We start from the raw sequence: 190,869 nt of genomic DNA, 5'->3' as shown, positions 1-190,869 counted from the left end.
CAAGTCAGGGGGCACCAAGTAGTTGGTGCCCCTCACCTGCATTTAACCACCCAGCCCCGGGCTGGTGAGTGCGTCGGCGGCAATCATCGGATCCCCATGGCCTGCCGGGACTGCCGCGCCGGTGGGTGATATTCGAATGCTGGAGTCCCGGCGTGGCCATCGAAATCGGCACTGAGTACTGCCTACCCCGTGCCCGAGTGCGTCCCTGCGCGTCGTCAACTGCATGTAAGCCTGGTGTGTATGCTCTCGACAAGAGGGACCGCGCCGATGCCATGCGCTTGACCGCAGGACACGGCTTCCAGAACGAACCGTGAAAGCGACGGGCATAGTACCTCCGCAACCCAAAGGGATATGTACATGAGCACCGAGACTTCGCCCGCCCACCAGGAGCGCAAGCTTTTGTGGACTCCTTCGGAGGAATCCGTCCGCGGTTCCAGGATGTACGACTTCGCGTCGTACGTGGAACGGATCCACGGAATCAAGGCCCCCGATTTTTCATCCCTTCACGCATGGTCGGTGGATCACCTCGCCGATTTTTGGCGGGCCGTGTGGGATTACTTCGAGGTCATTGCTTCCGAACGCGGGGACGAGGTGTTGACGGGGGAGACGATGCCGGGGGCGCAGTGGTTCCCGGGCGCGCAGTTGAACTACGCAGAGAATTCGTTGCGGGCCGCAGCAACGCGTCCGGATGACGTTGCCATCATTGGCGAGTACGAGGATGCCCCGGCTCGCCACATCACCTGGGCCGAGCTGGAAGCTCAGGTGGCATCCGTGGCTCAGCGGTTGCGCGAACTGGGAGTGAAACCGGGGGACAGGGTGGCCGGGGTGCTTCCGAACATTCCCGAGACAGTTGTGGCCCTGTTGGCCACCGTTTCCGTGGGAGCAGTGTGGTCGGTGCTCAACACGGACTTCGGACCGGCCGGCGTGGCCGACCGATTCGGGCAGATCGAACCCAAGATCCTGTTCACCGTGGATGGGTACACATTCGGCGGCAAGCTCAGGGACATGACGGACTCGTACGCCCCGCTGCGAAACGTGTTGCCCACCGTGGAGCAGCTGATCGTGATTGATCAGCAGCCCCGTGGCACCGTGGGTGAGCTGCCCGGTGACGCCCTGCGTTACTCGGACATCATTAAGGAACGTGCCGAGCCGCACTACGAGCAGGTACCGTTCGAGCACCCCCTGTGGATCCTTTACTCATCCGGAACCACCGGCAAGCCCAAGGGAATTGTGCATTCCCACGGTGGCGTGACACTCGAATTCCTCAAGGCCCTGGGGCTGCATGCCGGGCTGGGCCCCACCGATGTTGCGTATTTCGCCGTGGCCACCACCTGGATGGTGTGGAACATGTCCGTGGGCATCCTCCTCACGGGCGCCACCATCATCACGTACGACGGCGCTCCCACCTACGGCGGTCCACAGAAATCCTTGGAGCTGGTGGCCAAGAACAAAGCCACGTTCTTCGGCACGGGTGCCGGTGTCCTCACCATGATTGAGCGATCGGGAGTGGTCCCCAACGTCCACCAGGACTTTTCCTCCTTGAATTCCATCCTGGTAACGGGCTCCCCGCTTCCCGACACCACGTGGGACTGGGTGTACGAATCCGTCTCGGAGGACGTGCGGCTGGGGTCGGACTCCGGGGGAACGGACATCACGAGCGCCTTCATAGGTTCCAACCCGTACCAACCGGTCTACCGGGGCGAACTTCAAGGTCCGTACCTCGGGGCGGACGTTCAAGCGTGGAACGGTCGGGGTGAACAGGTATGGAACGAGGTGGGCGAAATGGTTGTCACCAAACCGTTGCCGAGCATGCCGGTGTTCCTCTGGAACGACCCTGACGGATCTCGTTACCGGAGCGCCTATTTCGACGTGTTCCCCGGCGTATGGCGTCATGGGGACTGGGTCACGCACTTGACCAGCGGCCCGTTCGTGGTTCACGGCCGATCGGATTCCACCATCAACCGAGGGGGTATTCGCATGGGTTCTGCGGACATCACCCAGGTGGTGGACCAGGTGGCCGGAGTGTCTGCGTCCATGGTGATCGGTGCCGAGCTGGCCGGGGGTGACTACTACATGCCCCTCTTCGTGGTTCCGGATCCCGGAACAAAGCTTACGGACGAGCTGCGAGAAACAATCGTGGCGGCTATCCGAGAACGGATATCGCCGCGTTATGTACCTGATGAAATCATCGAGGCGCCGGCGGTCCCCAGGACTCGAACGGGCAAGTTATTGGAGATCCCGGTCAAGAAATTGTTCCAGGGTGCGGATTCCACCAGCCTCAATCGCGCCACCGCCGAGGACACCGAGGTTCTCGACTGGTATGCCCGAACCGCCCGTGAATACACGGAACGGCAAACGCGCCCGGCACGGTGAACCGGGCGCCGTGACGCCCGCTCGGTACGGCGGCGCACCGAGCGCCGTCGACCGTGCGCTTGACCGGGAAACGAAGTGCTCCCCTGATGCGATCCGAAGATTCCGGCGCGCATCAGGGGGGTAGCCACGGCGGCCGATGAGACGCCGAGTCAGGAAATGACCTTCCCCGGATTCAAGTTGTTTCCGGGATCCGTGCTGGAAAACAGCGCACGCATGATGTCCGCGCCCTCCGGGGAGATGTCCTGCGCCATCCACGGTTGGTGTTCCAGGCCCACACCGTGGTGGTGGGATAGTGTTCCGCCATTGTCGATGAACGCTTGCTGAATGGCGTTCTTGACGGTGTGGTATTCGTCGTACGGGTTCTCGTCGTCATAAACGTAACCGAACGTGAAGTACAGGCACGCCCCGGAGTGATAGGAATGGGACATGTGCGACATGATCCACCCCTTCTTCCCCAGGGACGCGTAGGCGCGTTCCGCGGCGTCGTAGACGGCCTTGTGCACGGTGGTGAGCTTGGACCACGGAGCCGCGGTTTCGGACACGTCACCCACAGTGTCCTGCTCGAGCAGGAAGTCACGCAGGTAAGGGGTGTCGAATTTCTTCTGGTCGTACAGGGCACCGGGACCTGAACCGAGCACAATGGCTCCGTTCTTCTTGGCGATGCCGGCCACCGCCTTCTTGCGTGTCTCCACGTCCTTGGGTGAGCCCTCGAAGCACACGTAGGAGATGCACATGTCATCCGTGTCCCAACCGCGCTTTCGCATGATGGCCCACAGTGCGTCCTGGCCCTTGGCCGCGAGCTTGCCCTTGCGCGACGTCGGCTTCTTCTGCGTCGCGAGCGAGAACGCTGTCTCATGGGCGTCCGAGATCCGCGCGAAGGTGAGCGGGATCTCGGCCTCCGTGAATTGCCGGACAGCGGTGAGCGCCTGCTGCCACGTGGGGTACATGTACGCGATGACCTGGTGCTTTTCCGGCAGCCGGTGCACGTGAACGGTCAGTTCCGTGATGATGCCCAGCCGGCCCTCGGAGCCGATGATCATCTCCCGCAGGCTCGGACCGGTGGAGGTTGACGGCAACGGACGCAGCACCACGGTGCCCGTGGCCCGGACCATGCGCAGACCGCGAATAATGTCCGCGATGTCCCCGTACTTGTCCGATTGCATGCCGGAGGAACGAGTCGCCGCCCAGCCACCGAGGGTGGAGTACGTGAACGAATCGGGGAAGTGGCCCAGGGTCCAACCGCGGGCGTTGAGTTGCTCCTCCATGTCGGGACCGAGAACGCCGGCTTGAATGGTTGCGAGCCCGGAGGTCTCGTCGATGGCGAGAACCTTGTTGAGCCGCCCCAGGTCCACGGAGACAATGCACCGCTCCTCCGACGGATCCGGTTGCAGGCTGCGGGAAATGCTGCTGCCGCCACCGAAGGGAATGAGCACCAGATCGTGCTCGACGGCCGCGCGCATGAGGGCCGCAATGTCGTCTTCGGTTCCGGGATAGACCACGACGTCCGGGACGCGGTGAAAATCGTTGCGCAGAGTCTGCAGGAGCTCCACCACGGATTTGCCGGCCCAGTGGATCACGCGCAGGTTGTCGTCGGTACTGACGTTGTCCGCTCCGTTGATCTCGCGCAGCAGCTCAAGAACATGGTCCGGAGCCTGGGACACGGGGACGCGCGCGGTCGCGAAGTCCACGGTGTCCCGCTCGCGCGGTCGCAGGGTCACTCCGATGGCTTCCTTGACGAAAGGAGCAAAGGCGGGCTTGTTCTCGTAATTGAAGAAAACGCCTTCTTCGCCCCAGCCCCACCATTTCTGGTGTTTCACATGTGCCACTGCCGTGTGACCTCTTTCCTCGGGGGTGTTCAGTCCTGAATCTTGTTCCGATTTGAAGCGTACAGTGCGCGAACCGCCGCTTCGATGCGTTCGTTGAACCCCGTGACCGTTTCGTTTCTGCGTGCTCGCAAGGGTGCTCCCACCGCCACGACCACGGGTGGCCTACCGGGACGAGGCCAGCTGGAGTCCTTGGGCATGGCCTCGTGAGCGCCGATCAACGCCACGGGAACCACGGGAACCTCGAGTGAGTGGGCCAGGCTGGCCGCGCCCACCTTGAAGGGTGCCATCTTGCCGGTCTTGGAACGCGTTCCCTCGGGGAAGATCAGGATGGGTATTCCCGCGGCCAGCAACTTCTTGGACAGCCCGCGGTTGGCCCCGGTTCCGGTGCGGTCGATCGGGAAGGCATTGAAAATCAGCTGCGTGAACAGCTTCTTGTACCACGCCGTGAAGAAGTAGTCGGCGGCCACACCGGTGGCCAAATCACGGGAGATGTAGCGGGGCACGCCGCTCATCACGAGCGGCGCGTCCAGGTGGCTCGAATGATTGGCCACCACCACGCACCCGCCCTTGACCCCGTAGGCGGCGGGATCCACCACGTCGGTGCGGGTGATCAGGCGGTTGACCAGGCCCTTGAAAAAAATGGTCTGCGCACTCTTCCGAGCAATCCTGCGACCCACATGTGTGTAGTAGGCGGTGCCCACCTTGGCGGAATCTGCAGGCGGAGCGGGGGGCGCGGGGTCGGCCTGGGCCACGGGCCCCTCGAGCGACTCCATGATCTGGGGACGTTCAATGGGCTGGCGAGGTTGCTTGCCGCGCGGGCGGTTGTTCCCTTCGCGGGGAGCGTCGGACGGCTTGTTGTCGGATGCCATGGGATCAGGCCGCCTTCTCGCGCTTGCGTGCCCCGGAGACCTGACGTGAGATCCAGCGCACCGCGGGGCGCGGAAGGTGGCGCAGGGCGGTGTACACCGCCTTGTAGCGTGCGGCGGGGATCGAGAGGATCTTGCCCCGGGCGACGTCGTCGAGGGCCTTGTCCGCGACGACGTCAGCGGTGAGCCACATGAAGTTCGGGATCGAGGACCCTGCGATACCGGCGCGGCTGTGGAACTCCGTGCGCACCCAGCCCGGCAGAACCGCGGTGACCTGCACTCCCGTGCCGTGCAGCTCGACCGCCAGGGACTCTGTCATGGAGGTCACGTAGGCCTTGATGGCTGAATACTCACCCATGGTGACGCATCCGGCGATGGACGCGATATTGACGATCCACCCCGTGCCGCGCTCCGTCATGGAACGGCCGGCAGCGCCGGACAGCAAAGCCACGGCGCGGCACATGACATCCATGCCCGCGTCGTGCGGGGAGAAATCCTCGGCCAGGAAGGGGGTGCCCACCGAGAATCCGGCGTTATTGATGAGTAGGTCCACGGGACGAGTCGTGTCCGCGAGTCGCTGGGCAACCCGTTCCACATCACGACGGTCGGACAGATCCGCCGCCATGACGTCCACGTGAATGCCGTGCTCACCGGTTAATGCCTCGGAAACTGCTCGAAGTCGATTTTCATTGCGGGCCACCAGGATCAGGTTGAAGCCATTGCGGGCTAACGAGCGTGCGAACGCGGCTCCCAGGCCTGACGTTCCACCGGTCACAAGAGCGGTAAGCATGCCACTAAGATACACTACGGTAGGCGTAGCGATTTTGGTTCATGACCCCCCACGAACACGCGCGGATGCCCCGAATCATCGAGGAGAGACAATGGCAGAGGAGTCCTACCTGACATTGCACCGAGAGGGCAGGCTCTACGGGCCCACGGACCAGGACCTTGTCCTGCGAACCCCCTTTGAGGTCCAACAATTCACCGTCGACGCGCAGGGCAGTCTGCGCGCAGAAATCGATACGGACGCCTTTCGGAAGAACCCGTTGAGTCCCGAACGGCTCCGGGTACTGCGCTACCTGTGGGACATCGAACGGTCCACCATGGGACAGATCCGCCACGTAGTGGTCGGCTACACGAACAAGGAATCGCGCGTCGCCGCGTTCCTTACCACGTGGGCGTACGAGCGCCACTGGATCGCCGATGCCTATCAGGCCGTTCTCGAGGCTCACGGGGTGGATCTTTCCGATCCCGTGGACCAGGGCCACCTGTTCCTGGAGCGCGTCGAGAAGTCCCTGGACAACTTGGCACCCATGACCGATTCCGTGTGGACCAATCTTTTCGGCGAGGATGTCGTGGCCGGGTACATGGCGCGTGGTTGGTCACGTGAGGCCAGCATGCGTGCCGCGCTCGCCGCGTTCGACGCCGCCGCGAGCCACCCGCAGCTCTCGGCTCTTCTGGAGCGCGTGGCCGAGATCAAGACCGTCCATGAACGGTTCTTCGCCGCGGAGACCAGTGAACGGGTGCGGCACTCGCCAAGAGCCGCCGCATTCGCCCGTCGCTACGTGAAGAACGGTTTCAACCCACTGCGACCGGTGGGCACATCCAGGAAGTGCTTCCGGGAATTCATTCGGCACGTGTGCCCCACCGTGCGGGAGACCCGCCTGCTGCTGCACCGTGCGGACGATCCGTTGCAGTACTCACCGGGGACGGCCGGTACGGAGCCGCTGCGCCGAGCCCTCGAACGTGACCACGTGGTGAACCGTTAGGCTCTTTTCTGAATTGATGGATCCCAGGGCCGGTGACAACCCGGTCTGACCTTCACGCGACACCCATGTCCGAACATTCCTACCTCCGGAGGAACCCGTTGACCCAGACCACCACCAAGCGCGTCCTGCTCACAGGAGCCACCGGCTTCCTCGGGCAAGCCGTCCTGGAACGCCTGCTGTCCAGCCACGAGGATATTCACGTGACCGCGGTGATCCGCGCCAAGGGGTCCTTGTCCGGGCAGGCTCGCCTCAAACAACTATTGCGTAAGCCGGTGTTCAAGACATGGCGTGAATCCGTGGGCAAGGAACGGGCCGAAGAAATCTTCGCAGAGCGCACAAGCGTTCTCGAGGGTGATCTCACGGGCCTGGCCGGTATCACGGAACCGTTCGACGTGGTGGTCCACTCCGCATCGACGGTGTCCTTCGACCCGCCCATTGACGAAGCGTTCAAGACGAACGTGGGCGGCGCCGTGGGCCTGTACGAATCCCTGCGCGCAACCGGCCAGGACCCGCACGTGGTGCACGTGTCAACGTGCTACGTGGGTGGTATCGCCAAGGGGCTGCGCCCCGAAGCACCCGTGGACCACAACGTGGACTGGAACGTCGAGTTCGACGCCGCGGTTCGCGCCGCAGACACCGCTCAGGTGGAATCCCGCTCACCCGAACGGTTGCAGTCCTTCATCGGGAAGGCCACCTCCCAGTTCGGTAAGGAGGGTCCCAAGTCCGTGGCCCGCGCCGCAGAGGAAGCCCGGCAGGCATGGGTTCGGCAACGGCTGGTCGATCATGGCCGAACCCGTGCGCAGTCCTTGGGGTGGACCGATATTTACACGTTCACCAAGGCTCTGGGCGAACGAGTTGCGGAGGAGAAGTGGGCCGGCGCGGGGCACCAACTGTCCATCGTGCGCCCGGCCATCATCGAGTCCGCACTGCGCTATCCGTTCCCCGGCTGGATCGACGGCTACAAAGTGGCTGATCCGCTCATCATGGCCTACGCCAAGGGTGCACTGCCCGAATTCCCCGGTCTGCCGGATTCCGTGCTCGACGTGATTCCGGTCGATTTCGTGGTCAACGCGATCGTGGCCCTGGTGACCCAGGGGCACCGGGCGCCGTCGGGCGAGCTGACCGCGGAAACGGACATCGACCCGCAGGCCGCCTACTACCAGGTGTGCTCGGGTGCGTCGAATCCGCTGCCGTTCCACCAGATGTACGAAAACGTGCGTGAGTTCTTCCGGGCGCAGCCGCTTGAGGATTCCCACGGCAATCCCATTGCCGTTCCCGAGTGGAAGTTCCCGGCCAATAACGCGGTGGAGCGCGGGCTCGCTCTCAAGGAGAAACTCGCGGCGGCCGGCGGCAAGCTCAGTGCCGTCCTGCCGGCCACAGCGCGAACCCGCGAGTGGACCAACTCCCTGCACCGCATGCAGACGGGCTTGGGCTCACTGCGAACCTACGTGGACCTGTACCAGAACTACACGCGCACCGAGATGATCTTCGACGACACCCACACGCGTCAATTGGACCGGGCGCTGCCGGAGTCCGCACCCGAGGACCAGCACTTCGATCCGCGGGGCATTGACTGGCGGGACTACTGGCAGAACGTGCACCTGCCCGCCCTCACCGAAATGACCCGCGCATACGGCCGGTTGAAGGCCGCGTCCCGCAAGCGGGAAACCCGCCCGCGCGCACTCAAATCCGGAACCGATGTGGTGGCGGTCTTCGACCTCGAGGGCACCGTGGTGTCCGGCAACATCATCACCCAGTACGCCAAGCTGCGCCGCAGGGAACTCAGCCCGATGCAGTGGCCCGGTGAGATCACCGAACTGCTCGGCAATGCTCCCACGTACGTCAAGGCCGAACGCCGAGACCGCGGCGAGTTCATCCGCGCGTTTTTGCGCCGCTACGAAGGCGTGTCCGTGGACCGGGTGGCGGAACTCATGAACGGCTCCATGGGCCGGGCCATGGAGAAGGGCCTGCGACCCGGTGCCCTCGCCCGAATCGAAGAGCATCGCGCGGCCGGTCACCACACAGTGTTGGTCACCGGTTCCCTGGACCTGCTGGTCAGCCCCATTGCGCACCTGTTCGACCACGTGGTGGCGGGCCGGATGGAAGTCACCGACGGCAAGCTCACCGGTTATCTGGCCACCCCGCCGCTCGTGGACGAGGCCCGCGCCCAGTGGCTCAAACGTTACGCGGAGGAGAACGGATTCGACCTGAGCCGCTCCTACGGCTACGGAGACTCGGTGGCCGACGCCAGTTGGCTGTCCCAACTGGCTCACGCGCACGCCGTGAACCCCGATCTGCCCTTGTACCGGCGAGCCAAGAAATCGCACTGGCCCATTGAGGACTGGAGGAAAGCCTGAGCGATGGCCTTCGACATCGACAAGTTCGCAGAAACATCGCAGCGAGTGAAATGGGCCGACCTGGACATGGGTGAGTTCACCACTCGTCCACTTCCCGAGGACACCCTGCGCTGCCTGCGGTACATGTGTGATGTGGAGTACCACACCGTGTGTTACATGCGTGACATGCTAGTGACTCCTTCGCACCAGGACAGGGACGTCTCCACGTTCATGACCATGTGGAACCGGGAAGAGTACTGGCACGGTGAAGCGCTGGCGGAGGTCCTGGGCCTCCACGGCATCGTGGTCGACTACGACGAGCTGAAGGCGAAGCGCATGAAACTCGGTTGGTCCGAGGCGCTCAAACCCCTCAAACAGTCGTTACTGTCCAACATGGTCGGGGCCGATTTCATTGCAACCCACATGGCGTGGGGCGCGGCCAACGAATGGTCCGCGGTCGCCGCCTACCGGCGATTGGCGAACCTCGAGAAGCACCCCGTGCTTGCTGTGCTGCTCAACCGGATTGCCGCCCAGGAATCGCGTCACGTGGCCTTTTACGCGACCCAGGCACGACGCCGCCTGGAATCCTCTCGCAAGGCCCAGCGCCTCACACGGTTCGCCCTGCGAAAATTCTGGGCTCCCGTGGGTTCGGGCGTCATGGACCCGGGCGAGGTGGACCACGTGATGGGCAAGCTTTTCGGCGGGCCGGACGGCTCCCATGAAATCGATCGACTGGACCATAATATTGCCAGGTTGCCGGGCATGGCCGGTCTGCGGATCTTCCACGATGCCACCGCTCACGCCCGCGCGGGCCATCGGACCAGAACCGCCCCGGCCTGAGCATGGTGGCTGATTCCCCGAGGTCCCAGCAGAGCCCGGCACCGGACCCCCGTACCGCTCGCACGGATCGGAAGATCCTGGCGGGTGCGTTGAAGTTGCTGCGAGAATTCGGACCCCAGAAGGTCACGATCGAGGCAGTGGCCGTGATCTCCGGGGTGGCCAAAACCTCGATCTACCGTCGCTACAACAACAGCGACGAATTGCTGGAAGCCGCGCTGGAGCACGTCTATACCGGGCTGCCCCCGGTATTGCCAGGCTCGGGGGATTGGGAGGAGTCCATACGCTCGGCCATCGAGGTGCTGTTCGAGGACATGGGTAAGGGGTTGGTTCTGATGCTTCTCCAGGACCCACACTCCACCACCTCGGAGGTCCTGCGGCGAAAAATTATCGCGCCCCGGATGGAACTCCTCAGGGATCTTCTGCGGCGAGACCAAGAACTCGGCCTGATTCGAAAAAACGTGGACCTGGACGTCGTCATAGATTTTATGCTGGGAGCCTCTTACGCGCACGTGGCGAGATACGGCAGCCTGGATGAGGCGTGGCCGAGTCGAGTTCACGCCACCCTGGCCAACCTGGTGGCCGCGAAACCCGCCGAGTGAGCGGGATTGCAACCCCCGTGATCCGGGAATCATGTGTGACAAGTATGACGAGTATGAAGTTTTGGGTCGGGCGGTTCGATCTAGACTCCGCTGACCTCTTACGGTGAGATGCGTTGCCGTTGCCGCGGCGACTCCATTCCATGACAGTCCAGGAGTATCGCGTGACATCGTCATCCACCGCCGCGCCCGCGGGGACCGAGCAATCGGAGCTACCGCCCGTTGAATCGGATCGGCGCCCGGACGCATTGACCGTGGTCCCCACCCGCAACCCATGGCGTTGGGTGGGCACCGCGCTGGTGGCCGTGGTGCTGGTCGGTATCGGGTGGTCACTGTTCACCAACCCGCGATGGCAGTGGGACGTGGTGGCGCAATGGCTGACCGCCGAATCCGTGATCACCGCCCTGGGCAACACCTTGCTGCTCACGGCGATCGCGGCCGTGGGCGGATTCGTCCTGGGTTTCTTCCTCGCGCTGATGAGAATGTCCAGCTCGGGTTTGCTGTCCTCGGTGGCGTGGTTCTACATCTGGATCTTCCGCTCGGTGCCGTTGCTGGTGCAATTACTGCTCTGGTACAACGTGGGGTACCTCTACGAGGTCATCAGTGTGGGCATCCCCGGAACGGACGTCACGTTCTTCCAGGCGCCGACCACGGACATTGTCAACAAGTTCGGCGCCGCGGTCCTGGGTCTGACGTTGCACCAGGCCGCGTACTCCGCAGAGATCATCCGCGATGGCATTCTGGCGGTGGATCAAGGTCAACAGGAGGCGGCGGCGTCGTTGGGTATCCCGCGCTGGCGCCGTTCCACCCACATTGTGCTGCCCCAGGCGCTGCGGTCCATCCTGCCACCGGCGTTCAACGAGATCATCAGTCTGGTCAAGGGCACCTCGGTGGTTTACGTGCTCGCCTACAACGAGCTCTTCTACACGATCCAGGTGATCTACGCCCGCACCAACGAGGTCATCCCCATGCTCCTGGTGGCCACGCTGTGGTACGTGATCATCACGACCGTCCTCAACATCATTCAGTACTACGTGGAGCGACACTTTGCGCGCGGTGCGGTGCGAACTCTTCCGCCCACGCCGCTGCAGCGGCTGCGTTCCCGCCTGGGAGGCGCACGATGAGTTCCACCGCCAAGGATCAGAAGAAAGCGCGCCACCACGATGACCGTCCGACCAAGGGACACGTGGTGATCGAGAACGTCCACAAGTCCTTCGGGGACGTGCGTGTGCTCAAGGGCGTGAGCCTGGACATCAAACCCGGTGAGGTCGCCGCGATCCTGGGTCCCTCGGGCTCCGGAAAGTCCACTCTGCTGCGCACGGTCAATCATCTGGAGAACATCGACGCTGGCCGCATCACCATCGACGGCAAAATGGTCGGTTATGAACAGCGCGGTGACAAACTCTACGAATTGCACGAAAAGGAGATCCTGCGCCGGCGCACGAACGTGGGTATGGTCTTCCAACAATTCAACTTGTTCCCGCACCTGCGAGTTCTGGACAACGTGATGGAGGCGCAGGTCTCCGCGCTGGGGCGTTCCAAGGCCGAGGCGCGGGAGAAGGCCCGTGAACTACTCAAGCGCGTGGGCCTGGCGGACAAGGAACGGGCATTCCCCCGGCTACTCTCCGGTGGTCAACAGCAGCGCGTGGCCATTGCGCGCACCCTCGCCCTGGACCCGGCCGTGGTGCTGTTCGACGAACCCACCTCGGCATTGGATCCCGAGCTGGTCGGGGAAGTACTCGATGTGATCCGGGACCTCGCGTCCCAGGGCGTGACCATGCTGGTGGTGACGCACGAGACGAGTTTCGCGCGCGACGTCGCCGACACCGTGATCTTCATGTCCGACGGCGTGGTGGTGGAACAAGGACCACCGCGCGAGGTGTTCTCGGCGCCGAAGCACGAACGGACCCGGGCGTTCCTGGGGTCGGTCCTGGAACCGGCGTACAACCTGTGAGCCGCGGCATGGACCGTCGCACGGTGCTGCGCGCGGCCGGGCTGGGCGGCCTGGGACTGCTGAGTCTGGCGGCGTGCACCCAGCCCGAGCAGCCCCAGCCGACCCGCGAGGACGGCGTACCGTTCGACCTGAGTCCCGAACAGAACAGCCGGGTCCGCTCCGACGTGGATCCTGCTGCGCGGGCCCTGTTGCCGGAGAGCATTGCCGCCGCCGGTGTGCTCACCGTGGGGGTGCTCAATACCTCGCCGCCGCTCTCGTTCAGCGCAACCGATGACGTCACACCGATTGGTTCGGAGGTGGATACCGCCTACCTCGTTGCCGACAAATTGGGGCTCGAACTGAACCCGCAAGTGACATCGTGGGAGAACTGGCCGCTCAAACTGGGTGCCCACGAGTATCACGCGACGTTCGCGAACGTGGGGGTCACCGAGCCCCGGCTCAAACTCTACGATTTTGCGACCTACCGCGCGGCCTACATGGGTTTCCTGGCTCGCAAGGGGCAGGGCCCGGTGGTGGAAACCCCGGACGACATCTCCGGACGAAAACTCTCGGTCACACCGGGCACCAACCAGGAAAAAATCGTGATGGCGTGGAACGAGCAACTGCGGGCGCAGGGCAAGGAACCGGCCGCACTCGACTTGTATCTCGACAACACGAATGCGGTGCTCGCCCTAGCAGCCGGGCGTATCGACTACTACCTGTCGCCGTTTCCCACGGGCTCGTATTACGCGGCCACCCGCGACGACCTGGAGGTCAGGGGCAAAATCAGTGCGGGCTGGCCCAAATCCACCCTGGTCGCGGCCACGACCCTCAAGAACTCCGGTTTGGCCAGGCCTTTCCAAGCGGCACTGCAATCGGCGATCACGTCCGGTCAATACCGGGCCGCACTCACGCGGTGGGGACTGGAAGAGGAGTTCCTGCCGGAGTCGCTGATCGTCACCGAGAAGACGGGCATGCCCTAGCGTTGTGCGGGGCGCAGGGCTAGAAGACGTCCTTTTCGTCGGGGCGCGACGACAATTGCGACTTCACGTAGTCCTTGACCGCATTGGGGGTCGCAACGTCCTTACCCGCTTTTTCGGACATGAACCAACGGTGCTCCAGAACCTCGTGAACAATTTCCGCGGGTTCGAGCTTGCGCCGCATCTCGGCCGGAACCGCCTCCATGATGGGTACGAAGATCTCCCGCATCCATAACTGTGCCGTGAGATCCTCGGGAAGCCCCGGGTACAGCGCCTGTCCGAACTGCCCAATGTCCGTGAGGATGCGGCGGGCCTGATTCTCGTGGGTGTCCAATCCCGTGAGGTGCAGTAACCGACGCGCATGGTGACCGGGTTCGACCACTCGGGGACGCAAATGCACCTGCCCCGAATCATCGGACTCCAGCGAGGCCTCCTCCACATCGAAGCCCAGCTCATTCAGCCGCTCCACCCTGGCCTGCACCCGCCACCGCTCATCCAGGGCGAAACTCTCCTCGGCGGTGAGTTCCTCCCACAGGTTGGTGTAGGTGCTGACCAGGCGGTCCGAGATCTCGAACGGGTCCACGCCGTCCGGGGTCATCCCCGCGTGTTCGAGCCGGCTCTGCATGTCCTCACCGGCCAGCAGGTCCATGATCTCACCCGCCACATTGGTGCGGGCCAGGTCTATGTCGTAGTCGCGCTGACCGCGAGAAAGTTCATTGTGGATCTCACCGGTTTCGGCATCCACGAGGTACGCGGCGAAATGCCCGGCGTCGCGGCGGAACAACGTGTTCGACAGGGACACATCACCCCAGTAGAACCCTGACAGGTGCAACTGGACGATCAGGGACGCCAAGGCATCCACGAGCAGCTCGACCGTCCACGGTGAGGGGACCTGTTCGAAGATCGCCCGGTACGGCAGGGAAAAGCTCAGATGATCCGTCACGAGCGCGGCGGGTAGTGGTTCGCCCTGCTCGGTGAAACGGTTGGTGACCACCGAGTCCGGTGTGACCGAGGGCGCGCCCATGCGCAACAGCCGCCGCAACAGCCCGTACTCCCGCTGTGCGTAGTGGGGCGTGGTTTCCTTGACCGCCACCACCTTGGAACCCACGTGCGCGAACCGCACCACGTGGCGAGAGATCCCTCGGGGATACGCGGCCAGTACCTCGGGCGGCCACTCCTCGAGAGGGACGTGCCACGGCAGATCCAACAAAGCCGGGTCAGGGAACGCGGTATTGATCGAGACCCGCCGGGAACCGGGGGACACGGGGGAATCGAGTGGTTGTGCCGGGGAGGCGTTCATGTCACTTGATGCTAGTCACCATGCGCGCTCGTTGGTCGGCAAAAGCGCGCAAAAGGTCGGCGAGTTCCTCCGGCCCACTGACGCGTTGACGTGCCACGGACTCCTTATCGCCCACTTTGATCCCCAGGTCGTTCACGGTCAGCAGTTCCATGGCGTCTTCATCGGTGACGTCATCACCGGCGAAGACAACGACGTCCGGTGACGCTGCCGCCTTGATGATTCGCAACCCGTCCCCCTTGGTTGCGCTCAGCACCGAGCACTCCACCACTCGTTGTCCGGGGGTGATCCGCAACCCGTCCAGCTCCGCATAGGCGCGAGTCATCTCGTCCAACGCCTGATCCGAGACCCGCGGGTCCTTGATGGGACGGGTGTGAAAACACACCCCGGCGGGTTTCAGTTCGGCGCGGGAGCCAGGATATCGGGACACCAATTTCTCAGTCTCGTCCACCGCACGGTCCAGGAGGTTCAACTGCTCCACCGTCAGATGAATGTCGTGCTCGGCGTCCTCCGGCAGATCGGGCAGCGCAGCCAAATCCATTTCCGCGCCGTGGGAACCCGACAGCACCATGCGGCGAGCGGGATCGACCACCGCGCGCAAGAACTCGAGCGGCCGGCCGGAAATGATCGCCACCGTGGTGCGGGGCAGATCCGCAAGGGCGTCCAGCGCCTCGCGCGCGGCGGGGAGAGGACGGGAATCTGCGGGGTCCTCCGTGAAGGGGGCCAGGGTGCCGTCGAAATCCAACGCCACCAAGAGGCGATTCGCCCCGGCCGTGCGGCTCAAAGCATCACTGAGTGTCTCGGTCATTGGTGTCACCCCCTGCCGATTGCCCGCCGTACGAGGCGAGGTCCTCCAGAAAACGTTGGGACCAGTCCACCACATCGTGAGTGAGCACCTGGCGGCGCATGGAACTCATCCGTTTCTTGGCTTCCGAACCGGGCATGTCACGGGCGTGGAGCATGGCCTCCTTGAGCCCGTCAATATCGTGCGGATTGACCAGGATGGCCTGCTTGAGTTGTTCGGCCGCGCCCGTGAACTCGGAGAGCACCAACGTTCCCGAGCGATCCTGTTTGGCCGCCACGTACTCCTTGGCCACCAAATTCATCCCGTCGCGCAACGCGGTCACGAGCATGACGTCCGCGGCCATGTACAGGGCCACCATCTCCTCGAACGGGTAGCCGTGGTGCAAATACCGAACGGCAGTGTTGGCCATGGTGTCGAATTGGCCGTTGATCCGACCCACTATGCCCTCCACCTGCTCGCGTAACTGGATGTAGGACTCCACGCGCTCGCGGGACGGGCTGGCCACCTGGATCAAAGCGGAGTTCTCGACCGAGAGCTTCTCGTCCTCGAGAAGCTCGCCGTAAGCCTTGAGGCGATGCAGGATGCCCTTGGTGTAGTCCAGTCGGTCCACGCCCAGGTAAACGGTCTCCGGGTCGCCCAGCTCCCGCCGGATCTCCCGGGCACGTTTCTGGGTCGCCGGGTTCGACGCCAGTTCCCGGATCGCCTCCACGTCAATGGAAATGGGGTATGCGGCGGCGTGAACGGTCCATGACGTCCGTCCGTCCTCGCGGTCGCTCGCTGCCCGGCCCGGCGCGGACGACGCTGCGGCGTCGGCGAGGGTCGCCTCGGTGAACTCGGCGGCGCCGTTGGTGAAGCGGACGCCCAGGAACTTGCGCACACACCGTTGAAAGTTCTGAGCGTCACCGGGACGCTGGAACCCGATCAGGTCCGCGCCGGTGAGACCCTCCAGGACGGCCTTGCGCCACGGTAGCTGCGAGTAGATCTCGGTGGGAGGGAACGGAATGTGATTGAAGAAGCCGATCGTGACGTCCGGGCGGAGCTTGCGAAGCATGCGCGGTACCAATTGAAGCTGGTAGTCCTGAACCCACACCGTGGCTTCGGGGGCTGCCGTTTCGGCGGCCATGCGGGCGAAGCGTTCGTTGACGCGACGATAGGCGTACCACCAGGTTCGGTGGAACTCGGGCGGGGCGATCACGTCGTGGTAGAGCGGCCACAGCGTGGCATTGGAAAAGCCTTCGTAATATCGCCCCACCTCGAGCTCGGACAGACCCACGGGAACCAGGTGGAACACGTCGTGGTCGAACGGCTCGGGGGTTTCGTCCGGGGCGCCGTGCCATCCGACCCAAGCGCCGTCGTGCTTGGCCATGACCGGGGCCAACGCGCTCACCAGGCCACCGGGGGATCGGCGCCACGTGCTGTCGCCGTTCTCGTCCACATCACGGTCCACGGGAAGCCGGTTGGACACCACCACGAAGTCGTACCCCTCGCGGGGCACCGCCACCTGGTGATCGGATTGGTCTGCTAGCACAACGAGCTCCTTCCGCCCACGGGTTAGGGTTCGTGACCATTCTAAGGTTGCGTACTAACTATGGGGGTGGCAGAGGAAAGTGCGACCCCGTGTGAAACGGCAACTTTCTGGACAACTCCTGAATCGTGGTGGCAGTGGGGTCCGGGTAATCTGAACGAGACACAGCATTTGACCGGAAGGAATCACGGACTCCATGGCTTCCCAGAAAAACACGGCCGGATCCACGACCGCGGATCAGGCGCGAGAACGTGCCCGTCAGATCGCCGACCGTGAGGCTCGTAGATCCAATGGCAAGCCCAAGGGTCTGATCGCGGGCATCATTGCCCTGCTGCTGGTGATCGGACTGATCATTGCGCTGGTGATCTGGCAGAACAACAAGAACACGATTCCTGAAGCCGGGCCGGTGCCCGCCAGCGCCAACCAGTACGGCGGTATCCAGCTCAACGAGTCGCAGATCCTGCAGGACACCTCGAACGTCGACGAGCGTGACATCAATGATGTTCCCCCGCGTCCGGACACCGTGGACGAGTCCAAGACCCCGCCGGGCATCGTGAATGCCAGCGAGGCCAAGAACAACGACGAACCGGTGCAGCTCGTGATTTTCCAGGACTTCGAGTGCGTGCACTGCGCCGAATTCGAGGCCGAGAACTCCGATCTGATCAAGGAAAAGGTGCTCTCCGGGGACGTGATCCTGGAGAACCGCAACCTGAACTTCCTGGACAGCGGTAGCCCCGACGCCTATTCCTCGCGTGCCTCCAACGCCGCCTACCTGGTGGCCGAGCAGGTCGACCCGGAGCAGTACTTGGACTTCACCAAGGAGCTCTTCTCCCACCAGGGCACCGGTGGTTTGAGCAACGACGAGATCGCTGAGATCGCATCCAAACACGGCGCCAACGTGACCGCCGATCAGTTGGGCGAGAACACCTACCGGCCCATGGTCGACATCATGGCCCAGGAGTCCGTTGCGAACGGGATCGCCGGAACACCCACGATCTTTGTGGACGGCGAACGCTACGCCCAGGGTGATTTCGAGAAAGCCCTCAACGACGCCATCGAGGCCAAGAAGTAGCGTCGAACGCGGGTTCATCGAACATCTGTGAGCCCCTCCGAAGCGGGTCCGGCACCTCAGAGTGCGGGCCCGCTTCTACGTTGTCACTGTGATGGGGGGTCTCATAGACTGAAAATCCGCTCAGGCGGTTTCATCAGGAGCATCGTGCAAAGGAGCATGAGGATGAGTTCGACTTTCCAAGCAGCTGTCGTTCACAATTTCGGTGATGAACTCACCATCGACGAGGTCGAGGTTCCCCAGCCGGGGCCGGGACAGGCGCTCGTCAAACTAATCGCGTCCGGTGTGTGCCACACGGACCTGCACGCGGCCCAGGGCGACTGGCCGGTGAAGCCCTCCCTTCCTCTCATCCCCGGACACGAGGGTGTGGGTACCGTCGTCTCCGTGGGGGAAGGGGTGGACGACCTCAAGGAAGGTGACCTGGTAGGTAACGCGTGGCTGGGCAGTTCCTGCGGCAACTGCCAATACTGTCGGGCCGGGTGGGAGACCTTGTGCGAGGAACAAACCAACTCGGGGTATTCATCGAACGGTTCATTCGGAGAGTACATGCTGGTGGACGCCAAATTCGCGGCGCGTATTCCCGAGGGGGCAGATCCGTACGAAGTGGCGCCGGTGCTGTGCGCCGGGGTCACCGTGTACAAGGGACTCAAGGAAACCGAGGTGCGCCCCGGTGAATGGGTTGTGATCTCTGGAATCGGCGGCCTGGGCCACCTTGCCGTGCAGTACGCCGTGGCCATGGGCATGCGGGTTGCCGCGGTGGATGTTGCGGACGACAAGCTCGCGCTGGCCAAGAAGCACGGTGCCGAAGTCACGGTCAACGCGTTCGCCGCGGACCCGGCCGAGGCCATTCAGAAGGAGATCGGCGGCGCCCACGGCGTGCTGGTCACGGCCGTGCACCCGGATGCCTTCGGCCAGGCCATTGGCATGACCCGGCGCAAGGGAACCATCGTGTTCAACGGCCTGCCCCCGGGAGAATTCCCCGCGCCCATTTTCGACATCGTGCTCAAACGACTCACGATTCGCGGTTCCATTGTGGGGACGCGCAAAGACATGGAGGAGGCCCTGGACTTCTATGCCCGCGGCTTGATCCATCCGACCTTCCACACGCGTGAGCTCGGGGAGATCAACCAAATCTTCGACGAGATGCATCACGCCAAGATCGACGGCCGCGTGGTGATCAAGTACCAGTAGGCTGCCGGCCTATTCAGCGGTGGGTGGGGCCGGGCGCGCCAGAATTTCGGTGTGCAGCATCGCGAACCACGCGTCCGGCTCACCAGACCAGGCCTTCCACGCTGCCGATATCCCGTCAAGTTCCGGCTGCGTACTCAGTCCCAGCTCGAGGGCCCGGTCCCCGTACGACGATGCCCGCACCCGGTCCGCCCACGACTCACCCCACCAGCGGGTTGCCCGCGGCGACGCGTCGCACCACGTCAAAGTTGCCCTCCTCGAAGGGAAGGGCGTAAACATCGGCGAACATTAAGGGGACGTTGGGCAACCCCCGCTCCCGGGCGGCGTCGGCGGCCGAAGAGATGGCCCGCCGCGACTGGTCGATGCCGATCACCCCGCCCGGGGCCACCGTCTCAGCCAGGTCCAGTGTGATGGCTCCTGGCCCGCAGCCGATATCCAGGAGAGATACGCCGGGGCTGAGCTCGGGCAACAGTCAGGCCGCGGAATCCGCAGCGCGCCGGGTGCCGTGGGACGCCAGGACCGAGGGCGCATGACCGTGAGAGTAGAAGCTCATGGCAACGGTCTACCATTTGGCCGCGGGGGATAAAAGTACCGCCCGGATGCTGGAACGAGCATCCGGACGGTGCAATGGTGGAGCCCCCTGCCGGATTCGAACCGGCGACCCTCTGTTTACAAGACAGATGCTCTGGCCATCTGAGCTAAGGGGGCGTACCCGTTGCCGGGCGCCGGGGCGCCGCGGTGGGACCGCTCCATGGTACTGGACAACTCCGGTTTGGACGAACCGTAAGCGTGTGGTGGGAGATCGGCCTTACCGAGGTTGCCCGTACTGAGTTAGGAATGACTCACTATCGGGTGGCACTCAAACGTGCTTTCATAACAGTCATGGAAATCAAGGGAAAACTCGCCCAAGCCATCAATGATCAAATCACCATGGAGTTGCAGGCCACGGTCGTGTACCGCCAGCTCGCCATTGAAATGGACGTTGCGAGCCTACCCGGATTCGCCACGTGGTTCCGCGCCCAAGCAGCCGAGGAAATCACGCACGCCGAGAAGTTCATCGACCACATGGTCGACCGCGGCGGGGATCCGCAAATCGGCGACATGGCCGGGCCCAGCATCCGGGACAAGTCCGTCCTGGGTTGCTTCGAGTCCGCACTCCACCACGAGCGCAAAGTCTCCGAGTCCATCCGCAACCTGTACCGTTTGGCCCAGGAAGAGGGCGATATCGACTCCATGCCGCTGTTGCACTGGTTCATCAGTGAGCAGGTCGAAGAGGAGGCCACCGTCGAGGAGATCTGCGATCAGGTGCGCCTGGTCCACAATGATGGTCCAGGTCTGCTCCGTCTGGACACCGAACTCGGTTCTCGTAAGGCACCGACCGTCGCATAGCTAAACCGCACGTGGGCTGAGCGTGGAAGGGCCGACACCGTCTAGTCGCGGTGTCGGCCCTTCGCCTTTCCGTCTCGGTTTGCCCAGTGGGCGTGTCCGAGACGGCAGGAGTGGTTACTCCTGAGTGATCTGCACGTCCGCCTGTTCCTGACGGCCGAAGGCCCACAACAGCAACTCGGACGGTTCACCGCGTACGAGGTCCACGTGACGGGCGGAACGCTTGCCGCCGCGCACGGCACCGAAGCCATTGGCCAACAACACCACCGAGTTAGATTCCTTGCGCAGCAGGGCGGAACCCATGAGCTTGAGGGTGTTCCACAGATCCTTCTGCTCGTCGTGGAGCAGTTGACGCGCATGCCACTGCGGCTGGGCGCGGCGGACGTCCTCGTGGTGGACGAAGAACTCGCTGGTGTTCATGCGCTTGTCCACGGGGGACCAGCGACCGGGGGAGTACAGCGGCGGGCGCTCCACCAGATCCACCAGTTCTTCCCAGGGCATGTCGTTGTACTTGTTCGCTACGGATTTGAAGTGAGAACCCAATACCGGAAGCTTGGGGGCGAGGATGCCCACGGCGGCGTCGGGACGGCCATCACGAATGACCAGGTGGACGGCGAGATCGCGCGCCTTCCAACCTTCGCACAGTGTGGGTGCATCGGGACCGACGCGGCGCAGCAGAGCGGCCAAGTGGCGGCGTTCGACATTGGCAAAGTTAGTCATCAAGAATCCGTTCTAGCGGTGCGTACGGTCATCACCCACGGTAGACGCGCGGGATGCTGATTTCTAGCGACCGTCCGTTGGGACTTCTTGGGCGGCGTTCAGCTCGAGTGCCTGTTCCGGATGATCGAGCGGCGCTTTCGGAGCGTTGAACTGTGAATCGTACAGAGCGGAGTAGTGACCGCCCATGGCGATCAGGTCATCGTGAGATCCCTGTTCGACGATCTGGCCGGAATCCATCACCAGAATGGTGTCCGCATCGCGGATCGTGGACAGTCGGTGGGCAATCACGAACGAGGTCCGCTGGGCTCGCAGCGCGGCCATGGCGTGCTGCACCAACAGTTCCGTGCGGGTGTCCACGGAGGACGTCGCCTCGTCCAGGATCAGCAGCGACGGCTGTGCCAAGAAGGCGCGGGCAATGGTGATCAGCTGCTTCTCGCCCACGGAGATGCTGCCACCCTCTTCATCGATCACGGTGTCGTACCCATCGGGAAGGGCGCGCACGAAACGATCGACGTACGTGGCCTTGGCGGCCTCGATGACCTCGTGGTCGGTTGCTTCCTGGCGGCCGTAACGAATGTTCTCCATGATGGTGCCCGAGAACAACCACGCGTCCTGGAGCACCATGCCCACCTGAGAACGCAACTCGTCACGGGCCAGATCCCGGATATCAATGCCGTCCAGGGTGATAGACCCATCGTCGATCTCGTAGAAACGCAGGATCAAATTGACCAGCGTGGTCTTTCCGGCTCCCGTGTGACCCACGATCGCCACGGTGTGACCCGGGCGAGCCTCGAAGGAGAGGTTCTCGATGAGCGCTCGAGCGCCCTGGGCAAGTGCCTGCTTGTCGTAGGAGAAGCTCACGTTCTCGAACCGCACGTGGCCGTTGGCGCGTTCCGGAAGCTCACGGGTAGCGGTTTCCGGGTCCTGTTCCTGCGCGTCAAGCAACTCAAAGGTGCGTTCGGCGGAGGCCACACCGGACTGCAACTGGGTGGCCATCCCGGCCACTTGCGACAGCGGTTGTGTGAACTCGCGTGAGTACTGGATGAACGCCGTGGCGTCACCCAGGGTCATTTGTCCGGTCGCCACGCGGAGACCGCCGAGCACTGCGATCCCCACGTAGGACAGGTACGAAATGAACTGCATGATCGGCATGATGGTTCCGGACATGAATTGCGCTCCGAAGGACGCCTTGAAGAGTTTGGCGTTGCGCTCGTCGAAGATGGCGTCCATGTCGTGTTGCCGGCCGTACGCGTGAACCAGTTCATGTCCCGAGAAGGACTCCTCTACATGACCGTTGAGATGACCCGTGGCCTCCCATTGTTGGGCATAGAGCTTTTGCGCACGGGTTCCGATGAACCCGGCGGCCACTGCGGACAGGGGTAGGGCAATCATGGCCACCAGAGCCAACTGCCAGGAGACGATGAACATCATCACGGCGATCCCGATCACCGTGAGCACACTCTGGACCAGTTGGGAAAACGCTTGCTGCAGGGCTGTCTGAATATTGTCCACGTCATTGGTGACGCGGGACATCACGTCACCGCGTTGGCGGGAATCGAAGTAACTCAGGGGCAGGGCATTGATTTTTCGCTCCACTTCGGCGCGCAGATTGTACACCACGCGCATCACCACGATGTTCAGGACGTAGCCCTGTAACCACATGAGCAGGGACGCGATCGCGTACATGCCCAGTACCGTGAGGATCAGCGTACCCAGCAGGGTGAAGTCCACACCCTGACCCGGCACCAAGGTCATGGCAGACAACATGTCTGCCAAGTTGTCCTGCCCTTGCGCGCGCAGTCCATCAACGATTTGTGTTTTGTCGGCGCCCGGGGGAAGTTGCTGACCGATCACTCCGGCAAAGATCACGTCCATGGCGCGGCCCAGCACGCGTGGCGCGTACACGCTGAGCACCACCGAGACGATCACGGCTGAGAAGACCACGGTGAGCGCCAGTTTGTGAGGGAAAAGCAGCTTGACCAGGCGGGTCGCGGAGGGCCAGAACTCGCGCGGTTTCTTGGCGGGGGCCTGCATGTCGCTCATCGCGAACCTCCCAAACTCTGTTCCGCGCTGAGCTGGGACTCGACGATCTCTCGATAGGTCTCACTGGAATCCAGCAGTTCGTGATGCGTGCCGCGGGCGGTGATCCGACCGTGTTCCAGGACCAGGATCTGATCGGCGCCGGTGATCGTGGAGACGCGCTGGGCCACCGTGATCACGGTGGAATTGCGGGTCACCGGTTGCAGCGCCTCGCGCAGTTTCACGTCCGTGGTGACATCCAATGCGGAGAACGAGTCGTCGAAAACGTATACGCGCGGAGCGGTGACGATGGCTCGGGCGATGCACAGCCGTTGTCGCTGTCCGCCGGAGACATTGGTGCCGCCCTGTGAAATGGGCGAGGCCAACCCCTCGGGCCTCTCACGCACGAAGTGGTCCGCCTGCGCCACGGTAAGGGCCGCCCACAGTTCCTCGTCCGTTGCGTCCTGGCGACCGAAACGCAGGTTGGAGGCGATGGTGCCCGAGAAGAGGAACGGCTTCTGCGGGACCAGCCCCACGCTCGAGGCCAGCTCCCGGGGCCGATATTCGGTCAGGGGCACTCCGTCCAGGGTGACCTTGCCGGCTGCTGGGTCGAACAATCGCGGGATCAAGTTGATGAGTGAGGACTTGCCCGACCCGGTGGCGCCGATGATGGCGAGGGTCTGTCCGGGGACGGCCGAGAAACTGATCCGGTCCAACACCGGTGCCTCCGCGCCCGGGTACTGGAACGTGACGTCGTGGAATTCCAGCCGGCCGTTGCGATCCTCGGGATCCACGGGGTGGCTCGGTGCCCGCATGGTGGGCGCGGTGTCGAGCACCTCGGTGATGCGCTCGGCGCAGACCACGGCGCGGGGCACCATCATCATCATGAACGTTCCCATCATGACCGCCATGAGGATCTGCAACAGGTACTGCAGAAACGCGGTGAGGGAACCCACGTCGATCAGACCTTGGTCCACGCGGTGGCCACCGAACCACAGGACGGCGGCGGTGGCGATATGCATGATCATGTTGATGATGGGGAACATGAGGACGAACAGTGAACCGATCTGCACGGAAATGTCCGTGAGCTGCCGGTTGGCGTGAGCAAAACGTTCGGTCTCGTGACGTTCTTTGACGAAGGCGCGAATCACACGGATGCCGGTGATCTGCTCGCGCAGCACACCGTTGAGGCCGTCGATGCGGTTTTGCATGATGCGGAACCACGGCATCAGCTTGGCCACAATGGCTCCCAGAAGGACACCCATGACGGGGATGGACACCCACACGAGCCACGAGAGTCCCGGGTCCTCACGCAGCGCCATGACAATGCCTCCCACGCACATGATGGGGGCCATGACCATGAAATTGAGACCCATGAGCGTGAGCATCTGGATCTGCTGCACGTCATTGGTGTTGCGGGTGATGAGCGTGGGCGCACCGAATTTGCCCACTTCGCGAGCGCTGAAGGCCCCCACGTGACGGTAAACCGTGCGGCGGACGTCCCGGCCCAGGGCCATGGCGGCCCGGGAGCCGCAGTAGACGGCAATCACGGCCGCGATGACCTGAACGAACGCGACTCCGAGCATCACGGCACCGGTGCGCCAAATGAAATCGGTGTCACCGCGGGCAACGCCCTGATCAATGATCCGGGCGTTGAGACTCGGTAAATAGAGAGTGGCGATGGTGGCCGTCAACTGGAAAATCAGTACGGCAATGATCCAAGGCCGGTAGGCGCGGGAATAGGTGCGCAATAAACGCAGCAGCATGTGGGGTCCTGACTGTGTTCCTAGCGAGCGACGCTCGGCTATGTCACACAGGATACGCCTGGGCTCAGACGCGAAAACCGGCTAAAGTTTCGGTAAACCGAAACTTCAGTCGACTCGAAGGAGCCGCCATGCTCAACCGCAGAGCCCGGGTCCGGGCGCGGCCGACGAACAGCCACGTAGTAACGGCGCTGGGCCCGGCATTCGTGGCGGCCATTGCCTATATGGATCCGGGAAATGTGGCCGCCAACGTGAGTGCGGGCGCAAGTTTTGGGTATTTGTTGGTCTGGGTGCTCGTGATCGCCAACGTGATGGCCATGGTGATCCAGTACCTCTCGGCCAAGCTGGGCATTGTCACGGGGAAATCCCTTCCGGAGGTCGTGGGGGAGTCGCTGCCCCGCAAGGCGCGCCTGGCCTATTGGGTCCAGGCCGAGTTGATGGCGGTGGCCACGGATGTCGCGGAAGTAATCGGTGGAGCGCTTGCCCTGTGGCTGCTGTTCGGGGTTCCCTTGCCGCTGGGTGGTGTGCTTGTCGCGGTGATCTCAATGACCGTGTTGTCCGTTCAGAATCGTCGAGGGCAGCGGGTGTTCGAAACGGTCATCGTGTCCATGCTGGGCATCATCACGGCGGGATTCCTCGCGGGACTGGTGGTGGCGCCGCCCGAGGCGGGGGGAGTTCTGGGCGGGATGGTACCGCGGTTGGAAGGCTCGCAATCCCTGGTGCTGGCGGCGAGCATGTTGGGGGCCACGGTCATGCCCCACGCGATTTATCTCCATTCGGCCCTGTCCCGTGACCGGCACGGAGGAGCTCACGGCGCGCAACACACGCGGTACTTGTTGCGGGCCACCCGAGCGGATGTGGTGATCGCCTTGCTTGTCGCCGGCTCGGTCAACATGGGCATGTTGCTGTTGGCGGCGCGCAATCTCTACGGGGTGGACGGCACCGACACGATCGAGGGCGCCCATGCGGCGATCGCGGAGGCTCTCGGGCCTGTCGTCGGCATAGTTTTCGCGATGGGTTTGTTGGCCTCCGGGCTGGCATCCACGGCGGTGGGTTCCTACGCCGGCGACGTGGTGACGGCGGGTTTACTGCACCGGCGCATTCCGTTGTTCGCTCGGCGGGGCTTCACCATGATTCCGGCGGTGATCCTGCTTGCGGTGGGGGTCGAGCCCACGGCGGCGCTCGTGGGTAGCCAGGTGGTTCTGAGCTTCGGGATCGCGTTCGCGTTGATCCCGCTCGTCTGGTTCACCGGACGACGCCGCCTGCTCGGGCAGTTCTCGAACGGCCCGTTGCTCTCGGGCGTGGGGTGGGCCAGCGCCGGGATCGTGGTGGTGCTCAACGTCGTCTTATTGGGACTCATGGCAATCGATCTGGCCTAGGGGCTAGTAAAACCACATAAACACACATAAGCTCACATCACAGAGCGGGGAGTCATTGTCGCAGGCCCCCAACCGTGAGGTGAAAATGTTCGCTGAGGAACGTCAAGAAGAGATCGCCCGTCTCGTGGCCCAGTCCCGTCGTGTCAACGGAGCGGAGTTGGCCAAACGATTCTCGGTGACCATGGAAACCGTGCGGCGCGATCTTGCGGTGCTCGAAAAGACCGGAAAGTTGCGACGCGTGCACGGGGGTGCCGTGTCCGCGGATCAGTCCACCAGTGGTGAACAGGGGATTGATTCGCGCCAGCGCATTAACGCCGCGGAGAAACGGAGGATCGCGGCGGCCACCCTCGACGTGTTGGACGATTCGGGTGCCGGCGCGGTGGTGCTGGACGCCGGATCCACCGTGGAGATGGTGGCCGACCTCCTGCTGAGCCGGGACAACGGGTTGGCGGGCGGTCAGGAACGGCTGATCATCACCCACGCCTTGCACATCGCGGCCAAGCTCGCTGACACGGACGGTATCGGGTTGGAGCTGGTGGGTGGGCGGATTCGCAAACTGACGTGGGCGGCCACCGGCGCGCGAGCCAGCCAGCACTACGAACAACTGCGCCCGGATATCGCTGTCGTGGGGTGCAACGGTATCCACGCCCAATTCGGACTTTCCACCCCGGACCCCATTGAAGCCGTGGTGAAGACGGCCATCGTGCGGGGCGCTCGACGGGTCGTGGCCGTCTGCGACCACAGCAAACAGGACAGGGAAACCCTCATGAAGTTCTGTTCCCTGCCTGAAATAGACACTCTTATCACCGATCGAGCCCCGGGATTCGAACTCTCCCGCGCGCTCGAAGAAGCCAATGTGGAGGTGATTGTCGCGTGATCATCACCGTGACACTCAACCCGTCAATCGATCGCGCCGTTGAGCTGGACGCGCCGTTGCGGCGCGGTCAGGTGCAACGCGCCGTGGGGACCCGCCAGGATCCCGGAGGCAAGGGGGTGAACATCTCCCGAGCATTGGAGCTCAGCGGGGAACCGACCCTGGCCGTGGTTCCCGGTGACAGCACCGACCCGCTGTTGACCGGGTTGGATCAGGCGGGTGTGCGCTATGAGGCGGTCTCGATAGGCGCGCCGTTGCGGTCCAACATCACCGTGACCGAACCGGACGGCACCACGACCAAGATCAACGAGCCCGGCCCCGAGCTGGATTCCAGCACCGTGGACCGCATCATTGACCAGTTGATCGCCCGCGGTGCCGGAGCCCAGTGGCTGGTACTGGCCGGATCGATCCCGCCCGGACCCGCTCCCAACATCTACGCGGAGATCATCAACCGCGTGCGTGCGGGCCTGGGTAGTGCAGCACCGCGAATCGCAGTGGACACGTCCGGGCGCCCGATGGCCGAAGCGGTGTCCGAAACCGCGGACGCCCTGCCGGACATCGTCAAGCCCAACGGCGAGGAACTGGCTGAACTGCTGGGCCGGACGGACGGTGACGTTCTCGAAGCGGACCCGGCCGCGGCGGCGTCGGCAGCGCACGCCCTGATCGAACGGGGAGTGCGCGCCGTGTTGTGCACCCTGGGGGGCAACGGGGCGGTCCTGGTGACACGGGACGGCGCCTGGCACGCGGTGCACCGACCCGTGGCCGTGAAATCAACGGTGGGTGCGGGAGACAGCGCGCTGACCGGTTACCTCATCGCCCATGTGCGGGGGGAATCGCCGCAGCACTGCCTCCGCCAGGCAGTGGCACACGGATCCGCGGCGGCAGCTCTGCCCGGTACCGAAATGCCATCACTTGAGCACACCACACCGCACGCCGTGACCGTGACGGCCTTGCAACTGACCTAGGGCCGGCCGGCCCGTCCACGCACACCGCGCACACCTCAAGGAGCAGCTATGTCGGATCTCATCAACCCCGGGTTGGTCTTGCTGGACCAAGACCTGGGTAACACCTCGGAAGACGTGATTCGCGTACTCGCGAACACGGTTCACAGCGAAGGCCGGGCCGAGAATGCGGACGCGCTGGCTGCCGATGCCCTGGCACGAGAGGCCAAGAACGCCACCGGCATCCCGGGTGGCATCGGCATTCCGCACTGCCGTTCCGAGGCCGTCACGCAGGCCACCCTGGTCATGGCGCGGCTGCACCCGCCCGTCGACTTCGGCGCCAAGGATGGGCCCGCGGACATCCTGTTCTTCATTGCAGCGCCCGCCGGCGCCGATCAGGCCCACCTGAAACTGCTGTCCAAGTTGGCGCGCTCGCTCATGAAGAAGCCGTTCGTGGCCTCGCTGCGCGAAGCCGAAACGCCCGAGCGCGTGGTCGAGCTCGTGGACGACGCCCTGGGCCTGGGCGCACCCGCCGACGCCGCTCCCACGGCGGACGGTGCAGTGGCGGGTTCCACCGCTGCCGCTACCGCGGTGGCCGGGCCCAACGCCGTAGCGCAGGGCAATGCCTCTCCGGACGCTGCCTCGCGGGGGGCCGGCGCGGGTGGTCCCCGCAGACTCGTGGCGGTCACTGCGTGCCCTACCGGTATCGCTCACACCTACATGGCGGCCGATTCGCTCAAGAACACCGCGGACGAGATGGGTGTGGAGCTGCAGGTCGAGACCCAGGGTTCGGGGGGCGCCGCTCGGTTGGACCCGTCCGTGATCCGCAACGCGGAAGCCGTCATCTTCGCGACCGACGTGGACGTGCGCGAGCGCTCCCGGTTCGCGGGGCTGCCCTACATCGCCTCGGCGGTCAAACGCGGTATCGATGAGCCCCGGGAAATGATTGACGAGGCGTTGGCCGCCGCGGACAATCCCGATGCCAAGCGCGTCAGCGGCGATCAGGCGAGCGCAAGTCAGACCTCGGATGCCGCTGAAGGGTGGGGCACTCGCATCCGTAAGGCCGTGATGACCGGTGTCAGCTACATGATCCCGTTCGTGGCAGCGGGTGGTCTGCTCATGGCCCTCTCGTTCATCATTGGTGACCCCATTGCGGTGGCTCAACAAGCGGACACGATTCTCACGACCTCCTCGCTGGGGAATCTGGGTGACGTCTCGCTGGGGATGTACATTGCGGCGGTGCTGTTCAAGATCGGCAACCTGTCCATGAGTTTGCTGGTCCCGGCACTGGCGGCGTACATCGCCTACGGGCTGGCCGACCGCCCCGGTATCGCTCCGGGCTTCACCGTGGGTCTGGTCGCGAACTTCATGGGCGCCGGTTTCATCGGCGGAATCGCGGGCGGCTTGCTGGCGGGCCTGTGCGCCTACTGGCTCACGTTGCCCAGGTTGCCGCGCTGGCTGGGCTCGCTCATGCCCGTGGTGATCATCCCGCTGTTGGCCACGCTGTTCGCCGGTGGCCTCATGTTCTTCCTCATCGGTGGGCCCATCGCTCTGTTCATGGAGTGGCTGACGTCCCTGCTGACCGGAATGACGGGCGCCTCCGCGATTGCTCTGGGCGCGGTGCTCGGGCTGATGATGTGCTCCGACCTGGGTGGGCCCATCAACAAGGTGGCCTATTCGTTCGCCGCAGCCGGCCTGGGAGCCGCAACCGTTGCCAATACCGCTCCGCAGGAAATCATGGCGACTGTGATGGCGGCGGGCATGGTGCCCCCGTTGGGTCTGGCGCTGGCTTCCACGGTGCTCGGTCGCAAGTACTTCACGGAACAGGAGCGCGAGAACGGCAAGGCCTCGTGGCTGCTGGGAGCGTCCTTCATCTCCGAGGGCGCCATTCCGTTCGCCGCGGCCGATCCGTTGCGTGTCCTGCCCGCATCCATGCTGGGTGGGGTGGTCACCGGCGCGATGACCATGGCCTTCGGGGTGACGTCCGCTGCGCCGCACGGTGGCATCTGGGTCTTCCTGGTCATTGGTAACTTCCTCGGATTCATTGCCGCCATCCTGGTGGGCACCGTGGTCACTGCTGTTACCGTGATCGCGTTCAAGCACATCGGTAACGCGCGCAAGCGCGTTGCCGAGGCCACCGTTTCCGAACCAGCTCCTGTCAACGCATAAAGGTGTGAACGACATGGATTACTCACCGTCCGAAATCAGCACCGCGCAGCTGCGCTACACGGGCGTGGGCGTCAGCCCCGGCCGCGTGATCGCGCCACTGATCCCCATGGCCCCGCCCATCGCGGCGCCCCCGGAGGGAGAGCCGCTCGAGGGAGACCCCGAGAGCGCCGTCGAGCGTCTGAGCCAGGCCGCGGCGTCGGTGAAAACCGAGTTGCAGCAACGCGCCGAGCGGGCCCGTTCCGACGCCGCCGCGGAGGTCCTCAAGGCCACCGCGCTCATGGCGGGGGACAAAGCCCTCATCAAGAACGCCGCGAAGCTGGTGCGCAATCAGTCCCTGAGCCCGGAACGCGCCCTGTGGGACGCCGCATCCGGGTACGCGGACCAGATGCGTGCCATGGGCGGATACATGGCCGAGCGCGCGGCGGACATCGAGGACGTGCGCGCCCGCATCGTGGCCGAACTGCGAGGAATGCCTGCCCCGGGGGTGCCACAACGCACCGAACCTTTCGTACTGGCTGCGGAGGACCTCGCCCCGGCAGACACCGCCGTGCTCGATCCGGAGACGGTGGTCGCACTGGTCACGTCATCGGGCGGACCGCAGTCACACACCGCGATCCTGGCTCGCAACCTGGGCCTGCCCGCCGTGGTCGCGGCCACCGGTGTGACCGACATCGAGCCCGGCACCCCCGTGTTCGTGGACGGATCGGCCGGATCGATCGTGTCCCATCCGGGAACCGAGCACGAGCAAGCGGTCGCCGCGTGGCACAGGGTGTCGGAGCAGTTGGCGAGCTTCGACGGCCACGGCGCGCTCGCGGACGGCACCGACGTCCCGCTGCTCGCCAACGTGGGAACCGCCGACGACGCTCGGGCGGCCGCGGCCGCCGGAGCCCAGGGTGTGGGGTTGTTACGCACCGAGTTCTGTTTCCTGGGCCGGGACGCCGAGCCCACCGTCCAGGAGCAGACCGAGGCCTACGTGGAAATTTTCCGGGCCTTCGGGTCGGCCAAGATCGTGGTGCGCACCTTGGACGCCGGGGCGGACAAGCCCCTGCCGTTCCTCACGGACACCACCGAGCCCAACCCCGCGTTGGGTGTGCGCGGCTACCGCACGGACTGGACCACCCCCGGTGTGCTGGAACGACAGTTGCAAGCCATTGCGGCCGCCGCGCAGCAGACCGAGGCCACCGTGTGGGTCATGGCGCCCATGATTTCCACGGCGGGGGAGTCGGCGCATTTCGCCCAGCTCGTCCACGCGGCGGGGTTGGAGGTCTCCGGTGTGATGGTCGAGACCCCGGCTGCCGCGATCACGGCCGAGCAGATCCTGGACCGGGTGGACTTCGTGTCCCTGGGCACCAATGACCTCACCCAGTACACGATGGCCGCGGACCGCATGCTCGGTTCGTTGGCGGAGCTCAACTCGCCGTGGCAGCCGGCCGTGTTGCGCATGATCGAGCGCACCGCGGCGGGCGCGCGGGCGGCGTCGTCGGAATCGGGTGTCCACAAGAACGTGGGCGTATGCGGTGAAGCCGCCGCGGACCCGGCGCTGGCCGTGGTTCTGGTTGGTCTGGGTGTGGACACCCTGTCCATGAGCCCGCGCTCGCTGGCGGCCGTGGCCGCGGTGCTGGCCCGTGTGGATCTCGAGCGTGCTCGCGTCGTGGCGCACACCGCGTTGCACGCGGCGAGCGCCCGCGAAGCACGCGACGCGGTTCGTGCCCAATTGCCCGTCCTGGAAGAACTGGGACTCTGAGGCAACCATGAGGTGTGCGCGGAGACATCTGCGGACAAACCGAACACAATGAAAACCACGTCTTGCCCGGGGCCTGCCCGGACGAGCGCCGACAATGAGGAGTTGCAATGGCAGAACGCACGGCAACCGTGGCCTCACGAGTGGGGCTGCACGCACGGCCGGCCGCGATTTTCGCGGAGGCCGCCGGTGAGTACGAGAACCTGGAAATCACCATCCGCTCCGAGGGAGAGGACGTCGAGGACGGCATGGACGCCGCTTCGGTGCTGTCCTTGATGTCCCTGGGAGCGTCCCACGGGGACAAGGTGATTCTCGCTGCGGACGGCGACGGCGCCGACGAGGCCCTCGATCACCTGGTCTCCATCATCGAGACCGATCACGATGCGGAATAGTATTTTCGGTCAGTAGATCACCCACGCCGTAACAAGTCGGGCACTGCGCATTGCAGGGCCCGACCTGTCGTGCAGGCGGTCACACCGCCCGCACGGTCCGATTCGGGAGTACGGTGATGCCATGGTGCGAATTCTCATTTTGGCTGCCCTCGTCGTGGCGGTGCTCGTCACCGTGACGGCCGCGGTGTTCGGCCCCTGGGGATGGTGGATCCCCGCCGTGATTTTCATCCTGCTGCTGCTCGTGGGGATCCGTGACGCCACCCAACGGCGGCACGCGATCCTGCGGAATTTTCCGGTGCTTGGGCGTGCGCGGTTCTTCCTGGAGGAGATCCGTCCCGAAATCCAGCAGTACTTCATTGAGCGCAACTGGGACGGCAAACCGTTCAACCGCGATCAGCGCTCGCTGATCTACTCGCGCGCCAAGGGTTTCAAGGGCGACAAGGCCTTCGGCACGGAACTCAATGTCAATCAGCCCGGTTACGAATATTTCGTCCAGTCCATTGCGCCCAAGGCCGCTCCCGAAGTGGAGCACCGCGTGCGCTTGGGTGGTCCGGACTGCACACAGCCCTACGACGCGTCACTGCTCAACATTTCCTCCATGAGCTTCGGATCGCTGTCCAAGAACGCGGTGCTCGCCATGAACAAGGGCGCTGCGCAGGGAGGTTTTGCGCAGGAAACCGGTGAAGGCGGGCTCACCAAGTATCACCTGCAATACGGCGCCGACCTCATCTGGGAATTCGGCTCCGGGTACTTCGGCGCTCGCACCGCGGACGGCCACTTCGACCCGGAGAAGTTCCGGGAGAAGTCCAACACGGAACAGGTCAAGGCCGTTACCATCAAGCTGTCCCAGGGTGCCAAGCCGGGCCTGGGCGGCGTGCTGCCCGGTACCAAGGTCACCGCGGAGATTGCCGAAGCTCGCGGGGTACCCGAGGGGGAGACCTGTATTTCCCCGGCCAGCCACTCCGCCTTCACCACACCCCGTGAGCTGGTGCGCTTCATTGCGCAGCTGCGTGAGCTGTCCAACGGAAAGCCCATCGGCTTCAAGCTGTGCATCGGTTCACGCGTGGAGATCCTGGCCATCTGCAAGGCCATGATCGAGGAGAAGACCACCCCGGACTTCATTATTGTCGATGGTTCCGAGGGCGGCACCGGCGCCGCCCCTCTCGAGTACCAGGATCACGTGGGTACACCGCTGACCGAGGGTGTCATCCTGCTGCACAACGCCCTGGTCGGTTCCGGTCTGCGCGACCGGATCAAGATCGGCGCCGCGGGGAAGGTCATCTCCGGACACGACATTGTGCGTCACATCATTCAGGGCGCGGACTTCTGCATGAGCGCCCGCGCCATGATGATGGCCGTCGGTTGCATCCAGGCTCAGAAATGTCACACGAACAAGTGCCCCGTGGGCGTGGCGACTCAGGATCCGCGGCTGTACCAGGCCTTGGACGTCGATTCCAAGGGTGACCGGGTGGAGCGCTACCACCGCCTGACCGTTGAAGAGACCGGGCAGATCATCGCCACCATGGGCTGTGAGCGCCCGGAGCAGATGACCCGCGAGATGCTGCGCCGTCGGATCACCGCGACGGAGAGCATCTCCTACGAATCGCTGTATCGCTGGCTCGGACGCGGTGAACTGTTCGAGGGCGTGGAAGGTGGCTGGGGCGAGGACTGGGATTACGCCAGCCCGGATCGTTTCACCGCCGGGCATCCGGGCAAATACGTGTACAACGACCGCACCGAATTCACGGGCCGGGGCGAAGCCGCGGCGGGCCGCGATATGGCCATGGCCGGCGCGAACCAGGGTTCCGTCTCGGCCACCGCGCGCGGCCGGGCCGCCGCACCAACGCGGGCGGCGGCTCAGGGCACGGGGCGGAGCAATGCGGGCGCGACCAACCGCCCCGAGGGACAGCCCGGCACGGTGTCCGGTGCCCAGCACACGGTGCAGGACCCCGGTACACGAGAGGACCACGTGGATCCCGGGGACGAGGACAGCGTCAGCCCGGACGTAGACTAGAGTCCTGTCAGCCACTCGGAGGCGGCGTCGCTGACTGCGGCGTCGCCTCCGGTGCTGCGTCATCAGTCACAGAACCAGGATTGAGAGAGCCTTGCGAGAATTCACGGCACGCTTTGCCACCGATGAAGAAATCCGCGGGTGGGACTCCCACGTCACGGCCAATCCCTCCGGCGGCAACTTGTTGCAGTCGCGGGCTTTCGCGGAGGTCAAGAAGGACCACGGGTGGGCGCCGCGCTACGTGGTCTACGAAGCCACGGACGGTTCTCAGCCCAGCTACAATCTGGCCCTCGAGAAGATCGTCCCGGCACTGGGCAAGATCTGGTACATGATCAAGGGCCCGGATGTGGAATCCATTGACGACATGCCCGCAATCGTCGAGGCCAACAAGAAGTTCGTGGCGGGCGCCGCCAAGGGCGTGTTCGCCATCAAGTACGAACCGGAGATCCTGGCCTCCGACTACGCGAGCGGCCTGCTCGCTCGCTGCGGGCTCGTGAAGTCCTTCGAGATCCAGCCCAATGATTCCACCGCGGTCCTTGACACCACCCCGGACGAGAAAGCGCTGCTCAAATCCCTGCACTCGCGTGGGCGTAACGCCGTGCGCCGCGCCACCCGCGAGGGGTGTGAGGTGGAGCGTGTGGAGCTCACCGAAGAGAACATGCGCGCCATGTACGTGCTCATGGACTCCGTGGGTCAGGGACACGCCAAGGTCACGCTGCGTTCCTATGAGTACTACCGCGCGTTCTGGACCAATTTTGCCGAACGGGGCCAGGGGCGGCTGTACTTCACCTACGAGGACAACGAGCCCGCCGTGGGGGCGTACGTGATCGCGTACGGCTCCAAGGGCACGTACAAGGACGGCGGTTCTAAACCGCGCCGCAAGCAGTACGGCGATTCCCACCTGGTGCAATGGCAGGCCGTTCTGGACCTCAAGGACGAGTACGGCATCGAACAGTATGACTTCTGCGGCACCCCGCCCAGCGATCAGCTCAAGAACAAGGATCACCATTACTACGGTCTCGGTCTGTTCAAGACGAGCTTCACCAAGACGGTCGTGGACTACGTAGGAGTGTGGGATCAGCCCCTCAACAAGGCCAAGTATGCGGTGTGGGCCAACATCGGTGAGAAGGTACAGCGACAGCTGTGGGTACGCCGCACCGGGCAGCCGTTCTACTGATCCGGGACCGCTTGAAACTCGTCCGTACACCGTAAGACATCACTAGCAGTACCCGCGGGGTCAGGGAGGTCCAACGACTGTGAGCGTGACCGAACAACTTCGGGAGCTTTCCCATCACGGGTACCCGGCGTCGGGGGCCGCCGCGGGCCTCGATTTCCAGGACGGGGAACCGTTCGGACCCGGTGGTGACACGTCCTTGACCAGTGCGGCACGCCCGGTCACCATGCATGGATTCCCGGCCGCATCGGTCAGACCCACGGAGACCCAGGCCGCCCAGGCGCAAACCCGCGCTCGGCTCGCGACCGAGTTGCAGTCGGCGGTCTCGCCCCACCAATCCACTGCCGCACAGGACGGGGCGATGTCCGCCCATGTCGGTGCGCTGCCGGTCCTCACTCCCAGCCAGATCGAGGCGGACAAGGCCCGGGCGACACCGCGTACGCAAGCTGCCGCCGCCACCAAGCCCGTCACCCAGATTTCTCGCCGTGGGTCCGGGCAAACCACCGCCGTGGAGCGGCCAGAGACATCGGGCGTGCCCCACGAGCCGGCCCCCGCGACCACCACGGTGCTGCGGGGCACCTACCCCTCGACCCGAACACGGGCCGTGCAGTCCTCCAAGGAGAAATTGCGGTCCATCATTCGGGGCGACGCCGCCCCGACCGCACCCATGCGCGTGGTGGACAGACTCACGGCTACGCCGTTCCACAACCTCAGACGGTTCGGGGACAGCAGCGACCGGCAGGCTCGACGCACCTTGAATTTCGCGCTGCGGCTGGCCGAGACCATGTTCCACTACGGTGCCGACGCCCTGGACGTGGAGAACGCGATCATTGCCGTCTGCGCGACCTACGGGGTGGAAAATCTTGAGGTCGACATCACCAACCAGTCGGTGACCATCAACTACGTCGCCGAAATCACCGAGACGGGAAAGCTGACCGCGGACGGTCGCAACACGGGGGGCACGGGACAGGTCGGCGGACCCCGGACCAGCCAGGATGTCCTGGACGACCCCAACACCTACAGTCACACGGTCATGCGTGTGGTGCGTTCGTGGACGGACAACTACGCGGGTCTGGCCAATTCGCACCAACTGGTGACACGCATCATTGAGGGGACCATGCCGCTCAAGGAAGCCGAGCGGCAACTGTCGGACATCAATTCCAAACCCAAGCCGTATCCCAAGTGGACCGTGTGGCTGGCCACCGTGGTCGCGGCCGCTACCATCACCATGGCGATCGGCGGCGGGGCTGCCGGTGCCCTGGTGGCGTCGATTTCCTCGGTGCTCGTTCAAGTGGTGTCCGCGAAACTCGGTGCCTGGCGTATTCCCGAGTTCTTCGCCCTGGCCGCGAACGCATTGATCGTGACGCTGGCGGCCATGGGAATTTCCGCCCTGGGCGTGGATCTGTCACCACCCAGGGTTATCGCGGGCGGCATCATCATGCTGCTGCCCACCACCCGCATGGTCTCGACCATGCAGGACGCCATCAATGGTTTCCCCGTGACCGCGGTGGGCCGCTTGCTGTCCACGTCATTGGCGTTCCTGGGAATTATCGCCGGGATTGCCGTGGGTATCGCGGTGGCCGGCTACCTGGGCGTGCCACGCATCGATGTGTCGCAATCATCGTTCACCTCCCCGGATGCGGTGACCAATACGGTCTTCATGCTCATCTCCACGGCACTGGTTGCCGTGACCATGCAGGCCAAACCACGGCACATCCTCCCGGCGGTTCTTGCCGCCCTGGCAGGGTTGTTGGTGTTTCATGTGGGGGGCGAGTACGGAATGGGCGCGCGTCTGGACACCGGCCTCGGCGCGGTGACCACCGGCTGCGTTGCCGCTTTGCTGGCCGCTCGTTCACGGATTCCGCAGACCATTCTGGCCATCCCCGCGATGACCTACTTGCTGCCGGGGTTGTCCATTTTCCGCGGAATGTACGCAATAACCGTAGAGGCGGACACCGCGGGCACCGGCTTTACCGGGTTGATCAACGCCATGGCATCGATTGTCATGATGGCATCGGGTGTGGTGCTCGGAAACTACCTGATGCGCCCGTTCCTGGAGCGCATGCAGATCTTCTCGCACCGGCGGAACCGGCGCCGCTGAGGGCTAGAGAATCTTCCCCACGGGGAGCTTCTTCTCGGCCTGGAACAGGTCCTCCGTACGGCCCGCGGCCCAGTACCCGGACAGCGATACCTGAGAGCGGTCCAGGTTGCGGCGGTCGAACAACTCCTTGCGAACCTCTTTCATGGCCTCGCGCTCGCCGTGCACGAAGACTTGAACGCCGGACAGGTCCTCGGGCCACGGAGCTGTGGACACGGCCGATACGAGGGCGCGTTCATCCTGCTGATGGCTTGAACGGTAGACCCACTGGATCCCCACGCCCTCCGGCACGCTGATGTCGCTGAGATCGTGGCGGTGCGCGGGATCCTGCACCTCGAGAATCGCCAATCCCTTCGCTGTGTCGGGGAGGGATTCCACATTGGCGAGCACTGCGGGGATCGCAGCCTCGTCCCCGGCCAGCAGCGTCCAGGAGGCATCCGGTTCCGGTACCCATTTTCCACCCGGCCCCACGGCCACGAGCCGGTCGCCGGGCTTGGCCGTTGCGGCCCACGGCCCCGCATGCCCCTCCGTGCCGTGCAGGGCGACGTCGATCCACACGGCGCCGGCGGCGGCGTCGTACCGGCGCAGCGTCATATGCCGGGTGACCGGGAGGTCCTCGGGTGCGGCGCCATCGCGCAGGCTCCAGTAATCGGGGAATTCCCCGGCGGCAATCTCGGCCAGCGTGGCGTCGGAGAAGAACACCAGTTTGACGTACTTCTCCGGGGGAGCGATGTCCTGGTAATCCTCGTGATTGGTGATCCTACACACCACGCGGACCATGCCCGGGGACAACTCCCGGCGCCCGGTCACCTCCAGGTTGAGCTGTGGTTTCCGTGGCTTGCGCGCAGTGGTCTTCTCCATCTTCCCAGCCTAGGTGATCCTATTGGGCGATCGTCCAGTTGACGGGTTGCGCACCCTGCTTCTCGAGAAGCTCGTTGGTTCGGGAAAACGGGCGCGAACCGAAGAATCCCCGCGCCGCGGACAGCGGGGAGGGGTGCACTGATTCGACCGTGGGCGCCCCTGCCAACCACTGTTTGGTGTCGCGGGCGTCGCGGCCCCACAAAATTCCGACCAAGGGGGTTTCTCGTTGGGCCAGGGCCTTGATCGCGCATTCCGTGACGGTTTCCCACCCCTTGCCACGGTGGGATGCGGGAGCACCCTCGCGCACGGTCAGGGCCCTGTTCAAGAGCATGACCCCCTGCTCGGACCACGACGAGAGGTCGCCGTGCTCCGGCGGGGTGATCCCCAGATCGGTGCTCAGCTCCTTGTAAATGTTCTGCAGGGACCTGGGGATGGGACGAACCTGCGGTTGCACCGAGAAGGAGAGCCCCATGGCATGTCCCGGGGTCGGGTACGGATCCTGCCCCACGATCAAGACCTTTACCCGGGACATCGGTTCGTGAAAGGCGCGAAAGATGTTGTCCCCACTCGGGAAGGTGCGATGTCCGGCAGCATGCTCGGCTCGCAGGAATTCCCCCATCTCACGAATGGTGGACTCCACGGGCTGCAACGCCCGGGCCCAGTCATCACTCATGATCTCGTGCAAGGGACGAGGTTCTGACATGAGCTGGTCTCCGATCAAGGGCGGGTGCGGATAACGGGTACGAGATTACCGGTTATGGTGGCTCTCATGGCTGAACCGGACAACGGGCTCAATGCACTGGACCAGGCCATCCTGCAGCTCGAAGCCGAACACTGGAAATATCGGGGGGCCAAAGAGTCGGCCATTCGGCAACGGCTGGGGCTCAGCCCCGTCAATTACTACCAGCGTCTCAACGCGCTGATCGACCGTGACGACGCCGCCCGGTTCGCGCCCATACTCATTTCTCGATTACGCCGGGCCAGGCAGCGTTGACGGGTGGGACAACACCCGCGGCCGTGGGATAGTAGAGGCAAATCGTGGCTGACCGGAAGTATGGACAATGAGTGAATACCCCCGTGACGAATTCGACGACGTTCCCGAGGACGGAATGCGTCAAGGTGCCCACCGGGGTCACAACCCGCGGGCGCGCACCGGTTCCCGTAAAGGATTCCTCGCCATTGTCGGAGCGGGAATTCTGGCGCTCGCCGTCGGAGCGGTCGCGTTCGTGAACGCACCACGCACAGCCCAGGACGGAGTGGAGAACTCTCCTGCGCCCTCGGGCAACATCACGACCAGCACCACCGAACCCACTCCGTCCCAGAGCCCCACGGCGCCACCGGAACAGCCGGCAACACCGGCGGCCCCTGTAGCGCCCGTTGCTCCGAACACCGGGGTCCAGCCCGGTCCGGAACAGCCCGCAGCGCCGGAAGTGCCCGCCGCGCCGCCGGTGTTAGAGGTCCCCGCCGCGCCTCCCGAGGTCCCGTCCCAACCGGATGCTCCCGCGGAACAATTTTTCGTACCGGATACCGGCGACGGCGCGGGGGACGAATCGGGCACGCGGGAAGAACCCGGTTCGACCGGGGACACCGTACCGGGGGCCGGCGCCCAGTCGGGCAACGTCCCGGGTGGGCAAGCCGGGGGTCGTGAGGGCACCGGGCAGGAACCCGCAACGGTGGCGGCAGTTACGCCGAGCAATTGACCGGTGACACCCGCGATTCTTCAGCCTCTGACGAAACCTGAGTTTTCTTGACTCAAGGTGTTTGCACTCTCCGTGGACGAGTGCCAGTATTGACTTAGCACTCAGTTGAGTGGACTGCTAAACCCGGGTCCGGGGGAGGCCCACTCACAAGAATGGGTGAATACCATCCATCACGGTGAGGTGCGTTCACACGGGTGAGGATCCGTGCGAACCATCGTCCGTCGCGGGCATCGTGATGAACAGATTTGTTTGTCAACCGTCCAGGAGGGACGCAACACATGGCAAAGATGATCGCATTTGACGAAGAGGCACGCCGCGGACTGGAGCGGGGTCTGAATACCCTGGCCGACGCCGTCAAGGTGACCCTTGGCCCGCGCGGACGCAACGTTGTTCTGGAGAAGTCCTGGGGCGCTCCCACCATCACCAACGATGGTGTATCGATCGCCAAGGAGATCGAGCTCGAGGATCCGTACGAAAAGATCGGCGCCGAGCTCGTCAAGGAAGTTGCCAAGAAGACCGACGACATCGCCGGCGACGGCACCACCACGGCCACCGTGCTCGCACAGGCCCTGGTCAAGGAAGGCCTGCGCAACGTAGCCGCCGGCGCCGACCCGCTGTCGCTCAAGCGCGGTATCGAGAAGGCCGTTGCCGCCGTGACTGAGGAATTGCTGTCCTCGGCCAAGGAAATCGAGACCGAGGAAGAGATCGCTGCCACCGCGTCGATCTCCGCCGCTGACCCCGAGATCGGCAAGCTCATTGCCGCCGCCATGGAAAAGGTCGGCAAGGAAGGCGTCATCACGGTCGAGGAGTCCAACACCTTTGGGCTGGACCTCGAGCTGACCGAGGGCATGCGCTTCGACAAGGGCTACTTGTCCGGTTACTTCGTGACCGACGCCGACCGCCAGGAAGCGGTCCTCGAAGATCCCTACATCCTGATCGTCAACTCCAAGATCTCCAACGTGAAGGACCTGGTCCCCGTTCTGGAGAAGGTCATGCAGGCTTCCAAGCCGCTGTTGATCATCGCCGAGGACGTCGAGGGCGAGGCCTTGGCCATGCTCGTGCTGAACAAGATGCGCGGTGCCGTGAAGTCTGTGGCCGTCAAGGCCCCCGGCTTCGGTGACCGTCGCAAGGCCCAGCTGGCTGACATCGCCATCCTCACCGGCGGCCAGGTCATCACCGAAGAGGTCGGCCTATCCCTGGAGTCCGCGACCTTGGACCTGCTGGGCACCGCTCGCAAGGTGGTTGTCACCAAGGACGAGACCACCATCGTCGACGGCGCCGGCACCCAGGACGAGATCGAGGGCCGCGTGGCTCAGATCCGCGCCGAGATCGCCAACTCCGATTCGGACTACGACCGCGAGAAGCTGCAGGAGCGCTTGGCCAAGTTGGCCGGCGGTGTGGCAGTCCTCAAGGCTGGTGCCGCTACCGAGGTGGAGCTCAAGGAGCGCAAGCACCGCATCGAGGATGCCGTGCGTAACGCCAAGGCCGCCGTTGAAGAGGGCATCGTCGCCGGTGGTGGCGTGGCGCTCATTCAGGCCGGCCAGAACGCCTTCGACAAGTTGCAGCTGACCGGTGACGAAGCCACCGGTGCAAACATCGTCAAGGTTGCCATCGATGCACCGCTCAAGCAGATTGCCGCGAACGCCGGCATGGAGCCCGGTGTGGTGGCGGACAAGGTGCGCGGTCTGCAGACCGGCCACGGTCTCAACGCCGCAACCGGCGAATACACCGACTTGATGGCCGCGGGCATCAACGACCCGGTCAAGGTGACTCGTTCTGCCCTGCAGAATGCGGCCTCGATTGCCGGTTTGTTCCTCACCACCGAGGCCGTCGTGGCCGACAAGCCCGAGCCCGAGGCTCCCGCCGGCGCCGGTGCGGATCCCATGGGTGGCATGGGCGGCATGATGTAAGCAGTGCCCCCAGGGCACGCTCGATCGCCTCGCGCGGTCCAGCCATGACAAAGCCCCCGGAACGCCGGCTCAATGGCGTTCCGGGGGCTTTGTCATGCGCCTATGATCGAACCTGAACAGGAGGTGCGTCGTGTGGGAATTAGACGATCACGTCTGGGCCCAGGTGAGCGCGGTGTTGCTGGCCTTCGGATTGTGCACCGTCATGGGCACGGAACGGCAGCTCCGGCGCAAATCCGCCGGTATGCGCACGCACGCTCTGGTAGGTTCCGGCTCGGCCATCCTCACTCTTGTGTCCGCCTATGGATTTCAACCCTTGCCGGGTATTGACCAGCTGCCACCGGACCCGTCCCGGATTGCCGCCCAGGTCGTTACGGGTATCGGATTCCTGGGGGCAGGCATCATTTTTCTCCGCAAGGAGGTCGTGCACGGTCTAACCACCGCCGCCAGCGTATGGGTTGCTGCGGCGGTGGGCATCGCATGCGGAGCCGGACTCTTCCCGCTGGCAGTTGTCGGCACGCTGATCCAATTGACCGTGGCGTTACTCCTCACACCGTTATCAGCGTTCCTGCTGAAATTCCCCGGACATCAAACCATAGAGCTGCGTTACGAGGACGGCAAAGGTGTGCTGCGGGCGGTCTTGACGGCCGCCACGGACCTGGACCTGGCGGTCAGGGTGGTGCGAACGGACCGCGTGTACACGCGAGCCGGTGCGGAAGTTGTCATGGTGCTCAAGATGTTGGGGCGCACCGACGCTCACCGTGCCGTGGTGGAGTTCTCGGAGGTCCCCGGCGTCGTATCCGCCGCCGCCATGCCCGAACCGGAAGCGGACGAGTAGCGGGTTACTGCCTGTCGGAGGCGTTTGCGAAGATGATTGCATGACAATTATTGCTGCGGCGGACGGTTCTGCCCTGGGAAATCCCGGCCCCGCCGGATGGGCCTGGTTCATCGACGAGAACACGTGGCGCGCCGGTGGCTGGGACCACGGCACCAACAACATGGGTGAACTCACCGCGGTCTTGAACCTTCTGCAATCAACACGTCACATACCGGACGAGCCCCTCAAGATTCTGTGCGACAGCCAGTACGTCATTAATTCCATCACCAAGTGGATGCCGGGATGGAAGAAGAAGGGCTGGAAGAAAAGGGACGGCAAACCCGTTCTCAACGTGGAGATCATGAAAGCCCTGGATCGTGAACTGGCAGGGCGCACCGTGGACTTCGAGTGGGTCAAGGGTCACGCGGGTCATGAACTCAACGAAGCCGCCGATGAACGCGCCCGGGCCATGGCCTCGGCGTACCAGGCAGGTCACGCGAAACACGAGATGCCGGTGGGCCCCGGATTCGGCGGCGCCTGTGATCCGGTGCCGGAACCACAGCCCGGGGGAACGCAGCAGCCCGAACAGGGGACTCTGCCATCGGCGGAACCCCGCGCTGCGGCGGCCGGGCACGGCGTACGGCCAACCGAACCCGAAGCGGATCCGGATTTATTTTCGGAGCTGTGGGGGCGGGAGGAGGACCCGGTGTTCGAGGGTATCCGCCCGGAGGAACGCATTGCCCGGCAGGCTGATCCGGTGCACCAGGTTCAGGCACTGGAGGCCACGCTGCTGGCCCCGGGCACCCCGGAGGAACGTCGCCTGGAGCTGTTCCACGAGGACTTCGAATACGTTGCCCGGGACGGCTCGGTCGGTGGCGCTCGGGGATTCATTTCGGACCACCGGGGGCCCCGTGAACGCCACGAATCGGATCTGAGCCACAACTGGGCGTTACCACTGGGATCCACGGCCTACCACCTGACGTACCGGCTCACGGACAGCTCCGCCGTGACCCGGCGCAGCTCGCTGTGGCTGCGGGAGGACCACCACAACGAAATGGGGCCGTGGCTGCTGCGCTACCACCAGGTCACCACGGAGAGCTGATACGGCTCAGCCCGCGAACATTCTGGCGTTGGCGGCCTCGGTTTCCGCGTACTGGTTACCGGCTGCGGACAGGGCCTGATTGATCTGCGCCATGGCCTGTTCCATCTGAGCCTGCGCGGCGCGCCATGATCGGAAGGCCTCCTGGAAATTGGCTGATGCAGTGCCGGTCCACGAATTCTGCAGATCGGTGAGGGTCGAGGTCATGCCGTTGACCTCGCCGGTCAAGCGCTCGATGTGCCCCTGCGCTTGTTGGGATTTGGCGGCAATGGTGTCGCTGTCGACCACGAACTGTGCCATGGTTATCTCCTCGCTGTGAGTGTGAACGCCGGAGTAGTCCCGGCTCTGCACAGCGTAGGCAGCGGTTCGGTCATTTTCAGCGCGGGCTCTGGGTCCGGTGGGTTCATCCGACGGTCGGCGGATTGTCCACAGGCTCGCTGTGCGGCACCCGCACGGTGAACGTCGCCCCACCCCCGGGGGTTTCCTCCAACTTGACGGCGCCGTCGTGCTGTTCCACGATCGCCGCCACAATGGACAGGCCCAAACCGGTGCCGCCGGTTTCCCGCGTGCGGGACGAGTCGGCACGGTAGAAGCGCTCGAACACACGATCCGCATCCACACCGTGAATACCGGGACCGTGATCGCGCACCTGCAAAACGGCGGTGGAGGCCCCATCCACGCTCGGCTCCAGCCCCACGGCCAACTCGACGGGGGTTCCTGCGGGGGTGTAACGCAGAGCATTCGTCAGCAGGTTCGCCACCACCTGCCTCAGTTTGGACTCGTCGCCGTACGTCCAGGCCTGCTCCGGGGTGATGTCCTCCAGGCCCACCACCTGCATCACTCGATCGGGCGCCGTGGCGTGGGCGTCCGAGGCGGCGTCGTAGGCGAGGTGCATCAGATCCATGTGCTGCATAGTGGCCGGCCGGCGTTCGTCCAGGCGGGCCAGGGTGAGCAGATCCTCGACCAGCTGGGTCATCCGCTTGGCCTCCGATTCAATCCGGTTCATGGCCTTGCCCACGTCTTCGGGCTGCTGCAGTGCGCCGTGGCGATAGAGCTCCGAGTAGCCGCGGATGGACACCAAAGGTGTGCGGAGTTCGTGAGATGCGTCCGCCACGAATCGGCGCAGTTTGGTCTCCGACCGAGTGCGTGCTTCGAAGGCGTCCTCAATGTGCCCGAGCATGGCGTTGAGTGACATGGACAGTTGTCCAATTTCGGTTTGGGAGTTGTACCCCTCCATACGCTGCGACAAGTCACCTTCGGCAATCCGGGCGGCGGTGGATTCCACTTCTCGCAAGGGCGCGAAAGCCCGGGTCACCAGGACCCAGCCCACGGCCATCGCGGCCAGCAGGGTGGCCAGTCCGAAACTGAAGGTCAGTAACGACACCGCTGAAATTATGGAGTTTGTTCGGTCCAGGGGCTGGGCAACGACCACGGCCATGTCGTAGTGCTGCAGCTTGGCCGGTATGACCCGCCATTTCCGTTCGGGGGCTCCGACCGCGGACACCGTGGTGGGCTCCAGGTTGTGGGACACCACGTAGGACAGATCCATTCCGGTCAGGTCCGGTGCGGGCCGGGTGACGCTGGAGTCCTGGCTGTTCTCCGCAGCCGCGATCACGTTTCCCTGGGCATCCAGCAAATAGCCGGCGTGCGGGACAGGAGTGGCGATGGTCCCCTCGAGCTCGTCCAGCAGCACCGTGGACACCGAGGACACGGACTGCCCCAGTTCTTGATCCGTGTTGTCGACCAGGGCATCGCGCAGCACGGAAATGGCCACCAGCGACGTCACGAGGATGCTGATGGCCAGCAGCAGGCCGGTGAGGACCATCAGCTGCGAGCGCAGTGACGCGGAACGCCACCTGCGGGAAATCCGGGTCAAGGGATCAGTGGCGCTTGTCGGACGAGCGCAACAGGTACCCCACACCACGCTTGGTGTGGATCAACGGCGTCTGCTCGGGGTCGTTGTCGATCTTGCGTCGAAGGTAGGAGATGTACGACTCCACAATGGAGGCATCCCCGTTGAAGTCGTACTCCCACACGTGGTCCAGGATCTGCGCCTTGGACAGCACGCGATTGGGGTTGAGCATCAGGTAGCGCAGGAGCTTGAACTCGGTGGGGGACAGGTCGATCTCGCGATCGCCGCGGAAGACCTCATGGGCGTCGTCGTCGAGCACCAGATCGTCCACGTGCAACCGGGAGTCCTCTTCCTCGATGGGTTGAGTGCGGCGCAGTACGGCGCGGATCCGGGCGACCACCTCGTCGAGGCTGAAGGGCTTGGTCACGTAGTCGTCACCACCCACGGTCAAACCGGTGACCTTGTCATCGGTGTCGTCCTTGGCGGTGAGAAAAAGGATCGGGAAGTGCCGGCCGGCAGCTCGTAGCTTCCGGGTCACGGAGAATCCGTCCATGTCCGGGAGCATGACGTCCAGGACCGCGAGGTCCGGGTTCTCGGCCTCGGCCTTCAGAAGAGCGTCACGCCCGTTGGCGGCGGTCACCACCTCGAAGCCGGCGAAGCGCAGTGATGTCGCCAGCAGCTCAAGGATGTTGGGTTCGTCGTCCACGACGAGCAGTTTGGCCTCAGGAGTCTTATCGTTCACAGGCACCAGTGTCTCGGAGTTACCTGAACGCAGACTGAGGCAATTCCAGAGATTTTCTGTACGGTTTCGACATCGCTCGGGCGGGGTCAGCGGCGGCGTCGCCGCAGCGCGGTCCGGGCCAGCTCGACACACATGAGCATGAAGGCCACGGGGAAGAAGACAGCGGGGAAAATCGTGAAGCCACTCCAGAGGACCTGACCCATGAGTGCGGCTATCAGGACGATCACCAACGACACCGAGCTCAGGGCGGCCAGGACCAGGGCGACCAGTCCCAGTGTGGAGAGGGTACCGACCCGGACCGGTCGGGCGGGGCGGGGGCGTTCCTGGAACGTGGGATCAGACATGATCACCAAGGTACCAATTCCACTCATGCGGTGGATGAACAGCGCATTCGACCATGCCGGGGAGAGGATAGACTCAAGAGTTCTTAGATGACCGTGAATCCCCGCCCACCAGGGCTCGGAGTAAGACAAGAGAAACTGAGGTGATCCGCGTGCCCACGGGCAAAGTCAAGTGGTTCGATTCCGAGAAGGGTTTCGGCTTCCTGGCAACGGATGATGGGCAGGAAGTGTTTTTGCATTCCTCCGCCCTGCCGCAGGGCGTCACCACGGTGAAACCGGGAACCCGTATGGACTTCGGCATAGCGGCCGGTCGCCGTGGCGCGCAGGCGTTGTCCGCCACAATCATCAGCAAGCCGCCCTCCGTGGCTCGCAACACTCGTAAACCGGCCGAGGAAATGGCTGTGTTGACCGAGGATCTGATTCGGCTCCTGGACGGGATGTCCAACGGTCTGCGTAAGGGCCGCTACCCGGACCGCACCCACGGGCGCAAGATCGCCTCCATCCTCCGTACCGTGGCGGATGAGCTCGATGTCTGAGGGGAGCACCAACCAGACGGAAGGTGTTGCCCGGGTCACCGAACAGCCCGCACTCGTGGCGACAGCGCGGCGTCGTACCCCCAAGCAGGACCCCACTCTGGCCCAGGCCGTCGAGACCGCCCGCAAGGCGGTCGTGGAGTCCGCGGGCGAGGAGAACATCGGGGGGCACCTGAGTATCGAGGTCCACGAGGACCGTCTGCTGACTCATCTCTTCGAGTGCACCATGGCCGGGTATCCCGGGTGGACGTGGTTCGCCACGGTGGCCAGGGCACCTCGGACCAAATTGGTGACCGTGTGTGAGGTCGGGTTGTTGGCCGGCGAGAAGTCATTGTTGGCCCCGGACTGGGTTCCGTGGGAGGAGCGTATGCAGGCGGTCAACGATCAGCACGATGCCGAGGGCGAGGAATTCCCGATCGAGTCGTCGTCCGAGAACACCGACGCCACGGAGGACCCGCGTGCCTCCGTGACCGCGGATGAGGACCCCGTTGCGGACGCCCCGTCGGAGCACGCGGAGGACGATCGGGCCCAGCACCGGAACGAGGAATCGTCGTAACACCCCGACCGGCCGTGGATTCAGGCAGCGAGCGACCGTACCCGGAGGAATCTTCGGGTACGGGGATGTTTCGTTCCTTGAAGATCCGTAATTACCGACTATGGTTCACCGGCGCGCTGGTTTCCAATATCGGAACGTGGATGCAGCGCACTGCCCAGTCCTGGCTGGTTTTCGACGAACTCACGGATCATGACGCCACGGCCACGGGTGTGGTCATGGCATTGCAGTTCCTGCCCCAACTGCTGTTGGCTCCGTACGCCGGCGTCACCGCCGACCGGTACGACCGACGCAAGATTCTGCTGGTGACGCAGACCCTCATGGGTCTGCTGGCCGCGGGCCTGGGTCTCTTGGTGTTGTTCGGGGTTGCCGAATTGTTCACCGTGTACGCGTTCGCGTTGGGTCTCGGCATTGTGGCCACCTTCGACGCACCGGTTCGGCAGACGTTCGTCTCGGAAATGGTTCCGGACACCCACCTCTCCAATGCGGTGGCTTTGAACTCCACGTCATTCAACTCCGCCCGGTTGATCGGCCCGGCGGTTGCCGGCGTTCTGGTGGCCGCAATTGGTTCCGGCTGGGTGTTCTTGTTGAACACCGTGACGTTCGCGGCCATGATCGGCGCGATCCTGGCCATAGATGACAACCAATTACGGTTGATGCCCAAGACCAAGCGCGGCCGGGGTCAGATCCGCGAGGGCATGGCGTACGTGGTGCATCGACCGGACCTGGTGGCGGTCATGGCCACCATTTTCATGATCGGCACCTTCGGCATGAACTTCGCGGTCTACCTTGCGGCCATGGCGGGCTCCGAGTTCGGCCGCGGCTCACAGGAATTCGGTGTGCTCAATTCGGTGCTCGCTGTCGGCACCGTCACGGGAGCGCTGCTGGCAGCCAAGCGCGCGCGAGCCCGCTTGCGGTTCCTCTATGCGGGCTGCATGGCATTCGGCCTGTCCACGCTGGGCGCAGCCACGGCTCCCACTCTGCTCATCTTCGCGCTGTGGCTCATCCCGAGTGGTGTTTCGGCCATGACGATCATGACCACGGCCAATGCCTACGTCCAGACGACCACGTCACCGGTGATGCGCGGACGCGTGATGAGCCTCTACATGGCCATCTTCATGGGTGGCACGCCCCTGGGCGCGCCCGCGGTCGGTTGGCTCACGGACACGTTGGGCGCTCGCTGGGGTATGGGATCCGCAGTGGCCGCGGGTGTGAGCGGCGCGCTGATCGGCGCGTGGTTCTTCTGGCGCCTGCGCACGGAACGCACGGAACGGGACAGGACCGCTCGGGGAGGAGCGGCCGGCTGAGCAAGCACTGCCGGGATCGGCAGCGGGCGGCGTCGTGAACCAACGACGCCGCCCGCTGCGGTTTTCCGGGACAGCCGCCCCGTCAGGACAAGGCGTTCTCCAGCGTCCAGTCGATGCACGCGAGCAGGGCTTCGACGTCACCAGCGGGGACCGAAGCGAACGTGGCGATGCGCAATTGGTTGCGCCCCAGTTTCCGGTAGGGGTCCACGTCCACCACGCCGTTGGCACGCAGGACGGACAACACCCGTGCGGTGTCCACGGAGTCGTCGAAATCAATGGTGCAGACCACGGGGGAGCGGTGCGCGGGGTCGGCCACGAACGGTGTGGCGGGCGGGGTTCGCTCGGCCCAGTCGTACACGAGCGAGGATGTCGCCCGGGTGTGGCCGGCCGCCCACTTCATGCCACCGTTGTCGTTGAGCCAACGCACCTGCTGGTCGAGCATGACCAACCCGGCCAGCGCCGGTGTGTTGTAGGTCTGGTTCTTGCGGGCATTCTCCACCGCCGTGGCCAGGGACAATACGTCGGGAATCCAGCGATCGGAGCGGGCGATCTCCGAGATGCGTTCCAGCGCAGCGGGGGACACGGCGGCGAACCAGATACCGCCGTCGGAACCGAAATTTTTCTGCGGGGAGAAGTAGTAGACATCGGTCTGCGATGCGTCCACGTGCATTCCGCCGGCCGCCGACGTCGCGTCGATCACCGTGAGGGCGCCCGCGTCCGTTCCGACCGGGCGGGCCACGTCCATGATCACGCCCGTGGACGTCTCGTTCTGCGGCCACGCGTAGACGTCGATCCCCTCCCGAGGTTCGGGGCCGGTCGGACGGGAACCGGGTTCGGCCCGGAGGATGTCCGAGGGGTCCAAATGCGGTGCTTTGTCGGTAACCTGCGCGAACTTGGAGCCGAACTCACCGAATGACAGGTGCTGTGCGCGGCGTCGAACCAGGCTGAATGCGGCACTGTCCCAGAAGGTGCTCGCGCCTCCCAGGCCGAGGATGATTTCGTAACCGTCGGGAAGATCAAAGAATTCGGCGAGCCCCTCACGAATCCTGCCCACGAGATGACGCACCGGGGCCTGTCGGTGTGATGTGCCCAGCAGGGTTGAGCCCGCACTGATCAGGGCGTCGATTTGGTCGGGGCGCACACGTGAGGGGCCCGCACCAAAACGCCCGTCGGTGGGCAGCAGGGACGCGGGAAGGACAGGCAACTCGGACACGGAGGCTCCTAGCATGATGGATCATTGGGGCTGACTCCATTGTGCCCCCGGTGCTATCGCCGAGGTCGCAGCCCGATGGAGCGGGTCATCCTGTCGGATCGGACCGATATGCTTATCGTGAATCATTCACGAAACCCCTGTGAGAGCGCACCCACTCGACGCGCCCCCAGATTCCTCAAAGGATGGACCATGAGCGGCGATTTAATCGACACCACCGAGATGTACCTGCGCACTGTGCTCGAGCTGGAGGAAGAGGGCATCGTGCCCATGCGTGCGCGCATCGTGGAGCGGCTTGAGCACTCCGGCCCCACGGTGTCGCAAACCGTGTCACGCATGGAGCGGGACGGACTGCTCGAGGTGCTCAAGGACCGCTCTCTGTCGTTGACGGACACCGGGCGGGCCAGGGCCATCGAGGTCATGCGCAAACACCGCTTGGCCGAACGACTCCTGGCGGATGTCGTGGGCCTTGATATGGCCTACGTGCACGAAGAAGCATGCCGGTGGGAGCACGTCATGAGCGAACGAGTGGAGCGGCGACTCATGGCGCTGTTGGACGAACCCCGGTATTCGCCCTACGGGACGCCCATTCCCGGGATGGGTGCCATTGGTGGCCCCCAAGTGGGTGCGGAACGATTCAAGGGGATGAACCTGCTGGATGCCGCGAGTCAGGACCGTGCCGCGACATTCACCGTGCGTCTACTGCCCGAGGTGATCCAGGCCGATCAGGACATGATCGAGACTCTCAGCTCGGCGGGAGTGCTCAATGGCGCCCGGGTCACCGTGGCTCCCTCGGAGTCCGATGCCGAGCGTGTCCTGGTCACGGTCTCCGCCACCGGGCACAGCGTGGAACTGGACCGTGCGAGCGCAAAGGCGATCCGCGTGGACCTCGACCAGGACCGTGTCTGATAACAATTTTCGGGGCGCCCCCCAATGTGTGGATCATCACGATGTGTACTACCTGTGAAACACATCACATACCCAGCAGTAGCCGGTGTTAGTACAGGTCAGCACCGTTTTAATGGGGTCGTTGCACGCGGACTGCACAGCTGAATAAGGCAGCCATTAATTATGTACAACGTCTCAATACCCGCCCACTAATCCACACCTGCGGCCCTTCCGTGACCTGTCGTAATCAAAACGTGACAATTTCGTTATCTGTCATGTACTGTTCTTCTCGTGCCGATCGCTGGTCGGATCGGCGCTCACACGCGTACCGCCTAGTTCTGCCATCGCGTGTGATCCGTACACACATCCGCAAGGCAGAAGCGGGGGAACCACCTTCGGGCCCATCACGTTTCACGGGTCCTTGGGGTTAAGTCGCACCGACGCCACAAGCAGACGTGCGGCCGGATGACTCCCATCCGAACCCGACAGCTCACCTCGTAGGCGCAGGGAGGAAAACCGACATGATTTTCGTTAAGAAGAACTCTGCTCGTCACCGCGCCGAGTCCGCATCGCACGCGGTCCGCAACACCTCCATCGCAGCTGCTGCTGCCGGTGTCGCAGTGGCAGGCATCGTGGCTCCGGCTCAGGCCAGCAGCGACCTCATTGATTTGGGTGGCACCACCTCTTACGGTACCCAGTCCGAGTCCTCCTGGGACTCCGCGGCCGGTAACAGCTACTCCTGGACCTCTGAAGCAACTGCCTCCGTGCAGACTCCGGCCGTCTCCGCCGACAGCGGCGTGGCGCAGGCTTCCAGCAACACCCAGCAGGACTCGGGCGTTTCCACCCAGTCCAATTCTTCCGCCAGCGGCATGGCCGGCACCGCCTACCAGGGCCTGGGTGGCGCCTACGTCCTGGGCGGCACGGATTTCAAGAGCTGGGACTGCTCCGGCTTCACCCAGTGGGTTTACGCGCAGAACGGCATCGACCTGCCGCGCGTGAGCTGGGCTCAGATCGCCGCAGGCACCCCCACGTCCAACCCCCAGCCGGGCGATCTGGTTTCCCAGAACGGCGGCGGCCACGTTGGTATCTACATCGGCAATGGCCAGATGATCTCCGCGCTGAACCCCTCGCAGGGCACCGCAGTGCACTCCGTGAACGCCATGCAGCTGGACGGTTACTACACCTTCCGCTGATCCGCATGAGCTGGGCGGCGGCCCCGTTCCCGCCCAGCTTCTGCGTGTCTTGACGGGTACGTGATGTAGCACTACACCGTCAGTCGGGTCCCTCGATGGACCCCCCGTTATCTGATCTCCGGCACGTTGTGCCTCCCCGTCCGAATTCTTGACCGATGGGCTCGCGATTTAGTGCGCCCATCGTCAGCACACACCCGTGCCCGGACGGTCCTCGAACGCGTAAGGAACCCTGACGTATGTCGCCCGAAACGAACACCCAGACTCGCGCCGGCCTCTTCGCCGGCAAGGCCCGCACCGTGGCCGCCGTTGCCGCATTCTCCGGTTTGGCCCTGGCCACCACCGTGTCCGTGCAGGCAACTCAGAACGCATCCGAGCAGAGCCCCGCGGCCGTTGTGGCCGAGGCTCCCGCCGCGGAGCAGACCGTGACTGCAGAGCCGGCCGCCAAGTCCGACTCCTCCAAGGCAGAGAAGGCCGAGAAGAAGGAAGAGAAGGCAGCACCCAAGGCTGAGGTTGCCCCCGCAGCTCCCGCCGCTGTGCAGGCTGTGCCCGCTGCGGACGTTGCCCCGGCCGCCGAGGCACCCAAGGCCGAGGCTGCCCCGGCTGCTCAGGCTCCCGCCGCCGAAGCCGCTTCCCTCAATGTTGCTCCCGCTTCCGAGAACGTGACCCCGATCGCCCCGGCTGCACCCGCTGCCGAGGCTCCCGCTGCTCAGGGTCGCCATGCCGCTCCGGCCACCGCCGAGACCCAGGCTCGTGAAGCCGCCGCCGCTCAGGATGCCGGTGTCGCTTACGAGGCCCCCGCCGCTCCCGCTGTGACCCCCGCGTCCAACAACACCGCCGCTCCGGCTGCAAAGGCCCCTGAGGCTCCGGCTGCATCGGCTGAGAAGTCCACGACCGTTGCCCCGCAGTCCTCGAACACTGCGTCCAGCTCCAAGGGCCAGGCCATTCTGGGCGCCGCTGAAGCTCAGATCGGTGTCACCCAGGACTGCACCATGCTGGTGACCAACTCCCTGAAGGCTGTTGGCATCAACCACCACGGCTGGCCCGAGAGCTACAAGTCGTTGGGCACCCAGGTCTCTGCTGCTGAGGCCAAGGCCGGCGACATCGCCTACTACGCCAACGGCGGCGCCGGTGCCGCACACGTGGCCATTTACGCCGGCAACGGCCAGGCCATCCACGGTGGTTGGAACGGCAACCAGACCGTGAAGCAGACCGTCAACGTGGGCTCCGGCCCCGAATTCATCCGCGTGAGCTGAGTAGGAACACTCACTTTTCCGCGGTAGGTTCCCGTTCCTGGCGGGGCCACGCATCGAGTCGGGACCGGTTGTGTACCCGGCCCCGGTGAGAGACAGCAAGAACACACGAACCCCGCCGACCACGGGGTTCGTGTGTTTTTTGCGTTGTACGTGCGAGGTCGTCACGGGCAACCCCCACGCGGCACTCAGCGATTCCGCCTAAAATAGGACTCATGCCCACCGATTACTCGAGCGCCGCCCGCACGCCTCTGGACCAGGAATTCACGTATCTCGCCATCGGCATGGTGGCCGGTGCGGTCCCCGGCATCATTGTGGGGTTCATCGTGGCCGCCTTTGTGGGCCACGCCGCCATGTGGCTGTCGGTGTTCGGCGGCGTGGGCATTGTCGTGGGCCTGGTGGCCGCCACACTTCTTTTCCGACGACGCCGTGCCAAGGCCGCCTCGCAGGCACCGCACTCAGGTCCGGGCGAGGGCCTTCAACGCTGAGATCTCCCGACGCACATTGATTCGTGCCCGTTCCTCCCACAGCACGGAGCCCCGTTCGGTGTGGAACAGAGCGGGTTTGTCCAGTAGTCGGGACAGGATTTCCACTCGAGCCGGCGCGAAATCCCGATCGGGGACGTGCCGGTATTCGTCACGTACCTCACGCGCGTACTCCTGATACGTCGCGTCGTCCGTTCCCAGGATCGACAGATCCGCGTCCACCAACACCTGCGCATCGGCGTCGTCCGCGTCCGGCGTGTGATCGAGTGTGGCGAGGACCAGTCGGGCCACGCGATCGCATGCGCTGCGGCTGTAGCCGGCCATCTTGAGCCGGTTCCGGGCCAGGTCCGCCGACTGCCGTTCGTCCGTGCCGGCCCGGCCCTGATGAACGGCGTCGTGAAACCACGCCGCGGCCACGAGTTCGGGGTGTTCACGTGCCGTGACGAGAGCGTCGATGGCTTCGAGCACTCGTAGTAGATGACTGAGATCGTGGTAACTGCGGTGCGGTTCGCTCCAGCGTTCCACGAGTTCTTCACCGAGCCACGCCATGGCGGGGAACGTGCTGTTCCAGCGCTGCCGGAGCGTGGAGGCCAACCGTTTGGGACGGCGTCGTGCGGGCACCCGCATACCGCTGGCCACAAGGATTTTGACCAGCTCTTTACCGTCCACCGGGACCGCCCCGGCACCCACGGCATCCGCGTGGCGGTGCGCCGGGACGTCGTAGTGGTCCAGGTCGAAGGCGCGCGGGGAGATGCCCAGGGCCGCCGCGAAGGCGTGCAGCTCGGCAACGGAGGTGTCGGAGACGAGATGCGAGAAGACTGTGCCGTGCGCGGGCCATCTGGGCGGGTCGATAAACAAGGTCATGGGTCCATTGTGGGGGTTCCAACTCGCGGCCGGCGCTCACGCGGCATAAACTAAGTTCTCGTTGCCCTCGTAGCTCAGGGGATAGAGCACGGCTCTCCTAAAGCCGGTGTCGTTGGTTCGAATCCAATCGAGGGCACGAAAAAGTCCCGCCGGATCCGGTGGGACTTTTGCGTCTTCGGGATCAGTCGCGCGGTCGTTGGCCGGGCAGCTTGCCCTCGGCGAAGTCATTGAGTTTACGACGCACGATCATGACGTTGACGATCAGCGCCACGACGACCACCGCCGCCAACAGTGCCCAGCGGGCCATCACGAGCCCCGACGCTGCGGCCACCAGCGAGGCGTCCTCGGGAGTCGCCACGGCGGCCTCCAAGGTGCGGTTGCCCACCACGAAGACCACTGCGTAGGCCAACGCCACCAGCCAGAACGACCATTTGAGCGCCCTCTCGGGGGTGTTCAAGCCGAAGAACAACACCATGCCCAGGGCGAAGAGCAGTGGGGCGAACAATCCGGTGGTCGCGTGAACGCCGGTGTAATCGGCCAGCCCGGTTTCTCCCAGGGCCCGCGAGAACTGCGTCATGTACTGCTGGTCCACTCCGTTCAACTGCATTTCGGGGACCGGCATGCCGCCCGCAGCAGCGGCGCTGAAGCCCGGGAGGACCACAAAGGTGTAATACGCCCAGATTGCAATACCGATGATCAGGGCCGCCCCGACCACGATGGCCGCGGACGAAGCCTTCCCCGGCTCGGCTCTGAGTGCGCCATTGGGCATTTCATGCACGTGCTGCCCGCGACGAGCGGGCCGGGCCGCCCGCGGATCAGCACCCCCGGGAGTGTCACTCGATGCCCCGTACTTCTTGGCCTTTTGTGAATTGGTCATGCCCATGCCGTTCATTATCCCCGTTGTGCGTGCGCGACGGCGGTTCACCGCTGTCGAGGACATGCAGAGACCGTGGGAGTAGGCTTTGTGAGTACGGGTACACACCGGGCAACGGCCGGTGGGAGAAGGTGCCCTGCGGGCACCGCGGAAGGATGGTGACGGTTGTGGAACTTTCCATTGGCCTACCGGACGGGTTGCTCATGCGCGTGCAGCAAGGGACATCCCTCACACTGTACGAAGCCGATCACGCCACGGTTCGGCGGAGCATTGATTGCTCCTGCCTGGACGGAGCCGAGATCGTCGATATCGTGTGGTCCCACAAGCTGTCCGCGGTCATTGCGGCTGTTCCCCTCCGGCACCAGTTGTTCCGTTGGGACGCGTACACCGACACCCTCCAGGAATACGCCGGAACCGGGGAGAAGGGTCGCCGGGACGGTCGCATTGCACAGGCCAAATTCGCTTCCACGGTGTCCATCACCGAATCCGGCGACGGTCGATTGTGGTTCGTCGACAAGGATTCGTCCTCGTTGCGCTACATCGAGATCGACACCGACCGACCCGACGGAGGGCCACAGGTGGTCACGGTGATCGGACGGCACGGCGCCGGGTATCAGGACGGCCCGGCGGACGAGGCCCAGTTGAACCATCCGGAAGATCTGCAAGTCCTCTACGACGGTTCGATCGTGGTGGCGGACACCGGCAATCATGCCATCCGTCACCTGGACATCCACGAAATGGAAGTCTTCACCACCTACGGTGGACCTGACCAGGACCCCGACGAGTTCGACGAGGACGACTTCCAGTTGGAGGCCCCGGTGCGGGTGACCGTGGCCGATTCACAATTGTGGGTTGATGACGCCAATGGGCGGCACATGTTGGAGCCCAAGTACGTGTGAGATAACACCTCTACTTAATGGGTGTCCGACGGCCTGGATACACTGAGCCCATCATGGATTACCTCGCAGACAACCCCTTGCTCTCAGCCGCTTCCGTGCGTTCGGACACCACGCCCGTCAAACCCGCTCACGCGGGTGCTTCCACCGAGCAACTGGTGGCGGGATTGAACGAACCGCAGCGCGCAGCAGTGGTACACGCGGGCTCCCCGTTGTTGATCGTGGCGGGTGCGGGATCGGGGAAGACACGAGTTCTCACGCATCGGCTCGCGTATCTTCTGGCGTCCGGGCGCGCGAATCGCGGGGAAATCCTGGCCATCACATTCACCAACAAAGCCGCGGCCGAAATGCGGGAGCGCATTGCGGATCTCGTGGGGGACTCGGCCCGTTCCATGTGGATCTCCACGTTCCACTCCCTGTGCGTACGGATTCTGCGCCGCGAGGCCAAGACGCTGGGCCTCACCGCCAATTTTTCGATTTACGACGCCGCCGATTCCTTACGTTTGATCACCCAGGTGGCCAAGCAGCACGAATTGGACCCCAAACGATTTGCTCCCAAGGCCATTCAGCACAAGATTTCCGCTCTCAAGAACGAGCTCGTGGACGATGAATCGTTTCTCGCCCGCGCCAACAGCACCGACCCGTTCGAGATGGCAGTGGCCGAGGTGTACCGGGGCTACACGCAGCGGTTGCGCGCCGCCAACGCCCTGGACTTCGACGATCTCATCGGGGAAACGGTGCATATGTTCCGCGCATTCCCGCAGGTTCTCGACTACTATCGGCGCCGCTTCAAGCACATCCTGGTGGACGAGTACCAGGACACCAACCATGCCCAGTACGCCCTGGTGCGGGAACTCGTGGGAGGCACCTCCGAGACGTACCGTGATGAGACCGGCCTACCCCCGGCGGAGCTGACGGTCGTGGGCGATTCGGATCAGTCCATTTATGCGTTCCGCGGCGCAGACATTCGCAATATCACCGATTTCGAGCGCGATTTCCCATCCGCCCGCACCATTCTTCTGGAGCAGAATTACCGCTCCACTCAGAACATCCTCTCGGCGGCCAACTCCGTGATCTCGCAGAATTCGGGTCGTCGGGACAAAAAACTTTGGACGGCCGAGGGCAGCGGAGCGCCCATCATCGGTTACGCCGCGGAGAACGAACACGAAGAAGCCCGGTTCATTGCAGAGGAGATCGACCGGCTGCAGGATGATCACGGAGTCCGCCCCGGTGACGTGGCGGTCTTTTACCGCACCAATGCGCAGTCACGCTCCCTCGAAGAAATCCTCATGCGCGTGGGGCTGCCCTACAAGGTGGTTGGCGGCACACGCTTCTACGAGCGCAAGGAAATCAAGGACGTCATCTCGTACTTGCGGGCCATTGCGAATCCCGCGGACGACATCAACGTCCGGAGGGTGATCAACGAGCCCAAGCGGGGTATCGGTGACCGCGCACAGGGCGCGATTGCAGTCCTCGCGGACCGCGAGGGGATCAGCTTCAGCCAGGCCATGCATCGCCTGGACGAGGCCCCCGGGCTGGCCAAGCGCTCCGCCAATGCCGTGGAGAAGTTCGTGCAGCTCATGGACGACCTCGCGGAGCTGTCCCGCACCTCCTCGGTGACCACCGTGGTCGAGGCAGTCCTGGAACAATCCGGGTACTTGGAGTCGTTGCGCTCTTCCAACGACCCCCAGGACGAGTCCCGCGTGGAGAACCTGGCCGAACTCGTGGCCGTGGTCCGCGAGTTCGAGAGGGACAACCCCGATGCGGGGCTGGGGCAGTTCCTGGAACACGTGGCTCTCGTGGCGGATGCGGATCAGATTCCGCAGCAGCCGGAACCCGCGGACGGCGCGGTCAGCGCTCAGCAGATCGCCAAGGAAGTGGCGGAGGCCCGGTCACAGGGTGTGGTGACCCTGATGACACTGCACACCGCCAAGGGGTTGGAGTTCCCGGTCGTGTTCCTCACCGGCATGGAGCACGGCATCTTCCCGCATCAACGCAGTTTCCTGGACCCCTCCAGCATGGAGGAAGAACGCCGCCTGGCGTACGTGGGCATCACCCGTGCCCGGCAGCGGTTGTACCTCACGCGCGCGGAATCCCGATCCATGTGGGGTCAATCCCAGTTCAACCCGCCCAGTCCGTTCCTCGAGGAGATCCCCGCCGACCTACTGGACTGGAAGCGAGAGGGCTCCGCCTCCGGGAGCATGGGTTGGGGGTCGCCCATTCACGCGGGCGGTGATCGCCGCGACGCCATGCGGGGTTCGTCCTGGGCCGCGGGTGCCGGGTCGGGGGCGTCGTTCTCCAGGCTCGCCGCGGCGTCGGCGGGGCGGGTGCAACCGCGCAAGGAGATTCCCGCGCTGTCCGTGGGGGACAGCGTGGAACACACGGCGTTCGGTAGAGGTTCCGTGATCTCACTCGAAGGCTCGGGGGACAAGACGGTGGCCAAGGTGCGCTTCGGCTCGGAGGAGAAGCGGTTACTCCTGCGCTATGCCCCCATCAAAAAGGTCGAGTGAGCGAACCTAAAGAAACAGGAAAACCAGCGCAATGAACACCGCGGTGATGCGTAGCGACTCTCCATTAAGCACATGCATGATTCCCAGCAGCACCGTACTGACCGTGCTGGCCAGGGCCACGGCCGGCCCGGCCGCGAGGAACATGACGGCGCCCAGCACGGCTCCCGCCACCAGTCCACCCCAGGGAACGTGACGTGCGGCGGGGAACGTGAGGCGCAACAGCAAGGCCCGGTGGGCATAGGCCAGCAGACTTGCAACCAGACAGGCCCGGCCCACGTGATAAACCAGCCAGGCGAGCATGGGCAGCCACGCGATCGGCCCGTGCATGCTGTAGAGCTCGAAGTAAACGCGGACCGGGGTCATGCTCCAAGAATCCGCTATGGACACCGGCAGCACGATGGCGGCGAGCACGGCGACCACGAAGCAGACAAAGATGCTGGACCATCTCCGGTGGCCCAGAACGGTGGTGAACCGTGAGGGCAGTGGATCCACCCCGCGTCTGCGTGACCAACCGACCAATGACCGCGCCAGAACGAACCACGCCAGGCCCAGTCCCACCCAGAACAGCATTTGCCATCCCAGCGGATAATAGGCGTCAATGTCGCCGGTGACGGTCAGCACCGACCCGTCGACCACGAGTTCGAGTCCCAGCGCCACGAAGGACAGGGTGGCCAGGGCGGTCATGAACCCCCGGTCGGCAGGGCGGGCATCCCATACATCCGCACGTTCCACGCTACGCATGGAGACCAGTCAATCAGCCGCAGGGGCGGAATCCACGAATTGCGGCACCCCCGCAGCTTTGCATCTACTGAAGTGTGACGCGAGCTATCGAATACATGGACTAAAATCACCCTGAGGGCACTATGGCCGCGCGCATGTGCGGCCAATCCCGATTTATCAGGTCGATCCGCTGAAGCATCGAGCTTGGGCGGACCGACACAACACCTCGACGCAAAGGACACTTATCCGTGGACCTGTTTGAGTACCAGGCACGCGACCTGTTCGAAAAGCACGGTGTCCCCGTGCTGGCCGGCATTGTCGCCACCACCCCCGAAGAAGCCAAGGCAGCAGCAGAGAAGATCGGCGGCGTGACCGTCGTCAAGGCGCAGGTCAAGGTAGGCGGTCGCGGCAAGGCCGGCGGTGTGAAGGTCGCCAAGACCGCCGATGAGGCCTACCAGTACGCCCAGGACATCCTTGGCATGGACATCAAGGGTCACACCGTCCACCGCGTCATGATCGCCGAAGGTGCAGACATTGCCGAGGAGTACTACTTCTCGGTGCTGCTGGACCGCGCCAACCGCTCCTACCTCGCCATGTGCTCCGTCGAGGGCGGCATGGAGATCGAGCAGTTGGCCGTTGAGCGCCCCGAGGCCCTGGCCCGCGTGGACGTGAACCCGGCGGAAGGCATCACCGAGGCCAAGGCCCGCGAGATCGTGGAGCAGGCCAAGTTCGATTCCGAGACCGCGGAGAAGATCGTTCCCGTTCTCGTGAAGCTGGGCGAGGTCTACACCAAGGAAGACGCCACCCTGGTGGAGGTCAACCCGCTGGTCAAGACGGGTAACGGTGAAGTCCTGGCTTTGGACGGCAAGGTCTCCCTGGATGACAACGCCGAGTTCCGTCACGAGGACCACGCCGGCCTGGCCGACAAGTCCTCGGCCGACCCCCTGGAGGAGAAGGCCAAGGAGAACGACCTCAACTACGTGAAGCTCGACGGCGAAGTGGGCATCATCGGCAACGGTGCCGGTCTCGTGATGTCCACGCTGGACGTCGTGGCCTACGCCGGTGAGAAACGCGGCAATGTGAAGCCCGCCAACTTCTTGGACATCGGTGGTGGCGCCTCCGCGGAGGTCATGGCCGCCGGCCTGGACGTCATCCTCAACGACCCGCAGGTCAAGTCCGTGTTCGTCAACGTGTTCGGCGGCATCACCGCGTGTGACGCGGTGGCCAACGGCATCGTGAAGGCCCTGGAAATCCTGGGTGATTCCGCCACCAAGCCCATCGTGGTTCGTCTGGACGGTAATAATGTCGACGAGGGCCGCCAGATCCTCGCCGACGCCAATCACCCGCTGGTCACCTCCGCGGAGACCATGGACTCCGGCGCCGACAAGGCCGCCGAGTTGGCCAACTCCGCCAAGTAATCGCCCACGCGCAGAGCTATCAGGAAGAAGATATGTCGATCTTTTTGAACAAGGACTCCAAGGTCATCGTTCAGGGCATCACCGGCGGCGAAGGCACCAAGCACACCGCCCGTATGCTCGCAGCCGGCACCCAGGTGCTCGGCGGTGTCAACGCCCGCAAGGCCGGCACCACGGTGAACCACAAGGACAAGGACGGTCAGGACGTCGAGCTGCCCGTGTTCGGTTCCGTCACCGAAGCGGTGTCCGAGACCGGCGCGAACGCGTCCATCGTGTTCGTGCCGCCGGCCTTCTGCAAGGACGCCGTGATCGAGGCCATTGACGCCGAGGTTCCGCTCATCGTTGTCATCACCGAAGGCATCCCGGTTCAGGACTCCGCGGAGTTCTGGGCACACGCCAAGGCGAACACCGGCGCGGACGGTAAGCCCAAGTCCCGAATCATCGGCCCCAACTGCCCCGGTATCATCTCCCCCGAGGAGTCCCTGCTGGGCATTACTCCGGCAAACATCACCGGCAAGGGCAAGCTGGGTCTGGTCTCCAAGTCCGGCACCCTGACCTACCAGATGATGTACGAATTGCGTGATCTGGGTTTCACCTCCGCCATCGGTATCGGCGGGGACCCGGTCATCGGCACCACGCACATCGACGCTCTGGAGGCCTTCGAGGCTGATCCGGAGACCGAGGCCATCGTGATGATCGGTGAGATCGGCGGCGATGCGGAGGAACGCGCCGCTGACTTCATCAAGGCCAACGTGACCAAGCCGGTCGTCGGCTACGTTGCGGGCTTCACCGCTCCCGAGGGCAAGACCATGGGCCATGCGGGTGCCATTGTCTCGGGCTCCTCGGGAACCGCTGAGGCCAAGAAGGAAGCCCTTGAGGCCGCCGGCGTGAAGGTGGGCAAGACGCCCTCCGAAACGGCACAGCTCATGCGCGAGATCTTCGAAGGCAAGTAAGCAGCGCCCGGCCGGTTGATCCGGCCCGCAACACGCCGACGCCGCTCGCCCACTTCGGTGGGGGAGCGGCGTCGGCGTTTGTGCGGCACGTCGTGGGGGCGCTGTCAGGCGAGCACGATGGTGCGGTTACCCGAAATCACCACGCGGCCCTCCGCGTGCCATTTGACGGCGCGGGACAGCGCCTGGGTCTCGGCGTCGGAACCGGCCGCCACCAGATCGCTGGGAGTGTGGGCGTGATCCACGGGGATCACGCGCTGGACGATGATGGGTCCCTCGTCCAGGTCCGACGTGACGTAGTGGGCCGTGGCTCCCACCATTTTCACGCCGCGATCGTAGGCCTGGTGATAGGGTTTCGCGCCCTTGAACGAGGGTAGGAACGAGTGGTGGATATTGATGCACTTGCCGGACAGGGCACGGGTGAGATCGTCGGAGAGAATTTGCATGTACCGGGCGAGCACCACGAGTTCGGTGTCGTAGTGCTCTACCAGTTCGAGCAGTTCCGCCTCCGCCGTGGGCTTGGAATCCTTGGTCACGGGAATGTGATGGAACGGAATGCCGTAGAAGTCCACGAGCGGCTGAAGGTCGGTGTGGTTGGACACGACCGCGACGATCTCAATGGGCAGCGAGTTGACCCGCTGGCGGTGCAGCAGGTCCGTGAGACAGTGCGAAATCTTGGAGACCATGATCAGCACGCGAGTCTTCTTGCGGGCGTTGACCAGACGAAAGCGCATGCGGTGCTGGTCGGCCACCGGTTGGAAACCTTCGATGAGGGACTCCGTGGTGACGGCACCGGGGTTGCTCATGGTGTGGCACCGGATGAAGAACTCGCTGTTGTGGCGGTCGGAGAAATGCTTCACGTCGAAAATGTCGCACCCCTGGTTGGTGAGATTCGAAGCCACCGCGCTGACCAGACCGTAGGCCTCGGGACAGTGGACGGTGAGAATGTGCTCATCGGGCGTGGACAGCGGGGCGAACATCAGTGGGAATCTCCTAGGACAACAACGGGAACGGCGCGTGCGAGGGGCGTAGCTGATCCTAGCGGGGCGGTGAACCCGTGAGCCACGTGGGCAAGGCCCAGGGGCGATGATCTTCTTCCGCGCGATGCGGCGGGGATCCTGAGTGAGATGGTAAAGCGTTTACAACCGGTGGCCGCGGGAGCGGACGGTAGGAGCCCGTCCGGCGCGGGGAGAGGTGCGCCTCTGTGAGAGAACCAGCGGCCACCGGCAGGCGTAAACGCCTCAACGGGATGAAGCCGTGGGCTGAGCGGCTATCAACGCCGGGCATCAGCCACAAAGCACCCCCCAGTGCGAGTGTGGTGATTTATCCCGTGCGAAGTCTCCCGTTGTGGTGGTTTCGAGAACCACACCATAAAGAATATCGGAAATATGGGGTGTCCAGTGACCTTCCGATGAATCTGTGGAGACTTCGTAAGCGCTACGCCCCACCGATGGATACTTTGGAATGTATCTATTACTAATACGTAACTAGAGGCGGGCTAGGCGTTATGTCATCACGAACCCGGCGTTAGGGGAGTTTCCCCTCGCCAGAGCATGAGTAGTCATAATCTGTGGGTAGAGTTTGTGGCCCAAAGTGGGGACAACTCATGACGGGTCATTTTCGTATCGCGACCGTGTCGGGAACCCATCTTTTCCTGCTCCGGCACCATCTGAACACTTTACTCCGGTGCTCCTTATGCGACGGTTGTGTTAAAGGCCAGGCCCAACACATAGGTCGCAATGGCCGCGCCGTAGCCGATGGCCAGCTGGCGCAGTCCGCGCTTCAACGGGGACGCACCCGAGAGCAGGCCAACGCAACCGCCGGTGACGATCAAGGCGAGACCCACCAGGAGCATGCCGACGATCAGCGCCGGGCCGCCACCCAGCCCGAAGAAGTAGGGGAGGAGGGGGACGATGGCGCCGGAGGCGAAGAAGCAGAAGCTGGACGCCGCGGCCCCCAGGTCGGTTCCGAGTGCCTGGTTGTCCTCGGCCTCCCTCGGGTCCTCCTGTTCCGGCCGGCCCGGGTTCAGCGCCGCTCGGGCCTTGGCGTCCTGGAAGGACAGGGAGGGGTCGCAATCGCAGTCGAAATGGCCCATGCGTTCCGCAGCGCGGTGTTCCGCGGCTTCCTCGGACATGCCCCTGGCTCGATAGATCAAGGTCAATTCATTGGCGTTCAGGTCGAGCTCGGGGGCCACGCTGAGTGTCACTTGGGTGGGGCGGGAGGCGTCCAGTAGTTCGCGCTGTGAGCGCACGGAAACGAACTCCCCTGCACCCATCGACAGCGCGCCCGCCAAGAGACCGGCAATTCCCGAGACCATGACGATCGAGCTGGAAACCCCCGTGGCGCCGATTCCCATGATGAGCGCAAGATTGGAGACCAGGCCGTCATTGGCGCCGAACACTGCCGCGCGAAAATTGCCCGACAGTCTCGTGCGGCCGTCCGTGGCGAGGGCACGGATGATTTCCTCGTGGATGGCTTCGTCGGCGGCCATCGCCTCCGTCGCGTCCGGATCTTCACGGTACGGGGAGCGAGATTCCGCTCGCTGCAGGAGCGCCAGCACGAAGACTGTGCCGAAATGCTTGGCCAGGAACATGAGCGCCCTGGAGCGCAGGGAAGGACGCCCCCGTTTTTCCCCGTGCGGGCCCAAGAGCCGGCGCCAGTGTTCCGCGTGCCGGTCCTCTGCAACGGCAACCTGGTGCAGAATCTCGCCCTGTTGAGCCGGGGCCCGATCGGCGAGGTGCTGGTAAATCGCGGCCTCCGCGAGTTCGTCGGCCAAATACCGGCGCCACCGGCGGATCTGGGTCGAGGTGGGTTCGATGGACGCCGTGTGATCGGAATGGGGTGATTCAAAAAATCCCATGAGGCCAGAGTGTACGCCGCGCCCCGGATTCGGGATTTCGGACCCCCGAATCACCGGAATGTAGGCGACCGGGGTCGGTCCCACCCATTACCCGGTGCTGCCCGGACCGTCCGGTCAGCGGGATCGCCGTCGCAGGATGGCGAAGGCTACTACGCCCACCAGAATTCCCCAGAAGGCCGAGACGATGCCGAAAGGCTGGATGCCCGACACGGTCACGACCAGCGTGATCAGTGCGGCCTCAATGACGGCCGGCTGGTAATTGCCTTGGTGCATGGAGTCGAACATTGACCCCTGCAGCGCGCCAAGCAGGGCCACGCCGGCCAGTGCAGAGATCATGCCCGGCGGGATGGCCGAGAACAAGGTGACGATGGTGGAGGCGAAAGCGCCGAACACGATATAGAAGCCACCGCACGCGATGCCGGCGATATAACGACGTCGGTGTTCAGGGTGCGCTTCGGGGCTCGTGGCGATGCCCGCGGTCACGGCGGCCAAATTCAAGGCATGGGAGCCGAAGGGGGCGAAAAGGATCGAGGAAATTCCGCTTGCGCCCAACAGGGCACGGTCATGGGGCGGAAAGTTCGCCGTTTTCATCATGGCCAACCCGGGGGCATTCTGACCGGCGGCGGTCACGATGAGGAGCGGTACGGAGATGCCGGCGATGGCGGCCCAGGAGAACGTGGGCAGGGTCAGAACCGGGACGGTCAAGCCGAAGTCCGGGGAGACGGACGTGATGGCTCCCGATATCCAGGCCACCGCTATCCCCGAGGCCATGGCCACGAACACCGCGTAGCGGGGGATGAAACGCTTTCCCATGAGGTAGCCGATCACCAGGGCGCCCGCGGGAGCGGGATTTTCGACCACGGACGGGGCAACTTGGATGGAAAAGGGCAAGAGCACGCCCGCGAGAACGGCAGCCGTGATGGGTTTGGGGATCGCGTTCAGAATCTTGCCGAACAATCCCGTGACGCCCAGCAGTAGACCCAACACCGCCGTGACGATGTACGCACCAATGGCGTCCGAGAAGGTGTAATTGCCCAGAGAAGTGATCAGCAGTGCCGCCCCGGGGATCGACCACGCAACCATGACGGGTTGCCGGAACCACCAGCTGCACAGTACGCAGGTGATCCCCGAACCCACGGAAATGGCCCACACCCACGATGCCGTCTGTGCGGAGCTCAATTCGGCGGCCCGGGCTGCTTCCAGGACCACGAGCAGAGGACCGGCGTAGGAGACAACCACGGCAACGAATCCCGCGAGAGTTGCCGACAGTGACCAGTCCTTGCGCAATGACGGTCTGGGGCTGCATTGACGTGGCTGCGCTTGCGTGCTCATGGTTCTCCCGGTGGTAGGGAAATGCGTGGGGCTCAGCCCACCCTATGGGGAAACTCACACCGGGGGAAATATGAATGGGGCACTATTTTATCCGACTCAAATATCAGTGTTCGTGGGGCACTGCTCACGGTCGATGACCGTCAGAGTTCCGGTGTGTCCTTCCGGGACCGGAAAACTACCGGTGCCCCAGTGGAAGGCATAGGGATTGTTGCACGACCGGCCGTAACGCAGGGCGGTGAGAACCCGGTGAGCGGCCTCCGCGGGCGGGTGCGGACCCGAGGTCCACGGTTGATCTGAGCCCAACGGCTGACGCCAGCTGGCCGCTTCGAAGAACTCGGTGCGATGAGGCCATGCCTCGGGCGGCAGCTGACGGGCCGAGCTGACAGCGCACTCCGCACCACCGGGGCCCGTGCGAACCCACGCGGCGGGCGTGTCGGAAGCTGCGGGAGCGTCGTCGTACTCAATGACCAAGAAGTCATTCCACAGGAGATCTGCTATGGCCACGGTGAAAAGATTTTCCAGTTTTCCCCACTCGGTGGCCGGAGGGCAGGTCTCCGTGACCTCGACCACTCCGATACCGGCCCGTTCAAGTCTGTGACGAGCCCCGGGGACGGGTGTCTCCGGGTTGACGGTGGGGGGCATGAGTTTCACTCCGAACGCGAGAAAACTGCGGCTGATCAGGGGGAACAATCGAGGAGGACTGCTCGCAGCAATGGGTGCCGCTGTTATTCACGGTAGCTACCCGCGCGGGGCTGGTCGACACCCCGCGCGATTATGACTCACCGTTGAACGGCGGTTCAGGGGGAGAGGAGCGTACGGATGTCATTGGCCGTGATGGCGGAGGAGAAGGCGCGCTCGTCGTCGAGGACCGCGGCGAAGAGATCGGCCTTGCGCTGCTTCAGTTCCATGACCTTCTCCTCAATGGTGTTCTCCGCAACCATGCGGTACACCATGACCTTTATGGTCTGGCCGATGCGGTGGGTCCGGTCCACGGCCTGGTTCTCCGTGGCGGGGTTCCACCACGGATCCAGGAGGTAGCAATAGTCGGCTTCGGTCAGGTTGATACCGAAACCGCCGGCCTTCAAGCTCACCAGGAACACGGGTGCCCTGCCGCTGCGGAACTTCTCGAGCGCGCCGGCCCGGTCCCTGGTGGAGCCATCCAGGTAGCTGTACGGAATCTTGGCTTCGTCGAGCCGGGCGGCCACCAGCTTGAGGAAACTCGTGAACTGGCTGAATACCAGGGGGCGGTGGCCCTCCGCGACGATCTGGGGCAATTGTTCGAACAATGCATCCAACTTGGACGAGGACGCCGTGGACTCCGGGTCCACCAAGGCGGGATCCAGGGCCAACATGCGCAGTGTGGTCAACGACTGGAAGATCGTGAAGCGATTGCGATCAAAATTCTGCAGCAACCCCAAGATCTTGGCCCGTTCCCGCTGCAACCGTCGGTCATAGGCGGTGCGATGAGCCTGATTCAACCCCACGTGCTGCGTGTGCTCCAGTTTCGGGGGCAGTTGCAGGTCGACGTCGCCCTTGGTGCGGCGCAGCATGAACGGGCGGATCCGCGTGCGCAACCGCGCCAACACGTCCGGGTCCTGAGCTCGTTCAATCGGAGTCTGGTAGAGCTCGGTGAACTTCTTCTTGGACGGGAACAACCCGGGGGCCGTCAACGAGAACAGCGACCACAACTCGGAGAGGTTGTTCTCCATGGGTGTGCCGGTGATGGCGAGTTTGAACCGGGACGAGAGATCCTTCACGGCACGATAGGCCTTGGTGCGCGGATTCTTAACGAACTGGGCCTCGTCCATGATCACCCCGGCCCACGGCAGGGACTGGTAGAGATCAGCCTCCAAACGCAGCAGCGTGTAGGAAGTGAGCACCACGTGCGCCCCGCGAGCGGTCTCCGGCAAATGCTGGCGCGTGGAGTTCATGGTTTCAATGGTCAACGACGGCGCGAAGCGCTTGAGCTCGGCCGTCCAGTTGGCGACCACTGACGTGGGCGCCACCACCAGGAACGGTGGCAGGTCCGGGTCCGCATCGCGTGCACGGAGAATCGCGGCAATCGTCTGCACGGTCTTACCCAGTCCCATGTCATCGGCCAGGATGCCGCCCAAGGAGTGGTCCCACAGAAAACTCAGCCAGCGGTAGCCCTCGTACTGGTAGGGGCGAAGGTTCGCCTGGAGGGACTCCGGTTCTGCGGGGGCCGGAATCTCCTGGAGGTTGGCCAGCGCCCGGACACCGTTGCGCCACTGTTCGGCCTGGTGGGTGTCCGTGGCGATGTCCTCGAATTGCTCCCACAACCCGGCCTGGTACCGGTTGAGGGACAGGGGCGCACTCTTGTCCTCCTGTAGTGAGCGAGCCTCGGCGATCAACTGCTTCAGCCGGAGGAATTCGGGGCGGTCCAAGGGGAAATAGGAACCGTCCGGCATGAGCAAGACGTCCTGACCGACGTCCAGGGCTTGGAAAATGTCCGAGAACGGTACGTAGTGCTCGCCCACCCTGATGGTGACACCCAGCCCGAACCAATCCCGATGTTCGGTGGGCGCCGTGGACACAGTGATCTCGGGGGCGCGGGTGACTTCTCGATACGCGGGGATGCCACCGGTTTCCTCGATGCGCAGATCCGGGACCTTTCGCAACAGGGGCAACCACACCCGGATGAACCGGAGGGCGTCGGATGCGGCGTAGGAACTGCGCTTGAAGTCCAGTTCCGGAATCCTGCGGTGCACCGCCTGCACCACGGAGGACTCCCATCTGGACTCCCGGTTCACCGGCTCATCGGCCAGTGGATTCAAGGGCCGGAACGGCAGGCGGATGCGTTCGCGGCCCTTTTGGTACTCCCATTCCCACTCCACCCGTTCCGTAAGGTCGTCATGGTGGACCGTGAGCACCATTTCCGGATCCGCCACCTGGGGCAGCTCCAAGGAACCGTCCGTGGCGGTGATGTCCATGCTTTGATGCAGGCGCGGGAAATACCGTTCGAAGAACTCGTCCACGCCGTCACGGGGAATGGTGAGTTCTTCCGCCCGGTCCAGGAATGAGCGCTGCTGTTGATTCAACCGCGTGGCCAACGGGACCAGGTGCAATGGGAACTGGTTGAGATCATCGGCCAATTCCAGCTCACGTGGCTGAGCCTCGGGGAAGAACAGGCCGTGGCCCGGTTGCCCGATGATCCTGGTCCAGTGAAGTGGGATCTCGCTGTCGGCCATGACCAGGTGCGGGTACAGCTTGAGAGCCCCGTTCTCATCCGAACTGACACTGACCTCGAATCTGCCGGCCGGCCCCACGGCAACCCGCTGACCTGTGCCCTGCGAGACCAAAGGAATGCCCAGCACCTCGGCGCGGTTCAGGATGGGCCACAGCAGGGGAGAGGTGTAGCGCTCCATGTGGAGCTGGTGCCGGTCCACGGCGTACGAACCCCGGTGGGATTCGGACAGCGCTCTCAGCTCCTCGAACCAATCCAACTGATCCTCGGTGAGCCGCCCGGAGCGGGCATGATTGGCCAAATTGCCCCAGTCGATGCCGGTATGGATCCAGCCGGAGCGTTGGCCGCGAAGCACCGGGCGTGCCGTCAATGTGACCGGTACGGCGTTGTGGTCCTGCTGCCAAGCGCGGGGGCCGCGATGCTGCACCCGGGACAGGTTCAATTCCAAGGCGACCAGTGGGCCGTGTTCGGGGTCCGTCACCACCCGATCGTGATCGGAACCGGGGACGATGCGGGACAGTTCACTGCGCCAGTCGGTTGTGAGCCCAGTGGGCCGAGCGCTCGCGAAACGTACGTCACCATCCATGCCAATTACCGTACCGCCCTCCGGGGACACGCACAGGGCGCGCGCGGTGATGGCGGCTGTCACACCGGCGTCTCGAGGCGGCGTCGGAAACCTATAATCATGGTGAACTGGATTTATTGTCACCGCGCCACTGGGCGCAGACGGAGGATTCGTGGCAGACGCCGCCGGGCTCCACACGGGAGACCACGCCATTGCATCGGGACCCCAAGAAGTTGAGTATTTACGCTGGAACGACGCTGTGGCCAGGGCTTTCTGTGGCACGCAGGCATCCGGTGAACTGGTCCACCTGGACCTGGACGACAAAACCCTCGAGAAGATCGGGGCGGAATTCGGTTTGGACGGGCCGTCCGCTTTGCGGGCCATGGCCGATTCCGTGACGCCGTTGTTGGTGGCGGACGGATCTCGCCGTTCGATGTTCGACGCCTTCAACAAGCTGACGGAAGCCTGGTACCGGGCTTCCAGGCGTCAGCTCAACGACCTCAACAGGATCGGGCCGCCGCCCGTGGTGGCATTGTTGGCCCTGTTCTCCCTGGCCGGGCGGCACATGTCCGCGCTCGCGGCCCGCACGGGAAACAAATCCGTGTCGGCGTTCTACCTACCGTTGGCGATTTTACTGCAAGCCGGTCAGGACAACGCCAAGGCCCTGGAGACGGCCGTGCGCAAGGACTCCGAGATGTACTGGGACGCCCTGCGATACTGGTTGGAACTCTTCGACGGGCAGTTCGGCCTGCCCTCCGCCCACGCGGTGAACCATCGGCCCGTGGGCCTGGCGCTGTCCCAGACAATGTTCGGGGAGGCCGAGCTGCGGCAGCTGCACCGCATGTTCGAGGACCTCGAGCTGACCACGGCCCAGGGAATGAGCGCCCAGGAACTGGGAATCTACGTGGATTTCTGGCTCGACATCGCGGACACGGACGTTTCCAAGGGCATGCGTCGCATCTGGTCCAACCCGCTCACTCGCGACGCCGGCCTCCAGGTCGCGTTGGCTCAGCTGGGCGCGTGGGAATCCTCCCGCGACGACGACGCCGCCGCGGCGGTTGCCACGGAGCGACGAGCTTCGCGACACCTGGGCCCCCGCAGTGTCAGCCTGTCCATGACTGACGGAACCGATTACGTGGGCAACCCGATCTTCGAGCTCGGATTCGTGGTGCCCAAGCGGATGATTTCCGGGCGTGAAGTGGAATTGGCCACCGAGGCCGGGCCGCGCACCATGTTCTTGTCCTACATCGGTGACGCGTACTTGGGGATCTCCGCCTACAACTCGCGTATGTCCAACGAGACGTTATTGTCCGGTGAACTCACGCTCAGCAACGGTGACACCGCCATCACCCGGAACCCGCGGCCGGTCGTGGTGTTCGCCAAGGACGCCTACTCGGACACGTTCATCTCGGTGGATCACATCCCTGCCGCGTGGCCGTCACGGATCTTGGTGCAGAACAAACCAGAATGGGTCGAGCAGATCACCGCCATCCTTGATGACTCGGCCTCACCGGACTACCGCATTGTGGGCCCGGGGGAGAACGGACTGCCCGAGGACTGGGTGCTGTTCGACGATGTCCAGGTGCTGCGCGCCGGTGACCCGATGCTCACTGCCAACGACAACTTCGCCGGGCTGGTGCCCCGCCTGGTGCCGGCCGTCACGCTGTCCGGTGGCCTGCGCATCCCGGGAGATGTGAGACGATTCTCGGCGTTGCGGCCACCGCAGATCACGGTCACCTCGGACTCCGATGATCCGCTGTCGCTGGAATGCGAATGGCGGAACCCGCACTCGTTCAAGCTGATGTCCACCAAACTGTCGGCCCCTCGAGTGCCACCTTTCCAGGTGAGCTTGGAGGGCTCGGACCTGATCCGGGACAACAAGACGCTCAAGCCCAGCGACTACACGCTGGTGCTCAAGGCTGGGCGCACCGTCAAACAGCGCCTGGAATTCCGCGTCCGTGACAGCTCCTTCTACATCACTCAGCGCTCGCTGGGCTACGAGGGTGAAATGGTGCACGTGGCGCAGGAGCCGTTGTGGCCCGTCACCTCGACCACCCTGGACGAGCTGCCGGATGAATACGTGCAGGGTTCCTTTGACAACATGGACTCGGTGGAACTGGCGCCGGACGCACCGCACGTGACGGTCCCCGGGATCGCGGGCTGGCATTCGGCCGAGGGTCTGATGCACCCCGAGCGCAGCAATGAACTTCCCGCACCCGAGGGGCCATCGTGCCTGAGCACCGGCAAGCACAAGGTGATCCTGCCGCCCATGGACCCCAAGGCCAAGGCGCCGTGGATCTTCGGACGCTGCCGCCGTTGCGGGCTCACCAAGCGCTACCCCGGGCGGCTCACCAAGCTGTCCGCGGTCGGTCAGACCGGTTCGGTGGAGTCCTTGCAGTTCATCGGTCCCGACTACGGCGACTATCCCGGGTCCTGGGCACCGTTAAAGGACGCGCTGACGTTTTTGGGTGGCGGCAAACGGGGGAGCCTGTCGATCGTCGCCCGCCAGGCCGAGGATTCCGAACGCTTCGAAGAATGGTTCGTGGGGCATTTACAGGCCCTGGGTTTCCTGGAAGTCATTCGCGACGGCAGCTGGACCGTACGTCGCTGGCAGGTGTGCTCACCCGCGCTGACACAGTTGGTGGATGGTTCCGTGTTGCTCACCGGCGGCTGGCGTGCGGAGCAGGAGGAAACGGTGACGGGCATCGCGGAATCGCTGGGCGCGGAGGTCGTGGTGCTCTCGCCCGAGGACCACGCAACCACGCTGTTGCAGGACGTGGACCTGGATGCTCTGCGTGACGAGCTTCCCCATGGCGCGTGCGATGTGGTTTACGAGGCGGGACCCGTCATGCTCGACACATTGCCACCCCTGTCTTCGGTCGTGGAATCGTTGCCGCTGATCGAGATGCAGTACAACGGCGTGGCCGAGCACTTCGTTCCCGAAGACGCCACATGGGAGGCCACGGAGGACCGTAACCAGGCGGGGCTGTTCCGCATCAATCACCACCATCGCACCCGTTACGCGTTCCGCACCGAGGCCGACGTCGCTTCGGGCCACGCCCGCCCGGTGTCCTCCGCACTGGGTAAGCACCTGGCCGCTCGGGACAACGGGGCACCGTTGGTCAGTTACGATTCGGAGCTGCAGTTGGTGTCCGTGCCGATCGGCGCGGAGTTGCCGGGGCTTTACGGCCGGGCCGCGGTGCTGTGTTCCGGTCTGCTGCCGACCAAGGTGGACGAGGACTTCTCCTTGAACTACGGGGACATCTCCGAGGAGTTCGCGAGCGCATTGGTGGCCAAACTGCTGGCCTGAGAATCGTTGATCATGATTCGCCCGCGCACTAGGCACGGTGTGAATACACGACTGAGGCCCCGCACCATCCAATGGTGCGGGGCCTCAGCACGTTCGGTCCCGATCAGGCGCTGAGCGCCACCGGTTTCGGTTCCAATTTGTAGAACGGAACACCGCCGGAAACGTTGGACGCTCCGGGAACCAGGAGCTGACGGTACTTCTCGCACCACTGGGCGCGGCCGCGATTGTGGGCGGTTGCGTGAACCAGGGCGCGAACGTTGCCGCTCAGGTATTCATGAACGTCCCCATTGGAGTCCGTGAGACGCACCACGTGGTGGTCGGGGTCGATGTCGACGGTGACGTCAACCCATTGTTCTCGAGAGGACTCGGTCGTTGCGCGTAGTTGTTGAATGTTCTTCATCAGTGTTGTGCTTTCATACAGAAAGGCTCTTGCTGCGCACGCGGTTGCGCCACAGCCGCTTCGTCATCCAAACCACCCCTGAACCGAGGGTTGGCGCGCGCCGGGTTGGAGCCCAACGGGCGCGCGGTGTTAACACCGCGCGCCAGAGCGCATCTCGTGAAGCTGGATTCGAGCGTAGCGGGTCGACGGCGTGGTAAACCAGGGAATGTCACATAACGTCACCAAAAGTTAACCAACGAATCGTTTGTGCACCACGGATCACGGCGATGTTGTGGACAACCTGCGCGCGCGCGAGGCAATGGTTCGTGCCCGTGCATAGTGATCCATGAGCTGATCACACACGGCGGTCCACGTGCGGGTCTGCACGGAGTCGTACGCGGTGCGGGAGAAGGCGGCGCGTTTAGCGTTGTCACCCACGAGATCCACCACGCGAGCGCGGAGCATCTCGGTGTCGCCGGGCTTGTACAGCCAACCGTTGCGGGATGAATCGACAAGGTCCACGGGCCCTCCTCGACCCACCGCCACCACGGGAACCGCGCTGGCCATGGCTTCCTGGATCGTCTGGCAGAAGGTCTCGTGTTCACCGGAGTGGACGAACACGTCCAGGGAGGCCATGGCGGTGGCCAGTGCGTCACCGTCCAGGAAGCCCGCGAAGTACGCGTTGGGAAGCATGAGGCGCAACATCTCCTTCTCCGGTCCCGACCCGATGATCACCAACCGGGTGTCGGGCAGCGAGTCCAGCACCACGAGGTCCTGAACCTGCTTCTCGGGTGCCAGACGACCCACGTAGCCCACGAGCTTGCGCCCGCCGCCCACGCGTTCGCGCCAGTCCTGATCGCGGCGGGCGGGATCGAACCGGCGAGTGTCCACCCCGCGCCGCCACATGCGCACGCGCTGCACACCGTGGGCATGCAGCTGCGAAATGGCGGCCGTTGACGGTGCCAGGGTCACGGTCGAGGAATTATGCATGTTTCGCACATGGCTCCACAACACGTTTTCCAGAACGGGCGCGCCGTACCGCGCCGCGTATCCGGGGATGTCCGTCTGGTACACGGCGGCGCACGGTAATCCCAGGTTCTTGGCGGCTTGAATGGCCTGCCACCCCAGGACGAAGGGTGAGGCAACGTGAACGACGTCCGGTTGGAAACGGGTCAGGATTCGTTGCATGCGGGCCACAGTGCAGCTGGCCACCCGCACGTCCGGGTATCCGGCAAGCGGAATGGATGCAATGCGTTGGACCCTGACACCGTCGAGGGTGGCCACGGAACCCAACGTGCTGAACTTGTCGTAGGACGGGGCAATGACCATGGCTTCGTGGCCTTGCGCCCGAAGGTAGTCCAGGACTCGCACCACGGAATGCGTTACGCCGTTGACGTGGGGGAGGAATTGTTCGGCAACCACTGCGATTTTCACGGTTAACACGATGGCCCGGTCGGGTCACCGGACGTCCAAGCCCCGGTGACCTGTCGGTGAAGTCTGGGCCAACTCCGGTGGGGACGTGGAAAGATGGGGGGCGATGAACTTCCCCACCTTTTCCAGCACCCTGTCCGGGGTTCGCGAGCGGTCGCAGCGCCGTCGAAACAATGACCCCGGAGATTCACCCGCCGCACCGCCCTCGCCCGGTTCTCCCCGGGGCGGCCGTGAGGGCGGATTCCCCATGCCCCTGTGGTTGCAAGGAGTGGTTGAACTCATTGCCGTGGCGGCCGTGAGCTTGTTACTCACCGGGCTGGTGATGGCAGCGGTGTGGCTGGCCGGCGGGTTCGATTCGTTAGGTGTGTTGGGCGGACTTCAGCTTGCGGGTCAGGTGTGGCTGGTGGCGCACTGTACGCCGTTGACCATGGCGGCGATCCAGGGCATCGACCTGTCCTCCGGGGGTGGAACTCTCACCCTGGTCCCCCTGGGCCTCACCCTCATACCGTTCGCCCTGTCGGTCATCGCGGGGAGGAGGATTGCGCGCGCGTGCTGGCGCGGTCAGTTCCTCATCCCCTTCTGTGCCGGCATGGTCAGCTACGCGCTGATCGGAGCGCTCGTGGCGCTCGTGAGTAGCACCGAGTACGTCTCGGTCAGCGTGCCGGCCGGTGCGGTGTTCCCCTTGATTCCCGCGGGCCTGGGGACTTTGGTTGGGGGGTGGAGCGTATCGCGCTCATTGGCCGCGATCCTGGGTGCCGACGCCGCATCGTGGATCCAGCGCACCAGCCAGTACTCCAGGTGGGCGGGTTCCTACCTCTGGGCCGTGGTACGCGCGGGGTTCTTGTCCGCCGTGGCCATGATCGCCGCGGGTGCGTTGGTCACCGCGGTGACGCTGGTGTGGAATTGGGACCGGATCATTGCCGTGTACCAGCGGTTGGGCACGGGCGCCGCCGGTGACACCGCCCTCACGGCGCTGCAGTTCGGCTATCTGCCCAACATGATCGTGTGGTCCGCCGCGTGGATCAGCGGGGCCGGATTCTCGGTCGGGGAGGGCGCACTCACTTCGCCATTCGAGACGTCACTGGGTGCGTTGCCGCAGTTCCCGCCGTTTGCGGCCCTCCCGGAGGGGGGTCCGTGGGTTTATGCCCCCGCCGTGGTGGTGCTACCGGTGCTGGCCGGAGTGCTCGCGGGCTGGTGGTTCCTGCGCGAGGGCGAGAATCACCTGGACGACTGGATGGCCATCAGGTTGCCCATGCGGTGGTTCACGTTCATCGTCTCGACCGTGCTGACCGTCGCGTTCATCGCCGCGATCGGCGCGGGTCTCGTGGCCTTGCTCGCCTGGTTGTCCCAGGGATCGCTGGGCATGGGGAGGCTCACGGACATCGGGCCCAATGCGTGGCACGTGTTCCTGTGGGCCGGCGCCGAAATCACCGCGGGCGGCGTGATCGGATACATCCTGGGCCCGTGGCTCGAACGCGAGGGCTATCGAAAGAATCCGTGGAACAGTTCCCTGGAGGAGCCGCCCCGGGGCAATTCTGATCCCGAAGACCAGCAGCGCCACGGTGCAGAAGCCTCCGCGGCCGCCCGGGCCGCCAAGGTAGAAGCCAAACAGGCCAAGAAGGCGCAAGCCCGGCAGAAGCGAGCGGCCAGGAAATCAGTACGGCGAAAGGCCGCACGGCTAGCGGTGCCCGAGGCGGACGCGCGGCCGGATGACCGCCAACCGCAGCAGACCGAGACTCCGGCACCGGTCCGGCCCCGGGGCGATGAGACCGGGACCGGAACTGGATCGAGCGGCGTCGGCGGCGATCGGAACCGCGTTCCGTGGAATGCGAACGGGTCGACAGCGGTGACCCCTCAGGGGGCGGGTGAAGCGGACTCAACCGTGGCGGACGGCGCCGGCGTGGCCGTGTTCGACGGAACGTGGGCGGATTCCGGGGATTCTGCCGATGCGGGAGACTCCGACGCGGCGGGCGCCCCCGACGTAGTGGGCGACCCCGACGGCGCGGGCTCCGGCGATGATTCCCCCGGACCGGTCTCGAGCTCCGAGCCGGAGAGGTAGTTCCAAATATTGTCCGTGAGCTGGCGTTGACAGTGACTGGTGGAGGACAGCGTGAGGGCGGAGGAGGCGCACTCCTGGTAGACCTGCGAGGCCGGCCAGACGGCCAACCGTGCCCCACCACCAAAGGCATTGAACCCGCCCCACACAATGGCCAGGACGGCCAGGAACGTGAGGAGCATGCGGGGCTGCACCGTGCGGGACGTGCTCAGCACCACGATGCCCAGGACCACGCTGGCCAGTGCCATGACCACGCCCACGGCCGTGGACCACACGAGACCGGTCACCAGGGCGGAGGACAGCAGGGCGAGACCCGCTGCCACACCGGCAAGCCTCAAACGGGAGGACGCGCGTGCTGTGTCTGGGCCGTCGGAATCCTGCATGATCTCCACTGTAGGGCAGCGGCAGGGTCCGGGTTGACCGCAGAAAATCGCTAGCATGATCGGTATGCGACTCGTGGTCATGGTTTCCGGTTCCGGTACGAATTTGCAGGCAATCATTGATGCGCTGCACAAAGGCCACGTGGACGTGGACATTGTCGCGGTCGGCGCGGACAAACCGTGCGCAGGTTTGGAACGCGCGGAGGCCGCCGGGATCGACACGTTTTTGGTGCCGCTGGCGAATTACCCGGAGCGGGAGCAGTGGAACCGGAGCCTGGAACGCGCCATCGCCAACTACAACCCGGACCGCGTTGTGTTCGCCGGGTTCATGCGTATCGTGGACGCTCAATTGGTAGCGCGTTTCGCCGGCAGGATCATCAACACGCACCCCTCGCTGCTGCCCTCGTTCCCGGGCGCGCACGCCGTGCGGGACGCCTTGAACTTCGGTGTCAAGGTCACCGGCGCCTCCGTGCACGAGGTCGTGGCAGACGTGGATGCCGGCCCGATCCTGGCCCAGGTGGCCGTGCCGGTGACCCCGGAGGATACCGAGGAAACCCTGCACGAACGCATCAAATCCGCCGAACGCGGTCTCCTCGTCAATGCCCTGGCGACACTGAGCCGCGAGGTTAACTTTGATTCACCGGGGAAAGAGCAGTCGTAGACTTTCCTGTGCCACCGGCACCATCCCTACCTCTCCTGGAGTTTTTGTGAATTCGATTCAGCTGGACCGTGTACCCCTCAAGCGCGCCTTGATCTCCGTGTATGACAAGACCGGCCTGGAGGAGCTGGCGCGCGGCCTGCACGAGGCCGGAGTAAGTATCGTCTCGACCGGCTCCACGGCGCAGCGGATCTCCCAGGCTGGCGTGCCCGTCACCGAGGTTTCCGAGGTCACCGGGTTCCAGGAATGCCTGGACGGCCGCGTCAAGACCCTGCACCCGCGGGTACATGCCGGGATCTTGGCCGATCGCCGCAAGCAGGAGCACATCGACCAATTGGCGGAACTCGAGATCGAGCCCTTCGACCTGGTGGTCGTGAACCTCTACCCGTTCGTCGACACCGTGCGTTCGGGCGCCGCTCAGGACGACGTGGTCGAGCAGATCGACATCGGTGGCCCGTCCATGGTGCGTGCCGCCGCCAAGAACCACGCGGCCGTATCCGTGGTGGTGGACCCCGCTAGCTACCCGGGCGTGGTCGATGCCGCCCGGGGAGGCGGTTACGATTTCACCGCTCGCCGCAAGTTGGCCGCGACCGCGTTCGCGCACACGGCCGCCTATGACACCGCCGTGGCCACGTGGACCGCCCAGCAGTTCGACACCGACACGGAGGCGAACTTCTGGCCGCCCTACGCCGGTCTCGCGTTCCAGCGCGCCGCGTCCCTGCGCTACGGCGAGAATCCCCACCAGAAGGCCGCGCTCTACGTGGACGACGCCGCCTCGCCGGGCATTGCCCAGGCCGAGCAGCTGCACGGCAAGGCCATGTCCTACAACAACTTTGTGGACGCCGACGCCGCACTGCGCGCCGCCTACGACTATGACCAGCCGGCCGTTGCCGTGGTCAAGCACAACAACCCGTGTGGTGTGGCCGTGGCATCAGCGGGTGCCACGGACCCCATAGCCGATGCCCACCGCAAGGCTCACGCGTGCGACCCCCTGTCCGCCTACGGTGGTGTGGTAGCCGCGAACCGCACCGTGACGGCTGACATGGCCGAAACGCTCAAGGGCATCTTCACGGAGGTCGTCGTGGCGCCAAGTTTCGAACCCGCCGCTCTGGAGATCCTGCAGGCCAAGAAGAACATCCGCTTGCTCGAGCTGCCGGAAGGTTTCGGGCGTGATCCGCTGGAGTACCGCGCCGTGTCCGGGGGAGCCCTGTTCCAACAGGCCGATCGCTTGGACGCCCCCGGTGACGATCCCGCCAACTGGACCCTGGCCGCCGGTGAACCCGCCGACGAGCAGACCCTGGCCGACCTCGACTTCGCGTGGCGCTCGCTGCGCGCGGTGAAGTCCAACGCCATTCTGCTGGCCGATCACGGGGCGTCCGTGGGCATCGGCATGGGCCAGGTCAACCGCGTGGACTCCTGCAAACTGGCCGTCGAACGCGCCAACGCACTCGCCGAGGACGGCTCCCAGCGGGCCCGCGGCGCCGTGGCGGCGTCGGACGCGTTCTTCCCGTTCGCGGACGGCCTGCAGGTGTTGTTGGACGCCGGTGTGCGCGCCGTGGTCCAGCCGGGCGGTTCCATCCGCGACGAAGAGGTTGTCGCGGCTGCACAGGCGGCCGGTGTGACCATGTACTTCACCGGGGCACGTCACTTCTTCCACTGAGCCACGGTTTTTCAGCTGGGCAGTTGCCTCGCCCGAGCGCGTCGGAACCCCGGTGCTCCCGGTGCGCGGGTTATTGCTGGCCGTTGATTGCGCGGTGCTCCCGGGACAGCTCAATGTAGTGTTCGGCGTTCTCACGCACGGCCGAGCGCTCCTCGGCCGTGAGTTCCCGGCGGACCTTCCCGGGAACACCGGCAACCAATGAACCCGGGGGCACCCGCGCACCTTCGAGCACCACGGCCCCGGCGGCAATGAGACTGCCGGTGCCGATCACCGCGCCGTTGAGCACCGTGGCGTTCATCCCCACGAGTACTTCGTCCTCCAGAGTGCACCCGTGGACCACGGCGCCGTGGCCAACGCTGACGCGCTCGCCAATGATGCAGGGATGACCGGGGTCGGAATGGACGGACACGTTGTCCTGGAGATTTGAATCCGCACCCAGGCGCAAGGGCGAACGGTCGCCGCGCACCACGGCACCGTAGAACACACCGGCGCCCTCGCCGATCTCCACGTCGCCGATCAGGGTGGCGTTGGGCGCAATGAATGCGGTCCGGGCGATCTGCGGTTCATGGCCGTTGTAGGGGAGAAGGACGTGCGGTACCGCACCGGCGGGTTCACTGTGTGTCATGGACCATATTTTATCCGCCGTCGTACCGGATCAGAGGTTGTCGTCACCGCCCGACACGGACTGGCGGCGGAGCCGGGCCAGGGCCTTTTCGGGTCGCCGGGAGGCGCGGTGTTTCAAGGACACGGAAATCTTCTGACCGCCCTTGAGCACGTACTCCGCGCCGTTGACGTGAATGGTGACGGGGTCCGCCTTTGACGAGGTGCCCTCCAGCTCCAGGATGTCCTGATCGATGGAGACTTCAATGACCTGACCGCGGTAGAGCACCGTGAAGTCCACCGCCTGCAGTTCCCGAGGCAGCGTGGGGCGGAACTCCAACCAGTCCCCGCGCACGCGCAGCCCCGCGTAGGCGCGGGTGATCACATCCACGGAACCCGCCATGGCACCCAAGTGAATGCCCTCGCCGGTGGTACCGCCCTGGGTGTCGTCCAGGTCGACCATGAGCGCATCCTGGAACGAGCCCCAGGAACGATCCGGGTCCAGCCACGCCAGAACCGCGGCATTGACCACGCGGGACAAGGACGAGCCGTTGGAGGACCGGGCAATGTAGTGATCGACCGTGCGCTGAACGGTGTCATGATCAATCGTGTACCCCATGCGCGCAAGCTCTTCCACGACACCCTCGGGGCCGAGCAGGTACACCAACATGATGGTGTCCGCCTGCTTGGTCAGCTTGTAGTTGTTGGTGAGGTCGCCCTCGTTCTCCAACAGCAGGTCCAGCCGGCCGATGTTGTGGTACTTGGTGCGGTAGAAATCCCAGTCCAGCTCGGCCAAGCCGTCATAGCCTTCGAACTGTGAAATCGTGCCGTCGGAATTGAACGGCACGTACATGTTTTTCGCCATGTTCAACCAGGTCTGCACCTCCTGGCCGGAGATCTCGAAGCGGGATTCGAGCTCCTCACGCTGATGCTCGACCATGTCGTGGAAGATGTGGGCCGAGTGCCGGAACAACCACGAGGCCAACACGTTGGTGTAGGCGTTATCCTTGAGGCCGCCGCCGTGCTGACCGGCGGGACCGTCGTGGTATTCGTCCGGACCCATCACACCGGCAATGTGGTACTTGCCATCGTGGGAGTCATACTCGGCCAGGGAAGCGAACAAGCGGGTGATCCCAATGATCAATTCGGATCCGTGGCCGGAGAGCCAGTCGATGTCACCGGTGGACTCGTAGTACACCCACGCGTTGTACGCGATGGCCAGGCCAACGTGGAACTGACGCCAGGAGTTGTCCGGTAGCCAACGGCGGGAGTGGTGGTTGTAGAGCTCCGGCGGGGTTTCCTCCCGGCCGTCCGAACCGGACTGCCACGGGAACGCCGTGCCGTACAAACCGAGCTCCTGTGCGCGGTGGCGTGCCATGGCCAGTCGCCGCCACCGGTAGGACAACAGTGACCGGGTCACGTGGGGGTGACGCATGTTCACCACGGGAAGGATGAACAGCTCGTCCCAGAAGATGTGGCCGCGGTAACCCTCACCATGCAGGCCGCGAGCCGGAACGCCCGCGTCGCGCAACGACAGATGGGGGGCTAAGGTCTGGGCGGTATGGAACAGGTGGGCGCGCACGGCCAGCTGGGTGCCGCGGGATTCGGGCGTGTCCTCGGCGGCGTCCAGGGTGACCTCGTAGCGGTCCCACAACCGGGCCCATTCGATTTCATGCGATGCCAGCAGTTTGCGCACACCGAAGGGGTTGCGGTCCAGCTCGGACAGCGCGCCTCCGCGGGGGGAGCTGATGGCGGCGTCGCGGCTGGTCACCACGGCCGTGGTGCTGTCGATGATCACGGGCTGGTCCGCGGTGACCTGGAGGAGGTGGCGCCGGAATTCAATGCCACCGGGCCTCATCTCGCGGCGTTCACTGCTCGGGACGTCGCTGTCGATCCGGGTGCGCTGGGCCATCGCAATCTCGATCTTCGACTGGGTCGTGCGCACCAGGGAGAGTAACGTTTCGTGCTCGTCCGGCAGGGTGGTGGATTCGAGCAACATCAGGTGGTGGGCGTTGAGTTCCTTGTACTCGGCCACGCCACTGTTGGTCACCGTGGGATCGATACCGGTTCGCACGTGGAGTCGGCCGGAGAAATTCCGGGGGATCAGCGTGGTTTCCTGGGCACCCAGGTGGCGGTAGCGCAGGGACACAAGTCGTCGTTGCACCACGTCCAGGCTGCGAGTCGTGCCGTCGGGGCTGGGCTCGTGATCACTGAGCGTCAGTGTGCGGGTCAAGAGGCCGCGCCTCAGGTCGAGGGCCACGTGTTCCTTGGACGGTCGCATACCGCCCTCGGACCACCACTCACCCTCCGCGAAACGCAGGTCCAGGTGCAACCAGTTGGGGGTGTTGACCATGGACTCGTGTTCCGCGTCACGGCCGTTGAGGTTGCTCTGCACCCGATTGAACACACCGGCCAGGTAGGTCCCGGGGTAGTGAACGTCGTTCGCGGGGAATTCACTGGCGGCCCCGCGGACACCCATGTAGCCGTTGGCCAGGGTCAACAGGGCTTCACGACGGGGCTCGTTCGCGGGATCGAAGCCCTCGAACGCGAGGGTCCAGGGATCATCGCGCAGCGCACCGAGGTCGAGTTCACCGACATCGTTGAGGACCACGTGGGCGCCTGCGCGGTAGAGCCGATCGCGGGCGCTGTCACGGTTGATGCCCACGACCAGTCCGAAGCCACCGGCCACACCGGCCTGTACTCCGGCCACGGCGTCCTCGATGACCACGGAGTTCTCCGCCGGGACATTCAACAGACGGGCGCATTCCAGGAACGTGTCGGGCGCCGGTTTTCCGGGCAGGTCCTGCTGGGCGGCCATGTTGCCGTCCACGATCTCGTCGAAGATCTCCGACAGGCCCGCCGCGGCGAGGACCACCCCGCTGTTGCGGCTGGCGGTGACCAGACCCACGGGAACCCCGGCGCTCTGCAATCGTTCGATGAGCTTCACGGTGCGCGGGAACACCCGCACACCGTGCTCCTTGAGCTCGGCGTGGAAGAAACCGTCCTTGGTGGCGGCTTGCCCCTGCACGGTCCAGTCGCCGGCTCGAGGTTCCTCGTCATTGCGGGCCTCGGGCAGCATGGCACCGCGGGCCGCGAGCAGCGCGCGAACGCCGTCCTCGCGGCGTCGTCCGTCCACGTAGGTACGGTATTCCCCCAGGACGTCGAAGGCGGAGCGGTCGATCTGAGCACCCGGTTCCGCCGGTTGGAGCCGATCATCCATCAAAATGGCGTCGAAGAGTTGCTGCCAGGCGCGGGCGTGCACGCTGGCCGTGTCCGTAACCACACCGTCCATGTCGAAGATGACGGCCGAGTAGCGGGTCCGCAGCACATCCACCGGGGCCGAAGGAGCGTGCTCCTTCGCGACCCGGGGCATGGAAGCGGTGAACGGGGCGGTGGGCAGAACGTTCACAGCGCAGTGTCTCCTTGGGCGGATCAGAGGTGATCCGAACTGATGAGGTGGGGGTCAGCAACGCGTTAAGGAAACACTCGTCACGGTTGGATGAAAAGTAGCCCGCAAACAGTGTGCTCCTCACGTCGGCGTGCTAGGCATTCGCTTAAGTCTACGAGCATCACGCGTGCCGTACCAGTGCGTAGAACGTGGTTTCTTACACACATGGGTACCGCACTCAATGCGAACGAACCTCGGCGCTATGCTGGACGCGACCCCTCCCACGCCAAAAGAAGGTGGAGCATGACGGAATCCTTGGGACAGTCAGTCACCAATCAGCCACTGTCGGAGGTGGACCCGGACGTATCACGGGCCATCGAGCAAGAATTGGGGCGGCAACGCTCCACGTTGGAAATGATCGCCTCCGAGAATTTCGCGCCGCGCGCGGTCCTCGAAGCCCAGGGCTCCGTGCTCACCAACAAGTACGCCGAGGGTTATCCGGGCCGGCGCTACTACGGCGGCTGTGAATTCGTGGACGTGGTGGAGAACCTCGCTCGCGATCGCGCCACCCAGTTGTTCGGCGCCGAGCACGCCAACGTGCAGCCGCACTCGGGTGCCCAGGCCAACACCGCCGTGATGGCTGCGCTCATGCAGCCCGGCGACACCTTGATGGGACTGTCCCTGGCACACGGTGGTCACCTGACCCACGGGATGAAGATCAACGTGTCCGGCAAGCTCTACAACATTGCCGCGTACGAGGTGGATCCGGACAGCTACCGCATCGACATGGACAAGGTGCGCGAAACCGCACTTCAGGCCCGCCCCAAGGTCATCGTGGCCGGCTGGTCCGCGTACTCGCGCCAGTTGGACTTCGAGGCCTTCCGTGCCATCGCGGACGAGGTTGACGCCAAGCTGTGGGTCGACATGGCACACTTTGCCGGTTTGGTGGCGGCGGGACTGCATCCCAACCCCGTGCCCCACGCGCACGTGACCACCTCCACCGTTCACAAGACCCTGGCGGGCCCCCGTTCCGGAGTGATCCTGTCCACCGAAGAGTTCAAGAAGAAAATCGACTCCGCCGTGTTCCCGGGCCAGCAGGGCGGGCCGCTCATGCACGCGATCGCCGGCAAGGCCGTGGCGTTCAAGATCGCCGCGAGCGAGGACTTCGCCGAGCGCCAGCGCCGCACCATCGAGGGCGCCCAGATCCTGGCCGAGCGCCTGAACGCCTCCGATGTCGCCGAGCACGGGGTGTCCGTGCTGACCGGCGGCACCGACGTGCACCTGGTCATCGTGGATCTGCGCAACTCCGAGTTGGACGGTAAGCAGGCCGAGGACCTGTTGCACCAGGCCGGCATCACCGTGAACCGCAACGCCGTTCCGTGGGACCCCCGCCCGCCCATGACCACGTCGGGTCTGCGCATCGGCACCCCCGCACTGGCCACGCGCGGATTCGGTGCCCGGGAATTCGAGGAGGTCGCGGACATCATCGCGAGTGCCCTCAAGCCCGGTGCGGACATCGACGCGCTGCGCGCCCGCGTGGATGCGCTGGCCGAACAGTTCCCGCTATACCCCGGCCTCGAGGAATGGTGAGTGTGACCGCACAGATCCTGGATGGGCGGGCCACCGCCACCGCCATCAAGTCCGAACTCGCCGAGCGCGTGAAGGTGCTGACCGACAAGGGACGCGTCCCGGGGTTGGCCACCGTGCTGGTCGGTGACGACCCGGCGTCGCACTCCTACGTGGCGGGCAAGCATCGCGACTGCGAGCAGGTGGGGATTTCCTCGATCCGCAAGGAACTGCCCGCGGACGTCTCGCAGGCCGACCTCGAGAAGGTCATTGACGAACTGAACGAGGACCCCGCGTGCACCGGGTACATCGTGCAGTTGCCGCTGCCGGATCACATCGACACGAACGCGATTCTCGAACGCGTTGATCCGGCCAAGGACGCGGACGGGCTCCACCCCACCAACCTGGGACGTCTGGTGCTCAACGTCAAGGAGCCCATGACCTCACCCTTGCCGTGCACGCCCGCCGGTATTGTCGAACTGCTCGAACGTCACGGCGTGGCGCTCGAGGGCAAGCACGTGGTGGTCGTGGGGCGCGGTGTGACCGTGGGTCGCCCGATCGGCCTGCTCCTGACCCGCCGTGAGATCAACGCGACGGTCACGCTGGCGCATACCGGAACACAGAACCTGGGTGAGCTGTTGGCCCAGGCGGACGTGGTGGTGGCCGCCGCGGGTCGCCCGCACATGATCCGGGCCGAGCAGATCAAGGACGGCGCGGTGCTCCTGGACGTGGGGGTATCGCGCATCGAGGACCCCGATACCGGTAAGAAGAAACTGACCGGTGACATTGCTCCCGCCGCTGCGGAGAAGGCCTCGTGGCTTTCCCCCAACCCCGGGGGAGTGGGGCCGATGACTCGCGCCATGCTGCTGGTCAACGTGGTCGAGTCCTGCGAACGGGCCGAGGGCATCCTCACGTAGCGAAAAGCCGCCCACACCCACCGACGACGCGCCGCCCACCCGGGCAGCGCGGCGTCGGTCTTTCCGGCCCTGCTGTTCGGCGGGGATCTGCTGGCGGGGGTCGGTGGGTGAGACGGACGGGTACGCCCGAACGTTCGATTCGTGCGCGGGAGTGGTCTTTGAGACAATATGGCTCATGCAGCCGATTGGATCTTCACAAGCTCAGTTCACGGTGGACCCACAGACCGCCAAGCGCACTCGCGGTGCTTTCTGGGGCACCATCATCGGACTGGCTGTCTTGGTGATCATCTTCGCGGTGGCGTTGCTGCAGGCGGCGAACACCAACTCGGTGCTCGGGTGGATCCTGGCGGGTATCGCCCTGGGATGGCTCATGCTGGCGGTGTGGGCGCTGTCCATGGTCCGTAAGGCGGCCCGGTACGGCCGTGACCAGGTCAAGCAGGTGCAAGAACAATTCGAAGCCCAACACGGCCGGGCGCCGGTGGCCGGTGGTCACGCCGGTTCGGGGCAGTCACTGCGCGACCAAAAACTCGCCCACGGCATGCAGGTCATCCTGGTGCAGTCCAAAGTGGTCAAGGAACAACTGGCTCAGACCGACCCGGATGCGGAGACGGTGCGCCGGGCCCTGGAAACCATCGACATGACCGCGGCCAACGGGCTCAGCAGCCTCAAGGAATCATCCACGCCGGTCGACGGTACCGTGATCGACTGAACCACCACTTCCACTTTTCTCCCGGCGAGTCTTCCCACGCCGAGTTCTTCCACAGCGAGGTACTGATCTTTCATGGCTGATTCCGCGTCCACGATCCGCATTGCCACCGTCAACGTCAATGGCATCCGCGCGGCCTACCGCCGCGGCATGGCCGACTGGTTGCAAGGACGCGCCGTGGACCTGCTGTGCTTACAGGAGGTCCGCGCCCCGGACAAGATCACCCGTGAGCTGCTCGATGAAGACGTCTGGCACATCCACCACGCGGAGGCGTCCGCCAAGGGCCGCGCCGGAGTGGCCATTGCCACGCGTCGCGAGGCCTTCGACGGTTGCCTGCTGCCCGTGGCCACACGCGGCGCGATCGGGGACGAGTATTTCGCCGAGTCCGGTCGCTGGATCGAGAATGACATCACGCTGCCCAACGGCGACACCCTGACCTTGGTCTCCGCTTACGTGCACTCCGGGGAGGTGGACACTCCGCGCCAGGTGGACAAGTACAAGTTCCTGGACCTCATGCTGGAGCGGCTCCCGGCGCTGGCGAACCACAGCGACCACGCGCTGATCGTGGGCGACCTCAACGTGGGTCACACGGAGTTGGACATCAAGAATTGGAAGGGCAACGTCAAGAACGCTGGCTTCCTCCCCGAGGAACGCGTCTACTTCGATCGTTTCTTCGGCGACCTCGGGTACGTGGACGTGGCTCGCTGCCTGGCCGGTCAGGTGCCCGGCCCGTACACATGGTGGTCCTACCGGGGCAAGGCTTTCGACACGGATGCCGGTTGGCGCATCGACTACCACATGGCCACCCCGACGCTCGCGGCCCGGGCGCAGTCGGCCACGGTGGACCGCGCCGCCAGCTACGACACACGGTTCTCGGACCACGCGCCGCTCGTGGTCGACTACGCCTTCGACTGATTCGACATTCCCCGGCGACCGTGCCGCTCGGTGACCCCGGCCGCGAAGCCGGCCGAGCGGCGCGGTCATCCGTGACACACAATGATTCGCACTAGGTGAAAGAAGCAGCACTCGTGAACGAGCAGACCACCCCCGTATCGACCAAGCCCCGCGTGGTGTCCGGCGTGCAGCCCTCGGCGGACTCCCTGCACCTGGGCAACTACGTGGGGGCGTTGCGCAACTGGGTGTCCATGCAGGACGACAACGATTGCGTGTTCTTCGTGGCGGATCTGCACTCGATCACCGCGGGGCAGGACCCGGCCAGCATGGCCGAGCGCACCCGGGTGACCGCCGCGCAGTACATTGCGGCCGGTATCGACCCCGAACGCTCCACTCTGCTGATCCAGTCCCAGGTTCCCGAGCACACCCAGCTCGCGTGGGTGCTCAACTGCATCACCGGTTACGGCGAGGCCGCCCGCATGACCCAGTTCAAGGACAAGTCCTCGAAGCAGGGCGCGGACAACACCACGGTGGGCCTGTTCACCTACCCGGTTCTGATGGCCGCGGATATTTTGATCTACCAGGCGAACCAGGTTCCCGTGGGTGAGGATCAGCGCCAGCACCTGGAGCTGACTCGTAACTTGGCGCAGCGCTTCAACGCGCGTTTCGGGGACACGTTCGTGGTGCCCGACGCCAAGATCTTGGCCAATTCGGCCAAGGTGTACGACCTGCAGAACCCCACGGCCAAGATGTCCAAGTCGGCCGCATCCGAGAACGGCTTGATCCGGCTGCTCGACCCGGCCAAGAAGAATGCCAAGAAGATCAAATCGGCCGTGACCGACGACGGCAACGTGATCCGCTTCGACCGCGCGGCGCAACCGGGTATCGCCAACCTGCTGACCATTTACTCGTCGCTGACCGGCGAGCCGATCGAGTCCCTCGTGGAACAGTACGACGGCAAGATGTACGGCCACCTGAAGGTTGGTCTGGCGGAGGTCGTCACCGACACGCTGGACCCCATTCAGCAGCGCGCCCAGCAGCTGCTGGACGACCCGGCCGAGCTGGATCGGCTGCTGGCACGCGGCGCGCAGAAGGCGCGGGAGCTGACGTCCGAAACCATCAAGGCGGCCTACGACCGCATGGGCTTCCTCCCGGGTGTGCGATCGCAAGGTGGCCTCGACTAGGCTGAAACTCGCGTGAGGCGAGGAGGCCCAGTGAAAAACCAGCACAGTTCACCCACGGTCAAGCCGGGACAGGTCTACGCGGGTGTGGTCATCGAGTTGCCCGAACCCATGGGCAAGGAGCTCCAGGATTGGCGTGCTTCGTTCGGTGATCCCGTGGCCGGCAGCGTGCCCGCGCACATCACGCTCATGATTGCGGCGCGGGAAGACCGCTGGGACGAGCTGGTGGCCCATGTACGGGCCGTGGTCAAGGGATGGAAGCCCTTTCACGTGGAGATCAACGGCACCGGGACCTTCCGGCCGGTGACTCCCGTGGTGTTCCTGCGCATCGACAAGGGCTACGAGGACTGTGTGGCCCTGCACAGCCGCCTCAACCGAGCCGAACTGGTTTCCGCCTCGCCGTTCGATTTCCATCCGCACGTGACCCTTGCCCAGGCCGTCCCGGACGAGCATCTGGACCGCGCCCAGCAGATGCTGCGAACCTACCGGGCCTCGTTCCTGGTGGACCACATCGATCTTTACGAGGGTGACGAGAACGGCCAGTGGCACGTGCGTGAGCGCATAGCATTCGTCGGCGATGAGCGCCCCTGACAACGCCCCGCCGCCGGTGGTCCCAGCGATCACCGACCGGCGTGCACTGACCGCGGAATACCGGAGGCTCGCTCGGCTCCGGAAGCAACTCGCTAGTGAAGGCGCTCCGTTCGGTAAGCGGTTGGGCGCATTCCTGGGATGGGCGTTCGCGCGGCTCATGACCCTTTTTCCCGCGCGCATCATCACGCACTACATGTTTCACGGTGGCCCGCTCATGGCCGCGGGCCTGGCCTACCAGCTGCTGTTCGCCTCCACGGCCCTTCTGGTGATCGGGTTCTCACTGCTGGGCATGATCCTGGGATCCGACTCGACCCTGCAACAATCGCTCGTCCAGGGCATTGGGCAGGCGGTCCCCGGCCTGCTGGACGTGGGCGACGGCCGCGGGGGAGTGATCCCGTTGGCGCTGTTGGAAAACACGGCGCCGTTCACCGTGGCCTCCGGTATTGCTTCGGGTGTCCTGGTATTCACCGCGTGGCGGTGGATCGCCGGGATCCGCCTGGCCACGCGGCGCATGTTCGAGTTGCCCCCGGCGCCGGGCATGCCCATTGCGGCCGTGCCGCGGGATCTGGCGTGGCTCGCCGTCATCGGGCTGCTCCTGCTGTCCTCCGCCGCCATCAGCGTGTTCGCCTCGGGCGCCGTGGAGACGGTCATGCGCTGGCTCGAGGACAGCGGATGGATCGAACCGCAAGCGTGGCTGGACGGCGGACTCAACGTGCTGCTCGCCGTCGGTGTGGGTTTCGTGGTGGATCTGCTCATGAGCTTCGCGCTGGTCCGTGGGGTTTCGCAGCTCAAGCTGCACCGCAAGGCCATGGTGGTCACGGTTCTCGTGGGTGCGATCGGTTCTCAGGTGCTGCGCTTCGCGGGCGGGGAGATCATTGCGCGCACCACGAACAATCCATATCTCTTCTCCTTCGCGGTGCTGGTCGGTGTGCTCTTGTGGTTCAACCTCTACGGTCAAATTCTGCTGCTCGCCGCGGCCTCGGGTGCCGTGGTGCAGGCCGACATCCGAGGTGCACGAGCGCAACCCGAACGGGAGACGCGCGCGGTGACCGTAGTGGCGGCGTCGTCCCTGCCGACCGCATCGCGCGGACTGGAACCCTATGGGTCGGCGACGCCCTCCGGTGACTCTGCCGAGGACCGAGGACAACCCGCGGGACGGGACGGCAGCACCGCGAGCCGCCCTGATTCGTAGCTGTCATCGGCCCCGGGGCACTCTCCGAACGGGAACCCGCAGACAAAGGCGGCCCGGATCCGACTGGATCCGGGCCGCCTTTGCACGTCTTGCTTACAGGGCGCTGGCGAAGACCGCCTTCTTGACCTCGGCAATGGCCTTGGTCACCTGAATGCCGCGCGGGCACGCCTCGGTGCAGTTGAAGGTGGTGCGGCAACGCCACACACCCTCCTTGTCGTTGAGGATTTCCAGACGCATGTCGCCGGCCTGGTCACGCGAATCGAAAATGAAGCGGTGAGCGTTCACGATCGCTGCGGGGCCGAAGTACTGGCCGTCGGTCCAGAAGATCGGGCAGGACGAGGTGCACGCCGCGCACAAGATGCACTTGGTCGTGTCATCGAAACGCTCGCGGTCCTCCTGGGACTGGTAACGCTCGTACGTTGGTTCGTGGTCGTCGTTCACCAGGAACGGCATGATCTCACGGTAGGACTGGAAGAAGGGTTCCATGTCCACGATGAGGTCCTTCTCGCACGGAAGACCCTTGATGGGCTCAACCAGGATCGGCTTGTCCAGATCCAGGTCCTTCAACAAGGTCTTGCAGGCAAGGCGGTTGCGGCCGTTGATGCGCATGGCATCGGAACCGCACACGCCGTGAGCGCATGAACGGCGGAAGGACAGCGAACCGTCCAGCTCCCACTTGACCTTGTGCAGGGCATCCAACACGCGGTCGGTGCCGTACATGGTCAGCGGCCATTCGTCCCAGCGGGCATCCTCGCTGAATTCGGGGTCGTAGCGACGCACCCGGAGGGTGATGTCATAGGTGGGGATCTCTTCAGCGGATGAATCCTGCTGAACGTCCTGGTTCTCGTTCTCGGTTACTGCAGTGGACATTAGTACTTACGCTCCATCGGCTCGTAACGGGTAAAGATCACGGGCTTGGTCTCCTGACGGATACCGGCCGTGGGCGAGGACGGGTCTTCGTAAACCATGGAGTGAACCATGAAGTTCTCGTCGTCACGGTCCGGGAAGTCCTCGCGGAAGTGACCGCCACGTGATTCCTGACGGTGCAGGGCAGCAACGGCCATGACCTTGGCCAACTGCAGCAAGAAGCCCAGCTCCACGGCTTCCAGAAGGTCCAGGTTGAAACGCTTGCCCTGGTCCTGGATTGAGATGTTGGCGTAGCGCTCCTCCAACGCGGCAATGTCCGACAGGCACTGCTCGATGGTGTCAGCGGTACGGAACACCTGCATGTTCAGGTCCATGGTGTCCTGCAGATCCTTGCGGATGGCACCGACCTTCTCGCTGCCTTGTCCGCTGCGCGCGTTGTTCAACAGAGCCTCGGTGCGCTCGGTGGCGCCCTCGGGGATCGGCAGGAACTCCGCGTCACGGGCGTACTCCGCGGCGTAGATACCGGAACGCTTACCGAACACGTTGATGTCCAGCAGTGAGTTGGTGCCCAGGCGGTTGGAGCCGTGCACGGACACGCAGGCGACCTCGCCGGCCGCGTAGAGGCCGGGAACGGTGGTCTCGGAGTCCTGGAACACCTCGCCCTTGATGTCCGTGGGAATACCGCCCATGCAGTAGTGCGCGGTGGGGAACACGGGAACGGGCTCGGTGTAGGGCTCCACACCCAGGTACGTACGAGCGAACTCGGTGATGTCCGGGAGCTTGGCGTCAATGTGAGCCGGCTCCAGGTGGGTGAGGTCCAACAGGACATAGTCCTTATGGGGGCCGCAGCCGCGACCCTCGCGAACCTCGTTGGCCATGGATCGGGCCACGATGTCACGGGGTGCGAGGTCCTTGATGGTGGGGGCGTAACGCTCCATGAAGCGTTCACCCTCCGAGTTACGCAGAATGCCGCCCTCACCGCGGGCCGCCTCGGACACCAGGATGCCCAGACCGGCCAAGCCGGTCGGGTGGAACTGGACGAACTCCATGTCCTCCAGCGGCAGACCGGCGCGGAACGCGATGGCCATGCCGTCACCGGTCAGGGTGTGGGCGTTGGACGTGGTCTTGAAGACCTTTCCGGCACCGCCGGATGCGAAGATCACGGACTTGGCCTGGAACACGTGCAGTTCGCCGGTGGCCAGGTCGTAGGAGACAACACCGGCGGGGCGGCGCCCCTCGGGGGTGTCCACCATGATGAGGTCGAGTACGTAGTACTCGTTGTAGAACTCGACATTGTGCTTGATGCAGTTCTGGTACAGCGTCTGCAAAATCATGTGACCGGTACGGTCAGCGGCGTAGCACGCGCGGCGAACGGGGTTCTTACCGTGGTCGCGGGTGTGGCCACCGAAGCGACGCTGGTCGATCTTGCCCTCGGGGGTGCGGTTGAACGGCAAGCCCATCTTCTCGAGGTCGAGAACTGCGTCGATGGCCTCCTTGGCCATGACCTCAGCGGCGTCCTGATCGACCAAGTAGTCGCCACCCTTAACGGTGTCGAACGTGTGCCATTCCCAGTTGTCTTCTTCGACGTTGGCCAGCGCCGCGCACATGCCACCCTGGGCTGCGCCGGTGTGTGACCGGGTGGGGTAGAGCTTGGTCAGTACGGCAGTGCGGGCGCGCTGGCCGGATTCAATGGCTGCGCGCATGCCGGCGCCGCCGGCGCCGACGATAACCACATCGTACTTGTGAACCTGCATACCAGATGCTCTTTCTACGTTGATGAATGAGGTGAGTGAACGTGCCCGTTTCAGGCAATCAATGAATCAAGCGGCGAAGCCAAGAGGCTCCGCCGCCCGAGTCATCACGCGGCGGGGCAGAAGGAAGCCAACAGCTCCGGATGGGCACTGGCCGGGCAGGGGTCGAAGGTGAAGATCACCAGGGTGCCCAGGAAGATCACGAAGCCAGAGGAAATGAACAGCAAAACCTTCAGCCAGAAACGGGTGCCACTACGCTCGGCGTAATCGTCAATGATGGTGCGGATACCGTTGGTGCCGTGGAGCATGGCCAGCCAGAGCATGACCAGGTCCCAGACCTGCCAGAACGGGTTGGCCCACTTACCACCCACGAAACCGAAGTCGATGGCGTGCACGCCGTCGCCGACCATCAGGTTCACGAACAGGTGACCGAACACCAGGACGACCAGCACCAGGCCGGACAAGCGCATGAACAGCCAGGCGAGCATCTCGAAATTGCTGCGGGAGGCACCGGAACGGTTGTACTTGACACCGTTCACCTCGAGGTCCCGGCTACGGGGGACCTGAATCTTGGTCTTGAGGGGTGTGCTCACGGAATCAGCCTCCGAATACGATCGACAGGTGGCGGACGAGGAACGGAATCATGACGATGACCCACAGGGCGATGACGCCCCAGAGCAGGCCCTTTTGATTCTTGGTGCCGCCCTTCCAGAAGTCGATCAAAATGATCCGCAGGCCGTTGAAGGCGTGATAAACGATGGCCGCTACGAGCCCCGCTTCGCCGAGGCCCATGATGGGGTTCTTGTAAGTTGCCATCACCGCGTTGTAGGCCTCGGGGGATACCCGGACCAACGCGGTGTCAAGGACGTGGACCAACAAGAAGAAGAAGATGGCCACGCCGGTAATGCGGTGAGCTACCCAAGACCACATGCCGTACTGGCCGCGGTAAAGGGTGCCCCTGGTTGAGTTCGCCACGGAATAACCTCCCTGTGTCGCTCGTCGTCGTGCGCACTGGTTGCAGAAAAAAACGGGATTCGCGCTGCTACACGGCTAAAGCGGAGCCCTGGCTGGCTCTGTCATGGATGATGCGCTATTTCAGTTCAAAGATACCAGCCTGCAGAGCAGTTCCTGACAACGTGTCGCTATCTGTATCGAGCGAGAAATCCGCGCAATTACGCCATGAATGTGTGCCTAAATTGGGCGTTACGACTGGTTCGGGTGGTCCCCGCCACACCGTGGATCATGGAGGGGTGAGGGCGGTTGTCCGCGAGCGCGCCGGGGGAGCCGTAAACTGACGCTCGTGACTTCTCCATTGCACCGTTTCCATCCGTTCATCCCCGCCGGTGGAGTGGGGTCGCGATTGTGGCCGCTCTCACGGGCGGATGCGCCCAAGTTCCTTCTGGATCTCACCGGTTCCGGGTCCTCCTTGTTACGGGCGACCTATGACCGGCTGGCATGCTTGTCCGCCGGGCCCGTGATGGTCGTGACCGGGCGAAGCCACGCCTGCGCCGTGCAAGAACAACTGCCCGAGCTCACCGAGGATGACCTGGTGCTCGAACCGTCTCCCAAGGACTCGGCAGCGGCCATCGGCCTGGCGTGCACGCTGATCGCGCGCCGCGATCCTGACGCCATCATTGGTTCGTTCGCAGCGGATCACGTGGTGGAGCCGGCTGAGATCTTCCAGGAGGTCGTGCGGGAGGCCGTGGAGGCCGCGGCGACCGGCCGCATCGTGACCATTGGCATCACGCCGTCATCGCCGGCCACCGGTTTCGGCTATATCAAGGCGGGGGAGTCCCTTGGTCTGGAAAGAGCACCGCACGCGCTCACCGTGGAGCAGTTCGTGGAGAAACCGGACAAAGAGACGGCGCGGCAGTACGTGGCCAGCGGTAACTACACGTGGAACGCGGGCATGTTCGTGGCCCCGGTCGGGCTCATGCTGGAATACCTCAGGCGCAGTGAACCGGAACTCGCGGACGGGTTGGCCGTCATTGCCGATGCCTGGGATACGGACCGCCGCGACGCCGTGGTGGATGAGGTGTGGCCCACCCTGACCAAAACGGCCATTGACTACGCGGTGGCCGAACCCGCCGCGGCCACCGGCGACGTCGCCATGGTGCCGGGGGATTTCACGTGGGAGGACGTCGGGGACTTCGCGGCGATCAATAGACTGAACCAAGTGGACCCGGGCGGCGATTCCGACGTCGCGATCCTGGGCAAGAACAACCGGGTGCTCTCCGATGAGTCCTCGGGCATCGTGGTTTCGGACACCGGCCGTTTGATTGCGTTGATCGGTGTGCAGGACATCGTGGTGGTGGACACCCCCGACGCCCTCCTGGTCACGACCGCCGAACACGCCCAGCGCGTCAAGGACGCGGTGAACTCGCTCAAGAAGAATGGCGACACGGACGTTCTGTAGTGCGTGACGCAGTGGTCGGCGCCGCTCTGCCCGGATCGGGCCGTGCAGCGGTACGCTGAAACCCATGTTGGATCTTCCGCTGCCGTCCGCAGATGACATTGGGCTCCCCCCGGCCATTGGGCCGCTGCTCTCGCATTACCTCCCGGGGTTGATTGCGTTCCGGCGCGATATCCACAAGCATCCCGAGCTGTCCTACGAGGAGTACCGGACCACGGATCGCATCGTCACGGCACTGGAGGCAGTGGGGTTGAACCCGGTGCGGTTCTCGGCCACCGGTTGTTATGTGGACGTGGGGCGTGGCCCGGTGATGGTGGGGTTGCGCGCGGACATCGATGCGCTCCCGATTCAGGAGGCCACTGGGCTCTCGTACGCATCCGTCAACGACGGCGTCATGCACGCGTGCGGCCACGATCTGCACACGACGATCATGGTGGGCGTGGCCCAGGTGCTGTCGGATCTTCACCGTTCCTCCCCCTTTGCCGGGACCGTGCGCGTGGTGTTCCAACCCGCGGAGGAAAAGCTCCCCGGCGGTGCGTTGACCATCATTGACCAAAATGTGCTGGACGGGGTGCCGCGGATGTTTGCGCTGCACTGCGAACCCAAGGTTGACGTGGGTCACGTCGGCACGCGCATCGGTGCCATCACCTCGGCCTCGGACACCGTGCGGATCGAGCTCTCCGGCCGCGGTGGTCACACGTCGCGCCCGCACCTGACCGAGGATCTCGTGTACGCGATGAGTCAGATCGCGGTGAATGTGCCTGCCGTGCTGTCGCGGCGGATAGACGTTCGCTCGGGCGTGGCCGTGGTGTGGGGCCAGTTCCACGCGGGCGTGGCCCCCAATGCGATCCCGGTGTCCGGTTTCATGGCCGGGACCATGCGCTGCCTGGATGCCGAGGCCTGGCACCAGGCGGGTGGCCTGCTGGACGAAGTGGTGGAACAGGTGGCCGCCCCGTACGGGGTGATGGTGGAGCTCGAACACGTCCGCGGTGTGCCCCCGGTGGTCAACGGGGAAACGGAAACCACGTTGCTGGAAATCGCCGCCCGGGCGGAGCTCGGTGAGGACAGCGTGATGCTCGTGGACCAGTCCATGGGCGGCGAGGACTTCGCGTGGTTCCTGCAGCACGTCCCCGGGGCCATGATGCGCCTGGGCACGCGAGCTCCGGGCGGGCCCACCTATGATTTGCACCAATCCGATTACGCTCCGCAGGAAGAGGCCATCAGCTGCGGAGTTCAAGTGATGGCCTCCACCGCGTTGCGTGCGATTCGACTGCGCGTGCGAGAACTCCACGACACAGCGAACTCGGCTCCTGTCGAGTGATCCCGTGGCTACACTGAGACTCTCTAAAGTTTCCGGGGAGTAACTTGTGTGGCCTCCCCAGCCAGAGAACCCCTTCTCTCGTACCACCGGAGGACAATGATGACCCCTCGTTACTCGCGCGCATTGAGCGCCATAGCACTGACCGGCGCGGCCGGACTGGTTCTAGCCGGCTGCGGTGCCGCACCCGAAGAATCCAGCGGCGGAGAGTCCGAAGCCCAGGATTTCAAGGGCTGCATCGTGTCCGACGACGGTGGCTTCCAGGACCGTTCGTTCAACCAGGCGTCCTACGAGGGCCTCAAGGCTGTCGAGGAGAAGCGTCAGATCCAGGTGAAAGAGGCCGAGTCCCAGGCTGAAACCGAATTCGAACCGAATTTGAACTCCATGGCACAGGAGGGTTGTGACCTCACCGTGTCCGTGGGCTTCCTGCTGGCCGACACCACCAAGAAGGTGGCCGAGGCGAACCCCGACAAGCACTTTGCCATCGTGGATGACCAGTCGATCAAGGCCGACAACGTCAAGCCCATCGTCTACAACACGGCCGAGGCCGCATTCCTGGCCGGTTATCTGGCCGCGGGTGCTTCCGAGACCGGCAAGGTCGCGACCTACGGCGGCATGGACATCCCCACCGTGACCGTGTTCATGGACGGCTTCGCGGACGGGGTGGACTACTACAACGAGCAGAAGAACGCGGATGTTGAGGTGCTGGGCTGGGACAAGGAGTCTCAGAACGGAACGTTCTTGACCTCGTTCCAGGATTCCTCACGCGCCAAAACCGTCACCCAGAACCTCATTGGCGACGGCGCGGACGTGGTGCTTCCGGTAGCGGGTCAGGCTGCCCAGGGCACCGTGGACGCCGTGACCGAGGCCAACAACGGGGGCGACAACGTGCGTCTGATCTGGCCCGACACCGACGGTTACGAGACCCTGGACACCGGCAAGGAATACGTCCTCACCTCCGTGCTCAAGGAAATGTCCACCTCCGTGGAGGACGTGGTCGACCAGGCGGTCGACGGCGACTTCGACAGCGGTCTGTACGTGGGCACCCTGGCCAATGAGGGTGTGGGCCTGGCCCCGTACCACGATCAGCAGGACTCGGTGAATGAAGAGCTCGACAAGGAAGTCCAGCAGCTGAAGCAGGACATCATTGACGGCAAGGTCAAGGTCGAATCCGAGAACGCGCCCAAGGCGTAAGTAGGCACCGCCCCCGGGTAGGAGTGAATCTGTGAAGTTAGAGCTGCGTGACATCACCAAGAAATTCGGCGGTTTCACGGCCAACCAAAGTGTGAATCTAACGGTTGAGCCGCACCAGATCCACTGCCTGCTCGGGGAGAACGGTGCGGGCAAGTCCACCCTCATGAACGTGCTGTACGGGTTGTACGAACCAACCTCCGGCAGCATCGAGATCGACGGTGAACCCGTGTCGTTCTCCGGCCCCGGTGATGCCATGGCCGCCGGGATTGGCATGGTGCACCAGCACTTCATGCTCGTACCGGTGTTCACCGTGGCCGAGAACGTGGCACTCGGCCACGAGGCCACCAGGGGCGTAGGACTGGATCTGAACTCCACTCGCCGCAAGATCCGCGAGATTTCCGAAAGATACGGGTTCCAGGTGGACCCGGACGCCATTGTCGAGGATCTCCCCGTGGGTGTGCAGCAGCGCGTGGAGATCATCAAGGCCCTCGTGCGCGACGCGGAGGTGCTCATTCTCGACGAGCCCACCGCCGTGCTCACACCCAAGGAAACCGACGAGCTGCTCAACATCATGCGGCAGCTGCGCGAGAACGGCACCTCCATCGTGTTCATTTCCCACAAGCTGCGCGAGGTCAAAGCCGTCTCGGACGTGATCACCGTGATCCGCCGCGGCAAGGTCGAGGGACAAGTGGGTCCCGAGACGTCCACCGACGAACTCGCGGCGCTGATGGTCGGGAGAGACGTGTCCCTGACCGTGGACAAGGAACCCGCCCACGCCATCGGCTCCGCCCTCGAGGTCACCGACCTGACCGTGGTGGGGGAGAACGGTGTGGTGCTGGTCGACAACGTGTCCTTCACCGTGGCGCCGGGGGAGATCCTGGCCGTGGCGGGTGTGCAGGGCAACGGCCAGACGGAGTTGACCGAGGCCCTCGTGGGGTTGGCCGATCACGTGTCCGGTTCCATCACACTCGAGGGCCAGGAGCTGGCCGGGCGCGGAGTGCGCGAGGTGTTGTCCTCCGGCGTGGGATTCGTACCCGAAGACCGCTCGACGGAGGGGCTCGTGGGCCCGTTCACCGTCTCCGAGAACCTCATCCTTGACCGCTATCAGGATCGTGAATTCACCGCGGGGCCGTCGCTGAAGCTCGGTGCCATGCGTGAGAATGCGCAGCAGGCCGTGGCCAGCTACGACATCCGCACCGGTTCCGTGGACGCACCGGTGGCCACACTGTCCGGCGGTAACCAGCAGAAAGTGGTGCTCGCACGCGAGCTCTCCCGCCCCCTGAAATTGTTCGTCGCCTCCCAACCCACGCGCGGTGTGGACGTGGGATCCATTGAATTCATCCACAAACGCATCGTGGCCGAACGCGACAAGGGCGTGCCCGTGATCATCGTGTCCACCGAACTGGATGAGGTCTACGCGCTCGCGGACCGGATAGCGGTGTTCTTCCACGGGAGACTGATGGGAATCGTCCCCCCGGACACGCCCAGGGAGACACTCGGGCGCTTGATGGCCGGTGAGACGGCCGAGGAGGTCCTGCCTCCCGCGCCCTGGGACGACAGTCAAGACCATCACCAACACGAGGGGACGCACACGGCATGAGTGTTACGACCACCTCCCCGGAATCGAATCAGGTTTCGGCGCCCTCGCCGGTCGAACTGACCCCGGACGACTACCGCCGTTCGCTGCTGGGCTCCACACTGCAGTCGGTGTTGGCGGTGCTGGTTGCCCTGTTCCTGGGTGGACTGTTGATCGCGGCCACCGACGAAACGGTGCGCGAATCCGCGGGTTACTTCTTCGCACGGCCCGGGGACACGTTCACAGCCATGTGGGATGCGGCCTCCAGCGCGTACATCGCCATGTTCCACGGCGCCGTGTACAACCCTGATGGCAGCGGACTGGCCGGCAAGTTGTACCCGCTGACCGAAACGCTGACCGTGGCCACCCCGTTGATCCTCGCCGGCCTCGGCGTTGCCCTGGCCTTCCGCACGGGCCTGTTCAACATCGGTGCACAGGGCCAGATCCTGATCGGCGCGACCCTGGCCGGTTACGTGGGCTTCGCGTGGCAGCTGCCCGTGGGCGTGCATCTGCTGGTGGTTGTGGTGGCCGGTGCGCTGGGAGGTGCCATCTGGGGCGGCGTCGTGGGTCTGATCAAGGCGCGAACCGGCGCGCACGAGGTCATCCTGACCATCATGCTCAATTACATCGCGATCAACCTGGTGTCCTGGTTGTTGACCCTGTCCACGTTCCAGCGTGAGGGATCCTCCAATCCCATCAGCCCGCCCATTGCCGAGACCGCGATGTTCCCCAAATTGCTCGGGGACGGTTTCCGTCTGCACTGGGGTTTCGTGGTGGCGGTGGTGGCGACCGTGGCCGTCGCGTGGCTGTTGAACCGTTCGACCATTGGTTTTGAGCTGCGAGCCGTGGGCGCCAACCCGCGGGCCGCACGCACCGCCGGTATCTCGGTGACCAAGGGCTTCGTGGTGGTCATGTTGATCGCCGGCATGCTGGCCGGTCTGGCCGGCACCGCGCAGATCGCGGGAACGGAACACTCGCTCACGGTGGGTGTTGCGGCGTCCTTCGGATTCGACGCCATCACCGTGGCGCTGCTGGGCCGGTCCAAGCCGTGGGGGACTTTCTTCGCGGGCATCCTGTACGGTGCGTTCCGCGCCGGGGGCGTGACCATGCAAACGTCCACCGGAACCAACATCGACATCGTCCTGGTCGTGCAGTCCCTGATCGTGCTGTTCGTGGCACTGCCGCCGCTGCTGAAACTCAAGTCCCGTCGCAAGGAGGTGGCAGCGTGAGCACCGCAATCTCGGCACCCGAGTCCTCGGACGCACCCCGGGAAGAACTGTCCACCGCGGCCGCGAACCGCACCGTGGGTGTTCGCACGTTCCGACCCGCCATCGGCCTGGCCATCCTGGCGCTGGTGGCGCTGGTCCTCTTCGCCCTCAACGCTGCCGGCGGGTCCGTGGAGTTCCGACTCTCGGACCCCGGCGACGCCCTTGAACTGCCCCACCTGTCCGTACCGATCACCCCGTACGGGTGGCTGGTCACCATTGCCCTTGCCGCGCTCGCGGTGTTCGCCGCGATCCGCGCCCGCAGCCTGCCTCGCTGGGCCCTGATCCTGGCCGGGTTCTTCTTCGTCACGGGTTTCCTGGTGTGGATCGTGGGAACCGCGCAGACCCCCAGCATCTCGCTGACCGCCCTGCTCGCCGGTTCCGTCGCCCTGGCCACGCCGTTGATCTTCGGTTCCCTGGGCGGTCTGTTGTGTGAACGCTCCGGCGTGGTGAACATTGCGATCGAGGCGCAGCTGCTGTTCGGCGCGTTCTCCGCGGCCGTGGCCGCAACGCTGGCCAACAACGTGTGGGTGGGCCTGCTCGCCGCCGTGATCGGCTCCATGCTGGTGTCCCTGATACTCGCGATCTTCTCGATCAAGTACCGCGTGAACCAGGTGATCGTGGGCGTGGTGCTCAACGTCCTGGTGTCCGGTCTCACGGGCTTCCTCTTCGCGACCGTCCTGCAGCCCAACGCCGCGGATTACAACTCCCCGGCCCGGTTGCCCCACGTCACCATTCCGGTGCTGTCCGAAATTCCGGTGATCGGCCCGGTCTTCTTCGACCAGTCCATCATCGGGTACATCATGTACGTGACCGTGGGGGTCGTCTGGTACGCCCTGTACCGCACCCGCTGGGGCCTGCGAACACGCGCCGTGGGCGAGCACCCCAAGGCCGCCGACACCCTGGGCGTGTCCGTCAACGCACTGCGCGTACGCAACGTGCTCATGGGTGGTGCGGTGGCCGGCCTGGGTGGGGCGTTCTACACGCTGGTCTCGGTCTCGGCGTTCACTCGCGACATGACCTCGGGCGCGGGCTACATTGCGCTGGCTGCACTGATCTTCGGCCGGTGGAACCCGGTGGGCGCCCTGTTCGCTTCGTTGTTGTTCGGTTTCGCATCCAACCTGGAATCGATCCTGTCCTTCTTGGGTACGTCCGTCCCCAGCCAGTTCCTGGCCATGCTGCCCTACATCGTGACCATCCTGGCCGTCGCCGGCCTGGTCGGAGCCTCCCGGGGTCCCGCCGCGTCCGGCGAGCCCTACATGAAGGAGTGACCATGATCGACGACGCCGCCTGGCGCAGCCTGCAGCAGGCCGCCACCGACGCCTTGCAGCACGCGTACACGCCCTATTCGAACTATCCCGTGGGTGCCGCGGCTCTCGTGGACGACGGCCGCGTGGTCACCGGGGCCAACATCGAGAACGCCTCCTACGGAGTCACCCTCTGCGCGGAATGCTCGTTGGTCTCGGCCCTGTACATGTCCGGGGGCGGCAAGCTCGCGGCGTTCGTGTGCGTGGACGGCAACGGAGACGTGTTGATGCCGTGCGGCCGGTGCCGTCAGCTGCTGTATGAACACCGTGCGCCCGACATGGAATTGCTGACCGTGAGCGGCGTGCGCAGCATGGACCAGGTGCTTCCGGACGCGTTCGGACCACAGAACCTGGCATGAGGTTTCGACCTCCCCGTGACGGGCGAACCCCGGGTCATCACCGATGAGCCGGGGTCTGTGCGTCAGATCGACTTGGTTGCAGGCGCCGCCGGGACCTGTATTCCCACTCGGTGCTCAACACGCAGCCCTATACTTTGGCAAAACAGTACGCGACGGTCCGGAAGGAAACTACACGTGGGTTTGAGAGATTTGTTCCGCAGTAAAAGCACCACCTCCAGCACTCCGCAGCCATCACCCGGAGCGCCCGCCAACGACCCCCGCACGCAGGAACAGGATTCTCGGGCGCAGGGGATCCAGAACCAGGGGATTCAGAACGCGGGCCATTCGGGACAGGACGCCCCGATGGGCACCGCCCCGCGGGGAGAGGCCACTCAGGACGCGGACGGTGTTACCGCCGCCGACCGTGCCGATGATCGCCCCGCCCAGGACGCCTCGGAGCAGCAACTGCCGGAATCCGGCCCGCTACGGAACCTCGTGGACATCGTGTTGTCCCGGGGCGCGGACCGCGCGCGATTGACGCTCGTCCAATCGGGCAACGTGATGACCCATCAGACGCGCCAGGCACACGGTGATGCCCAGGACGAGGTGGAGAACGGCACGGTGGACCAGGGATCCCCGCTGTTCGACGACGTCGCCGATCTGTACACCCAGGCCATGAACACCCCGGCGGGTCCATGGCGTCAATTGGATCTGACCGTGACCCCTGAGCAGAACGGTCAACGCCTGGTGACGGTCGACTATGCGTTCCCGAGCGGGCAGTCCCGCAAGGAGAGTTACGTGCAGGGCCGTGCACTGTCCGGTGACGATGCTCGCCGGGACGGCCACGGCTCCGAGCAACTCCGCCCCGCCGGAACCGAGACCTCCGTCCCGGACCATGGAGCCCACGACGAGCGCCGGGAAAATGACATCGAGTCCGTGCGCGTGGTGGACGGTTCGGACAGCTCCCCGGTGGCCGATGGTCAGATCGTGACCAAGGCCGACCCCGAACCCATCGTGGTGGCAGCCGATGACCAGGCGGCCCACGACCAGGCCCACCGCCAGGATCCTTCCCCGCAAGACTCGGTCGAGGCACATGAGCCCGCCGAGAACCGCCCCGCGCAGGAGTTCCAGAGCGCCGATTCGGACGCCGCCCAGGGTCAACGTGCCGATCGTGTCGCGCAGGATTCCGTCCTGGACACCCGGGCAACCGAGGCCCACGCCGGGCACGATGCGCCCCGTGATGAGCGCACCGACCTGCCGGAGCACCTCGATGAGTCCGAGTTCGGCGGTCTTGCCGAGCCCGAATCCCCGGTGGCACCCAGCGGCGCCGGAGCAGCGGCACTCGCCGCGGACGACGATCCCGCCGATGCACCGCAGGTTGCACAGACCACCGACGTGGCGCCGTCCTACACCGCGCCGAGCGAGCAGCCCAGCGGCGACTCGCTGGCCACCGGCAACCTGGTGTTGACCCTGGCGGACATCCAGTCGCGCCTGAGTGAGGCGCAGCGTCATCTCTTCGGTGACGGCGGCACGGCACGCGAGGTGTCCACCGTGCTGATCCGCGTGCGCGCCCTAGGTACCTACTACGACGCCCTGACCCATGTTCGCCTGAACGGGTTCTGGGATCAGCGCGGCACGTTCGACCTGGTTCCGGAAAACCTGTTGAAGGTCCAGGAACTCAAGGACGACTCCTACGTGGAGGGCTCGGGCGCACCACTGGCCATGATGTTCCGCTTCCGCCCGGGCGTGCCCCCCGAGGTGTCCTTCGACTACTCGGACGAGGAGGCCTTCGTGCGCTACGAACAGCGCCTGCCGGGTCAGAACTACCTGGAGGAACTGCGCATGTTCCCGCGCACCGGCTCCAACATCCCCCAGCACATGAATGACGCACTGCAGGATTGGAACTACTGATTCATGAGGCAAGCAACACCCACCGAGGGCTCCGTCCGTGCCATGGACGGGGCCCTCGGGCCTATTCCGGCGGTGTGCCTCCACGATCACCTGGACGGTGCGCTGCGCCCGGCCACCATCGTGGCGCTCGCTCAGGACGTGGGCCATCAACTGCCCACCACGGATCCCGTGGCCTTGGGGCAATGGTTCGTGGATAACGCGAACTCCGGCAGCCTGGAGCGGTACCTGACTACGTTCGCGCACACCACGGGCGTGACACAGACCGCGACCGCCCTGGAACGGGTGGCCGAGGAATACGTGCTCGACGCCGCGGCGGACGGGTTGCTCCACACCGAGGTGCGCTGGGCCCCCGAGCAACACGTGACCGAGGGACTCACGCTCGAGCGGGCCGTTGACGCCGTGCAGAAGGGCCTGGCCCGCGGGGTAGCCGCGGTCAAGGCCTCGGGCGGCCATATTTCCGCGGTCCAGATCCTGTGCGCCATGCGGCACCTGGACAACTCCCGCGAGATCGCCCAGTTGGTGCTCGATCGGGTCCGCGCGGCGGCCGGTACGACGCCGCCCGGTGATGTCGCCGGCGAACCCCAACCCGGTTCCGTGGTGGCCTTCGACCTGGCCGGTCCCGAGAAGGGGTTCCCCGTATCGGATCACCGGGAAGCGCTGGACCTGTTGGCGCAGAACCTGGTTCCCGTGACCCTGCACGCGGGTGAGGCGGACGGCCCGGAATCCATTCGTGACGCGCTGCTGGCCGGACGCGCCCTGCGCATCGGGCACGGTGTCCGATTGCTCGAGAACGACCCCGACGCCACCGGGGAGCTGTCCCGTTGGGTGCGCGACCGCCGCATTGCCCTGGAAGTGTGCCCGTGTTCCAACCTGCAGACCGGTGCTGTCAGCCACTGGGGTGATTCCCTCAGGGATCACCCGATCACGCAGCTGCATCGCTCGGGGTTCACGGTCACGCTGTCCCCGGACAACCGGTTGATGAGCGCCACCTCCGTGTCCCACGAGATGTCCCTGCTCATCTCCGAAGCGGGATGGTCCAGCCGGGATCTCACGGAGATCCAGCTCAACGCGGCGCGCGCGGCGTTCGTGCCCCGCGCGTATCAGGAGTGGTTGTGCGAACGGATCAAGGAGGCCTCCGCGTGAGTTCCCGCGATGTCACACCGGCCGTCCCCGAAGGCACGGGGGAACGGTTCGAAGAACTCGTGCGCGTGATGAACCGCTTGCGTTCCCCCGGCGGTTGCGAGTGGGACGGCGCCCAGACCCACGCCTCGCTGCTGCGCTACCTGGTCGAGGAGGCCTACGAGGTGGTCGAGGCGGTCGAATCCCCGAACAACACGGGGGACGCGCGCGCCGGTAACCGGTCGGAACTCGTAGAAGAACTCGGCGACATCCTGCTGCAGGTCGTGTTTCACGCGCGCATCGGGCAGGAACACGCGGCTGGTGATGCCTTCGACATCACCGACATCATGGCCGCGGTGACCGACAAACTGGTCCGCAGGCACCCGCTGGTCTTCGGTGACCAGCCCGCACAGGACGGGGTCCCCGACGTGGACACGACCCTCGCCGGGGATCCCCCTGGCCCCGCACGGGCCACCCAGGAGGAGCTCTCTGCACGGTGGGATGCCGTCAAGCGCTCCGAGAAGCCCCACCGCACCAACGTGTTCGACGGGATGCCTCCCGCGCTGCCCGCGCTCGCACTCGCCGAGAAGGCCCTCTCGAAGGCGCGTCGCCACGGCGTGGAAAATACGCCGGGTCCGACCGGGACCCAGGACACCGCGGCTTTGGAACGTGCCGAGGCCGAATTCGGTGACCGGCTGCTGGAACAGGTGCGAGCGGCGTCGGCGGTGGGACTGGATTCCGAACGTGCCCTGCGAGGCGCCGTGCGGCGTTACATCGCGATGAATAACCGGCCGATTTAACCGGGAACCGGCCGGGATCGGTAGGCTGACGTGAGGGCACCGCCCGATAGGTCAACGACCAGCAAGGAGATTATCCATGGCAATGATCATTGCTTTGCAAGCCCGTCAGATTCTGGACTCGCGTGGTAACCCCACGGTAGAGGTGGAAGCACTGCTCGAAGACGGTAGCTTTGGCCGCGCAGCAGTTCCCTCGGGAGCTTCCACGGGCGAGTTCGAAGCAGCCGAACGCCGCGACGGAGACAAGAAAGTCTACCTGGGTAAGGGCGTGCTGGACGCCGTCAACGCCGTGGACGAGGACCTGGAAGAGGCCATTGTGGGCCTGGACGCCTCCGATCAGCGCGCCGTGGACCAGGCCATGCTGGACCTGGACGGCACCGACAACAAGTCCAAGCTGGGCGCCAACGCCATCCTGGGTGCGTCCATGGCCGTGGCCCGCGCCGCCGCCAGCTCCGCGGACCTGCCGCTCTACAAGTACCTGGGCGGCCCCAACGCACACGTGCTGCCCGTTCCGATGATGAACATCCTCAACGGCGGCTCCCACGCGGATTCCAACGTGGACATTCAGGAGTTCATGATTGCCCCGATCGGCGCTCCCACGTTCGCGGAGGCCCTGCGCTGGGGCGTAGAAGTTTATCACAGCCTCAAGTCCGTTCTCAAGGATCGCGGCCTGTCCACCGGCCTGGGTGACGAGGGTGGTTTCGCACCCAACCTCAAGTCCAACGCCGAAGCCCTGGACCTGATCCTGGACGCCATCAAGAAGGCCGGTTACAAGGCCGGCACCGACATCGCCTTGGCTTTGGACGTGGCCTCCTCAGAATTTTTCGAGAAGGGCAAATACTCCTTCGAGGGCAAGAAGCGCTCCGCCAAGGACATGTCCGACTACTACGCGGACCTGGTCAAGAAGTACCCGCTGGTCTCCATCGAGGACCCGCTGGACGAGGACGACTGGGAGGGCTGGGCCACCCTGACCCGTGCCATTGGTGGGCAGGTGCAGTTGGTCGGTGATGACTTGTTCGTGACCAACCCGGAGCGGCTGGCTCGCGGCATCGAGGGTGACGTGGCCAACGCGTTGCTCGTGAAGGTCAACCAAATCGGCTCCCTCACCGAGACTTTCGACGCCATGGAACTGGCGCAGCGCAACGGCTACCGCTGCATGGTCTCGCACCGTTCCGGTGAAACCGAGGACACCACCATTGCGGACATCGCCGTGGCCGTGAATGCCGGTCAGATCAAGACCGGTGCCCCGGCTCGTTCCGAGCGCGTGGCCAAGTACAACCAGCTGCTGCGCATCGAGGAGGAACTCGGCGACGCCGCCCGCTACGCCGGCGCTTCCGCATTCCCGCGATTCTCGGCCAAGTAAGACCCTTCACCCATACTCTCGGGTGAATGACCGCCCGGTCCCTCTCGCGGGGGACCGGGCGGTCGCATGCGAGGACCGGTGAGTTTTCGCCGCTAGAATGACCGGCAGGATTAATGAGGAGCGCGTCTCACACAAGAGCGCGCCGCGCAGTGCGGGAGGTGTGCATGGTCGGCCCCAGGCCCAGGATTCCCCGGTTCTCCGGGAAGCGGCAGGGCGCGAACGGGAAGCCTTCGGCGGCCGAGGGCCGTGGCGAGAGTCAATCCGTCGACGCGGGGGAGAGCGCGCCCGCTTCTCACGCCCGTTACTCCGGCGGCGGATCGTCCACGGTCACCGCACCCACTCCCGCGCATTCCTTCAACGGCAGACTCATTGCTCTGATCGTGGTGGCCACCCTGATCCTGTTCCTGGCCGCGCCCACCGCCAAGATCTTCTTCGACCAGCGCGCCCAAATCACAGCGCTCGAAGAATCCATTGCGGCCAAGGAACAGGAGCAGCAGCAGCTCAAGCTGCAAGAGGAACGCTGGGGTGACGACGCGTACGTGGAGCAGCAGGCTCGAGAGCGCATGTTCTACGTGATGCCCGGTGAACGCGCCTACCTGGTACTCGGCGCCGAAGAAACGGGCCGCCAAGCAGCGGAGTCTTCCGCTGAGCAGGTCGAAGCGGGCAAACCCGCGTGGGCGGACGGACTGTGGCAGTCCGTGGTGGATTCGGCGTTCCCCCCGAGCGAGCCTGAAATCGCCCCGGTGGAGCCGGAACAGTAACCGCCTATTTCCGCAGCAAATCCACCACACAATAGTCCTCTCCATGAATGAACTGGCCCAGCAGTGCGCCGGAAAGTAGTACGCAAGTGACTGAAACACAGCCGACCCCTGCCCCCGCAGTGACCCAGCAGGATCTCACGGTGGTGGCACACCAGCTCGGTCGCCCCGCGCGAGACGTGGTGGAAATTGCGGCCCGTTGCGTGTGCGGTAATCCCCTGGTGGTTGCCACCGCACCGCGATTGGCCAATGGCACGCCCTTCCCCACCGTCTTCTACCTGACGCACCCGGTCATTACGTCCGCGGTGTCCCGGCTCGAGGCCGAGGGCAGCATGTACGGCATGTCGGACAGGATCACCGAAGATGCGCAGTTGGCGGAGCAGTACCGGGCGGCCCACGAGCATTACCTGGGGGAGCGGCGTCGGATTGGCGAGAAAGCCGGAGTCGGTGAGGTCTCCGAGATCGAGGGAATTTCCGCCGGAGGCATGCCCACGCGCGTGAAATGTCTGCACGTACTGGCGGGCCACAGCCTGGCCGCCGGACCGGGCGTGAACCCGCTGGGCGACGAGACACTGGAGCTCATCGCGGACACCTGGACCGCGGACCGCTGCGCGTGCGACCCCCGGTGGCGCACCGCGGACTGAGCGGGTGCACCGCTCAGGGCGGGGGCGTCAGTCACGCCGCCGCAGGGCACCTGTCCTCGCCGTCATGGCGGCGGCCAGAACGCGGGTAAAGTGGGATCGCGCTGAATTGGCGCACTCCCCATAGAGCCAAGGATCCATCACCCATGCGCGTTGCTGCCATCGACTGCGGGACCAACTCCATCCGCCTCCTGATTGCGGATGTCAAGGACGAGAACGGACACCCCGAACTCATCGACATCGTGCGTGAAATGCGCGTGGTTCGCCTGGGCCAGGGCGTGGACTCCACGGGCTGGCTCGCCGAGGCCGCGCTGGATCGGACGTTCGCCGCCGCCGAGGAGTACGCCCGCCTCATCAAGAAGCACAAGGTGGACGAGATCCGTTTCGTGGCAACGTCAGCCACACGCGATGCCGGCAACCGCCAGGTGTTCGTGGACGGCATCAGGCAACGCTTGGGTGTGGTGCCGGAGGTCGTGACAGGTGAGGAAGAAGCGGCCCTGTCCTTCCGCGGTGCCGCCAACGCGACCGGTCCTCTGACGCCCGAGGACCGCGTGCTCGTGGTCGATCTGGGCGGCGGATCCACCGAGTGTGTGCTGGGCACGGTGGACGGTGTGACCGCGGCCAAGAGCGTGGACGTGGGGTGCGTGCGCATGACCGAACGGTATCTGGGCTCCAATCCACCCACCGATGAACAGCAGCGCCAGGTGCTGCAGGACGTGGACGAGGCCATGGACTCCGTGGCCCGGATCGTTCCGTTGTTCCAAACCACCCACCTGGTTGGTGTCGCAGGGACGGTCACCACGGTGACGGCTCGCGCCATGAATCTGGAGAGCTACGATCCTGACGCAATACACGGATCGACCATGCCCGTGGACTCGATCACCCAGGCTTGTAAGGACCTCACTGCCATGACCAAACAGGAACGGGCCCAACTGGCGTACATGCACCAGGGTCGCGTGGACGTGATCGGTGGCGGCGCCCTGGTATGGCGGCGTGTCATCGAACGGGTCGTCTCCGCGACACAGGGGCGAGTGCAATCGGTTACGGCCAGCGAGCACGATATTTTAGACGGAATTGGTCTGTCCCTGGTGCGCTGACTCCTCCGAGGTTTGAACACCCAACGGCCGGGGCCGGCTCCATCAATGCGTTCCTATTCGAGTTGAGGTTAGTCATGTCGGTTCGCGCCACACGCCGCCGCGTTCTCTCGGGTGCGGCCGCTGCCGCCGTGGTCCTGTCCTTCGCCGCAGCCCCCGCGGTGGCCATGCCCGACAACGAGCAGCAACCCGCAGCCCCCGCGCCGTCGATCCCTCTGGAGAGTCCGGTGGCACCGCCGCCCACGGACGGCAAGGTACCCGTGGCCGTGGACGCGATCCGCGAGCGAGAGTATTGGCTCGACGAATACGGGGTGCGCGATGCCTGGAAGGAGTCCACCGGCAAGGGCGTGAAAATCGCCGTGATCGACACCGGCGTGGACGCAACCCACCAGGATCTCAGCGACGCCGTTGTGGACGGTACGGACGTGTCCGGCATGGGCGACGGCAAAGGACACCGCGGCCTGGGCTCGGAACCCGAACACGGCACCCTGGTTTCGTCATTGGCCGCCGGACGGGGCCATGGCGAGGACAATCCGGACGGCCCCGGGAAACAGAGCGGAGTGATCGGTGTGGCTCCGGAAGCGGAGATCCTGCCCGTGTCCCTGTGGCTCGGCAACGAGGAGCCCGGTGTGAAGGATGTCAACGAGCAGATTCCGAACGCCGTTCGCTGGGCCGTGGACAACGGGGCGGACGTCATCAACATGTCCGTGGGTTCGGATTCCCCCGAATGGCCACAGTCCTGGGATTCCGCGTTCGCCTACGCGGAGGAGAAGGATGTCCTGGTCGTGGCGGCCTCGGGCAACCGTGGTTCCGGGCTCAACCAGGTGGGGGCCCCGGCCACTATTCCCGGTGTCCTCACGGTGGGTGGCGTGAACCGCGCGGGCCAGGCGAGCTGGGACTCATCGTCCCAGGGAATCTCGATCGCGGTTGCGGGACCCAGCGAGGACATGGTGGGCGCTATGCCGGATGGCGGGTACGCCGAATGGTCCGGCACTTCAGCGACCGTGCCCCTGGTCTCCGGAACGGCCGCGTTGATCAAGTCCAAGAACCCGGACCTGAGCGTTGCGCAGATTGCCAACCAGATCATCCGCACCGCCCACGATGCCGGTGGGAAAGGCCAGGATCCGTTCTACGGATACGGGATCCTGGATGTGAAGGCCGCCGTAGCGCAGGACGTACCGGACGTCGACAAGAATCCGCTGGGCAGCATGAAGCACTGGATGAGCGTGCACCGGCCGGCACCGGCCACGGCCAGCGAGACGGCGTCGTCGCCGGGGGCCACCGAAACCCCTCACACCGAGCAGGTCACGGAGGAAGCCACCCCGCCGGTGGCGCAAGCCCCGCTCAATGAAACGGGCGCCCTGCCCGTGGTGATCCTGGCCGGTTTCGGACTGGTGGTCGCCGGGCTGACGGTCGCGGCGGTCCTCCACATCCGTTCGGTAAACCGCTGAGACGAACATTTCACGATCAGCGCACCCGGCCCCGGCCTTTCAAAGCGGGAATTAGGTCGGCGATGAGTAGACTTTCAGATATGGCTTTCAATCAATTGGCTAAGGACCGTCCGCGTCTTCTGATCGTCGGCGGCGGATACGTTGGTTTCACGCTCGCGCAACGGCTACAAACTCGCATCAAGGAATCGGGTGGCGTCGTGACGGTTGTCGACCCCAACCCGTACATGACCTACTTGCCGTTCCTGCCCGAGGTTGCCGCCGGCAACATCGAGGCACGCAGCGCCATTGTTCCGCACCGTCAGCACCTCAAGGACTGCGAACTCATCGGTGGCCGCGTGGAGAGCATCGACCACGCCAACCACACGGTCAGTATTCGCGGTATCGATCAGGGACCCAACTTCGATCTGCCCTATGACGAGATCGTCATTTCCGGTGGCTCCATGACCCGCACGTTCCCCATCGAGGGCCTGGCGGACAGCGCCATTGGTCTGAAGACCATTGAAGAGGCCGTCTCACTGCGCAACTGGGTTCTGGAGCGCATTGAAATCGCATCCCTGACTGACGATGAGCACGAAAAGCGTAAGGCTCTGACGTTCGTCGTGGTCGGCGGAGGGTACGCCGGCACCGAGGGTCTCGCAGAGCTCGAGGACATGGCACGCACCGCCGTGGAGCGCAATGACCGACTCAAGGTCTCCGATCTTCGTTTCGTCCTGGTCGAGGCCATGGACCGCATCATGCCCGAGGTGTCCAAGGAACGCGCCGAGCAGGTCGTGGCGCAGTTGCGGTCCCGCGGTATCGAGGTGCTGCTCAACACCTCCTTGAGTTCCGCCAAGGATCAGCTCGTCAAGCTGATCAACATGAAGGACAAGTCCCCGGCGGGCGAGATGTACACCGACACCCTGGTGTGGACCGCGGGTGTTCAGGCCTCGCCGTTCGTGAAGAACAGCGACCTGCCCGTGGACGAACGCGGTCGAGTGCGGGCCGGCGCAGACCTGCGTGTGACCGGTGACGACGGGCCGATCGAGGGAGCCTGGGCTGCCGGAGACATCGCGGCCGTTCCGGATCTCACCGGCACCGGGCCGGGTGGCTTCTGTGTTCCCAACGCTCAGCACGCCGTGCGCCAAGCCAAGACCATGGCCAAGAACATCATTGCCGCGCGCGAGGGCAAAGCGCTCGAAGATTATTACCACGAGAACTTGGGCGCCGTGGCCGGCTTGGGCCTGTACAAGGGCGTGGCCAACGTCCGCGGTGTCGAGTTCAGTGGTTTGCCCGCCTGGGCGGCTCACCGCCTCTACCACGGTTACGCAATCCCCACGATCGAACGCAAGGTGCGCATTTTCAGCGAGTGGGGCATCAATATGCTCTTCGGGCGCGACACCACCGGTATGCGCCACGTGCGCGACCCGCGCCGGTCGTTCAAGATCGCCGCGGGTGACGATGTGGATAAGGTCAAGGCAAGGCTGTAACCTACAGTTACTCGCGAAGCTACCGGTTCAGCTCCCTTCACGGGGAATGAACCGGTAGCTTTTGCGCGGCCCCCATAGCCCAATTGGCAGAGGCAGCGGACTTAAAATCCGCGCAGTGTGGGTTCGAGTCCCACTGGGGGCACCATATCCGCCTTTCCCGGTGAGGGATCCGGCCTACCGGTTTCCGCCCGTGACATCTGAGGCTGAGGTTCGCGACCAATGACATTTAAGGCGCCGGTCCGCGGTATCGACCCAGATTCCACTGCGATCCGGATCCCCAGATGTTCAGCTGTACGAACGGCAACCTCAATGGTTCGCCGGCGAGGTACCACGACAGGTCTCGCGCGGCCTACCCGCCCTTCTTCTCCACGAACCGATCCACGCGCTGCGCGGTGTCCGGGTGTCCGGACAGTTCCGCGATGCTCACGGATTCACGGCGTAAGTGTTCCTCGTACCCGTCCAGCGCGGCAGCCCGCAGCAATTTCTTGGTCGGCCCATAGGTCTGTACCGCTCCGCCCAGGAAACGGTCCTCGACCTCGGTGAGACGTTGCCCGAACGACGCCGCCTCGGTCACCTCGTTCGCGATGGCCCAGTCCACGGCGTCGGCGCCGCTCAACACTCGACCGTTCAGCGCCAGATCAATGGCACGCTGATGACCCACCGCGCGGGGGAGCAGGTAGGCGACGCCGGTGTCCGGTGAGAGCCCCATGGTGGAGTACGCCGCCAGCATGCTCGACCGATCGGAGGCCAGCACCCAGTCGGAGTTCAACACCAACCCGAACCCGGCGCCGGCCGCCGTGCCGTTGACGCCCGCAAGGATGAGCAGGCGCGAACGCACCATGGCCAACGCGACGTCGTGGGCGGCGTCGGCGAGGGAGCGCAGGAAGGCGGGGCGATCGGCGGGCTCATGGGAGGCCATGCTCGTCACGTCCCCGCCGGCGCAGAAGAACCGGCCCTCGCCCGTGAGGGTGAACACGTGGACGTCCGGGTCGGGCTCGGCGTCGCACAGGGCGGCCAACACCTCCCGTGCCATCTCGAGAGTGAGGGCATTACCGTCCGCGGGCCGGTTCAGGATGAGCCGAACCACGCCGGGGCGACGTTCGATCCGGACGGCTGAGAGTGTCGTAGCTGTGGTCACGGTGCTCCGTTGGTAGTGGTCAGGCGAAGGCGCTGATGCCGGTGAGATCACGGCCCAGGATCAAGGCCTGGACGGACTCGGTGCCCTCGTAGGTGTGCAGAGCTTCCACGTCCGTCATGTGCCGGATCACGTGATTCTCCAACAGGATCCCATTGCCACCCAGCATGTCCCGCGCGGTGGCGGCAATCCGGCGGGCCCCACGGGTGTTGTGATACTTGAGCATCGAGGCCTGAGCGGGCCGCATGGTGCCCGCTGCCTGAAGGCGCGTCACGGCCACGCACTGCAACTGCATGTTGGTCAGTTCCGCGAGCATCTGGGCCAGGCGCTCCTGCACCATTTGATGACCGGCCAGCGGCTTACCGAACTGGGTGCGTTGCTTGGCGTAGGACAGTGCGGCCTCGAACATGAATGTGGCGTGGCCCAGCGCGGACCAGCCCACGTTCACGCGGGTTTCCACCAGAGCGCGGGAGACGTCCTTGAACGAGTGCACCTCGGGCAGCCGCGCATCGGCGGGCACGCGCACGTTGTCCAGGGTGATTTCCGCCTGGTGAATGGCCCGCAACGCACCCTTGCCCCGGATTACCTCTGCCGAGTACCCGGGCGTGGACTGTTCCACGATGAAGCCCTTGACCTGACCATCCGACTCATCACGCGCCCACACGACGGTGATTCCGCCGGTCGCCCCGTTGCCGATCCACTTCTTGTGACCGTTCAGCACCCACCCGGAGCCCTCGCGCCGGGCGGTGGTTTCCAGCGACACCGAGTCGGATCCGTGGGCTGGTTCCGTCAAGGCGAAACCACCCAGGAGATCGCCCCCGGCCACCGGTTCCAGATAGGTGGCCTTCTGCGCAGTACTGCCGAACAACACCAGGCTGCGCAACACCAACCCACCCTGCACCGCAGCGGCCGCCGCCAGCGAACCGTCCGCGCGGGAGATCTCCATGGTGACCAGTCCGGCCGCGAGCGGGGACATTCTCCGGTGCCCGGGTACATTCAGCCCGTCGGTCAGCAGGTCCAGTTCGCCCGCCCGCCGGACCAGGTCCGTGGGGTACTCACCGCGGTCCCAGGATTCGTTGACCAGGGGCAGAATCTGCGTGCCGTACTCCCGAGCCCGGCCCCAGTGGGCTCGGTCATCGTCGCTGATGGCATCGAGGGCGGACAGGTAATCGGTACCCAGTGCCTCGGACAGGTCATACCGCTGCGACGGCCCGGCGCTCACGCGCGATCCTCCGTGGTGGCAGTTCCGGTGGTCTCCTGGGAACGTTCCGCTCGCAGCTGGCGTTTGAGCAGCTTGCCGGACTGGTTGCGGGGCAGTTCCGCAACGAAGTCCACCCGCTTGGGCACCTTGTAGTCGGCGATCCGAGATTTCACGTGCGACCGCACCGTTTCGGGGGTCAGCGTGGTGCCCTCCTTGAGCACGACCACTGCCGTGATGGCCTCGATCCAGCGTTCGTCCGGCAACCCCACCACGGCGACCTCGGCCACCTCGTCCAGTTCGTAAATGCAGTCCTCGACCTCGCGCGGGGCCACGAGCACGCCACCGGTGTTGATCACGTCCTTGATCCGGTCCACCACTTGGATGAACCCCTGCGCGTCCTGGGTGACCTGGTCGCCGGAGCGGAACCAGCCGTCCACGAATGACTGCTCCGTGGCCTCCGGTTTGTTCCAGTACCCGGTCAGCAGCTGCGGGGAGCGGTACTGGATCTCACCGGGTTCACCGGGCGCGCTCAACGCACCCTCGGAGGTGACCACCCGGGCTTCCACGTAGAACACGGGACGTCCGCACGATGCCGGCCGCGCGTCGTGCTCCTCCGGGCGCAGCACGGTGCACAGCGGCCCCAGCTCGGACTGACCGAAACAGTTGTAGAAGCCGATTTTCGGATACCGCGAGCGCAATCGCTGCAGCACGGTCACCGGCATGATGGACGCGCCGTACTGGGCCTTGGTCAGTGACGAGAGGTCGCGGGTGTCCAGTTCGGGAGAGTTGGCCAGGGGCACCCACACGGTGGGGGCCAGGAACAGCGAACCGATGTGTTCTTTTTCCACGAGCGCAACGATCTGCCCGACGTCGGGCTTGGCGATCACGCGCACGGTGGCACCCAACGTGAGGTAGGGCAGTAGGAACACGTGCATTGCGGCGGAGTGGTAGAGCGGCATGGCAATCAGCGGTCGGTCCTCGGCCGCGAAATCCAACGCGATGATCGAGGAGACGTACTCGGCGATCAGCGCGGCGTGCGTCATCATGGCGCCCTTGGGTGCGGATGTGGTGCCGGAGGTGTACAGCAGTTGCACCAGGTCACTGTCGACCACGGGCACGGTGACCGGCTCCGACGACGCCGCCTGGTCCAGCGCCGTCTCCAGCAGCGAGACACCCTCGGGCCGGGTGCCGGCGGACGGCTGCGGATCCGGGAACATGGACCACACCTGCTCGACGTCGGGCGCGCGCCCGGAACCGCGGACGTCCTCGACCAGCGGCAACAAAGCGTTGTCGACCACGAGCAGGCTCGCCCCGGAATCCTCCAGGATGTAGGCCAACTCGTCACCTTTGAGTGCGAAGTTCACCGGGACATGCACCAGACCGGCCTGGGCGCACGCCAGGTACAGCAGAACATAGGCGTCCGAATTGGCACCGTAGGCGGCGACCCGAGACCCGCGTGGCAATCCGGTATCGACCAGGCGATGCGCGACACGGTGGACTGCCTCATCCAGTTCGGAATACGTCCAGCGGCGATCCTCGAACAGGACTGCGGTGGCCGGACCGTTGCGGGTGACCGTGCGGCGCAGGAGAGCGCCCAGCGTGTTGGACGTGGCCGTGGCCACCGCCGAATCGGTCTCGTGCTCCCGGGCAGATGCATTCATGACGGGTGGGTCCTTTCGCGGGAAATCGGGTGGCTCACAGACGTTCAATGATGGTGACGTTGGCCTGACCGCCGCCCTCGCACATGGTCTGCAGCCCCCATCTGGCGTCCCGGCGTTCGAGTTCGTGCAGCAGTGACGTCATGAGCCGCGCGCCGGTGGCACCAATGGGGTGGCCCAGAGCGATGGCCCCGCCGTTCACATTGACCATGGACATGTCCGCACCGGTTTCGCGTTGCCACGCGAGCACCACCGCGGCAAAAGCCTCGTTGATCTCGATCAGGTTCATGTCGGCCAAGCGCATGCCCGTGCGCTCCAGGGCGTACCGGGTCGCGGCAATGGGTGCGGACAGCATCATGATCGGGTCATCGCCGCGGGCCGACACATGGTGGATGCGCGCTCGCGGGCGCAGTCCGTACCTGGCCACGGCGCGGTCGGAGGCTAGCAACACAACGGCAGCGCCGTCGGACATCTGAGAGGCAGTACCCGCCGTATGCAGACCACCCGCCACGATCGGCTGCAGGGAGCGGAGTTTCTCGAGATCGGGTTCGCGCGGGCCCTGATCCTCGAACAACCCGGCCAGCGGCAGGATCTCCCGATCGAAATGTCCTTCCCGCTGGGCGGCCAGGGCACGTTCGTGGGATTCCACGGCGAATTCCTCGAGCTCGTCCCGTGTGAGGCCCCAGCGATGAGCCATCATTTCCGCGCCCCGGAACTGGGAGATGTTCTGATCGCCGTAGCGTTCGGACCAACCGCTGGAACCGGTGAAGGGGTCCGGAAACCCGAATTTCTCGGCGGCCGCGTTGGAGTAGGAGAGCGGAATGCTGGACATCGACTGCACGCCGCCGGCCACCACCAGCTCGCTCATGCCGCTCATCACCGCCTGCGCCGCGTAGCTGATGGCCTGCTGGCCCGAACCGCACTGCCGTTCAATGGTGCTGCCGGGAACCGCCTGGGACAGCCCCGCCGCGAGCCACGCGTTGCGGGCAATGTCCATGGACTGTGGGCCCAGCTGGTCGATGCACCCCAGGATCACCTCGTCGTACTCCTGGGAATCAATGCCCTGCCGGGTGACTAGTTCCTTCAGCGGGGCGGCGGCCAAATCGAGCGGATGAACCTCCGCGAGTCCCTTGCCCCGGCGCCCCACGGGCGTGCGGACGGCATCAACGATGTAGGCCTCAGCCATGAAAAATTCTCCGAACGGTCGATCGAACAGGGGCGGATGTCATCAAGACAATGTCAGCGCGGGGCCATGCGCAGGGCGCCGTCCATGCGCAGCGTGGCGCCGTTGAGGTAATCGTTGTCCACGAACGTGGTCACGATCTGCGCGTATTCGGAGGGGCGGCCCAGCCTACGGGGGAAGGGCACACCCGCGGCCAGGCCCGCACGGTACTCCTCGCTGACCGTGGCCAGCATGGGGGTTTCCACAATGCCCGGGGCCACGGTGTTCACGCGGATACCCAGGCTTGCCAGGTCACGTGCGGCGGTGATGGTCAGACTGTGCACACCGCCCTTGGACGCTGCGTAGGCCGCCTGACCCACCTGGCCCTCGAAGGCCGCCACGGAAGCGGTGTTCACGATCACCCCGCGTTGGCCGTCCTCGTCCACGGGGTCGGTCTCAGCCATGGCCTCCGCGGCCAGCGTCAGCACGTTGAAGGTGCCGATCAGATTCACCCGGATCACGGTCTCGAACAACCCCAGATCGTGTGGGCCCTTCTTGCCCAGGATGCGGGCGGAGGGCCCGATGCCGGCGCAATTGACCACCGTTCGCAAGGGGCCGTTCACGGCTGCGACGTCGATGGCGGCGCGCACCTGATCTGGCTGGGTCACGTCAGCAGCGTGATAGATCACGCCCGCGACGTCGGGTGCCTTCTCCACGCTCGCGGGCAGGTCCAGACCCACCACGCGCACGCCACGGGCGGCCAGCGCCGCGGCGGTCGCGGCTCCCAGGCCAGAGGCCGCGCCGGTCACCAGGGCAGAAGTATCGGAGACATCCATGAAACGTTCCTCTCGGTCGGGTGCTTTAGTAGGATGCCCAACTATTCAAGTGTTGTCCAGATCACACGCGTCTCGGCCCTGAGAACAAGCTGGACGGGCCCCTTATTCGCAGGCCGTGGCCGGCCGGATTCAGTGTTCGCTGTGCACAAACTCCCAGCTCCGGGTGACGCGTCACTGCTACCCTTGATGAACAGCCCGTATACGTCATGAAAGGACGCACACATGGCCGGTGGAAACCCGCTCCTGCGCGACTTCAACAAGAAAAGCGCGCAACAAGGCGCGCCCGGTTCCTACCAGGATCCGCGTTACTCGCCCGAGCACCTCGAGCAGATGTACAACGCCCCGGCAGCTGGCCCCGCCCAGACCGGGCGGATGAGCTACGACGATGTGGTGATGCGCACCGGCGTCCTGCTGGTCTGCATAGTCGTGACCGGCGTGCTCGGTTGGATGATGCCGATCCTCGCCCTGCCCGGCGCCCTGATCGGTTTGGTCCTCGGGTTGGTCAACGCGTTCAAGCGCGAGCCCAGCCCGGCGCTGATCATTGCCTACGCCCTGGCCGAAGGCCTGTTCCTGGGTGGCATCTCCGGCATGTTCGAGGCAAGCTACCCGGGCATTGTGATCCAGGCCGTCATGGGTACCGTTGCGGTCTTCGTGTCGGTGCTGGTGCTCTACAAGGTGGGTGTGCTGCGTTCCTCGCCGCGCGTGACCAAGATCTTCATGGTCGCCATCATGGCTTACGCGCTGTTCGCGCTCATCAACCTGGGCACCTCGCTCCTCGGCGGCTTCAACATGCGCTACGAGGTCACCCTGTTCGGTATCCCGCTGGGTCTGATCGTGGGCGCATTGGCCATCTTGTTGGCCGCCTACAGCTTTGTGCTGGACTTCGAGAACATCACCGACGGCGTGCGCCGCGGCATCCCGGAGAAGGCAGCATGGTCGGCCGCCTTCGGGTTGACCGTGACCCTGATCTGGGCCTACGTGGAGATCCTGCGCGTGCTCGCCATCATCCGGAGCATGTCCGAGTAATCCCGTTCGCTCTTGACCAGGGCATCTGATCACGCCGCGGGCCTTGCGTTACTAACGCAAGGCCCGCGGCGTCGTCGTTGGGTCCATGCCCTAGGTACTAGATGTACGTGATCTCGAGATCCCGGGGCGGCAGGTTGATGGCGCGATCCGGTGCCGAGTTGTGTGCCGGGCGGCCCACGAACAGCCAGCCGAGAATTTCCTCATTCTCGCCCAAGCGATAGAACTCACGCAGGATCTGCTCCTCGCTGGGAGTGCGTCGCGACCACACTGTGGCCCAGCCCTGCGCGTAGAAGGCGGCTTCCAGCAGGCCCCGAATCGAGTACGCGTCGAAGCGCTGGATTTTCTTCGGGGTCTCGGACTCGGGATCGAACCGGAAAATGATGGCCAGCCCGGTTCCGCCCGTGGAGGCCCATTGCAAACTGCCGCGGTAGGCCGCCAACCGACGAATTTTCTTTCCCTTGAGTCGCGGGATGGGCCCGTCCATGGCGGGAACCGACGTCAGCCCGGCCATGGCTGCGGCCAGGTCCGAAGCCGACTGGCGATTGGTCACGGCCACTCGCCACGGGGTGGGTGAATCGTCGAACCGGGCGCCCGCCACCGCGCGGAGCACGGACTCCAGTTCGAGGCGTCTGGGCGCTTCCTGCGTCAGGACACTTGCGGGACGGCGCTGGGCCAGGACACGGAGCAAAATGGCGGACATAGCCTCCATTTTTGCATCCGTGGACGGTGAGCCGTGAAACAAAGAATGCTCGGGCGGGCGTGCCATGATGGAACCATGTCTTCAACCGTGTCTACGTCGCAGACGCATTCCCAGCAAGAGCACCCCGAGTATGAATCCGGGCCGGTTTCAAACCCGGAACGTCACGGACGTGACATGGTCTCCGCTCCGGTGCGCATTGCTGCCGCGTGGTCATGGCGGGTCATTCTGGTGATCGCAGCTATCGGGCTGGTGGGTTGGCTGGTGTCCAAGATTTCCACCGTCCTTATCCCGGTGGCCATCGCGGGGCTGTTGGCGGGTTTGCTGAGCCCCGCCGTCAAGTGGCTGCGCTCCAAGCACGTGCCAAGCGGGCTGGCAGCAGCCATCGTGGAAGTCGGTCTCATCATTTTGGTGCTCGGCCTACTGACCCTGGCCGGCCAGCAAATGATCGCCGGTTTCGCCCAGCTTTCGAACAGTGCGGTGGGTGGCTTTCAGAAGCTCATCGGCATGCTCGAGGACAGTCGTCTCAACGTCTCCACCGACACCATCAATCAGTGGTTCAGTGAGATCGGCAGCACCCTGCAGGAGAACTCGCAGGCCATACTGTCCGGGGCCATGACCTTCGGTTCCACCGCGGGCAACATCCTCACAGGCATCGTCATCATGTTGTTCGTGCTGCTGTTCTTCCTCATGCAGGGCGAGTCGATCTGGCTGTTCCTGGTCAAACTGTTCCCGCACCGCGCCCGCGCCGCCGTCAACGGCGCCGGTCGTAAGGGTTGGCTCTCCCTCGCTCAGTACGTACGTATCCAGGTGTTCGTGGCGTTCGTCGACGCCGTGGGCATTGGTTTGGGGGCCTTCCTGCTGGGCGTCCCGCTCGCGCTGCCCATAGGTGTGCTGGTCTTCCTGGCCTCGTTCATCCCCATTGTCGGCGCCGTGGCCACCGGCATCATTGCCGTCCTGGTCGCGTTGGTGGCCAATGGCCTGGGTGTCGCCCTGGCCATGTTGGGTGTCGTACTGCTGGTTCAGCAGGTCGAGTCGAACGTGCTGCAGCCGCTGGTTATGGGCAAGGCCGTTTCCCTGCACCCCGTGGCAGTCTTCCTGGCCGTGGCCTCAGGTGCTGTGCTGTACGACATTGTGGGTGCGTTGTTCGCCGTTCCCCTGTTGGCCATCCTGAACACGATCGTGCGGTACCTGTCTTCCCGGGCATGGGAACAAGATGACCAGATCGCATGGACCCCGTTCTTATATCCATGGGAGATCAAGAAGGAAGCCAGGAAGCAAGACCTGACTCGTGAGCAGGTCATGGAACAACTCCAACGTTTCCGACTCAAGCGCCACAGGGACCGCGAATTGCAAGAGCAGAAGCGCGAAGAAAAGCACAAAAAAGACACCGAGCACGACGCCACCATTGAGCAGGACAGCGTGGATCGAGCATAGTCGCAGGACGAAACTGCGTCCCAACGAGTAATAGCATGGAACGCGGCGCCCTCGAACGGGGCGCCGCGTTGTGGCCCGGCAGCGCGAAGACCGCGGCCGACCAACCGTTATGGTGACCGCCCGCGGGCGGCGCGCATTGCAGAGCGAAAGAAGTGTGAAGTGGGCCTGAACGAAATGCCGGTGACCGCGGCGGACATCGAACGTGCCTCGCACATGCTGGAAGACGTCATTGAGCGAACGCCCGTGGCGCACTCGCGCGCACTGTCTCGCATGCTCGGCTCCGAAGTTCACATCAAGTGCGAGAATCTCCAGCGTGCCGGCTCCTTCAAGATCCGCGGCGCGTACATCCGGATGGCCGGGCTCTCCGAGGAGGACAAGGCGCGGGGAGTGGTGGCGGCGTCGGCGGGTAACCATGCGCAGGGTGTGGCGCTGGCGGCCAACAAGCTGGGTATCAAGGCGCGGATCTACATGCCCCTGGGTGCGGCACTGCCCAAGGTCGCGGCCACCCAGGATCACGGAGCCGAGGTCGTGCTGTTCGGCAGTACCGTGGACCAGGCCCTGACCGAGGCGCAACGGTACGCGGAAGAAACCGGTGCGGTGTTCGTGCACCCCTTTGACCATCCGGCCATCATTGCCGGACAGGGCACCCTGGGTCTGGAGATCGTGGACCAGGTCCCGGACGTCGACACCATCATTGCCGGTGTGGGCGGGGGAGGCTTACTGGCCGGGCTGTCCGTGGCCGTGAAAGCCAAGGCGAAGGAACTGGGGCGGGACATTCGTCTCATCGGTGTGCAGGCGGAGAACGCCGCCGCCTACCCGCCCTCACTGGCCGGGGACGCGCTCGTAACCCTCAGCAAGGTGTCCACCATTGCCGATGGCATTGCGGTGGGCCGCCCCGGTCAATTGCCGTTCCAGATCATTAAGGAACTCGCGGACGACGTGACCACGGTCAGTGAGGACTCACTGGCTCAGGCGCTCATTTTCATGCTGGAACGCAACAAGATGGTCGTGGAACCCGCCGGCGCCGTGGGCGTGGCCGCCATTCTGGAGGGCCGACTCAAGGAGTTCTACGGGAATCTGGGCAACACGGTGGTGTTGCTGTCCGGCGGCAACATCGACCCCATGCTCATGCTCAAGGTGATCCAGCGCGGCCTTTCCGCGGCGGGCCGGTACATGACCATCAAGATGATGCTCACCGACCGCCCCGGTGAGCTGGCCCTGATCTCACGCATTATTGCGGACATGGACGCCAACGTGACCGGCGTGGATCACACGCGCATCGGCGGTTCGCTGTCCATGGGGGACGTATCCATCACCATCGACATGGAGACCAAGGGCCACGCGCACTGCGACAAGGTCATCGACGCGCTGGAGGCTCAAGGCTTCCGACCCGTGGTGGTGCACTGACCTCACGATGGGCGGGCAGCCCCGCGAACCGGGGCGTCAGCGGCGCCGTCCACCGCGCGCGGTGAAATACGTAATGAAGGCAACCACAAACGTGGCGAACCACAGGATGTTGCGCAGACCGCCCGTGGTGTTGAGCTCCGGGTTCGACTGGCCCAGGAAGTGTACGACGATCGCGGAGACGGCCAGCAGCGCGGTCAGAGCGATGAGCGGCACGGTCCATGTGGTGGGTTGACGGTTCCAGTGGGTAACCACGAGTGCTCCTGGGATCGGAGGATTGACGTAAGAATGAGTCGGGGCCGCCCTCGGATGGTGAGAGCGGCCCCGAATCATGACTTGCGGGTCAGTTGTGGAACGGCTTGGCGTCCAGGACCTTGACCTTGATGTCCTTGCCGTTGGGAGCCTGGTAGGTCAGCTCGTCACCCACCTTGTGGCCGCGGATGGCCGCGCCCATGGGGGAGCGCTCGGAGAACACCTCGAGGTCCTCACCGCCCGTGAGGTCCTCAGCGACCTCGCGGGAGCCGATCAGGAAGGTCATTTCGTCCCCGGCGATGTCAGCGGTGACCACCATGCCTGCTTCGATCACGCCGTCGTCCGCGGGGGCCTCGCCCACCTGAGCGTTGTCGAGCAACTGTGTCAGCTGGTTGATGCGACCCTCGTTCTTGCCCTGCTCTTCGCGAGCAGCGTGGTAACCGCCGTTCTCCTTGAGGTCTCCCTCGGAGCGGGCCTGTTCGATACGATCAACGATTTCCTGACGGTACGGCCCGGAAAGGTGGTCAAGTTCCTTCTTGAGCCGATCGTATGCTTCCTGGGTCAGCCAGGCGCCCTCGTTTGTAGCCACGCTATCTCCGTTCTCGGGTGCCCTCCGGTGTGGTGGGCACGTGTGAAAAACCCCGCCCCGGTGGTGAGCCGCTGCGGCTCGCTGCCCATCCGGGTCGGGGATCGTACAAAGTTTCTAGACCCCAGTGTAAGTGAGGCCACGGTCCGGGCTCAAAGCGGCCGTCTCACGCCACGGTGCGGGAGCGTGCTCAGTCCACGTTCCAGCAGGAATCCACGCCCACGGAATTTGCCTCATTGGTGGTGCGCACGGGTACCCGGTGGGTGCTGGTGCGGCCGTTGAGTTCCTCGGGCGCCACCTCGCCGATGGTCACTTCATTCCATCCGACAATTGCATACTGCTCGTTGAGCGCACGCACCGCGCACGTGACCGTCTGATCCGGGTCCTTGGTGAGGTCGAAGTCCACGTACGTGTTGCCGGCGTCCTGCACCTGAAAGCTGACGTCTTTGGCGGCCGGGGCGCTGGACTGCCCTTGAACGATCCAGATGACGAACAGCGCCGAGAGCACCGTTGCGATCACGGCAATGACCACCCATCCTCGGTAGGAGGGCCCGCGCCGGCCGCGTGAGGACACCGAGCGGTGCGCGGAGCCATAGCGTTGGGCCAGGACATCGCCCGAGGCGGATCCTGACGCGGGGGTGGAAGAACTCATGCTCCCACTGTATCCAGTGCGGGTTGGGATCCCCTGAGAATGCGTGGTGCGGGTGACGGGCCCGACAGCATTAACCGGGGTACGGGCGTAAGATACCGGGGATTGTGTTTTAACCGAACCCCACCCGGGAGGCTCCCGTTCCGTGACGGATTATTCAAAACTGCGGCTCTTGGCCATCCACGCGCATCCGGATGACGAGTCCAGCAAGGGCGCGGCAACCATGGCTCACTACGTGGGCCTGGGCGCTCGCGTCATGGTAGCCACGTGCACCGGTGGTGAGCAGGGCTCCATCCTCAACGCCCAGATGGACGGTGTGCCGTGGGCCGAGCGTGACCTGCCGGGGCTGCGTCGTGAGGAAATGGCGCAGGCCGCCCAGGCCCTGAACGTCGAGCACCGCTGGATCGGATTCGCGGATTCCGGTTTGCCGGAGGGTGATCCGTTGCCCCCGCTGCCCGTGGGATGCTTTGCGTTGCAGCCGCTCGAGCGCGCGGCCGCGCCACTGGTGCAGCTGGTGCGCGAGTTCCGCCCGCACGTGATTCTGACGTACGACGAGAACGGCGGCTACCCGCACCCGGATCACATCCAGACGCACAACGTGTCCATGGAGGCATATCGCAAGGCCGGTGATCCCGATGCGTACCCGGGAACGGGCGAGCCCTGGACCCCGCTCAAGGTCTACTACGACCGCGCCTTCAACGTGGAGCGGTTCATCGCCCTGCACGAGGCGTTGGAGGAACGCGGGTTCCAGTCCCCGTACGCGGAGCGCATTGCCGCCCTGCAGGAGACCGACCCGGAGGGTCACCGCCCGCCGGTACCCCGTCATGAAACCACCACCAAGATCAAGTGCTCGGACACCTTCTTCGCTCGCGACAACGCCCTGCGCTGCCACCGGACCCAGGTGGATCCGGACGGCCCCTTCTTCGCCGTGTCCTCGGATATGCAAGCCGAGGTCTGGCCGTGGGAGGACTACTCCCTGGCGGATGCGCGCGTGGAGACCGCCGTTCCCGAGACCGACCTGTTCGCGGGTATCGACCCGGACGCCCGGACAACTTCCCCTCGAAAGGCGTAACCAGTCGTGAACATGTTGACCACCGCGCTGCTCCAAGCCGCCACGGACAATCCTGCGGGTGATCTTAAGCCCGGGCTGGAACCCAGCCAGGTGTCACCCGGGCTTGCCGGTTTCCTTGCCACCTTCTTCCTGGTGGTGGTCGTGATTCTTCTGATCCTGGACTTCAACCGCCGCAATCGCAGATTGCGGTACCGGGCCCAGTACGCCGAGCAGCGCGCAGCGGAAGACGGCCTGGGCGGTTACGCGCACACATCCGACACCGCGTCACGGGTCACCACCGACGCCGACGACGCCGCTCGCTCACCCAAGCCTCGTACCGCACCCAGTGCGGACCGGGACGAAACCGGCGGAAGCTCTGCCCACCGGGACTGAGCGCTGACGTGGCCCCGGAGCGGGTCCGGTCGAATTCCGGCACCACGGTTTCAGGCTCCGGGGGCCCACTTCCCCAGATAGCCCCTTATGCGTGTGAGGGGCTCGTGGCATCGTGGAGACATGACCAATCGGCTCGCGCATTCCACCAGCCCGTATTTGCTGCAACACGCCCAAAACCCCGTGGATTGGTGGGAGTTCGAACCTGCGGCCTTCGCGGAGGCCCGTTCCCGTGATGTGCCCGTGTTGCTTTCCGTGGGCTACGCCGCGTGCCACTGGTGCCACGTGATGGCCCACGAGTCATTCGAGGACCCCGCCGTGGGGGCGTACATCAATGAACATTTCGTGGCGCTCAAGGTGGACCGCGAACAGCGCCCGGACGTCGATGCCCTGTACATGTCCGCGACCCAACTGCTCACCCAGCAGGGCGGCTGGCCCATGACGGTCTTTCTCACGCCGCAGGGCCAGGCGTTCCATGCGGGTACCTACTACCCGCCACGCCCCGTCCAGGGCAGGCCCTCGTTCATGCAGGTGCTCCGCGCGGTTCAAGACGCGTGGGCCGAGCGCCGCGAGCAGGTGATGGAAGGTGCGCAATCGGTCACGGATGCACTGCAACGTCACCCGGAAGCCGTTGGGTCCATGCTTGGAACGGACCGGCACACCGCCGGGCCGGTGCAGGTGGCGGTTCCGGACCCCTCGGGGGACACCGATGGCCAGGAAGCGCGGCTGATCGGGCCATGGCTGGACGCCCTGGAAGTAGCCCGGGACTCCACGTACGAGGGCTTCGGCAACGGCCCCAAGTTCCCGCCGTCACCGATGCTCGAAACGCTGGTGCTGCTGGCATCCCGCGATGGTGATCGGTCCGCTCGCGCGGCCGAACTTCTCACCGCCACCTTGGACGCCATGGTCACCGGGGCGCTGCACGATCACGTGGGCGGTGGTTTCTTCCGTTATTCGGTGACCCCGGACTGGTCGCTGCCGCACTACGAGAAAATGCTCTACGACAACGCCCAGTTGCTGCGGGTGCTCGCGCACACTGCCCGGTATCTCGAGGAGCGCGGCACCGATCCGGTCCGGGCCGCCCGGTATCGGAACGCGGCCGAGGGCATCGTCACGTGGTTGGCACGGGAAATGATCACCGAACAGGGTGCGATCGCCGCATCCCTGGATGCGGACAGCGACCCCCTCACACCGGGCGCTGAACGCGAAGGTGCGTACTACACGTTCTCTCGCGGCGAGGGCGGCGCACCCCGTCCTGCCGTGGCCGCGTGGGGCGAGTCCGGAGCCGTCACGGGAATCCTGGATCAGAACGTGGGCGAGCAATTATGGGAGCAACGCGAGCAGCGCACGCCCCCTGAACGCGATGACAAGGTGGTAACCGCGTGGAACGGGATGGCCATTGCCGCGCTCGCGGAGGCCGCGGTTCTGCTGGACCAACCGGCATGGTTGGAGACCGCCGAGTGGGCCGCGGAGTTCTTGTGGACCCGCCACTGGGACCCGGACACCAAGACGCTGGCGCGCACGTCGCGACGGGGCACCGTGGATCCGCACGACGGGCAGCTGGAGGATTATGTGCGCGCGGGGCTGGCTATGCTCGCGCTGTACCGCGCCACGGGGCTCGAGCAGTGGTACGCCCGCAGCCTGGAACTGGCCGGGGCCACGGTCGAGAAGTTCATGCGCGGTGACACCCCCATGGACTCGGCGGAACCGGATGCCGTTCTGGTCGCCGCGGGTGCCACGGGACAGGCGGACCCGTTCGATGACGTCGCGGCGTCGGCCCAGTCGTGCCTCGCGCAGTGGCTCGTGCTCCTCGGACAGCCGGAGGTGGCCGGGCGTTCGAGTGACGAACTGGTGGACGTGCTGGTGAAGCCGGCCCAGGGGTTGGCCACCCGTGCTGCTACGGCGGCCGGGGGTACCCTCCATGCGTGGTTGCTGCGCATGCAGCCGCCGGCGCTGCTCGAAGTGGTGCACGCGAGCGAGGAGCACTGGGATCGGGTGCAGTCGAGCGCCGGGAAACGGCGAGTCACCGATGTCCTGGTGCTGGGTGAGGGCCACGCACCCTATGGCGTCCCCGAAGCATCGAGCAACGAGTTCGCGGTGTGGCTGTGTCGCAACGGTCAGTGCGAACTGCCGGTGCGTTCACCGGAGGAGGTGAGTGGACTCCTGGACCGGGCGTAGCGGCGTCGTCGTCGGGCGTGAAGACGGGCAAGTGCGCGTCAGCCCATGAACATGGCCAGCATGATCGCGATGTAGTGGCATACGAAACCCAGGATCGTGCAGGCGTGGAACACCTCGTGGAAGCTGAAGACCGCAGGCAGCAGGTGCGGGCGTTTGAGTGCGTAACAGACGGCCCCGCCGATGTAGAAGACGCCACCGGTAATGACCAGCAAGGTCGCCGCGACGTTCGCAGCGAAGAACGCCGGGAGGTAGACCAACGAGAGGCAGCCCATCAGGATGTACAGCGGCGTGTAAAGCCAACGGGGCGCGTGCATCCAGAACACGCGAAAGATCACCAGGGCCGCGCCCAGGGACCAAATGATGATCAGCAGCACCTGGGCTGCGTCCGGGGACAGCAATGCCACGGCCAACGGCGTGTAGGTGCCCGCGATGACCAAAGCGATATTCGAATGGTCCAGCCGACGCAGCACGGCGTTCATGCGCAGGCCCCAGTAAAAGCGGTGATACACGGCCGACGTGCCGAAGAGCATCACGGCGGTGATCGAATACACCACACACGCGACACGTAGTTCCATGGAAGGCGCCAGGAAAACCGCGATCAGGCCCAGAGCCAGGGCCACGGGGGCGAATCCGGCGTGGATCCAGCCGCGCCACGCGGGCTTCTTCTCGATCATCCGCTCCGCCGCCGCACCCAGACTTTCCGTGGCCCGGTGCACCGTGGACCCAATGTCGGTACTGTTGCCCTGCGTCATGTCACCAGTCTCTTTCTCCGCTACCGATCGGAGCGAACACGAGGATGTCCGGGGATTCGCTTGGCCACCGGCGGCTGCCCCTACGGGTAGTTTAGAGGGCATGGTTGAGTGTTGGCCCAGTCGAAACAGGGGAGGATCGTCACAGTGAAACTGCCCCGTCCGCTGTACTCCCTGTACGAGTCGCGCCTGGCCAGCAGCCTGAAAAAGGACACCTTGCCACATCACGTGGGTGTTCTGGTGGACGGCAACCGCCGGTGGGCCCGTCAATTCGGCGCCTCCACCACGGACGGCCACAAGGCCGGCGCCCAGAAAATTGTGGAATTTCTGCACTGGTGCGCGGATTTCGGCATCGACGTGGTCACCCTGTACATCCTCTCCACCGAGAATCTGAAGCGGCCGCAGGAAGAACTCACGGCGCTGATCGAGATCATTTCCGGGCTGGTCACCCAGCTGCAGGACGAGGCGCTGTGCCGGATCCAGCCGGTGGGTGCCTTGGATCTGCTGCCACCCCGGCTGCGTGATCAGGTCGCGTGCATTGCGGAATCGACCGCGGACAACCCCGGTCCGCATCTGAACATCGCGGTGGGCTACGGCGGGCGGCAGGAAATTGTCGACGCCGTTCGCGAAGTCATCAGGGACGCCCGAGACCGCGGGGATTCGGTGGAAGCATTGGCGGAGACACTATCCGTGGAGGACATTTCCGCGCGCCTCTACACTCGGGGCCAACCGGACCCGGACCTGCTGATCCGCACCTCCGGCGAACAGCGGCTGTCCGGTTTCCTGATGTGGCAGTCCGCCTACAGCGAGTTCTACTTCTGTGAGGCCCTGTGGCCGGACTTCCGCCGCGTGGATTTCCTGCGCGCCCTGCGTGATTATGCGAATCGCCAGCGGCGCTTCGGCAACTGAGTCCCCAGCCCGAATTCACGCTCCGTTCACTGCGTGTGTGACGTGCGCATCCCTGCGGTCCCTACGTTGAAAACAACCGGTAACCCCTCAGCAACCGGTTGAACCCACCGTCGGAAGGTTTCCATGACCGTCAGCACCGAATCCGTAGTTGCACCGTCCGCCCCGGCCACGGCCCGAACGGCTCGTTCCTACGTGATCGATACATCTGTCCTGTTGTCCGATCCCCGCGCCATCCTGCGGTTCGCCGAGCACCGCGTGGTGCTGCCCGTGGTGGTCATCACGGAACTCGAGGCCAAGCGTCACGATCCCGAACTGGGGTTCTTCGCCCGCAAGGCTCTGCGGCTGTTGGACGACCTGCGCGTGGAACACGGGGGACTGGACCGTCCCATCCCGTTGGGCACCAGTGGCGGTTGCCTGGTCGTAGAACTCAACCACGTGGCGGACACCGTGCTGCCCCAGAGCTTCCGGCTCAAGGACAACGACTCGCGCATTCTTTCCGTGGCCAAGAACTTGGCACGAGAGGGCCACGACGTGTGCGTGGTGTCCAAGGACCTCCCGATGCGCGTGAAAGCATCCGCGCTGGGGCTCGAGGCCGACGAATACCGCGCCGAATGGGTGGGCACCGATGACGAGTACAGCGGCACGGCAATCTTCGACGTCACGGACGAGGAACTCGAGCAACTGTATGCAGAGTCACGGGTGCATCTGGACGGAACCGCCGGGATGCCCACGAACACGGGTCTGATCCTGCATTCGTCCAAGGGCCACGCGCTGGGACGAGTGCACGAGAACGGCAGCACCCGCCTGGTGCGTGCGGACCGCGACATTTTCGGTCTGCACGGCCGTTCCGCCGAGCAGCGGCTGGCGATCGACCTCCTCCTGGACCCCGAAGTGGGCATCGTGTCCTTGGGCGGCCGCGCCGGCACCGGCAAATCCGCGCTGGCCCTGTGCGCCGGACTGGAGACCGTGTTGGAACGCCGCGAGCACCGCAAGATTATGGTGTTCCGTCCGCTGTACGCCGTGGGCGGCCAGGACCTGGGCTACCTGCCCGGCACTGAGGAGGAGAAAATGAACCCGTGGGGTCAGGCGGTCTTCGACACGCTCTCGTCGGTGGTGTCTACCACCGTGGTCGAGGAGGTCGTGGCCCGCGGCTTGCTCGAAGTGCTGCCCCTGACCCACATCCGAGGTCGCTCCCTGCACGATGCGTTCGTGATCGTGGACGAGGCGCAGTCACTGGAGCGCAACGTGCTCCTCACCGCGCTCTCGCGCATCGGGCAGAACTCCAAGGTGGTCCTCACCCACGACGTCGCCCAGCGTGACAACCTGCGCGTGGGGCGTCACGACGGAATCATTGCCGTGGTCGAGGCTCTTAAGGGGCAGACACTGTTCGGTCACATGACCCTGAACCGCTCCGAGCGTTCGCCGATCGCCGCGCTCGTCACCGACGTTCTGGAGCGTTCGGACATGTAGTCCGCGCTCGTCTCCAGATGCCGACGCCGCTCGGTGGCCTAGTTCTCGATGGTCACCGGGCGGCGTCCTTCGTCACCTGGATCAGCCCAGCGGAATGGGCCACGGCACATGGTCCGAGACGTCCGTGAGGTTGAAGTCCATGTCGGTGAAGAGGTCGTCCAGCAAGTAGTCATCCACGGCCTCGATGCCCAACTTGTGCCCCTGACCGGCGAAGGGACCCTCGAGCACCGAGGAGTACACACACACGCCGGTCGCGGTGTCCACGGCAATGCGCGTGCGCCCGGGCGCCAGCGGGTGTTCTGCAGTGAAGGGGCGGTAACGGACTCTCGGCGTGACGGTGGCGAGCCAGACCTTGCGGTTCGCGAAGCGACCCTGGACCACATCCGTGAGATTGGATGGCCGCTGCTCGGGCAGGTTGTTGGGAATGGGGGCGGAGCCCACACACTCGACCGGGTCCAGGACCGCTTGCCAGCGGCCCCCTCCGAACATGGGGTCGCCATAGGCGGCCTCGGGGCGGCGTCGTACCAGGCCGTCGTCGTCGTAAAGGGGTGTGACGAGCGCGGGTGGAAGCAGCCATGACTTGGGGGTGGCGGTCACGTAGAAATCGTCGCGGGACTTCTCGAGGGAGGTGGCCGTGTAGAGCAATTTGCCCTGCAGCGTCTCGACGCGCAGTTCCGACGGCCGCCGAATCCACGCCCGCACAGGTAGCGCTGCCGGATGGTTGTCGCTCTCCGTCCAGTGCAGCGTGAACTGCAGCGTGTCCCACCGCCACGGGGACGATCGGCACAGCGCGGCGAACTGATTGGCCGGTACGGTCACTCGGGCGGGGCGGGATTCCCACGGTGCGCTCATGCGTCCAGTCTAGGAACTCGTACTGCACATCCGCTGAGGTGGCTGACGGTGTCCACGGGCGCGCTTAGGATGGGGACCATGATGCAGCCAATGACGGCGGGTGTCGGGGTGTTCGTGGGGGACCAGCTTCACGCTGCCAACGCTTCAGGGTGGTTGGCCGCGGCGACCTGTGCCCTGGGTGTCCTGGTTCTTGCGTGCACCGGAGTGTGGTTGGCCGCGACCGACATCCGCTACCACCGGCTGCCGCGCAAAGTGGTGTGGCCGCTGTACCCCGCCGTCACCGCATCCCTGGGAGCCTCCGCGAGTCTCGGTGGTGAACCCGTCCGGTGGTGGTGGATGCTATGGGGCTTCATGATCATGGGCGGGCTGTTCGTTCTGCTGCGCCTTGTCTATCCGGCCGGCATGGGTCTGGGAGACGTCCGGCTGGCGGGAGTCCTGGGCATCGCCACGGGTTTCGCGTCCGTGAGCCACACGTTCATGGCCATCGCGGTGACCTTTGTCCTGGCCGGTTTGTTCTCCGCGGCTCTCCTGGCCACGCGCAAGATCGACATGTCCTCCCGGGTAGCCTTCGGACCCTTCATGTTGGTGGGCAGTCTGGGAGTCTTGGCGTTCATGTAGGCCGGTCGGGTAGACAGGAAGCTCAGCGTGCCAGCTCGACCAGCAGGAGGACCGCCCCGTGGCCACACCCGAATTCATCGTGGAATTGCGCAAGAAGATCGGTCACGACCTCCTGTGGCTGCCCGGCTGCACCGCCGTGGTCGTCCACGAGGGCAAGGTTCTGCTCGGTCAGCGCTCCGACAACGGCACCTGGGGTCTGATCACCGGCATTGTGGAGCCGGGGGAGGACCCGGGCGTTGCCGCACGGCGCGAATGCCTCGAGGAAACCGGTGTGGACGTTGAAGTCCAAGCGCTCGTGGGGGTCAAAGCCTACGACGCCGTACGGTTCCCCAACGGAGACGTGTGCCAGTTCCTGGACCACACCTTTCTGTGCCGTTACGTGAGCGGCGAGGCGCGGGTCGCGGATGACGAATCCTTGATCGTGGGCTGGTATGACCTGGCTGATCTGCCGTCAATCCCCGCGCACCAGCTGGAGCGATTGCGTGCGGCCCTCGAGTTCACCGGGGTCACCGCATTCGAGCGTTGAGTTCCCACCCGAATAAACCCGGTCTCATGTGAGACGCGGCTGTCGCTCATCTGATATTCTCCAGTGTGACCCAGCTCTCCCCGCTGCGGTTGGCTGCACACCCCTGGAGGATCTCGTGAGTTCTGACCATGCTGCGGGACAGGCCCGCCCCCTGAATCGTTCGGTCCTCGACGCGCTGGAGATTCCGGTGCCCGGATATGACCGCTCCAACGTCACCGTGGGGATCGTGCACTTTGGTGTGGGCGGCTTTCACCGAGCGCACCAGGCGATGTACCTCGACCAGCTGATGAATAAAGGCGTGGGGCTCGACTGGGGCATTGCCGGCATGGGGGTGCTGCCCGGGGACGCTGCCATGCAGAAGGCCCTGGAGGAACAGGATCACCTGTACACGCTGGTTCTCAAGCACCCGGACGGCACGTTGGAACCGCGAGTCATCGGGTCGATCGTCGATTACGTCCTGGCACCGGCTCAGCCTGAACGCGCCATGAACGTGCTGACCGCGCCCAGCACGCGCATCGTTTCCCTGACCATCACCGAAGGCGGCTACAACTTCAATCAGGCCACGGGGCGGTTCGATGAGACCAACCCCGGCGTGGTGCATGATCTCGAGCAAGCCCAGGCGGCGGAGAGAGGACTCTCCGCCGAGCCGCCCGCCACCGTGTTCGGCCTGGTCGTGGAGGCGCTGGCGCAACGCAGGGCGGCGGGGGTCGAGCCTTTCACCGTGATGTCCTGCGACAACATCCAGGGCAACGGTGACATGGCACGGGAGCAGTTCACGGCCTATGCCCGGCTGCGTGATCCCGAGCTGGCGCAGTGGATCCAGGAGACCGTTCCTTTCCCCAATTCCATGGTCGACCGCATCACCCCGGTCACCACGGACGCGGACCGCGAACTCGTCACCCGTGAGTTCGGTGTGGTGGACGCCTGGCCAGTCGTGTGCGAACCGTTCACCCAGTGGGCGCTCGAGGATTCCTTCGTGTCCGGGCGGCCGCCGTTGGAGGACGTCGGTGTGCAGGTCGTTCCCGACGTGGTGCCCTACGAACTCATGAAGCTCCGGTTGCTCAACGCCAGCCACCAGGCCCTGTGCTACCCCGGCTACCTGGCAGGCTACCGCTACGCGCACGAGGTCTGCCAGGATCCGCTCTTCGTGGAGTATTTACTGGCCTACATGGATCGTGAAGCCACGCCCACCCTGCAGCCCGTGGAGGGAGTGGACCTCCACGCCTACAAGCGCCAGCTGATCGAACGATTCGCAAACCCCCATGTCCGGGACACTCTGGCGCGATTGTGCGCCGAGTCCTCCGACCGGATCCCCAAGTGGCTGGTTCCGGTCATCAAGCAGAATCTGGCCGCCGGAGGAGACGTCACCCTTTCGGCCACCATTGTGGCCTCGTGGGCGCGCTACGCCGAAGGAACGGACGAGAACGGGCAGCCGATCGACGTGGTCGATCAGCGCAAGGACCGTGTCATGATTGCCGCCGCGCAGCACGATGATGACGAACTCGCGTTCATCCGCGACCCCGAACTGTTTGGCGATCTAGTGGAGTTCCCCGAGTTCACCACACCGTATCTCGCGGCGCTGCGGAGTTTCCGTAGCCGAGGCGCGCGGGCCACGATCCACGCGGCGGTTGACGGAACTCTCGCCTGAGCCGCCCGGTCTCCGAGCGGCGTCGTCAGCTCAATTGGTCCTGGTACCTGCGCCGCAGCGCCCCGTAGCGCGCGCGGAAATCGCCCACGCCGGTGTCGCCGGTGGGTGCCAACTCGCTGTCGATCACGCGAGGCCAGTCGGGTTGCTGCCCGGTCGCGGCCCATGCGGCTTGGCGAGCGGCACCCAGCGCCACGTATTCCGCGGAGCGCGGGACACTGACGGTCAGGTTCAGGGTGTCCGGGAGGACACTGCGCAGCGCGTCCGACTTGGCGCCGCCTCCGATGAGCAACACCCGCTCCACGTCCACGTGGATATCGCGCAGGATGTCCAGGCAGTCCGCCAGTGAATTCGCCACGGCCAGGACGGCGGAGCGCGCGAGATTTTCTCGCGTGAACGACGCACGGGTGAGGCCGTCCAAGCGGCCAGTGGCCCCGGGCAAATTGGGCGTGCGCTCGCCGTCGAAATAGGGGAGCATCGTGAGTCCGCCGGCGTCGCTGGGTCCGCTCGTGGCCAGCCGCGTGAATTCGTCCAGATCGGCTCCCAGCGTCTGGGCCGTGGTGGTCATGACGCGCGCGGCATTGATGGTGCACAGCAGGGGGAGGTGCTGGCCGGTGGCGTCCGCGAAACCGGCAGTGACGCCGGAGCGGTCAATGGTGGGTTCGGCGCTGCACGCGAAAACGGTGCCCGAGGTGCCCACGGAAATGGTCACCTCGCCCGGTTCCAGGTTCAGTCCCAGCCCGGCGGCGGCATTGTCTCCCGCGCCCGCGCCGACCACGGCGGGTGTACCGCCGGCTCCGCGCCACTCCGCACGGAGGGTTCCGGCGGGCTCGTGGGCGGCCAACACCCTCGGAAGTTGCGGAACCGCGCCGAAATACTCCTGCAGCAGCTCGGGCCGGTACTGATTGTCCGTGGCGTTGAAGTAGCCGGTGCCGGAAGCATCCGAGCGATCCGTGACGAACTCACCGCTCAGGTGGAGGGTCAGCCAGTCGTGCGGCAACATGACTCGTTGCACCCGGGCGGCGGCACGGGGCTCGTTCTCGCGCAACCATGCGAGCTTGGCCAGGGTCATGGAGCTCACGGGCGCCATATTGACCGTTTCCATCCACCAGTCCACGCCGTGCTCGCTCACCATGCGGGCGGCCTGCGGCGCGCTGCGCACGTCGTTCCACAGCAGCGCGTCATGCACGGGTGCGCCCTGGGCGTCCACGGCCACCATGCCGTGCTGTTGCCCGGCCACGGATACGCCCACCACATCGCCGCGCTCGGCAACTCCCGCCTCCCGCCACGCGGTCTTGAGGGCCTCCAGCCACACGTGTGGATCGACACTCGTGCCGTCCGGGTGGGGTGCCGTGGCGGTGGCGAGCACGTTGCCGCTCTCCAGATCCACCACCACCACTTTGCAGGACTGTGTCGAGGAATCGATCCCCACCACGGTTGCAGACATATGCGAATACCTTTCGGGAATCTAGGTCAGCCGGCGCTGGCCGGCGTGGGTTCGGGGCGGTCGACGAGTGCGGCCAAAGCTTGGCGCAGTGGCTGGTCACACACAAGAACATCAATGAGACCGGCACGTGCGGCTGCTTGGACCGCAGGTGCCCGGCCGGCGTCGTAGGCTGCGGCCACGGTGGTACGAGCGTGTCTGATTTGATCGACCGAGGCAGCCACGACCATGGACTCGACCGGCGACTCGACCGGCGCGCCGTCCGCAGCCAGGAGATGTCCCGAAATTTCGGCGACGGCGCCCGCGGCGCGGGCTTGTTCGGCTACCTCAGGGGGCACCCTGTTCCACACGGACGACAGCTCCGGCGACCAGGCCCCGATCGCGATCAGGGCGACGTCCAGGGCATTGGCCCGGTCGAGCGTCCGTGCAAGTTCCGGGCTTGTCATGAGCGCGTGAGCGTTCTGCACAATGAGTGGCGCCCACAGCGGCCACGCGGATTGGCAGGCCAGGTCCGCCAGGAGTCGGGGGGCGGCATGGTTGTCCTCGTCAGTGAGCGCTCCCGCCAGTTGGATGACTTGATTGTGGGGCAGCTGCGGCAGCTCCCGAGTCACGAGTTGAAGAGTGCGGGACCATGAAATGCCCAGCACATCTCCGGGCTCGACCTGGTCCATGAAGACACGGGCGGTTTCCCTGGCCAGGGTGTGACGATCGGCGGGCCACGGCCCGGCCCCCACCGTGACGACCCGATGGATTCCGAGTGCCTGGGCGAGCTGGGCGTCCTGGTCATTGTCCGGGACAACGATCTCGATGCGGACGATTCCGGTGTCTTGCGCCTCCTGGATGAGCGCGGCCACCTGGAATCGCGACAAATTGATCTGTTTGCCGATCGCCACCTTGGATGCGCCGTCCACGAAGTACAGCTGGGCCAATTGAGCCAGTAATTTTTGGCGCTCCGGTGGATCACTGGGGGGCCATGGATCGGTTGTGGGCATTTCTCACCGCATCTGAGGGGTCGACTCTTGATCATCTGAGTCTATATGACTACGATCACATCTCAGATGTGAATCTTAGGATTCTCACTTGAGAGTAGCTGTCGCTAGCTGCGCTCTTCCGACATCAGAACATCGATGACAAGGAACATCATGCGTCACAGCACAGCTGCTCCGGGTCGCACCAAGGGCCGAAATCGCACCACCGGGCGCCGGGGAGTGTGGTGGCAGGCCTTGCTACTGGCCCTGTTCACGGGCTTCGCAATGACCGGGTGCTCCGCGTCCGCGGACGAAACCAAGGACGAGATCGTCGTGGCCATCGTCTCCAATCCGCAAATGCAGGATGCCATGGAACTGCAGGACGAGTTCGCCAAGGCCCACCCGGACGTCAACGTGAAATTCGTGTCCCTGCCCGAGAACGAGGCCCGCGCCAAGATCACCGCCTCTGTCGCTACCGGTGGTGGCGAGTTCGACGTGGTGATGATCTCCAACTACGAAACCCCGATCTGGGCCGAAAACGGTTGGATCGAGAACCTCCAGCCCTACATCGACAAGACCGAGGGGTATGACGATCAGGACTTCATCGGTTCGATCCGCGAGGCGCTGAGTTATGAAGACGCCATGTACTCCGTGCCGTTCTACGGGGAGTCCTCATTCCTCGTCTACAACGAGGAGATGTTCAAGAACGCCGGCGTCACCATGCCAAAGAACCCCACCTGGCCGCAGATCAATGAGCTGGCGGCCAAACTCGATGACCCGGACAACGGTGTCTCCGGTATCTGCCTGCGCGGACTGGCCGGCTGGGGTGAGGTCATGGCGCCGCTGAGTACGGTCATGAACACCTATGGCGGCGGCTGGTTCGACCAGGATTGGAACCCCACCCTCACCTCTGACAAGACCAAGCAGGCCGTCGACGAGTACGTGAATCTGGTTCGCGAACATGGCCAGCCCGGCGCGGCGACGTCCGGCTACGGCGACTGCATTACCCGCTACAGCCAGGGAAACGCTGCCATGTGGTATGACGCCACGGCCATGGTGTCCTCGATCGAGGACCCCGCGTCCTCCACCGTTGCGGGGAAGAACGGTTACGCCCCCGCCCCCGTCATGGACACCGAAGACGCGGGGTGGCTTTACAGCTGGTCACTGGCCATCCCCAGCACCTCCAATCACAAGGACGCCGCGTGGGATTTTGTCTCCTGGATGACCAACAAGGACTACATCCAACTCGTGGGTGAGCGCTTCGGCTGGGAACGCGTGCCACCGGGATCGCGCTATTCCACCTACCAAGTACCCGAGTACCGCAAGATCTCTCAGGCGTACGCGCAGCCCACACTGGACGCCATGGACGGCGCGTCCCAGGAAACCTCCATGACTCACCCGGTCCCGTATGACGGCCTGCAGTTCGTGGCCATTCCGGAGTTCCAGGATCTGGGTACCCGTGTGGGCCAGCAGATTTCGGCGGCCGTAGCCGGTCAGATCACCGTCGACGAGGCCCTGGAGCAGTCCCAGGCCTATGCAGAACAGGTGGCTCGCACCTATCAGCGTGAGGAAGGCCAGTAACCGCTATGTCCACATCAACCGGGGCCGCCCGTCCGAGCCGCCCACGCACATCTCGCGCTCAAACGCCGCATCGCAGTGATGCGTGGCAGCGGCGCCTACCGCTACTGCCGGCATTGATCTTCACGATCATTGCCACGCAGATCCCGTTCCTGATCACCATTTGGTACTCGCTGCGCTCGTGGAACCTGTTGAATCCGGCCTCGGACGTGTTCGTCGGTCTGAGCAACTACATCGAGATTTTCGCCGACCGCACCTTCCGCCAGGTTGCGATGAACTCGGTGATCTACACCCTCGGCTGCGTGCTGATCGCCATGGTGCTCGGCATCCTGTTCGCGCTCCTGCTCGACCGCAAGTTCCTGGGCCGTGGCGTGGTGCGAACCCTGCTGATCACACCGTTCCTGATCATGCCGGTGGCGGCAGCCACGTTGTGGTCCACGTCCATGTTCAACCCCACGTACGGTTTGGTGAACTGGGTGTTGGGGATTTTTGGAATCCCAGCCGTGGATTGGACGTCATCCCACCCCGTCATCTCGATCCTGATCGCCCTGGTGTGGCAGTGGACCCCGTTCATGATGCTCCTGATCCTGGCGGGTCTTCAGTCCCAGCCCAAGGACGTTCTGGAGGCCGCGCAGATGGACGGCGCTACCGCCCTGCAGACGTTCTTCTTCATCACCCTGCCGCACCTGCGCCGCTACATCGAACTGTCTGTGCTGTTGGGTGCGATTTACGTGGTCAATACCTTCGACCAGATCTATTTAATGACCGCCGGCGGGCCCGGTACCAGTAGTGCCAATTTGCCGTACTACATCTATCAACGCGCCTTCCTGGGCTTTGACATCGGTCAGGCCGCAGCCATGGGCGTGGTGGTTGTCATTGCCACGATCATCATTGCCAACTTCGCCCTGCGATTGATTTTCAAGGGCTTCATGAGCACGGAGCAGAACTGATGAGCACCACCGTTCAAACGCAGACGCCCCCGGTAGAAACCTCGCAGCCGCCTGCGCCTCGCACGCGCAAAAGCGGTGGTGCGGGATCCGCAGCGCTGACCCTGTTCACGTGGCTGCTGGCCCTCGGGTTCTTCATGCCCGTCCTGTGGATGGTGCTTACCTCGTTCAAACAAGAGGCCGACGCCGCTTCCAACCCTCCCAAATTCTTCTTCACTCCCACACTGGATCAGTACAAGGCCGTGTTCGAGGCCGGTGCGGGCGGATATCTGTGGAACTCGGTCATCGCCACGGTGGTCTCCACGATCCTCGTGATCGTGATGGCGATTCCCGCCGCCTACGCCGTGAGCATCCGACCGGTGGAGAAGACCAAGGACGTGTTGTTCTTCTTCATCTCCACCAAGATGCTCCCGGTGGTCGCCGTGATCATGCCCATTTACGTTGTCGCGGGCAAACTCAAGGTTCTGGACAATGTGTGGACCCTGGTGTTCCTGTACACGGCCATGAACCTGCCGCTGGCGGTGTGGATGATGCGATCGTTCTTCCAAGAGGTCCCGCGCGAGGTGCTCGAGGCTGCCCAGATGGACGGCGCATCGCTGATGACCACGATGCGCGTGGTGCTGATCCCCATGGTCGCACCGGGTATCGCATCAACAGCCCTGATCTGCGTGATTTTCGCGTGGAACGAGTTCTTTTTCGCCCTCAACCTCACGGCCGCGGACGCAGCCACCGTGCCCATCATGCTGGTATCCACCATGACCAGTGAGGGCCTCTTCCTGGCCCGCCTCTCGGCGGCCAGTGTCTTGGCCTCACTGCCCGTGGTGCTTGCCGGGTGGATCGCGCAGAAGCAGCTGGTGCGCGGTCTGTCGATGGGCGCCATCAAGTAGCCGACGCCCATCGGCCCCGTCAGGGGTTCACGACAGCTTTCAACGCGCCTGGGCGCGTCCCAGCGGTCAATGCCGAGGCGACGTCGTCCAGGCCGTGGCGTGAGGTGACCAAGGAATCCAGGTCCACGTGGCCCTGCTCAACCATGCGGATCGCGGTGTCCCACGTGTTGGCGTAGCGGAAAATGCCCGTGAGGTGCAGTTGTCGCTCCTGGACCAGGGGTACCGGCAGGCGGAGGATGTCCGCGCCCATTCCCACGAGCACCACGCGACCACCCGGCGCCAGACGCGCCATCCCGGCAAGGATCGCGGGTTCGGCACCGCTCGCGTCGAGCAGCACGGTGTATCCGCTGCCGGGGAAGGGACTCTCCGGGGACGGCCCGTTGTCCGCTCGGAACGTCTTCGTGGCCCCGTAGCTCTCAGCCGTGTCGAGGCGGTCATCGCGGGTGTCGGTCACCACCACGTCCAGGGCGCCGGCCAGACGAGCGCACTGGGCGGCAAGTAGCCCCACCGGTCCGGCACCGGTCACCAGAACACGGTCGCCCAGGGTGACACCCGCAGCGCGCACGGCACTGATACCCACGGACAGCGGTTCGAGGAGTGCGGCGGCGTCGTCGGAGAGTGCGTCCGGAACGGGATGCGAGAAGGCGGCGGGATGGGTCACGTACTCGCAGAACACGCCGTCGACGGGCGGAGTCGCGAAGAACCGGACCGCCGGGTCCAGGTTGTACTGCCCGTGCAGCGTCTGGGACGAGAACGGCTGGGGGATTCCTGGCTCCAGTGAGACCCGCTGGCCCACGTGCCGGTCGTGGACGTCCGTTCCGACCGCAACGATGACGCCGGCGGGTTCGTGGCCCAGAATCAAAGGCTCCTCCACCACGAAATCACCGATCCGCCCGTGCTCGTAGTAGTGGGTGTCGGAGCCACACACACCCACCGAGGTGATGCGGATCAGCACCTCGTGCGGGCCGGGATGCTGGACGGCACGCTCCTGGATCTCCAACTGATGCGGAGCCCGCAGCACACTGGCCCTCATGGTGGCGGGGATAACGGGAATGTCGGCGGGGTTGGTGGGAGTCACGGTGGTGGCCTTCCGATAGTCAGTGAATGCAGACCAGAAATACAAGAAACGTCACGCGCCCCCGAGAGGGCGCGTGACGTTTCGGATCATGGGCAAGACATCAGTCCGGGAGTCGTTCGCCCGTGCCGGCGTCGAAGAGATGGAGCCGGTCGCCACCGGCACTGACCCACAGGGTAGATTCCGCGGCCGGTGGTTGCCGGCCGTCCACACGAATCACAATGGGACTCTCGTCCGCTTCCGCACTAATCCCGGTGTTCGGAACGGTGTCCTCATCGTGACCGGCCACCCCCGCAATGGGGGTGACGTGCTGGTCGGATTGGTGATCCAGGTGGCCGTAGACGTACGCGTCCGCCCCGAGTTCTTCCACAATATCCGCGACGACCGCCAAACCCTGTCCCCTCTCGGACGGCACCAGATCTTCCGGCCGGATGCCCACGGTGACCTCGGAACCGGTGAGTGCTTCCCGAGCCGCAGCGCTGAGAGGCAGCTTCAACGTGCCCAGTTCCACCGCGCCGTCCTGGGTCACGGGGGCGCGGAAGAGATTCATGGCGGGGGAGCCGATGAAACCGGCCACGAACTCGTTGGCCGGGCGATCGTAGAGCTCGCGGGGCGTATCCACCTGCATGAGACGCCCGTCCTTGAGGACCGCCACGCGATCACCCATGGTCATGGCCTCGGTCTGATCGTGGGTCACGTACACCGTGGTCACACCCAAGCGGCGGGTGAGGGAGGCGATTTGGGTGCGGGTCTGCACACGCAGCTTGGCGTCCAAGTTGGACAGCGGCTCGTCCATGAGGAATACCTGGGGCGAGCGCACAATGGCGCGTCCCATGGCCACGCGCTGGCGCTGACCACCGGACAGGGCCTTGGGCTTGCGGTCCAGGTACTCGGTGAGGTCCAAGATCTTGGCTGCTTCCTCGATGCGCTTGGTGCGCTCGGCCTCGCCCACCTTTGCGATCTTGAGGGCGAAGCCCATGTTGTCGCGCACCGTCATGTGCGGGTACAGCGCGTAGTTCTGGAAAACCATGGCGATGTCACGATCGCGGGAGGCGGTGTCGGTCACCTCGTTGTCGCCGATGTGAATGGAGCCGCCCGTCACGTCCTCCAGGCCCGCAAGCATGCGCAGGGTGGTGGATTTGCCGCAACCGGAGGGGCCCACGAGGACCAGGAACTCGCCGTCGGCGATATCCAAGCTCAGGTCGGAGACGGAGGGGCGCTCGGCCCCGGGATACTGACAGGTCACCCTGTCGTAGCGCACGCTGGACATGTGATTCCTCTTTCCCGGCAGGCACGTGCCGGACGATCCGTAGGAGAAAAGGATAGCGGGAGTGACCCGTGCCACTCTCATGTGAGATCATAGCGAAGCTCATGTGATAACCGCCACCCCTGTCACCAATGAAGAAAGGGGAACAACCCGGCCGACTCAGCCGCGCGGAATGTTGCGCAGGTTGGAGCGCGCCATGGAGACGGCCTCGCCCGCGCCACCGTTGAAGACAATCTTGGACATGGCGGTGGCGAACCCGAAGACCTGGGTGCTCTCGATCTGCGGTGGGATCGACAGGGCATTGGGGTCCGTGATGATTTCCACCACTGAGGGCCCCCGGTGTGCCAGAGCGGTGGTGAACGCGCCCTCCAGGTCCGTGGGTCGTTCCACGCGAATCCCCTGCAAACCGGCGGCCTGTGCAATGGCCGCGTAGTTGGTCTGCGGTACGTCCACGCCGAAATCAGGCATGCCGTCCACGAGCATTTCCAACTTGACCATGCCCAGCGAGGAGTTGTTGAACACCACCACGGTGACGGGCAGGTCGTAGACGGCCAGTGTGAGCAGCTCACCCATGAGCATGGACAGTCCGCCGTCGCCGGAGACCGAGATGACCTGGCGGTCCGGGTAGGCCAGTTGCGCGCCGATGGACTGGGGGAGGGCATTGGCCATTGAGCCGTGCCGGTAGGAGCCGATCACGCGCCGGGTTCCCAGCGGGTTGATGTAGCGGGCCGTCCACACGTTGCACATGCCGGTGTCCGCGGTGAAAATCGCGTTCTCCGAGGCCACCTGGTCCAGGATCGACGCCGCGTATTCCGGGTGAATGGGCGTCATTTTCTCGACGTTGCGGGTATACGCGCCCACGGCCTTGTTCATGAGCTTGTCGTGCTTGGCGAGAGTCTTCTTGAGGAACGAGCGGTTCTTCTTCCGCTTCAATTCCGGCAGCAGCTTGAGGATGGTCGATTTCACATCACCGTGCACGGGGATGTCCACGCCGGTGCGGCGACCGATCACGGAGGCATCCGTGTCCACCTGGATGGTGGTGACGTCCGGCAGGAACTGGTCGTACGGGAAATCCGTGCCCAGCATGACCATGACGTCGGCGCCCTTGAGTCCCTCGGCCGCGGCGCCGTAGCCGAGGAGGCCGGTCATACCCACGTCGAACGGGTTGTCGTACTGGATCTGGTCCTTACCGCGCAGCGAATGCCCGATCGGGGCACCCAGGGTGTCCGCAAGGGCAATCACCTCGTCGTGGGCGCCGGCCACACCGATCCCCGCGAAGATCGCCACATCCCGGGCGTTGTTCAGGGCGTTCGCCACGCGCTCGATGGTCGCGTCCGAAGGGACGATGGCGCCCGATTCCGGCACGCAGAACGGCCGGGCATCCGCCTGGGTCTCGGACTCGGCGATATCACCGGGCAGCGTGATGACGGCCACGCCCGGAACCGTCATGGCGTGCTGGATGGCCGAGCTGACCACGGCGGGGGACTGCGTGGGAGTACTGATCAATTCGGAGTACACCGAGCACTCGTTAAACAGGCGGTCTGGGTGGGTCTCCTGGAAGTAGGAAGAACCGATGTACTGCGACGGAATGTGGGAGGCGATCGCCACCACGGGTGCCCCCGAACGGTTGGCGTCGTAGAGGCCGTTGATCAGGTGCAGGTTTCCCGGCCCGCACGAACCCGCGCACACCGCCAATTGGCCCGTCAGTTGAGCTTCTGCGCTCGCGGCAAAGGCGGCGGCCTCTTCGTGGCGCACATGGACCCAGTCGATGCCGCCCTTTGTTGCGCCGCCGGTGCGACGGACCGCGTCCACGATGGGGTTAAGGCTGTCCCCCACCACGCCGTAAATGCGCTGGACGCCCGCGTCCATGAGCTGCTGGATGATTTGCTCTGCGAGTTTCACGTGTTGCTCCTACCGAACGGGGGTGACCGTGGCCCGGTCACAAGCTTGCTTGTGACCCAGCCTAGGCGGGCATGTGCGCATGGGGGAGGGGTTTGTGAGGTGCGGAACCGAGAGGGGTGCGTTGAGTCACCCCGGGAGCGTGTCAAGAAAAGCTTGACACGGTGCCCAGTGTCAATGTTTCCTTGACGTATGACTTGCGAACAGACGACCCACGCACCCCGGACCCGCGCACGCTGGAGCGATATCGACTGGGCGGCCATTGACTGGACCGCCGTCAACTGGGCAGAGACCGCCTCGCCCCGAATCAACTGGGTTGATTTCTACCGCGGTGCGCCCACCCTCGACGTCGCCGGCGGAACCATCCGTCCCGCCCGTGGCACCTCCGCGGCGACAGATACCAAGGCAGCCGACATCGGTGCGGACCACGACGACGCGGCGGCGTCGTGGCCCGCGCGGCGCGAATTCCCCGTGACGGTGTTCGGTATCCGCGAGTCGCAGCCGGGCCCGCGCTGGAAGGCCCTGTTCGACGCCACCTGGCCCGCCTACCGCTCGTGGTACCAAACCGGAGCAGGCGTGCGCCCCGACCTGAACGAGGCGCGCGGCATGCTCGAGAAGCACATGCCCGAGCTGATGCCCACGTGGCGCAAACTCGTGGAGCTCACCGGCAATGACGACGTCGCGGCGCGCTTTTTGACCATGTGGAACCTCCCCGCGTTCGCGCCGGCATGCTCGCAGGTCGCGCTCACGGGTGAGCAGACCTCACTGACCCGCAACTACGACTACGTCCCGAGCCTGTGGGAAGCCACCGTGTACTCCAGCGAATTCACCGGTCGCAAGGTCCTCGGCACCGGTGACTGCCTGTGGGGGCTGCTGGACGGCATGAATGACGCCGGCCTGGCCGTGTCCCTCACATTCGGTGGCCGGCCCGGATCGGGCCCGGGCTTCGCGATCCCGATCGTGATCCGTTACCTGCTGGAAGTGGCCGAGACCGCCCAGCAGGCACGCGAACTACTGCGCGAGTTGCCGGTGTCCATGTCGTACAACATCACCGTGGTGGACACCTCGGGTGAGAGGTTCACAGCGTTCGTGGCCCCCGGCCAGAAGGCCGAGTTCTTCGACGCCTGCATCGCGACCAACCACCGCGGCAAGGAGCCGGAGTACCCCGCCAAAGCCGCCCAGTTCTGCTCCGTGGAGCGCCTCGAGCACCTGGACCGCACCGTGGAGACCGAGATCAGCGCCGACGAGATGCGCGATCAGTTCCTCGAGGACCCGCTTTACCAGGACAACTTCTCCGGCGGCTTCGGCACGTTGTTCACTGCTCACTACCGCCCGGACGAGGGCTCGGTCGAGTACCGCTGGCCCGGTGTGTCCTGGAAGCGTGGCTTCGAGGACGCGGACGACACCCGGAGCGTTGTACTGGTGGGCCGCTGAGCCTCGGTGCCATGATGGACACGTGAGTACCGACATCCCTGAGTCCAGTGCCGGGCCGACTCCCGTGGCCCAGTTGGAACATGCGGCCATGGAAGCCGTGCGCCAGCTCGCCGCGAGTGGCGATCCGGAGGCGTTCCAGTCGCTGCTGCGATTGAGCGCAACCGTGGGTGAGTCCCTGGGGGCCAGCGCGCGCAACGTCGCGGCGGCGTCGTCGTGGACGGCCGTGGCCGGCGCGGCCGGGACTTCCCGGCAGGCGGCCTGGTCCCGCTGGAAAGCCTGACCGTTCCTTCAATGCTTCGGCCCCGCACGGTTTTTTCCGTGCGGGGCCGAAGCATTCAACCGTGCACCGGTGATCCGTCTCCGGGACCGATCAGTGTCCGGGGGCTGACGTCGGATCAGTAGGTGCCCGTCATGGTGGTGACGTCCAGAGCCTTGTCCAGCTGCTCCTCGGTGAGCTTCTCACCGTCCACGTATCCGAGCTCCACGGTGGCTTCGCGCACCGTCACCTTGTTGGCCACGGCGTGCTTGGCGATCTTGGCCGCGGCCTCATAGCCGATGGCCTTGTTGAGCGGGGTCACGATGGAGGGGGAAGCTTCCGCGAGGAAGGTGCAGCGTTCCTCATTGGCCACCAGCCCGTCGACCATCTTCTCCGCGGCAACGCGGGAGATATTGGCGAGCAGGCGGATGGACTCGAGCAGGTTGGCGGCCATCACGGGGATGCCCACGTTGAGCTCGAACGCGCCGTTGGTGGAGGACAGCGCCACGGTGGTGTCGTTGCCGATGACCTGGGCGGAAACCTGGATGGCCGCTTCGCAGATCACGGGGTTGACCTTGCCCGGCATGATGGACGAACCCGGCTGCAGATCGGGGATGTGCAACTCGCCCAGACCGGTGTTGGGCCCGGAACCCATCCAGCGGATGTCGTTCATGAACTTCATGTAGGAGTACGCGATGTTGCGCAGCTGCCCGGAAGCCTCTACCAAACCGTCACGGTTGGCCTGCGCCTCGAAGTGGTTGCGAGCTTCGGTGATCGGCAGGCCGGTTTCCTCGGCCAGCAGTTCGATCACGCGGGCGGAGAAGCCGTCCGGGGTGTTGATGCCGGTGCCCACGGCGGTGCCGCCCTGGGGAACCTCGGCCACGCGGGGCAGGGACGCGTCAATGCGTTCGATGCCGTAGCGAACCTGCGCGGCGTATCCACCGAATTCCTGACCCAGGGTCACCGGGGTGGCGTCCATCAAGTGGGTGCGGCCGGACTTCACGATGTTCTTGAACTCTTCGGCCTTTTTCTCCAGGGACGTGGCCAACACGTCCATGGCGGGCTTGAGATCGTTGATCAGCGCGTTGGTCACGGCCACGTGCACGGAGGTGGGGAACACGTCGTTGGAGGACTGCGAGGCGTTGACGTGGTCGTTGGGGTGGACCTCCACGCCCTCGGACTCCAGCGAGCGGGTGGCCAGGGTGGCCAGAACCTCGTTGGTGTTCATGTTGGAGGAGGTTCCGGAACCGGTCTGGAACACGTCAATGGGGAAGTTGTCGTCGTAGTCGCCGGAGGCGACGGCGTCGGCGGCGTCGCGAATGGCCTGGGCGCGCTGGGCGTCCAGGACGCCCAGTTCCTCATTGGCGGTAGCCGCGGCCTTCTTCACCTGGGCGAGCGCCTTGATGTGCTGGCGCTCCAGGGTGGAGCCGGAAATCGGGAAGTTGTCCACGGCACGCTGGGTCTGAGCGCGGTACAGGGCGTTCTTGGGAACGCGGACCTCACCCATGGTGTCGTGTTCGATGCGGTACTCAGTATTTTCTGCCATGACCCCTAGCTTATGCGCTCGGATCGGGGCCGGGCTTTCGGTGGCGTGCGGTGACACGCCACCGTGGCCGGCAGGATCGTGCGCGCTGTCAGCTGCGCTCGGGGAACCACGGGCCGTGACCGTAGACGAGCTCCGCCTTACCCGCGTCCAGGTGGTAGAACACGCCGATCACCGCAGCGTCGCCCTTGGAGACGGCCGCCGCGATCGATTGGGACTGGTCCAACATGCGCGAAGCCGTCTGTTTGGTGTGCTCCACGACCATGTCGGAGAGGGTGTTCAGACCCTTGCGCTTGGATTCCAGGACCGACGGTGTGATGCGCTCCACCAGGTCACGTTGAAAACCGCGGGGGAGCTCACCAGAGTCGACGGCGCCCTTGGTCGCGGTCACGGCACCGCACGAGTCATGACCGAGCACCATGATCAGCGGGGTGCCCAACACATCGATGGCGTACTCGAGGGTGCCCAGCACCGCGTTGTCAATGACCTGACCGGCCGTGCGGATCACGAACGCATCGCCCAGACCCAGGTCGAAAATGATTTCCGCAGCCAGGCGCGAATCGGAGCAACCGAAGATCACGGCGAACGGCTTCTGCGCGTGCTCCAGATCCTTGCGCCGCTGAGCGTCCTGATGCGGGTGTAGGGTCTCGCCGGCAATGAACCGCTCGTTACCGTCCTGCAAACGCTGCCAAGCGGCCTGAGGTGTCCTGGGTGTGCCGGTCGGCTTCTTGGCGTCGCTGATTTTCGGCTGGGTCTTTTCGCTCACGGTGGCTCCCGGTTCGACTCACGGTTGGCGCGCCAGAAGGTCCTGCCCCCGGGCACGTTCCTAGCTTAAACCCCGGGTCCTCACTCGACGGGACCGAAGCCGGTCTTCGACCTCAGCGGCCCTCGGCCAAAGCCTTCGCGACGTGCTCGAACTCACTCTCACCGGCCTTGCCGCTGAGAATCACGGTGGAGTCCTCGAGCGTGCCGACCCACGCGGTGAACTCCTCCTGCTTCCCCGAGGGGTCACGGTGATGAATGTCCCACGAAATTCCGCCCACGTCCTTCTGACCGGTCACGGGGATCAACTCGGTGCGCTGCGCCACCCAGGTGGGATTGGATTCGGCGGTCTGGACCATTTCGACCAGGTGGTAACCGGGGGACAGGTAACCAACGCTCCACAGCGGCACTCCCTCTTGGGAATTGGCGTCCCAGCGGGCGTAATTGGCGGTCCAGTCGTCACCGAGGTTCGGAGCCGCGGGGGTGAACTCGGCTTGGTCGGCCACGAAACCCGCCTCTTCGGACACGTTGACGTCTGCGCGGTAGGGCTGAGCGTCAGGCCTGGGTGCCAGCCACAGGAACGGCAGGATCAGCAGGAGCAGCACGGCCATCGAGATGATCATGCCGCGAATGGGCGCGTTGATCTTGGCCGCTTGTTTGGTGGTGATCTGGGGCAGCGGGGCGCCTTCCTCCGGGGTCGCGGAAGTGACCTGAGGCTCGTCAGGGTTGCGGGGCGGCGTTGTAGCGGAATCACTCACGAGTCCATTGTGCCGTGCCGCGACATACCCGCCCAATCGGACAAGGCCGGGGATATGCTGGAAAAGCACGCAAGGCTTGTGTGCTCGCCCACGACCACGTGCGATGCGAGGCACACCGGCGCAGCTGACTCGAAGGTGAGGAACATGGCGACTCAAACAACCGCAGGTAGCGCTTCAGGTAACGCGGCGGACCGAAATCTGGCCCTGGAACTGGTCCGCGTTACGGAGGCTGCCGCAATTGCCGGCGGTCACTGGGTTGGTGCGGGTGATAAGAACCGGGCGGACGGCGCAGCAGTGGATGCCATGCGTTCGTTCCTGTCCACCGTCAGCTTCAACGGCACCGTGGTGATCGGTGAGGGCGAGAAGGACGAAGCCCCCATGCTCTACAACGGCGAGCAGGTGGGCGACGGCAGCGGCCCCGCCTCAGATGTCGCAGTGGACCCCATTGACGGAACCCGATTGACCGCGTTGGGCATGAACAATGCCCTGGCCGTCATTGCCGTCGCGGACGGCGGTTCGATGTTCGATCCCTCCGCCGTGTTCTACATGGACAAGCTCGTGGTCGGCCCCGAGGCCGCGGACATGGTGGACCTGCGACTGCCGGTCAAGCAAAACCTGCACCTCGTGGCCAAGGCCCGCGGCGTGAAGACCAACCAGCTCACCGTGTGCGTGCTGGACCGCCCCCGCCACCAAGGCCTCGTGGAGGAAATCCGCGCGACCGGTGCCCGTACGCGCATGATTCTCGACGGCGACGTTGCCGGCGCCATTGCCGCGTGCCGCGAGGGGACGGGTGTTGACGTGATGATGGGGATCGGCGGAACACCGGAAGGCATCGTGACCGCGTGCGCCGTGAAGGCCACCGGCGGTGTGATCCAGGGTCGCCTGGCGCCGACCGACGAGGCCGAGCGGGAGAAGGCCGCCGAAGCCGGCCTCGACGTGGATCGCATTCTGACCACCGATGAACTGGTGACCTCGAACAACTGCTTCTTCGCCGCCACCGGCATCACGGACGGCGATCTCCTGCGCGGTGTCCGGTACCGCGGACCCCGGATCACCACCCAGTCCATTGTGATGCGTTCCAAGTCGGGCACCGTGCGCATGGTCGAGGCAGAGCACGTGGCCAAGAAGTGGGAGAAGTACGAGCGCGGCAACAACTGATCCACCCTCCCGCCGCTGAACTCTTCGCAGTGCATCAGCACACGCGCGCGTGATCGCCCCACCCGGGTGGTCACGCGCGAGTGCTGTCCGCAGCTAAGCTGTGAGACGGTGTGCTGGGCACTGACGAAAGGACGCACCGTGTCATTGAGCGTGAACCCGTGTGAGAACCGGAAAATGTGGGACGCAAGGGTTCGCGTGACCGGCGGGAATCCCCAGCTGCTGTGGGGCATCGGTGAAGCCGAATCCCTCACGGACGAGCAGATCAGCGTGGAACGCGTGATGGTGGATCGCGCAGATCAAACCATTGGTTATGGCCAGCTGCTGATCTATCCCGAGGACAAGCACACCGTGGTGGATGCCAGGTCCCTCCACGTGAAAAGTCCCCACGAACTCGTCGGAGTTCTCGGTGCCCTGCAGGACTATGCCCGCGAGACGCACCACGGCGCCGTCCTGCGTGTCAGCCCGGACACTGCGGTCAGCCCGCAATTACTGTCCGATCTCGACGAGGCGGGGTATCGGCGTCGTGACAAGATCCGCAAGGGTGAAGCCGGGCCGCGGGAACTGATTGTCCGCCTGGGCGAGACCGAGAGCGACCTGTCGAGGCGGCTGTCCAGCGGGACCCTTGAACGCTGCCGCGCCGGCCTCAAAATGGCCGGTGTCAAGGTGCGGCGCGTGTCCGCCACTACGCAGAGCCTTGCCAACGTGGGCCTGCGCACCGCGCACATCGACGATTTGCTCAAAGCCGTGGGTCAGGACTCCGTGTTCCTCGTGGTCACCGAACACGCAGAAGGTGAACAAGAAACCGCCCTGGGCTACCTGTGGTTCGTGCACACCGGCGAGTCCGCCATGCTCTACCGCGTGGGATTCACCGACCGCGCCCGCCAACTGGGCGTGGATGACGCGCTATTGCTCACCGGACTGGTGCAGTTGCAGCAGCGGCGGGTCCACAAGATCGTTGCGGGAGACCCGGACTCCGAGAGCCCGTCCGTGGTGCTGCGTGAACTCGCGGAGGACCGCAGAGAAATCCTGGGCGTGTGGGAGCACCCGCTGATCAGTGACTATCAGCTGGCCGGCCGGGCGGAGAAGACCCGCCACAAGATTTTCGGTGAGCGCTCGCCCCAGAAGAAACGTCGGTCCAAAGTGCTGGCTCCGCAGCCCGCTCGCGACAGCGACCCGGCGGCGCCCGAGACAGGTTCGCTTGCGGCGCAGGAAGCCAACAACCCCGTCGACGCCGATCCGGATCTCGCTCGCCAACCCGCGGCACCCAGACAGAAGACGCCACCGGCCTCGGCCGAACCCGCTGGGGGCGAGACGAAAACCACCGCTGGCCCGGACGAGCCGCCCGCGCAGGACAAGAAATCGCGACGCCTACCGGCGGTCTCCGTTCCCAGGCTGCCCACGCCCGCGCGCCCGTCCTTCATGACCAAGGACGACGCCGACGCCGCTTCCTCCGGTGCCGCTCCGGCCGAGCCGGGCAAGGTTCGCGGCTTCGCGCGTCGAATCGTGAGCGAGGGAACTGCCGCTATCCGCGATGCCGCGCGCTGGTGATCCCGAGGTCGCGCGGTTCCTCGGGGGCCGGTAGAACCACGGACGACGTCTCAGGGCCCGCTGGAACCCTTCCGGCCAACGTGGAAGGCCCTACCGGCCCCTGAAGTGCGGGTGGTGGCTCCAACGCAACCGCCCGTGCGCCGCAGCGCCTACCGCCCGGACACGATGGACGCGGCACGCGCCATGAGCGATGCCGGCAGCACACGGGTGATGGCCTCCACGGCGTGGAATGCCCTGGGTACCACCACGCGGGAACGGCGCTTGTCCACGGCGGTCATGGCGGAGGCCACGACCTGCTCCGGTGACAGCGCACGGCCGATGTTCACGGCATCGGAACCCACCACATCGAAGAACTGTGTGTCCACGGGACCGGGGTTCACGCTGGTGACGAGCACACCGGATGTGCGGGCTTCCGCCCCCACCGCGAGGGAGAACTTGTCCACGAACGCTTTGCTGGCCCCGTACGTGGCCATGTAGGGAAGGGGTTGGAAACCGGCCACGGAGGCAATGTTCAGGATCGCGCCGGTGCGGCGTGCAGTCATGGACCGGAGTGCTTGATGGGTGGCAGTCAGCAACGCGGTCATATTGACGGTGGCCTGTTCGAGCTCGCGCTGCAGGTCAAGCTCCGCGAAGGAACCGTGCGTGCCGAATCCCGCATTGTTGACCAGGATGTCCAGCGGATTGGAGCGGATCACGTCCACCAGGGTGCCGATACCTTCTGGCGTTGCGAGGTCCGCCGCAACGATTTGCGCCGCCCCGCCGGTCACCGTTTGCGACAGTTCCGTGAGTTTCTCGGTGCTCCGACCGGTGATGATCACCTGATAGCCGCGCCGGTGCAATTCGGCGGTGAAAGCGCGGCCAATTCCCCCGGTGGCACCGGTGATCAGAGCAGTCTTAGTCATGCCTTGATGTTACGCTCGCGGATTTTCTTCCGGACCTTCGTGACCGCCTCCCGGGCGTGGCGCACACCGGTGTAGGCGGCGTACCCCCCGCTCGACACCGGCAGGTCCCACGTTCCGGGGAAGGACACCGGGGAACCCCCGAACGACTTCTTGAAGGATGTGAATCCGTACCACTCGTGGTCGGGGCCGGCGCCCTCGGGAGCGGTGCCGAACAGGTCGAACCACGTCAGCCCCTTTTCCTTGGCGTCCATGATCATGGTGACCACCAGGGGAATACCCGCGGAGAGTTTGCGGTGGCGCTGATCCATGGCCGCGTGCGCGTACGTGCGGGTGTCGGAGGAGTCGTACACGAGGGACGCCGCAATGGGCTCGTCCTCGAGTTTCGCCAGATAGACGGCGGCAGCGCCGGCGGGTATGAGTGAGCGGGCCACGGCGCGCAGGTAGTCGTCGTGTTGGCGGTTGAAGTCCTTACGCTTGGCGGTGTCGTCCAGGAACTTCAGGAGGTAGTTGATGTCCTCCGGGTCGGTCGAGCGCTCAATGGTCACGCCCTTCTTGTGAATGTTCCGGTACAGGTTCCGGTTGGTGGACTTCATGTCCTTGAGCAGCTCTTTCTCGTCCTTGCTCAGGTCGATGAGTTGCGTATGCGAAGGCTGCACCTGGCGCGGGGCCAGCTTCATGCCGCGGCGGCGCAACGAAGACTTGGCCGTTTCCAGACCGTCCACAAAGCTCGCATGGGCGGGTTCCACGCGCACGAACCAGCACTTGTGTTCCTCGGCCACGCGGGTGAGGTCCGCCAGAGCGACGTCGAAGGATTCCGGGGAATCAGCCTCGGGTCCGTACGGGCAATACAGGTACTGGCCCGTGCGCCCGCCCTCCACGGTAGCCAGGTAGCGCCATCCGCGGCCGGATGCCTGAACCACCTGGTGTCCAATGCTTTGCTGAAACTCTGCCCATTCCTGGGACTGCAGGATGTTTGCCACGCGTCCACTGTAGCGACCTGCGGCCCCCGTCAGAACGCGCAGCGCGGACACGATTACGGAACGGAGCAGGTTCCGTTGGGAGACAGTTCCTCGGCGGTGGTCACCATTGCGGGCGAGGCCGGCACGGGTACGGACATTGCCACGCCCACTCCGCCCGGTGCCCCGGCCACGCCACGGGCCGGTACGTTCGACGACGCCGCGGCGTCAGCGCCGTCGTCGGTCGCCTTGTCGAGCACGTCCTGCAGATCGGACTGGAAGAGCTCGAAATCCGGGTACGTGGGGAAGGACTGGTCGTAGAAGGGCGGGCCCGCGGCGTAGGGCTCGAGGTCGTGGTCCTTGGCCTTTATGGCCACGTTGACCAGGGACCCGATGGAGGACTGCGGGATGTCCGTCTCGATGATTTCCTCACCCGAGTTGGTGAGGTCCTCGAACTTGGTGGCCACGTTGACCGGGTTGAGCTGCTTGAGCATTGCGGCTTGGACGCATCTCTGGCGGGCCTGTCGGTCGTAATCCGTGGCGCCTTCCCGGGAACGGGCGTACCAGAGAGCGTGGAAGCCATCCATCTGCTGAACCCCGGGTTCGATCCACCCCAGAATGGGGTTGGGCAGGCCGGTGTCCAAATTGGTGCCACCGCCCATGGGAACGCGTCCTCCCACGTCCAGGGTGATGCCACCCAGGGCGTCCACGAGGGACTCGAAACCGTCCATGTCGATCAGCACGTACCCGTGGATCTTCAGGCCGGTGACCCCCTCGGCGGCATCCTTGGTGGCCTCCGCCCCTGGATCCGCAACGTCGGGGTAGAGGTCCTGGTGGTTCTGCATCACGTCCGTGTAGATCGCGTTCATGATGCACTCGTCACCGCAGCTGAATCCGCTGGGGTACACATCGTGCAGCGGGGAATCGTCCGGGAACGGGACGTTCTGCAGGTTGCGGGGCAGGGACACGGTCACGGTGCGGCCGGAGTCCGCGTCCACGCTGAGCACGGTCATGGAGTCCGGGCGGCGGCCCTCGCGGTCCTCCCCGGCGTCACCGCCCATGAGCAGGATGTTGTAGCGCCCGTTGTCGGGGGCGAACGGCAGACCACCGGCAAAGATGTTGGACACGGCACCTCGCGTCACGGACACCAGGTGCGCGGCGTAGGCCAAGCCGCCGCCGGTGACGATCATGGCCAGCACGGTCACGATCACCACGGCTCGGCGCACCTTGTCGGTGAGCAGGCCGGGTCTGATCAGGCGCAGCGTGTCGAACCACAAAAACACCCAGCCCAGCGCCAGGGCCAGCAGGCCGAACATCAGGATCCACGACGTGATCGAGTTGGTGAGCAACCAGATCAGCGCGGTTTTCCACACGAGCCACAGCACGGCGGCGAACAAAATCAGCGCCCACACGGTCACGGTCACACGCAGGGCCAGCCGCCCCAAACCCTTGCGGCCCGCCACCAGCTGGGCCGAACCCGGAACAAGTGCGGTGGCGCCCAACAGCCACCACGCACGTTTGGTGCGGTCGGCCGGGGCAGCGAATTTGGGGTTGAGCAACGGATCGGCCACGTTGGAGCGCTTTTTACGGGGCCCACTGCCCGGATCGCGGGCTGCCGAAGCACCGTGGAAGGTATCTTCCGCGGCGCTTTCAGCCGCGTAGGGGGTCTGGGCCGACGGCGGGTAGGGGGTACCCCCGACATCGCTGGGGGATGATCCGTTCACGTGCAACTCCGTGCTGCTGGGGAAGGCGGTGTTGCGGCCGGCTCACGCGGGTGACTTGGGCAATCACGCTGACGCGAGACACGACACACTGAGGTTATTGTGCCGCTTCTGGCTGAGTCCCGGCCGTACATCGGCCGGTCACCGCCCGATTAATTCTGGGAGGTGGCGCCTCTCAGCACCGTGTCCCGCAGCGCTTGGCCTTTCCGGTGCGCTGTTTCGGACAACTCCCGGGCGAAGTTCTGCAGGTTGGCGCGCAGGTGCGCGGCGGAGGTGTCCGTGGCCGAGGCAAGCACGCGGGCGGCCAACAACCCGGCATTGCGTGCCCCACCGATCGACACGGTGGCCACTGGAACTCCCGCGGGCATCTGCACGATGGACAGCAACGAGTCCATGCCGTCCAAGGTCTTGAGCTGGACCGGCACGCCGATCACCGGCAGCGGGGTGACCGAGGCCAACATGCCCGGAAGGTGCGCCGCGCCGCCGGCACCGGCAATGATCACGCGCAAACCGCGTTCGTGGGCCGTCTCTCCGTAGTCGAGCATCTCGTGCGGCATGCGATGAGCGGAGACCACATCCGCCTCGTACGCGATACCGAGCTCCTCGAGCGCTTCCGCGGCCAGGCGCATGGTCGACCAGTCCGAGTCCGAGCCCATGACCAACCCCACCACCGGGGCCTGCTTCTGGGACAGGGGAGTGGCGCCCCACGTGGGGTGTGCCTTGCCCTCGGACCGGATGTGTGTGGGTTCCGTCAGGCGATCCTCGCCGTCGCGAATGAAGCTGGCGGCACGCGTGGCGATGCGGCGCAACTCGGCCGTCTCATCCGCGGATCCCACCACGTTCACGTGCCCGATCTTGCGACCAGGACGCACGGACTTGCCGTAATTGTGGATCTTGGCGCGCGGCTCGGCGGACATCGCGGCGGGATACGCGGCGAACAGATCCTGGTTGTCCCCGCCCAGGAAATTTTTCATCACCGCGACGTCCGCAGTGAGTTCTGTGGCGCCCAGCGGCCAGTCCAGAACGGCGCGCAGATGCTGCTCGAACTGACTGGTCACGGAGCCGTCCATGGTCCAGTGCCCGGAGTTGTGCGGGCGCATGGCCAGCTCGTTCACGGCAAAACCGGCGCCGTGGCCGGGAGTTTCAAACAGTTCGGCCGCCATCACACCGGTGACGCCCAGTTCCTGGGCCAGCATGATCGCGACTTCCGACGCCGCCGCGGCCACCTCCGGATCCAGCCCCGGGGCCGGGGCGATCACTTCATCGCACACACCGTTGACCTGCACGGATTCCACCACGGGCCACGCTTTGGTCTCACCGGAGGGCGTGCGGGCCACCAGGGCGGACAGCTCACGCGTGAACGGGACAACCTCCTCGGCCAGCAGCCCGTCCTCCGAGGACTGGGCGAACCACGCCGGAACGGGGTCCTGGTCAACGGCCTGGGCGTCATCCACCTTGAGCACACCCTTGCCGTCGTAACCGCCGCGCGGCGTCTTGAGGATCAGGGGCCAACCCGCGGTCTCGCCGAAGGCCAGCAGCTCGTCCGCGGAGCGCACCTGGGCCCACCGGGGATTGGGCAGACCCAGCTTCTCCACGGCCTTGCGCATGACCAACTTGTCCTGCGCGTGCACGAGAGCCTCGGGACCCGGCTGGACCGAGACCCCCGATTCCTGGAGGGCACGCAGGTGCTCGGTGGGCACGTGTTCGTGATCGAACGTGACCACGTCCACCTCGGAAGCGAACCGCCGCAGGGTGTCCACATCCGTGTAGTCCCCCACGGGGGTGGTGCGGACGGCGGCCACGGCAGAAACATCCGGGCCTTCCGCCAGGACGCGCAATTCGACGCCCAGCTCGGTAGCGGCGGGTGCCATCATGCGGGCCAGCTGGCCGCCTCCGACAACACCAATGACAGGACCTGTAATGGGGAAACTCACGCCCCCAGCGTATCGCCACAGGGAGCCCCCAGCTATTTAGGAGTAGGCTGCACCTCAATATGCGGGTCGATCACGTGCAGCTGCGGATCACCCATGAGCGTGCAGGAACCAGTGCGCACGTGACTTCCCCGAGCTACGGAAACCGAGAACCCTACGTGAATAGCATCATGGAACGCGCCGATGCGTTGTGGCACCTGTTCGTCAAAGAGCTCATGAAGTTCGGCGTGGTGGGCGCGCTGGCCTTCGTCATCAACGTTGTCATCGTGTGGATTTTGATGCACACCCCGTGGTTCGAGAACAGCCACATCAAAGCCAAGTTCGTGGCCACGGTGGTAGCCATCCTGTTCTCGTGGGTCGCCAACCGACTGTGGACGTTCCGTGAGAAGCGACAGGAGAACAAGCGCCGCGAACTCACCCAGTTCCTGGTGGCCAATGGCATCGGTCTGGCCATCGAGCTCGGGTGCATCTTCTTCAGCTACTACGTTCTGGGCCTGCAGTCGGCCACGGCGTCCTTCATTTCCGGCACGATCATCGGCACCATCCTGGGCACGGTTTTCCGGTACTTCGCCTACCGATTCTGGGTGTTCCGCCAAGAGCTCGACGAGGATCCGGATTTCGCGGGCAGCCGGGAAGAGGAGTTCGCGTTCATCACCGGCCAGATCCCGGTCGTGCAGCGCAAGGACGAGACGCCCCGCACGGATTCGGACGCCCCACCCCGCCAGATCTAGGACCCGGCCTGCCTACCCGTCGGTGAGGCGCACGGCCTTCTCCTGGTCCAGGACATCCTGCGTAACGTCCGCCTCGTTCGCGGCCACCAGGACGGCACCGTCGCGCAGCAGCATTCCCAGTGTGAGCAGCAGCGCCCGCTCGTTCCAGCCGTGGCTCAGCGGTAAATACACGGTGTGGTCCTCGATCGCCGACGCCGCTCGTTCGGCTTCCGCAAGTAGCTCTCCGTGCGTGATTCCCGCCTCCGGCAAGGCGTCGTCCGCGTCCCGGGGCTCTTCCATTCCCATGTACGCGTCCGGGAAGGAGCGGACCTCGGCGCAGAAGTCGATGGCCGGATCCGGCACCGGTTGCTCGCACGCAAAGGCGAGGGCGGGGGAAGCTACGGCCAGGACGTGCTCGGCGGGAACATCGACATCGAGGTGAGCCTCGAGTTCGGCGTGGACGGCGGCGTCGTCGGCGGACTCGCCGGTGACCCGCACCGCGGCGCCCACCCGCAGCGCGGCGAGAGTGAGCACCACCAGGCGCCAATGCGGTTGCGCGGACACGGTGATCAGCTGGCCGGATTCCACATCCAGCTCGTCGACCAACAGACTCGCGGATTTCTCGACCCAGTTCACCAGCACGCGACCGGAGAGCTCCACACGCTCGGACCCGTCCCGCCAGATGAGGGCGGGGGTGGGGCGTTCGGAAACGTGTTCCAAGGCCTGGGCGAAAGTGGCCGGTGTGCGTCTCACGCGAAAACTCCTTAGGGTAAGTGATGGTCCTTGGACCACACTGACGGCACGCCGGTCAGATCTGCAAGTCATCCGACGCCAGCTTGACTCTGTGGGACTTACACGCGTGTAATTAGGAAGTCCGCTTCGGGCCGAACGGACCAGCCCCTCGCCTGGAGCGGTTAGTTCCCTGTGGCCCAAATGGGCAGGTCACGGGCACCACACAGCTTTTGCTTCGGACGGAAGGACTGACATGGGAGAGGCCGCACGCCGCCACTTCAACGATCGAGAGGACACCTCCGAGCAGGGCCGTGGAGCCGCTCACGAGGTGATCCCCGCGGATTGGTTCGTTGATCCCGTGGATCAGGCACGCGGCGGATCCGCCACGGAAGTCACCACCCTGGATGATCTCGCGAGCGCCTTCCTGGCCGCTCATCCCGAATCCGCCGGTGACGTGATGTTGCGATCCGATCGTCGCACGAGCGACCAGTCCGAGTCTGTGGCGCAGCCCCCCGCGCAGCCGCAGGTTCCGCAGAATCTCAGCGACGTGGACGTCCACGACCCGCAGAGCGTGGACGCCTCCGTGTGGCAGGCCGTCGCCGGCCTGTACTCCGTGAGCGAGGGCGATGCCGAAGGCGAACTCGCCTGGCAAACGGATGCCCTCTGCGCGCAGACCGATCCCGAAGCGTTCTTCCCCGAAAAGGGCGGCTCCACCCGCGATGCAAAGCGCGTCTGCGAGGCCTGCCCCGTGAGCGGTGAATGCCTGGACTACGCGATGTCCAACGACGAGAAGTTCGGAATCTGGGGCGGGCTGTCCGAACGCGAACGCCGCAGGCTGCGCCGCCGGGGACGCTGAGTAAGGGCATGAGCGACGAACTCCCACAGCGCACCTGCAGCCGCCAGACCTGTTCTCGTGCGGCCATGTGCACCCTGACCTATGTTTACTCCGATTCCACCGCCGTGATCGGTGCACTGTCCGCGCGTTCCGAACCCCACGCCTACGATCTGTGTGCGTTCCACGCGGACCGCATGACCGCCCCGCGGGGCTGGCGTGTGGTGCGCCTGGAGTCACCGGACGGGTGGAACCGCGATGATTTGGGCGCGGTGGTCGAGGCCGTGCGCGACGACGAGCAGCCAGCGGCGCGGCGTCGTTCGCCGTCCCCGCAGCGACCCGGAATGCGCGCCCCCGGGCGATTGTTGCGAGACGTTTCATTCAATCGCACGCCCGTGGAAACCCCGGGCAACGATCGCACGGCGGACGACTCCGAGACAACGCCCCAAGCCGCACCCGATTTCACGTCCGCACCCATGCCTCCGAGCCTGCGCCGCCCGCATTTGCGCCGCCCGTAGGACAGCAAAGGTCAACTTGTTGTTGGGCCGGTAAGCGGGCAGTCTGGGGGAGATCCAGCCACGCGAAGTGAGGTTCCCCATGGCCCCCCAGCCCACCCGTAAACGTACCTGGCGTTCGCGCGCCCTCACAGGATTGGCGGGGTTCAGCGTGCTGGCCCTGGCCGCGTGCGGGACGAGCGCCGTTTCCGGGGACGGCCAAGCGTCGGGCGGTGTCTCCGGCGCGGCTGGTTCTGATGCGGCCGCCACCGAGCCCGCCGTGAGCGTGGCCCCGGCCGCGGATGCCACGATGGTCAACCCCGTGGACCCGGTGACGGTGACGACCGATCAGGGTCGCCTCACGAACGTCTCGGTGGTTTCCGACGACGGAGCGGAGGCTTCCGGGGACATGTCCGAGGACGAATCCACATGGACCTCCAACGAGCCCCTCGAATTCAATGCCGCCTACACCGTGACGTACACCGCTGACAACAACGGTCGCACGTCCGAGGGCACCTCCGCGTTCTCCACGGTTGACGCCGCCCATGAAATGGACGTCAGCATGAATGTGAAGGACGGCGGCACCTACGGAGTATGGCAGATCGTCGAATTCGAGTTCTCCGAGCCGATCCAGAACAAGGACGAGATTGAACAGGCCGTGTCCGTCACCGGCGGAGGGGACCAGGACGGCGCGTTCCGCTGGTACTCGGACACCAAGCTGCGTTATCGGCCCGCCGAGCCGTGGGCACCCGATTCGAAGATCAAGGTGGCCATCGAGTTGCTCGGCAAGGATGTGGGCAATGGGATGATCGGCAACGAGAACCAGACCGTGAACTTCACCACGGGTCCCGAGCATCGCGCGTACGTGGACAACGACACCAAAACCCTGGTGGCTTACGAGAACGGCAAGAAGACCGGTGAGTGGCCCGTGACCCTGGGCAACCCGGATTGGCCGTCCACCACGGGCAAGAAGGTCATCATTGAACAGGCCGAGTCCTACGAGTTCAAGGCATCGTCTCTGAACCTCTCACCCGGTGACCCGCATTATTACGAGCCCTTCAACGCCTCCAACGTGGCCCGCCTGACGTGGAGCGGCGAGTTCATCCACCAGGCGCTTCCATCCGCCATCCCGGTGCTGGGCTATGCAAATGTCTCCCACGGTTGCGTGGGGATGCCGCCGGAAGGCGCCAAGTACATTTTTGACACGTTCCGCCCGGGTGACATGGTGGAAGTGGTCAACACGAACTACCCCCAGGCCGACCCCGACGACGGGTACGGCGACTGGAACATTCCCTTTGACAAGTACTCCGACGAAAACTGGCACGGAAACTGGTGATATCCCCGGTGAGCTCTTCCACCACGGCGGTCGAACGCCCCCGCGAGGCAAAGTTTCCTCGCATCCAGCAGGTCTTTCTGGCGTTGACGTTCCCGATCCTCCTGATCGCCCTGGGGGTGCGGCTTGTTGCCACCCCCTTGTTCCTGTGGATCGAGTACCATCGCCCGGGTTTCCCCGCTGATTACTGGGGAATGAGTACCGAACAGCGCATGACTTACGGCTCCTACGGGCTGGATTACATCATGAATTTCGCCCCACCCCGCTACCTGGGTGGGCTGGTCGACGATGACGGCGCCGCACTGTTCCAGGGCCAAGAGGTCTCCCACATGACCGACGTGCAGCACGTGATCCAGTGGGGCTTCCTGGTGGCCGTGATCCTGCTGGTGCTGAGCGTGCTCAGCGTCCTCTACCTGCACCGCCGGGCCCCCGGCGCCGCATCCGGCGCATTGTTCTTCGGTGCGTGGCTAACCATTGCCCTGCTGGTGGTTCTCCTGGTGATCGCAGTGCTGGCCTGGGAGAGGTTCTTCGCGTTGTTCCACTCCCTGTTCTTCGACGCCGGCACCTGGACCTTCCGAATCAGCGACACCCTGATCCGCTTGTACCCCACCCAGTTCTGGATGGACGCGGCGATCGCCGTGGCCCTGGTGGCCGTGATCGGGGCGTTCGTGACCATGTTGATCACGCGTCCGCGCATGCGCTCGGCGTCTCGCGGTGAGCGTGCCGCCGTTGTTCGGGATGCCGATGGCGAGCCCGGCGGCGCCGGTGTGAAGTCCGTGAAGAGCGCTCAGAACCCCGAAACCGGAGGCCGTTCCGCGCCCTGGGCGTAGTCCTGCGCGTCAGTTGATCGACCCGTGCGGTCTGTGGCCAATGGCCGGCCTTAGGGGTAGGGCTCCGTTCTGGGCGCTGTTCGAACCAACGGGGACATCTCATGTTTGGGTAGAACCCTCCGAGCGCCCCTGGAGGGCCCTAACGCCCCACCAGATGTAGGACGGGGTCCCAACGGAACATGAAATGGCGCCGGGAGATCACGATGCGCCCGATCCGGAACATGGTCCACACAGAGCGCTTTATCTCGCCGCCGCGCCGTCTGAAACCGACCCGAACCGGGTAGCTGTGAACCGCAGGCCTAGATCCAGGAATCGAACCACATGCGCCAGTGCCAGTGGTCGTAGGGGATGGTTCGCCCGGTCCACACTGGCCAGAAGAAGACGGCGCACACGACCACCAGACTCATGAAGACGAGCCCCACAGTGGTCCAGCGGCGCGCCCACACGCGTGAGATGAACCGATTCCGAGCGGCGGGTGTCCCCGCGGTGTCTCCGAACCCAGCGACAGCAAGCCGCCCGGTCAAAACCCCCAGAACACCCATGATGAGCAACACCATGAACGGGAAGAACGCCAGGGCGTAGAAGTAGAACATGGTGCGCTCGGGGTACAAGAACCACGGAAGATATCCGGCCGCGTACATTCCGAGCAAGCCGCCCAGGCGCCAATCCCGTTTTACGAGCCACAACACCAGGGCAAACACGACCGCGGCAATACCCACCCACCAAATGGCGGGGTTGCCCAGGTTCAGGATCGCCTGGGAACACGAGTCCACGGTGCACCCGTCAACACCGCGCTCGGGGGATTCGTAGAAGTACGAGGTGGGTCGCGCGAGGATCGGCCACAGCGCCGGGCCAGCCATGTAGGTGTGCTCGCTGTCCAACCCCGCATGGAAGGTATAGGCGGCTACGTGGTACTCCCACAGGGAGCGCAGCGCCGGAGGCAGCCATTGGAGGCCTTCACCCGGGTTCTGTTCCGCCCACTGGCGGTCATAGCCGTTCGCGGTGGTGAGCCAGCCGGTCCACGTGATCACGTAGACGACCAGCCCGGTGCCGATCATGGCCACGAAGGCGGGGAGCCCGTCCTTGACCACCGCCCCCCAGAACCATTGCTTCACTCCGGCGATCCGGCGTGCGTTCATGTCCCACAGCACCGTGAGGATTCCCAGGGCGGCCACCAAGAACAGGGCGTTCCACTTGACGCCCACGGCCAACCCGCAGGCCACCCCGGCCGCAATCCGCCACCATCGAATCCCCAGCCACGGACCCATGCCGTGAGGCGAGAACCGGGCGACCAGGCGGCGTCGCCCGTCGTCGCGGTCGAGCAGGAGGAACACGAAGGCAAGGAGCACGAAGAACATCAGGAAGATGTCCAGCAGAGCCAGGCGTGATTCGACCAGGTGGAGGCCGTCCAGAGTCATGAGCAGGCCGGCGGCGGTTGCCAGGGTGATCGAGCGGAACAGAAGCCACGCCGCGGCGAAGATCACGGCGATCGAAAGAGTGCCGAAGAGTGCTGCGGAAAAGCGCCAACCGAAGGGATCGTCCGCACCGAACAACCACAGGCCGCTGGCGATCAGCCACTTGCCCACCGGGGGGTGCACCACGAACGAGGGTTCATCCAGGGTGGTGGGCGGTGTGCCGGCGGCGAAGGCTTCATCCGCGTCGGAGGGCCACTGCTGCTCCGTGCCGTTGAGCAGGAGCGAATAGGAATCCTTGAGGTAGTACGTTTCGTCGAAGACCACCGCATGGGGCCAGGAGAGATTGACGAACCGCAGCACCCCGCCCAGCACGGTCACGAGGAGCAGCGGGACCCACCACAACCGGGGCAACCGGGTGATTGCGGGCAGCAAGAGACCACGAAGGTCTGTGGCGGGGCCGCGGGTCACCGGCTGAAGAGCAGTCAGATGCACTCACTCATCGTAGGGGGTGCTTTCTGAACGACCCCTGTTCATGGCGCAGTTTACGGCGGTTCCCAGCCGCTGATTGGACAGGGTTCGTAGAGTACTGTGTGTGAGCTCGCAAGAATCAACGCCTCAGGAAACTCCCCCGACTCCTTCGGAGCGGCCCGTGGGCGGAGCCGTCATGGTCGTGGGCACGCCCATCGGTAACCTCTCGGACGCGTCCCCCCGCTTGCTGGAGATTCTGCGAACCGCAGATGTGCTGGCCGTGGAGGACACTCGGACGCTCCACCGGCTGGCTGCTGGGCTTGACGTGCACTTCACCGGCCGCGTCATGACCCACCACGAGCACAACGAGAACGAACGGGTCGCCGAGATCCTGGATCTGGTTCGTGCCGGCAACGTGGTGGCCGTGCTCTCCGACGCCGGGATGCCCACCGTCTCGGATCCGGGCTTCCCGCTCACGCGTGCTGCGGCGCGGGAGGGGTTGCGGGTGTCCGTGATCCCCGGACCTTCTGCCGTGTTGGCAGCGCTCGCGGTGTCCGGGCTGCCCACCGACCGATTCACCTTCGAGGGGTTCCTGCCGCGCAAGGCGGGGGAGCGGGCCACTCATCTCAAGACCCTGGCCGAAGAGCGCCGCACCATGGTCTTCTACGAATCACCGCATCGCCTGGCCGTGATGCTGGAGGCGCTGCGGGATGCTCTGGGCGGCGACCGTCAGGCGGTGGTGTGTCGCGAACTGACCAAACTCCACGAGGAAGTCCTCCGCGATGACCTCGCCGGTCTTACGGAGTGGGCGCAGAACAACCAGGTGCGCGGAGAGATCGCGGTGGTCGTCCACGGTGCCGCACCCGTGGAGGCCCCCGAACCCGAGGACCTCGTGGGCGACGTCGAGAAGCTCGTGGCCACCAGCGACATCAAACTCAAGGCCGCCGCCCGCCAGATCGCCACGGACGCCGGCGTCAGCACCCGCCAGCTCTACGACGCCGTGATCACCGCCCGCGGTCAGCGGTGACGTCCGAGGCCCAGATCCGCAGTCAGCGCCGGAAAATCGACGCCGGCCACCAGGTGGCGCGAAACTTCTGGCCTCGGTCGGCGCGACGCATGAGTTCATCGCGCACAGTACCCAGATCCGCGGCGGACGCTGACGGCTTCCACGAGGCGTCCGGGGCGGCGTAGCTCGCGTGTTCCACATCGGAGACGATCCGATCCACCGCCTCCGACGCCGCCGGGATCCCCGCCGCCATGTGCCGGGCCCGCACGCGCGGGGTGTCCGACGCCTTGGGGGATCCGCCGTGATCCACGGACAGGTCCTCCAACTCGCCCCACGCGGCGTTCGCCCGCTCCCGGGGAGACAGTGAGGCGTCGGCCATGTCCGCCAACCGGGCCCGGCGGCGGTGTCCGCGTATCAAGCGCGGCACGGCGGCCAGGAGCACGAGAAGCAGCAGGACGCCGCCGAGCACCAGCACCCAGAGCGGAATCATGAACGCGGTACCGGATTCCTCCTGTGCCTGTTCGGGCGTCTCAGGGGCCGGCGGCTGGCTTTGCTCGTCCGTGGGCCCCGAGGTCGGCTCCTGCGGCTGCGATGGTTCTTGGCCGGGTGTCTGATCTGGTTGACCGGAGGCGTCCTGACCGGGTTCGTTGCCGGATTCGGGTGCGTACTCCGGAGTGGTGGGAATGCCGGGCGTGGGTTCGAAACGTACCCACCCGACACCCTCGAAGTAGAGTTCGGGCCACGCGTGGGCGTCACCGGTGCCCACCTGGAAAAGTTCCCCGCCCCGCGAATCGGAGACCGGGGCCGTGGGCAGATAACCGACCGCCACGCGGGAGGGGATACCGACCTCGCGGGCCATCAATGCCATTGCGGGCGCGAAATGCCCGGCGTAGCCCGTGTGAGTCTCCATGAACTGCCCCATGCTGTCCATACCGCCGGCGTCGTAGCCCTGGGCGAGCGGGGCGTTCACGTCGTACTGGAAGTTGTGCCGCAGGCCGTTCTGCAGCGCCAACGCGCGGTCGTAGTCATTACCTGCGCCCTCCGTGAGCTGGCGGGCGGCGCTGCTGATCGACTCGGGCGTTTCGTCGGGAACCCTCAGGTAGTCGGCCAGGTCGCCGTTCGTGTCCGACGGCGCCGCCGAACGCATTGCGTCCGGCGTGGCCCGCGGAGCTGAGGACGTCACGGTGAACGTACCCCCGGACATCTCCGAGCCCGCGCTGAAGACCGAGAGGTCGCGGGGGTTCCATGACCAGCCCTCGTCACCGATACCCGTGAACTCCGTGGGTGCGTACGGGGCAGGCAGCCAGTGCTCGTTGTAGTCCTCGAACGTGACCTTGGTGGTCACGGGGTTCTCCCGGGAGACCGGATTGGTCTCCGGATCAGCGAGACCGTCCAGGCCCTCTTCCAGGTTGTCCGTCTGCGGGAAGAATTCGGGCTGGGAGAAGTCGGACAGGCTCATGAGCCGCATGTACTTGGGCTGCCCATCGGAGGTGGTGTAGCTGAAGCGCTGAACCCGTTCGCTCTCTCGCAGATCCTGACCCACCGCGCGCAACGGGCCCACACCGGCGGCGCGCTCGGAATTGAAGGAACTGCCCTGCGGGAAGGCACCGCTGAAAAACCCGGGCATGACCGTGGGAACGAGAAGGCTCACGGCCAGGACCCCGGCGATCACCAGGAGCGCGCGAGGCAGACCGCCGGGGGTCGGCGCAATATGCTGCAGACGGGTGGCACCCCATACTCGCGATCCGGCGAGCAGCGCCAGCGCGGCGAGGATCGCGGCGCCCAGACCCCAGATCGATACACTGCCCGGCAAGGTCAGGGCGGGCACCACGAGCAACGCCAGGATGCCCACGCACGCCAGACCGGCCATGCGCAGGCCCAGCAGAGCGGTCTCCATGAACACGGTCACCAAGCCCACCAGGGCGCTCAGCACCAGGGCCAAACCGGCACTGTGCCCGTAGGGCGCGGACTGCCGGGCCACGAACGAGCCGGACTCAGTCCACAGCGAGCCCACTGCGTCCAAGGTGCCCGGAGTCGGAATGAACCCCAGCAGCGCATGATCACTCACGTGCACCACGGTCAGCGCCAGGATGAGAGCAGCTAGTCCCAGAACGGTCACCAGCGCAGAAGGTAAGCGCAGCCACCGCGCGGCCGCGGTGACCAGCACAACGATCACCACGGTGACCGCCACGGGCAGCACCCACCAGAAACCGGCGAGCGCCCCGGCCATACCCACGCAGCCCAGGGCGACGCTTGCCAACAGCAACGCGTGCAACGGGAGGACGGCCATGCGCGGAGCACGCTGGTGTCGCGGTGGCTCGGGAGGCCGTGAATTACCGGGCGCTGCCGGCGTGGACTCCGGGGACTCGGCCCGCCCAGCGGGTCCCGGACTGCCCCACGGGGTGGCCGGTGCGGCGGTATGGCTCATGCGGTCGTCCTCGATCGGAAGTGTCCCATCACGTGGTCCATGTTCAGGTATTCGACCCCGGGCGGCGCGGGCGGCGGATCCAGGAGCGTGGCGCCGTCCAAAACGGAGGTCCACGCGGCGTCGATGTCCGTCCAGCGCGTCACGAGCACCACGGACCAGCCGGAGGTTTCCAGAATGTCCGCGCTCTCGGGGCGGGCCAGGGGCGGGTCGAGCACCATGATCACCGAACCGGCAACGTTGCCTTTCGCCGCGCTCACGTAGCGGCGGGCGGCCTCGGCGGAGAGCTTGCCCGTGATGAGCAGCAGCGGGTGGGTCAACGCTTCGCGGTCGAAGCGGGTGGCCAGCGGATCGGTCGCGGTGTCAGGTTCGGGGCGGGACACCAGGGCCGCCTGCGCCAATCCGTGCACCACTTCAAGGGCCGTGTTGTCCGTGACGGACGTGTCGCGCTGATCGGTGCTCGCCGTGTCACCGCGCGGCAGCGCTTGACCCTGGTCATCCAGGGCGAAGACCACGGTTTCGCGGCGGGTCAGGTGATCCAGGATGGACGCCGTGGCGCGCACGCCCCATTCGAACTCCTCGGTGGACGCCAGGATGCCCGCCCACACGCGCCCGCCGGGCCAGTGCTCCTGGCTCATGTCCAGGACGAGGACGGCCTTGCGCGTGCTGCGCGGGTCCTCCTGGCGCACCATGAGCTCGCCGTGCTTTGCCGACGCCGCCCAGTGCACCCGTCGCATCGGGTCACCGTGACGGTATTCGCGGGTGGTCACGTTGTCCGGACCGGGTTGGGGCATGGCCCGCCGCGAGGGATCACCGCCGGTTTCACGGACCCGCGAGGCACCCAGCTCGGTGAGGTCCTCGGTGTCCGGGGCGACCTGCAGGGTGGTGCGCTCGGCCACGTCCAACAGCTCGGTCACCACGCCGAACGGGTCCTGGACCCGCACGGTCGCCGGGCCCAGTTCATACATTCCACGACGCCGCGGGCGCACCGTGTACGCCACGGGCACGCCTGACACGGGGACGGAGAAGTCCCGGTCCTCGCCCAGTTGGGGGTCCACCGTTTCATGGACCTCGACCGCGGCGCGATCGTGAACGGTCGAGTCCGAGGAGTCCGCGCGGCGTCGGGAACCGAACTGCGAACGACGTCGCACGCGTAACGCGACCGAGGCGGCGTCCCCGACCGTGACCAGCGCCGGATCCACGGAACGTTTGAGCAGCACGCGAGGTTTGATCAACCACATCGCCAGCGATGAAAACAACGGGAGCATGCCCAGGAACAGGGACAGCGCCAGCACGTCCTTACGGCCCAGCCACGTGGCGGCGGCCAGGCACACGACGGCCGCGACCAGGAAACACCAGCCGCGCACCGTGAACTTGGCGCGGGAATCAACCCGCGCCTCGGCAGTGGAGGCGGTATTGCTCATCGGGATCCGGCGCCGTCCTCGGTGGGGACGCGCACGTCATCGAGAATGGCGCGCACCACGTCCTGGGCGCTGTCGGTGCCGGAGCGGCGCTCGAGCAATAACCGGTGGGCGAGTACGGGTACGGCAATGGCCTTGACGTCGTCCGGGAGTACATGGTTGCGTCCGGCCAGGGCGGCCTCGGCGCGTGCTGCGGCCTGCATTTGCAGTGCGGCGCGGGGGCTGGCGCCCAGGCGCAGGTGGGGGTGGGTGCGGGTGGCCTGGCACAGGGACACGATGTAGCGGCGCACGGCCGTGGACACGTGCAACGAGCGCACGTGGTCGACCAGTTGCGTGGCCTGGTGGATGTCCACCACCGGCTGCAGGTCCTTGAGCGGTGAACCGGAGCCGTGGCCGGCCAGCATGTGCACCTCGGCGTCAGCGTCCGGGTAACCCATGGAAATCCGCGCGGTGAAACGATCACGCTGAGCCTCGGGGAGCGGGAAGGTGCCGTCCATCTCGACCGGGTTCTGCGTGGCCACCACCATGAACGGTGTGGCCAGCTGGTAGGTGGTGCCATCCGCGGTGACCTGGGATTCGGCCATGGCCTCCAAGAGAGCGGACTGGGTCTTGGCCGAAGCGCGGTTGATCTCGTCGCCGATCACCAGGTTCGCGAACACGGGCCCGGGCTTGAACTCGAATTCGCGGCGCACCTGGTCGTAGACGGAGACACCGGTGATGTCGGTGGGCAGCAGGTCCGGGGTGAACTGGATGCGGCTCACCGTGCCACCGATCGCACCGGCCAGCGTGCGGGCCAACATGGTCTTGCCGACACCGGGAACATCCTCCACGAGCAAATGACCTCCGGCCAGCAGGACCGTGAGCGCGGTGCGGGTCTCGGTGGGCTTGCCGTCGATCACCGAGTTCATGCGGTCCAGGATGGCTCGGGTGTGCGTGGAGAACTGCTCCATGGTTCCTCGTCTCGTGAGAAAGTGCTGTGTCTATGTAATTGGTTCATATTCTCTCGCATTGTCACTGTCTGTCGGTCATGTTGAGCGGGGATGCTTCGGCCGGGTGGCGCGTCGTATCGTGGGCGGGTGATCGAAACGCCTATTGCCACCACGTTGTGGGACACCCACCAACGCCCCCAGCCCCAACCCGGAACCCCTCCCGCGGCCTATTCCGCCGAGTGGTATCGGCTGCCGGATTCGGTGGAGAGCGGTGAAGGCACCGAACGCCGTGCCCTCACCGATCGCGACGGTCGACGCCGCAACGTGGAGTTCCCCGCACTGCCCGAACCGCTGCCGCACCCGGTCGTGGACAACCACACCCACCTGGACATGTCGGACGGGCTGGTTCAGGTGTCGGTGATGGATGCCATGGATGCGGCGCGCTCCGCATCGGTGCTCGGACTCGTGCAAGCCGGCTGCGATGTGGAATCCTCACGGTTCGCCGTGTCCGCGGCTCAGTCCGTGCCGGGTGTGCTGGCTGCGGTGGCGTTGCACCCGAACGAAGCACCGTCCTTGGCTGCTTCCGGTTCCTTGGCAGAGGCTTTGGCGCAGATCGATGAGCTGGCCGCCGAGGATCGGGTGCGGTGCGTTGGCGAGAGCGGTCTGGATCGCGTGCACACGCCCGACTCCGGGTACGCGGCACAGGAGGAGTCCTTCCGTGCGCACATCGAGTTCGCCAAGAAGTACGACCTGGCCCTGCAGATCCACGACCGTGAAGCCCACGCAGACGTGGTCCGCGTGCTGCGCGAGGTCGGGGCGCCGCCACGCACGGTGTTCCACTGCTTCTCCGGTGATCCCGGACTGGCGCGCGTGTGCAATGAGAACGGCTGGTACATGTCCTTCGCGGGGACCGTCACGTTCAAGAACGCCAAGCCCTTGAAGGCCGCATTGCTCGAGGCGGACCGATCACTCATCCTCACCGAGACGGATGCCCCGTTCCTCACCCCGCACCCGTTCCGGGGCCGACCCAACGCCCCGTACATGGTCAATTACACGGTGCGCGGGATGGCGGAGATTCTCTCCACGGATCTCGAGGAGTTGTGCCGGCAGATCTGGGCCAACTCCGAGAGGGTGTACGGACAGTTCTAGGGCCCCAGGCGGACGAGTGTGACATCCGGGGCCAGAGCTCCGCGATATTCCGTGGCCGCTGACATGCGAGGTCGAGGTTCGTGGAAAACCGCGGCTACGGCCACGTAACTCTTCCCCATATGTTTACGACCGCGGCCATCCTGCCACCCTCTGCCCGAAATCTCGGCCCCCACCCGCGGCACCCCTCTCCGCGAAGCACACCGCCCGAGCAACGTAGGATGAACCGGTGACCGACCAGAGCCCTGACGGCCCGCTCCTGGGCCCCGCAGAAATTCGAGAACTGGCCGAGCGAGCGGGCATTCGCCCCACCAAGACGCTCGGCCAGAACTTCGTGATCGACCCCAACACGATTCGGCGGATCGTGGCCACGGCGCATCTCACCTCGAACGATCATGTCCTGGAGGTGGGGCCCGGCCTGGGGTCGTTAACGCTGGGTCTGCTGGCGGCGTCGTCGGCGGTGACGGCGGTGGAGATCGACCCACCGCTCGCGGCGCAGCTCCCGGAAACGGTCGAGCGTTTTTATCCCGAGGCGGCGTCGCGTTTGAACGTGGTGCTGCACGACGCCGCTCGCGTCACCGACCTGCCCGGCGCCACCCCGCCGACGGCGCTCGTGGCCAACCTGCCGTACAACGTGGCCGTGCCGGTGCTCCTGCACATCCTGGAAACGTTCCCCACCGTGCGCCACGGCTTGGTCATGGTCCAGGAAGAGGTCGCCGATCGTCTCGCCGCTGGACCGGGATCGCGGGTGTACGGTGTGCCGTCGGTCAAGGCCAACTGGTACGCGGAAGTGTCCAAGGCCGGTGTGATCGGCAAGAACGTGTTTTGGCCGGCGCCCAAGATCGCGTCCGGTCTGGTGCGGTTCGAACGTCGTGACCCGCCGGCCGATGAGGCGCTGCGCACGGACGTTTTCGCGGTGATCGATGCCGCCTTCGCACAGCGGCGCAAAACCCTCCGTGCGGCACTGAGCGGCTGGGCCGGATCCGGTCCGCGGGCGGAAAAGATCCTGCGCGCGGCCGGTATCGACCCCGGCGAGCGCGGCGAAAAACTCGACGTCAAAGCGTATGCGCGAATTGCGCAGGCACAACCGACCACGGAGCACCACGAATGAACCCCGCCGGATTGCGGGCCTCGGCATCGGCCCCCGCCAAGACGAATCTGGCGCTGCACGTGGGCGACCCCGGGTCCGACGGATACCACCCGCTGGAAACCCTGTTCATCGCCGTGGACGTCCACGAGATCGTGACGGCCTCGATCAACTCCCACGTGACCCGGCGCGGCAGCGGCGTGGTGGTGTCGGTGTCCCCGGCGCCCGGTAGCGAGTACGCGGAAATGATCCAATCCGGTGCGGCGACGCTTTCGGACATTCCCCTGGACGAGTCGAACCTCGCGGTGCGTGCCGCGCTCGCCGTGTGCGCGGCTCACGACTGCAATCCCGGGATCGAGCTGCGGATCGACAAGGCCGTTCCCGTGGCCGGTGGCATGGGTGGCGGTTCTGCGGATGCCGCCGCCGCACTCGTGGCCGTGGACGCGTTGCTCGCCAAGCACCTTGACCAGCCCCGGTTGGGTCGTGACCGGCTCATGGACATCGGGTCCGAGCTCGGTGCCGATGTCCCCTTCATGGTCCTCGGTGGTCTGGCTGAAGGCCGGGGTAAGGGCAATGACCTACGCAGCGTGGAGACCAGGGAACAACTTCACTTGGTCTTCGTCCCCCAGGACCAGGGGCTGTCGACCCCGGCGGTATTCCGGCTGTGGGACCGTGCGCACCGGGCCGACGCGGACCAGGGAAGCGCCCACGCTCCGGACCCCTTGAATCCGACACTCGTGGAGTCGGCCGCCGTGGGAGATGCCGCGGGGGTGGCCACGTGGGTTCGCAATGATCTGCAGCCGCCCGCCATTGAGCTACTCCCCGAACTGGCCACGTTGCTCAACCACGGCGTGGACCTGGGCGCGCTCGCCGGGTGGGTCTCCGGATCGGGGCCCACGGTGTGTTTCTTGGCCAAATCCGCGCAGGATGCGGACAATCTGGTCGACGGCTTGCGCCGCGAGCACCGGTACGCTTTTTCAACCACGGGGCCCGTGAAGGGTGCCCAACTGATCCCCGAGTGGGGCACAATCTAGACCAATGCGCCCGCGCTCGCGGACCCTGACGTGAGGAGACAGCATGCCCATTCGTCCCCACCAGGTCCAGGCCGTGCCCAAACCACTCGTCGAGGGTTTGGAAAAGCTGCGCGAGGAATTGAACATTCCCGAGGATTTCCCGGCCGAGGTGCACAGCGCCGCTCTGCACGCCGCACAGCACCCTCGCCTTCCCGAGCTGGACCGTACCGATCTGGAATTCGTGACCGTGGACCCGGAGGGCTCCCGGGATCTGGATCAAGCGGTGTTCATCGAGGCATCCGGGTCCGGATACATCGTCTGGTACGCCATTGCCGATGTCGCCGCGTTCGTGATCCCCGGGGACCCCCTCGACCTGGAAGCCCACGTCCGCGGTCAGACCCTGTATGGCCCACACAAGCGCACTCCGCTGCACCCTCCGGAGCTTTCCGAAGACGCCGCAAGTTTGCTTGAGCACGAGATCCGGCCCGCCGTGCTGTGGCGGATTGCCCTGGATAACAAGGGGCATCAGACAGCTCGCACCGTCCAGAGAGCCCTGGTCCGTAGCCGCGCCCAACTCACGTACCGAGAGGTTCAGGACGCCCTCGACAGCGGCACCGCCTCGGCACCTCTGCGACTGCTCAAGACCGTGGGATTGCTGCGCGAACACATCGAGCAAGAACGTGGCGGCGTGAGCCTGCGAATTCCCGAGCAGGAGGTCGAGACATCCAACGGGGAATGGCACATCGTGCACCGTTCCGCGCTCCCCGTTGAGGGTTGGAACGCACAGATCTCACTGCTCACGGGAATGGCCGCCGCCGAAATCATGCTCGAGGCCGGGGTGGGTCTGCTGCGGACCTTACCGCCCGCCGACGCCGCCTCGTTGCGCAAACTTCGCGAGACCGCCAAAGCGCTGCGGATCGATTGGCCTCCCGAGATGGACTACACCGAATTCGTGCGCACCCTGGACCCGCAGCGCCCGGATCACGCGGCCATGCTGTATTCGTGCACCCTGTTGTTCCGCGGGGCGGGGTACCTGGCGTTCAACGGGCAACGGCCGGACAATGCGCAACACGCTGCTCTGGCCACCCATTACGCGCATGTGACGGCTCCGCTGCGGCGGCTGGTGGACCGCTACGCGGGTGAAGTCTGTCTTGCCGTGTGCGCGGGGGAGCCGGTCCCCGAGTGGGTGGCCACCGCATTGGCCCAGTTGCCCAGGGAAATGGAGTCATCCAACCGCAAGGCATCGGCCTATGAACGGGGCATCGTGAACATGGTGGAGACGTTCATGCTGTCCCCGCATGTGGGCGAGGAATTCACGGGCACCGTGGTCGAGGTGGATGAATCCGGGGAGAGGGGTCGCTTCATCATCAGGACTCCGGCCGTGGAAGCAGGCATCAGGGGCGTTGATCTACCGTTCGGGCAGGAGATCCGGGTGCGCCTGGTGGCTGCCGACCTGCAGAACGGACAGTCGCGCTTCGAACTGGTGTGCTCGGGAGCCGTGCTCTCGGCGACAGCCGATTGCTAGTTCTCCAAATGCATGCGCGGAACCGGCCTCGTGAACATACGGGTATGCCACATCAATTGAATGAAGCCCACGGCTATCCATGCCAGTCCCAAGAGAACTGTATTGCCTGTAAGGCTCGTCCACAGCCATGCGGTGAGGAAAAATCCGATCAGTGGAATAACTCCGTAACAGATAATTGCGCCCATTGATCGGCGGCGATCTTGAATCAAGAATACCGAAATGACGCTGAGGTTCACCATGCTGAAGGCGGTCAGCGCTCCGAAACTGACTATGGAGGCGACGAAATCGACATCCGCAAAGACTGCCGATGTCGAGATGAGGGCCACTACGAGAATCGCACCGACGGGCGTGCGGAAACGACGGGAAATGGTACCGAACAATTTTTCGGGGAGTACGCGGTCACGGCCCATCGCGTAAAGGATCCTTGAGACCGAGGCTTGCGATGCCAGCGCAGACCCGAGGGCGCCGGTGACATAGGCGGCCAGGAATAGCGCCGTCAGCAGGTTTCCGCCGATGTGGGCCAGTACTGAAATGGCCGCAACGTCTGCCTCGCCTCCCGTGATGACTGCGGGGTGAGCCATGTAGGCGAACCATGACACGGCCACGAAGAACACCCCACCGATGACCGTGGTGAGAATAACCGCCCGTGGGATTGACTGTTTGGGCGCTCTAGCCTCTTCGGCCATGGTCGAGATCGCATCAAACCCAAGAAAGGAGAGACACAATACCGCAGCACCTGCGGCTACCGCCGTCAAATTGAAGTCCGACCGGATAAAAGGGTCCAACGGACCGGCGGCCGGGTCGAAGGCTCGGACCGCAAAGACAAAGAAGATCATGAAAAAAATGACCTGAAGCAGAACAAGTACCATATTCGCGCTTTTCACCACCAGGATTCCCACGATGTTGAGCACGGTGACGAGAACCAGGGCCGTCAGAGAGAAAGCCCATGCCGGAATGGCTGGGAACTGTTCCGCAAGGTACAGGCCGATCAAGAGGTAATTGAGCATCGGTAGCAGGACGTAGTCGATCATGACGGCCCATCCGGTGAGGAAGCCCACGCCGCCACCCAGTCCCTCCCGGGTGTAGGCGTAGGCGGAGCCTGCCGAATCAACTCTGCGCCCCATGAACGCGTAGCTGCACGCAGTAAAGAGCATGGCCGCCAGGGTGATGAGATAGGAGCTGGCGAGGAATCCTCCGGTGATGTCGTTGACTATGCCGTACGTCGTGAAGACGGTCATCGGAACCATGTAGGACAGCCCGAAGAACACGAGGGTGGGCAGTCCCATCGAGCGACGTAGCGACCCACCCGCTTCGCGGTGGTCACTCATGGGTTCGTTGAGGTGTGAAATGAGCATGACCTGAGACTCCTATGTCCGGGGGACCTGCACGTTTGCGGCCTGGATCAAAGCACGGACGTCCGGTGACCTTGACACCTCACCGGGACAGCGGCATATTGACCATGTGGTCAATATCACTTTTTCGAGAGCTTAGAGTGGGCACCGGGGGCTGTCAATGGATACGACCGTGAGCAAGAAAACCGCAGAAGGAGGCGGGGCAACCGCCGGCGTGCGCCGTCGATTGTCACCGGAGAAGCGACGGGAGGCCATTGCGGTCACAGCACAACAACTGGCCCTGACCGACGGCCTGCAAAACCTGACGCATCGGAATATCGCCGCCAAGCTAGGGGTCACCCACGCGCTGGTGGTGCACTACGAGCCGAGTATTGAGTCCTTGCGGCTGCGCGTGTACCAAGACCTTCTCCAGGCCGAATTCATGACGGTCACGTCGCAGGTGGCCCGATACCCAAGGGCAGTGCACAAACTGTCCGAGCTGATTCGATTGACGAGCCGCCCGGGAAGAGAAGACTACGCCGGGGTGTGGCTCGACGGGTGGAGCCTGGGCCGCCGTCATCCGGAGACGGCCCACGCCGTGCGCCACATGATGGACCGTTGGCAGGCCATGGTGGCCGCCATCCTGGAACAGGGGACGTCGGACGGGGACTTCGACGTGCCGGGTGCGGACAGCTGCGCCTGGGAGATCATTGCTCTCCTGGACGGGTTCAACGCGCACACCATCGTGGGATACCGAGACCCGGGACAGTACCGTGAGCGTATTTCGGCACCCATTGAAGCTCGTTTGAACATGACCCCCGGAACTCTGACCGAAGATCCACCGCCCCCGCTTCAGAAGCCCGTGGATGGTTCACCGCAACAACAGGAGGAACAGTGAACAACGCCAAGTGCAACGATATCCCGGAAAGATCCACGGAGGTGGTCGTGGTAGGAGCCGGCATTGCCGGACTGACGGCTGCCGAACGACTCGTCGAGAGCGGCGTGGACGTGATCGTTCTGGAGGCCCGGGACCGAGTGGGAGGGCGGCTCGAAGGCGGGCGCTTCACCTCGGGGACGAGTATCGAACTTGGCGGCCAATGGGTCGGACCCACTCAGGACCAAGTGCTCGCACTAGCCGAACGGCTGGGGTTGGAGACCTTCACCGTGCACGATGAAGGCAGGTCTCTACTCTTCGCCGAGGGTGGACGTCACGAAAGCGACGATGACACGTTCGGCCTGCCGGGTGAGTCGGCGCGTGCGTTCCAACAACTGGTGGCGACAATCGACGCCACCGCCGCAACCATTGACCGGCAGTCCCCGGCAGACTCTCCCGGTGCAGCCCGTTTGGACCGGATGACGGCGGCTCAGTGGTTGGACGACAACTGTCAGGACCCCGTCGCCCGGAGATTCGCGGACACGTTGTTGGTGTCCATTTTCGCCGCGGAATCAGACGAGTACTCGGCCCTTCACCTGTTGTTCTACCTGAGCTCCGGAGGCGGCCTGCACCGCATGATGATCACCATCGGTGGGGCCCAGGATTCCCGCGTCCGTGGTGGTACACACCAGCTGGCGCAACGCCTCGCGGGGTCCCTCGGTCACCGGGTGCTGCTGGACCGAGAGGTGCTTGAGATATCCGAGTGGAACACGCAGGAGAGTCCCACGGCACCGAACAGCCAGGTCACGGTCAGAACCACTGGTACTCGATACCGATGTGATCACGTGATCGTGGCGCTGCCACCGATCATGGCCGCGAGAATTGTCTATGCACCGCAGCTTCCCGCCAATCGGGACATTGCGCAGTCGCACATGAACCCCGGGAACGTCATCAAGTTCCAGGTCGAATATGACACGCCGTTCTGGCGTGCTGCGGGCCTCAGCGGCACGGTACTCAGTCTCGACCACCACGTGTCCCTCGTGTACGACAACGGTGTTCCCGATTCCGAACGGGGCATTCTGGTGGCTTTCGTGGAGGGTCGCCATGCACGGGCATTCAACGATCTGCCCGAGGACCAGCGCGCTCAGCTCGTCGTGGCTGATCTGGAATGTTTCTTCGGGGAGATGGCCTCTCGACCCACCGAGGTGCTGCAGCGTAACTGGTCCGAGGAACCATTTACCCGGGGTTGCTACGGCGGACGATTCGGCACGGGATTGTGGACCACCGTGGGGAAGCACCTCGCTCAACCACTGGGGCGCATCTCCTGGGCGGGCGCGGAAACAGCATCGGTGTGGAACGGGTACATCGACGGCGCCATCAGATCCGGCCAGCGCGCGGCGGAGGAAGTGTTGCAGATTTCCGGGAAGCAATGAATGCGCGGATTACCCAGCTCCGACTCACTTCTCACTCCTAGTCTTGATCCCACATCGACCATTGAAAGGTAGGCGCACATGTCCGTCGTCAAGATCAACGCCATTGAAGTTCCCGAAGGGGCCGGGCCCGAGCTGGAGCAGCGCTTCGCCGCGCGTAAGCACTCGGTGGATTCCGAGCCGGGTTTCGAGGGCTTCCAGCTGCTGCGCCCGGTGGCGGGGGAGAACCGCTACTTCGTGGTGACCACCTGGGCCACCGAGGAGGACTTCGTGGCCTGGCGCGACGGCAACGCGCGCGCGGCCCACGCCGGCCAGGGCAAGAAGCCCGTGGCATCGGGTGCGAGTTTGCTCGAGTTCGAGGTCGTCGACCTCTGAGCAATGAACCGACCGATAAGGAGTTTCACCATGACTGACACCATTGCCGGCATCTCCGTTCCCGACACCAAACTGACCCGCGAGATCACCGAGTACATCCGTGACACCGAGGACGACCTGCTCTACCACCACTCCCGTCGTGTGTTCTTCTTCGGCGCCTTCCAGGGCCGGGTGCGCAACCAGTCCGTGGATCACGAGTTGCTCTACGCGGGCGCCATGTTCCATGACATGGGACTGACCGAAGGGTACATGGACTCCACGCTGCGCTTCGAGGTGGATGGTGCGAATGCGGCCAAGGAATTCCTGCTGGACCACGGCACCTCCGCGCAGCGCGCCCACGACGCATGGCTGGCCATTGCCCTGCACACCACCCCGGGCGTTCCCGAGTTCTTGTCCCCGGAGATCGCGCTGGTCAGCGCGGGTGTCGAGACCGACGTGCTCGGCATGCACCTGGAAGACCTCAGCGCCGAGCAGCGGGATGCCGTGGTGAAGGCCCACCCGCGCCCGGACTTCAAGAACCGGATCCTCAATGCCTTCAACGACGGCAACGTGCACCGCCCGCACTCCACGTTCGGCAACATGAACGCGGATGTTCTGGAGCACTTCGATCCAGACTTCAAGCGCGACAATTTCGTGGAGATCATCAAGACCAATCCCTGGAGCGAGTAACCCCCAGGAGCATCCCCATTGATGCTGTCTCGATGAGGCCGCAGGATCACTCCAGCGCCTCACCCAACTCCAGCCACCGCATCTCCAGCTCGTCCATCTGCTCCTGCAGCTCGGATTTCTGCGCGGCCAGCGTGCCCAGTCCCTCGAAGTCGGAGGGATCCGCGGCCGCCATGGTCTCGTCCAGGGCCGCAGCTTCTTTGGTGAGCTTCTGCAGCTTGCGTTCGACGGCGCCGAGTTCCTTCTGGGCCGCCCGCGCCTCGGCGCCGGAAAGCGTGGGCTCGGAAGCCGAGGCCGCGGCGTCGTCGGATCCGGACGAGGAGCCGGCCGCCAACGGGTTGGAGGCACCGGCGGACCCCGCAGCCGACCCGGAGGATGAGGAGGCCGAGAGCTTCAGGTACTCCTCGACCCCGCCGGGCAGGTGACGGAACTGGCCGTTGATCACCGCGTACTGCTGATCGGTCACGCGCTCCAGGAGGTAGCGGTCGTGGGAGACGACCAGCAGGGTGCCGGGCCAGGTGTCCAGCAGGTCTTCCATGGCCGCGAGCATGTCCGTGTCGAGGTCGTTGGAGGGTTCGTCCAGGATCAGCACATTGGGCTCATCCAAGAGGATCATCAGCAACTGCAGCCGGCGCTTTTGACCACCCGAGAGGTCCTTGACGGGCGTCTTGAGCTGCGCGGACGTGAACCCCAGGCGTTCGAGCAACTGGGTGGGACTCATTTCCTTGCCCTCGGTCACATAGCTGGTTTTCTTGCTCGCCACCACGTCCGAAACGCGGTCATTGGCGACGTCATCGAGCTCCGCCAACTGCTGCGTGAGCGTGGAGATCTTCACGGTTTTACCCCGCTTGACCCGCCCGGAGGTGGGGGAGACAGCACCCGTGACCAGGCCCAACAAGGTGGACTTACCAGCGCCGTTGACACCCAGAATGCCCGTGCGCTCACCGGGGGCAATCAGCCACGTGACGTCCTTGAGGACATGGGTGGTGGCGTTGCCACCCTCGAAGGACACCGAGACGTCCTCGATGTCCACCACGTCCTTGCCCAGCCGGGACACGACCATGCGCGAAAGGGAAACCGAATCACGTGGCGGGGGTACATCGGAAATCAATTGGTTGGCGGCGTCGATGCGGAACTTGGGTTTGGAGGTGCGGGCGGGCGCGCCGCGGCGCAGCCACGCGAGTTCCTTGCGCATCAGGTTCTGGCGCTTCTGCTCGATCACGGCGTTCTGCCGGTCGCGCTCCACGCGCTGGAGCACGTAGGCCGCGTAACCGCCCTCGAACGGCTCGACCATGCGGTCGTGGACCTCCCACGTGTCCGTGCACACGGCGTCCAGGAACCAGCGGTCGTGGGTGACAACCACCAGCGCACCCGAATTCTTGGACCAGCGGTTGTTCAAATGCTGGGCCAGCCACGTGATGCCATCCACGTCCAAGTGGTTGGTGGGCTCGTCCAGGAAGATCACGTCCCAGTCCTGGGCCAACAGACCGGCCAGGGCCACGCGGCGTCGTTGCCCGCCGGAGAGCTCGCTGATGTCGGTGTCCCAGTCCACGTCCGAGACCAGACCGGAGATCACGTCGCGCACCTTGGCGTCCGAGGCCCAGACATGGTCGGGGACATCGCCGACGACGGCGTGGCCCACCGTCTGATTCGGGTCCAGGGTGTCCGCCTGATCCAGCATGCCCACGGTGGTGCCCGAGCGCACGGTGACTCGTCCGCCGTCGGGATCGATGCGGCCGGCGAGCAACCGCATGAGCGTGGATTTACCGTCACCGTTGCGACCGACAATCCCGATCCGGTCGCCCTGATCGATACCTATCGAGACCGCATCGAAAACAGTCTTGGTCGGATACTCGAGGTGCAGATTCTCTCCGCCAATCAGATGTGCCACGCAGGCCAGGATACAAGCGTGGGGGTCATCCGGGAGAAGTGTCAGAAACGCGTGGGAGAATTGGCCCATGCAAGAAACAAACGTCACCGCCCCCGTCGCAGGGACGGTTCTGGACACACCGCAGGATCTGGCGAGTGCCGTGCAGCTCGTGAGCGAGCACCCGGGGGCCGTGGAGATCACGCTGGGCGCGGACCGCCCGGTGGGCCTTCACCTGGGCACGGTCGTGCGGCGTCAGGCGGGGGATCAGCTGCGCAAGGCCGGCGCGGACCCGTTGATCCTGCGCGCGCCGATCTCCGTGGATGAGGACATCCCGGACGAGGGTGTGATTGCCGACTCCGACGCCGCCCTGGTGCTGTGCCACGGCGTGGGGGCCCGGGCACTCGTGCTCGCCCTGGGCGGGATCACCCACCGCGGCAGGCAGCGACAACGGCTTTATTCAATGGTGGCCGCGCTCGCGGAAGCGGCATCGGCGCAGGACGTTCGGCTGCTCGTGCAGAACCACACCGCAGTCGATGAAGTTCTCATGCTCCTGGTGCTCCTGGACCGTGAATTCGACCAGAACATCCTGGACGTCATCGAACCCGAGGTCGCTTCACTCGCGTGGGACGTAGCCCGTTCCCGCGACGCGGGGCAATCGGATGCGGATGCTTGGGGGTTCGTCCGGCGTGCGGCGCAACGCGCTCCCGTACTGGTGCGCGGACTGGGACCGGGGGAGACGCGGCGCCTTGGGCAATCTCTTCCCGGGTTCGACGAGGCCATGGCCAACGGGCGCGTAGTTACAGTGGAACACCGCGGGGGAGCGCGCTGACGAGGGGCCGAGAAATGTTATGGTAATTTTCCGTGCATCCGTGTGATGCACGGTTGTGTTGTCACGGCAGTGGCGACCTTTCCGCCATGGTGTAATCGGCAGCACACCGGCCTTTGGAGCCGTGAGTCTAGGTTCGAGTCCTAGTGGCGGAACGCACGAACCACCCAGGTGCAGATGGGTTCCCCCACCTGACGAGCAACCACGAGGAGTTAGCTCAGTGAGCATCGTCGATACCGCTGCCGATCACAGCGCCGCGACCGGCGGGTCCGGCCCTGCAGCAATCATCGTCCTGGCCGCAGGCAAGGGCACCCGCATGAAGTCCAAGACCCCCAAAATCCTGCATGAGATCGGGGGTCGTTCCATGGTCGGGCACGCCCTCAAGGTCGCGCGGGAACTGCATCCTGAACAGCTGGTGGCCGTCATCCGCCACCAGCGGGATCTGGTCGAGGGGCACATCAACTCCCTGGACGCGGACGTGTTGATCGCGGACCAGTCCGACGTCCCCGGCACCGGCAGTGCCGTGGATGCGGGTTTGGGCGTCCTGGATCGGGAAACTCCCGTGGCCGGCACCGTGGTCGTGACCTACGGTGACGTCCCGCTGCTCACGGCGGACACCCTGCGGGGCTTCGTGGCCCACCACCGAGACCACGGCAACTCCGTGACCGTGCTGACCGCTGATCACCCCGCCCCGGGCAAGTACGGTCGCATCCTGCGTGATGAGAACGGTCAGCTCGCGGAGATTAAAGAATTCAAGGACGCCACAGAGCAAGAGCGTGCGGTGGTGGAGGTCAACTCCGGGATCTTCGCTTTCGACGCCGCCGTGCTGCGCGATTCCCTGGCCCGGGTGGACACCGACAACGCCCAGGCCGAGAAGTACCTCACCGACGTCCCCAAGCTCGCTCGCGCCGCGGGCCACCGCGTGGACGCCCTCAAGATGGCGGACTACATGGAACTGGAGGGCGCCAACGACCGCGAGCAGCTCTCCGAGCTGGGCGCCTACCTGAACCAGCGCACCCTCAAAGTGCACATGGCCAACGGCGTGACCGTGGTGGATCCGCGCAGCACGTGGATCGATGACACCGTGGAGATCGAGCAGGACGTCACCATCCTGCCCGGCACCCAGCTGCACGGCACCACGCGGATCGCGGAGGACGCCGTCGTCGGCCCGGATACCACCCTCACCAACGTGACCGTGGGTAACGGCGCAACCGTGATCCGTACCCACGGCAGCGATGCCGAGCTGGGGGCGGGTGCCACCGTGGGGCCGTTCGCATATCTGCGCCCGGGCACCGTGCTGGGCCCCAAGGGCAAGATCGGCACGTTCGTGGAAACCAAGAACTCGACCATTGGCGAGGGCTCCAAGATCCCGCATCTGTCCTACGTGGGCGACGCCACCATTGGTGAGCACTCCAACATCGGTGCCGCCTCGGTCTTCGTCAACTACGACGGCGTGAGCAAGCACCGCACCGTGGTGGGCAACCACGTGCGAATGGGCTCGGACAACATGTACGTCGCGCCCGTGAGCATTGGCGACGGCGCATACTCCGGTGCCGGTACCACCGTCCGCAAAGATGTTCCCGCCGGTGCGCTCGCCCTCACCGAGGGCAACCAGGTCATTGTGGAAGGGTGGGTGCTCAAGCACCGCCCCGGAACCGATGCGGCCCGGGCCGCGGAAGCATCCAACGGCTCCCAAGATTCTGACCACGGATCTCAGGCCTAACGGGTCGGGGCAGACGCGGCCAGCGCTCCATCAAGGCATTTCGAGGAAAGCGAGTTCACATGACCGGAATTACGAATGCGGGGTCGAACCGCATGGTTCTGCTCTCGGGTCGTGCTCATCCGCAGCTGGCGCAGGACATCGCACGCGAGTTGGGAACCGAATTGGTCCCCACCGACGCGTACGACTTCGCCAATGGTGAGACGTACGTGCGATTCGGCGAATCGGTGCGTGGTGCTGACGCGTTCCTCATCCAGGCGCACCCGGCGCCCATCAACCAGTGGATCATGGAACAGCTGATCATGCTGGACTCGCTCAAGCGGGCCTCGGCCAAATCCATCACCGTGGTCAGCCCGTTCTACCCCTACGCCCGCCAGGACAAGAAGCACCGCGGTCGTGAACCCATCTCCGCACGCTTGCTCTCGGACCTGTACAAGACCGCCGGTGCCGACCGTTTGATGTCCGTGGATTTGCACACCGCGCAGATCCAGGGCTTTTTCGACGGTCCGGTGGACCACCTCATGGCCATCCCGTTGCTGAGCGACTACGTGCGCTCCGTGGTGGACGAGTCCAACGTGACCGTGGTGTCTCCGGACACCGGTCGGGTACGCGTGGCCGAGCAGTGGGCTGAGCGTCTGGGCGGTGCACCGTTGGCGTTCGTGCACAAGACGCGTGACATCAGCGTTCCCAACCAGGCCGAGTCAAAGCAGGTCGTGGGTAACATCAAGGGCCGCACCTGCGTGCTCATCGACGACATGATTGACACCGGCGGAACCATTTCCGGTGCCGTGAAGGTTCTGCGGGACAGCGGAGCCAAGGATGTCATCATTGCGGCCACTCACGCGGTGTTCTCGGATCCCGCCGTGGAACGCCTGGCCAACTGCGGTGCCATGAAGGTTGTCGTCACAGACACCCTTCCGGTCCCGGAGGAGCACCAGTTCGAGAACCTCGAGGTCATCTCCATTGCACCGCTGATCGCGCGTGCCATCCAGGAGGTCTTCGAGGACGGTTCGGTCACCAGCCTGTTCAACGGCCGTTCCTGATACCCAGCACCAACGACAACGCGGTGGGCCACGTTCCAGTGGCCCACCGCGTTGTTTCAGCTCGGGGTGCTGTTGCCCCGGCGCCGATGACCGTCGCACCGGCGGGCACCGGCGCGACGGTCGAGCATCAGATCCGCGTCATCCAGGTGCGGCCGGTGCTCAGGTTGTAACGGACCACGTAACCCTTGGAGAACTGCTGACGGATTTCATTGCCCGCGCGGTACTCATCCGTTCTGGGGAATCCCAGGCCGCGCTCCTGGCCCCGCTGGGCCCAGAAGTTACCGATGGCCGACTTCTCCTTGACGGCGTGGGACCCGGTCGACGGCGTCCACAGCACCTTGGTCTGCCGGCCGGAGGGCGCCCGGAACACCTGATAGGCGCCGCCCTTGATGGTTCGTTCCTCCATGAGCGGGAATCCGTAGCCGCGTTCGCGCCCGGCAGCAATGAACTTGCCACCGATGGACGACGAGTTACGGATGAAGTGAGCCCCGCTGCGCGGATGCCAGTACGCGGTGGCCTTCACTCCATTGCGCACGAATTCCTGGTAGCGACCACCCGAGGCGGCGTTGGCCTCGTTCATCACCGGCTGACCCCACTTGGCCGCACCGCCCGTGGCGCGATAAATAGCACCGATTCCGCCGCCCGTCTTGTACGTGGAGCTGACGGTCGTCGTGCTGGGGGCGCGACCACCCAGCGGCTTGTAGTTGCGGTTGCTCGCCATGGACTGCAGCTGTGACCACGAACCCCGGTACTGGTTGGAGTCACCGGAGAACGGGCCGGAAGCCGAGAACTGCCAGATGTCATACGTGGACCAGCCGTTGGGCATGGCTCCGGCGCCGGTGGTGTTGTACGCGGCAATGTGCAGCGGGTGGGTGTTGAACTGCGCGGTGTTACCCGTGCACGTGCGCCACCAGTCGGTGGTGGAGTAGATCGCGGGCAAGCGGCCGGTGCGCTGCTTGTAGCGGTCCGAGAAGGACTTGATCCACGAGTTCATTTGCGGCTGGGACATGTTGTAGCAGGTGTTGCCCAAGCTCGAATAGGGGTTGTACTCGATGTCCAGCAGACCGGGGAGGGTCTTGCCGTCCGCTGACCAACCGCCGCCGTTGTTCACGAAGTAGTCGGCCTGAGCGGCGCCGGAGGACACACTGGGCAGGGCGAAGTGGTAGGAACCACGGATCATTCCCACGTTGTAGGAACCGCGGTACTGGGATGCGAACGAGGGGGACTTGTAACCGGTTCCCTCCGTGGCCTTCACGTAGGCGAAACGCGCGCCCTGGGAGTACTCGGCACTCCAGTTCACGGTGGGCTGCCAACCGGAGACGTCCATGCCCATGATGCCCGCCGGGCGCCACGTGTTCGCCTGGATCATGAGCGACATGGACCCGGCGGGGCCCACCTGTTGCGTGCTGGAGGGATTTGACTGCGCGGACGCGCTGGCCTCCGGCGTCACCGCCCCCGGGGACGCCGACGCCGCCGGCGCGGGCGTGTCGGTCAGTGCCTCTTCGACCTGCTCGAGCTCGGCTTCGGACTCGTCGGACAGGTTGGTGGTTTCCGCTATGGATTTCATGTGCTGCCCCATGGTGGCGCCGGGGTTCTTGTCGCCGGTCTTGGGAGGTGCGCTGGGCAGCTTGGGATCCTTGACCACGGTGTCGAGTTCTTCGGTTTCCACCGAAACCACGCTGCCGCGGTCGGGGTCGAGATTTTCCTTGGGGGTCTCAGCGGCAAACGCCGGAACGAATGAGGTGAATGCCAGAACGGCCGCCGTGACGGCAGCGGGCAGGGTGATTTTGCGAGGGGGAATCACACGTATGACCTAACTGGGGGGAGGTGCGCGGGGGGGATGCGCAATTCAAAGGGGGCATAAGGATTCTAAACAGTTTCTGCGGATTTCACAGGATTAAATGCCCGCGTCAATCACGGAACGATTTCGACAGCGCAAATGTTTCGTATCGCATGGTTCACACCCCTGGCCTTGACCGGGATCGCCCGCCACCGCGTGGTGGCGATGGAAATCAATTCCCGAGGCCGTGATGACCCCGTGCGGGCAGGGTCAATACGCGCCGTCGGACGCGAAAACCGCTTTGAAGGTACGCAGCAAAATGATCACGTCTTGCACCGGGGACCAGTTCTCCACGTAGTAGAGGTCCAACCGCACCGACTGTTCCCAGTCCAGGTCGGAACGTCCGGAGACCTGCCACAGGCCCGTAATGCCCGGACGGACACGCAAGCGGCGGTACACGTGTTTTTCGTACTGCTCCACCTCGGAAGCCAGGGGTGGGCGGGGGCCGACCAGCGACATGGATCCGCCCAGGACGTTGAGGAACTGCGGGAGTTCATCCAAGCTGTAGCGTCGCATCCACCGACCGGGGCGCGTGACGCGGGGGTCGTCCTTCATCTTGAAGAGCACGCCGCCTTCCGATTCATTGGCGGCCAGCAACGCCGCCTTGCGTTCCTCGGCGTCCGTGTACATGGAGCGGAACTTCAGCATCTTGAAGCGGGTGCCGTCAATACCCACGCGCTCCTGCGCGAAGAAGGCGGGGCCGCCATCGTGGAGTTTGACGATTGCACCCAGAACCAGCAGTACCGGAGAGAGCAGGATCAGCGCGCAGCTGGCCCCCACGATGTCGATGCCACGTTTGATCATTTTCTTGGCACGGGTGAAACGCGGGGTCGCCACGTGGATGAGGGGCAGCCCGGCCAACTGCTGGGTGTGAATGCGTGGGCCGGCAACGTCGGTCAGCCCGGTGTTCATGACCAGGCGAATGTGCTCATCGGCCAAGGCCCAACCCAGGTGACGGATTTCGCGCGTGCTCAATGGGACGGAGGCGGTCATGACCAGGGTTTCGATGCGGTTCTCACAGCACGCGTGTACGATGCCTGCCACGCTGGGGCAGACTCCTGGCTCCAACGTATTGACCGGCAGTTCCACGCGCGCGAGTTCCTCGGGCATCTCGCGCCGTGACGGCGGCATGTAGACGGCCACCGGTTTGAAGCCCGCGTGCGGGCGCCGTTGCAATTCACCGACCATCTCGACCGCACCGGGGAATCGACCGATAACCATGGTGCGGGACATGGCTTGACCCCTCGAACGGCGCTTCATCAAATCGCACCGGGCCAGGAATCTGCCACTGATCAGCGTGATCAGACCGAGCGGGAGAGCGATCAGCACGTAACCGCGGGCCGTGGGGATGTCGAAGGCGTAGGAGACAATGGCAATGGCCCCGAAGAGAACCAGTGTTGAGGTGACCACCTGTTTGGTCTCCTCGACACCGTTACCGATCAGTCGAACGCCACGGGTGCCGCGCAACTCCAACCACGTCCACCACGCGAATCCGAGAATGACACCGACCAGCCAGTACGGGACCG

At 64.8% G+C, this 190,869-nt stretch carries 163 protein-coding genes, 4 tRNA genes and 2 riboswitches (1 of these 169 running past the window's edge); of the genes, 101 read left to right on the top strand and 66 right to left on the bottom strand.

The annotated features are described in order from the left end of the window. Positions 1-357: 357 nt before the first annotated feature. Positions 358-2,373 carry an acetoacetate--CoA ligase gene (locus AC3ENJ_RS05470; RefSeq protein WP_431813349.1) on the top strand — a complete coding sequence of 672 codons (2,016 nt, stop codon included), beginning with the start codon at positions 358-360 and terminating at the stop codon, positions 2,371-2,373. Between the two features lie 149 nt (positions 2,374-2,522). On the opposite strand, the gene AC3ENJ_RS05465 is transcribed toward AC3ENJ_RS05470, so the two are convergent. The 3 genes from AC3ENJ_RS05465 to AC3ENJ_RS05455 are packed head-to-tail and all read right to left on the bottom strand — an operon-like array spanning position 2,523 to position 5,855. Further along, on the bottom strand, positions 2,523-4,199 hold the full coding sequence (locus AC3ENJ_RS05465; RefSeq protein ID WP_431813348.1) for an FAD-binding oxidoreductase: 1,677 nt from the start codon (positions 4,197-4,199) through the stop codon (positions 2,523-2,525). 29 nt (positions 4,200-4,228) lie between these two features. Beyond that, positions 4,229-5,068, bottom strand: a complete 840-nt coding sequence (locus AC3ENJ_RS05460; RefSeq protein ID WP_431813347.1) for a lysophospholipid acyltransferase family protein — start codon at positions 5,066-5,068, stop codon at positions 4,229-4,231. A 4-nt stretch (positions 5,069-5,072) separates the two neighbouring features. Further along, positions 5,073-5,855, bottom strand: coding sequence for an SDR family NAD(P)-dependent oxidoreductase (locus AC3ENJ_RS05455; protein WP_431813346.1), 783 nt, complete (start codon positions 5,853-5,855; stop codon positions 5,073-5,075). 91 nt (positions 5,856-5,946) lie between these two features. Here AC3ENJ_RS05455 and AC3ENJ_RS05450 point away from each other — a divergent pair, with 91 nt between their 5' ends. The 7 genes from AC3ENJ_RS05450 to AC3ENJ_RS05420 all read left to right on the top strand — a co-directional run bounded on the left by AC3ENJ_RS05450 (position 5,947) and on the right by AC3ENJ_RS05420 (position 13,522). Beyond that, a complete protein-coding gene (locus AC3ENJ_RS05450; protein ID WP_190781846.1) occupies positions 5,947-6,834 on the top strand; it encodes a hypothetical protein in 888 nt (295 codons plus the stop codon). A gap of 98 nt (positions 6,835-6,932) precedes the next feature. Then, the gene (locus AC3ENJ_RS05445) at positions 6,933-9,191 is read left to right on the top strand and encodes an HAD-IB family hydrolase (RefSeq protein ID WP_431813345.1); all 2,259 of its coding nucleotides are present in this window, start codon (positions 6,933-6,935) and stop codon (positions 9,189-9,191) included. Between the two features lie 3 nt (positions 9,192-9,194). Beyond that, entirely contained in the window at positions 9,195-10,010 is an 816-nt protein-coding gene (locus AC3ENJ_RS05440; RefSeq protein ID WP_190781844.1) for a ferritin family protein, read from the top strand. A gap of 5 nt (positions 10,011-10,015) precedes the next feature. Beyond that, entirely contained in the window at positions 10,016-10,609 is a 594-nt protein-coding gene (locus AC3ENJ_RS05435; RefSeq protein ID WP_320414995.1) for a TetR/AcrR family transcriptional regulator, read from the top strand. 161 nt (positions 10,610-10,770) lie between these two features. Then, complete coding sequence (locus AC3ENJ_RS05430) at positions 10,771-11,730, top strand: amino acid ABC transporter permease (protein WP_431813344.1); 960 nt, start codon at positions 10,771-10,773, stop codon at positions 11,728-11,730. Further along, the gene (locus tag AC3ENJ_RS05425) at positions 11,727-12,560 is read left to right on the top strand and encodes an amino acid ABC transporter ATP-binding protein (protein ID WP_431813343.1); all 834 of its coding nucleotides are present in this window, start codon (positions 11,727-11,729) and stop codon (positions 12,558-12,560) included. The genes AC3ENJ_RS05430 and AC3ENJ_RS05425 overlap by 4 nt, the downstream gene beginning before the upstream one ends. 8 nt (positions 12,561-12,568) lie before the next feature. After that, positions 12,569-13,522 carry a transporter substrate-binding domain-containing protein gene (locus AC3ENJ_RS05420; RefSeq protein ID WP_190781841.1) on the top strand — a complete coding sequence of 318 codons (954 nt, stop codon included), beginning with the start codon at positions 12,569-12,571 and terminating at the stop codon, positions 13,520-13,522. 19 nt (positions 13,523-13,541) lie between these two features. On the opposite strand, the gene AC3ENJ_RS05415 is transcribed toward AC3ENJ_RS05420, so the two are convergent. Genes AC3ENJ_RS05415 through AC3ENJ_RS05405 form a run of 3 tightly spaced genes read right to left on the bottom strand, consistent with a single transcriptional unit; the run spans position 13,542 to position 17,149 of the window. Beyond that, positions 13,542-14,819, bottom strand: coding sequence for a DUF4032 domain-containing protein (locus AC3ENJ_RS05415; RefSeq protein ID WP_190807357.1), 1,278 nt, complete (start codon positions 14,817-14,819; stop codon positions 13,542-13,544). Position 14,820: 1 nt separating this feature from the next. After that, positions 14,821-15,624: a trehalose-phosphatase gene (otsB, locus tag AC3ENJ_RS05410; protein ID WP_431813342.1), complete on the bottom strand. Its 804-nt coding sequence runs from the start codon at positions 15,622-15,624 to the stop codon at positions 14,821-14,823. Next, positions 15,605-17,149 (bottom strand): alpha,alpha-trehalose-phosphate synthase (UDP-forming), encoded by a 1,545-nt coding sequence (locus AC3ENJ_RS05405; protein ID WP_431813341.1) that lies wholly within the window; start codon positions 17,147-17,149, stop codon positions 15,605-15,607. The genes otsB and AC3ENJ_RS05405 overlap by 20 nt, the downstream gene beginning before the upstream one ends. A gap of 193 nt (positions 17,150-17,342) precedes the next feature. On the opposite strand from AC3ENJ_RS05405, the gene AC3ENJ_RS05400 reads away from it, so the two are divergent. Beyond that, a complete protein-coding gene (locus AC3ENJ_RS05400; protein WP_431813340.1) occupies positions 17,343-18,218 on the top strand; it encodes a DsbA family protein in 876 nt (291 codons plus the stop codon). A gap of 162 nt (positions 18,219-18,380) precedes the next feature. After that, complete coding sequence (adhP, locus tag AC3ENJ_RS05395; protein ID WP_431813339.1) at positions 18,381-19,406, top strand: alcohol dehydrogenase AdhP; 1,026 nt, start codon at positions 18,381-18,383, stop codon at positions 19,404-19,406. 196 nt (positions 19,407-19,602) lie between these two features. On the opposite strand, the gene AC3ENJ_RS05390 is transcribed toward adhP, so the two are convergent. Together AC3ENJ_RS05390 and AC3ENJ_RS05385 are read right to left on the bottom strand one after the other, a co-directional pair. Then, positions 19,603-19,872 (bottom strand): methyltransferase domain-containing protein, encoded by a 270-nt coding sequence (locus AC3ENJ_RS05390; protein WP_431813338.1) that lies wholly within the window; start codon positions 19,870-19,872, stop codon positions 19,603-19,605. A gap of 162 nt (positions 19,873-20,034) precedes the next feature. Then, a tRNA-Thr gene (locus AC3ENJ_RS05385) sits at positions 20,035-20,111 on the bottom strand. A gap of 174 nt (positions 20,112-20,285) precedes the next feature. Here AC3ENJ_RS05385 and AC3ENJ_RS05380 point away from each other — a divergent pair. Further along, positions 20,286-20,792, top strand: coding sequence for a ferritin (locus tag AC3ENJ_RS05380; RefSeq protein ID WP_431813337.1), 507 nt, complete (start codon positions 20,286-20,288; stop codon positions 20,790-20,792). Positions 20,793-20,906: 114 nt separating this feature from the next. Here AC3ENJ_RS05380 and AC3ENJ_RS05375 read toward each other — a convergent pair whose 3' ends face one another. The 3 genes from AC3ENJ_RS05375 to AC3ENJ_RS05365 form a co-directional block, all read right to left on the bottom strand. Next, positions 20,907-21,509, bottom strand: a complete 603-nt coding sequence (locus AC3ENJ_RS05375; RefSeq protein WP_190781834.1) for a TIGR03085 family metal-binding protein — start codon at positions 21,507-21,509, stop codon at positions 20,907-20,909. 63 nt (positions 21,510-21,572) lie between these two features. Beyond that, a complete protein-coding gene (locus AC3ENJ_RS05370) occupies positions 21,573-23,552 on the bottom strand; it encodes an ABC transporter ATP-binding protein (RefSeq protein ID WP_431813336.1) in 1,980 nt (659 codons plus the stop codon). Then, the gene (locus AC3ENJ_RS05365) at positions 23,549-25,294 is read right to left on the bottom strand and encodes an ABC transporter ATP-binding protein (RefSeq protein WP_431813335.1); all 1,746 of its coding nucleotides are present in this window, start codon (positions 25,292-25,294) and stop codon (positions 23,549-23,551) included. Before AC3ENJ_RS05365 ends, AC3ENJ_RS05370 begins: the two co-directional genes overlap by 4 nt. Positions 25,295-25,422: 128 nt before the next feature. Between AC3ENJ_RS05365 and AC3ENJ_RS05360 the strand changes: the two genes are divergently transcribed. The 9 genes from AC3ENJ_RS05360 (at position 25,423) to AC3ENJ_RS05320 (ending at position 38,073) form a co-directional block, all read left to right on the top strand. Next, positions 25,423-26,670 (top strand): Nramp family divalent metal transporter, encoded by a 1,248-nt coding sequence (locus AC3ENJ_RS05360; protein ID WP_431813334.1) that lies wholly within the window; start codon positions 25,423-25,425, stop codon positions 26,668-26,670. 85 nt (positions 26,671-26,755) lie between these two features. Beyond that, positions 26,756-27,547, top strand: a complete 792-nt coding sequence (locus AC3ENJ_RS05355; protein WP_431813333.1) for a DeoR/GlpR family DNA-binding transcription regulator — start codon at positions 26,756-26,758, stop codon at positions 27,545-27,547. After that, positions 27,544-28,509 (top strand): 1-phosphofructokinase family hexose kinase, encoded by a 966-nt coding sequence (locus AC3ENJ_RS05350; RefSeq protein ID WP_190807365.1) that lies wholly within the window; start codon positions 27,544-27,546, stop codon positions 28,507-28,509. The genes AC3ENJ_RS05355 and AC3ENJ_RS05350 overlap by 4 nt, the downstream gene beginning before the upstream one ends. Positions 28,510-28,557: 48 nt before the next feature. Then, the gene (locus AC3ENJ_RS05345) at positions 28,558-30,654 is read left to right on the top strand and encodes a PTS fructose transporter subunit IIABC (protein WP_431813332.1); all 2,097 of its coding nucleotides are present in this window, start codon (positions 28,558-28,560) and stop codon (positions 30,652-30,654) included. Positions 30,655-30,667: 13 nt separating this feature from the next. Further along, positions 30,668-32,398 carry a phosphoenolpyruvate--protein phosphotransferase gene (gene ptsP / locus AC3ENJ_RS05340; protein ID WP_431813331.1) on the top strand — a complete coding sequence of 577 codons (1,731 nt, stop codon included), beginning with the start codon at positions 30,668-30,670 and terminating at the stop codon, positions 32,396-32,398. Positions 32,399-32,505: 107 nt separating this feature from the next. After that, on the top strand, positions 32,506-32,787 hold the full coding sequence (locus AC3ENJ_RS05335) for an HPr family phosphocarrier protein (RefSeq protein ID WP_190781826.1): 282 nt from the start codon (positions 32,506-32,508) through the stop codon (positions 32,785-32,787). Between the two features lie 121 nt (positions 32,788-32,908). Beyond that, a complete protein-coding gene (locus AC3ENJ_RS05330) occupies positions 32,909-34,801 on the top strand; it encodes an FMN-binding glutamate synthase family protein (RefSeq protein ID WP_431813330.1) in 1,893 nt (630 codons plus the stop codon). Positions 34,802-34,892: 91 nt separating this feature from the next. Beyond that, positions 34,893-35,975 carry a lipid II:glycine glycyltransferase FemX gene (locus AC3ENJ_RS05325; protein ID WP_431813329.1) on the top strand — a complete coding sequence of 361 codons (1,083 nt, stop codon included), beginning with the start codon at positions 34,893-34,895 and terminating at the stop codon, positions 35,973-35,975. An 85-nt stretch (positions 35,976-36,060) separates the two neighbouring features. Beyond that, positions 36,061-38,073 (top strand): threonine/serine exporter family protein, encoded by a 2,013-nt coding sequence (locus tag AC3ENJ_RS05320; RefSeq protein WP_431813328.1) that lies wholly within the window; start codon positions 36,061-36,063, stop codon positions 38,071-38,073. A 3-nt stretch (positions 38,074-38,076) separates the two neighbouring features. On the opposite strand, the gene AC3ENJ_RS05315 is transcribed toward AC3ENJ_RS05320, so the two are convergent. Then, complete coding sequence (locus AC3ENJ_RS05315; RefSeq protein ID WP_190807371.1) at positions 38,077-38,931, bottom strand: siderophore-interacting protein; 855 nt, start codon at positions 38,929-38,931, stop codon at positions 38,077-38,079. 19 nt (positions 38,932-38,950) lie between these two features. Next, the gene (locus AC3ENJ_RS05310) at positions 38,951-39,634 is read right to left on the bottom strand and encodes a uracil-DNA glycosylase (RefSeq protein ID WP_190781821.1); all 684 of its coding nucleotides are present in this window, start codon (positions 39,632-39,634) and stop codon (positions 38,951-38,953) included. Between the two features lie 66 nt (positions 39,635-39,700). Here AC3ENJ_RS05310 and AC3ENJ_RS05305 point away from each other — a divergent pair, with 66 nt between their 5' ends. From AC3ENJ_RS05305 to AC3ENJ_RS05285, 5 genes are all read left to right on the top strand, one after another. After that, positions 39,701-39,925: a DUF3263 domain-containing protein gene (locus tag AC3ENJ_RS05305; protein WP_223841980.1), complete on the top strand. Its 225-nt coding sequence runs from the start codon at positions 39,701-39,703 to the stop codon at positions 39,923-39,925. A gap of 67 nt (positions 39,926-39,992) precedes the next feature. Then, positions 39,993-40,631 carry a hypothetical protein gene (locus tag AC3ENJ_RS05300; RefSeq protein WP_431813327.1) on the top strand — a complete coding sequence of 213 codons (639 nt, stop codon included), beginning with the start codon at positions 39,993-39,995 and terminating at the stop codon, positions 40,629-40,631. Positions 40,632-40,909: 278 nt separating this feature from the next. Continuing rightward, the gene (gene groL / locus AC3ENJ_RS05295) at positions 40,910-42,541 is read left to right on the top strand and encodes a chaperonin GroEL (RefSeq protein ID WP_431813326.1); all 1,632 of its coding nucleotides are present in this window, start codon (positions 40,910-40,912) and stop codon (positions 42,539-42,541) included. Between the two features lie 130 nt (positions 42,542-42,671). Further along, a complete protein-coding gene (locus AC3ENJ_RS05290) occupies positions 42,672-43,376 on the top strand; it encodes an MgtC/SapB family protein (protein WP_308495876.1) in 705 nt (234 codons plus the stop codon). A gap of 40 nt (positions 43,377-43,416) precedes the next feature. Beyond that, positions 43,417-44,457: an RNase H family protein gene (locus AC3ENJ_RS05285; protein WP_431813325.1), complete on the top strand. Its 1,041-nt coding sequence runs from the start codon at positions 43,417-43,419 to the stop codon at positions 44,455-44,457. Between the two features lie 6 nt (positions 44,458-44,463). Here AC3ENJ_RS05285 and AC3ENJ_RS05280 read toward each other — a convergent pair whose 3' ends face one another. From AC3ENJ_RS05280 to AC3ENJ_RS05265, 4 genes are all read right to left on the bottom strand, one after another. Next, entirely contained in the window at positions 44,464-44,754 is a 291-nt protein-coding gene (locus AC3ENJ_RS05280) for a WXG100 family type VII secretion target (RefSeq protein WP_190807374.1), read from the bottom strand. A gap of 103 nt (positions 44,755-44,857) precedes the next feature. Then, on the bottom strand, positions 44,858-46,330 hold the full coding sequence (locus tag AC3ENJ_RS05275; protein WP_431813324.1) for a sensor histidine kinase: 1,473 nt from the start codon (positions 46,328-46,330) through the stop codon (positions 44,858-44,860). 4 nt (positions 46,331-46,334) lie between these two features. After that, the gene (locus tag AC3ENJ_RS05270; RefSeq protein WP_190781815.1) at positions 46,335-47,048 is read right to left on the bottom strand and encodes a response regulator transcription factor; all 714 of its coding nucleotides are present in this window, start codon (positions 47,046-47,048) and stop codon (positions 46,335-46,337) included. Between the two features lie 86 nt (positions 47,049-47,134). Further along, positions 47,135-47,392: a hypothetical protein gene (locus tag AC3ENJ_RS05265; protein ID WP_190781814.1), complete on the bottom strand. Its 258-nt coding sequence runs from the start codon at positions 47,390-47,392 to the stop codon at positions 47,135-47,137. Positions 47,393-47,541: 149 nt separating this feature from the next. On the opposite strand from AC3ENJ_RS05265, the gene AC3ENJ_RS05260 reads away from it, so the two are divergent. From AC3ENJ_RS05260 to AC3ENJ_RS05250, 3 genes are all read left to right on the top strand, one after another. After that, positions 47,542-47,925, top strand: a complete 384-nt coding sequence (locus tag AC3ENJ_RS05260) for a cold-shock protein (protein ID WP_190781813.1) — start codon at positions 47,542-47,544, stop codon at positions 47,923-47,925. Beyond that, positions 47,918-48,478: a DUF3027 domain-containing protein gene (locus AC3ENJ_RS05255; RefSeq protein WP_190807376.1), complete on the top strand. Its 561-nt coding sequence runs from the start codon at positions 47,918-47,920 to the stop codon at positions 48,476-48,478. Before AC3ENJ_RS05260 ends, AC3ENJ_RS05255 begins: the two co-directional genes overlap by 8 nt. Before the next feature lie 65 nt (positions 48,479-48,543). After that, positions 48,544-49,782: an MFS transporter gene (locus tag AC3ENJ_RS05250; protein ID WP_431813323.1), complete on the top strand. Its 1,239-nt coding sequence runs from the start codon at positions 48,544-48,546 to the stop codon at positions 49,780-49,782. Positions 49,783-49,864: 82 nt separating this feature from the next. Here the strand turns inward: AC3ENJ_RS05250 and serC are convergent, their stop codons facing one another. Beyond that, entirely contained in the window at positions 49,865-50,995 is a 1,131-nt protein-coding gene (serC, locus tag AC3ENJ_RS05245; protein ID WP_190807378.1) for a phosphoserine transaminase, read from the bottom strand. 189 nt (positions 50,996-51,184) lie between these two features. On the opposite strand from serC, the gene AC3ENJ_RS05240 reads away from it, so the two are divergent. The 4 genes from AC3ENJ_RS05240 (at position 51,185) to AC3ENJ_RS05225 (ending at position 54,811) form a co-directional block, all read left to right on the top strand. Next, positions 51,185-51,901 (top strand): metal-dependent transcriptional regulator, encoded by a 717-nt coding sequence (locus AC3ENJ_RS05240; protein ID WP_431813322.1) that lies wholly within the window; start codon positions 51,185-51,187, stop codon positions 51,899-51,901. 331 nt (positions 51,902-52,232) lie between these two features. Continuing rightward, a riboswitch (cyclic di-AMP (ydaO/yuaA leader) is annotated at positions 52,233-52,396 on the top strand. Between the two features lie 5 nt (positions 52,397-52,401). Then, entirely contained in the window at positions 52,402-53,073 is a 672-nt protein-coding gene (locus AC3ENJ_RS05235) for a C40 family peptidase (RefSeq protein ID WP_190807380.1), read from the top strand. A 236-nt stretch (positions 53,074-53,309) separates the two neighbouring features. Further along, entirely contained in the window at positions 53,310-54,326 is a 1,017-nt protein-coding gene (locus AC3ENJ_RS05230; RefSeq protein ID WP_431813321.1) for an NlpC/P60 family protein, read from the top strand. Between the two features lie 212 nt (positions 54,327-54,538). Then, complete coding sequence (locus AC3ENJ_RS05225; RefSeq protein WP_190781806.1) at positions 54,539-54,811, top strand: hypothetical protein; 273 nt, start codon at positions 54,539-54,541, stop codon at positions 54,809-54,811. On the opposite strand, the gene AC3ENJ_RS05220 is transcribed toward AC3ENJ_RS05225, so the two are convergent. Beyond that, positions 54,782-55,672, bottom strand: coding sequence for a DUF4031 domain-containing protein (locus AC3ENJ_RS05220; RefSeq protein ID WP_431813320.1), 891 nt, complete (start codon positions 55,670-55,672; stop codon positions 54,782-54,784). The genes AC3ENJ_RS05225 and AC3ENJ_RS05220 overlap by 30 nt on opposite strands. Positions 55,673-55,735: 63 nt before the next feature. Here AC3ENJ_RS05220 and AC3ENJ_RS05215 point away from each other — a divergent pair. Beyond that, positions 55,736-55,808: transfer RNA gene (locus AC3ENJ_RS05215), tRNA-Arg, on the top strand. 45 nt (positions 55,809-55,853) lie between these two features. Here AC3ENJ_RS05215 and AC3ENJ_RS05210 read toward each other — a convergent pair. Beyond that, positions 55,854-56,549, bottom strand: a complete 696-nt coding sequence (locus tag AC3ENJ_RS05210) for a hypothetical protein (protein ID WP_431813319.1) — start codon at positions 56,547-56,549, stop codon at positions 55,854-55,856. A 164-nt stretch (positions 56,550-56,713) separates the two neighbouring features. On the opposite strand from AC3ENJ_RS05210, the gene AC3ENJ_RS05205 reads away from it, so the two are divergent. Both AC3ENJ_RS05205 and pcrA read left to right on the top strand, forming a co-directional pair. Then, positions 56,714-57,445, top strand: coding sequence for an NHL repeat-containing protein (locus AC3ENJ_RS05205; protein WP_223841300.1), 732 nt, complete (start codon positions 56,714-56,716; stop codon positions 57,443-57,445). Positions 57,446-57,498: 53 nt separating this feature from the next. Then, positions 57,499-59,952: a DNA helicase PcrA gene (pcrA, locus tag AC3ENJ_RS05200; RefSeq protein ID WP_431813318.1), complete on the top strand. Its 2,454-nt coding sequence runs from the start codon at positions 57,499-57,501 to the stop codon at positions 59,950-59,952. A gap of 6 nt (positions 59,953-59,958) precedes the next feature. Here pcrA and AC3ENJ_RS05195 read toward each other — a convergent pair whose 3' ends face one another. Further along, positions 59,959-60,693: a hypothetical protein gene (locus AC3ENJ_RS05195; protein ID WP_431813317.1), complete on the bottom strand. Its 735-nt coding sequence runs from the start codon at positions 60,691-60,693 to the stop codon at positions 59,959-59,961. A 227-nt stretch (positions 60,694-60,920) separates the two neighbouring features. Here AC3ENJ_RS05195 and sucC point away from each other — a divergent pair, with 227 nt between their 5' ends. After that, positions 60,921-62,090 carry an ADP-forming succinate--CoA ligase subunit beta gene (gene sucC, locus AC3ENJ_RS05190; RefSeq protein WP_431813316.1) on the top strand — a complete coding sequence of 390 codons (1,170 nt, stop codon included), beginning with the start codon at positions 60,921-60,923 and terminating at the stop codon, positions 62,088-62,090. 32 nt (positions 62,091-62,122) lie between these two features. Further along, a complete protein-coding gene (gene sucD / locus AC3ENJ_RS05185; RefSeq protein WP_431813315.1) occupies positions 62,123-63,040 on the top strand; it encodes a succinate--CoA ligase subunit alpha in 918 nt (305 codons plus the stop codon). Positions 63,041-63,144: 104 nt separating this feature from the next. Here sucD and purU read toward each other — a convergent pair whose 3' ends face one another. From purU to AC3ENJ_RS05160, 5 genes are all read right to left on the bottom strand, one after another. After that, positions 63,145-64,017: a formyltetrahydrofolate deformylase gene (gene purU / locus AC3ENJ_RS05180; protein WP_190781799.1), complete on the bottom strand. Its 873-nt coding sequence runs from the start codon at positions 64,015-64,017 to the stop codon at positions 63,145-63,147. Positions 64,018-64,730: 713 nt separating this feature from the next. Continuing rightward, the gene (locus AC3ENJ_RS05175; RefSeq protein ID WP_431813314.1) at positions 64,731-65,897 is read right to left on the bottom strand and encodes a VIT1/CCC1 transporter family protein; all 1,167 of its coding nucleotides are present in this window, start codon (positions 65,895-65,897) and stop codon (positions 64,731-64,733) included. 114 nt (positions 65,898-66,011) lie between these two features. Next, positions 66,012-67,229: a benzoate/H(+) symporter BenE family transporter gene (locus tag AC3ENJ_RS05170; protein ID WP_431813313.1), complete on the bottom strand. Its 1,218-nt coding sequence runs from the start codon at positions 67,227-67,229 to the stop codon at positions 66,012-66,014. Between the two features lie 96 nt (positions 67,230-67,325). Then, positions 67,326-67,871 carry a TY-Chap domain-containing protein gene (locus tag AC3ENJ_RS05165; RefSeq protein ID WP_431813312.1) on the bottom strand — a complete coding sequence of 182 codons (546 nt, stop codon included), beginning with the start codon at positions 67,869-67,871 and terminating at the stop codon, positions 67,326-67,328. A gap of 155 nt (positions 67,872-68,026) precedes the next feature. Further along, a complete protein-coding gene (locus tag AC3ENJ_RS05160) occupies positions 68,027-71,083 on the bottom strand; it encodes a DEAD/DEAH box helicase (RefSeq protein ID WP_431813311.1) in 3,057 nt (1,018 codons plus the stop codon). 88 nt (positions 71,084-71,171) lie between these two features. Between AC3ENJ_RS05160 and AC3ENJ_RS05155 the strand changes: the two genes are divergently transcribed. Beyond that, entirely contained in the window at positions 71,172-74,309 is a 3,138-nt protein-coding gene (locus AC3ENJ_RS05155) for a hypothetical protein (protein ID WP_431813310.1), read from the top strand. Positions 74,310-74,412: 103 nt separating this feature from the next. On the opposite strand, the gene AC3ENJ_RS05150 is transcribed toward AC3ENJ_RS05155, so the two are convergent. Beyond that, on the bottom strand, positions 74,413-74,709 hold the full coding sequence (locus AC3ENJ_RS05150) for a hypothetical protein (RefSeq protein ID WP_431813309.1): 297 nt from the start codon (positions 74,707-74,709) through the stop codon (positions 74,413-74,415). A gap of 20 nt (positions 74,710-74,729) precedes the next feature. Continuing rightward, positions 74,730-74,871, bottom strand: a riboswitch (SAM riboswitch). Positions 74,872-74,967: 96 nt separating this feature from the next. Beyond that, positions 74,968-76,122 carry a glycosyltransferase family 4 protein gene (locus AC3ENJ_RS05145; protein WP_431813308.1) on the bottom strand — a complete coding sequence of 385 codons (1,155 nt, stop codon included), beginning with the start codon at positions 76,120-76,122 and terminating at the stop codon, positions 74,968-74,970. Between the two features lie 244 nt (positions 76,123-76,366). Here AC3ENJ_RS05145 and AC3ENJ_RS05140 point away from each other — a divergent pair, with 244 nt between their 5' ends. From AC3ENJ_RS05140 to purH, 3 genes are all read left to right on the top strand, one after another. Next, positions 76,367-78,178 carry a cell division protein PerM gene (locus AC3ENJ_RS05140; RefSeq protein ID WP_431813307.1) on the top strand — a complete coding sequence of 604 codons (1,812 nt, stop codon included), beginning with the start codon at positions 76,367-76,369 and terminating at the stop codon, positions 78,176-78,178. A gap of 435 nt (positions 78,179-78,613) precedes the next feature. Then, positions 78,614-79,216, top strand: coding sequence for a phosphoribosylglycinamide formyltransferase (gene purN / locus AC3ENJ_RS05135; protein WP_223841299.1), 603 nt, complete (start codon positions 78,614-78,616; stop codon positions 79,214-79,216). Positions 79,217-79,262: 46 nt separating this feature from the next. Continuing rightward, positions 79,263-80,873: a bifunctional phosphoribosylaminoimidazolecarboxamide formyltransferase/IMP cyclohydrolase gene (gene purH, locus AC3ENJ_RS05130; RefSeq protein WP_431813306.1), complete on the top strand. Its 1,611-nt coding sequence runs from the start codon at positions 79,263-79,265 to the stop codon at positions 80,871-80,873. A gap of 70 nt (positions 80,874-80,943) precedes the next feature. Here purH and AC3ENJ_RS05125 read toward each other — a convergent pair whose 3' ends face one another. Then, positions 80,944-81,498, bottom strand: a complete 555-nt coding sequence (locus tag AC3ENJ_RS05125) for a gamma carbonic anhydrase family protein (RefSeq protein ID WP_431813305.1) — start codon at positions 81,496-81,498, stop codon at positions 80,944-80,946. 30 nt (positions 81,499-81,528) lie between these two features. Then, complete coding sequence (locus AC3ENJ_RS05120) at positions 81,529-84,882, bottom strand: beta-phosphoglucomutase family hydrolase (RefSeq protein ID WP_431813304.1); 3,354 nt, start codon at positions 84,880-84,882, stop codon at positions 81,529-81,531. Between the two features lie 282 nt (positions 84,883-85,164). Between AC3ENJ_RS05120 and glyA the strand changes: the two genes are divergently transcribed. The 7 genes from glyA to AC3ENJ_RS05085 all read left to right on the top strand — a co-directional run bounded on the left by glyA (position 85,165) and on the right by AC3ENJ_RS05085 (position 91,908). Then, positions 85,165-86,451: a serine hydroxymethyltransferase gene (gene glyA, locus AC3ENJ_RS05115; RefSeq protein WP_431813303.1), complete on the top strand. Its 1,287-nt coding sequence runs from the start codon at positions 85,165-85,167 to the stop codon at positions 86,449-86,451. A gap of 2 nt (positions 86,452-86,453) precedes the next feature. Further along, entirely contained in the window at positions 86,454-87,344 is an 891-nt protein-coding gene (locus tag AC3ENJ_RS05110; RefSeq protein WP_431813302.1) for a bifunctional methylenetetrahydrofolate dehydrogenase/methenyltetrahydrofolate cyclohydrolase, read from the top strand. A 175-nt stretch (positions 87,345-87,519) separates the two neighbouring features. Next, the gene (locus AC3ENJ_RS05105) at positions 87,520-88,053 is read left to right on the top strand and encodes a hypothetical protein (protein ID WP_431813301.1); all 534 of its coding nucleotides are present in this window, start codon (positions 87,520-87,522) and stop codon (positions 88,051-88,053) included. A 72-nt stretch (positions 88,054-88,125) separates the two neighbouring features. Continuing rightward, the gene (locus AC3ENJ_RS05100) at positions 88,126-88,965 is read left to right on the top strand and encodes an exodeoxyribonuclease III (RefSeq protein ID WP_431813300.1); all 840 of its coding nucleotides are present in this window, start codon (positions 88,126-88,128) and stop codon (positions 88,963-88,965) included. 113 nt (positions 88,966-89,078) lie between these two features. After that, positions 89,079-90,128, top strand: a complete 1,050-nt coding sequence (gene trpS, locus AC3ENJ_RS05095; RefSeq protein ID WP_431813299.1) for a tryptophan--tRNA ligase — start codon at positions 89,079-89,081, stop codon at positions 90,126-90,128. Positions 90,129-90,158: 30 nt separating this feature from the next. Beyond that, the gene (locus tag AC3ENJ_RS05090) at positions 90,159-90,716 is read left to right on the top strand and encodes a 2'-5' RNA ligase family protein (protein WP_431813298.1); all 558 of its coding nucleotides are present in this window, start codon (positions 90,159-90,161) and stop codon (positions 90,714-90,716) included. Continuing rightward, positions 90,703-91,908 (top strand): YihY/virulence factor BrkB family protein, encoded by a 1,206-nt coding sequence (locus AC3ENJ_RS05085; RefSeq protein ID WP_431813297.1) that lies wholly within the window; start codon positions 90,703-90,705, stop codon positions 91,906-91,908. The genes AC3ENJ_RS05090 and AC3ENJ_RS05085 overlap by 14 nt, the downstream gene beginning before the upstream one ends. 93 nt (positions 91,909-92,001) lie before the next feature. Here the strand turns inward: AC3ENJ_RS05085 and AC3ENJ_RS05080 are convergent, their stop codons facing one another. The 4 genes from AC3ENJ_RS05080 to sdhC all read right to left on the bottom strand — a co-directional run bounded on the left by AC3ENJ_RS05080 (position 92,002) and on the right by sdhC (position 95,501). After that, on the bottom strand, positions 92,002-92,778 hold the full coding sequence (locus AC3ENJ_RS05080) for a succinate dehydrogenase iron-sulfur subunit (RefSeq protein WP_190781782.1): 777 nt from the start codon (positions 92,776-92,778) through the stop codon (positions 92,002-92,004). Beyond that, on the bottom strand, positions 92,778-94,529 hold the full coding sequence (gene sdhA, locus AC3ENJ_RS05075; RefSeq protein ID WP_190781781.1) for a succinate dehydrogenase flavoprotein subunit: 1,752 nt from the start codon (positions 94,527-94,529) through the stop codon (positions 92,778-92,780). Before sdhA ends, AC3ENJ_RS05080 begins: the two co-directional genes overlap by 1 nt. Positions 94,530-94,633: 104 nt before the next feature. Further along, entirely contained in the window at positions 94,634-95,119 is a 486-nt protein-coding gene (locus tag AC3ENJ_RS05070; RefSeq protein WP_431813296.1) for a succinate dehydrogenase hydrophobic membrane anchor subunit, read from the bottom strand. 4 nt (positions 95,120-95,123) lie between these two features. Continuing rightward, a complete protein-coding gene (sdhC, locus tag AC3ENJ_RS05065) occupies positions 95,124-95,501 on the bottom strand; it encodes a succinate dehydrogenase, cytochrome b556 subunit (RefSeq protein WP_190781779.1) in 378 nt (125 codons plus the stop codon). 325 nt (positions 95,502-95,826) lie between these two features. Between sdhC and AC3ENJ_RS05060 the strand changes: the two genes are divergently transcribed. The 17 genes from AC3ENJ_RS05060 (at position 95,827) to AC3ENJ_RS04980 (ending at position 114,682) form a co-directional block, all read left to right on the top strand. Then, positions 95,827-96,942, top strand: a complete 1,116-nt coding sequence (locus tag AC3ENJ_RS05060; protein WP_431813295.1) for a mannose-1-phosphate guanylyltransferase — start codon at positions 95,827-95,829, stop codon at positions 96,940-96,942. Between the two features lie 64 nt (positions 96,943-97,006). After that, positions 97,007-98,260, top strand: coding sequence for an amidohydrolase (locus AC3ENJ_RS05055; RefSeq protein WP_431813294.1), 1,254 nt, complete (start codon positions 97,007-97,009; stop codon positions 98,258-98,260). A gap of 99 nt (positions 98,261-98,359) precedes the next feature. Then, positions 98,360-99,451 (top strand): BMP family lipoprotein, encoded by a 1,092-nt coding sequence (locus AC3ENJ_RS05050; RefSeq protein WP_190807393.1) that lies wholly within the window; start codon positions 98,360-98,362, stop codon positions 99,449-99,451. 31 nt (positions 99,452-99,482) lie between these two features. Next, on the top strand, positions 99,483-101,051 hold the full coding sequence (locus AC3ENJ_RS05045; protein WP_431813293.1) for an ABC transporter ATP-binding protein: 1,569 nt from the start codon (positions 99,483-99,485) through the stop codon (positions 101,049-101,051). Then, positions 101,048-102,256 (top strand): ABC transporter permease, encoded by a 1,209-nt coding sequence (locus AC3ENJ_RS05040; RefSeq protein ID WP_431813292.1) that lies wholly within the window; start codon positions 101,048-101,050, stop codon positions 102,254-102,256. Before AC3ENJ_RS05045 ends, AC3ENJ_RS05040 begins: the two co-directional genes overlap by 4 nt. Further along, the gene (locus tag AC3ENJ_RS05035; protein WP_431813291.1) at positions 102,253-103,563 is read left to right on the top strand and encodes an ABC transporter permease; all 1,311 of its coding nucleotides are present in this window, start codon (positions 102,253-102,255) and stop codon (positions 103,561-103,563) included. The genes AC3ENJ_RS05040 and AC3ENJ_RS05035 overlap by 4 nt, the downstream gene beginning before the upstream one ends. A 2-nt stretch (positions 103,564-103,565) precedes the next feature. Beyond that, complete coding sequence (locus AC3ENJ_RS05030; RefSeq protein ID WP_431813290.1) at positions 103,566-103,958, top strand: cytidine deaminase; 393 nt, start codon at positions 103,566-103,568, stop codon at positions 103,956-103,958. A 174-nt stretch (positions 103,959-104,132) separates the two neighbouring features. After that, the gene (locus AC3ENJ_RS05025; RefSeq protein ID WP_431813289.1) at positions 104,133-105,848 is read left to right on the top strand and encodes a hypothetical protein; all 1,716 of its coding nucleotides are present in this window, start codon (positions 104,133-104,135) and stop codon (positions 105,846-105,848) included. Between the two features lie 3 nt (positions 105,849-105,851). Then, positions 105,852-106,991: an adenosine deaminase gene (locus AC3ENJ_RS05020; protein WP_190781770.1), complete on the top strand. Its 1,140-nt coding sequence runs from the start codon at positions 105,852-105,854 to the stop codon at positions 106,989-106,991. Further along, a complete protein-coding gene (locus AC3ENJ_RS05015; protein WP_320414991.1) occupies positions 106,988-107,767 on the top strand; it encodes a MazG nucleotide pyrophosphohydrolase domain-containing protein in 780 nt (259 codons plus the stop codon). Before AC3ENJ_RS05020 ends, AC3ENJ_RS05015 begins: the two co-directional genes overlap by 4 nt. 76 nt (positions 107,768-107,843) lie before the next feature. Then, positions 107,844-109,127, top strand: coding sequence for a phosphopyruvate hydratase (gene eno, locus AC3ENJ_RS05010; protein WP_190781768.1), 1,284 nt, complete (start codon positions 107,844-107,846; stop codon positions 109,125-109,127). A 164-nt stretch (positions 109,128-109,291) separates the two neighbouring features. Beyond that, positions 109,292-109,888 carry an FtsB family cell division protein gene (locus tag AC3ENJ_RS05005; protein ID WP_190781767.1) on the top strand — a complete coding sequence of 199 codons (597 nt, stop codon included), beginning with the start codon at positions 109,292-109,294 and terminating at the stop codon, positions 109,886-109,888. Positions 109,889-109,974: 86 nt separating this feature from the next. Continuing rightward, on the top strand, positions 109,975-110,529 hold the full coding sequence (locus AC3ENJ_RS05000) for a DUF501 domain-containing protein (RefSeq protein WP_190807398.1): 555 nt from the start codon (positions 109,975-109,977) through the stop codon (positions 110,527-110,529). Positions 110,530-110,672: 143 nt separating this feature from the next. After that, positions 110,673-111,623, top strand: coding sequence for a Ppx/GppA phosphatase family protein (locus AC3ENJ_RS04995; RefSeq protein WP_431813288.1), 951 nt, complete (start codon positions 110,673-110,675; stop codon positions 111,621-111,623). 74 nt (positions 111,624-111,697) lie between these two features. Beyond that, positions 111,698-113,071 (top strand): S8 family serine peptidase, encoded by a 1,374-nt coding sequence (locus AC3ENJ_RS04990; protein ID WP_431813287.1) that lies wholly within the window; start codon positions 111,698-111,700, stop codon positions 113,069-113,071. A gap of 80 nt (positions 113,072-113,151) precedes the next feature. Beyond that, positions 113,152-114,537 carry an NAD(P)/FAD-dependent oxidoreductase gene (locus AC3ENJ_RS04985; RefSeq protein WP_431813286.1) on the top strand — a complete coding sequence of 462 codons (1,386 nt, stop codon included), beginning with the start codon at positions 113,152-113,154 and terminating at the stop codon, positions 114,535-114,537. A gap of 68 nt (positions 114,538-114,605) precedes the next feature. Then, positions 114,606-114,682: transfer RNA gene (locus tag AC3ENJ_RS04980), tRNA-Leu, on the top strand. A 204-nt stretch (positions 114,683-114,886) separates the two neighbouring features. On the opposite strand, the gene AC3ENJ_RS04975 is transcribed toward AC3ENJ_RS04980, so the two are convergent. The 5 genes from AC3ENJ_RS04975 to AC3ENJ_RS04955 are packed head-to-tail and all read right to left on the bottom strand — an operon-like array spanning position 114,887 to position 120,529. Then, on the bottom strand, positions 114,887-115,675 hold the full coding sequence (locus AC3ENJ_RS04975) for an enoyl-CoA hydratase/isomerase family protein (RefSeq protein ID WP_431813285.1): 789 nt from the start codon (positions 115,673-115,675) through the stop codon (positions 114,887-114,889). Between the two features lie 19 nt (positions 115,676-115,694). Next, complete coding sequence (locus tag AC3ENJ_RS04970; protein ID WP_431813284.1) at positions 115,695-116,894, bottom strand: acyl-CoA dehydrogenase family protein; 1,200 nt, start codon at positions 116,892-116,894, stop codon at positions 115,695-115,697. Then, positions 116,891-118,534, bottom strand: coding sequence for a fatty acyl-CoA synthetase (locus AC3ENJ_RS04965; protein ID WP_431813283.1), 1,644 nt, complete (start codon positions 118,532-118,534; stop codon positions 116,891-116,893). Before AC3ENJ_RS04965 ends, AC3ENJ_RS04970 begins: the two co-directional genes overlap by 4 nt. A 34-nt stretch (positions 118,535-118,568) precedes the next feature. Next, complete coding sequence (locus AC3ENJ_RS04960) at positions 118,569-119,717, bottom strand: acetyl-CoA C-acetyltransferase (protein WP_431813282.1); 1,149 nt, start codon at positions 119,715-119,717, stop codon at positions 118,569-118,571. Positions 119,718-119,770: 53 nt separating this feature from the next. Beyond that, positions 119,771-120,529: an SDR family NAD(P)-dependent oxidoreductase gene (locus AC3ENJ_RS04955; RefSeq protein ID WP_431813281.1), complete on the bottom strand. Its 759-nt coding sequence runs from the start codon at positions 120,527-120,529 to the stop codon at positions 119,771-119,773. Positions 120,530-120,751: 222 nt separating this feature from the next. Between AC3ENJ_RS04955 and AC3ENJ_RS04950 the strand changes: the two genes are divergently transcribed. After that, positions 120,752-121,555: a Bax inhibitor-1/YccA family protein gene (locus tag AC3ENJ_RS04950; RefSeq protein ID WP_431813280.1), complete on the top strand. Its 804-nt coding sequence runs from the start codon at positions 120,752-120,754 to the stop codon at positions 121,553-121,555. Positions 121,556-121,652: 97 nt separating this feature from the next. On the opposite strand, the gene AC3ENJ_RS04945 is transcribed toward AC3ENJ_RS04950, so the two are convergent. Further along, positions 121,653-122,255, bottom strand: a complete 603-nt coding sequence (locus tag AC3ENJ_RS04945) for a nitroreductase family protein (RefSeq protein WP_431813279.1) — start codon at positions 122,253-122,255, stop codon at positions 121,653-121,655. A 174-nt stretch (positions 122,256-122,429) separates the two neighbouring features. Here AC3ENJ_RS04945 and AC3ENJ_RS04940 point away from each other — a divergent pair, with 174 nt between their 5' ends. After that, positions 122,430-123,689 (top strand): AI-2E family transporter, encoded by a 1,260-nt coding sequence (locus AC3ENJ_RS04940; protein ID WP_431813278.1) that lies wholly within the window; start codon positions 122,430-122,432, stop codon positions 123,687-123,689. Between the two features lie 159 nt (positions 123,690-123,848). Further along, positions 123,849-125,096 (top strand): threonine ammonia-lyase, encoded by a 1,248-nt coding sequence (gene ilvA, locus AC3ENJ_RS04935; protein ID WP_431813277.1) that lies wholly within the window; start codon positions 123,849-123,851, stop codon positions 125,094-125,096. Between the two features lie 36 nt (positions 125,097-125,132). Here the strand turns inward: ilvA and AC3ENJ_RS04930 are convergent, their stop codons facing one another. The 3 genes from AC3ENJ_RS04930 to AC3ENJ_RS04920 all read right to left on the bottom strand — a co-directional run bounded on the left by AC3ENJ_RS04930 (position 125,133) and on the right by AC3ENJ_RS04920 (position 126,583). Beyond that, a complete protein-coding gene (locus AC3ENJ_RS04930; RefSeq protein ID WP_190807409.1) occupies positions 125,133-125,348 on the bottom strand; it encodes a hypothetical protein in 216 nt (71 codons plus the stop codon). An 88-nt stretch (positions 125,349-125,436) separates the two neighbouring features. Continuing rightward, positions 125,437-125,934 (bottom strand): transcription elongation factor GreA, encoded by a 498-nt coding sequence (gene greA, locus AC3ENJ_RS04925; RefSeq protein WP_190781754.1) that lies wholly within the window; start codon positions 125,932-125,934, stop codon positions 125,437-125,439. Between the two features lie 187 nt (positions 125,935-126,121). Further along, positions 126,122-126,583: a DUF4307 domain-containing protein gene (locus AC3ENJ_RS04920; protein ID WP_190781753.1), complete on the bottom strand. Its 462-nt coding sequence runs from the start codon at positions 126,581-126,583 to the stop codon at positions 126,122-126,124. A gap of 142 nt (positions 126,584-126,725) precedes the next feature. Between AC3ENJ_RS04920 and mca the strand changes: the two genes are divergently transcribed. From mca to AC3ENJ_RS04905, 3 genes are all read left to right on the top strand, one after another. Then, on the top strand, positions 126,726-127,652 hold the full coding sequence (gene mca / locus AC3ENJ_RS04915) for a mycothiol conjugate amidase Mca (protein WP_431813276.1): 927 nt from the start codon (positions 126,726-126,728) through the stop codon (positions 127,650-127,652). A 6-nt stretch (positions 127,653-127,658) separates the two neighbouring features. Further along, on the top strand, positions 127,659-128,024 hold the full coding sequence (locus tag AC3ENJ_RS04910; RefSeq protein ID WP_190807411.1) for a hypothetical protein: 366 nt from the start codon (positions 127,659-127,661) through the stop codon (positions 128,022-128,024). Between the two features lie 120 nt (positions 128,025-128,144). Beyond that, positions 128,145-130,199, top strand: a complete 2,055-nt coding sequence (locus tag AC3ENJ_RS04905; RefSeq protein WP_431813275.1) for a thioredoxin domain-containing protein — start codon at positions 128,145-128,147, stop codon at positions 130,197-130,199. Positions 130,200-130,237: 38 nt separating this feature from the next. Here the strand turns inward: AC3ENJ_RS04905 and trhA are convergent, their stop codons facing one another. Next, positions 130,238-130,951 carry a PAQR family membrane homeostasis protein TrhA gene (trhA, locus tag AC3ENJ_RS04900; protein ID WP_190781749.1) on the bottom strand — a complete coding sequence of 238 codons (714 nt, stop codon included), beginning with the start codon at positions 130,949-130,951 and terminating at the stop codon, positions 130,238-130,240. A 144-nt stretch (positions 130,952-131,095) separates the two neighbouring features. Here trhA and AC3ENJ_RS04895 point away from each other — a divergent pair, with 144 nt between their 5' ends. Together AC3ENJ_RS04895 and phoH2 are read left to right on the top strand one after the other, a co-directional pair. Next, positions 131,096-131,857, top strand: coding sequence for an isoprenyl transferase (locus tag AC3ENJ_RS04895; protein ID WP_190781748.1), 762 nt, complete (start codon positions 131,096-131,098; stop codon positions 131,855-131,857). Positions 131,858-131,980: 123 nt separating this feature from the next. Continuing rightward, positions 131,981-133,327, top strand: coding sequence for an RNA 5'-3' helicase PhoH2 (phoH2, locus tag AC3ENJ_RS04890; RefSeq protein WP_431813274.1), 1,347 nt, complete (start codon positions 131,981-131,983; stop codon positions 133,325-133,327). A gap of 81 nt (positions 133,328-133,408) precedes the next feature. Here the strand turns inward: phoH2 and AC3ENJ_RS04885 are convergent, their stop codons facing one another. Beyond that, complete coding sequence (locus tag AC3ENJ_RS04885; protein WP_431813273.1) at positions 133,409-134,179, bottom strand: hypothetical protein; 771 nt, start codon at positions 134,177-134,179, stop codon at positions 133,409-133,411. A 78-nt stretch (positions 134,180-134,257) separates the two neighbouring features. On the opposite strand from AC3ENJ_RS04885, the gene AC3ENJ_RS04880 reads away from it, so the two are divergent. The 3 genes from AC3ENJ_RS04880 (at position 134,258) to AC3ENJ_RS04870 (ending at position 136,971) form a co-directional block, all read left to right on the top strand. Further along, positions 134,258-134,797 carry a prepilin peptidase gene (locus AC3ENJ_RS04880; protein ID WP_431813272.1) on the top strand — a complete coding sequence of 180 codons (540 nt, stop codon included), beginning with the start codon at positions 134,258-134,260 and terminating at the stop codon, positions 134,795-134,797. A gap of 58 nt (positions 134,798-134,855) precedes the next feature. Further along, positions 134,856-135,323, top strand: a complete 468-nt coding sequence (locus tag AC3ENJ_RS04875; RefSeq protein ID WP_190781744.1) for an NUDIX hydrolase — start codon at positions 134,856-134,858, stop codon at positions 135,321-135,323. A 115-nt stretch (positions 135,324-135,438) separates the two neighbouring features. Next, the gene (locus AC3ENJ_RS04870; protein WP_431813271.1) at positions 135,439-136,971 is read left to right on the top strand and encodes a mannitol dehydrogenase family protein; all 1,533 of its coding nucleotides are present in this window, start codon (positions 135,439-135,441) and stop codon (positions 136,969-136,971) included. A 25-nt stretch (positions 136,972-136,996) separates the two neighbouring features. Here the strand turns inward: AC3ENJ_RS04870 and xylB are convergent, their stop codons facing one another. Beyond that, a complete protein-coding gene (gene xylB, locus AC3ENJ_RS04865) occupies positions 136,997-138,415 on the bottom strand; it encodes a xylulokinase (RefSeq protein WP_431813270.1) in 1,419 nt (472 codons plus the stop codon). A 26-nt stretch (positions 138,416-138,441) separates the two neighbouring features. Beyond that, entirely contained in the window at positions 138,442-139,404 is a 963-nt protein-coding gene (locus tag AC3ENJ_RS04860; RefSeq protein WP_190781741.1) for a sugar-binding transcriptional regulator, read from the bottom strand. Between the two features lie 150 nt (positions 139,405-139,554). Between AC3ENJ_RS04860 and AC3ENJ_RS04855 the strand changes: the two genes are divergently transcribed. The 3 genes from AC3ENJ_RS04855 to AC3ENJ_RS04845 are packed head-to-tail and all read left to right on the top strand — an operon-like array spanning position 139,555 to position 142,792. Further along, positions 139,555-140,961, top strand: a complete 1,407-nt coding sequence (locus AC3ENJ_RS04855) for an ABC transporter substrate-binding protein (RefSeq protein ID WP_431813269.1) — start codon at positions 139,555-139,557, stop codon at positions 140,959-140,961. Between the two features lie 5 nt (positions 140,962-140,966). Continuing rightward, the gene (locus AC3ENJ_RS04850) at positions 140,967-141,908 is read left to right on the top strand and encodes a carbohydrate ABC transporter permease (RefSeq protein ID WP_431813268.1); all 942 of its coding nucleotides are present in this window, start codon (positions 140,967-140,969) and stop codon (positions 141,906-141,908) included. Beyond that, positions 141,908-142,792: a carbohydrate ABC transporter permease gene (locus tag AC3ENJ_RS04845; protein ID WP_190781738.1), complete on the top strand. Its 885-nt coding sequence runs from the start codon at positions 141,908-141,910 to the stop codon at positions 142,790-142,792. The genes AC3ENJ_RS04850 and AC3ENJ_RS04845 overlap by 1 nt, the downstream gene beginning before the upstream one ends. 19 nt (positions 142,793-142,811) lie before the next feature. On the opposite strand, the gene AC3ENJ_RS04840 is transcribed toward AC3ENJ_RS04845, so the two are convergent. The 3 genes from AC3ENJ_RS04840 to AC3ENJ_RS04830 all read right to left on the bottom strand — a co-directional run bounded on the left by AC3ENJ_RS04840 (position 142,812) and on the right by AC3ENJ_RS04830 (position 147,036). After that, positions 142,812-143,870, bottom strand: a complete 1,059-nt coding sequence (locus AC3ENJ_RS04840) for an NAD(P)-dependent alcohol dehydrogenase (RefSeq protein WP_431813267.1) — start codon at positions 143,868-143,870, stop codon at positions 142,812-142,814. Between the two features lie 100 nt (positions 143,871-143,970). Further along, entirely contained in the window at positions 143,971-145,137 is a 1,167-nt protein-coding gene (locus tag AC3ENJ_RS04835) for an ABC transporter ATP-binding protein (RefSeq protein WP_190781737.1), read from the bottom strand. A gap of 156 nt (positions 145,138-145,293) precedes the next feature. Beyond that, positions 145,294-147,036, bottom strand: coding sequence for a pyruvate dehydrogenase (locus AC3ENJ_RS04830; protein WP_431813266.1), 1,743 nt, complete (start codon positions 147,034-147,036; stop codon positions 145,294-145,296). Between the two features lie 189 nt (positions 147,037-147,225). Here AC3ENJ_RS04830 and AC3ENJ_RS04825 point away from each other — a divergent pair, with 189 nt between their 5' ends. Both AC3ENJ_RS04825 and AC3ENJ_RS04820 read left to right on the top strand, forming a co-directional pair. Continuing rightward, positions 147,226-148,467, top strand: a complete 1,242-nt coding sequence (locus tag AC3ENJ_RS04825) for a C45 family autoproteolytic acyltransferase/hydrolase (RefSeq protein WP_431813265.1) — start codon at positions 147,226-147,228, stop codon at positions 148,465-148,467. Between the two features lie 22 nt (positions 148,468-148,489). After that, positions 148,490-148,747: a hypothetical protein gene (locus tag AC3ENJ_RS04820; RefSeq protein WP_431813264.1), complete on the top strand. Its 258-nt coding sequence runs from the start codon at positions 148,490-148,492 to the stop codon at positions 148,745-148,747. Between the two features lie 115 nt (positions 148,748-148,862). Here AC3ENJ_RS04820 and AC3ENJ_RS04815 read toward each other — a convergent pair whose 3' ends face one another. The 3 genes from AC3ENJ_RS04815 to AC3ENJ_RS04805 all read right to left on the bottom strand — a co-directional run bounded on the left by AC3ENJ_RS04815 (position 148,863) and on the right by AC3ENJ_RS04805 (position 151,786). Beyond that, the gene (locus AC3ENJ_RS04815; RefSeq protein ID WP_431813263.1) at positions 148,863-150,269 is read right to left on the bottom strand and encodes a class II fumarate hydratase; all 1,407 of its coding nucleotides are present in this window, start codon (positions 150,267-150,269) and stop codon (positions 148,863-148,865) included. 88 nt (positions 150,270-150,357) lie between these two features. Continuing rightward, positions 150,358-151,032, bottom strand: coding sequence for a carbonic anhydrase (locus AC3ENJ_RS04810; RefSeq protein WP_431813262.1), 675 nt, complete (start codon positions 151,030-151,032; stop codon positions 150,358-150,360). 112 nt (positions 151,033-151,144) lie between these two features. Next, positions 151,145-151,786: a DUF4245 domain-containing protein gene (locus tag AC3ENJ_RS04805; protein WP_431813261.1), complete on the bottom strand. Its 642-nt coding sequence runs from the start codon at positions 151,784-151,786 to the stop codon at positions 151,145-151,147. 144 nt (positions 151,787-151,930) lie between these two features. On the opposite strand from AC3ENJ_RS04805, the gene glpX reads away from it, so the two are divergent. Further along, positions 151,931-152,944 (top strand): class II fructose-bisphosphatase, encoded by a 1,014-nt coding sequence (glpX, locus tag AC3ENJ_RS04800; protein ID WP_190781730.1) that lies wholly within the window; start codon positions 151,931-151,933, stop codon positions 152,942-152,944. A gap of 138 nt (positions 152,945-153,082) precedes the next feature. Further along, positions 153,083-154,492, top strand: coding sequence for a hypothetical protein (locus AC3ENJ_RS04795; RefSeq protein WP_431813260.1), 1,410 nt, complete (start codon positions 153,083-153,085; stop codon positions 154,490-154,492). 149 nt (positions 154,493-154,641) lie between these two features. Here AC3ENJ_RS04795 and AC3ENJ_RS04790 read toward each other — a convergent pair whose 3' ends face one another. The 4 genes from AC3ENJ_RS04790 to AC3ENJ_RS04775 all read right to left on the bottom strand — a co-directional run bounded on the left by AC3ENJ_RS04790 (position 154,642) and on the right by AC3ENJ_RS04775 (position 160,005). Beyond that, positions 154,642-155,394: an SDR family NAD(P)-dependent oxidoreductase gene (locus AC3ENJ_RS04790; protein ID WP_431813259.1), complete on the bottom strand. Its 753-nt coding sequence runs from the start codon at positions 155,392-155,394 to the stop codon at positions 154,642-154,644. After that, complete coding sequence (locus AC3ENJ_RS04785) at positions 155,391-156,374, bottom strand: lipid II:glycine glycyltransferase FemX (protein WP_431813258.1); 984 nt, start codon at positions 156,372-156,374, stop codon at positions 155,391-155,393. The genes AC3ENJ_RS04790 and AC3ENJ_RS04785 overlap by 4 nt, the downstream gene beginning before the upstream one ends. Positions 156,375-156,427: 53 nt before the next feature. Continuing rightward, positions 156,428-158,074: an LCP family protein gene (locus AC3ENJ_RS04780; RefSeq protein WP_431813257.1), complete on the bottom strand. Its 1,647-nt coding sequence runs from the start codon at positions 158,072-158,074 to the stop codon at positions 156,428-156,430. 149 nt (positions 158,075-158,223) lie between these two features. Next, positions 158,224-160,005: a 5-(carboxyamino)imidazole ribonucleotide synthase gene (locus AC3ENJ_RS04775; RefSeq protein WP_431813256.1), complete on the bottom strand. Its 1,782-nt coding sequence runs from the start codon at positions 160,003-160,005 to the stop codon at positions 158,224-158,226. A gap of 155 nt (positions 160,006-160,160) precedes the next feature. On the opposite strand from AC3ENJ_RS04775, the gene AC3ENJ_RS04770 reads away from it, so the two are divergent. Further along, positions 160,161-160,733 carry a GtrA family protein gene (locus tag AC3ENJ_RS04770; RefSeq protein WP_320414988.1) on the top strand — a complete coding sequence of 191 codons (573 nt, stop codon included), beginning with the start codon at positions 160,161-160,163 and terminating at the stop codon, positions 160,731-160,733. Between the two features lie 12 nt (positions 160,734-160,745). Here the strand turns inward: AC3ENJ_RS04770 and AC3ENJ_RS04765 are convergent, their stop codons facing one another. Then, the gene (locus AC3ENJ_RS04765) at positions 160,746-161,465 is read right to left on the bottom strand and encodes a TIGR03089 family protein (protein ID WP_431813255.1); all 720 of its coding nucleotides are present in this window, start codon (positions 161,463-161,465) and stop codon (positions 160,746-160,748) included. A 232-nt stretch (positions 161,466-161,697) separates the two neighbouring features. Here AC3ENJ_RS04765 and AC3ENJ_RS04760 point away from each other — a divergent pair, with 232 nt between their 5' ends. The 4 genes from AC3ENJ_RS04760 to AC3ENJ_RS04745 all read left to right on the top strand — a co-directional run bounded on the left by AC3ENJ_RS04760 (position 161,698) and on the right by AC3ENJ_RS04745 (position 164,933). Then, on the top strand, positions 161,698-162,300 hold the full coding sequence (locus tag AC3ENJ_RS04760) for a WhiB family transcriptional regulator (RefSeq protein WP_431813254.1): 603 nt from the start codon (positions 161,698-161,700) through the stop codon (positions 162,298-162,300). 8 nt (positions 162,301-162,308) lie between these two features. Continuing rightward, entirely contained in the window at positions 162,309-162,794 is a 486-nt protein-coding gene (locus AC3ENJ_RS04755) for a DUF3499 domain-containing protein (RefSeq protein ID WP_190807427.1), read from the top strand. 79 nt (positions 162,795-162,873) lie between these two features. Further along, positions 162,874-164,106, top strand: coding sequence for a L,D-transpeptidase (locus AC3ENJ_RS04750; protein WP_190807428.1), 1,233 nt, complete (start codon positions 162,874-162,876; stop codon positions 164,104-164,106). Between the two features lie 8 nt (positions 164,107-164,114). Beyond that, a complete protein-coding gene (locus AC3ENJ_RS04745; RefSeq protein ID WP_431813253.1) occupies positions 164,115-164,933 on the top strand; it encodes a TIGR01906 family membrane protein in 819 nt (272 codons plus the stop codon). A gap of 299 nt (positions 164,934-165,232) precedes the next feature. Here AC3ENJ_RS04745 and AC3ENJ_RS04740 read toward each other — a convergent pair whose 3' ends face one another. Beyond that, positions 165,233-166,840 (bottom strand): dolichyl-phosphate-mannose--protein mannosyltransferase, encoded by a 1,608-nt coding sequence (locus AC3ENJ_RS04740; RefSeq protein WP_431813252.1) that lies wholly within the window; start codon positions 166,838-166,840, stop codon positions 165,233-165,235. A gap of 100 nt (positions 166,841-166,940) precedes the next feature. On the opposite strand from AC3ENJ_RS04740, the gene rsmI reads away from it, so the two are divergent. Beyond that, entirely contained in the window at positions 166,941-167,843 is a 903-nt protein-coding gene (gene rsmI / locus AC3ENJ_RS04735; RefSeq protein WP_431813251.1) for a 16S rRNA (cytidine(1402)-2'-O)-methyltransferase, read from the top strand. 22 nt (positions 167,844-167,865) lie between these two features. On the opposite strand, the gene AC3ENJ_RS04730 is transcribed toward rsmI, so the two are convergent. The 3 genes from AC3ENJ_RS04730 to AC3ENJ_RS04720 are packed head-to-tail and all read right to left on the bottom strand — an operon-like array spanning position 167,866 to position 172,618. Beyond that, entirely contained in the window at positions 167,866-170,250 is a 2,385-nt protein-coding gene (locus tag AC3ENJ_RS04730; RefSeq protein WP_431813250.1) for a transglutaminase TgpA family protein, read from the bottom strand. Next, positions 170,247-171,671, bottom strand: coding sequence for a DUF58 domain-containing protein (locus AC3ENJ_RS04725; protein ID WP_190781718.1), 1,425 nt, complete (start codon positions 171,669-171,671; stop codon positions 170,247-170,249). The genes AC3ENJ_RS04730 and AC3ENJ_RS04725 overlap by 4 nt, the downstream gene beginning before the upstream one ends. Continuing rightward, positions 171,668-172,618, bottom strand: a complete 951-nt coding sequence (locus AC3ENJ_RS04720; RefSeq protein ID WP_190807432.1) for an AAA family ATPase — start codon at positions 172,616-172,618, stop codon at positions 171,668-171,670. Before AC3ENJ_RS04720 ends, AC3ENJ_RS04725 begins: the two co-directional genes overlap by 4 nt. A gap of 126 nt (positions 172,619-172,744) precedes the next feature. On the opposite strand from AC3ENJ_RS04720, the gene AC3ENJ_RS04715 reads away from it, so the two are divergent. The 4 genes from AC3ENJ_RS04715 to AC3ENJ_RS04700 all read left to right on the top strand — a co-directional run bounded on the left by AC3ENJ_RS04715 (position 172,745) and on the right by AC3ENJ_RS04700 (position 177,368). Then, a complete protein-coding gene (locus AC3ENJ_RS04715; protein WP_431813249.1) occupies positions 172,745-173,746 on the top strand; it encodes a TatD family hydrolase in 1,002 nt (333 codons plus the stop codon). Between the two features lie 226 nt (positions 173,747-173,972). After that, positions 173,973-174,854, top strand: a complete 882-nt coding sequence (rsmA, locus tag AC3ENJ_RS04710; protein WP_190807434.1) for a 16S rRNA (adenine(1518)-N(6)/adenine(1519)-N(6))-dimethyltransferase RsmA — start codon at positions 173,973-173,975, stop codon at positions 174,852-174,854. Next, entirely contained in the window at positions 174,851-175,864 is a 1,014-nt protein-coding gene (locus AC3ENJ_RS04705) for a 4-(cytidine 5'-diphospho)-2-C-methyl-D-erythritol kinase (RefSeq protein WP_190781714.1), read from the top strand. The genes rsmA and AC3ENJ_RS04705 overlap by 4 nt, the downstream gene beginning before the upstream one ends. A gap of 43 nt (positions 175,865-175,907) precedes the next feature. After that, positions 175,908-177,368 (top strand): RNB domain-containing ribonuclease, encoded by a 1,461-nt coding sequence (locus tag AC3ENJ_RS04700; protein ID WP_190781713.1) that lies wholly within the window; start codon positions 175,908-175,910, stop codon positions 177,366-177,368. On the opposite strand, the gene AC3ENJ_RS04695 is transcribed toward AC3ENJ_RS04700, so the two are convergent. After that, a complete protein-coding gene (locus tag AC3ENJ_RS04695) occupies positions 177,365-178,723 on the bottom strand; it encodes an APC family permease (RefSeq protein ID WP_431813248.1) in 1,359 nt (452 codons plus the stop codon). The two genes, AC3ENJ_RS04700 and AC3ENJ_RS04695, sit on opposite strands and share 4 nt — an antisense overlap. A 169-nt stretch (positions 178,724-178,892) precedes the next feature. Between AC3ENJ_RS04695 and AC3ENJ_RS04690 the strand changes: the two genes are divergently transcribed. The 4 genes from AC3ENJ_RS04690 (at position 178,893) to AC3ENJ_RS04675 (ending at position 182,047) form a co-directional block, all read left to right on the top strand. Continuing rightward, entirely contained in the window at positions 178,893-179,597 is a 705-nt protein-coding gene (locus AC3ENJ_RS04690; protein ID WP_431813247.1) for a TetR/AcrR family transcriptional regulator, read from the top strand. Further along, on the top strand, positions 179,594-181,006 hold the full coding sequence (locus AC3ENJ_RS04685) for a flavin monoamine oxidase family protein (protein ID WP_431813246.1): 1,413 nt from the start codon (positions 179,594-179,596) through the stop codon (positions 181,004-181,006). Before AC3ENJ_RS04690 ends, AC3ENJ_RS04685 begins: the two co-directional genes overlap by 4 nt. A gap of 78 nt (positions 181,007-181,084) precedes the next feature. Continuing rightward, positions 181,085-181,378: an antibiotic biosynthesis monooxygenase family protein gene (locus AC3ENJ_RS04680; protein ID WP_190807439.1), complete on the top strand. Its 294-nt coding sequence runs from the start codon at positions 181,085-181,087 to the stop codon at positions 181,376-181,378. Positions 181,379-181,408: 30 nt separating this feature from the next. Further along, complete coding sequence (locus AC3ENJ_RS04675; protein ID WP_190781709.1) at positions 181,409-182,047, top strand: HD domain-containing protein; 639 nt, start codon at positions 181,409-181,411, stop codon at positions 182,045-182,047. 46 nt (positions 182,048-182,093) lie between these two features. Here AC3ENJ_RS04675 and AC3ENJ_RS04670 read toward each other — a convergent pair whose 3' ends face one another. After that, positions 182,094-183,935, bottom strand: coding sequence for an ABC-F family ATP-binding cassette domain-containing protein (locus AC3ENJ_RS04670; RefSeq protein WP_431813245.1), 1,842 nt, complete (start codon positions 183,933-183,935; stop codon positions 182,094-182,096). 67 nt (positions 183,936-184,002) lie between these two features. Between AC3ENJ_RS04670 and AC3ENJ_RS04665 the strand changes: the two genes are divergently transcribed. The 4 genes from AC3ENJ_RS04665 (at position 184,003) to AC3ENJ_RS04650 (ending at position 187,503) form a co-directional block, all read left to right on the top strand. Further along, positions 184,003-184,743 carry a hypothetical protein gene (locus AC3ENJ_RS04665; protein ID WP_431813244.1) on the top strand — a complete coding sequence of 247 codons (741 nt, stop codon included), beginning with the start codon at positions 184,003-184,005 and terminating at the stop codon, positions 184,741-184,743. An 80-nt stretch (positions 184,744-184,823) separates the two neighbouring features. Beyond that, positions 184,824-184,895, top strand: a tRNA-Gln gene (locus AC3ENJ_RS04660). Between the two features lie 65 nt (positions 184,896-184,960). After that, positions 184,961-186,463 (top strand): bifunctional UDP-N-acetylglucosamine diphosphorylase/glucosamine-1-phosphate N-acetyltransferase GlmU, encoded by a 1,503-nt coding sequence (gene glmU / locus AC3ENJ_RS04655; RefSeq protein WP_431813243.1) that lies wholly within the window; start codon positions 184,961-184,963, stop codon positions 186,461-186,463. 59 nt (positions 186,464-186,522) lie between these two features. Beyond that, positions 186,523-187,503: a ribose-phosphate diphosphokinase gene (locus AC3ENJ_RS04650; protein WP_190781705.1), complete on the top strand. Its 981-nt coding sequence runs from the start codon at positions 186,523-186,525 to the stop codon at positions 187,501-187,503. A 127-nt stretch (positions 187,504-187,630) separates the two neighbouring features. Here AC3ENJ_RS04650 and AC3ENJ_RS04645 read toward each other — a convergent pair whose 3' ends face one another. Together AC3ENJ_RS04645 and AC3ENJ_RS04640 are read right to left on the bottom strand one after the other, a co-directional pair. Then, positions 187,631-189,307 carry a GH25 family lysozyme gene (locus AC3ENJ_RS04645; protein ID WP_190807444.1) on the bottom strand — a complete coding sequence of 559 codons (1,677 nt, stop codon included), beginning with the start codon at positions 189,305-189,307 and terminating at the stop codon, positions 187,631-187,633. A gap of 246 nt (positions 189,308-189,553) precedes the next feature. Continuing rightward, positions 189,554-190,869 carry the 3' portion of a sugar transferase gene (locus AC3ENJ_RS04640; RefSeq protein WP_223841989.1) on the bottom strand. The gene runs 163 nt beyond the window's last position, so only the last 1,316 of its 1,479 coding nucleotides appear in the window; its start codon lies off the right edge, out of view; the stop codon is at positions 189,554-189,556.

The organism is Kocuria sp. cx-455, assembly GCF_057707085.1.
The sequence above is the reverse complement of the archived record's forward strand: the minus strand, read 5'-3'. Positions and strand labels throughout refer to the sequence as shown.

What these genes read in the sequence shown, in the direction of transcription:
- AC3ENJ_RS05470 (WP_431813349.1), top strand. Translation starts at nt 358, where the DNA reads ATGAGCACCGAGACTTCGCCCGCCCACCAGGAGCGCAAGCTTTTGTGG.
- AC3ENJ_RS05460 (WP_431813347.1), bottom strand. Translation starts at nt 5,068, where the DNA reads ATGGCATCCGACAACAAGCCGTCCGACGCTCCCCGCGAAGGGAACAAC.
- AC3ENJ_RS05455 (WP_431813346.1), bottom strand. Translation starts at nt 5,855, where the DNA reads ATGCTTACCGCTCTTGTGACCGGTGGAACGTCAGGCCTGGGAGCCGCG.
- AC3ENJ_RS05450 (WP_190781846.1), top strand. Translation starts at nt 5,947, where the DNA reads ATGGCAGAGGAGTCCTACCTGACATTGCACCGAGAGGGCAGGCTCTAC.
- AC3ENJ_RS05440 (WP_190781844.1), top strand. Translation starts at nt 9,195, where the DNA reads ATGGCCTTCGACATCGACAAGTTCGCAGAAACATCGCAGCGAGTGAAA.
- AC3ENJ_RS05425 (WP_431813343.1), top strand. Translation starts at nt 11,727, where the DNA reads ATGAGTTCCACCGCCAAGGATCAGAAGAAAGCGCGCCACCACGATGAC.
- AC3ENJ_RS05420 (WP_190781841.1), top strand. Translation starts at nt 12,569, where the DNA reads ATGGACCGTCGCACGGTGCTGCGCGCGGCCGGGCTGGGCGGCCTGGGA.
- AC3ENJ_RS05415 (WP_190807357.1), bottom strand. Translation starts at nt 14,819, where the DNA reads ATGAACGCCTCCCCGGCACAACCACTCGATTCCCCCGTGTCCCCCGGT.
- otsB (WP_431813342.1), bottom strand. Translation starts at nt 15,624, where the DNA reads ATGACCGAGACACTCAGTGATGCTTTGAGCCGCACGGCCGGGGCGAAT.
- AC3ENJ_RS05400 (WP_431813340.1), top strand. Translation starts at nt 17,343, where the DNA reads ATGGCTTCCCAGAAAAACACGGCCGGATCCACGACCGCGGATCAGGCG.
- adhP (WP_431813339.1), top strand. Translation starts at nt 18,381, where the DNA reads ATGAGTTCGACTTTCCAAGCAGCTGTCGTTCACAATTTCGGTGATGAA.
- AC3ENJ_RS05380 (WP_431813337.1), top strand. Translation starts at nt 20,286, where the DNA reads ATGGAAATCAAGGGAAAACTCGCCCAAGCCATCAATGATCAAATCACC.
- AC3ENJ_RS05375 (WP_190781834.1), bottom strand. Translation starts at nt 21,509, where the DNA reads ATGACTAACTTTGCCAATGTCGAACGCCGCCACTTGGCCGCTCTGCTG.
- AC3ENJ_RS05370 (WP_431813336.1), bottom strand. Translation starts at nt 23,552, where the DNA reads ATGAGCGACATGCAGGCCCCCGCCAAGAAACCGCGCGAGTTCTGGCCC.
- AC3ENJ_RS05365 (WP_431813335.1), bottom strand. Translation starts at nt 25,294, where the DNA reads ATGCTGCTGCGTTTATTGCGCACCTATTCCCGCGCCTACCGGCCTTGG.
- AC3ENJ_RS05360 (WP_431813334.1), top strand. Translation starts at nt 25,423, where the DNA reads ATGCTCAACCGCAGAGCCCGGGTCCGGGCGCGGCCGACGAACAGCCAC.
- AC3ENJ_RS05355 (WP_431813333.1), top strand. Translation starts at nt 26,756, where the DNA reads ATGTTCGCTGAGGAACGTCAAGAAGAGATCGCCCGTCTCGTGGCCCAG.
- AC3ENJ_RS05345 (WP_431813332.1), top strand. Translation starts at nt 28,558, where the DNA reads ATGTCGGATCTCATCAACCCCGGGTTGGTCTTGCTGGACCAAGACCTG.
- ptsP (WP_431813331.1), top strand. Translation starts at nt 30,668, where the DNA reads ATGGATTACTCACCGTCCGAAATCAGCACCGCGCAGCTGCGCTACACG.
- AC3ENJ_RS05335 (WP_190781826.1), top strand. Translation starts at nt 32,506, where the DNA reads ATGGCAGAACGCACGGCAACCGTGGCCTCACGAGTGGGGCTGCACGCA.
- AC3ENJ_RS05330 (WP_431813330.1), top strand. Translation starts at nt 32,909, where the DNA reads ATGGTGCGAATTCTCATTTTGGCTGCCCTCGTCGTGGCGGTGCTCGTC.
- AC3ENJ_RS05315 (WP_190807371.1), bottom strand. Translation starts at nt 38,931, where the DNA reads ATGGAGAAGACCACTGCGCGCAAGCCACGGAAACCACAGCTCAACCTG.
- AC3ENJ_RS05310 (WP_190781821.1), bottom strand. Translation starts at nt 39,634, where the DNA reads ATGTCAGAACCTCGTCCCTTGCACGAGATCATGAGTGATGACTGGGCC.
- AC3ENJ_RS05305 (WP_223841980.1), top strand. Translation starts at nt 39,701, where the DNA reads ATGGCTGAACCGGACAACGGGCTCAATGCACTGGACCAGGCCATCCTG.
- AC3ENJ_RS05300 (WP_431813327.1), top strand. Translation starts at nt 39,993, where the DNA reads ATGAGTGAATACCCCCGTGACGAATTCGACGACGTTCCCGAGGACGGA.
- groL (WP_431813326.1), top strand. Translation starts at nt 40,910, where the DNA reads ATGGCAAAGATGATCGCATTTGACGAAGAGGCACGCCGCGGACTGGAG.
- AC3ENJ_RS05285 (WP_431813325.1), top strand. Translation starts at nt 43,417, where the DNA reads ATGACAATTATTGCTGCGGCGGACGGTTCTGCCCTGGGAAATCCCGGC.
- AC3ENJ_RS05280 (WP_190807374.1), bottom strand. Translation starts at nt 44,754, where the DNA reads ATGGCACAGTTCGTGGTCGACAGCGACACCATTGCCGCCAAATCCCAA.
- AC3ENJ_RS05265 (WP_190781814.1), bottom strand. Translation starts at nt 47,392, where the DNA reads ATGTCTGATCCCACGTTCCAGGAACGCCCCCGCCCCGCCCGACCGGTC.
- AC3ENJ_RS05255 (WP_190807376.1), top strand. Translation starts at nt 47,918, where the DNA reads ATGTCTGAGGGGAGCACCAACCAGACGGAAGGTGTTGCCCGGGTCACC.
- AC3ENJ_RS05250 (WP_431813323.1), top strand. Translation starts at nt 48,544, where the DNA reads ATGTTTCGTTCCTTGAAGATCCGTAATTACCGACTATGGTTCACCGGC.
- AC3ENJ_RS05240 (WP_431813322.1), top strand. Translation starts at nt 51,185, where the DNA reads ATGAGCGGCGATTTAATCGACACCACCGAGATGTACCTGCGCACTGTG.
- AC3ENJ_RS05235 (WP_190807380.1), top strand. Translation starts at nt 52,402, where the DNA reads ATGATTTTCGTTAAGAAGAACTCTGCTCGTCACCGCGCCGAGTCCGCA.
- AC3ENJ_RS05230 (WP_431813321.1), top strand. Translation starts at nt 53,310, where the DNA reads ATGTCGCCCGAAACGAACACCCAGACTCGCGCCGGCCTCTTCGCCGGC.
- AC3ENJ_RS05225 (WP_190781806.1), top strand. Translation starts at nt 54,539, where the DNA reads ATGCCCACCGATTACTCGAGCGCCGCCCGCACGCCTCTGGACCAGGAA.
- AC3ENJ_RS05220 (WP_431813320.1), bottom strand. Translation starts at nt 55,672, where the DNA reads ATGACCTTGTTTATCGACCCGCCCAGATGGCCCGCGCACGGCACAGTC.
- AC3ENJ_RS05210 (WP_431813319.1), bottom strand. Translation starts at nt 56,549, where the DNA reads ATGACCAATTCACAAAAGGCCAAGAAGTACGGGGCATCGAGTGACACT.
- pcrA (WP_431813318.1), top strand. Translation starts at nt 57,499, where the DNA reads ATGGATTACCTCGCAGACAACCCCTTGCTCTCAGCCGCTTCCGTGCGT.
- AC3ENJ_RS05195 (WP_431813317.1), bottom strand. Translation starts at nt 60,693, where the DNA reads ATGCGTAGCGTGGAACGTGCGGATGTATGGGATGCCCGCCCTGCCGAC.
- sucD (WP_431813315.1), top strand. Translation starts at nt 62,123, where the DNA reads ATGTCGATCTTTTTGAACAAGGACTCCAAGGTCATCGTTCAGGGCATC.
- purU (WP_190781799.1), bottom strand. Translation starts at nt 64,017, where the DNA reads ATGTTCGCCCCGCTGTCCACGCCCGATGAGCACATTCTCACCGTCCAC.
- AC3ENJ_RS05175 (WP_431813314.1), bottom strand. Translation starts at nt 65,897, where the DNA reads ATGGGATTTTTTGAATCACCCCATTCCGATCACACGGCGTCCATCGAA.
- AC3ENJ_RS05170 (WP_431813313.1), bottom strand. Translation starts at nt 67,229, where the DNA reads ATGAGCACGCAAGCGCAGCCACGTCAATGCAGCCCCAGACCGTCATTG.
- AC3ENJ_RS05165 (WP_431813312.1), bottom strand. Translation starts at nt 67,871, where the DNA reads ATGCCCCCCACCGTCAACCCGGAGACACCCGTCCCCGGGGCTCGTCAC.
- AC3ENJ_RS05150 (WP_431813309.1), bottom strand. Translation starts at nt 74,709, where the DNA reads ATGAAGAACATTCAACAACTACGCGCAACGACCGAGTCCTCTCGAGAA.
- AC3ENJ_RS05140 (WP_431813307.1), top strand. Translation starts at nt 76,367, where the DNA reads ATGCCCCTGTGGTTGCAAGGAGTGGTTGAACTCATTGCCGTGGCGGCC.
- purN (WP_223841299.1), top strand. Translation starts at nt 78,614, where the DNA reads ATGATCGGTATGCGACTCGTGGTCATGGTTTCCGGTTCCGGTACGAAT.
- AC3ENJ_RS05125 (WP_431813305.1), bottom strand. Translation starts at nt 81,498, where the DNA reads ATGACACACAGTGAACCCGCCGGTGCGGTACCGCACGTCCTTCTCCCC.
- glyA (WP_431813303.1), top strand. Translation starts at nt 85,165, where the DNA reads ATGACGGAATCCTTGGGACAGTCAGTCACCAATCAGCCACTGTCGGAG.
- AC3ENJ_RS05105 (WP_431813301.1), top strand. Translation starts at nt 87,520, where the DNA reads ATGCAGCCGATTGGATCTTCACAAGCTCAGTTCACGGTGGACCCACAG.
- AC3ENJ_RS05100 (WP_431813300.1), top strand. Translation starts at nt 88,126, where the DNA reads ATGGCTGATTCCGCGTCCACGATCCGCATTGCCACCGTCAACGTCAAT.
- AC3ENJ_RS05085 (WP_431813297.1), top strand. Translation starts at nt 90,703, where the DNA reads ATGAGCGCCCCTGACAACGCCCCGCCGCCGGTGGTCCCAGCGATCACC.
- AC3ENJ_RS05080 (WP_190781782.1), bottom strand. Translation starts at nt 92,778, where the DNA reads ATGTCCACTGCAGTAACCGAGAACGAGAACCAGGACGTTCAGCAGGAT.
- sdhA (WP_190781781.1), bottom strand. Translation starts at nt 94,529, where the DNA reads ATGCAGGTTCACAAGTACGATGTGGTTATCGTCGGCGCCGGCGGCGCC.
- AC3ENJ_RS05055 (WP_431813294.1), top strand. Translation starts at nt 97,007, where the DNA reads ATGTTGGATCTTCCGCTGCCGTCCGCAGATGACATTGGGCTCCCCCCG.
- AC3ENJ_RS05050 (WP_190807393.1), top strand. Translation starts at nt 98,360, where the DNA reads ATGACCCCTCGTTACTCGCGCGCATTGAGCGCCATAGCACTGACCGGC.
- AC3ENJ_RS05040 (WP_431813292.1), top strand. Translation starts at nt 101,048, where the DNA reads ATGAGTGTTACGACCACCTCCCCGGAATCGAATCAGGTTTCGGCGCCC.
- AC3ENJ_RS05030 (WP_431813290.1), top strand. Translation starts at nt 103,566, where the DNA reads ATGATCGACGACGCCGCCTGGCGCAGCCTGCAGCAGGCCGCCACCGAC.
- AC3ENJ_RS05020 (WP_190781770.1), top strand. Translation starts at nt 105,852, where the DNA reads ATGAGGCAAGCAACACCCACCGAGGGCTCCGTCCGTGCCATGGACGGG.
- eno (WP_190781768.1), top strand. Translation starts at nt 107,844, where the DNA reads ATGGCAATGATCATTGCTTTGCAAGCCCGTCAGATTCTGGACTCGCGT.
- AC3ENJ_RS05005 (WP_190781767.1), top strand. Translation starts at nt 109,292, where the DNA reads ATGGTCGGCCCCAGGCCCAGGATTCCCCGGTTCTCCGGGAAGCGGCAG.
- AC3ENJ_RS04995 (WP_431813288.1), top strand. Translation starts at nt 110,673, where the DNA reads ATGCGCGTTGCTGCCATCGACTGCGGGACCAACTCCATCCGCCTCCTG.
- AC3ENJ_RS04990 (WP_431813287.1), top strand. Translation starts at nt 111,698, where the DNA reads ATGTCGGTTCGCGCCACACGCCGCCGCGTTCTCTCGGGTGCGGCCGCT.
- AC3ENJ_RS04985 (WP_431813286.1), top strand. Translation starts at nt 113,152, where the DNA reads ATGGCTTTCAATCAATTGGCTAAGGACCGTCCGCGTCTTCTGATCGTC.
- AC3ENJ_RS04965 (WP_431813283.1), bottom strand. Translation starts at nt 118,534, where the DNA reads ATGAATGCATCTGCCCGGGAGCACGAGACCGATTCGGCGGTGGCCACG.
- AC3ENJ_RS04960 (WP_431813282.1), bottom strand. Translation starts at nt 119,717, where the DNA reads ATGGCTGAGGCCTACATCGTTGATGCCGTCCGCACGCCCGTGGGGCGC.
- AC3ENJ_RS04955 (WP_431813281.1), bottom strand. Translation starts at nt 120,529, where the DNA reads ATGGATGTCTCCGATACTTCTGCCCTGGTGACCGGCGCGGCCTCTGGC.
- AC3ENJ_RS04950 (WP_431813280.1), top strand. Translation starts at nt 120,752, where the DNA reads ATGGCCGGTGGAAACCCGCTCCTGCGCGACTTCAACAAGAAAAGCGCG.
- AC3ENJ_RS04945 (WP_431813279.1), bottom strand. Translation starts at nt 122,255, where the DNA reads ATGTCCGCCATTTTGCTCCGTGTCCTGGCCCAGCGCCGTCCCGCAAGT.
- AC3ENJ_RS04940 (WP_431813278.1), top strand. Translation starts at nt 122,430, where the DNA reads ATGGTCTCCGCTCCGGTGCGCATTGCTGCCGCGTGGTCATGGCGGGTC.
- AC3ENJ_RS04920 (WP_190781753.1), bottom strand. Translation starts at nt 126,583, where the DNA reads ATGAGTTCTTCCACCCCCGCGTCAGGATCCGCCTCGGGCGATGTCCTG.
- AC3ENJ_RS04905 (WP_431813275.1), top strand. Translation starts at nt 128,145, where the DNA reads ATGACCAATCGGCTCGCGCATTCCACCAGCCCGTATTTGCTGCAACAC.
- trhA (WP_190781749.1), bottom strand. Translation starts at nt 130,951, where the DNA reads ATGACGCAGGGCAACAGTACCGACATTGGGTCCACGGTGCACCGGGCC.
- phoH2 (WP_431813274.1), top strand. Translation starts at nt 131,981, where the DNA reads ATGACCGTCAGCACCGAATCCGTAGTTGCACCGTCCGCCCCGGCCACG.
- AC3ENJ_RS04885 (WP_431813273.1), bottom strand. Translation starts at nt 134,179, where the DNA reads ATGAGCGCACCGTGGGAATCCCGCCCCGCCCGAGTGACCGTACCGGCC.
- AC3ENJ_RS04880 (WP_431813272.1), top strand. Translation starts at nt 134,258, where the DNA reads ATGATGCAGCCAATGACGGCGGGTGTCGGGGTGTTCGTGGGGGACCAG.
- xylB (WP_431813270.1), bottom strand. Translation starts at nt 138,415, where the DNA reads ATGTCTGCAACCGTGGTGGGGATCGATTCCTCGACACAGTCCTGCAAA.
- AC3ENJ_RS04860 (WP_190781741.1), bottom strand. Translation starts at nt 139,404, where the DNA reads ATGCCCACAACCGATCCATGGCCCCCCAGTGATCCACCGGAGCGCCAA.
- AC3ENJ_RS04855 (WP_431813269.1), top strand. Translation starts at nt 139,555, where the DNA reads ATGCGTCACAGCACAGCTGCTCCGGGTCGCACCAAGGGCCGAAATCGC.
- AC3ENJ_RS04850 (WP_431813268.1), top strand. Translation starts at nt 140,967, where the DNA reads ATGTCCACATCAACCGGGGCCGCCCGTCCGAGCCGCCCACGCACATCT.
- AC3ENJ_RS04845 (WP_190781738.1), top strand. Translation starts at nt 141,908, where the DNA reads ATGAGCACCACCGTTCAAACGCAGACGCCCCCGGTAGAAACCTCGCAG.
- AC3ENJ_RS04835 (WP_190781737.1), bottom strand. Translation starts at nt 145,137, where the DNA reads ATGTCCAGCGTGCGCTACGACAGGGTGACCTGTCAGTATCCCGGGGCC.
- AC3ENJ_RS04825 (WP_431813265.1), top strand. Translation starts at nt 147,226, where the DNA reads ATGACTTGCGAACAGACGACCCACGCACCCCGGACCCGCGCACGCTGG.
- AC3ENJ_RS04815 (WP_431813263.1), bottom strand. Translation starts at nt 150,269, where the DNA reads ATGGCAGAAAATACTGAGTACCGCATCGAACACGACACCATGGGTGAG.
- glpX (WP_190781730.1), top strand. Translation starts at nt 151,931, where the DNA reads ATGGCGACTCAAACAACCGCAGGTAGCGCTTCAGGTAACGCGGCGGAC.
- AC3ENJ_RS04790 (WP_431813259.1), bottom strand. Translation starts at nt 155,394, where the DNA reads ATGACTAAGACTGCTCTGATCACCGGTGCCACCGGGGGAATTGGCCGC.
- AC3ENJ_RS04760 (WP_431813254.1), top strand. Translation starts at nt 161,698, where the DNA reads ATGGGAGAGGCCGCACGCCGCCACTTCAACGATCGAGAGGACACCTCC.
- AC3ENJ_RS04755 (WP_190807427.1), top strand. Translation starts at nt 162,309, where the DNA reads ATGAGCGACGAACTCCCACAGCGCACCTGCAGCCGCCAGACCTGTTCT.
- AC3ENJ_RS04750 (WP_190807428.1), top strand. Translation starts at nt 162,874, where the DNA reads ATGGCCCCCCAGCCCACCCGTAAACGTACCTGGCGTTCGCGCGCCCTC.
- AC3ENJ_RS04730 (WP_431813250.1), bottom strand. Translation starts at nt 170,250, where the DNA reads ATGAGCCATACCGCCGCACCGGCCACCCCGTGGGGCAGTCCGGGACCC.
- AC3ENJ_RS04725 (WP_190781718.1), bottom strand. Translation starts at nt 171,671, where the DNA reads ATGAGCAATACCGCCTCCACTGCCGAGGCGCGGGTTGATTCCCGCGCC.
- AC3ENJ_RS04720 (WP_190807432.1), bottom strand. Translation starts at nt 172,618, where the DNA reads ATGGAGCAGTTCTCCACGCACACCCGAGCCATCCTGGACCGCATGAAC.
- AC3ENJ_RS04705 (WP_190781714.1), top strand. Translation starts at nt 174,851, where the DNA reads ATGAACCCCGCCGGATTGCGGGCCTCGGCATCGGCCCCCGCCAAGACG.
- AC3ENJ_RS04700 (WP_190781713.1), top strand. Translation starts at nt 175,908, where the DNA reads ATGCCCATTCGTCCCCACCAGGTCCAGGCCGTGCCCAAACCACTCGTC.
- AC3ENJ_RS04695 (WP_431813248.1), bottom strand. Translation starts at nt 178,723, where the DNA reads ATGCTCATTTCACACCTCAACGAACCCATGAGTGACCACCGCGAAGCG.
- AC3ENJ_RS04680 (WP_190807439.1), top strand. Translation starts at nt 181,085, where the DNA reads ATGTCCGTCGTCAAGATCAACGCCATTGAAGTTCCCGAAGGGGCCGGG.
- AC3ENJ_RS04675 (WP_190781709.1), top strand. Translation starts at nt 181,409, where the DNA reads ATGACTGACACCATTGCCGGCATCTCCGTTCCCGACACCAAACTGACC.
- AC3ENJ_RS04665 (WP_431813244.1), top strand. Translation starts at nt 184,003, where the DNA reads ATGCAAGAAACAAACGTCACCGCCCCCGTCGCAGGGACGGTTCTGGAC.
- AC3ENJ_RS04650 (WP_190781705.1), top strand. Translation starts at nt 186,523, where the DNA reads ATGACCGGAATTACGAATGCGGGGTCGAACCGCATGGTTCTGCTCTCG.